The organism is Neobacillus niacini, assembly GCF_046591715.1.
GTDB lineage: Bacteria > Bacillota > Bacilli > Bacillales > Cytobacillaceae > Neobacillus > Neobacillus niacini_L.
Genome location: NZ_JAWVNQ010000001.1, coordinates 922,745 through 1,153,430 on the forward strand (window position 1 = coordinate 922,745; position 230,686 = coordinate 1,153,430).

229 protein-coding genes, 1 pseudogene and 5 riboswitches (2 of these 235 cut by a window edge) are annotated in these 230,686 nt (G+C 38.6%); of the genes and pseudogenes, 180 read left to right on the forward strand and 50 right to left on the reverse strand.

Annotated features, from left to right (window positions below; genetic code table 11):
• The 9 genes from SFC47_RS04480 to SFC47_RS04520 all read left to right on the forward strand — a co-directional run.
• On the forward strand, positions 1-888 hold the 3' portion of the coding sequence (locus SFC47_RS04480) for a thiolase C-terminal domain-containing protein (RefSeq protein ID WP_411253036.1). The gene continues 276 nt to the left of window position 1, outside the view; only the last 888 of its 1,164 coding nucleotides appear in the window; its start codon lies off the left edge, out of view; it ends in the stop codon at positions 886-888.
• A 5-nt stretch (positions 889-893) separates the two neighbouring features.
• A complete protein-coding gene (locus SFC47_RS04485; RefSeq protein ID WP_411253037.1) occupies positions 894-1,316 on the forward strand; it encodes a Zn-ribbon domain-containing OB-fold protein in 423 nt (140 codons plus the stop codon).
• Positions 1,317-1,332: 16 nt separating this feature from the next.
• The gene (locus tag SFC47_RS04490; protein WP_411253038.1) at positions 1,333-2,508 is read left to right on the forward strand and encodes an acyl-CoA dehydrogenase family protein; all 1,176 of its coding nucleotides are present in this window, start codon (positions 1,333-1,335) and stop codon (positions 2,506-2,508) included.
• Positions 2,509-2,640: 132 nt separating this feature from the next.
• Positions 2,641-3,843 (forward strand): CaiB/BaiF CoA transferase family protein, encoded by a 1,203-nt coding sequence (locus tag SFC47_RS04495; protein ID WP_411253039.1) that lies wholly within the window; start codon positions 2,641-2,643, stop codon positions 3,841-3,843.
• Between the two features lie 35 nt (positions 3,844-3,878).
• Positions 3,879-5,114 carry a CaiB/BaiF CoA transferase family protein gene (locus SFC47_RS04500; RefSeq protein ID WP_411253040.1) on the forward strand — a complete coding sequence of 412 codons (1,236 nt, stop codon included), beginning with the start codon at positions 3,879-3,881 and terminating at the stop codon, positions 5,112-5,114.
• 247 nt (positions 5,115-5,361) lie between these two features.
• On the forward strand, positions 5,362-5,505 hold the full coding sequence (locus SFC47_RS04505; RefSeq protein ID WP_411253041.1) for a hypothetical protein: 144 nt from the start codon (positions 5,362-5,364) through the stop codon (positions 5,503-5,505).
• Positions 5,506-5,633: 128 nt separating this feature from the next.
• A complete protein-coding gene (locus tag SFC47_RS04510) occupies positions 5,634-7,475 on the forward strand; it encodes a CoA transferase (protein ID WP_411253042.1) in 1,842 nt (613 codons plus the stop codon).
• An 83-nt stretch (positions 7,476-7,558) separates the two neighbouring features.
• Positions 7,559-8,338, forward strand: a complete 780-nt coding sequence (locus tag SFC47_RS04515; RefSeq protein ID WP_411253043.1) for an enoyl-CoA hydratase/isomerase family protein — start codon at positions 7,559-7,561, stop codon at positions 8,336-8,338.
• Between the two features lie 47 nt (positions 8,339-8,385).
• Positions 8,386-9,126, forward strand: a complete 741-nt coding sequence (locus SFC47_RS04520; protein ID WP_411253044.1) for an enoyl-CoA hydratase/isomerase family protein — start codon at positions 8,386-8,388, stop codon at positions 9,124-9,126.
• Between the two features lie 27 nt (positions 9,127-9,153).
• Here the strand turns inward: SFC47_RS04520 and SFC47_RS04525 are convergent, their stop codons facing one another.
• The gene (locus SFC47_RS04525; protein WP_411253045.1) at positions 9,154-9,945 is read right to left on the reverse strand and encodes an IclR family transcriptional regulator; all 792 of its coding nucleotides are present in this window, start codon (positions 9,943-9,945) and stop codon (positions 9,154-9,156) included.
• Between the two features lie 126 nt (positions 9,946-10,071).
• The gene (locus SFC47_RS04530; protein WP_411253046.1) at positions 10,072-11,628 is read right to left on the reverse strand and encodes an amidohydrolase; all 1,557 of its coding nucleotides are present in this window, start codon (positions 11,626-11,628) and stop codon (positions 10,072-10,074) included.
• 124 nt (positions 11,629-11,752) lie between these two features.
• On the opposite strand from SFC47_RS04530, the gene SFC47_RS04535 reads away from it, so the two are divergent.
• The 11 genes from SFC47_RS04535 (at position 11,753) to SFC47_RS04585 (ending at position 25,358) form a co-directional block, all read left to right on the forward strand.
• Positions 11,753-12,505: an SDR family NAD(P)-dependent oxidoreductase gene (locus SFC47_RS04535; RefSeq protein ID WP_411253047.1), complete on the forward strand. Its 753-nt coding sequence runs from the start codon at positions 11,753-11,755 to the stop codon at positions 12,503-12,505.
• 51 nt (positions 12,506-12,556) lie between these two features.
• A complete protein-coding gene (locus tag SFC47_RS04540; protein ID WP_411253048.1) occupies positions 12,557-13,507 on the forward strand; it encodes an MBL fold metallo-hydrolase in 951 nt (316 codons plus the stop codon).
• A 212-nt stretch (positions 13,508-13,719) separates the two neighbouring features.
• The gene (locus tag SFC47_RS04545) at positions 13,720-15,777 is read left to right on the forward strand and encodes a helix-turn-helix domain-containing protein (protein WP_411253049.1); all 2,058 of its coding nucleotides are present in this window, start codon (positions 13,720-13,722) and stop codon (positions 15,775-15,777) included.
• A 441-nt stretch (positions 15,778-16,218) separates the two neighbouring features.
• Complete coding sequence (locus tag SFC47_RS04550) at positions 16,219-17,694, forward strand: aldehyde dehydrogenase family protein (protein WP_411253050.1); 1,476 nt, start codon at positions 16,219-16,221, stop codon at positions 17,692-17,694.
• A gap of 20 nt (positions 17,695-17,714) precedes the next feature.
• Positions 17,715-19,277, forward strand: a complete 1,563-nt coding sequence (locus tag SFC47_RS04555; protein ID WP_411253051.1) for a class I adenylate-forming enzyme family protein — start codon at positions 17,715-17,717, stop codon at positions 19,275-19,277.
• 191 nt (positions 19,278-19,468) lie between these two features.
• Positions 19,469-20,239 carry an electron transfer flavoprotein subunit beta/FixA family protein gene (locus SFC47_RS04560; protein ID WP_411253052.1) on the forward strand — a complete coding sequence of 257 codons (771 nt, stop codon included), beginning with the start codon at positions 19,469-19,471 and terminating at the stop codon, positions 20,237-20,239.
• A gap of 14 nt (positions 20,240-20,253) precedes the next feature.
• Positions 20,254-21,240, forward strand: coding sequence for an electron transfer flavoprotein subunit alpha/FixB family protein (locus tag SFC47_RS04565; RefSeq protein ID WP_411253053.1), 987 nt, complete (start codon positions 20,254-20,256; stop codon positions 21,238-21,240).
• A 111-nt stretch (positions 21,241-21,351) separates the two neighbouring features.
• A complete protein-coding gene (hmpA, locus tag SFC47_RS04570) occupies positions 21,352-22,593 on the forward strand; it encodes an NO-inducible flavohemoprotein (protein ID WP_411253054.1) in 1,242 nt (413 codons plus the stop codon).
• An 89-nt stretch (positions 22,594-22,682) separates the two neighbouring features.
• Positions 22,683-23,459 (forward strand): SGNH/GDSL hydrolase family protein, encoded by a 777-nt coding sequence (locus SFC47_RS04575; RefSeq protein WP_411253055.1) that lies wholly within the window; start codon positions 22,683-22,685, stop codon positions 23,457-23,459.
• Positions 23,460-23,473: 14 nt separating this feature from the next.
• Positions 23,474-24,385, forward strand: coding sequence for an ABC transporter ATP-binding protein (locus SFC47_RS04580; protein WP_411253056.1), 912 nt, complete (start codon positions 23,474-23,476; stop codon positions 24,383-24,385).
• Positions 24,378-25,358 (forward strand): ABC transporter permease subunit, encoded by a 981-nt coding sequence (locus tag SFC47_RS04585; protein ID WP_411253057.1) that lies wholly within the window; start codon positions 24,378-24,380, stop codon positions 25,356-25,358. Before SFC47_RS04580 ends, SFC47_RS04585 begins: the two co-directional genes overlap by 8 nt.
• Before the next feature lie 166 nt (positions 25,359-25,524).
• Here SFC47_RS04585 and SFC47_RS04590 read toward each other — a convergent pair whose 3' ends face one another.
• Positions 25,525-26,748, reverse strand: a complete 1,224-nt coding sequence (locus SFC47_RS04590; RefSeq protein WP_411253058.1) for an NAD(P)/FAD-dependent oxidoreductase — start codon at positions 26,746-26,748, stop codon at positions 25,525-25,527.
• A gap of 284 nt (positions 26,749-27,032) precedes the next feature.
• Between SFC47_RS04590 and SFC47_RS04595 the strand changes: the two genes are divergently transcribed.
• Positions 27,033-27,617, forward strand: a complete 585-nt coding sequence (locus tag SFC47_RS04595; protein WP_411253059.1) for a hypothetical protein — start codon at positions 27,033-27,035, stop codon at positions 27,615-27,617.
• A 19-nt stretch (positions 27,618-27,636) separates the two neighbouring features.
• Complete coding sequence (locus SFC47_RS04600) at positions 27,637-27,762, forward strand: hypothetical protein (RefSeq protein ID WP_411253060.1); 126 nt, start codon at positions 27,637-27,639, stop codon at positions 27,760-27,762.
• A 33-nt stretch (positions 27,763-27,795) separates the two neighbouring features.
• On the opposite strand, the gene tatA is transcribed toward SFC47_RS04600, so the two are convergent.
• On the reverse strand, positions 27,796-28,011 hold the full coding sequence (gene tatA, locus SFC47_RS04605; RefSeq protein ID WP_411253061.1) for a twin-arginine translocase TatA/TatE family subunit: 216 nt from the start codon (positions 28,009-28,011) through the stop codon (positions 27,796-27,798).
• Positions 28,012-28,027: 16 nt separating this feature from the next.
• Positions 28,028-29,050, reverse strand: a complete 1,023-nt coding sequence (locus tag SFC47_RS04610) for a M42 family metallopeptidase (protein WP_411253624.1) — start codon at positions 29,048-29,050, stop codon at positions 28,028-28,030.
• A 313-nt stretch (positions 29,051-29,363) separates the two neighbouring features.
• On the opposite strand from SFC47_RS04610, the gene SFC47_RS04615 reads away from it, so the two are divergent.
• Entirely contained in the window at positions 29,364-29,597 is a 234-nt protein-coding gene (locus SFC47_RS04615; protein WP_411253062.1) for a hypothetical protein, read from the forward strand.
• A gap of 34 nt (positions 29,598-29,631) precedes the next feature.
• Here the strand turns inward: SFC47_RS04615 and corA are convergent, their stop codons facing one another.
• Positions 29,632-30,582, reverse strand: a complete 951-nt coding sequence (gene corA / locus SFC47_RS04620; RefSeq protein ID WP_411253063.1) for a magnesium/cobalt transporter CorA — start codon at positions 30,580-30,582, stop codon at positions 29,632-29,634.
• A 168-nt stretch (positions 30,583-30,750) separates the two neighbouring features.
• On the opposite strand from corA, the gene SFC47_RS04625 reads away from it, so the two are divergent.
• Genes SFC47_RS04625 through SFC47_RS04635 form a run of 3 tightly spaced genes read left to right on the forward strand, consistent with a single transcriptional unit; the run spans position 30,751 to position 34,278 of the window.
• Positions 30,751-32,082: a spore germination protein gene (locus tag SFC47_RS04625; protein ID WP_411253064.1), complete on the forward strand. Its 1,332-nt coding sequence runs from the start codon at positions 30,751-30,753 to the stop codon at positions 32,080-32,082.
• A 25-nt stretch (positions 32,083-32,107) separates the two neighbouring features.
• Complete coding sequence (locus tag SFC47_RS04630; RefSeq protein ID WP_411253065.1) at positions 32,108-33,181, forward strand: GerAB/ArcD/ProY family transporter; 1,074 nt, start codon at positions 32,108-32,110, stop codon at positions 33,179-33,181.
• Positions 33,178-34,278 carry a Ger(x)C family spore germination protein gene (locus SFC47_RS04635; protein ID WP_411253066.1) on the forward strand — a complete coding sequence of 367 codons (1,101 nt, stop codon included), beginning with the start codon at positions 33,178-33,180 and terminating at the stop codon, positions 34,276-34,278. Before SFC47_RS04630 ends, SFC47_RS04635 begins: the two co-directional genes overlap by 4 nt.
• Positions 34,279-34,311: 33 nt before the next feature.
• Here SFC47_RS04635 and SFC47_RS04640 read toward each other — a convergent pair whose 3' ends face one another.
• Positions 34,312-35,472 carry a TIGR04053 family radical SAM/SPASM domain-containing protein gene (locus SFC47_RS04640; RefSeq protein ID WP_411253067.1) on the reverse strand — a complete coding sequence of 387 codons (1,161 nt, stop codon included), beginning with the start codon at positions 35,470-35,472 and terminating at the stop codon, positions 34,312-34,314.
• Positions 35,473-35,846: 374 nt separating this feature from the next.
• Here SFC47_RS04640 and SFC47_RS04645 point away from each other — a divergent pair, with 374 nt between their 5' ends.
• Positions 35,847-36,626, forward strand: coding sequence for a C40 family peptidase (locus SFC47_RS04645; RefSeq protein WP_411253068.1), 780 nt, complete (start codon positions 35,847-35,849; stop codon positions 36,624-36,626).
• 135 nt (positions 36,627-36,761) lie between these two features.
• Positions 36,762-37,391: a TVP38/TMEM64 family protein gene (locus SFC47_RS04650; protein WP_411253069.1), complete on the forward strand. Its 630-nt coding sequence runs from the start codon at positions 36,762-36,764 to the stop codon at positions 37,389-37,391.
• On the opposite strand, the gene SFC47_RS04655 is transcribed toward SFC47_RS04650, so the two are convergent.
• Positions 37,388-37,735, reverse strand: a complete 348-nt coding sequence (locus SFC47_RS04655; protein WP_411253070.1) for a hypothetical protein — start codon at positions 37,733-37,735, stop codon at positions 37,388-37,390. The genes SFC47_RS04650 and SFC47_RS04655 overlap by 4 nt on opposite strands.
• Before the next feature lie 118 nt (positions 37,736-37,853).
• On the opposite strand from SFC47_RS04655, the gene SFC47_RS04660 reads away from it, so the two are divergent.
• The 3 genes from SFC47_RS04660 (at position 37,854) to trhA (ending at position 39,971) form a co-directional block, all read left to right on the forward strand.
• Entirely contained in the window at positions 37,854-38,300 is a 447-nt protein-coding gene (locus tag SFC47_RS04660) for a GNAT family N-acetyltransferase (RefSeq protein ID WP_411253071.1), read from the forward strand.
• 63 nt (positions 38,301-38,363) lie between these two features.
• Complete coding sequence (locus tag SFC47_RS04665) at positions 38,364-38,969, forward strand: LysE/ArgO family amino acid transporter (RefSeq protein ID WP_411253072.1); 606 nt, start codon at positions 38,364-38,366, stop codon at positions 38,967-38,969.
• Between the two features lie 354 nt (positions 38,970-39,323).
• On the forward strand, positions 39,324-39,971 hold the full coding sequence (gene trhA, locus SFC47_RS04670) for a PAQR family membrane homeostasis protein TrhA (RefSeq protein ID WP_411253073.1): 648 nt from the start codon (positions 39,324-39,326) through the stop codon (positions 39,969-39,971).
• 48 nt (positions 39,972-40,019) lie between these two features.
• On the opposite strand, the gene SFC47_RS04675 is transcribed toward trhA, so the two are convergent.
• On the reverse strand, positions 40,020-42,089 hold the full coding sequence (locus SFC47_RS04675; protein ID WP_411253074.1) for a peptidoglycan D,D-transpeptidase FtsI family protein: 2,070 nt from the start codon (positions 42,087-42,089) through the stop codon (positions 40,020-40,022).
• Positions 42,090-42,338: 249 nt separating this feature from the next.
• On the opposite strand from SFC47_RS04675, the gene SFC47_RS04680 reads away from it, so the two are divergent.
• From SFC47_RS04680 to SFC47_RS04695, 4 genes are all read left to right on the forward strand, one after another.
• Positions 42,339-43,868, forward strand: coding sequence for a carboxypeptidase M32 (locus tag SFC47_RS04680; RefSeq protein WP_411253075.1), 1,530 nt, complete (start codon positions 42,339-42,341; stop codon positions 43,866-43,868).
• 283 nt (positions 43,869-44,151) lie between these two features.
• A complete protein-coding gene (locus tag SFC47_RS04685; protein WP_411253076.1) occupies positions 44,152-44,949 on the forward strand; it encodes a TerC family protein in 798 nt (265 codons plus the stop codon).
• Positions 44,950-45,112: 163 nt separating this feature from the next.
• Complete coding sequence (locus SFC47_RS04690; RefSeq protein WP_411253077.1) at positions 45,113-46,432, forward strand: hemolysin family protein; 1,320 nt, start codon at positions 45,113-45,115, stop codon at positions 46,430-46,432.
• 133 nt (positions 46,433-46,565) lie between these two features.
• On the forward strand, positions 46,566-46,829 hold the full coding sequence (locus SFC47_RS04695) for a hypothetical protein (protein ID WP_411253078.1): 264 nt from the start codon (positions 46,566-46,568) through the stop codon (positions 46,827-46,829).
• A gap of 15 nt (positions 46,830-46,844) precedes the next feature.
• On the opposite strand, the gene qoxD is transcribed toward SFC47_RS04695, so the two are convergent.
• Genes qoxD through qoxA form a run of 4 tightly spaced genes read right to left on the reverse strand, consistent with a single transcriptional unit; the run spans position 46,845 to position 50,635 of the window.
• Positions 46,845-47,126, reverse strand: a complete 282-nt coding sequence (gene qoxD, locus SFC47_RS04700; RefSeq protein WP_411253079.1) for a cytochrome aa3 quinol oxidase subunit IV — start codon at positions 47,124-47,126, stop codon at positions 46,845-46,847.
• Position 47,127: 1 nt separating this feature from the next.
• Positions 47,128-47,724, reverse strand: coding sequence for a cytochrome aa3 quinol oxidase subunit III (gene qoxC / locus SFC47_RS04705; protein ID WP_411253080.1), 597 nt, complete (start codon positions 47,722-47,724; stop codon positions 47,128-47,130).
• Positions 47,725-47,727: 3 nt separating this feature from the next.
• The gene (gene qoxB, locus SFC47_RS04710) at positions 47,728-49,671 is read right to left on the reverse strand and encodes a cytochrome aa3 quinol oxidase subunit I (protein WP_411253081.1); all 1,944 of its coding nucleotides are present in this window, start codon (positions 49,669-49,671) and stop codon (positions 47,728-47,730) included.
• Between the two features lie 37 nt (positions 49,672-49,708).
• On the reverse strand, positions 49,709-50,635 hold the full coding sequence (gene qoxA, locus SFC47_RS04715; protein ID WP_411253082.1) for a cytochrome aa3 quinol oxidase subunit II: 927 nt from the start codon (positions 50,633-50,635) through the stop codon (positions 49,709-49,711).
• Positions 50,636-50,963: 328 nt separating this feature from the next.
• Here qoxA and SFC47_RS04720 point away from each other — a divergent pair, with 328 nt between their 5' ends.
• The 5 genes from SFC47_RS04720 (at position 50,964) to SFC47_RS04740 (ending at position 54,608) form a co-directional block, all read left to right on the forward strand.
• Positions 50,964-51,269, forward strand: a complete 306-nt coding sequence (locus SFC47_RS04720; RefSeq protein ID WP_411253083.1) for an iron-sulfur cluster assembly accessory protein — start codon at positions 50,964-50,966, stop codon at positions 51,267-51,269.
• A gap of 108 nt (positions 51,270-51,377) precedes the next feature.
• Positions 51,378-53,093: an ABC transporter ATP-binding protein gene (locus SFC47_RS04725; protein ID WP_411253084.1), complete on the forward strand. Its 1,716-nt coding sequence runs from the start codon at positions 51,378-51,380 to the stop codon at positions 53,091-53,093.
• Positions 53,094-53,200: 107 nt separating this feature from the next.
• Entirely contained in the window at positions 53,201-53,950 is a 750-nt protein-coding gene (locus SFC47_RS04730) for a Cof-type HAD-IIB family hydrolase (protein ID WP_411253085.1), read from the forward strand.
• 192 nt (positions 53,951-54,142) lie between these two features.
• Positions 54,143-54,343, forward strand: coding sequence for a cold-shock protein (locus SFC47_RS04735; protein ID WP_149869847.1), 201 nt, complete (start codon positions 54,143-54,145; stop codon positions 54,341-54,343).
• 115 nt (positions 54,344-54,458) lie between these two features.
• Positions 54,459-54,608, forward strand: coding sequence for a hypothetical protein (locus tag SFC47_RS04740; RefSeq protein ID WP_411253086.1), 150 nt, complete (start codon positions 54,459-54,461; stop codon positions 54,606-54,608).
• A gap of 442 nt (positions 54,609-55,050) precedes the next feature.
• Here SFC47_RS04740 and SFC47_RS04745 read toward each other — a convergent pair whose 3' ends face one another.
• Entirely contained in the window at positions 55,051-55,257 is a 207-nt protein-coding gene (locus SFC47_RS04745) for a YwbE family protein (protein ID WP_411253087.1), read from the reverse strand.
• The gene (locus SFC47_RS04750) at positions 55,257-55,460 is read right to left on the reverse strand and encodes a hypothetical protein (protein ID WP_411253088.1); all 204 of its coding nucleotides are present in this window, start codon (positions 55,458-55,460) and stop codon (positions 55,257-55,259) included. Before SFC47_RS04750 ends, SFC47_RS04745 begins: the two co-directional genes overlap by 1 nt.
• A gap of 186 nt (positions 55,461-55,646) precedes the next feature.
• Here SFC47_RS04750 and katA point away from each other — a divergent pair, with 186 nt between their 5' ends.
• From katA to SFC47_RS04850, 20 genes are all read left to right on the forward strand, one after another.
• On the forward strand, positions 55,647-57,107 hold the full coding sequence (katA, locus tag SFC47_RS04755) for a catalase KatA (RefSeq protein WP_411253089.1): 1,461 nt from the start codon (positions 55,647-55,649) through the stop codon (positions 57,105-57,107).
• Between the two features lie 131 nt (positions 57,108-57,238).
• Complete coding sequence (locus tag SFC47_RS04760) at positions 57,239-59,287, forward strand: CapA family protein (RefSeq protein ID WP_411253090.1); 2,049 nt, start codon at positions 57,239-57,241, stop codon at positions 59,285-59,287.
• A 13-nt stretch (positions 59,288-59,300) separates the two neighbouring features.
• On the forward strand, positions 59,301-60,149 hold the full coding sequence (locus SFC47_RS04765; protein WP_411253091.1) for an oxidoreductase: 849 nt from the start codon (positions 59,301-59,303) through the stop codon (positions 60,147-60,149).
• Between the two features lie 102 nt (positions 60,150-60,251).
• On the forward strand, positions 60,252-60,722 hold the full coding sequence (locus SFC47_RS04770) for a GyrI-like domain-containing protein (protein WP_411253092.1): 471 nt from the start codon (positions 60,252-60,254) through the stop codon (positions 60,720-60,722).
• Positions 60,723-60,810: 88 nt separating this feature from the next.
• Positions 60,811-60,959, forward strand: a riboswitch (FMN riboswitch).
• A 174-nt stretch (positions 60,960-61,133) separates the two neighbouring features.
• Complete coding sequence (ribE, locus tag SFC47_RS04775) at positions 61,134-61,787, forward strand: riboflavin synthase (protein WP_411253093.1); 654 nt, start codon at positions 61,134-61,136, stop codon at positions 61,785-61,787.
• Positions 61,788-61,823: 36 nt separating this feature from the next.
• Positions 61,824-62,951: a 3,4-dihydroxy-2-butanone-4-phosphate synthase gene (ribB, locus tag SFC47_RS04780; protein WP_411253094.1), complete on the forward strand. Its 1,128-nt coding sequence runs from the start codon at positions 61,824-61,826 to the stop codon at positions 62,949-62,951.
• Between the two features lie 29 nt (positions 62,952-62,980).
• The gene (gene ribH / locus SFC47_RS04785) at positions 62,981-63,448 is read left to right on the forward strand and encodes a 6,7-dimethyl-8-ribityllumazine synthase (RefSeq protein WP_411253095.1); all 468 of its coding nucleotides are present in this window, start codon (positions 62,981-62,983) and stop codon (positions 63,446-63,448) included.
• A gap of 72 nt (positions 63,449-63,520) precedes the next feature.
• Positions 63,521-63,712: riboswitch (cobalamin riboswitch) on the forward strand.
• A 159-nt stretch (positions 63,713-63,871) separates the two neighbouring features.
• Positions 63,872-64,834 carry an ABC transporter substrate-binding protein gene (locus SFC47_RS04790; protein ID WP_411253096.1) on the forward strand — a complete coding sequence of 321 codons (963 nt, stop codon included), beginning with the start codon at positions 63,872-63,874 and terminating at the stop codon, positions 64,832-64,834.
• Complete coding sequence (locus SFC47_RS04795) at positions 64,800-65,861, forward strand: FecCD family ABC transporter permease (protein ID WP_411253097.1); 1,062 nt, start codon at positions 64,800-64,802, stop codon at positions 65,859-65,861. The genes SFC47_RS04790 and SFC47_RS04795 overlap by 35 nt, the downstream gene beginning before the upstream one ends.
• 2 nt (positions 65,862-65,863) lie before the next feature.
• On the forward strand, positions 65,864-67,330 hold the full coding sequence (locus SFC47_RS04800) for an adenosylcobinamide amidohydrolase (RefSeq protein ID WP_411253098.1): 1,467 nt from the start codon (positions 65,864-65,866) through the stop codon (positions 67,328-67,330).
• Positions 67,327-68,310 (forward strand): adenosylcobinamide-phosphate synthase CbiB, encoded by a 984-nt coding sequence (gene cbiB, locus SFC47_RS04805; protein ID WP_411253099.1) that lies wholly within the window; start codon positions 67,327-67,329, stop codon positions 68,308-68,310. Before SFC47_RS04800 ends, cbiB begins: the two co-directional genes overlap by 4 nt.
• On the forward strand, positions 68,267-69,343 hold the full coding sequence (gene cobD, locus SFC47_RS04810; protein ID WP_411253100.1) for a threonine-phosphate decarboxylase CobD: 1,077 nt from the start codon (positions 68,267-68,269) through the stop codon (positions 69,341-69,343). The genes cbiB and cobD overlap by 44 nt, the downstream gene beginning before the upstream one ends.
• Positions 69,325-69,900 (forward strand): bifunctional adenosylcobinamide kinase/adenosylcobinamide-phosphate guanylyltransferase, encoded by a 576-nt coding sequence (locus SFC47_RS04815; protein ID WP_411253101.1) that lies wholly within the window; start codon positions 69,325-69,327, stop codon positions 69,898-69,900. The genes cobD and SFC47_RS04815 overlap by 19 nt, the downstream gene beginning before the upstream one ends.
• The gene (locus SFC47_RS04820; protein ID WP_411253102.1) at positions 69,897-71,402 is read left to right on the forward strand and encodes a cobyric acid synthase; all 1,506 of its coding nucleotides are present in this window, start codon (positions 69,897-69,899) and stop codon (positions 71,400-71,402) included. The genes SFC47_RS04815 and SFC47_RS04820 overlap by 4 nt, the downstream gene beginning before the upstream one ends.
• Positions 71,399-72,190 (forward strand): adenosylcobinamide-GDP ribazoletransferase, encoded by a 792-nt coding sequence (gene cobS / locus SFC47_RS04825; RefSeq protein ID WP_411253103.1) that lies wholly within the window; start codon positions 71,399-71,401, stop codon positions 72,188-72,190. The genes SFC47_RS04820 and cobS overlap by 4 nt, the downstream gene beginning before the upstream one ends.
• Positions 72,160-72,759: a histidine phosphatase family protein gene (locus SFC47_RS04830; RefSeq protein ID WP_411253104.1), complete on the forward strand. Its 600-nt coding sequence runs from the start codon at positions 72,160-72,162 to the stop codon at positions 72,757-72,759. The genes cobS and SFC47_RS04830 overlap by 31 nt, the downstream gene beginning before the upstream one ends.
• Positions 72,711-73,151 (forward strand): bifunctional adenosylcobinamide kinase/adenosylcobinamide-phosphate guanylyltransferase, encoded by a 441-nt coding sequence (locus tag SFC47_RS04835; RefSeq protein ID WP_411253105.1) that lies wholly within the window; start codon positions 72,711-72,713, stop codon positions 73,149-73,151. The genes SFC47_RS04830 and SFC47_RS04835 overlap by 49 nt, the downstream gene beginning before the upstream one ends.
• Entirely contained in the window at positions 73,151-73,735 is a 585-nt protein-coding gene (locus SFC47_RS04840; protein WP_411253625.1) for a cob(I)yrinic acid a,c-diamide adenosyltransferase, read from the forward strand. Before SFC47_RS04835 ends, SFC47_RS04840 begins: the two co-directional genes overlap by 1 nt.
• Positions 73,725-74,219 (forward strand): ECF transporter S component, encoded by a 495-nt coding sequence (locus SFC47_RS04845; protein ID WP_411253106.1) that lies wholly within the window; start codon positions 73,725-73,727, stop codon positions 74,217-74,219. The genes SFC47_RS04840 and SFC47_RS04845 overlap by 11 nt, the downstream gene beginning before the upstream one ends.
• Complete coding sequence (locus SFC47_RS04850) at positions 74,216-74,929, forward strand: ATP-binding protein (RefSeq protein WP_411253107.1); 714 nt, start codon at positions 74,216-74,218, stop codon at positions 74,927-74,929. The genes SFC47_RS04845 and SFC47_RS04850 overlap by 4 nt, the downstream gene beginning before the upstream one ends.
• A gap of 22 nt (positions 74,930-74,951) precedes the next feature.
• Here SFC47_RS04850 and SFC47_RS04855 read toward each other — a convergent pair whose 3' ends face one another.
• A complete protein-coding gene (locus SFC47_RS04855) occupies positions 74,952-77,054 on the reverse strand; it encodes a PBP1A family penicillin-binding protein (protein ID WP_411253108.1) in 2,103 nt (700 codons plus the stop codon).
• Between the two features lie 173 nt (positions 77,055-77,227).
• Here SFC47_RS04855 and SFC47_RS04860 point away from each other — a divergent pair, with 173 nt between their 5' ends.
• Together SFC47_RS04860 and SFC47_RS04865 are read left to right on the forward strand one after the other, a co-directional pair.
• Positions 77,228-77,494, forward strand: a complete 267-nt coding sequence (locus tag SFC47_RS04860) for a phage holin (protein WP_411253109.1) — start codon at positions 77,228-77,230, stop codon at positions 77,492-77,494.
• A 174-nt stretch (positions 77,495-77,668) separates the two neighbouring features.
• A complete protein-coding gene (locus SFC47_RS04865) occupies positions 77,669-77,884 on the forward strand; it encodes a hypothetical protein (RefSeq protein WP_411253110.1) in 216 nt (71 codons plus the stop codon).
• Between the two features lie 55 nt (positions 77,885-77,939).
• Here the strand turns inward: SFC47_RS04865 and SFC47_RS04870 are convergent, their stop codons facing one another.
• Positions 77,940-79,232 (reverse strand): ATP-binding protein, encoded by a 1,293-nt coding sequence (locus SFC47_RS04870; RefSeq protein ID WP_411253111.1) that lies wholly within the window; start codon positions 79,230-79,232, stop codon positions 77,940-77,942.
• A gap of 280 nt (positions 79,233-79,512) precedes the next feature.
• On the opposite strand from SFC47_RS04870, the gene sigX reads away from it, so the two are divergent.
• The 21 genes from sigX to SFC47_RS04975 all read left to right on the forward strand — a co-directional run bounded on the left by sigX (position 79,513) and on the right by SFC47_RS04975 (position 104,774).
• Entirely contained in the window at positions 79,513-80,040 is a 528-nt protein-coding gene (gene sigX / locus SFC47_RS04875) for an RNA polymerase sigma factor SigX (RefSeq protein ID WP_411253112.1), read from the forward strand.
• 112 nt (positions 80,041-80,152) lie between these two features.
• A complete protein-coding gene (locus SFC47_RS04880; protein ID WP_411253113.1) occupies positions 80,153-80,854 on the forward strand; it encodes a response regulator transcription factor in 702 nt (233 codons plus the stop codon).
• Between the two features lie 2 nt (positions 80,855-80,856).
• The gene (locus SFC47_RS04885) at positions 80,857-82,233 is read left to right on the forward strand and encodes a sensor histidine kinase (RefSeq protein ID WP_411253114.1); all 1,377 of its coding nucleotides are present in this window, start codon (positions 80,857-80,859) and stop codon (positions 82,231-82,233) included.
• Positions 82,227-83,630: a DL-endopeptidase inhibitor IseA family protein gene (locus tag SFC47_RS04890; RefSeq protein ID WP_411253115.1), complete on the forward strand. Its 1,404-nt coding sequence runs from the start codon at positions 82,227-82,229 to the stop codon at positions 83,628-83,630. The genes SFC47_RS04885 and SFC47_RS04890 overlap by 7 nt, the downstream gene beginning before the upstream one ends.
• A gap of 217 nt (positions 83,631-83,847) precedes the next feature.
• The gene (locus SFC47_RS04895) at positions 83,848-85,026 is read left to right on the forward strand and encodes an acyl-CoA dehydrogenase family protein (RefSeq protein WP_411253116.1); all 1,179 of its coding nucleotides are present in this window, start codon (positions 83,848-83,850) and stop codon (positions 85,024-85,026) included.
• Positions 85,027-85,103: 77 nt separating this feature from the next.
• Positions 85,104-85,868, forward strand: coding sequence for a 3-oxoacyl-ACP reductase FabG (gene fabG / locus SFC47_RS04900; protein ID WP_411253117.1), 765 nt, complete (start codon positions 85,104-85,106; stop codon positions 85,866-85,868).
• Between the two features lie 2 nt (positions 85,869-85,870).
• Positions 85,871-86,341: a MaoC family dehydratase N-terminal domain-containing protein gene (locus SFC47_RS04905; protein ID WP_411253118.1), complete on the forward strand. Its 471-nt coding sequence runs from the start codon at positions 85,871-85,873 to the stop codon at positions 86,339-86,341.
• Complete coding sequence (locus tag SFC47_RS04910; protein ID WP_411253119.1) at positions 86,338-86,739, forward strand: MaoC/PaaZ C-terminal domain-containing protein; 402 nt, start codon at positions 86,338-86,340, stop codon at positions 86,737-86,739. Before SFC47_RS04905 ends, SFC47_RS04910 begins: the two co-directional genes overlap by 4 nt.
• 85 nt (positions 86,740-86,824) lie before the next feature.
• Entirely contained in the window at positions 86,825-87,982 is a 1,158-nt protein-coding gene (locus tag SFC47_RS04915) for an acyl-CoA dehydrogenase family protein (RefSeq protein WP_411253120.1), read from the forward strand.
• A 178-nt stretch (positions 87,983-88,160) separates the two neighbouring features.
• A complete protein-coding gene (locus tag SFC47_RS04920) occupies positions 88,161-88,934 on the forward strand; it encodes an SDR family oxidoreductase (protein ID WP_411253121.1) in 774 nt (257 codons plus the stop codon).
• 96 nt (positions 88,935-89,030) lie between these two features.
• Positions 89,031-89,096 (forward strand): AMP-binding protein, encoded by a 66-nt coding sequence (locus SFC47_RS04925; RefSeq protein WP_411253626.1) that lies wholly within the window; start codon positions 89,031-89,033, stop codon positions 89,094-89,096.
• Between the two features lie 22 nt (positions 89,097-89,118).
• Positions 89,119-90,165 (forward strand): R2-like ligand-binding oxidase, encoded by a 1,047-nt coding sequence (locus tag SFC47_RS04930; protein WP_411253122.1) that lies wholly within the window; start codon positions 89,119-89,121, stop codon positions 90,163-90,165.
• Between the two features lie 16 nt (positions 90,166-90,181).
• A complete protein-coding gene (locus tag SFC47_RS04935) occupies positions 90,182-91,705 on the forward strand; it encodes an aldehyde dehydrogenase family protein (RefSeq protein ID WP_411253123.1) in 1,524 nt (507 codons plus the stop codon).
• An 18-nt stretch (positions 91,706-91,723) separates the two neighbouring features.
• Entirely contained in the window at positions 91,724-92,932 is a 1,209-nt protein-coding gene (locus SFC47_RS04940; protein ID WP_411253124.1) for an iron-containing alcohol dehydrogenase, read from the forward strand.
• Between the two features lie 176 nt (positions 92,933-93,108).
• Complete coding sequence (locus tag SFC47_RS04945) at positions 93,109-94,044, forward strand: manganese-dependent inorganic pyrophosphatase (protein WP_411253125.1); 936 nt, start codon at positions 93,109-93,111, stop codon at positions 94,042-94,044.
• Positions 94,045-94,165: 121 nt separating this feature from the next.
• Positions 94,166-94,579, forward strand: coding sequence for a MerR family transcriptional regulator (locus SFC47_RS04950; protein WP_411253126.1), 414 nt, complete (start codon positions 94,166-94,168; stop codon positions 94,577-94,579).
• A 61-nt stretch (positions 94,580-94,640) separates the two neighbouring features.
• Positions 94,641-95,951 carry a hemolysin family protein gene (locus SFC47_RS04955; RefSeq protein WP_411253127.1) on the forward strand — a complete coding sequence of 437 codons (1,311 nt, stop codon included), beginning with the start codon at positions 94,641-94,643 and terminating at the stop codon, positions 95,949-95,951.
• A gap of 333 nt (positions 95,952-96,284) precedes the next feature.
• Entirely contained in the window at positions 96,285-97,370 is a 1,086-nt protein-coding gene (locus SFC47_RS04960; protein ID WP_411253128.1) for a copper resistance D family protein, read from the forward strand.
• Positions 97,371-97,529: 159 nt separating this feature from the next.
• Positions 97,530-101,786 (forward strand): multicopper oxidase domain-containing protein, encoded by a 4,257-nt coding sequence (locus tag SFC47_RS04965; protein ID WP_411253129.1) that lies wholly within the window; start codon positions 97,530-97,532, stop codon positions 101,784-101,786.
• Positions 101,787-102,011: 225 nt separating this feature from the next.
• Complete coding sequence (locus SFC47_RS04970; RefSeq protein ID WP_411253130.1) at positions 102,012-103,928, forward strand: PKD domain-containing protein; 1,917 nt, start codon at positions 102,012-102,014, stop codon at positions 103,926-103,928.
• 108 nt (positions 103,929-104,036) lie between these two features.
• Positions 104,037-104,774: a protein-glutamine gamma-glutamyltransferase gene (locus tag SFC47_RS04975; protein WP_411253131.1), complete on the forward strand. Its 738-nt coding sequence runs from the start codon at positions 104,037-104,039 to the stop codon at positions 104,772-104,774.
• Between the two features lie 39 nt (positions 104,775-104,813).
• Here SFC47_RS04975 and SFC47_RS04980 read toward each other — a convergent pair whose 3' ends face one another.
• Together SFC47_RS04980 and SFC47_RS04985 are read right to left on the reverse strand one after the other, a co-directional pair.
• Positions 104,814-104,990, reverse strand: a complete 177-nt coding sequence (locus SFC47_RS04980) for a YuzK family famiily protein (RefSeq protein ID WP_411253132.1) — start codon at positions 104,988-104,990, stop codon at positions 104,814-104,816.
• Positions 104,991-105,272: 282 nt separating this feature from the next.
• On the reverse strand, positions 105,273-105,434 hold the full coding sequence (locus tag SFC47_RS04985) for a hypothetical protein (RefSeq protein ID WP_165979054.1): 162 nt from the start codon (positions 105,432-105,434) through the stop codon (positions 105,273-105,275).
• Positions 105,435-105,695: 261 nt separating this feature from the next.
• Here SFC47_RS04985 and SFC47_RS04990 point away from each other — a divergent pair, with 261 nt between their 5' ends.
• From SFC47_RS04990 to SFC47_RS05010, 5 genes are all read left to right on the forward strand, one after another.
• Positions 105,696-106,355, forward strand: coding sequence for a TetR/AcrR family transcriptional regulator (locus SFC47_RS04990; protein ID WP_411253133.1), 660 nt, complete (start codon positions 105,696-105,698; stop codon positions 106,353-106,355).
• 28 nt (positions 106,356-106,383) lie between these two features.
• The gene (locus SFC47_RS04995; protein WP_411253134.1) at positions 106,384-107,121 is read left to right on the forward strand and encodes a GTP pyrophosphokinase; all 738 of its coding nucleotides are present in this window, start codon (positions 106,384-106,386) and stop codon (positions 107,119-107,121) included.
• Between the two features lie 148 nt (positions 107,122-107,269).
• Entirely contained in the window at positions 107,270-108,733 is a 1,464-nt protein-coding gene (locus tag SFC47_RS05000) for an alanine/glycine:cation symporter family protein (protein WP_411253135.1), read from the forward strand.
• 123 nt (positions 108,734-108,856) lie between these two features.
• On the forward strand, positions 108,857-109,204 hold the full coding sequence (locus SFC47_RS05005; RefSeq protein WP_411253136.1) for a metal-sensitive transcriptional regulator: 348 nt from the start codon (positions 108,857-108,859) through the stop codon (positions 109,202-109,204).
• A gap of 150 nt (positions 109,205-109,354) precedes the next feature.
• Complete coding sequence (locus SFC47_RS05010) at positions 109,355-109,996, forward strand: YfjL-like protein (protein ID WP_486348375.1); 642 nt, start codon at positions 109,355-109,357, stop codon at positions 109,994-109,996.
• Between the two features lie 34 nt (positions 109,997-110,030).
• On the opposite strand, the gene SFC47_RS05015 is transcribed toward SFC47_RS05010, so the two are convergent.
• Positions 110,031-112,121, reverse strand: coding sequence for a metallophosphoesterase family protein (locus SFC47_RS05015; protein ID WP_411253138.1), 2,091 nt, complete (start codon positions 112,119-112,121; stop codon positions 110,031-110,033).
• 223 nt (positions 112,122-112,344) lie between these two features.
• Here SFC47_RS05015 and SFC47_RS05020 point away from each other — a divergent pair, with 223 nt between their 5' ends.
• Entirely contained in the window at positions 112,345-112,839 is a 495-nt protein-coding gene (locus tag SFC47_RS05020; protein ID WP_411253139.1) for a flavodoxin domain-containing protein, read from the forward strand.
• 39 nt (positions 112,840-112,878) lie between these two features.
• Here the strand turns inward: SFC47_RS05020 and SFC47_RS05025 are convergent, their stop codons facing one another.
• Positions 112,879-113,556: an SOS response-associated peptidase gene (locus SFC47_RS05025; protein ID WP_411253140.1), complete on the reverse strand. Its 678-nt coding sequence runs from the start codon at positions 113,554-113,556 to the stop codon at positions 112,879-112,881.
• 153 nt (positions 113,557-113,709) lie between these two features.
• Between SFC47_RS05025 and SFC47_RS05030 the strand changes: the two genes are divergently transcribed.
• Positions 113,710-114,750 carry an ATP-grasp domain-containing protein gene (locus SFC47_RS05030; protein ID WP_411253141.1) on the forward strand — a complete coding sequence of 347 codons (1,041 nt, stop codon included), beginning with the start codon at positions 113,710-113,712 and terminating at the stop codon, positions 114,748-114,750.
• Positions 114,751-114,807: 57 nt separating this feature from the next.
• Here the strand turns inward: SFC47_RS05030 and SFC47_RS05035 are convergent, their stop codons facing one another.
• The 4 genes from SFC47_RS05035 to SFC47_RS05050 form a co-directional block, all read right to left on the reverse strand.
• A complete protein-coding gene (locus tag SFC47_RS05035) occupies positions 114,808-116,076 on the reverse strand; it encodes an MFS transporter (RefSeq protein WP_411253142.1) in 1,269 nt (422 codons plus the stop codon).
• Positions 116,077-116,104: 28 nt separating this feature from the next.
• Entirely contained in the window at positions 116,105-117,415 is a 1,311-nt protein-coding gene (locus SFC47_RS05040) for an alkaline phosphatase family protein (protein ID WP_411253143.1), read from the reverse strand.
• A gap of 172 nt (positions 117,416-117,587) precedes the next feature.
• Entirely contained in the window at positions 117,588-119,960 is a 2,373-nt protein-coding gene (locus tag SFC47_RS05045; RefSeq protein WP_411253144.1) for a DMSO/selenate family reductase complex A subunit, read from the reverse strand.
• Positions 119,957-120,628, reverse strand: coding sequence for a TorD/DmsD family molecular chaperone (locus SFC47_RS05050; RefSeq protein ID WP_411253145.1), 672 nt, complete (start codon positions 120,626-120,628; stop codon positions 119,957-119,959). The genes SFC47_RS05045 and SFC47_RS05050 overlap by 4 nt, the downstream gene beginning before the upstream one ends.
• A gap of 337 nt (positions 120,629-120,965) precedes the next feature.
• On the opposite strand from SFC47_RS05050, the gene SFC47_RS05055 reads away from it, so the two are divergent.
• The 14 genes and pseudogenes from SFC47_RS05055 to SFC47_RS05120 all read left to right on the forward strand — a co-directional run.
• Positions 120,966-122,045: a hypothetical protein gene (locus SFC47_RS05055; RefSeq protein ID WP_411253146.1), complete on the forward strand. Its 1,080-nt coding sequence runs from the start codon at positions 120,966-120,968 to the stop codon at positions 122,043-122,045.
• Positions 122,046-122,115: 70 nt separating this feature from the next.
• Positions 122,116-123,231 carry a glycosyltransferase family 4 protein gene (locus tag SFC47_RS05060; protein ID WP_411253147.1) on the forward strand — a complete coding sequence of 372 codons (1,116 nt, stop codon included), beginning with the start codon at positions 122,116-122,118 and terminating at the stop codon, positions 123,229-123,231.
• On the forward strand, positions 123,228-124,004 hold the full coding sequence (locus tag SFC47_RS05065; protein WP_411253148.1) for a HipA family kinase: 777 nt from the start codon (positions 123,228-123,230) through the stop codon (positions 124,002-124,004). Before SFC47_RS05060 ends, SFC47_RS05065 begins: the two co-directional genes overlap by 4 nt.
• Positions 124,005-124,141: 137 nt before the next feature.
• Positions 124,142-125,047: a UTP--glucose-1-phosphate uridylyltransferase GalU gene (gene galU, locus SFC47_RS05070; protein WP_411253149.1), complete on the forward strand. Its 906-nt coding sequence runs from the start codon at positions 124,142-124,144 to the stop codon at positions 125,045-125,047.
• Position 125,048: 1 nt separating this feature from the next.
• Positions 125,049-126,353: a UDP-glucose dehydrogenase family protein gene (locus SFC47_RS05075; protein ID WP_411253150.1), complete on the forward strand. Its 1,305-nt coding sequence runs from the start codon at positions 125,049-125,051 to the stop codon at positions 126,351-126,353.
• Positions 126,354-126,616: 263 nt separating this feature from the next.
• Positions 126,617-127,423, forward strand: coding sequence for a hypothetical protein (locus tag SFC47_RS05080; RefSeq protein ID WP_411253151.1), 807 nt, complete (start codon positions 126,617-126,619; stop codon positions 127,421-127,423).
• A 269-nt stretch (positions 127,424-127,692) separates the two neighbouring features.
• Positions 127,693-127,929, forward strand: coding sequence for a gas vesicle protein GvpJ (gvpJ, locus tag SFC47_RS05085; protein WP_411253152.1), 237 nt, complete (start codon positions 127,693-127,695; stop codon positions 127,927-127,929).
• A 91-nt stretch (positions 127,930-128,020) separates the two neighbouring features.
• Positions 128,021-128,923: a gas vesicle protein GvpN gene (gene gvpN, locus SFC47_RS05090; RefSeq protein ID WP_411253153.1), complete on the forward strand. Its 903-nt coding sequence runs from the start codon at positions 128,021-128,023 to the stop codon at positions 128,921-128,923.
• Positions 128,920-129,672, forward strand: coding sequence for a GvpL/GvpF family gas vesicle protein (locus SFC47_RS05095; protein WP_411253154.1), 753 nt, complete (start codon positions 128,920-128,922; stop codon positions 129,670-129,672). The genes gvpN and SFC47_RS05095 overlap by 4 nt, the downstream gene beginning before the upstream one ends.
• A gap of 2 nt (positions 129,673-129,674) precedes the next feature.
• Complete coding sequence (locus SFC47_RS05100) at positions 129,675-129,908, forward strand: gas vesicle protein GvpG (protein WP_411253155.1); 234 nt, start codon at positions 129,675-129,677, stop codon at positions 129,906-129,908.
• A 26-nt stretch (positions 129,909-129,934) separates the two neighbouring features.
• Positions 129,935-130,753 (forward strand): GvpL/GvpF family gas vesicle protein, encoded by an 819-nt coding sequence (locus SFC47_RS05105; protein WP_411253156.1) that lies wholly within the window; start codon positions 129,935-129,937, stop codon positions 130,751-130,753.
• A gap of 1 nt (position 130,754) precedes the next feature.
• Positions 130,755-130,985 (forward strand): gas vesicle protein, encoded by a 231-nt coding sequence (locus SFC47_RS05110; RefSeq protein WP_411253157.1) that lies wholly within the window; start codon positions 130,755-130,757, stop codon positions 130,983-130,985.
• The gene (locus SFC47_RS05115) at positions 130,966-131,229 is read left to right on the forward strand and encodes a gas vesicle protein K (protein ID WP_411253158.1); all 264 of its coding nucleotides are present in this window, start codon (positions 130,966-130,968) and stop codon (positions 131,227-131,229) included. Before SFC47_RS05110 ends, SFC47_RS05115 begins: the two co-directional genes overlap by 20 nt.
• 22 nt (positions 131,230-131,251) lie before the next feature.
• Positions 131,252-131,533, forward strand: a pseudogene (locus SFC47_RS05120) (gas vesicle protein); the annotation flags it as partial.
• Positions 131,534-131,703: 170 nt separating this feature from the next.
• Here the strand turns inward: SFC47_RS05120 and SFC47_RS05125 are convergent.
• Positions 131,704-132,114: a VWA-like domain-containing protein gene (locus SFC47_RS05125; protein ID WP_411253159.1), complete on the reverse strand. Its 411-nt coding sequence runs from the start codon at positions 132,112-132,114 to the stop codon at positions 131,704-131,706.
• Positions 132,115-132,300: 186 nt separating this feature from the next.
• Here SFC47_RS05125 and SFC47_RS05130 point away from each other — a divergent pair, with 186 nt between their 5' ends.
• The 8 genes from SFC47_RS05130 (at position 132,301) to SFC47_RS05165 (ending at position 141,170) form a co-directional block, all read left to right on the forward strand.
• Positions 132,301-133,785, forward strand: a complete 1,485-nt coding sequence (locus SFC47_RS05130) for a helix-turn-helix domain-containing protein (protein ID WP_411253160.1) — start codon at positions 132,301-132,303, stop codon at positions 133,783-133,785.
• A 190-nt stretch (positions 133,786-133,975) separates the two neighbouring features.
• Entirely contained in the window at positions 133,976-135,649 is a 1,674-nt protein-coding gene (hutU, locus tag SFC47_RS05135; RefSeq protein ID WP_411253161.1) for a urocanate hydratase, read from the forward strand.
• Between the two features lie 11 nt (positions 135,650-135,660).
• Positions 135,661-136,959 (forward strand): imidazolonepropionase, encoded by a 1,299-nt coding sequence (gene hutI / locus SFC47_RS05140; protein ID WP_411253162.1) that lies wholly within the window; start codon positions 135,661-135,663, stop codon positions 136,957-136,959.
• On the forward strand, positions 136,931-137,938 hold the full coding sequence (locus tag SFC47_RS05145) for an agmatinase family protein (protein WP_411253163.1): 1,008 nt from the start codon (positions 136,931-136,933) through the stop codon (positions 137,936-137,938). The genes hutI and SFC47_RS05145 overlap by 29 nt, the downstream gene beginning before the upstream one ends.
• A 128-nt stretch (positions 137,939-138,066) precedes the next feature.
• Positions 138,067-139,404 carry a YjiH family protein gene (locus SFC47_RS05150; RefSeq protein ID WP_411253164.1) on the forward strand — a complete coding sequence of 446 codons (1,338 nt, stop codon included), beginning with the start codon at positions 138,067-138,069 and terminating at the stop codon, positions 139,402-139,404.
• Positions 139,405-139,523: 119 nt separating this feature from the next.
• Entirely contained in the window at positions 139,524-140,300 is a 777-nt protein-coding gene (locus tag SFC47_RS05155) for an alpha/beta fold hydrolase (protein WP_411253165.1), read from the forward strand.
• Positions 140,301-140,407: 107 nt separating this feature from the next.
• The gene (locus SFC47_RS05160) at positions 140,408-140,902 is read left to right on the forward strand and encodes a metallophosphoesterase family protein (RefSeq protein ID WP_411253166.1); all 495 of its coding nucleotides are present in this window, start codon (positions 140,408-140,410) and stop codon (positions 140,900-140,902) included.
• 25 nt (positions 140,903-140,927) lie between these two features.
• Complete coding sequence (locus SFC47_RS05165; RefSeq protein ID WP_411253167.1) at positions 140,928-141,170, forward strand: glutaredoxin family protein; 243 nt, start codon at positions 140,928-140,930, stop codon at positions 141,168-141,170.
• Positions 141,171-141,196: 26 nt separating this feature from the next.
• On the opposite strand, the gene SFC47_RS05170 is transcribed toward SFC47_RS05165, so the two are convergent.
• A complete protein-coding gene (locus SFC47_RS05170) occupies positions 141,197-142,516 on the reverse strand; it encodes a YheC/YheD family protein (protein WP_411253168.1) in 1,320 nt (439 codons plus the stop codon).
• Positions 142,517-142,748: 232 nt separating this feature from the next.
• A riboswitch (cyclic di-AMP (ydaO/yuaA leader) is annotated at positions 142,749-142,891 on the forward strand.
• A 120-nt stretch (positions 142,892-143,011) separates the two neighbouring features.
• Here SFC47_RS05170 and SFC47_RS05175 point away from each other — a divergent pair.
• Positions 143,012-144,838, forward strand: a complete 1,827-nt coding sequence (locus SFC47_RS05175; RefSeq protein WP_411253169.1) for an APC family permease — start codon at positions 143,012-143,014, stop codon at positions 144,836-144,838.
• 30 nt (positions 144,839-144,868) lie between these two features.
• Here SFC47_RS05175 and SFC47_RS05180 read toward each other — a convergent pair whose 3' ends face one another.
• Positions 144,869-145,306, reverse strand: coding sequence for a hypothetical protein (locus SFC47_RS05180; RefSeq protein WP_411253170.1), 438 nt, complete (start codon positions 145,304-145,306; stop codon positions 144,869-144,871).
• A 262-nt stretch (positions 145,307-145,568) separates the two neighbouring features.
• Here SFC47_RS05180 and SFC47_RS05185 point away from each other — a divergent pair, with 262 nt between their 5' ends.
• Positions 145,569-146,390, forward strand: a complete 822-nt coding sequence (locus SFC47_RS05185; RefSeq protein ID WP_411253171.1) for a histidinol-phosphatase — start codon at positions 145,569-145,571, stop codon at positions 146,388-146,390.
• A 52-nt stretch (positions 146,391-146,442) separates the two neighbouring features.
• On the opposite strand, the gene SFC47_RS05190 is transcribed toward SFC47_RS05185, so the two are convergent.
• Positions 146,443-146,646, reverse strand: a complete 204-nt coding sequence (locus SFC47_RS05190) for a hypothetical protein (protein WP_411253172.1) — start codon at positions 146,644-146,646, stop codon at positions 146,443-146,445.
• Positions 146,647-146,717: 71 nt separating this feature from the next.
• Positions 146,718-147,932, reverse strand: a complete 1,215-nt coding sequence (locus SFC47_RS05195) for an MFS transporter (protein ID WP_411253173.1) — start codon at positions 147,930-147,932, stop codon at positions 146,718-146,720.
• A 202-nt stretch (positions 147,933-148,134) separates the two neighbouring features.
• On the opposite strand from SFC47_RS05195, the gene SFC47_RS05200 reads away from it, so the two are divergent.
• Both SFC47_RS05200 and SFC47_RS05205 read left to right on the forward strand, forming a co-directional pair.
• A complete protein-coding gene (locus tag SFC47_RS05200; protein ID WP_411253174.1) occupies positions 148,135-149,505 on the forward strand; it encodes an MATE family efflux transporter in 1,371 nt (456 codons plus the stop codon).
• 308 nt (positions 149,506-149,813) lie between these two features.
• Positions 149,814-150,671, forward strand: a complete 858-nt coding sequence (locus SFC47_RS05205; protein WP_411253175.1) for a gamma-glutamylcyclotransferase family protein — start codon at positions 149,814-149,816, stop codon at positions 150,669-150,671.
• A gap of 122 nt (positions 150,672-150,793) precedes the next feature.
• On the opposite strand, the gene SFC47_RS05210 is transcribed toward SFC47_RS05205, so the two are convergent.
• Positions 150,794-150,997, reverse strand: coding sequence for a DUF5957 family protein (locus tag SFC47_RS05210; RefSeq protein WP_411253176.1), 204 nt, complete (start codon positions 150,995-150,997; stop codon positions 150,794-150,796).
• The gene (locus SFC47_RS05215) at positions 150,994-151,419 is read right to left on the reverse strand and encodes a DUF6220 domain-containing protein (RefSeq protein WP_411253177.1); all 426 of its coding nucleotides are present in this window, start codon (positions 151,417-151,419) and stop codon (positions 150,994-150,996) included. Before SFC47_RS05215 ends, SFC47_RS05210 begins: the two co-directional genes overlap by 4 nt.
• Positions 151,420-151,628: 209 nt before the next feature.
• Here SFC47_RS05215 and SFC47_RS05220 point away from each other — a divergent pair, with 209 nt between their 5' ends.
• The 17 genes from SFC47_RS05220 to cysI all read left to right on the forward strand — a co-directional run bounded on the left by SFC47_RS05220 (position 151,629) and on the right by cysI (position 170,757).
• Positions 151,629-153,296 carry a spore germination protein gene (locus SFC47_RS05220; protein WP_411253178.1) on the forward strand — a complete coding sequence of 556 codons (1,668 nt, stop codon included), beginning with the start codon at positions 151,629-151,631 and terminating at the stop codon, positions 153,294-153,296.
• Entirely contained in the window at positions 153,244-154,356 is a 1,113-nt protein-coding gene (locus SFC47_RS05225; RefSeq protein WP_411253179.1) for a GerAB/ArcD/ProY family transporter, read from the forward strand. Before SFC47_RS05220 ends, SFC47_RS05225 begins: the two co-directional genes overlap by 53 nt.
• Positions 154,337-155,554 carry a Ger(x)C family spore germination protein gene (locus tag SFC47_RS05230; protein WP_411253180.1) on the forward strand — a complete coding sequence of 406 codons (1,218 nt, stop codon included), beginning with the start codon at positions 154,337-154,339 and terminating at the stop codon, positions 155,552-155,554. The genes SFC47_RS05225 and SFC47_RS05230 overlap by 20 nt, the downstream gene beginning before the upstream one ends.
• 20 nt (positions 155,555-155,574) lie before the next feature.
• On the forward strand, positions 155,575-155,775 hold the full coding sequence (locus SFC47_RS05235) for a CLC_0170 family protein (protein ID WP_411253181.1): 201 nt from the start codon (positions 155,575-155,577) through the stop codon (positions 155,773-155,775).
• 203 nt (positions 155,776-155,978) lie between these two features.
• On the forward strand, positions 155,979-158,372 hold the full coding sequence (gene nirB / locus SFC47_RS05240; protein WP_411253182.1) for a nitrite reductase large subunit NirB: 2,394 nt from the start codon (positions 155,979-155,981) through the stop codon (positions 158,370-158,372).
• A gap of 19 nt (positions 158,373-158,391) precedes the next feature.
• A complete protein-coding gene (nirD, locus tag SFC47_RS05245) occupies positions 158,392-158,745 on the forward strand; it encodes a nitrite reductase small subunit NirD (RefSeq protein ID WP_411253627.1) in 354 nt (117 codons plus the stop codon).
• A 115-nt stretch (positions 158,746-158,860) separates the two neighbouring features.
• Positions 158,861-159,706, forward strand: coding sequence for a formate/nitrite transporter family protein (locus SFC47_RS05250; RefSeq protein ID WP_411253183.1), 846 nt, complete (start codon positions 158,861-158,863; stop codon positions 159,704-159,706).
• Positions 159,707-159,718: 12 nt separating this feature from the next.
• Positions 159,719-160,492, forward strand: coding sequence for a uroporphyrinogen-III C-methyltransferase (gene cobA / locus SFC47_RS05255; RefSeq protein ID WP_411253184.1), 774 nt, complete (start codon positions 159,719-159,721; stop codon positions 160,490-160,492).
• A complete protein-coding gene (locus SFC47_RS05260) occupies positions 160,476-161,525 on the forward strand; it encodes an anthranilate phosphoribosyltransferase (RefSeq protein ID WP_411253185.1) in 1,050 nt (349 codons plus the stop codon). The genes cobA (SFC47_RS05255) and SFC47_RS05260 overlap by 17 nt, the downstream gene beginning before the upstream one ends.
• 147 nt (positions 161,526-161,672) lie before the next feature.
• A riboswitch (SAM riboswitch) is annotated at positions 161,673-161,774 on the forward strand.
• A 67-nt stretch (positions 161,775-161,841) separates the two neighbouring features.
• Positions 161,842-162,558 (forward strand): phosphoadenylyl-sulfate reductase, encoded by a 717-nt coding sequence (locus SFC47_RS05265; RefSeq protein WP_411253186.1) that lies wholly within the window; start codon positions 161,842-161,844, stop codon positions 162,556-162,558.
• 15 nt (positions 162,559-162,573) lie between these two features.
• The gene (cysP, locus tag SFC47_RS05270) at positions 162,574-163,632 is read left to right on the forward strand and encodes a sulfate permease (protein ID WP_411253187.1); all 1,059 of its coding nucleotides are present in this window, start codon (positions 162,574-162,576) and stop codon (positions 163,630-163,632) included.
• Between the two features lie 107 nt (positions 163,633-163,739).
• Entirely contained in the window at positions 163,740-164,909 is a 1,170-nt protein-coding gene (gene sat, locus SFC47_RS05275) for a sulfate adenylyltransferase (RefSeq protein ID WP_411253188.1), read from the forward strand.
• A 13-nt stretch (positions 164,910-164,922) separates the two neighbouring features.
• Positions 164,923-165,522: an adenylyl-sulfate kinase gene (cysC, locus tag SFC47_RS05280; protein WP_411253189.1), complete on the forward strand. Its 600-nt coding sequence runs from the start codon at positions 164,923-164,925 to the stop codon at positions 165,520-165,522.
• A 30-nt stretch (positions 165,523-165,552) separates the two neighbouring features.
• Positions 165,553-166,329 (forward strand): uroporphyrinogen-III C-methyltransferase, encoded by a 777-nt coding sequence (gene cobA, locus SFC47_RS05285; RefSeq protein ID WP_411253190.1) that lies wholly within the window; start codon positions 165,553-165,555, stop codon positions 166,327-166,329.
• A gap of 21 nt (positions 166,330-166,350) precedes the next feature.
• On the forward strand, positions 166,351-167,085 hold the full coding sequence (locus tag SFC47_RS05290; RefSeq protein ID WP_411253191.1) for a sirohydrochlorin chelatase: 735 nt from the start codon (positions 166,351-166,353) through the stop codon (positions 167,083-167,085).
• 118 nt (positions 167,086-167,203) lie between these two features.
• On the forward strand, positions 167,204-169,009 hold the full coding sequence (locus SFC47_RS05295) for an assimilatory sulfite reductase (NADPH) flavoprotein subunit (protein ID WP_411253192.1): 1,806 nt from the start codon (positions 167,204-167,206) through the stop codon (positions 169,007-169,009).
• Between the two features lie 29 nt (positions 169,010-169,038).
• Positions 169,039-170,757, forward strand: coding sequence for an assimilatory sulfite reductase (NADPH) hemoprotein subunit (gene cysI, locus SFC47_RS05300; protein ID WP_411253193.1), 1,719 nt, complete (start codon positions 169,039-169,041; stop codon positions 170,755-170,757).
• A gap of 89 nt (positions 170,758-170,846) precedes the next feature.
• Here the strand turns inward: cysI and SFC47_RS05305 are convergent, their stop codons facing one another.
• Positions 170,847-171,137, reverse strand: coding sequence for a hypothetical protein (locus SFC47_RS05305; RefSeq protein ID WP_411253194.1), 291 nt, complete (start codon positions 171,135-171,137; stop codon positions 170,847-170,849).
• A 289-nt stretch (positions 171,138-171,426) separates the two neighbouring features.
• On the opposite strand from SFC47_RS05305, the gene SFC47_RS05310 reads away from it, so the two are divergent.
• Entirely contained in the window at positions 171,427-171,699 is a 273-nt protein-coding gene (locus SFC47_RS05310; protein WP_411253195.1) for an aspartyl-phosphate phosphatase Spo0E family protein, read from the forward strand.
• 76 nt (positions 171,700-171,775) lie between these two features.
• Here SFC47_RS05310 and SFC47_RS05315 read toward each other — a convergent pair whose 3' ends face one another.
• Entirely contained in the window at positions 171,776-171,961 is a 186-nt protein-coding gene (locus SFC47_RS05315; protein ID WP_411253196.1) for a hypothetical protein, read from the reverse strand.
• Between the two features lie 331 nt (positions 171,962-172,292).
• On the opposite strand from SFC47_RS05315, the gene SFC47_RS05320 reads away from it, so the two are divergent.
• The 4 genes from SFC47_RS05320 (at position 172,293) to SFC47_RS05335 (ending at position 175,561) form a co-directional block, all read left to right on the forward strand.
• Positions 172,293-173,135 (forward strand): ABC transporter ATP-binding protein, encoded by an 843-nt coding sequence (locus SFC47_RS05320; protein ID WP_411253197.1) that lies wholly within the window; start codon positions 172,293-172,295, stop codon positions 173,133-173,135.
• Positions 173,068-173,829 carry an ABC transporter permease gene (locus SFC47_RS05325; RefSeq protein WP_411253198.1) on the forward strand — a complete coding sequence of 254 codons (762 nt, stop codon included), beginning with the start codon at positions 173,068-173,070 and terminating at the stop codon, positions 173,827-173,829. The genes SFC47_RS05320 and SFC47_RS05325 overlap by 68 nt, the downstream gene beginning before the upstream one ends.
• A gap of 32 nt (positions 173,830-173,861) precedes the next feature.
• The gene (locus tag SFC47_RS05330; RefSeq protein WP_411253199.1) at positions 173,862-174,854 is read left to right on the forward strand and encodes an aliphatic sulfonate ABC transporter substrate-binding protein; all 993 of its coding nucleotides are present in this window, start codon (positions 173,862-173,864) and stop codon (positions 174,852-174,854) included.
• A gap of 281 nt (positions 174,855-175,135) precedes the next feature.
• On the forward strand, positions 175,136-175,561 hold the full coding sequence (locus SFC47_RS05335) for an OsmC family protein (RefSeq protein ID WP_411253628.1): 426 nt from the start codon (positions 175,136-175,138) through the stop codon (positions 175,559-175,561).
• A gap of 14 nt (positions 175,562-175,575) precedes the next feature.
• On the opposite strand, the gene SFC47_RS05340 is transcribed toward SFC47_RS05335, so the two are convergent.
• Together SFC47_RS05340 and queF are read right to left on the reverse strand one after the other, a co-directional pair.
• Positions 175,576-176,106 carry a J domain-containing protein gene (locus SFC47_RS05340; RefSeq protein ID WP_411253200.1) on the reverse strand — a complete coding sequence of 177 codons (531 nt, stop codon included), beginning with the start codon at positions 176,104-176,106 and terminating at the stop codon, positions 175,576-175,578.
• A 109-nt stretch (positions 176,107-176,215) separates the two neighbouring features.
• Positions 176,216-176,716 (reverse strand): preQ(1) synthase, encoded by a 501-nt coding sequence (gene queF / locus SFC47_RS05345; protein WP_411253201.1) that lies wholly within the window; start codon positions 176,714-176,716, stop codon positions 176,216-176,218.
• A 126-nt stretch (positions 176,717-176,842) separates the two neighbouring features.
• Positions 176,843-176,889: riboswitch (PreQ1 riboswitch) on the reverse strand.
• A gap of 213 nt (positions 176,890-177,102) precedes the next feature.
• On the opposite strand from queF, the gene queC reads away from it, so the two are divergent.
• Genes queC through queE form a run of 3 tightly spaced genes read left to right on the forward strand, consistent with a single transcriptional unit; the run spans position 177,103 to position 178,959 of the window.
• Positions 177,103-177,774: a 7-cyano-7-deazaguanine synthase QueC gene (queC, locus tag SFC47_RS05350; RefSeq protein ID WP_411253202.1), complete on the forward strand. Its 672-nt coding sequence runs from the start codon at positions 177,103-177,105 to the stop codon at positions 177,772-177,774.
• The gene (gene queD, locus SFC47_RS05355; RefSeq protein WP_411253203.1) at positions 177,761-178,240 is read left to right on the forward strand and encodes a 6-carboxytetrahydropterin synthase QueD; all 480 of its coding nucleotides are present in this window, start codon (positions 177,761-177,763) and stop codon (positions 178,238-178,240) included. Before queC ends, queD begins: the two co-directional genes overlap by 14 nt.
• A complete protein-coding gene (queE, locus tag SFC47_RS05360; RefSeq protein WP_411253204.1) occupies positions 178,237-178,959 on the forward strand; it encodes a 7-carboxy-7-deazaguanine synthase QueE in 723 nt (240 codons plus the stop codon). The genes queD and queE overlap by 4 nt, the downstream gene beginning before the upstream one ends.
• Positions 178,960-178,979: 20 nt before the next feature.
• Here the strand turns inward: queE and SFC47_RS05365 are convergent, their stop codons facing one another.
• Positions 178,980-180,080: an AbrB family transcriptional regulator gene (locus tag SFC47_RS05365; RefSeq protein ID WP_411253205.1), complete on the reverse strand. Its 1,101-nt coding sequence runs from the start codon at positions 180,078-180,080 to the stop codon at positions 178,980-178,982.
• A gap of 234 nt (positions 180,081-180,314) precedes the next feature.
• Here SFC47_RS05365 and SFC47_RS05370 point away from each other — a divergent pair, with 234 nt between their 5' ends.
• Entirely contained in the window at positions 180,315-180,512 is a 198-nt protein-coding gene (locus SFC47_RS05370; RefSeq protein ID WP_411253206.1) for a Fur-regulated basic protein FbpA, read from the forward strand.
• 64 nt (positions 180,513-180,576) lie between these two features.
• Here SFC47_RS05370 and SFC47_RS05375 read toward each other — a convergent pair whose 3' ends face one another.
• On the reverse strand, positions 180,577-181,587 hold the full coding sequence (locus tag SFC47_RS05375; RefSeq protein WP_411253208.1) for a DUF3231 family protein: 1,011 nt from the start codon (positions 181,585-181,587) through the stop codon (positions 180,577-180,579).
• Positions 181,588-181,805: 218 nt separating this feature from the next.
• On the opposite strand from SFC47_RS05375, the gene SFC47_RS05380 reads away from it, so the two are divergent.
• From SFC47_RS05380 to SFC47_RS05400, 5 genes are all read left to right on the forward strand, one after another.
• A complete protein-coding gene (locus tag SFC47_RS05380; RefSeq protein ID WP_411253209.1) occupies positions 181,806-183,956 on the forward strand; it encodes a transglycosylase domain-containing protein in 2,151 nt (716 codons plus the stop codon).
• 149 nt (positions 183,957-184,105) lie between these two features.
• Positions 184,106-185,692, forward strand: coding sequence for a catalase (locus SFC47_RS05385; RefSeq protein WP_411253210.1), 1,587 nt, complete (start codon positions 184,106-184,108; stop codon positions 185,690-185,692).
• 139 nt (positions 185,693-185,831) lie between these two features.
• On the forward strand, positions 185,832-186,197 hold the full coding sequence (locus SFC47_RS05390) for a VOC family protein (protein ID WP_411253211.1): 366 nt from the start codon (positions 185,832-185,834) through the stop codon (positions 186,195-186,197).
• Between the two features lie 27 nt (positions 186,198-186,224).
• Complete coding sequence (locus SFC47_RS05395; protein WP_411253212.1) at positions 186,225-187,253, forward strand: tetratricopeptide repeat protein; 1,029 nt, start codon at positions 186,225-186,227, stop codon at positions 187,251-187,253.
• A 91-nt stretch (positions 187,254-187,344) separates the two neighbouring features.
• Positions 187,345-187,821 carry an SRPBCC domain-containing protein gene (locus SFC47_RS05400; protein WP_411253213.1) on the forward strand — a complete coding sequence of 159 codons (477 nt, stop codon included), beginning with the start codon at positions 187,345-187,347 and terminating at the stop codon, positions 187,819-187,821.
• Positions 187,822-187,853: 32 nt separating this feature from the next.
• Here the strand turns inward: SFC47_RS05400 and SFC47_RS05405 are convergent, their stop codons facing one another.
• On the reverse strand, positions 187,854-188,237 hold the full coding sequence (locus SFC47_RS05405) for a hypothetical protein (RefSeq protein WP_411253214.1): 384 nt from the start codon (positions 188,235-188,237) through the stop codon (positions 187,854-187,856).
• Positions 188,238-188,363: 126 nt separating this feature from the next.
• Between SFC47_RS05405 and SFC47_RS05410 the strand changes: the two genes are divergently transcribed.
• The 4 genes from SFC47_RS05410 (at position 188,364) to SFC47_RS05425 (ending at position 191,812) form a co-directional block, all read left to right on the forward strand.
• A complete protein-coding gene (locus tag SFC47_RS05410; RefSeq protein WP_411253215.1) occupies positions 188,364-188,777 on the forward strand; it encodes a VOC family protein in 414 nt (137 codons plus the stop codon).
• A 342-nt stretch (positions 188,778-189,119) separates the two neighbouring features.
• The gene (locus tag SFC47_RS05415) at positions 189,120-189,623 is read left to right on the forward strand and encodes a CBO0543 family protein (protein ID WP_411253216.1); all 504 of its coding nucleotides are present in this window, start codon (positions 189,120-189,122) and stop codon (positions 189,621-189,623) included.
• Positions 189,624-189,691: 68 nt separating this feature from the next.
• Positions 189,692-190,729 carry a DUF3231 family protein gene (locus tag SFC47_RS05420; RefSeq protein WP_411253217.1) on the forward strand — a complete coding sequence of 346 codons (1,038 nt, stop codon included), beginning with the start codon at positions 189,692-189,694 and terminating at the stop codon, positions 190,727-190,729.
• 45 nt (positions 190,730-190,774) lie between these two features.
• On the forward strand, positions 190,775-191,812 hold the full coding sequence (locus SFC47_RS05425) for a DUF3231 family protein (RefSeq protein WP_411253218.1): 1,038 nt from the start codon (positions 190,775-190,777) through the stop codon (positions 191,810-191,812).
• Between the two features lie 101 nt (positions 191,813-191,913).
• On the opposite strand, the gene SFC47_RS05430 is transcribed toward SFC47_RS05425, so the two are convergent.
• On the reverse strand, positions 191,914-192,474 hold the full coding sequence (locus SFC47_RS05430; RefSeq protein WP_411253219.1) for a CBO0543 family protein: 561 nt from the start codon (positions 192,472-192,474) through the stop codon (positions 191,914-191,916).
• Between the two features lie 161 nt (positions 192,475-192,635).
• On the opposite strand from SFC47_RS05430, the gene SFC47_RS05435 reads away from it, so the two are divergent.
• Together SFC47_RS05435 and SFC47_RS05440 are read left to right on the forward strand one after the other, a co-directional pair.
• Positions 192,636-193,469 (forward strand): GNAT family N-acetyltransferase, encoded by an 834-nt coding sequence (locus tag SFC47_RS05435; protein ID WP_411253220.1) that lies wholly within the window; start codon positions 192,636-192,638, stop codon positions 193,467-193,469.
• A gap of 124 nt (positions 193,470-193,593) precedes the next feature.
• The gene (locus SFC47_RS05440; RefSeq protein ID WP_411253221.1) at positions 193,594-193,725 is read left to right on the forward strand and encodes a hypothetical protein; all 132 of its coding nucleotides are present in this window, start codon (positions 193,594-193,596) and stop codon (positions 193,723-193,725) included.
• Positions 193,726-193,897: 172 nt separating this feature from the next.
• Here the strand turns inward: SFC47_RS05440 and SFC47_RS05445 are convergent, their stop codons facing one another.
• Positions 193,898-194,326: a ferritin-like domain-containing protein gene (locus tag SFC47_RS05445; protein ID WP_411253222.1), complete on the reverse strand. Its 429-nt coding sequence runs from the start codon at positions 194,324-194,326 to the stop codon at positions 193,898-193,900.
• Positions 194,327-194,483: 157 nt separating this feature from the next.
• On the opposite strand from SFC47_RS05445, the gene SFC47_RS05450 reads away from it, so the two are divergent.
• Both SFC47_RS05450 and SFC47_RS05455 read left to right on the forward strand, forming a co-directional pair.
• Positions 194,484-195,056 carry a sigma-70 family RNA polymerase sigma factor gene (locus SFC47_RS05450; RefSeq protein WP_411253223.1) on the forward strand — a complete coding sequence of 191 codons (573 nt, stop codon included), beginning with the start codon at positions 194,484-194,486 and terminating at the stop codon, positions 195,054-195,056.
• Positions 195,041-196,093: a DUF4030 domain-containing protein gene (locus SFC47_RS05455; protein WP_411253224.1), complete on the forward strand. Its 1,053-nt coding sequence runs from the start codon at positions 195,041-195,043 to the stop codon at positions 196,091-196,093. The genes SFC47_RS05450 and SFC47_RS05455 overlap by 16 nt, the downstream gene beginning before the upstream one ends.
• A gap of 33 nt (positions 196,094-196,126) precedes the next feature.
• On the opposite strand, the gene SFC47_RS05460 is transcribed toward SFC47_RS05455, so the two are convergent.
• Positions 196,127-196,714 (reverse strand): cell wall hydrolase, encoded by a 588-nt coding sequence (locus tag SFC47_RS05460; RefSeq protein ID WP_411253225.1) that lies wholly within the window; start codon positions 196,712-196,714, stop codon positions 196,127-196,129.
• 398 nt (positions 196,715-197,112) lie between these two features.
• Between SFC47_RS05460 and SFC47_RS05465 the strand changes: the two genes are divergently transcribed.
• The 10 genes from SFC47_RS05465 (at position 197,113) to SFC47_RS05510 (ending at position 209,649) form a co-directional block, all read left to right on the forward strand.
• Positions 197,113-198,114, forward strand: coding sequence for an LLM class flavin-dependent oxidoreductase (locus SFC47_RS05465; protein ID WP_411253226.1), 1,002 nt, complete (start codon positions 197,113-197,115; stop codon positions 198,112-198,114).
• A gap of 332 nt (positions 198,115-198,446) precedes the next feature.
• On the forward strand, positions 198,447-198,950 hold the full coding sequence (locus SFC47_RS05470) for a hypothetical protein (RefSeq protein WP_411253227.1): 504 nt from the start codon (positions 198,447-198,449) through the stop codon (positions 198,948-198,950).
• Positions 198,951-199,103: 153 nt separating this feature from the next.
• Positions 199,104-199,772 carry an LbetaH domain-containing protein gene (locus SFC47_RS05475; protein ID WP_411253228.1) on the forward strand — a complete coding sequence of 223 codons (669 nt, stop codon included), beginning with the start codon at positions 199,104-199,106 and terminating at the stop codon, positions 199,770-199,772.
• 779 nt (positions 199,773-200,551) lie between these two features.
• Positions 200,552-201,577: a threonine aldolase family protein gene (locus SFC47_RS05480; protein ID WP_411253229.1), complete on the forward strand. Its 1,026-nt coding sequence runs from the start codon at positions 200,552-200,554 to the stop codon at positions 201,575-201,577.
• A gap of 188 nt (positions 201,578-201,765) precedes the next feature.
• On the forward strand, positions 201,766-203,742 hold the full coding sequence (locus SFC47_RS05485) for an oxidoreductase (RefSeq protein ID WP_411253230.1): 1,977 nt from the start codon (positions 201,766-201,768) through the stop codon (positions 203,740-203,742).
• Positions 203,743-203,890: 148 nt separating this feature from the next.
• A complete protein-coding gene (locus SFC47_RS05490) occupies positions 203,891-204,421 on the forward strand; it encodes a cupin domain-containing protein (RefSeq protein ID WP_411253231.1) in 531 nt (176 codons plus the stop codon).
• Between the two features lie 130 nt (positions 204,422-204,551).
• Positions 204,552-206,006 (forward strand): amino acid permease, encoded by a 1,455-nt coding sequence (locus SFC47_RS05495; RefSeq protein WP_411253232.1) that lies wholly within the window; start codon positions 204,552-204,554, stop codon positions 206,004-206,006.
• A 54-nt stretch (positions 206,007-206,060) separates the two neighbouring features.
• Positions 206,061-207,803, forward strand: a complete 1,743-nt coding sequence (gene pabB / locus SFC47_RS05500; protein ID WP_411253233.1) for an aminodeoxychorismate synthase component I — start codon at positions 206,061-206,063, stop codon at positions 207,801-207,803.
• A 288-nt stretch (positions 207,804-208,091) separates the two neighbouring features.
• Positions 208,092-208,658: a hypothetical protein gene (locus SFC47_RS05505; protein ID WP_411253234.1), complete on the forward strand. Its 567-nt coding sequence runs from the start codon at positions 208,092-208,094 to the stop codon at positions 208,656-208,658.
• A gap of 124 nt (positions 208,659-208,782) precedes the next feature.
• Entirely contained in the window at positions 208,783-209,649 is an 867-nt protein-coding gene (locus SFC47_RS05510; protein ID WP_411253235.1) for a manganese catalase, read from the forward strand.
• A 63-nt stretch (positions 209,650-209,712) separates the two neighbouring features.
• On the opposite strand, the gene SFC47_RS05515 is transcribed toward SFC47_RS05510, so the two are convergent.
• Both SFC47_RS05515 and SFC47_RS05520 read right to left on the reverse strand, forming a co-directional pair.
• Complete coding sequence (locus SFC47_RS05515; protein ID WP_411253236.1) at positions 209,713-210,033, reverse strand: hypothetical protein; 321 nt, start codon at positions 210,031-210,033, stop codon at positions 209,713-209,715.
• Positions 210,034-210,200: 167 nt separating this feature from the next.
• Positions 210,201-211,208: a DUF3231 family protein gene (locus SFC47_RS05520; protein ID WP_411253237.1), complete on the reverse strand. Its 1,008-nt coding sequence runs from the start codon at positions 211,206-211,208 to the stop codon at positions 210,201-210,203.
• A 163-nt stretch (positions 211,209-211,371) separates the two neighbouring features.
• Here SFC47_RS05520 and SFC47_RS05525 point away from each other — a divergent pair, with 163 nt between their 5' ends.
• The 4 genes from SFC47_RS05525 (at position 211,372) to SFC47_RS05540 (ending at position 214,136) form a co-directional block, all read left to right on the forward strand.
• Positions 211,372-212,058, forward strand: a complete 687-nt coding sequence (locus tag SFC47_RS05525; protein WP_411253238.1) for an N-acetylmuramoyl-L-alanine amidase — start codon at positions 211,372-211,374, stop codon at positions 212,056-212,058.
• Positions 212,059-212,195: 137 nt separating this feature from the next.
• Complete coding sequence (locus SFC47_RS05530) at positions 212,196-213,152, forward strand: alpha/beta hydrolase (protein ID WP_411253239.1); 957 nt, start codon at positions 212,196-212,198, stop codon at positions 213,150-213,152.
• A 116-nt stretch (positions 213,153-213,268) separates the two neighbouring features.
• Positions 213,269-213,817: a GNAT family N-acetyltransferase gene (locus tag SFC47_RS05535; RefSeq protein WP_411253240.1), complete on the forward strand. Its 549-nt coding sequence runs from the start codon at positions 213,269-213,271 to the stop codon at positions 213,815-213,817.
• Between the two features lie 127 nt (positions 213,818-213,944).
• Positions 213,945-214,136 (forward strand): hypothetical protein, encoded by a 192-nt coding sequence (locus tag SFC47_RS05540; protein ID WP_411253241.1) that lies wholly within the window; start codon positions 213,945-213,947, stop codon positions 214,134-214,136.
• Positions 214,137-214,171: 35 nt separating this feature from the next.
• Here the strand turns inward: SFC47_RS05540 and pdxR are convergent, their stop codons facing one another.
• Together pdxR and SFC47_RS05550 are read right to left on the reverse strand one after the other, a co-directional pair.
• Entirely contained in the window at positions 214,172-215,611 is a 1,440-nt protein-coding gene (gene pdxR / locus SFC47_RS05545) for a MocR-like pyridoxine biosynthesis transcription factor PdxR (RefSeq protein ID WP_411253242.1), read from the reverse strand.
• 16 nt (positions 215,612-215,627) lie between these two features.
• Positions 215,628-215,969 (reverse strand): hypothetical protein, encoded by a 342-nt coding sequence (locus tag SFC47_RS05550; protein ID WP_411253243.1) that lies wholly within the window; start codon positions 215,967-215,969, stop codon positions 215,628-215,630.
• 227 nt (positions 215,970-216,196) lie between these two features.
• On the opposite strand from SFC47_RS05550, the gene SFC47_RS05555 reads away from it, so the two are divergent.
• The 3 genes from SFC47_RS05555 to SFC47_RS05565 all read left to right on the forward strand — a co-directional run bounded on the left by SFC47_RS05555 (position 216,197) and on the right by SFC47_RS05565 (position 219,337).
• Positions 216,197-217,264 (forward strand): GGDEF domain-containing protein, encoded by a 1,068-nt coding sequence (locus tag SFC47_RS05555; protein ID WP_411253244.1) that lies wholly within the window; start codon positions 216,197-216,199, stop codon positions 217,262-217,264.
• Between the two features lie 95 nt (positions 217,265-217,359).
• Positions 217,360-217,896: a GNAT family N-acetyltransferase gene (locus SFC47_RS05560; RefSeq protein WP_411253245.1), complete on the forward strand. Its 537-nt coding sequence runs from the start codon at positions 217,360-217,362 to the stop codon at positions 217,894-217,896.
• Between the two features lie 280 nt (positions 217,897-218,176).
• Positions 218,177-219,337: a DUF4317 domain-containing protein gene (locus tag SFC47_RS05565; RefSeq protein ID WP_411253246.1), complete on the forward strand. Its 1,161-nt coding sequence runs from the start codon at positions 218,177-218,179 to the stop codon at positions 219,335-219,337.
• Positions 219,338-219,386: 49 nt separating this feature from the next.
• Here the strand turns inward: SFC47_RS05565 and SFC47_RS05570 are convergent, their stop codons facing one another.
• Entirely contained in the window at positions 219,387-220,295 is a 909-nt protein-coding gene (locus tag SFC47_RS05570; protein ID WP_411253247.1) for an AraC family transcriptional regulator, read from the reverse strand.
• Between the two features lie 192 nt (positions 220,296-220,487).
• Here SFC47_RS05570 and SFC47_RS05575 point away from each other — a divergent pair, with 192 nt between their 5' ends.
• Positions 220,488-222,611 carry a glycoside hydrolase family 3 protein gene (locus SFC47_RS05575; protein ID WP_411253248.1) on the forward strand — a complete coding sequence of 708 codons (2,124 nt, stop codon included), beginning with the start codon at positions 220,488-220,490 and terminating at the stop codon, positions 222,609-222,611.
• Positions 222,612-222,774: 163 nt separating this feature from the next.
• Complete coding sequence (locus tag SFC47_RS05580) at positions 222,775-223,566, forward strand: DUF2935 domain-containing protein (RefSeq protein WP_411253249.1); 792 nt, start codon at positions 222,775-222,777, stop codon at positions 223,564-223,566.
• A 78-nt stretch (positions 223,567-223,644) separates the two neighbouring features.
• Here the strand turns inward: SFC47_RS05580 and SFC47_RS05585 are convergent, their stop codons facing one another.
• Positions 223,645-224,112, reverse strand: coding sequence for a GreA/GreB family elongation factor (locus SFC47_RS05585; RefSeq protein WP_411253250.1), 468 nt, complete (start codon positions 224,110-224,112; stop codon positions 223,645-223,647).
• Between the two features lie 271 nt (positions 224,113-224,383).
• Positions 224,384-224,620, reverse strand: coding sequence for an ABC transporter (locus SFC47_RS05590; RefSeq protein WP_411253251.1), 237 nt, complete (start codon positions 224,618-224,620; stop codon positions 224,384-224,386).
• Between the two features lie 120 nt (positions 224,621-224,740).
• Between SFC47_RS05590 and SFC47_RS05595 the strand changes: the two genes are divergently transcribed.
• The 5 genes from SFC47_RS05595 (at position 224,741) to SFC47_RS05615 (ending at position 228,269) form a co-directional block, all read left to right on the forward strand.
• On the forward strand, positions 224,741-225,862 hold the full coding sequence (locus SFC47_RS05595) for a DUF3231 family protein (protein WP_411253252.1): 1,122 nt from the start codon (positions 224,741-224,743) through the stop codon (positions 225,860-225,862).
• A gap of 22 nt (positions 225,863-225,884) precedes the next feature.
• The gene (locus SFC47_RS05600; RefSeq protein ID WP_411253253.1) at positions 225,885-226,469 is read left to right on the forward strand and encodes a cysteine hydrolase family protein; all 585 of its coding nucleotides are present in this window, start codon (positions 225,885-225,887) and stop codon (positions 226,467-226,469) included.
• Between the two features lie 115 nt (positions 226,470-226,584).
• A complete protein-coding gene (locus tag SFC47_RS05605; RefSeq protein WP_411253254.1) occupies positions 226,585-226,764 on the forward strand; it encodes a hypothetical protein in 180 nt (59 codons plus the stop codon).
• A gap of 125 nt (positions 226,765-226,889) precedes the next feature.
• Positions 226,890-227,480, forward strand: coding sequence for a spore protease YyaC (gene yyaC, locus SFC47_RS05610; RefSeq protein ID WP_411253255.1), 591 nt, complete (start codon positions 226,890-226,892; stop codon positions 227,478-227,480).
• Between the two features lie 123 nt (positions 227,481-227,603).
• Positions 227,604-228,269, forward strand: coding sequence for a GntR family transcriptional regulator (locus tag SFC47_RS05615; RefSeq protein ID WP_411253256.1), 666 nt, complete (start codon positions 227,604-227,606; stop codon positions 228,267-228,269).
• A gap of 45 nt (positions 228,270-228,314) precedes the next feature.
• Here SFC47_RS05615 and nadX read toward each other — a convergent pair whose 3' ends face one another.
• A complete protein-coding gene (gene nadX / locus SFC47_RS05620; RefSeq protein WP_411253257.1) occupies positions 228,315-229,121 on the reverse strand; it encodes an aspartate dehydrogenase in 807 nt (268 codons plus the stop codon).
• Between the two features lie 670 nt (positions 229,122-229,791).
• Here nadX and SFC47_RS05625 point away from each other — a divergent pair.
• Positions 229,792-230,686: the 5' portion of a hypothetical protein gene (locus tag SFC47_RS05625; protein WP_411253258.1), read on the forward strand. 554 nt of this gene lie beyond the right edge of the window; 895 of the gene's 1,449 nt are visible here — the first part of the coding sequence; it begins with the start codon at positions 229,792-229,794; its stop codon lies beyond the right edge, outside the window.

Genomic DNA, 230,686 nt, shown 5'->3' on the forward strand with positions numbered 1-230,686 from the left:
GCTGTAGCCGCTGTATCATCAGGTATGGCAAATTATGTTGTTTGTGTACGTTCAATCAGAGATGCATCCGGTCCCGTAACTTATGGTGATTTTGAAGAAACAAGAGTCCGTGATACCTATTATGGCATGTATTTCCCTTATGGTTTACTTACCCCGGTATCTTGGGTGGCTATGTTCGCCCAGCGCTATATTCATAAATATGGTGTTAAGGATGGTCAATTAGGCTGGGTACCGCTAGTAAATCGTGAGAATGCGAATCGAAATCCTAATGCAATGTTTTATGATAGACCGTTGTCAATGGAAGAATATCTAGATTCTCCATTAAATGTTGCTCCATTACGAAGACATGACTGTTGCCTAAGTACAGATGGTGCAGTTGCTATGATTGTTACAACGGCTGAACGTGCTAAGCATTTAAAACAGCGTCCTGCGTATATTTCTGGTGCAATTCAGGGAATGTCTACAAACGGCGAACAGATGACTAGTTATTATCGTGAAGATATCGCACGTCTGCCTGAGGTAGAGGAATATGGCAAAAAACTGTTTAAGATGGCCGGTGTAACTCCGAAAGACATTGACGTAGCACAGTTTTACGATGCCTTTAGTCCGCTGGTTCCAATGCAATTAGAAGCACTCGGTTTTGTTGAAAAAGGTGAGGGAGTACCTTATTGTGAGGGCGGCAATCGAATCCGTCCAGGGGGTGAGCTGCCAATCAATACCTCTGGCGGTTTAATGTCTGAAGGTTATCTTCATGGAATGAACCTTATTACGGAAGGGGTTCGCCAAGTTCGTGGAACTTCCACGACACAAATAGAAGATGTTGAACATGTATTAGTAACGGGTGGTTTAGGTGTTCCAACAAGTGGACTTATTTTAAGAAGGAGGTAAATAATATGGTACGTTATAATCCTGATTTTCCAGTTTCCAAACCTCTGCAGAATGAAGATACGAGGGAGTTTTGGTCACATCTTCAAGAAACAAAGAAGCTTCATTTCCAAAGGTGCAAGCATTGCCAATCCTATATGCATCCACCCCGCCCCGTTTGTTACAAATGTCATAAATTTGATATGGAGTGGGTTCCGTCCTCTGGAAAAGGAACCATTTATAGTTATGTTGTCTATCATCGTTCCACCTTTCCAAGGTTTGAAGTACCATATGAAGTTATTCTCGTAGAGTTAGAGGAAGGTGTTCGTATTGTTTCAAATATGATAGATTGTGATCCAGATGAAATTTATATTGGAATGCCCGTTGAAGTGGTGGTAGACCAGGTGTCGGAAGAGGTAGCGCTGCCGAAATTCAAGCGGCGAGACACATGAAAAGGAGTGTGAAAACATGGAATTCGCTTTAACCCAAATACAAGAAGAGTTCAAAAGTATGGCCCATAAATTTTTCAAAGAAAAGTGTTCCGTTCAGGAATTGAGAAAATTTGAAACGAGCGAAGATAGCTACTCACCTGCCTTTTATAAGGAAATTGCTGATTTGGGGTTTCTGGGGTTAATTATTCCTGAAGAATATGGCGGTACTGGCGGCAGTTTAATGGATTTGGCCTTAGTGGCAGAGGAAGCTGGGTGGGCGTCACTCCCTGCTCCCTTTCTATCAACGATCGCCTATGGTGTTATCCCGCTGCTAGAGAGTGGATCAAAGGCACAAAAGGAAGAGTTGTTACCGCAGATCGCCGAGGGGGAACTTATTTTTTCTGGAGCCTTTTCAGAGCCACAGTCACATTATGATTTAAGGTACGTAACTGCCACTGCACCAAAGAAGGATGACGAATATTCCCTTTCTGGGAAAAAGCTGTTTGTCCCTTTTGCAAAGTCAGCTGATTACCTGCTAACGTTAGCCAGAACTTCTAGTAATCGAGAAGGTACTAGTGAGGGATTAACTCTTTTTCTAGTTAAAAGCGGTCAACCGGGAACTCGTTCCATTCCGTTGCCTTCCATAGGGCCGGACCGGCTATATGAAGTGGAGTTTCAAAATGTATCGCTTTCAGATGAGAGTGTACTAGGTGATGTAAACAACGGATGGTCTTTAACACAAAAGACAATCCAGATGGCTGCTGCCATCCAATGTGTAGAAATGGCTGGGGTGCTAAGAAGAGCATTAGAGGTAACGAATGAGTATGTAAAAGAACGTAAACAGTTCAATCGTGCAATTGGCTCTTACCAGTCTGTTCAACACCGGTTATCAGATATGTTCACAATTGTTGAAGGAGGACGATTGGCTGCATACCAAGCTATTTGGCGGTTAGAGAAAGGATTGCCGGCAGAAAAAGAATTGGCGATTGCTAAGGCATGGCTCTGCAAGGAAGGGCAAAACGTATTAATTGGGGCACACCAATTGCATGGGGGAATGGGGATTGATCTAGATTATCCATTACAATTCTGCTTCCGCCGATTCAAGAGTATGCAGTTGAATCTCGGAACAGCACCTGTGCATTTAAAGAAAATCAGTCAATCAATTGGAAGACAAAAGATTACCGTGAGCGATTCATTAGCTGTTCGTGCTTAATCCTAGAGTAAAAAATACTTAAGGGAAATTTCATAAAACCTTTCGGGGGCCATCTGCACTCACCTAATACGGAATGTCCCCTTTTTTATATGATTGCTTTCTAATTTTAACAAATGAATGAGGGGTGAAAAAATGAAAGGGCAAGCTTTAAATGGACTTAAGGTAATTGATCTATCGTGGCATATTGCAGGACCGTATTGTACGAAGCTAATGGCTGACTTAGGTGCACAGGTAATAAAAATTGAACGTCCCGAACTAGGTGACCCTTCAAGACAGGAAGGACCATTTCCTAATGACAAACCTAATTTAAATGCAAGTGCTCTTTACGGTTACTTGAACAACAATAAACAAGGAATTACTCTTAATCTAAAAACAGAACGTGGACTGGAAATCATAAAGAAACTCATTTGCGATGCGGATATATTAGTTGAAAACTTTAGTCCAAAGGTTATGACTGGACTAGGCTTAGGTTATGAGGAACTAAAGAAAATCAATCCACGCTTGGTTATGACCTCCATTTCTAATTTTGGTCAAACGGGTAAATACCGGGATTACGAGGCAACAGAACTGATTACTCAAGCCATGAGCGGATTTATAAGTTCTATTGGTGAGCCGGAAAGAGAGCCTCTAAGAGCTGGCGGTGCATTGAGGATGATGGAATACATCACCGGCGCATTTGCTGCTATGTCTACAATGGCTGCTGTAGCTGATAGAAGGAGGTCGGGTGAGGGAAAACATGTGGATGTATCGATAACCGAATGCGGATTATTGCAAAGATCCTATCCAACTGTCCAGAATTCTTTTCCGACCAGCCCCTCTAAGCATACGCAGCGATATGTAATGATGCCGAGTATAGAGAAATGCAAGGACGGTTATATCGGCATTAATCTTCTAACGGGGAAGCATTGGCAGGACTTTTGTTTGATGACGGAGATGTATGATTGGATTGATGACCCAAGATTCACAACCTTATTTTATCGATTACAGCATAAGGAAATTTTTCGGGAGAGATTCGATAAGTGGCTGATGCAGCATACAAGGGAAGAAATTATCCAACTTGGCGCAGAATGGCGAGTCCCAGTTAACCCTGTTCCAACCTTTGAAGAAATGATTAGCTTTCCACAGTATAAAGAACGAGAATTTTTCGTTGAGGTTGACCATCCAGTGATGGGAAAAGTATTACAGCCTGGCGCTCCGTTTCATATGTCAGAAACACCATGGAAGATTAATAGTCCAGCTCCTTTGTTAGGAGAACACAATTCACGGGTCTTGGGTGATGAACTGGGAATTTCGGAAACAGAGCTTCAGATACTGCAGGCTGAAAGAGTTATTTAGGTTTATACATTCGATAAAAAAGGGGGTAATGAACGATGTCATCCTTTCCTATAGAAGGAATTCGCATTCTTGACCTTAGCATGTGGTGGTCCGGCCCAATGTGCACTTCTTATCTAGGCGCACTTGGAGCTGAAGTGATTAAGGTGGAATCAATCCAGTTTCCTGATGGGTTCAGGTATACGATGGCGCCTCCAGGAGAAAAGGATTGGTGGGAACTGGGTCCGCAATTTAACGCCGCAAACATGAATAAGTTAGGGTTAACACTTAATTTAAATGATCCAGAAGGTATAAAGTTGTTCATAGATTTGGTGAAAAAAAGTGATGTGGTAATTGAAAACTTTTCTCCAAGGGTTATGGAAAACTTTGGCCTATCCTATGATGAACTTTGCAAGGTTAAACCTGAACTTATTATGGTGTCGATGCCTGCTTATGGTAAAAGTGGCCCTTATCGTGACAAGCCAGGCTTCGCTTACACGTTTGAGATTTTATCTGGCATCGCACAAACAAATGGGTACGAAAATGAGAATCCAATGATTATTTCAGGAGTAGGGGATGTAATTGCAAGTTTTCATACCGCTTATGCTCTTTTAGTAGCATTGGAATATAGATCACAAACAGGAAAGGGGCAGCACATAGAAGTAGCACAATCAGAGGCATGCGCTAACCTTATTGGACAGCCAATTGCGGATGTTTCCATGAACGGCCGCAGTTGGGGAAGAATGGGTAATCGTCAGCCTAATATGGCTCCACATGGAGTATACCGCAGCAAGGGAGAGGATTCGTGGATAGCGATCGCGATTACTAACGATGTGGAGTGGAAGCGATTTTGTGAGGTTATCGGGAATCCGTTATTGGCAGATGATGAACGATTTAAAACAGCGGCCGCCCGTTGTGAATATCAGGATGAATTAGACGAACTAGTGGAAAACTGGACGGTCAAATTGTGTCACCGCGAGGCATCCGATATTCTTCAAAAAAATGGTTTAAGTGCTGGTCCAGTGCTTGAGGTAGATGAAATGGTTGAAGACCCATTTTTACAAGGAATGTTCCAAGAGATGACTCGAGATCTCACAGGTACTCATTTATTCCCATCTTGGCCGGTAAAATTTTCTGGGGATCGCCTTGAACATCTTAGTCCTGCACCAAAACTTGGCCAGCATAATGAATATGTATTAAAAAATATTTTAGAATTGACGGATGAACAAATTGGAGTATTAAAGCAGAGAGACATTATTGGGATAGAACCATTAGGAGTTAAGGTGGGTAAGTAAATGAAAACGCTGTCATGCGTTATGATCTAGGAGGTGGAAAGAATGTCCATAAAAATTGGATCTAAATATGTATGTAAAGGCTGTCAAAGTGAATTTATAGTTACCAAAATCGGAGCTGTAGACTTGAAATGCTGCGGAAATACTTTGGAAAGGAAATAAACAAAATGGAATGAAAGTGAATCACAATGTACAAATGGAGATGGACTTTTAATTCTCCTATATTTTGAATATGAAAGAGGAGAGGATTATGGCTAATCAATTGGGAAAACGTCTGGAATGTAAGGAATGCGGAGGAGAAGTTCTCTGTACGAAAGCAGGAGAAGGTACCATTCAATGCTGTGGTGTAGATATGCAGCTTAAAAAACCGGTTGCTCTGCCAACGGCTGATTAACTTTAGAAGAAACTAGTAAAAACACATCAATAGATTATTAAAATTTTGTACTATTTACTAAGGTAAAAGAAAGAGGGAAATCTTTATTCATTCGATATCAGCAGATGCTGGGAGGTACGTAAACGCCCATGGTGAGAGGTCGTGAAACTGAACTATTAACTGGTATTCAGGTGTTAGAAGTATCAGAGGGCTCTTCCGGAAGCTATGCGGGAAGGCTTCTGGCTGAGAGCGGGGCATTTGTTACTAAAGTATTGTTTGGTAATGCATCTACCTCCGACTTCAGAGATGTGAAGAAAAGAATCGTAATGACTGCCAGCGGAAAAAAGTCAAATGCAGCTGTTCGAAGCCTCCTTAGTGAACCTTGGGACATTATCCTTTGGGATAGTCATTCTGCCGATGAATTAGATCAGCTCCTGTCAAGTCATTTGAAATCAACAGCCACCTGCATCGGCATCCGAATTCAGTTCCCTCAAGGCGTGGATGTCGACGAAGAATATACCCTTCAGGGGCTGGCGGGGTGGATGGCATTAACAGGTGAACCCGAAAAACCACCTTTAGCAGTTGGGGGATATTCTTCTGCTTATCTGGTTGGTGCACATGCTGGAACCGCAGGGCTACTTGCTCTCATTGAAAAGTCTTGGACTGGGATAGGACGATTGGTTCAAATCAATGCACTTACGATTGCAGCTAGTGCACTTGAGGGGGCTATTTCCACTTGCCTTGCATCTGGAATTTCTCGAAGTAGATTGGGGAATCGCCACAATAAGCTAGCTCCGATGGCAATCTTACCAGCTGCCGATGGATGGGCATTTATTGGAGCTCCTGTAGATGAAAAGTGGGAATTATTAGAACGGTGGGCTGGGATTGTCCATCGGCCAAAATGGTCGAGTAATGACAGCCGTATGGAGGATTGCACTGTTTTGGAGGAAACTCTAGGAAGCTGGACCCAAGAGATGACTCGGGAAGAGTTGTTCCTGACTGGTCAAGCTTTTCGACTGCCATTCGCAAAGGTTCAGACTCCTGTAGAACTACGATCCTGTCCACAGCTGTCTGCTCGAAACTTTTGGAATACCACCCTGTCTGGAGTTCGGGGAGTGCGGCTGCCTTGGAAAATAAATGCCAGTTCTGCTCCTATTAAAAGGGGAGATATTCCCATTAAAAAGGCTGCCTGGAAGGGACTTAGAATCCTGGATTTGACCAGTATGTGGTCAGGCCCATATTGTACACGGCTGTTTGCTGATTTAGGGGTGGAGATAATAAAGGTGGAAGCACCCCATCGGCCAGACGGTATACGTTCAAACAAGGGATCAAAAGCCCCGTTTTTCAGAGAATTAAATCGGAATAAACGGGGAATCCAATTAGATTTGCGCCTAGAATCCGACCGTAAAAGATTTCTAGAGTTAGTGAAAAATAGTGATGTACTTGTTGAAAATTTCAGCCCCAGAGTCATGCCCAATTTCGGTTTAACCAATGAAGAACTATGGATTCACCGACCTGACCTTTTGATTGTCTCTCTATCTGCCTTTGGGCAAACAGGACCTTACCGTGATTTTGTGGGCTATGGTCCTACGCTGGAAAGCATGTCCGGCTTGGCAGCTCTGACTAACGATCCGAATGGAAATCCTTGGCTCCCAGGTTTTTCGATTAGCGACATTGGTGCTGGAATTCATGGTGCATTTGCCTTGGCTGCTTCACTACTCCTCCGTAATCGTGAGGGAATTGGATTAAGTGTTGATCTTTCCCAATATGAGACGGCATGTCAATTTACAGCCGATTATTTGATCAATGGGGTGGAACCTTCTAAGCCGGAAATAGAAGTCACAGTGAGAGAAGTTGCAGATCTTGTCAATGACAGTCAGATAACAAAAATGTCTATACCAGGAGGCAATTCTGTACTGGGTATGCCCTGGGAAAGTATCGGCTGGAAGGCCCCAAGGAATACCCCGCCAGAACTTGATTATCATACATAGGTATGTTCAGGACTCCTTAAAACGATAGGAATAGATAAATATTGGAATAGTGTTCTAATGTTTTCAAATGGAAGGGGCTTATTATGAAATATCAATGTCTAGACGTATGGATTGATGAATCAATTGCTCATGTGTTACTGAACACCCCTGCAAATCAGAATAAATTTACCGCAGAATTGTCTCAAGAACTCTTGAGTTTTGCACGAGATATTCAAGAAAGGGATGATATTAAGGTCATTCTTTTGGGGGCTCGGGGACCAAACTTTTCTCTCGGGTTAAATTTCCAAGATGAAGCAAATGAACTGGATAATGATTCATATTCAGCTGTGGCACTCGCATCTAGTGCTATTGAGGAGTGGGCTCGTTTACCTTATCCAATTATTGCTGCCATTAATGGGCATTGCACTTCTCTAGGGTTAAGCTTGGCTTGTATTGCGGATATAAGATTTGCATCAGAAAATGCTCGGTTTTCAATTCCTGAGCCAGCTTGGGGACTTGTTCCCGCTGGGGGTATAACACAGCGGCTGCCGCGCCTGATCGGTAAGGGACCAGCTATGTCTGTACTGCTAGGAGGGGATCTAGTAGAAGCTTCCCAGGCTTTAAATCTTGGATTAATCAATAAACTATTTGATGAAGAGTTGATATGGCCCGAGGCATGTAATGAGGCTAAACGGCTTGCTAGTATGTCCACCCTTTCCATGCAATACACGAAGGAATGTCTGCTAAGGGGCAGTGAATTACCGTTAGAACAAGCTTTACGCCTGGAACTTGATATCTATATGTTACTTCAAACGAGTCGGGATCGTATGGAGGGGGTCCATGCCTTTTTGGAAAAACGAACACCAAATTTCCAGGGAGAATAATAAGCTTTACTTATGACAGTAAGAAAATAAAAAAGGAGGGGAAACCCTTGAACAACTTCGGCCCAGCAGTTTGTCTAGAAAAGGATGGACCAATTGCCTTAATTACACTGAACAGGCCAGAGAAATTAAATGTTTTTAATGTAGAATTGCGCGATCAATTATACGAAACAATACTGGCCATTCGTGATGACCCTACAGTAGATGCTGTCGTACTTTCAGGAGCAGGACGCGGTTTTTGTGCAGGGGCGGACTTAACGGAATTTGGAACAGTGCCTGCGGTGATTAAAAAACGCCGTATCAGGCTCCAACGAGATTTGTGGGATGAAATACGCCGTTTGCCTAAGCCCATTGCAGCTGCTTTGCACGGCTTTGCAGTGGGATCTGGACTTGAGATGTCTATGCTTTGTGATTTTCGTTTTGCAGCCCCAGGAACGAAATTAGCCCTTCCCGAGGCAAAATTGGGGATGATTCCCGCAGCAGGAGGCACTCAGAGCTTGCCTAGACTGGTTCACCAGGGAGCATCCTTAGAATTTGCATTTGGTGGTCACCAAATTACTGCCGAAGAAGGGTATAAGCTAAAACTGATTAGCCGGATCGTACCAACGGAGGAATTGGTGAAGACCACTGTAGATTATATGAAAGTGCTCGTTGGACGTAATCCTAAATCTTCAAGTTGGATAAAAACCTTAGTTGCACACGGTATGGATATGCCGTTAGCACAAGGTCTTGCCCGGGAACGTATCCTTGTGGCACGATCCTGGGCAAAAAAAGCAGTAGAAGCTTTTTGATTTAACCTAAAACCTAATAACTGCAGTTTAATTTGACATGTTTATTGTTTCTTGCTTCCTTCTGAATTCAGCAGAAATCTTGTCTGCGTAATCCATCACTTGCTTTACAAAATCGCTCTGTTTCTCAGGTGTAAGCCTTGCCATAGGTATGAGGAGGCAAAGCGATGCTGCGGGTTCCTCTCCCAACCCCCAGATAGGAGCAGCAAAACCCGCAGAATCGGCATACGCTGCTCCAGGACTAATAGAATAACCATCTTCCCTTATTTGAGTTAATTGTGCCTGTAGCTCGTTTAAACCTGCTAGTTTGTTAGAAGCAGTATATTCTGATTCAGTCCGTTTGAAATAGGTATCAATGTCAGCTGAAGACATGAAAGCCATATGCAGTTTGCCTGCAGCACCTAAATAAAGATCAATTTCGTCACCGAAGGTAACGGTCACCTTTAAAGGAAAAGTACTATCAATACCCGTTAAAAAAATATATTTATTCCCGGAACGAATTGAGAGATATACAGATTCATTTGTTAGCTCAGCCAATTCCTGAATAAACGGATTCGAAACCGTAATAATATCGTTTACTTGGAATTTTCTAACCAGCTGAAAGAGAATCGGTCCTGGGTAATATTGCTTTGTTTTTGCATCCTTGACCAAAAAGCCACGATCAGCCATGGTTACAGCGAGGCGGAAGGCTGCTGTCTTACTGATACCCATTTCTCGTTCCACGTCCATGAGCCCGATTGACTCATACTTTAGAAATAGGGATAAAAGTGACATTGCATTATCTACTGTACTTAATCGATGAATTGTTTTTTTAGAATCCATGATGTCCCCCAATTGAAAAAGCAACAGACTAACCAAGTTGCTGCTATTTTACAAGTTGAATAATAAGTCAATTATAATGGAATCAACAAAATTTGACAAACTATGAAAATAGTAGATGCTGGGTTGTTAGTTTTCATATACAAGCTTTCCAGATATCCATGTTGAATTGATTTGGATGTCACTTAAAGATTCAACAGGGCAGGTCAAGGGGTTTTGATCTATTACTACAAGGTCGGCATGATGTCCGGGGCGAATCATGCCGCGTATGTTTTGCCATCCTGCTGCACGGGCTGCTCCAGTCGTGTACATTTCCAAGGACTGCCAACGGCTTAGTTTTTCGTCTGGAACAAAAATCTTACCAGAAGAAGTTGTCCTGGTACAGGATGTTTGAATCCCAACCCAAGGATTGAATGCTGCAACGGGTGCATCCGAACCAGCTGCTAGGGCAATTCCTTCAGATAATAAGCTTTTCATACGATAAAGCCAGTTATGTTCGGATATTTCCACATCGGCAAGATAACGGTCACCATGATCATAGATAAGGCTTGGATTCGTTACTACCATAAGTCCTAACTTGGCGATATCAGGCAAAAAGGCTTCTGGACACAAACTAAGATGTTCTAACCGGTGTTGGATTTTCCTTCCTGGATTGATTTCACTCACGTTCCGAAACGCATCTATCGCAGCCCAAACCATTTCAGGGTCAACAACGTGAACCGCGAGTGGGAACCCCCGGCGCGTGGCCTCAACAGCTATTCGTAAAAGTACTTCAGGCCGCGGGAAAAGCTCTGGGAGAGCTTCCAACACTACCTTGACGGGACCCATTTCTAATCGATTGGAAATATTTTTTGGTATCTCGTTTCCTAGAAAATTGGTCATGTGCGCATGATTCATTTCCTCAGACATTAATTGAATGGCAATGGGCCAATTGTTATCAATCCGGCTGGCCCAGAAATTCAAGTCATCAAGAGTGTTTGTGGGGGTAGCATCCTGTACAGCTGTAATCCCGGTGCTCAAAAGCATGGTTTGTAAACGGTCTGCCCCACGATGAAGCTCATTAGGTGTTATCGGCATAATAACGTGGCGGGAGAGCCAAGTATCTCCGCCATATACTACACCAGTAGGGATTCTAGTTTTAGGTTCACGTTCTACGGTAATCCCAGGCGGGTCGGTACTGTTGCGATCTATTCCTGCTTTGTCCAGCGCGGCACTATTTAAAACAGAAGCATGTCTAGAGACATGGCGCAGGCGAATAGGGTGGTTTGTGGTTGCTTTGTCCAACTCCCACCGAGTGGGATGTCGTTTCTCTTTTAGATAAAAAGGATCATAGCCAGCAGCCCGAATCCAGGTTCCAGCTGCCTGCTGGCCAGCCCGTTCACGAATGGCAATAATGATGTCTTCGATATTGCTTATGTGTTTACGTCCGCAGGGAACAGCCAGATCTCTGCTAATTTGTGCCCGAAGATGACAATGCGCATCGATAAGTCCAGGTATCACCGTCATCCCATTATAGTTAACACGCTCACCGCCAGGAGCTAGTGGCCATATTTCATTTGAATTATGTATAAGCCCAACGATTTTTCCCTTTGTAACGGCAACACCTTTGGCAAATGGGCAAAGCGGGTTCATAGTAACGACTGTAACATTTTCGATGACTAAATCGGCAGGAATTTGACGTGCCATATCGTAAGACCTCCTAAATAATACAGTTGATGGAATATTTTGATTATACCATGGCATACTTAAATTCCTTCCAATTTTCATTAATAGACTTTCAAAATAATTAGTTATAAGGAGGAGATTGAAAATGAGATTAAAAGATAAAGTGGCGTTTGTAACAGGGGGTTCATCGGGGATAGGAAGAGGGATTTGTCATGCTTTTGCGAAAGAGGGGGCATCGGTTGTATTTGTTGGCAGGAGTGAGGAAACGGGGAAAAGGACAGAGCAAGAATTGTTAGATTTGGGCTGTGATGCCTTATATTTGCAGGCAGATATATCGGATCGCAATATTTTACCAAGCCTAATTGAAAAAGTAATCGAAAGATTTGGAAAACTGGATATTTTAGTGAACAATGCTCAGAATTCCAAAAATGTTATTTTTGAGGAAACGACGGAAGAAGTAATGGATATAGCTTTAAATTCTGGCTTTTGGTCCACTTTTACTTTAATGAGGAGTGCCTTACCCTACTTAAAAGTAACAAAAGGGAAAGTTATTAATTTTGCATCTGCTGCTGGGATGATTGGACTTGGTAAACAAACCGCTTATGCAGCAGCAAAGGAAGCGATTCGCGGGATCTCTCGTGTTGCTGCTACTGAATGGGGAAGGTATGGAGTTACTGTAAACCTTATTTCCCCAATTGCAAGTTCACCTGGTGTTGAGCGGTTGCAGGTAGAGCATCCAAATGCCTACAATAAAATGGTTTCCCTTATTCCTCTTGGCAGGCTTGGTGATTGTGAGGATGACATCGGTCGAACTGCTGTATTTCTAGCAAGCAGTGATGCTGACTACATCACGGGACAGACGATTATGGTAGATGGCGGAAACACAATGGTTCGCTAATTGAATTGAATAGCTTTTAAAAATAGAAAAAAGTTACAAGGGGGTTGTAAAGTGATAACGAAAATAACAGACCAGGTTTATCAGTTAAAAGTACCAATCCCTTATGATTTTGGACATGTTAATTGCTATCTAATTAAAGGTGAAAAGGGCTATACGGTTGTAGACACAGGTGATTATACGGAAGAAGCGGTAGCAGTATGGACGAAAACACTCGAAAATGGAATACCCGTTGAAAAGGTAGTCTTAACACATGCACATACGGATCATATTGGCCTTGCAGGATGGTTCCAAAAGAAGTTTAACGCCCCAGTATGGATGTCGGTTAAAGGCTCTCTGGAATTAAAAAATATCCGTTCATTATTTATTGATGAAATTTATTCAAGTCCCCTAACCTCTTATTTATTAAAGCATGGTGAGCCGCAAAAACCAAACCTAGACGATCGATTTCATAGATTTAAATCCTATCAATTTGACCCTGATGAATTATTTGATGAGGACGATGATATTAGCATAGGGGACAATGTGTATAAAGCAATTTGGACTCCCGGGCATTCACTTGACCACTTCAGTTTTTATAATCAGAAAAAGCAGATTCTTTTTGTTGGTGATCATATATTGAATTCCGTTAACCCAATTGTTATGCCTCAAAAGGAGGGCGATAATCCATTGAAGGACTACTTTCATGCTCTCGATAAGATTTTACAATTACAAGCTAAGTATGTTCTTCCAGGTCATGGTGGACATATATTGGATTTACATTCAAGAGTAGAAGTTTTGAAGGCACATTATCATAAAAGATGGCAGCAAACCTACAGTGCTATTGAAGAAGCCGGAAGTACCGCTTATCAGGTTTCCCAAAGTGTATATGGTAGCAATCTGCCTCCTGATCGTGCCGGTTCTGCCTTTATCCAAACGATAACAAACCTAATATATTTAGAATCCCTCGGGGAAGTTAGAAAGGAAGAACACAATAGAATATACTATTTTTATCAAGGAAAATAGAGGGAGATATCACCTAAAAGTAGTCCCTGATCCTTTAAGACGGCTAAGAAGGAATCATCCTGCTCAGCTGTCTTTTAGCATTGTTACATAAAAAAATATCCTCATTTAGTGCAATAATAAAAATTAATCATACCATTAAATTAATGAATATATAGAATATTACAATAACTAATGATAAGATTATTACTATATGTATTAAGGAGGTCTTCTTGTTGAAAAACGAATACATTCATGTTGTTCATTCAAGTAATGCAGATCTCACGGAGCAGAATAATTATGTTAAGCAATGGACGAATAAGATTAAAAACTTTACGATACTTTGCATTTATAACAATAAAGTAATAGATATCGAAGAAAGTAAGGGGCTTTTGGAAAAGTATGGGATTTCAATTACGAAACTACCTATTTTTGATGAATCTAGCGATTCAAGTAGTACTTTTATCGTTTGGGACCATGCATATTTTGAAAATGAAGCCCTCTTTATTAAACTGAGGCAAGGTGCAAGAAATGAAGTGATCGGAAGGATTGCTAAAAACATTGTAATGAGTTTGTTGGCAAAGTATATTGCCGATAATAATCATTCCCTGCTAAAAGACGTAAAGTTTATTGAACAATCGATTAAACACTTTGCTGAAATTTTACGGAATAACACTTTCTTTGCTAATAATGCTGTTTGGGAAAATTTCTCCAGGTGGAATAAAACCCATTTAACTAAATGGGTCTTAGAAGAAATGGAAAAATCAATCGGCTCAAATTTCATGACCAGAATGGATGATAAAGAGTTTAATAATACTTTTTACAAATACTTGGTAAACAACTTATCAGAGAATATTGAGTTTTTGTCAAGGTTTACTAAAATTGTAAACGTTTATATCCAGGATTGGGTAAAAAAAATTATTGCTGCTTATGATATTGAAAATTGCTCAAAGGAAAATATTGAAAAACTACTAAACATAAAAAAGCTGCCAGATGAATTAAAATCCTTACCAGTTAGGAAAGATATTACATACACATTAATTGAAGAAGAGAACATACTTGTGATGAATAATGCTCCATATCAATCTGTTAGGGAGTCTATTTATAAAAAGAGCTTTCAAAGCTATGATTTTACTCCGTGGCCAACAGCCCCTGCTATAAAGGGAAATATAGATGGAATGGTTCAAATAAAACCCTATTTAGCACAGAATCTATCATCTGAAAATGATATCGTTCAAGAGGCATGGGACCAAGCAAAGAACTTATCAGATTTAGACGTGGATTTGCTTGATGCGCTATGTTGCATTTTTTTATCAAAGGCCCAGCATTATCAAGATATTGTAGAAATCCAAGTGGAGGATTTGTTACTGATTCGCGGTATAAAGCCTAAGCTTGGGGGAGATGGGCGCCGAGGCGGCTTTGAACCGAAGCAGCGAGAAGTATTGTTGCAATCGCTTACAAGGCTGCAAAGTCTATGGATTGATTTAGATAAGGCTGTAATTTACGAAAAAGGAAAGCAGGTTCAGTTGCAACTCCAAGGTCGTGCATTAATATTTAATGATCAGAATATGAAAGAATATTGTATATCTGAACAGCCATTAGGTAAAAGAATAATGTTTACTGTGGGAGAAGTCTTTCGCAAATATCTTCACGGATCAGGAAGACAAGTGGCGTTGCTTCCTGTCAAAGCACTGCAATATAATCCCTATCGCCAAACATGGGAAAAAAGAATAACTAGGTATTTAAGCTGGAGATGGAGGATTCAGGCAAGAAAGGGAGCCTATTCGCAGCCTATTAAGGTAAGTACTCTTATGTCTGCAATTGGTGAACAGGTAAATGTACGAACTCCATCGCGAACGAGAGATCGCCTCGAAAAAGCTTTAGATATGCTCTTTGAAGATGGGGTTATCGAAGCATGGAACTATGAGAAGTGGGATGAATCAATTGTTTTAAATAAGGGATGGGCAAGGATATGGACAAATTTATCCATTCAAATTACCCCACCTGAGTTTATTAAAGAAAAATACAGTTCCATTGAGGGGAATCAAAGGGTTCAGAGAAAATTACATACCAATCCCCAAGGACATTCAAACAAAGCTGGTGAGATGGAAGATATAAGCAAACTTGTAAGAGAAACCCGAAAAAAGCTGGGTCTTTCTTTGTTTCAATTAGCGGAAGAAATAGAAATTTCTTCATCTTATATAAGCAGTATTGAGAGAGGATTAAAATTACCATCTATTAAAATACAAAAAAAGATCATGGTATGGCTTCAACAATATCAAGACATTCAATGAAATTAGAAAGAACCTAACTTCAATAATGAATTAGGTTCTTTTTGTGCTTATAAATGTACTATTGACAACCTCGACTATCCTTTTCAGATGTCGGGTTTAAAATGTATATATGTCGTGGTTATGTTGTACGTAAAAAATTTTATTTTTTTTATAAATACTTTTATATAAGGAGATTTTTCGATTTATTATTTATTTCACTATCTAATAATTTAATGATACTAGTAATTTGAATTTTTTGAATTGTAAAAGCGTTCCTTTACTATAAGTACTAAGGACATTCTAGGATAGCTGTCTATTAAATGGATATTAAAATGGAGGTGATGAAGCAAATAAATGAAAGCGGTTTCTACCTCTGCTGATACATAATATGCAAAATATAAAACCAACCGCTCTTATCCTAGGATGACAGAGATTCTTGTGAAAATGAAAGGAGAAGATGAAATGAAAATTGCAAATGAAATATTAGGGCTCCAAAATCTTATTAATGGAAATTTAGTACCTTCTTGTTCTGAAAAAACAATGGATAGCTATGATCCGGCAACGGGTGAAGTGTGGGCTAAAATCCCTCTTAGTACGACAGAGGACTTTGAAACAGTAGTTACTGCGGCTCGCAGTGCATTTCCAGGCTGGGCGTCACTTTCGGCTCTAGAGCGTGCGGATTATTTAAGGCGTATCGGTGATCTCGTTTCTCAGCACGGTCAAGAACTAGCTCGTTTAGAGACAAAGGATTGCGGATGGGTCGTTAGGGAAACGAGTTATGGGCTAATCCCAGTTTTGACTCAAATTTGGTATGATGCGGCTGGAGCAGCTTCTGTGGCAAGCCGAGGAGAAACTATTCCACTTGGACCTACTAGCTTTGGTTATACAATCCGCGAGCCGTTAGGGGTTGTATTAGGTATCATTCCATGGAACTCTCCACTTTTTACCTTCACAATAAAAGCTGCCTATGCCCTAGCTGCTGGGAATACCGTAATAATTAAGCCTTCAGAGTTAGCAGCAGTTTCATCTTTAAGATACGGAGAATTACTATCAAAAATTTTACCGCCTGGTGTACTTAATGTCATTTCTGGTCTAGGCACTGAGATCGGAGATGCATTAGTTGGTCATAAAGGTGTGAATAGAGTTAGTTTAACCGGTTCCGGAAGGACGGCAAGGGCAATTGTCCAAGCGACTGCAAGAGATCCAAAACCATTAACCTTTGAACTAGGCGGGAAATCTCCTAATATCGTTTTTGCGGATGCTGACTTGGATAAAGCTGCAGAAGGAATTACGACAAATGGGATTTTTACCGGTAACGCGGGACAAATTTGCGTCGGTGGATCTAGAATATTAATCCAAAGATCTGTTTTTGATGAATTGTTAACGAAAATGAAAGAAAAGACTTTTGAATCTATTAAACTAGGTGACACTATGGATCCGATGAGTACAATGGGTCCTATTGCAAATCAAGCACAATATGAAAAGGTTTGCTCGTATATAGATTTGGGCGTGAAAGAGGGTGGAAAAATTATCTTTGGCGGCAGACATGGAGGAGAAGCGTTATTACCAGGACAACCAAAGTATGCCAAAGGCTATTGGGTTGAACCTACATTAATTCAAGTTGACAAAAACTCTTATCGAATCTGTCAGGAGGAAATTTTCGGTCCAGTAGCCGTCGTTATTCCTTTTGATACCGAGGAAGAGGCTTTAGAAATTGCGAATGATACAGTCTACGGTCTTGGTGCGGGTGTATGGACACAGAATCTTGCCCGTGCACAGCGAATGATTCAAGGCCTGGAATCAGGAAATGTTTGGGTAAATACCTATCGCCGAGTAGGAGTTGAGTTGCCGTTTGGTGGTTATAAAGAAAGCGGCTTTGGAAAGGATTCAATATTAGAGAACACCCGAGAAAAATCCTGCGTGATTGAAATCGGGTAATTGAGAGAAGGAGGAACCTTATGTTATTAACAAATATGATTGATCATACAAAGGAACATTATGGTGAATACCCTTTTCTATACCATGATGACAAAGTGTTCACCAATCATGATGTTGAGAAATTTGCCAAAAAAATATCGATTCTTTTAAGGAATCAAGGTATTGCCGATGGAGATAAAGTGATTGTCAGTATGCCAAATAATCCTGAGGTTATTTTTTCTTTTCAAGGCATTCTCCGTTCTCGTAACATCGTCATACCTGTTATGTATCTTTTGCACCCCAATGAAATTTTTTATATCCTCCATGACTCGAACGCAAAAGCTATCTTTACAACCGCTGAATTTTTACCGAAAATGATTGAGGCAGCCAAAAATCTAACAATTCCAATGAAATTTATCGTTACTGACTCAATTGAAGACCGTAGTGCCTGCGAAGGATATGACATAATTGAGTTGTACCCAGAAATTGAAAAGATAGATGTGTCGGAAGAAGTTTTGAAAGCTGCCAATGATAATGATCTTGCAGTTATTCTCTATACATCGGGAACAACAGGCAGGCCTAAAGGGGTTATGCTTACCCATAAAAATCTTTCGGTCGAACCTATGCAATCTTTTCAAACTAGTTTAAAAGAGGGAAGAAATGAACGCAATACAACAATAGTAGTTTTACCTTTGGCACATATATACGGCTTCGGTGTTATGTGTACAAGCTTCATGTTAGGTAACTCAATCGTAGTTTACTCTAAATTTGATTTAGAAAAAGTTTGTCAAGCCATAGAGAACTTTAAAGTCAAATGGTTTGCAGTCGTTCCTGCGATGGTTCACTCAATGGCGTTTAGCCCAATCCCGGATAAATATGATCTATCAAGTTTAGAATCTGTCAATTGCGGTTCTGCTAACTTACCGCTAATGGTCATTGAAACATTCGAAAAAAGGTTTAATGCAGATATACGTGAAGCATATGGCCTTTCGGAGGCTGCAACAGGCGGTGTTGCTGGTCATTGGGATGGTGTTCCGATCAAACGCGGTTCTGCTGGGATTCCATTTCCTTACGTTGAAGTAAGAATTGTTGACCAAGATGGAACCGAACTGCCAAGAGGAGAAGTAGGTGAAATAATCGTTAAAGGCGATACGATTTCACCTGGTTATTATGGGCTGCCTGAGGAAACAGCAAAGGCAATTAAAAATGGCTGGCTATACACTGGTGATTTAGCCATGATGGATGATGAAGATTATATTTTTATCGTTGATCGTAAGAAAGATTTAATTATTCGCGGCGGTTTTAATATATATCCTCGGGATCTAGAAGAAATCATCATCAAACATGAAGCCGTTTCCGACGTTGCAGTTATTGGAGTAGCCGACGAAAGAATGGGGGAAGAAGTCGTTGCCTGTGTGGTTAAAAAGCCTGGTTCAGAGGTAAGTGAACAAGACATTATTAGCTATACCCAAAAAAACATTGCAAAATATAAATCTCCTAGACGTGTTATTTTTGTTGAGTCATTACCTAGAAACGGCGTAGGAAAAATTTTAAAAAGAAAATTAAGAGATGATTTTGAAAAAATAGATGTAAGTGTCTCGTAAAAATATCTATTTAGTCAAGATGAGAGGCTTTCCCATAGGGAAAGTCTTTTTTACATAGAGTTATTCCTACAAAATTTCTAGTTTCTGTGTAAAAGCCTACATTGTATATTTTTCTGAATATACTTAAAATTAAACGTATAAATACTATTATTACAAAGCGCCTTAACTATTATTGATTGGGAGGAACTAGCATGAACATTTTCGTCATAATGAAAAGAACATTTGATACTGAAGAAAAAATTTCTATCGCAAATGGAAATATTGATAGCAGCGGTGCCACATTTATCATCAACCCTTACGATGAATATGCCATAGAGGAGGCCATCATACTTCGCGACCTTCACGGTGGTGAGGTTACCGTTGTAACGGCAGGGGATGAGGATGCAGAAAAAGAACTTCGCACAGCTCTTGCGATGGGTGCTGACCAAGCGGTGTTAATTAATAGTGAAGATATTGATGAGATGGATCAGTACACAACTGCTGTCTTGTTAGGTACATATTTAAAAACACAGCCATACGACATTATTTTAGGGGGGAATGTTGCATCTGACGGCGGTACGGGTCAAGTAGGACCTAGAGTAGCGGAAATGTTGGGAATCCCCCAAGTAACAACGATTACAAAACTTGATGTGGCAGATGGGAAGGCAACCATCGTCCGTGATGTAGAAGGAGATGAAGAAACAATTGAAGTATCACTACCAGTTCTTGTAACTGCACAACAAGGTCTAAATGAACCACGCTATCCTTCACTGCCTGGAATTATGAAAGCAAAGAAAAAGCCTCTTAGAATGATTGATTTGGATGACCTTGATCTTGATGAGGACGATGCTCGGGCGAAGACTCATACACTTCAAGTGTCTCTGCCGCCAGCCAAAAATGCTGGGAAAGTGTTGGCGGGAGAAGCTTCAACTCAAGTTAAAGAGTTAGTTACACTTTTAATGTCAGAAGCAAAAGTCATTTAATGGGGGTGTTGTAATTGAGTAGAAAAGTATTAGTAATTGGCGAAATTCGAGATGGTGAATTACGAAACGTATCATTTGAAGGGATTGCAGCAGGGAAAGTGATTGCAAATGGCGGTGAAGTGGTTGGTGTACTGCTTGGAGAGAATGTCAATCAAGCCGTTAATCCTTTTTTTGACTATGGAGCAGACCGTGTTGTTGTGGTTAATCACGCTGAACTTAAGAATTATACAACTGATGCCTATCAAGAAGCCCTTCTTCAAGTAATTAAAGCGGAAAATCCCGGAGGAATGATCTTAGGTCATTCAGCATTAGGAAAAGATCTATCTCCACGCATTGCGATGAAACTAAACACAGGGCTAATTTCCGATGTCATTAGCGTGGAAAAAGAAGAAGATGACGTAGTTTTCACTAGACCCATCTATACAGGCAAAGCATTTGAGAAAAAGAAAGTAAATGATGGAATCATTTTTGCTACCATTCGCCCGAATAATATTGCGCCATTGGAAAAGGATCGCTCAAATAGAGGCGAAGTCACACATCTCAAAGTGGAAATAAATAATCTTCGAACGGTAATCAAGAATGTTGTTCGAAAAGCAACAAAAGGAGTGGATTTATCTGAAGCAAAGATTATTGTTTCTGGCGGCCGCGGGGTAAAAAGTAAAGAAGGATTTAAACCGTTAATGGAATTAGCGGATGTTTTAGGTGGTGCGGTAGGAGCATCACGCGGCGCTTGTGATGCGGAATATTGTGACTACTCCTTACAAATTGGTCAAACAGGTAAAGTGGTAACACCTGATTTATATTTTGCGATAGGTATTTCAGGAGCCATACAGCACTTGGCTGGAATGTCTAATTCAAAGGTCGTTGTGGCAATCAATAAAGATCCAGAGGCAAATATTTTCAAAGTAGCAGATTACGGTATCGTTGGTGATTTATTTGAAATTGTTCCTCTTTTAACGGAAGAATTAAAAAATGTCTTACATGTAAAACAAACAGTTTAATAGGTTTCTAGAAAAACTTATAACAGAATGTGATTTACATCACTTACTCCAAGTGCGTTATCTCATATAATCACTTTATAAATAGTAATAACTACATAAGGAGTGTTAGTGATGTTAAGTCAAAAAACAATTGAAATCATTAAATCAACTGTACCTGTTTTAGAACAACACGGAGAAACGATTACAACACGCTTCTATCAGTTGATGTTTGGGAATCATCCAGAACTATTAAATATCTTTAACCATGCGAATCAAAAACAAGGAAGACAACAAAGAGCGCTTGCGGGGACAGTTTATGCGGCAGCGCAATATATTGATAACCTTGAAGCAATCCTTCCAGTGGTTAAGCAAATCGCTCATAAACATAGAAGTTTAGGGATTAAACCAGAGCATTATCCAATTGTCGGCAAACATCTGTTATTAGCAATCAAAGATGTCCTTGGGGATGCTGCTACAGATGAAATTATCAACGCATGGGGAGAAGCTTATGGAGTTATAGCAGATGTCTTTATCAGTGTTGAGGCAGAAATGTATGAACAGGCTGAAAAACAACAAGGTGGCTGGGATGGATTCCGCAGTTTTATTGTTGACCGTAAAGTAATCGAAAGTGATGTCATTACATCATTCTATTTAAAACCTGTTGACAATAAGGAACTTGCACATTTCCTTCCTGGTCAGTATATAAGCATTAAACTTGAAATCGATGGAGAGGAATTTACCCATATTCGTCAATATAGTTTATCTGATGCTCCAGGGAAAGATTATTATCGTATTAGCGTGAAACGAGAAGCTGGAACAGCGAACCCTGATGGAATGGTTTCGAATTACCTGCATGATGGTGTTACAGAAGAAGAAATCCTAATGGTAAGTGCTCCTGCCGGGGATTTTGTACTTGATACAGAAAAAAATACACCTGTAGTGTTATTAAGCGGCGGCGTAGGATTAACGCCAATGTTGAGTATGTTAAAAACAGTTGTTGAGGTGCAGCCTCAACGGAAGGTAACGTTCGTTCATGCGGCAGCAAATGGAAATGTCCACGCACTTAGGGAAGAAGTTGAAACACTAGCTTCTAAAGACAATGTAAACACATTCTTCTTTTATGATTCACCAACTGAAGAAGATCGCAATAACCAAACCTTTGATGTTGAAGGCTATGTGACACAAGAATGGCTGGAAAAGAACTTATCAAATAGAGATGCTGACTTTTATTTCTGTGGCCCGCTGCCATTTATGAAATCTATTAATACTTCATTAAAGAACATAGGAGTAAAGGAAGAAAATATTCACTTTGAATTTTTCGGACCAAAAGACAGCTTAGAAGAAAGTGCAAAGAAAGAACCGGTTTCCGTTTAGGAACCGGTTTTTTTGTGGGTTGAAAGTTTGATTCAGCTATTAATTGTGATTAAATAAAAGGTAGAAATAGCCAGAAAGGATGAAGCTTTTTGAATAAGAATGTCATAAGGACTATAACCATGGTATCAGTGTTTTTTTGCCTCCTCTGGCTCTTTGGACTTGGCTTTGCTGTAGCGGAATATTATACAGGCAAGCCCGATAAGATTCCAGAGAAAAGTGTTGTTGAAAAAAAAGCCGATAAAAAGGATGCCCTCCATATTGTTGCCTTAGGTGATTCATTAACAAGGGGAACAGGTGATGAAACTGGAAAAGGCTATGTTGGTATCCTCATGGACGAAATGAAGAAAAAAACAAAGCAGGAAGTAATGCTGACGAATTTAGGAATTAGCGGACAGCGTTCCGATCAGCTAAAGCAGCAAATACAACAAACGGAAGTGATGCGCCAAATTCAGACAGCTGATATGGTTTTAATTACGATGGGCGGAAATGATTTGTTTAGAGGTGGACAAGGGTTATTAGAATTTAATCCTGATGACATACCTGGAATTGAGCAGAAATTCCTTGATAACATGAATTTTATTTTCAAGCAGATTCGGACAAGTAATCCAGAAGCAAATGTTTTTTTCATAGGCTTATATAACCCATTTATAGATTTAGAAGAGGGAAAAGAGATGTCAAAAATAGTTCGTCATTGGAATTATCAGAGTGCCGAGTTAAGCGCCTCTTTCCCAAAGATTGTCTTTGTCCCTACCTTTGATCTCTTTGAGTTAGAGGTTAATGATTATCTTTATAGTGACAAGTTTCATCCTAATACAAAGGGCTACCGATTAATAGCGGAACGAGTAGCTTCATTGCTTACCTGGTAAGGAGACCCTCAAATATGGAGAATATAACGTTATCTGTACATAATTTAAGAAAATTTATCGGGAAGAAGGAAATTATTAAAGGAATTAGTTTTGAATTAAAAGAAGGCGAGGTATTTGGATTCTTAGGTCCAAATGGTGCCGGTAAAACGACGACGATCAGGATGTTAGTAGGATTAATAAAACCAAGTTCAGGCAGCATTCAGATTGGCGGCTATAATATCGAGGATAACTTCGAGGAAGCAATGAAACATCTCGGCTGTATTGTGGAAAATCCTGAATTATACCCTTATTTGTCTGGTTATGATAATCTGCTGCATTTTGCGAATATGCTTAACGGAATTGGTGAAGAGCGGATTAATGAAGTGACGGAGCTTGTGGGTTTAAAAGACCGAATTTATGATAGAGTGAAGACCTATTCTCTTGGAATGAGACAAAGACTGGGGATTGCCCAAGCTTTATTAGGCAGACCAAAGGTACTAATTCTTGATGAACCCACGAATGGACTGGATCCTGCTGGAATCAGAGAAATGAGGGAGTTTATTCGGTTCCTTGCAGAAGAAGAGGGATTGAGTGTTCTTGTATCCAGCCATCTATTAAGTGAAATCCAGCAGCTATGCGACCGAGTAGCGATTATTTCTAGAGGTACCGTGATAAAAACGGACTCTGTCCATACTTTGTTATCAAACCGAGAACGAGTACTATGGCGTTTCCACCCCCAAGAGAAGGGGAATCAGGTGCTGAGTTCCCTCACCACCATTGAGGAAAAAGAAGACGGGTCCATTTCGACGGAATTTGATGAGATTAAAACAGCAGAATGGAATAAAAAGCTTGTGGAAGCAGGTGTATCGGTGACAGAAATGAATCGGAAAATGCCTGTATTGGAAGATTTGTTCCTCGAGTTAACCGGGGGTGATTCCATTGAGTAAACTAATTCAAAATGAAATGATGAAGCTCATTGCCAAAAAGCGTCTCGTTGTGATTGCGATTATTATTGGTATTCTTGTTGCCATGTTTACGTATGCCCAATATAAAGAGGTTGAAAGACAACGAGAAAAGCTGGGAACCGACGATTGGCGGACGATGATTCAACAGACCATAATTGACCAGCAAAACCGAATCAGCAGCTCTCGTATTTCGGATGAATGGAAAAAACAACTCCAAGTGGCCCTGCAGCAAAATCAATATTATTTAGATCATGACATTAACCCCTCTGAGCCTGGCGCACCGACATTTATGAGGATTTTTTTAGAGAATTCAATTGAGCTGTTTATCCCATTGATGGTAATGGTTATTGCCAGCGATCTTGTATCCTCTGAGCATAGCCAAGGCTCAATTAAGTTACTATTAACGCGGCCAGTTAAAAGGTGGAAGGTCCTGTTGAGTAAATATATAACACTGACATTTGCCATCTCGTTAATTGTAGCAATAGCAGGAATCCTCTCTTATGGGATATCAGGATTGGTATTTGGCTATAAAGGCTTTGGTGCACCAGTATTGACTGGTTTTAGTGTAAGTGATACAGGTTTAAATACCGCAGGTGTGAAGTTAATCGACCAGTGGCAATTTCTATTAATGGATTTTGGTCTGGTATGGTTTGTAGCGATTGTTGTTGGAACCCTTTCTTTCATGCTATCGGTCTTAATCCGCAGTACGGCTGCTGGAATGGGTGTTATGCTGGCTGCTCTCATTTCAGGTGCGATTCTTAGCAACATGGTTTCCTCATGGGAGTCAGCTAAGTATTTCTTTATGGTGAATCTAAAGTTAACAAACTATATGAATGGGAACCCGCCGCCTATTGAAGGCATGACATTGTCATTTTCGATGCTGGTACTCCTTGTTTGGTGGGCAATTGGATTATTTGTTTCATTCTTTGTTTTTATCAAAAAGGATGTGTATTAAGTTCGAATAATTAAGCTTTTCCTCAAATTAGAAAATGAAAAAACCACCTAACTGAAGGTGGTTTTGCTGCCTTAACATTGGGGGAATTAAGGCAAAAATTAAACAAAGGGATATTCTAATCAATGGTATGGAAGGGGAGGGATTCCTTTTCCATTGCAATTACCGGTTATTGGTTTGCTGTAATTTTTACAGGTTCTTTACTTACTCCAAAGTGCTGTTTAATAATAAGGGAAGGACCGCCAAGGTTAAATAAATAGCGAGCTTCAATTACCTGTTTCATAAAGGCACCAAATAATCCAGATAGTCTAAAGTTACCAACTTTTCCTACAGCAGCAAAGGTCCCAATTGATGCGACAGACCCTTTATGGTGATACTCAAAAGCTTTCAAGCTTCCTCCTCGAATGGAAGCGACAATATTTTTAGCACAAACATCAGCTTCTTGCAGGGCAACCTGTGCTGTTGGGGGGAGTGCATTTTTTTCATCCTTCATGAATAAGGAACAGTCACCGATACTAAAGATGTTTTTCTTATCCTTAACTCGGAGGAATGAATCTACTGGCAGTTTGCCTTTTACTATTGGCAGCCCGCAGTTCTGTACAATTTCATTTCCTTTCACACCGCATGACCATATTAATGTTCGAGTAGGTATTTCAACATTATTTTCAAGGACCACCTTTTCAGGTGTACATTCTAAAATCTTGGTTGACATATACATTTGGATATTAAACTTTTTAAGAACTTCGGTTGTATACTGGATGGATTCCTTAGGGAAAAATGGGATAACCGAAGGTGCAGCCTCAACCGCAACAATTTTTACATCTTCATAAGGAACATCATATTTTTTACACAGTTTAGGAAGTCCTTCTGCTAATTCTCCTAACATTTCTATTCCTGTAAATCCGCCGCCTGCTACAACAAAAGTTAGGCGTGATGGATCTTTGTCTTCTTTATAGAGAGATAATTGTCTGATGATTTGATTAAAAATGGCTTTTGTACTTCTAAAGCTTCGAATTGCAAAAGCATGTTCCTTGATCCCAGGGATTCCGAATGTTTCAATATCAAAACCTAAAGCGATTAAGAGATAATCAAACTCGACTGTTTCTCCACCCTCAAGGTGTACCATTTGTTTGGAAACATCAACACCTGTAACATTGCCTTTTTTAAAGTTTGTCTTTTGAGAGTTAATCAGCTCAGGAATCTCCATCGCAATTTGACGGTCGCTAGCCGTACCCGCACCGGTTTTATGGAGTTGGGTTGTAATATAGTGGTATTCATGTTTATTGATTAATGTAACGTCTGCTTCCCCAGACTTTAGTAACTTTTCTAGTTTCTTACTTGTAATGATTCCTCCGTAACCTGCTCCTAAGATTACAATTTTTGGTTTATTCATTTTAACCCTCTCCTATCACAATACTCACGTTTAATTTTGTGAAACATTTCACATTTAATTTTAAAAAATATAGAGCTAAAAGCTCAGTTAATTTGTGAAACATTTCACATATCCTCTATATTCATAGAATACGATATCACATCTTAAGAAACAAGTGGTATTTGCTATGAAAATTTGTCAAATTGGTAAATTTTTTTTCAGTTTACAGGGAATGATAAATTCGTGCCAATTTAAAACTGGTAAATATTTTTAACGAATATAGTAAGAAAGAAGGAGAATTGAAAATGAAAAGAAGAATGTTGATAATTGTGTTAGGACTAATTTTGGCCATGCCAGGCTTTGTATCAGCGAATGTACAAACGCCAGGTCAAAATGAAAAACCAGCACTTCCAGACTCCGGTGATAAAAATGGAGGGCAGGAAACAGAAGAATGTGATTGTGAAAACGAGGAGCATAATCACAAAAACTGGCAGGAAAAAATGGCTGAACGTGAACAAAAACTAATAGGATGGGTGGATCAATATACTCCTGATAAAAAGGAAGAATGGACAAAAGTATTAGCTGAGAAAAAAGAATTAAGAAACAAGTGGCTAAGTCCTGAAAATGCCGAGAAACGTGAAAAGTGGAAGCAAGAAAAAATGTCAAAGATCCAAGAGTTAAAGAAACAGTTAGATGAAGGAAAAATAACAAAAGAGGAATTTGTACAAAAAGCACATGGCGGCAAAGCGATGGGCCATTGGAAAACCTTCCATAATCTAAAAACTGCTGTTGAGGCGAAAAACGATAAAACTGCAGCTGAATTATTAAATCAACTTCTTGAACAGTCTAAACAGCATAATGAAAAAATCAAGAAAATGTTAGAAGAATAGAAATGTGGAGTTGAATCCTTTGGCAAGAAATCGATTATTATTGACAACAGCTGCGCTAGGGGCAGCCTATTTACTAAGAAATGATAAAGCACGGAAGAAAATAATCAACCAACTTCAGAACTTTGCGGATAAATCACGAAGATAGAAAATGCAAGCTGCGATTTGCAGCTTGCATTTATTATTTCTTTAATTCAATTTTATCCTTCTGTGCTTCTTTTAAATCATCCTTAAACTCTTCCTTAATGTCATTGGTAATTCCATCTGTAGCACGTTTGAACTCACGAAGTGATTTACCAAATGCACGGCCAATTTCAGGCAGTTTATTCGGTCCAAAGACAATTAAGGCGAGGACAAGAATTAAGATTAATCCGGGTACACCAATATTTGAAAACATAGCGAACCTCCTTATTTTAAATCACTAAATTAGATTGTACGTAGTGTAATAAAAGTTTTGCGGTATTTTCAATTGATGATTCGTGTGTCCGTTCAAAAGCATGGGAGGAATCAATTCCAGGCCCGATTAACCCGTGTACAATGTCGTGTCCAGCACGAATAGCTGCTGAGGCATCGGAGCCATAGAAGGGATAAATATCAAGTTTGTACTCAATATTGTTTTCTTCAGCAAGCCTGACTAAATTTTTACGAAGTCCGTAATGATAAGGTCCGCTGGCATCCTTTACACAAATCGAAACGGTATATTCATCAGTTGATTGTCCGTCACCCATTGCCCCCATATCCACGGCTAAATACTCGACTGTTTCAGGTGTAATATTGGAATTACCTCCATACCCGATTTCTTCATTGTTCGAGATTAAGAAATGGGTAGTATACGGCAGCACTATGTTTTCACTTTTCAGTTGCTTAATAAGTTGAAGTAAAATGGCTACACTTGCTTTGTCATCCAAATGACGTGATTTAATGAATCCGCTTGGTGTTACCTCTACCCGCGGATCAAAGGATACGAAATCACCCACTTCAATCCCAAGTGCACGAATATCATCTGCATTATGTACTCTTTCATCTAATCTGATTTCCATATTATCCTGGTTGCGCTCAAGCTTTCCAGCGTCTTTATATACATGGACAGAGGTTTGGTGCATCAAGATGGTACCCGTTATTTTTTTGCCGCTGCTCGTTTCGATTTGACAATATTCACCCTCAATCGAGTTAAATTTAAATCCTCCGATCAAGTCGATTTTAAGTCGGCCGTTTGATTTAATTTCCTTAACCATTGCCCCGAGTGTATCCACGTGTGCAGTAAGCATACGATGGCGACTGGCATCCTTACCTTCTATAGTGGCGATAAGGCCGCCTTTACGATTCCTTCTTGTTTCTACTTTCAAATCTGCCAGATATTTTTCAACATAGGAAATTACTTCATTTGTATTACCTGATGGACTTGGAATCGATACTAAATCCACCAATAATTTCATTGTTTCCTCTGTATTTTTGTTTGCCAAAGATAAATCCCCCTTCGAAATAAACACTCTCTTCTATTATAACATTTTATAGAAAAATCATCTGAAATCAAATTCCGGCAACTTTTTTAGTATTCATGCATATGGTAGAGGTGTGGCTTTTTCCATTTGATGGTTAAGGATCAATATAATTGGAAATAAAAGGAATAATTAAAATTATCGAACAATTATAGAGCTTATGGAGGAGAAAATGACCAGATTGGAACTTTATCACAAAAAAACAAAGCAATTTTCATGGAAGGGGACATTTTTTTTCATACTAAGTGTATTGATATTGACAACAGGCTTCTTCTTTTTTGGATATTATTATCAAAGTACAATAAAAATTGAATCACCTGAAGAGAACCTTGGCTCCCAAGTTGTCATCCGCCTTCCAGATGGAAAAGAGGTCTTTACCTATGAAAATTATATTATTGAAAAGGATGGAAAGACTTACTATAAAGGTGAACGAAATACCATCGATCTTACAGGTGGAACTGTAACGTATGAAGATTGGGAGTAACAAAAAAAGACTAAGCTGCTTAGTCTTTTTTTGATTATTTGAACCATCCTTTCTTTTTAAACCACAGAGTCATAACTAAAACTACTAAAAACATTATAAATAAAGTAGTGAAGTAACCATATTTCCAAGTTAATTCAGGCATGTAGTGAAAGTTCATCCCATATATCCCTGCTATAAAGGTAAGCGGCATGAAAAGGGTAGTAATCACGGTGAGGACTTTCATCACATGGTTTGTTTGATGTGAATTTAATGAAATATAACTATCTCGGATGTCAGATGCTAATTCTCTATTAGCTTCAACCATCTCAGTTAGTTTTAATAGATGATCATGAATGTCAGAGAAATATTCAATCTTTAACTGCATTTTTGTCATCCGTTGCGAATTAATGATTCGATATACCAAATCTCTCATTGGAGTTACGGTATGTCTTAAGGCAAGAAGTTGGTGTCTAGTATCGTAAAGGTCCTCTAGTAATGCCTCCATAGTTCTCCCCTTAGAATTCTCATCTAATTCATTTAAGGTATCTTCCACTTGGTAGACAAGGGGAAAATAATTATCTACCATTTTGTCAAGAACATGGTATAACACTTGGGAAGGATTCCATTTCTTAACTTTTGAAGAAAGTGAAAATCTGCTCCAAACCTCATCAATTTCAGGAGATGGCTGGTGGTGAAAGGTAACAATAAACTTCTCAGCAAGGAAAAAATCAATCTCTTCTTTTGTAATAGTCAGTGGATTTAAGGCTTGTGTAACAAAAAATGTATAATCCTCATAGTAGTCGAGTTTTGGGCGCTGCAATGTGAAGATACAATCCTCAATCGCCAGCGGGTGAAAATCCAGAGGTGTATTTAAAACATCAATTTCCTCTTGAGATGGCTGGTGAAAATCAATCCAGTACCATAAATAATTTCCATTGACTAACTCCGAAGGTTCCAAATCATGGATCAAATGATAATTTTGGTTTACAGCAATCGTTTTAATCATATTAACACCTTATTCGTTCTAAAGAATTTGAAAGATGATCTACATACTATAATGATAACGATAAAATGGATATTTTCAAAATAGCAATAAGGGGATTTCACTTAACGGAATAAAATACCATAAATCAAGGAAAGGTAAAGGGAAAGACATTGATTAAAGGGGAAGGATATGTCATTTAATCAGGTTCGAACCATTCAGGATTCCATAAAATCAAAGATCCAAAAGTCTGAAGATATTGTTCTGAAGGAACTCAAAACAAAGGAAAAGTATCTCGAGACTTTTTATTTCAAAACACTTAGCGACGAGACACAATTACAAAATTTCTTAATCAAGCCATTCTTTGAAATCAGTACATCAGATCTTTTCTTATCTTATTTACAATCACACCCAAAAATACAACCCTTTGAGAGCGAACAGCAAACCCTGGACGAATTAGTCGGGGGAGCGGTGATTCTCTTTTATTTTGATACTATTTTTATTTTGGATATTAGAATAGACCGCAATAATTCGGTTTTGGATACCACAGTAGAAACCACCATTCAGGGGCCGCAATCTGGGTTTAGTGAAAGTCTTGGTACCAATCTTGGACTGATCCGCCACCGTTATCCTGAGCCTGCCCTTCAGGTGGAGTCCACAAAAATCGGCAGTGTATCCAAAACACAGGTAATGATTATTTATGATAAAAAAAAGATAGATCCAGCAGTACTTGTTAATGTGAAAAAGTTCCTATCAACAATAGATATTGAAATATTTCAATCAGGAGAGCAATTGTTAGATTTCACAAAAAAATCGAAGCGAACGCTGTTTCCGACCATAATGGTTACGGAAAGGCCAGACCGTGTAGCTGTTAACCTCACCACTGGAAAAATAGTATTACTCGTAGCAGGTTCACCATTCGCTGTTATTATGCCTACAGTCATGAAAGATTTAATGTCTTCGATGGCAGACATCTATCAAACTTATTGGATAGGAAAATTTTTACTTACACTTCGGTATATTGGGTTATTTACGAGTATAATGCTTCCAGCTGTATACGTGGCATTAACAAGCTATAATCCGGAAGTCTTTAGAGTTCAATTGGCTCTATCTGTTGCAGGGAGCCGTCATGCGGTTCCATATCCCTCGTTTATTGAAGTATTCCTAATGTTGATTATGATGGAGCTTTTGATGGAAGCAAGTATCCGCCTGCCGAAAGCCATTGGTCCTACAGCGACAACAGTAGGGGGTTTAATTTTGGGACAGGCAGCAACGGATGCGGGATTAGTAAGTAATATTATGATTATTATTGTTTCATTGGGGGCAATATCTAATTTCGTGATTCCAATCAGTATTTTTAGTTTTGCAGTTAGAATTTCAAAGTATTTACTATTAATATTATCGATATTCTATGGGCTTGTAGGCGTAATATTAGGTTTTTTCCTTTTGATCGCCTATATGGTAAGTCTTGATAGTTTTGGTAAACCTTTTTTTTCCTTAATAGAAAACAAATCAGCCAATTAGGTCCTTTTTGTTTAGGGTGGTCGGTATGAATCGCTATTTCTTATATTTAGTATTTTTGAATATGCTGTCAAATGTTATCATCTTCGTTCCCAAATTTCTTATTCAATACCGATACGATGGGGCACTATTGAGTATAGTTATTGCCATAATTAGCGGGATGATTTTGATGTACTTGGATAGTATTGTTTTTGCAAGATTCCCTGGTGAAGGTCTCCCTGAAATAATCGAGAATAGAATGAGAATGCCATTTAAGTTTATTTTACTGGGTGGTTTTTCAATATTTTGGTTTACTGCAGGACTAATCACCCTGCTGGGATATATAGACATTCTTCATCGTTTTATTAACCCTGATCTGCCGAAGATTTTCTTAATGGTCGTTTTTCTTGCGGCTATTTGTTTTGTGATTCAGCTGCCAACCCAAAAAGTTGTGTACCTCCTTGAGATTGTCCTAATTTTAAATGGTCCATTGATCATTTTTATCTTTTTCAAAGCGATTACGAGTGATTATTTAAACTGGGATTCTATTTTTGAAGTAGGTACTCATCTTTTTACTCTGCCGAAACTAACACCTATCGTTGTTGCTAGTTATGTTTTTTCTGGCTATACCAATATCATTATTTTTAATCGGTTGTTTAAAAAGAAAATAAAAAGTATCAATTTTGCCGTAATCTTGGTTGTTTCTATTTTGAATTTGGTTACATCGTTCTTAATTCCAATTGGTTTTCATGGTGCAGACGGGGCACAGGAATACATGTACCCGTGGATTATGACGGCAGATTCAATCCGCCTCGTTTATAGTCCAATTGAACGGGCACTATTTATTTTTCTCATGTTATATATCAGCATTACCTTATTGAGTGTTACTGTCCATTGGCACGTGGCTTTTGAGTTGATAAAAGGCTGCTATATAAAAAATACCAGTAAACAGAAAAATTGGCTGGTATTAGCTTATTTTATTGGCTTTTCAATCTTGGCTGTTCTTCGCTTTGATTTAATGAACCCAGAACTTATTATTAAGTTTTGGTTAACTGCCAGGTACTTTTTTGAAATTATCGTTGTTTTCAGTTTTTTCTTTTTCCTTAGGAGGCGGAACCCTTGAAGCTCTTTGGAAAACGTTATTGTGTCGTTGTGCTAATCATCATCTTGTCTTCATTGGCAGCGGGCTGCGGCTTTAAGGATATTGATAAACGGCTCTTCGTTGTTAGTATAGGCATTGATCCAGCAAATGATAGTTCAAAAAAATATCTTGTCAGCCTAAAGTTTGCTATTCCAATTATAGAGGAAAAATCCAATGAATCTATGATTGTCTCAGAGGAAGCTGACACGATTTCCGAAGCAGTAAGAATGATTAAAACGAGAGTAGATAAAGAGATTGATTTCAGTCATGCAAAAGTAATTGTTTATAATCAAAAGGTTTTACAACAGGAGATTGAACCGAATCTTTATTATTGGTTCATTCGAAGGCGGGACATTCAGGAGGTTTCGTGGGTAGCCATAGGGGAGCCGTCCGCTTTAGATGTTCTGAAATTAAAGCCTAAATCTGAACGGCTTCCATCGAATTCACTATTCCTTGCCCTTGGAAGAGATGGCCCAGAAACAGCATATATTATCCCGGAATTTCTTTTCGATTTTAAAAGGAGATTTAATGAAAAGGGAATCGATCCATTCTTACCTATTATTGAAGTAAAGGAAAATTCATTTACGATAAATACGGTCGGACTGTTAACTAAGAAACAACTGAAGCTTCAATTAAAACCAAAGGAAACCATGATATTAAATTTTTTACTTAATAATGAATCTAAAAGTGCATTGGTAATCGATAAAAAAGATAAAAGGTTTGTCATTGATACGAAGAGGGTAAAATCTAAATATAAAATTTTTGCAGATAACCAAAAGCAACCGTATATTAAATTTGATATAACAATCAATGGAAGGATAGAAGAAGCGGATTTTCCAGTAAATAATATGGATATCCCCGAGTATGAAAAATCAGCTAAAAAACTAACAGAGGAAAACATCTATCAATTCTTAGTTAAAATGCAAAAAGGGAATGTTGACCCGGTTGGGTTTGGGCTGCATTATCGCGCCAGACATTTTGAAAAAAATGATTGGGAAACTTGGCAAAAGTTATATCCTGCTATTAAGTTTAAGGTAAATGTGGATATACAAATTGAAGATACAGGATTAGTAGAATAAAAAAGGCATTCCGGTTGGAATGCCTGCAGGTTCTTATACAGTCTGTTCAGATTTTTTCCTCATGGCTTGTGGGATATATACGCAGAAAGGTTCGCTTTCCATATAGTCGCCTGTTACAGCATAGGTTCTGGAACGAGATCCGCCGCAAATTTTGTTATATTCACATATTCCGCATTTGCCCTTATAGTTGTCAGGCTGTCTTAAGTCTTTAAATACTTTTGCTTCTCGGTATATTTCAGCTAATGGTGTTTCCCGGATATTTCCGCCAACGATTGGCAGCAAGCCGCTTGGCATTACATCACCAATATGGTTAACAAAGACAAAGCCATTTCCATCATTTACACCCTTCGGTGCACGGTTTAACCCATCATGCATCGAAGCAAAATCAGTTGTTATCGAATCTTCATAGCGGATTTCGCCTTTTTCTATGACATGGTCCCGTGCTTTCTCCTGTAATACGACGCGCCGGTAATGTTGTGCAGCAGTTGTTTTAATATCGTAGGGAGCTGTTTTACTTAGCTGATACAACCAGCGGAAAACCTTTTCATGCTCTGCTGGAGTAATACATGCATCCATTTGCCCACGTCCCGTTGGAACCAGCAGGAAGATGTACCACATGACAGCGCCAAGCTCTTCTACAAGCTTAGACATTTCTTCAAGATGGTCATAATTATAACGAGAAATAACGGTATTAATTTGCAGAGGCATTTTTAGTTCATTTAAGTATTTTATTTTTTCAAGTGTAAGGTCGTAGGAACCAGGTACTCCTCGGAATTTATCATGAATTTCTGCCGTTGGTGCATCAAGGCTGAAGCCCCAGCGGGAAAGGCCGACCTCCTTTGCACGTTCCATTCTTTCCTTCGTTACATTTGGGGTAGCGCTGGGTGTCATGGATACACGCATGCCTTTCTTAACTGCATAATCTGCAAGTTCAAAAAGGTCTTCTCTCATCATACAATCTCCGCCTGAGAATACGAGCATTGGATTGTCCATTTCATAAATTTGATCAATTAAATTAATTCCTTCTTCATGGGTTAATTCACGTGGATCGGGAGTCAACTGGGCATCAGCTCGACAGTGGACACACTTTAACTCGCAGGCACGTGTTACTTCCCAGATTACAATAAAAGGGTTTACATCATAATTAATGCTTTTCTTAACTCCGTGTGGATGTCCTTTACCTATTGCTTGCATTGTCATCACCAAGATTCATAAAATTTTTAGGAACAATTATAATCATTAAAAATGTTTCTATAGGTTTATTATAGTTTTCCCTGTTCGTCGTGCATGAACGGATTGTTACAATATTTCATAAGGTTTGTTACAATATTTCTACATTCCTATTACAAGAAAATACCAAACTAGTAATATCTGATTCTGATTTTGAAAGGAAATAGAAAAGAAATCCTTATTATATTAGGGTTAGAAGCATTTCAGGGGTTTGTTACCAGCGGGCTTTCATTGCCGGAATAGGGGAATATTTCCTGCATACCCATATGTTTGGGATATATATAAGTAGTCTCCCTCCTTTATGATGTATGTACTACGACGAAAGAAGGAGAGCTACTATGAAAAAACATTTACTGTCAGTCGCGGCAGCTGCCGGAATATTGTTTACCTCATTTGGAGGATCTGTAAGTGCACATGAAAATGTCTATACTGTAAAATCAGGGGATACACTTTGGAGAATCTCACAAAACAATAATATATCAGTTGCAAATATAAAAGCTTGGAATAATCTTTCTAGTGACAGCATCTATGTGAATCAAAAACTATCATTATTAGCGCCTCACTCACATGAAACTCAGGAAGGCACTACTTACACCGTTCAAAAAGGGGATACTCTATGGGGGATATCATCCCGTTATAAGCTAACGGTAGCACAGCTTAAATCACTTAATAACATGACCAATGATACTATTTATGCAGGACAAGTACTTAAAGTTTCAAGTGGTGCTGCAGCAACACCAGCACCAATTTCTACTGTTTCAAAAGCGCAAATGGTGATAACAGAAGCAAAGAAATATATCGGCACTCCTTATCAATGGGGAGGAAATTCTCCAGCTGGTTTTGATTGCAGCGGCTTCTCAAAGTACGTTTTTGAAAAAGTAGGAATCTCTCTTCCTAGAACAGCAGCAACTCAGTTTTCCAGTCTTAAAGCAGTTACTAATCCAAGTCCGGGAGACCTAGTTTTCTTTACGACTTATGCACCTGGCCCGTCCCACTTAGGAATATATATCGGGGATAATAAATTTATCCATGCTGGGACATCAACAGGTGTTACCATTACCGATATGAGTAATCCGTATTGGAAACCAAGATATCTTGGTGCTAGAACAGCATTTTAATAGAACAAACAAAGACCTTTATCCATGCCGATAAAGGTCTTTGTTTGTTCAAAAAATCTGAATATTTATGGTTTATGTAAGGAGCATTTACCTTTATACTTATATTAGATGAGTAAAATAGATTAGGAGATACAGATGTTTAAAAGAATCCTAAGCATGACGCTTTTATTGATTGTCATTTCAATTGGCTTTTTACAAAAAGATGAGTTACTAACTTTAATCAAGGAAGGCGGAATCCTTTCTATTTTCATCAGCATGCTGTTTGTCGCTATATGTGTCTTTTTTCCTGTTATTCCTTTTCCTGTCCTAGCGGGTGTTATCGGAGGTGTATTTGGCACGACTCAAGGAGTAATCATCTCCTTAAGTGGAGCGATGGCTGGAACAATGGGTTTCTTCATCTTAAGCAGATACGGTTTCCGGGATTATGCACAATCTAAGTTAATGAGTTATCCGAAAGTCCAGGAATACGAACAATTTCTTAATCAAAATTCGTTTGCTGCCATTTTAACCTGTCGTTTGATTCCTATTATTCCAGCGCCTGTTGTCAACATCATTTGTGGTTTAAGCAAGGTGAATTGGTTAACGTTTTTTACTTCCTCCACGATTGGAAAAATCCCGAACATCTTAATTCTATCCTATGCTGGTGCTTCTTTTAGTAGTAATAAGTTATTTTCTATTGGTTTATATGGCGCCTATATTCTTATTTTAGTTCTCATTAATTTTGTGATCATGTATCGTAAAATGGCAAAAGAATCTGTGGACTAGACAATGTATTTTACTGGAAGGTCTTTTTCTTCGATCGAAATAACTTCATTAAAGAAGCTTTTTAAAATGAACCATCGTGCGGGATACGTATTAATAAAATCTTCCATAATGAACGGAGAGTATTGGATCAAACAATCAAGATAATTTCTATTCTTTTTTAAATCATGTAATAGTGCATGTGGAATGGTGTAGTAGTCATAAATTTGGTAAGGATTTAACTTTACCACTTCGATTTTATGCTGCTTAATGTAAGTTAAGATGGATTGCTCTTGAAGTTTAAAGCTTTCTTCCTGGGTGAGCCCGTTTAAACTAATCCTATCATTAATAAAATAAATTCCCTTCATACCATTGACACCTCTCTTGTACTATTGTTTGGTATTGTTATTGACAGGGAAGGAAGGAAGTATACTTCAGTAAAAGCAAGATAGTAGTTTATTCCTAATTTTTGGAAGGTGATGGAACATGGCTAGTTGGGAAAAGGATGGTTTTACGATTAGTACAGAAAGGCAATATCTTGATATCAAAGTCATACACCATTTTTTGAGTGCTGATTCTTACTGGGCTAGAGGGATTACGATGGAAAAGGTAATGAAATCCATTGAGAAATCCTCGATTTGTTTTGGAATGTACGAGGGCGATCCGTCAAAAGAGGATAGAAAGCAAATTGGTTTTGTCCGCGCTGTTACAGACTTCGTAAGATTTGCTTGGATTATGGATGTATTTGTTCTGCCTGAATATAGAGGCAGGGGCTTATCGAAATGGATGATGGAAACAATGGTTACCCAATCAGAATTAAGAGATGTTCGGAAAATGATGTTATGTACCTATGACGCACACGGACTTTATGAACAATATGGTTTCCAGACACTCGAAGACCCAGAGATTTTTATGCAGAGAAAAATAGAATAATTAGTAAACAGGCTGTCTGCTTAAATGTAGACAGCCCGTATTATCATGTGTAGGAGAGTATAAATGATAAGTGCTGCAATTCATGGATTACTATTAGCCTTTGGGCTGATTTTACCTTTAGGGGTGCAAAATGTATTTGTATTTAATCAGGGGGCCTTACAGCCAAAATGGAAATCCGCATTACCAGTAGTGTTAACCGCTGCACTTTGTGATACCCTTTTAATTTCATTGGCTGTTTTAGGAATTTCTGCTGTTGTGTTAGAAATCAGTTTTTTAAAACTAGCATTGAGTGTGATTGGGATTGCTTTTTTATTATATATGGGTTTAGTTACTTGGAAAAGTAAATCTAGTAATGAGGGAAATAGTGATTCAGTTTTTTCAAGCTGGAAACAAATTACCTTTGCCGCGTCTGTTTCATTATTAAACCCACATGCCATCATGGATACGATCGGTGTAATCGGAACAAGTTCATTAACGTACACAGGAATGGAAAAGACAGTCTTTACTCTTGTATGTATTTTTGTGTCTTGGATATGGTTTTTTGGATTATCCATCGTTGGCAGAATGGCAGGAAAACTTGATCAAAGCGGCAAGTTCATTCTCACATTAAACAAAATATCAGCTGTCATTATGTGGGGAACGGCGGTGTACCTTGTGTTTTCAATATAAAAAATTTACCCGGCATACAGCCGGGTATGGGAAAAAATCTATAAAATAAAAGGGGGGAGGAAATGGTTCTGTACTGAACCTGTAATAATCTTATCGGAAAAATATGAACAAACTATGAATGAATAATTAATAGATTGGTAAATCTGTGGAGGAGAGTAAAATGAAAGATTTCCATTTTTGTGCTAGCTGCAGACACTTTAAAGCTGAAAGAAAAACGGATAAAATGGTATACTATTGCAGTCGATTAGGATATGAGACTAAAACTCATTATAAATTTAATTGTTGGAATCCAAAAGACAGCATTATTCCTCTTATGGATAAATGGACGAAGAGATAAAAAGGAGCTTTTTAGAAATGGCAGACACACATGTTTTTTCAAGGAATGAAGAGGCAGCCAATGCGATTACCCACGGAATTGGTGCGATTCTTAGTATAGCCGCTTTGGTCATTTTGATTGTATTTTCCACCTTGTACGGAAATGCATGGCATATTGTCAGCTTTACGATTTACGGTGCCTCCATGTTCATATTGTACATGTCATCCACATTGGTACATAGTTTTCCAGAAGGTAAAACAAAAGACCTCTTTGAAATCTTTGATCATTCCTCTATTTACTTTTTTATTGCAGGAACCTATACACCATTTCTTCTCGTTGTCATTAGAGGAACACTTGGCTGGTCATTATTCGGAGTTGTCTGGGGACTGGCGATTGCAGGAACGATTTTTAAATGTTTCTTTACAAAAAAATATTTATTTACTTCGACCATTCTTTATGTGGTGATGGGGTGGCTGATGGTTTTTGCATGGAAGCCATTAACAGCTGCGCTTCCTGCTGAAGGGCTTGCCTATTTAATGATTGGGGGCCTCCTCTACACATTCGGGGCAATTTTTTATGTATGGCGGGGATTCCGCTACCACCACGCAATTTGGCATCTATTTGTTATTGCAGGGACACTGCTTCACTTTTTCTGCGTATTGTTCTATGTGTTACCAATAAAATAATAAAATTAAAAAGGCATCTGGGTGAAATATCCCAGACGCCTATTTTAATTAATTTTTCCTCATGGCAAAATAGGTATCCATGACTCTTCGCCCGATAAGGAAGTTTGCTCCATTATCGGTGGTTCCCTGGTAAGCCCAAGGAACAATCACAGCCATTGCCACTTCGGGGCTTGTGCTTGGTGCATAAGTAACCAAGCTTAAATTCATAACTGGAGGCGGCTCCTTACCGAATCTAGCTCTTTCCGGACCATCATAAAAGGCCTCAGCTGTTCCAGTTTTCCCTGCTGGGGAGTAGGATACGCCGGTAAAACGTTTAAACGCTGTTCCCCCTGGCTCCTGGAATACTTTCTTGAAACCTAAATGGACCCGTTCCATCCATCCAGGTTCAGCATCAATCGTATTTAGTACAGTCGGTTTAACTTCTTGAAATACAGGACCAATTTCCTCTGTACCATTATCGACAGGCTCACGTATTTCTTTTACAATATGCGGTTTCATTCTTTTTCCGCCATTGGCGATCGTTGAAATATATTGTGCTAACTGCATAGGGGAATACGTATCGTATTGTCCTATTACTAAGTCCATTATATGACCCGGGAGGCGGCTTGGCCCCTTTAGTCCACTAGATTCATTTGGCAGATCAATACCTGTTCTAGAACCAAGCCCAAAGCTTGCAAAAGAATTCCGGATGATCTCAACCGTATTAGGGGCAAGACTTAATGGCTGCTCATATTGATAATTTCCTTTACCGATTCTAATAGCGGTATGGAACATGTAAACATTTGAAGATAATTTTAAAGCATCGACATCATTCAGCGTTCCCAGATAGGAATACGACTTTTTTAATGGAGTGTCCTTGATTTTAATTCCTGCATCATTAATCCGAGTACCGGGTTTAATAACACCTGTTTTAAAACCTGTTAATACCGTGGCACCCTTCACAGCAGAACCTACATTGTAGGTCGTGGTGATAGTACCTAATGCATCGTCCTGCATTTCTAATTGACCGGTCTCTGGATTTTTAACAATTCTTTTTCCTGCCATGGTTAACACAGCACCATTATTAGGGTTCATTAACACAACATATGCGCGATCCAAAAGGGAAGTATTCGGTGTTTTTTTCAATCCCCAAAGCTCTTCTTCAATGATTTTCTCTACCGCTTTCTGTAAGTCCATATCAACGGTAAGGACGAGGTCTTTGCCTCTTTTTCCATCTGAAACGACTTCGGTTTCAATGACATTACCTTGTTTATCTGTTATCGTTTTAACCTTTGATTTATGTCCATGGAGTACATCTTCGTATTGAAGCTCGAGCTGGCTTTTTCCTACTCTATCATTTCGGTTATAGCCTAAAGATAAAAAATGATCCAGCCGTTCTGCAGGCAGACCTTCCTCTGTTTTCGTTACATTCCCTAGAATTGATTTTAAAGTTTGATCAAAGGCATAAGACCTATCCCAGTCTGTTGCGGTGTCGACTCCTGGGAGTGATTGTAGATTCTCACTGACAATCGCAAATTCCTCAGGCGTGACATCTTCATTTTTCACTATTTGCGGAGTGAATTTATAACCGCTCGAAAATTCAAGATATATCGACCACACTTCTAGTTCTTCTGGCGTTAGTTGACTTATTTCTTCCTCGGTAATTCGTTCAATCTTTAATTTATATAAATCATTATCTTTTAATTTTTTTGCTTTAAATAATTCTAATTCTTTCTTGGTGATTTTTGCATCTGATTTCTCAGGGTTTTTGAGGATCCAAAGGTCCTTTTTTTCCCGCTCTGTCATCTTATCGTAATTTTTAACGATTAATTTAGCCAACTTTTCTGCCGTGTCCAGCATTTCTTTTTGGCTGGCTCCCATATTGGTGTATGTAATCGCGCGTTTTGGAACGTTGTCAACAATGACTCGGTAATTACTATCAAACATCTTCCCGCGGGGTACAGGGTTATTGATTGTAATATCTTCTTTTCTTTCCAACTCACGTTTGAAGTTTTCCCCGTACACGATTTGAACAAATCCTAAGCGCAAAATTAGGATGGAAAATAACAAAAATACACTGAAAAATAGCAGATTAAGGCGGATCGGAAAATGAGATTTCTTCTTTTTCTTTTTCTCCAAACTTTTTCACATCCTTGTTACTTTTTCGTTAGTATGTCCTCTTGGAAGAATTGGTAATTATTTATTATTTTACGTTTAGATTTGCAGAATTGTAAAGGATTTCCTCTTAGATTGTAACCTTTGCGTAAATTTTTCGTTCTTTATAGATGATAAGATTACTTTGAGGATTTCAAATTTTAGCTATATTCAAATTCATCAATTATAATGATATGGCAATCCTCAAAATATAGAATTTAAGGAGGTCTACATATGGAAAAAGTGGTGGATCAAACCCTGCATGCTGCTTTGGAGAAATTTAATGTTTTAGATGAGAAAATCACACATTTTTCAAGTATTATTGGTCTTACTGATTGGGATTCAAAAGTAATGGCACCAAAGAAGGGGAGAAATGTGTTTGCCAAAGCAACAGGAACATTAAGGACGGAAGTTTTTAAGCTCCAGGTTTCAAAGGAAATGGGAGACCTGCTGGCTATTTTAACTTCGTCTGCAAACTCTGAAGTTCTCGATTCAGTTACAAAAGCAAGGGTAAGAGAGTACAATGATTTTTATCAAAAATCAAAGAGTATCCCTGCTGACCTTTATCAGGAATATTCAATTTTAACAGCTCAGGCAAATGATGCTTGGGAAGAGGCTAGAGCGAAAAATGAGTTTGCTATTTTCCTTCCTTACTTAGAAAAAATCGTAGATTACAAGAGAAAGTTTGCTGAGATTTACGGTTATGAAAATCACCCATATGATGCTTTATTAGATGAATTTGAACCTGGTTTAACAGTAGATAAATTAGATCCTTTATTTGCAAAACTAAGAGAATCAAGTGTAAATTTATTAGAGCGAATCAAAAATTCAGGCAGCACGACACCAGACCAAGTATTCGAACAGTCATTTGATATCGAAAAACAAAAAGAATTTAATCGGTTTATTTTGCCTGTTATTGGTTTTGATCTGGAAGCAGGCCGTCTTGATGAAACCGTTCATCCATTTGCACAAACTGTCACCATTGGTGATGTTCGTTTAACCACTCGCTATTTAGAGAAAAACGTTCGTTCTGCACTTTTTGGTACGATTCATGAAGCTGGACACGGTATTTATGAGCAGCATGTGAATCCAGCGTATGAAGAAACTGTTTTGCAAAGTGGTGCCTCATTTGGAATCCATGAATCACAATCAAGATTTTTAGAAAATATGGTGGGGCGCAGTAAAGAATTTTGGAACTACTTTTACCCTTATTTGGTCAAATATTTTCCAACACAGCTGCAAAGTGTTTCACTAAATGATTTCTACAGAGCAGTTAATAGTGTTAAACCATCATTCATACGTGTAGAAGCTGACGAATTGACCTACAATCTTCATATTATGCTACGTTATGAAATTGAAAAAGCGTTAATTGGCGGAGAAATTGAAGCAAAGGATCTGCCTGCAGTGTGGAACAAAAAAATGGAAGACTACCTTGGAATTACTCCATCAACTGACAGTGAGGGAGTACTTCAAGATGTGCACTGGTCATTTGGCGGATTTGGTTATTTCCCATCCTATTCATTAGGAAATCTTTATGCAGCTCAAATTCTACGAACGATTCAGAAGGAAATTCCAGATTTCTATTCCCACATTGAAAACGGCCGTTTCGACGTTATTCAAGAGTGGCTTCGTGATAGAATCCATCAATATGGAAAACTTTATACGCCGAATGATTTAATACTTAAAGTGACTGGTGAACAGTTAAACGCTAATTACCTTGTGGAGTACCTTGAGAAGAAGTACTCTGAGGTTTATGGTTTATAGGAAAAATTCGGTATTGACGATTTAGTCGATATATCATATAGTATTAGTAATAAAATATTTCCTTCTTAAAGGGGAGTAGCTAAGACAATAAAGTCGTCATTCCGAGAAGAAACCTTTCTCCGGCTTTATTGGCAACGTGACGTTGTTAGCAAGACCTTTACTGCATGGTGTGGTAAAGGTCTTTTTGTTTGTTTTTTTGGCCTTTACCATACAATGGTAAAGGCCTTTTTTATGCAGCAAAGGGATATTTTAGAAAATACACACTTATTAGGAGGACTTAATTATGGACTTTTCTCTTTTGCTGGAATATGGATGGGTATTGTTGGTGTTAGTGGCACTAGAAGGACTCTTAGCAGCAGACAATGCTTTAGTGCTTGCCATCATGGTAAAGCACTTGCCGGAAGAAGATCGTAAGAAAGCTTTATTTTATGGCTTAGCAGGAGCGTTTGTCTTTCGATTTGCTTCATTGTTTATTATTTCTTTCCTTGTTGATGTATGGCAGGTTCAAGCCATTGGAGCGCTTTATCTATTGTTTATGGCAGTTAATCATATTGTCCGAAAACTGGCTGTCAAAGGGAAAACAGAAAGTAACCAAAATGAGAAGACAGTTAAAAAAAGTGGTTTTTGGTCAACGGTTTTTAAAGTGGAGTTAGCTGATATTGCTTTTGCTGTGGATTCTATCTTAGCTGCTGTGGCACTTGCAGTTGTCCTTCCAGACACACCGCTTCCTAATATCGGCGGTTTGGATGGAGGTAAATTCTTAGTTATTTTTGCTGGTGGAATTATCGGTCTTGTAATTATGCGTTTTGCCGCAAATCAATTTGTTAAGCTATTAGAGAGAAGACCAGGTCTTGAAATAGCTGCATTTGGTATCGTTGGCTGGGTTGGAGTTAAGCTTGCCGTTTACACACTTTCACATCCGTCTCTTGCTGTTTTGAGTGAAGAATTTGCCCACTCTACAGAATGGAAATTAACATTCTATGCCGTGTTAGTAGGAATTGCAGCAGCTGGATGGTTCTTCTCTAAGGACGAAGCTGCCGAAAAAACGGAAAAAGCAAAAATTGAAACAAATGCCTCATAATTTACTTATAAAAAAGGAAAACTGAAAAAGAATAAGATTGGAAAAAAGCTGCATTCAAATCGATTGCAGCCTTTTTTTCAGTAAAAAAGGCTGAATATGGGTATGAATAATGTATACATATATTTTATGGAGGTGTAAGCCTTACACAATGTAAGGTGAGCCATTGACAATAATAAATCTTCTTTTAATCGCCCTGCTAATTGCATTAACTGGATATTTCGTTGCAACAGAATTTGCAATCGTAAAGGTGCGGGGATCGCGAATTGAACAATTAATTGCAGAAGGCCGAAAAGGGGCTGAAGCAGCTAAACATGTTACAACTCACCTCGATGAATATTTATCTGCCTGTCAGCTTGGAATAACGGTTACAGCTTTAGGTCTTGGATGGCTGGGGGAACCTACGGTTGAAAGCCTATTGTTTCCACTATTTAAACGAATGGAGTTAAACGAGGCAATTTCCCATTTTTTATCGTTTGGTTTGGCATTTGCTTCAGTTACGTTCTTACATGTTGTTATTGGGGAGCTGGCTCCAAAAACTGTTGCAATTCAAAAAGCAGAGGAAATCACACTTGCTACCTCCAAACCTTTGATTTGGTTTTATAAAATTATGTACCCGTTTATTTGGATACTAAATCATTCTGCACGGGTGATAGTAGGATGGTTTGGATTTAAGGCTGTTTCAGAGAATGAATTAGGATTATCAGAGGAAGAACTGCGAATTTTACTGTCAGAAAGCTATGAAAGCGGCGAAATCAACAAAAGTGAACTGGAATATGTAAACAATATTTTTGAATTTGATGAAAGAATTGCTAAAGAAATCATGGTACCCAGGACTGAAATGGTTACCTTGAATATGAATGACAGTATTGAAACGGTCAGGGATGTTATTAAGAAAGAAAAATATACACGATACCCTGTTGTAGTTGACGGCGATAAGGATAATATCTTAGGACTAATAAACATTAAAGAAATTTTAACGGAAGAAATTAAAAGGGAAGAAATCCTGAAAGATACGACATTGCAATCAATGTTAAAACCAGTGATACGTGTAATTGAATCGATTCCCATTCATGATTTGCTGGTGAAAATGCAAAAGGAGCGTTCCCACATGGCAATTCTCCTAGATGAATATGGCGGGACATCTGGATTGGTAACCGTTGAGGATATCTTAGAGGAAATTGTTGGTGAAATCCGTGATGAATACGATACCGATGAAGTGGCAGAAATTCGAAAAATCAACCCAGATCACTATTTATTTAATGCTAAAGTATTAGTAAGTGAAGTAAATGATATATTAGGCACCACTTTATCAGATGAGGAAGTAGATACGATTGGCGGCTGGTTCTTGACTCGTAACTTTGACGCTAAAAAGGGTGACCAAATCGAGGATGAAGGAATCATATTTACAGTAAAAGAAATTCAAGGACATCATATTCTATTAATTGAAGCGAAAAAAGTTTTTACCGCAGAGGAAAAAACATAAACAAGCAATTCTGCCACTTTGGGGAATTGCTTGTTTTAATTAAGTCAAGAAAAGTGAATTAAAATATGAAAAAAAGTTTGACAATTTTGTGAACACGGTGAATAATTAATATAAAGAAAGGGGATACGTTGTTATGAGAAGTAGAGAGAAATTCCTTAATGCTGTGGCGTACGTCGGCCTAACGGTTCTATCAATTGGGATATTGGCTTTTACTGCCGGGATATTTGTAAACGGTTACAATGTTTTGGTTCCAATTGGAATAGGGACATCAGTCGGTGCCGTATTTATTTTTCTAATCGGTGTGTTTTTGGTCGTAACAGATGAGATGTTAGAGAAATCATATATAGGAACAAAAGTAGTTCCAATTAAATCAAAAAAAGGAGCACCTATTCAATAGGTACTCCTTTTTCTATTACATATCCCAAATCATTGCCAGTAATGTCCCAAAAACAGTTACAAGTGCAATGATCAAACCGTAAAATACATTTGTGTAAATGGCACCTTTATCCTTGGTTTCTCCGGAATGCATAAAGACCACTAACTGGAGCCCCGCTTGGATGAAAGCTGTGACAAGAAGGATAGTCATGCCTGCTGCAAACGACATATCAAGGTAGTATACCGCTAATGCCACTGTTGTCAGGAGTAAAGAGAATACAAAACCAAGTACTTGTTTCATCGGAAATAATTGGCTCATATTACATCATTCCTTTCAGATAGATGAAGCTGAAGATGAAAATCCAAACGACATCTAGGAAGTGCCAATAAAGCGAGAAGATAAATGCTTTATTTGTAGTTTGTGGAGTAAATCCACGTTTTTTTACTTGAAGGATAATGAATAATCCCCAAAATAAGCCTAGTGTAACGTGTGCACCGTGTGTACCTAATGTTGTTAAAAGTGCTGCAGTAAAGGCACTCGTTTGAATTCCTGCTCCTTCGTGAACATACGTAACAAACTCAAAAATCTCTACACCTAAAAAGGCAAGCCCAAGAAGCAGGGTGATTGAGAAGAATGAAATCATTGCCTTTTGCTTTCCAATTCTCATTGCGTGAATCCCAAGACCAACTGTAAAACTACTTGTTAATAATAAGAAGGTCTCAAGGAGCACCGGTGTAATTACGAAAATCTCTGCTCCTGTTGGTCCGCTGCCAGTTCGGTTTTCTAATGTGAAATAGGTTGCGAACAGGGTAGCGAAAAGCATAATCTCCGCACCAAGGAAAATCCAAAATCCTAAGATTTTTAAACTGTTTTCTTCGGTACTGTATTCTAATGGAAGCGAGTTATCTATTTTCATTGTTTAAGCACCTCGCAAATTTGTTTCTATTTCTTCGATTTCTTTAACAGAGATATAACGGCCATGGTCTTGTTCAAACGACCTTAGAGCCATACATCCGAAAATTCCTAGAGTAGTAACGATGACAGGAATCCACAAGCTGAAAATAAAGGAGAATCCCCAAACAAAGAAGATACAGCTCATGATGAAAGGGATACCGCTATTATTTGGCATGTGAATTTTCTCGTATTCGCCCTTAAATAGAACATGGCCATTTTTCTTTGCATCCCATAACGCCTCGTTGGAGCGTACTTCTGGTAAAATCGCAAAATTGTATTCTGGAACTGGTGTATGTGTAGCCCATTCCAATGTACGGGCATCCCAAGGATCATTACTGATATCTCTTGATTCATATCTAGTACTATAGTAGATATTATAGACGATTAACACAAAACCGATCGCCATGATTGCAGCTCCCACGAACGAAATCATATTCATTAAGGTAAATCCAGATGCTTCAGAGTATGTGTACATCCGGCGTGCCTGGCCATCTAAACCTGATACATACATCGGCATGAAAGCTAAGATGAAACCAATCGAAAGCAGCCAAGCTGTCCATTTTCCAAGTTTCTCATTTAACATGAAACCAAACATTTTTGGCCAATAGTAATGCAGCCCAGCGAGCATCGCATAGACAACACCAGGAATAATAACGTTGTGAAAGTGAGCAACTAGGAACATCGTATTATGATATTGATAGTCTGCTGCAGACATCGCAAGCATTACCCCGGTAACTCCGCCAAGTGTAAACAGTGGAATGAATAGCATACTGTAAAGCATTGGCGTAGTAAAAACAATTTTTCCTTTTCTAAGCGTAAGAAGCCAGTTAAAGATCTTAACCCCAGTCGGAACGGCAATTGCCATTGTTGTAATCGAGAAGATACTATTTGTTAAAGCACCTTGACCCATTGTAAAGAAATGGTGCGCCCAAACTAAGAAAGATAGAAGCGAGATAATAACCATTGAACCTACCATAGATTTATAGCCATATAGGTTACGACGTGCAAATGTCGAGATGATCTCACTATAAATACCAAACGCTGGCAGAATTAAGATATACACTTCAGGATGTCCCCAAACCCAGAAAATATTGGCCCAAAGCATATCCATACCGCCATTATCCATCGTAAAGAAATGTGTTCCAAATTGACGGTCTAATGTTCCCATAGCAAGTAACACGGCTAAAACAGGGAATGCGAAAACGATAATGACGTTCGCAATTAAAGCAGACCAAGTAAACATTGGCATTTTCATTAATGTCATACCAGGAGCTCTCATTTTGAGAATAGTAGTAATAAAGTTAATTCCTGTCATTAATGTACCGATACCAGCGATTTGGATTGCGATCATATAGTAATTGGTACCGACAGATTCACTAAACTCGTTGCCTGCAAGCGGGAAATATGATGTCCAGCCTGCGTCAGGAGAACCTCCGACAACGAATGAGATATTGAATAACATCGCGCCCATAAAGAATAACCAGAAGCTTAATGCATTCAAACGCGGGAATGCTACGTCTCGTGCTCCAATTTGTAGTGGAACAACAAAGTTCATAAAGAACATGATGAATGGCATTGCCATAAAGAGAATCATGACGATTCCATGTGTGGTGAAAATCTCGTTATAATGCTGCGCATCAAGAAGGGTGTTTTCTGGTACTGCGAGCTGTGCACGCATCATAATCGCATCAACCCCGCCTCTAAAAAGCATAAGGAGAGCAGATAGCAGATACATGATACCAATTCGTTTGTGGTCAACAGTTGTCAGCCATTCACGCCATAGGTAGCCCCATTTTTTAAAATAAGTTAATCCCGCAATAACTGCTATGACTGTAAGCCCAATGGCAGCCATCGAGGCATAAATCGCAATACTAGGATGTGGAACCGCAAATCGTTCAAAGAAATCCATTGATACTATCTCCTTTCAAGGGAAGATTACTTTTATATTAATGATTCATACCTTCGTGTCCGGTATGTGATTCTGTATGAGTTTCTGTTTCAGATGTTTCAGATGTTTCAGATGAATCTTCTCCATGTTCATGACCTGCAGGCGGGGGAGAAAATTCTAGGTGAGTTCCCGTGTATGTCTGCTGTCCAAGATGACCTGGTTCTAATAATTCTTCAAACTTTTTCTCTGTTATCGGCTTAGCTGTTTCTTTTACCTCTTTTACCCAGTCGTCAAAATCCTTTTGAGACATGGCTGTAACATTGAAGGTATTCTCAGCAAATCCTTTACCTGAGAAGTTTGCATTTCGGCCCATGAATTCACCAGGGACATCTGCAGCCAAATGCAGGGTGGTAACCATGTCAGCCATGGCATACTTTTGTCCGCCTAACTGCGGAATCCAGAAACTTGTAATAGGTCCGTGAGAATATAGTCTAAATTCTAGTGCACGGTCTGTAGGGATATATAAGTAGTTAACTGTTTCGATTCCTTCTTCAGGATAACTAAAGTGCCATTTCCAGTTAGAGGAAGATGCATAAACAACTAATGGCTTTGTATCTTCATATCCCTTTGGTTTTGCTTCAACAATATAGTTACTTTGAACAGATACATACGAGAGAAATGCAACGATTAATACTGGAATCCCTACCATAATAACTTCAACCCAAAGGTTGCCTTCAATATGAGGCGGTTCATAATCCGCTCTTTGTTTAGAAGCTCGATACTTTACCAACATGTAGACTAACATTGAGAAAACGGCAATAACAATTAAGGACATAATTCCTATCGATAAAAGGATGTCACTTGCCTGCCTTTCTGCTTGAGGACCTTTAGGATCCAAGACAAGTAGTGGTTCACATCCAGCTAATAGTGTGATAATCGTAAGAATCACTGAATATATAGCCCTTTTAGTACCCTTTTTGTGCATGTGTCTTACTCCTCTCATTTATATAAAATGGTGTTTATTCGTGAATTTGTTCACAATCTTAATTAGGATTTTACCTTTTTGATGAGATTAATTACTAAATAATAATAATTTCATAATTAGTGTTATTATTCGCTAACACAATATTAACAACAATGGTGTGATGTTTATATACGTTTTTCGAATTATTTGTGACAAATTTGTTAAGGTTTTAATTTCCTTTAAAAGTTACTCAGTGGGAATCCCTTCAATACAAGTGTAAAAAATTTGTCTATTTTTGTATATTAATGGGATAATGTAATATGAATACATAGGAATAGGAGCGACATTTATGAAAGTTAAAATAAACCGCCATGCAGCAAAAGCATTAAAAAAAATGTTGGAAGGGCCAGAAGCAGAAGGGAAATTGTTCCGTGTGTATGTAACTAATATGCATGGTGACCATGCGCATTATGATTTGATGCTGGATACGCCTGCTGAGCATGATGAAGTGGTTAAGACAGATAAGGATATAGATATTATTCTTGATACGAGAGATGAATTTTTAGATGGTGTATGGATTCAATTGTTCCATGTTCCAAAAGAAGAATGGCTGATTACTAATCCATCTAAAGGCGGACATCATCACCATCATTAATATAGATAGAAAAGGAATCCACCTGATTAAATCCCAGGTGGATTTTTGATTGTAATTTTCGAAATATTTTCATATAATCCAATTACTTAACTAAAAAGGAGACCTGCGATGATTCGACGTTTTTTTTCATATTACAAACCGCATAAAAAGCTTTTTGTTCTGGATTTTACGAGCGCAGTGGTTGTTGCGGTTTTAGAGTTGGCCTTTCCGCTGGCAGTATCATGGTTTATTGATGATCTCTTGCCAGGGGGAGATTGGCCAGCCATTGTGACAGTTAGTTTGGCTCTTTTGACTGTTTATTTGCTGAGTACCTTCTTACAGTTTGTCGTGAATTATTGGGGCCATAAGCTCGGAATTAATATTGAGACCGATATGAGACAAGAACTTTTTGAACATGTTCAAAAACAGTCTTTTCGTTTTTTTGACAATACCAAGACTGGGCATATTATGAGTAGAATAACCAATGATTTATTTGATCTCGGAGAACTTGCACACCATGGACCGGAAGATGTCTTCATTGCAGTGATGACCTTTATCGGCGCATTCTGGATTATGCTGACAATAAATGTGAAATTAGCACTTGTAGCTGTTTTAATATTACCGTTGTTAGCGATATTAGTTGTAGTTTGTAATCTAAAAATGAATAAGGCATGGAGCCATATGTACACGAGCATTGCCGATGTAAATGCGCGAGTGGAGGATAGTGTATCAGGCAGCCGTGTGGTTCAATCCTTTACAAATGAAGATTTTGAGATTGCAAGATTTAAAAAAAATAATCAAAAATACCGAAATGCAAAACTATTGGGGTATCGTGTCATGTCTTTTAGTTTATCCGGTATTTATATGATGACCAGGTTAATTACCATTATTGTTCTAGTTTATGGAGCCTGGTTAAGTTTTTCTGGACAGCTGACGTATGGAGAGCTGGTCGGTTTTGTCCTTTATGTAAATGTCCTATTTAAACCAATTGATAAAATTAGTGCAATTATGGAATTGTATCCAAAAGGAATGGCTGGATTTAAACGTTTCATGGAAATAATCGACTCCGAGCCAGAGGTAAAGGATACCGAGGATGCTATTGAAGTTGCTTCACTAAACGGAGATATTGTTTTTAAAGACGTGACCTTTAGCTATGACCAGAAGAAATCTGTCCTTGATGGAATTAATTTAAACATCCATCAAGGTGAGACTATTGCGTTTGTTGGGCCATCAGGGGCAGGTAAAACTACAATTTGTTCCTTGATCCCCAGGTTTTATGATGTTACGAGCGGCAGCATATCCATTGATGGATTCGATATTCGTAATATGACAAAAAAATCACTTCGCTCTCAAATTGGAATTGTTCAGCAAGATGTCTTTTTATTTACAGGAACAATAAGAGAGAATATCGCCTATGGAAAGCGGAATGCAACTGATGAGGAAATATTAGAAGCTGCTAGACGTGCGCATCTAGAGAAATTTATTCATTCTCTTCCTGATGGATATGAAACGGAAATTGGTGAAAGAGGGTTAAAGCTTTCTGGAGGTCAAAAGCAAAGATTAGCAATTGCCAGGATGTTTTTGAAGAATCCGCCTATATTAATTTTAGATGAAGCAACATCGGCACTCGACACCGAAACGGAAATGGTTATCCAAGATGCTCTAAACGAGCTGGCAAAAAACAGAACAACCTTAATTATTGCTCATAGACTAGCAACTATTCGAAATGCTGACCGTATTATTGTCGTGACGGAAGAAGGAATAGCAGAGGAAGGCGGTCATGATGAGCTTATTGAACAAGGCGGTATTTTTGCTAATCTTCATCGTGTTCAATACCAGCAATAAAATTTTGGAGAGATCTCTGCGAAGTTCGCAGGGATTTTCTAATTCTGAAAATAAAAGAACTTGGTTACGCTAATGAGGTATCGGTAAAAAGGAGTGAATGTTTATAAATGCAGAATTTCAAAAGTGATAACAAGATTAAACTAATTGCGCTTGATATGGACGGTACACTGCTAAATGATCAACATGAAATTTCAGAGGAAAATCGTAAGGCAATTAAGGAGGCACAGGATAAAGGAATCCATATCGTACTCAGCACGGGACGGTCACTAAAAAAATGCGAAAAACATGCTGATTCACTTGCCTTATCCTCTTACTTGGTAACAGTGAACGGCAGTGAAATTTGGGATGATAAAAGAGGCTTAGTTGAGAGAAATCTGTTGAGTTCAGAGTCAATTCAATGGATGGTAGAGCTTACACAAAAGCATAAGATAAGGTTTTGGGCCATTAACACAAATCGAAATTGGTTTGATGAAATGCCAGAAGATATCCATTCGGAGGAATGGTTGAAATTTGGATTTAACATTAAGGATGAACCAACTAGAGATAAGATATTACTAGAACTGCAAGGAAGAGGGGAGTTTGAGCTGAGTAACTCAACCCCAACCAATATAGAAGTAAACCCGGCCGGAATTAATAAGGCAAAAGGGCTAAAATTGGTGTGTGAGCGTCTCGGAATTGAAATGAAGAATGTAATGGCTGTTGGGGACAGTCTTAATGACCTAGCCATGATAGAAGAAGCAGGACTTGGAATTGCTATGGGCAATGCACAGGAAATAGTTAAACTGTCAGCTGCTTGGGTTACCTCTTCCAATAATGAAAATGGTGTCGCAGAAGCTATCCGTAAATGGGTGCTTTAGGATTATCTTTTACGGACAGTACTTCATTATACTAATAATTTTTTTATTTACTTGAAATAAAATAGCTTAAAATGTGAAATACTTAATATACAAGTGGAAATTGTTTAAAAGTAATTTCCCTTGGGCATAATAATCGAGCAAGACTATATTGCAATTTCATGTAATTGTTACATGCTAGGAGGAGCTACAAAAATGGAACATGGTAAAGTAAAATGGTTTAACGGTGAAAAAGGCTTTGGATTTATTGAGCGTGAAGGTGGAGACGATGTTTTCGTTCATTTCTCAGCTATTCAAGGCGAAGGTTATAAAACCTTAGATGAAGGTCAAGAAGTGACGTTTGAAATCGAAAATGGCCAGCGCGGTCCACAAGCGGTTAACGTACGTAAATCATAATTAACCTTCTAATTCAAAACAGACTCCAACGTGAGTCTGTTTTTTATTGTTCTGTGAAAAGCGATGAGAGCCCGAAAACGGCAAAAAGAAGAGAGAGTGGTCACTCATGAAAGCGATGAGAGCCCGAAAACGGCAAAAAGATGCCAGAGTAGTCACTCATAAAAGTGATGAAAGCCCGAAAACGGCAAAAGAAGCGAGAGTGGTCACTCATGAAAGCGATGAGAGCCCGAAAACTGCATTAAGATGGCAGAGTGGTCACTCATGAAAGCGATGAGGGCACGAAAACGGCAAAAAGAAGAGAGAGTGGTCACTCATGAAAGTGATGAGAGCCCGAAAACTGCATTAAGATGGCAGAGTGGTCACTCATGAAAGTGATGAAAGCCCGGAAACGGCAAAAAGAAGAGAGCGTGGTCACTCATGAAAGCGATGAGAGCCCGAAAACGGCAAAAAGATGCCAGAGTAGTCATTCATAAAAGCGATGAGAGCCCGAATACGGCAAAAAGAAGAGAGAGTGGTCACTCATGAAAGCGCTGAGAGCCCGAAAACGGCAAAAAGAAGAGAGAGTGGTCACTCATAAAGAAATGCTGCCCAAGTATACAAAAAACCTCCACAATAAGTGGAGGTTCATTATGTGATAAGTAAAATGGTTATTTATAGTATGTGGATAAATTAGAACATTCATACCTAAAAATAATACATTTCACTCATTAGGTGGACTTTGAATTCAATATTTCCTTCACTCTGCCAACCTGTCCATCCGTCAACCTCACTTTAATACCATGAGGATGAGAACTAGAATTTGTTAAGATATCCTTTACAATCCCTCGTGTGAGCTTCCCTGTTCTTTGATCAGCCTTTAAGACAATCGAAACCTCAGCTCCGGCAGTAATGTCCTTTCTAGTCTGTCCGTTCATTAGACACCCATTTTTCTACGTGTATTACTCACTTTTTTAGTCATTTGACTTTTCATTTTTTGACCATTTTGAAGACCGCTTTGGGTGCTATTGGCTGCAGCGGCTTTATTCTTTTTATTTGCTAGCTGCTGCTTCATAGCTTCCTGTAAACTCATTTTCTTTTTTGGCTCTTCATTTGGGTTTGTTTGATTGTTCTCTGACATTAGGAAATCCTCCTGAAAATATGTACTTAGATACATACAGTATAATCTATTTTTTATTAAATTAACAAATTAATTGGAGATAAAAATTAATACTATTTTATAATTATTATAATTTAGTATTGATTTTAATGAAATTTTAATTATAATTAAGGTAGTTCGAAATTAAATAGTTTATGAGGTGATTAAATGAGTAATGAGAAAAACCATTTAACAACAAGCTGCGGAGCACCCGTTTTTGATAATCAAAACTCGATGACTGCTGGTTCCAGAGGACCAACATTAATTCAGGATGTACACTTACTTGAGAAACTTGCGCATTTTAACCGAGAGCGTGTACCTGAAAGGGTTGTTCATGCAAAAGGGGCAGGTGCACATGGATATTTTGAAGTGACTAATGATATGTCCCCATATACAAAAGCAAAACTATTTAATGGTGTTGGTAAGGTGACACCAATGTTCATACGATTCTCAACTGTAGCAGGAGAGTTAGGGTCAGCTGATACCGTACGTGATCCACGAGGCTTTGCAGTAAAATTTTATACGGAGGAAGGAAATTACGATTTAGTAGGAAACAACACACCTATTTTCTTTATCAGAGATGCTATTAAATTTCCTGATTTCATCCATACACAAAAAAGAGATCCCCGTACACATCTGAAAAATCCAAACGCCGTTTGGGATTTCTGGTCATTATCACCTGAATCTTTGCACCAGGTAACTTACTTAATGGGAGACCGTGGTATACCAGCAACACTTCGTCATATGAACGGGTATGGAAGCCACACCTTTAAATGGGTCAATGCAGACGGTGAAGCTGTTTGGATAAAATATCACTTTAAAACAGAGCAAGGCGTAAAAAATATGTCTAAAGATGTAGCTAGCAAACTTGCTGGTGAAAATCCTGACTATCATACAGAAGATTTATTTAATGCAATTGAAAAAGGCGATTTCCCTAAATGGAAACTATATGTACAAATCATGCCTTTAGAAGATTCTGATACTTATCGCTTTGATCCATTTGATGTAACCAAAATTTGGTCCCATAAGGATTACCCGTTAATTGAAGTGGGTCAAATGGTATTAAACCGTAATCCAGAAAACTATTTTGCTGAAGTTGAGCAGGCCACGTTCTCACCTGGAACATTAGTTCCTGGTATAGAGCCTTCTCCGGATAAAATGCTTCAGGGGCGTTTATTTGCCTATTCGGATGCACACCGCTATCGTGTAGGAGCCAATCACAATCTACTTCCTATCAATACTCCAAAGGCAGCAGTGAGCAACTATCAGCGCGATGGTCAAATGCGATCTGATCAAAATGGAGGGCGTTCAGTATACTATGAACCTAACAGCTTTGGAGGCCCAACAGAAGCACAAGCTTCAAAAATTACAGCATTCCCAGTAACTGGCCTTGCAGAAAGTGTGGCTTACGATCATAATGATCACTACACACAAGCTGGCGACCTTTACAGGTTAATGACTGAGGACGAGCGTACTCGTTTAATTGAAACAGTGGTAGAAGCAATGCAGCCAGTTGAAAGAGATGACATAAAACTTCGTCAGATTCAACATTTCTATAAAGCAGATACTGAGTACGGCGAGCGAGTAGCCAAAGGTCTTGGCCTGGCCATTCCACAGGAAGTAAAATAGAAAATCGAACAAAAAGACTGTCCAAATGGGCAGTCTTTTTGTTATTTTCTGATTATTTATTGTAAATTTCGACACCTTTTGCAACTCTCATATATTAAAATAATTCTAATTACTAGGGGGGGAGAGGGGCATTGAAGAATACTTTTTTATTTCTGATTATTTGCTTTACCATCATGTCACAAAGTATGAATGGCCACGCAATAGAACCTAATAATCATCTAAGAGATTTGCAATTGGAGTTAAAAGAATACATAAAACCCTGGCAAGGTCAGATAACCCTTCACTACCAAAATCTAATATCACATGAATCCTATGCATTAGATAACGAAAAGAAGATGCCTGCAGCAAGTACGATTAAGCTTCCATTGGCACTATATGTAATGAAACTCGCAGAACAAGGGGAAATCGACCTCACGGAAAAGCTAACCTATAAGAGTCATCATTATTATGAAGGAAGCGGCGTCATTCAAAACGATAAGATAGGGAACAGCTATACCATATCTGACCTTATCGAAAAAGCGATGGTCTTTAGTGACAATATTGCTTTTATTATGTTAAAGGAACGAGTTGGGCAGAACAATTTTATTCAATTTATGAAAAGCCTGGGAGCGAAGTATACTTACCCCGGAGGACAAAATGTTACTTCTGCAGAGGACTTGTTTCTATATGCAAAGGAAGCATACAGTTTTTCTAAAGAAAGTACATATGGAGAAAAACTAGTAAAGTATCTAGAAAATACAATCTATAATACTACCATCCCCAAAGGTATACCAAATAAGAATATTGCTCACAAAGTTGGGATGGTCCCCAAGGATTTAATTTATAATGATATTGCGATCGTTTTTGATAAGCTGCCCTTTATATTAGCTGTGACCACAATGGGGATTGGATATGAAGAATCACAGAAAGTCATTGCAGATATCGCTAAAATTGTTAATAAGCATCATGAATTAAACGTTAAGGGGTACCTTACAGTAGAAGTACCCGAGAGTAAACTTGAAAGTATCTATCTATATGAGGATGCTAAAGAGGGAAGCGGCAGTGGGTTTCTAACGGAGGAGTTCTTTAAGAAATATGTTAAAACATGGAGCTCTACTCATTATGAAGAAAAAATAACTTATTATCACCGGCTGGTAACTATAAATCAAATTCAATCAGCTAATCCAAAAAAGGTAAAAGAGTCTTGGGAAGCAGCTGCAAAAAAAGCTGAAAGAGAACAATTAAAGAAATCAATTAGGGTTACCTTTGCAGGTGATGCGATGATGGATTGGTCAGTAAAAGAAACGGTAAAACAAAAAGGTGCAGACTATCCATTCATCCATATTAAGCAGGAACTTACCTCGAGTGACTTGAGTGTCGTCAATTTAGAAACAGCCATAACTACAGAAGGTGTGAAGGTACCGAAGGAATACAATTTCCGTTCTGATCCGGTTTCTTTAACTGGATTAAAAAATGCAGGTTTTCAGTTAGTAAGTTTGGCGAATAACCATTCTTTTGATTATGGTCCTTCCGGTTTTACAGACACACTTAGTAATCTAGAAAAATACGAACTTGACTATATGGGTGGAGGCCGAAACAAGGAAGAAGCTTACGGTGCTAAAACGTATATGATAAAAGGAAGAAGTATTAAGGTTCTGGCATTCTCAAGGGTTCTTCCTGACTTTAGCTGGCTGGCAACTGATACAAAGCCAGGCTTAGCAAATGGGTATGACTTATCATTAATCCAAAATACCATTGAAAAAGAAAAAAATGGTGCAGATTACCTTTTTGTCTATATCCACTGGGGTGTTGAAACAAAGCGTACTCCTGAACCTTTTCAACGTGATTGGGCAAAAGCGATGATCGATTCTGGGGCGGATGGGGTAATCGGCAGTCACCCCCATGTGCTGCAAGGCTTTGAATATTATGAAGGTAAACCGATCGCCTATTCATTAGGGAATTTCCTTTTTCCAAATTACATAAAAGGCGATAAAGCACAAACTGGAATTCTGCATCTAGATATCCACCAGGACAAAATTGAAATGTCATTTGTACCGTTTAGAATTAACCAGGATCAAATAATTGTACAGAATGAGCGAGAAAAACAAGAAGTATGGAATGAGCTCCAAAGCCTATCGTACGGGGAAGTACAAATTAATAATGGAATCATTTCTGACAACACAATCTTTGCAAAGGAATAAGGGAGATAAATAAATGAAAAATCAAACAGCTATCGTAACCGGTACATCAAGCGGATTCGGCTTAATTACTTCTGTAGCATTAGCTGGAAAAGGATTTACTGTTATAGCTGCCATGAGAAACTGTGAGAAAAAAGGTAAGCTTTTGCAGGAGGCACAAAAGCATGGAGTTGAATCTAATATCATTGTTCATGAATTAGATGTTACAAATGTTGGTTCAATCAAAGCCTTCCAAACATGGATTAATGATGAGTTTGGCAGAGTAGATGTATTGGTTAATAATGCTGGATACGCAGGGGCAGGGTTTGTGGAAGAAGTATCAATGGATGAATACCGCAAACAATTTGATACAAATGTATTTGGCGTCATCGCCGTCACGAAGGCGTTCTTGCCATTAATGAGGAGGCAGAAACGGGGCTGTATCATCAATATTAGCAGTATTAGCGGAAGAGTAGCTTTTCCTGGTCTTTCACCTTATGTTGCCTCAAAGTATGCTATCGAAGGCTGGAGTGAAAGTCTCCGCTTAGAAATGAAGCACTTTGGTGTGAAGGTAGTATTAATTGAACCAGGTTCCTACAAAACCAATATTTGGTCAACTGGGAAACAGGTTGCAGTAGAATCTTTACATTCACACTCACCCTATCATGCTTATATGCAAAAGATTGAAGGATATATTGCAAAAGGGGAAAACAGCTTTGGTAATCCCGAGGATGTGGCGAAAGAAATCGCTGAAATTGCAACATTACCAAATCCAGGTATTAGGTACCCAATTGGCACTGGAGTAAAAGCCACAATCTTTTTGAAAAATCTTTTACCGTGGAGAATATGGGAAAAAATAGTCCTAAGTAAATTGTTTGGAAAATAGAGGGTCAAGTTATGGATTCAAGATGTTGTATTTCTAAGGAAGGAATTTTAGGGGTAAAGTGAGAATAATAGATATATAGCAACATTTAGAGGAGTGATAGATATGGAGATTCAAGTACTTGAAAAAGAAGAGATCAATGTAATTGGAATTTCTGGTAGTGGCACTTATTCGCAAATGCACAATATACCAGATTTGTTTGATGAAATGAAAGTAAGACTAGAAGAGGTACCCAATCAAACACAGGATGCAGTCTTGATAACACCTTTTCATAGCAGAGAAACTGAATTTACCTTTTATGTCACGACACCAGTCGAAAAGGTAGAAAATGTTCCTGATGGTATGGTTGGATTTACCATTCCCCGTAAGAATTATGTTTACTCTTCCTACAAAGGAAGTCTAGAAGAATTGGAAAATACATACCGGAAAATGTTAGTGTGGATGGAAGAGTATGGGTATGATTTAGATGATCATGCTCTCTCCTTAAAAGTATTTAAAGAAAATAATTCTGGCGGCGAAGGCGGTGCAGATTTCGAACTTTATCTGCCTGTAAAAAGCTATAAGAATAACTACTAAAGCTCATTTTGGGGAGAAGATTTTATCTTCTCCTCCTTTATTTAGCATTTCTGAGTATTTTTATGTATACTAGAAGTAATCATATAGAATATTCCTTCGGGGTCAGGTGAAATTCCTAACCGGCGGTGATGAAGCAGAAAGCTTCTTAGTCCGTGACCCGGGTAACGTAAAAGTTATACGGTGGATCTGGTGAAACTCCAGAGCCGACAGTTAAAGTCTGGATGGGAGAAGGAAAAAAATTCTGGTTTATACAAGGGAGCAGTCTACCCTTTTTTAAGCCCTTATTTCTTATTGCCTTTTCCAAGGACCCTGAAGAGTATCATTTCTTCAGGGTCTTTTTTATTCTTGTATGAGTATAGTAAGAAAAATTTTTGCGTTTATTTGCAAAAAAAAGGGAAGGAGAAGAAAACTATGTTTACCGGAATTATTGAAGAACTAGGAGTAGTAGAAAGTATTCAGCGGAGTGGTGATTCATTTGTACTTTCGGTAGCAGCAAGTAAAATCTTAAAGGATGTCCACCTTGGAGACAGCATTGCGGTTAACGGCGTTTGTTTAACGGTAACAAGTTTCTCCAATAAACAGTTTACGGCAGATGTTATGCCTGAAACCGTTAAAGCCTCCAGCCTGCGATCTCTCAAAAACGGGTCAAAGGTGAATCTTGAAAGAGCCATGGCTGCAGGAGGCAGGTTTGGAGGACATTTTGTTTCAGGTCATATTGATGGAATCGGCGTCATTAAAAGTAAAAAAAGGGTTGAAAATGCAATTTATTATGAAATTGAGGCATCAAATGAAATATTAAAGTATGTAATCGAAAGAGGATCCATAGCCGTAGACGGTACAAGCTTAACTGTATTTGGAGTCAGTGATGAATCATTTACTTTATCCCTTATACCTCATACATTATCTGAAAGTATTATAGGTCTAAAGGATTCAGGTGATATTGTCAATTTAGAATGCGATATGATAGGAAAATATGTTGGTCACTTTTTAAGCAGCAGTCAACATAAACAAAAAAGCACCTCGGGTATCAGCGCCAGTTTTTTAGAAGAGAATGGTTTTGCCTGATACTTATTATCCGTTTATAGAAAGGGGAGAATAGTCATGTTTGATAAAATAGAAGAAGCTTTGTTGGATCTGCAAAATGGCAAAGTCATCATTGTATGTGATGACGAGGATCGAGAAAATGAAGGGGATTTTATCTCCTTAGCTGAAAAAGCCACACCAGAGGTTATCAACCTAATGGCCACACATGGAAGAGGCTTAATTTGTGTCCCGATAGACGAGGAATTAGCACAGAAATTAGAATTGTTTCCAATGGTTGCAGTAAATACAGACGTACATGGGACAGCGTTTACAGTCAGTATAGACCACAAATATTCTACCACAGGGATATCAGCCTTCGAGCGTTCGGCAACTGTACTTAGTATGCTGGACCCAGAATCAAAGCCCTCTGATTTTAAGCGGCCAGGTCATATATTCCCTTTAGTAGCCAAAAAAGGCGGCGTATTGAGGAGAACAGGGCATACGGAAGCTGCAGTAGACTTAGCGAGATTATGTGGTGCAAAGCCTGCTGGAGTCATTTGTGAAATCATGAATGAGGATGGAACAATGGCTCGTGTGCCGCAATTACGGAAAATTGCCGATGAATTGAATGTAAAGATGATTACCATAAAAGATTTGATTGAATACCGCAATAACAAAGATAAGTTAGTCAAACGAGAAGTGGAAATAAATCTGCCAACAGAATTTGGTGAATTCAAGGCTGCGGGGTATTCCAATGTAATTGATGGTAAAGAGCATTTAGCATTAATAAAAGGAGAAATCAATCCGGACGAGCCCATTCTAGTTCGTGTACATTCTGAATGCGTAACAGGTGATGTTTTTGGATCGTACCAATGTCAATGCAGACCACAGTTACATGCCGCATTAACACAAATTGAAAATGAAGGAACAGGTGTCCTCCTATACATTCGTCAGGGCGGGAGTGGTCTCTTAAATAAATTGCGTGAGGGCAGCCATAACACCTTTGACGGAAATGAAAAGAGTGGTTTAGGAGAAGAACTAAGGGAATTTGGTATCGGTGCCCAAGTTTTAAAAGATTTAGGGATTAGAAAAATGAAGCTTTTAACGAATAACCCGCGAAAAATCAAAGGCATTAAGGGTTATGATCTTGAAATTGTTCAAACCGTGCCATTGCAAATGGAACTACTTGATGAAAAGGTAAAATAATAAATTTAAACTTATATGGAGGTATTAGAATGGGTAATTTTTATGAAGGTAATTTAGTAGGCTCAGGTTTAAAGATTGGAATGGTTGTCGGTCGTTTTAATGAGTTTATTACAAGCAAATTGCTAAGTGGTGCACAGGATGCTTTAAAACGACATGGGGTTAGTGATGAAGATGTGGACATCGCATGGGTCCCAGGAGCATTTGAAATACCACTTATTGCACAAAAAATGGCGAATAGTAAAAAGTACGACGCTGTGATTACATTAGGCACCGTCATTCGCGGTTCTACGCCACATTTTGACTATGTGTGTAATGAAGTTGCCAAGGGTGTTTCAAAAATCAATTTGGATAGCGGCATCCCTGTTATTTTTGGTGTGTTAACAACAGATTCAATTGAACAAGCCATTGAGCGAGCAGGAACAAAGGCTGGAAATAAGGGCTGGGATGTAGCAACAGGGGCTATAGAAATGGCTAATTTAATCCGAAATATGGAATAAAAAAATATTTTTTGAAGAAATTTGTGGAAAATACTACTTTTTAAATTCTGATTCGATATAATAGTTCTATCATAAAAATATTGGAGAATAGGTGCTAAAATCTTCTTAAAGATTTTTAGCTTAAAAGGGAAGTTTGGTTAAAAGCCAACGCGGTCCCGCCACTGTAAATGGGAGCAACCTGCAATATGTCACTGTCAAATTGATGGGAAGACGCAGGAAGCCATGACCATGAGCCAGGAAACCTGCCTAATTCTTGTGCCCCAAATAACCTACGAGGATAGGGAGGTGTGGACGACTAGAGTCATTTTTTATAATGGAATCTAATCAAACCAACATCTCTACGTTACCGTAGAGATGTTTTTTTTATGGCGGCAATTTATTTTATGATGTAATTCGACTTAAACGTCATTAGGGGGAAAAAAAATGAAAAAATTATCATCATTATTACTAATTCTTTTGTTGACCATTGGTGCTTTAGCGGGATGCGGTGAACAGAAAGAACCTGTAAAGGATGAAGGAAACAGGAGCAGTGAGCAAAAAGGAGAGGAAACTGCGTTTCCAGTAACTATTAAAGATGCATTAGATAATGAGGTTACCATTGAGGCAAAACCAGAAAAAATCGTGTCATTGATTCCTAGTAATACAGAGATTGCTTTTGCACTCGGGATGGGAGAACAAATAGTTGGTGTGTCCGATTTTGACAATTATCCTGAAGAAGCCGCCACAAAAGAGAAAATAGGCGGGATGGAAATTAACATTGAAAAAATAATTTCATTGCAGCCAAATCTAGTGCTGGCACATGCTTCCGCAATGAATGGTACAGAAGGCCTGCAACAGTTAAGAGATGCCGGACTGACAGTGCTAGTTATTAATGATGCCCAAAATTTTGAGCAAGTATATGATTCGATTGCTATGATTGGCAAGGCTGCAGGCGAAAATAAGAAAGCAGAAGAACTAATTAAAAGTATGCAAGATAAATTAGCAGAAATTAAAGTTAAGGCTGGAGAAATCAAAGAGAAGAAAAAAGTATTTGTAGAGGTATCTCCTGCTCCAGAAGTGTTTACAACAGGAAAAAACACATTTATGGATGAAATGATTACGTTGATTAATGCAGAAAATACTGCAAATGACCAAGAAGGCTGGATTAAAATCGATCAAGAAGTGATGATTGAGCGAAATCCAGATGTCATCATAACCACTTATGGGAATTATACGGAAAATGCTGTAGAGCAAGTGATTGAAAGACAAGGCTGGGAAAATGTCAATGCTATTAAAAATAAGCAAGTCATTGATGTAGACTCAGATAGTGTGACCCGCTCTGGCCCAAGGATTGTAGAAGGAGTAGAGGAACTTGCAAAGGCTGTCTATCCTGAAGTTTTTAAATAATAAAATATTAGCCTACATCATTGCAGGAAGTTTCCTCATCTTTTCAGTATTATTAGGGATTTCGATAGGAACCGTTTCGGTTCCTATCATGACCATTATTCAAATCATAACGTCAAAGCTCTTTGGAAGTATTGCATTTGATCAAATCGACCCGATGTACTCAAGTATCGTTTTAAATATAAGACTGCCGAGAGTGATTTTGGCTGGTTTAGTAGGTGCATCACTCGCCATTAGTGGGGCAGCCTTTCAAGGACTATTACGAAATCCCTTAGCGGATCCATATACATTAGGAGTATCATCTGGTGCGTCTGTCGGGGCAGTACTCACTTTATTTTTTCAAATAACAATCCCTATCATCGGAGGATTTACACTTCCCTTACTCAGTATATTGTTTTCATGGGTAACTATTTTCATTGTGCTGGCCTTCGCCAGGAAAATTGAACGCTCGATGAGAGTAGAAACGATTATTTTAACTGGAATCATTTTTAGTTCCTTTCTCGGAGCCTTCATTTCACTAATGATTGCCTTAACTGGCGATGAACTAAGGCAAATTATTGGCTGGTTATTGGGAAGTGTATCGATGAGAGGCTGGGAATACATAAAAATTATTATCCCTTTCTTTGTGCTCGGTTCCATCATTCTGATCTTTAATGCGAAAGAATTAAATGCCATGTCGTTCGGTGAAGAACGTGCCCAGCATTTAGGTGTAAATGTTCAAAAGAGGAAACTGATCATCTTGACAGCCGGATCGGTTTTGACCGGAGCTGCAGTTGCGGTTTCAGGGACGATTGGTTTTGTCGGGCTTGTTATTCCGCATCTGACAAGATTATTATGGGGTCCCGATCATCAGCACCTGCTGCCGTTATCGATTATTACAGGAAGTGGATTTTTAATTCTAGCAGATTTAATTTCACGAACGATTATAGCTCCAACAGAGCTGCCGATTGGAGTTATAACAGCATTAATTGGTGCCCCTGTATTTGCAATAATCCTGCTGCAGAGAAAAAGGATGGAAAGAAGTGGTTAAGAATGCTTAGTGTTCAGAATGTCTCGGGCGGGTACTCACAAGAGGCGGTTTTAAAGGATATTTCCTTTGAAGTTCAATCAGGTGAGCTGTTCGGTATTTTGGGACCGAATGGAAGCGGCAAAACAACTCTGTTAAAAATGATTAGTGGAATCGTCCCGATAGGAAAGGGTGATATTTTCATTAAGGGAAAAAGACTGCAGGAGTTTAATTCAAAACAACTTGCTCAAATCATAGCAGTTTTATCACAACATTCTTCGCAGTCATTTTCTTATACCGTTAAAGAAACGGTTTCTCTTGGCCGCTATGCTCATCAAACAGGCTGGTTTCAGACTTGGGGAGAAAAGGATGAAAGGATCTTACAACGTGTTATGGAGCAGACAGGGATAACTTCTTTGCAAGCTAAAAGTATTCAAGAGTTATCCGGAGGAGAAAAACAAAGAGTTTTTCTTGCTCAGGCACTTGCCCAAGAACCTGAAATCCTGCTTTTAGATGAACCAACGAATCACTTAGATTTATCGTATCAAAAAGAATTACTGGATTTATTAAAATACTGGGCGAAAGAAACCGGTCTTACAGTTCTATCGATCTTTCATGATTTAAACCTTGCAGGCTTATACTGCGATCGATTACTGCTGCTTGAGAACGGCCGTATTAATATTAACCATATTCCGAATGAAGTGCTAAGAGAAGAGAAAATAAGAGAGGTCTACCATACTGAAGTTTTGAAGCATCCCCATCCAAAAATAGCAGCACCACAAATGGTGTTATTACCAGAAGAGAAGCTGGATAGGAAAAAAGTACATATCGATGAATCTTTACTAGTAATAACAAAAGAGTTTATCGAGTTAAAAGCCCCGTCTCCGCTAAGGACAATGTCCTCTGGAGTAATTGGGTCGGGAACAGGCTGGCATCAAGCCTTTGTTAACAGACATGTTGATAAGGACTATAATTGCAGCGATCATCGCAGGGAAATGGCAGATTTTTTAAAGGTAAATGGGTTTGAACCTTCTGAAACAGTAGGGATGATGACAGCAGTCGTCCTTCTTGATGCAGCTTATAAACACATCGAACATGCTGGTTTTTCGCTATTTGTTGTTGTAACTGCAGGAGTGGGTAACGCTGTAGATGCATCGAAAAGTTTCCAGCATTCATTCGAACAAGTGCCAGGCACCGTAAATACTTGGATTTTTGTTAATGGAGAATTAACCGAGGAGGCATTTATTCAAAGCATTATGACAGCGACAGAGGCAAAAGCAAAAGCGCTTCATGATTTAAGAATTATGGATTGCGTGACAGGCACCATTGCAACGGGTACTTCCACTGATAGTATCTTAATTGCTGCTACCCAGACGGGTGAGAGGCTGGAGTTTGCGGGGAGTATTACAGATTTAGGCAAACTGATTGGAAAAGCAGTATATGAATGCACTTTAGAGGGTATTCAAAAATCCATAAAAAGGAAAGGATTATGATTATCTATCATTTAACTGCGATAACCTTAGCGTATTTCATTGATAAGGTGATAGGGGATCCACCTCATTTACCACATCCTGTAAGATGGATAGGAACGTTGATTTCTTACTTTGAAAATCGTTTAAATCATGGCAAAAGAAAAAGAATTAAAGGGGTCGTAATGCTCCTTTTTGTTTTATTGATGGTATTATTTTTCGTTACTTTAATGGTCACAATAAGTTATCGAATTCATCCTATTTTTGGTATCGCAATTGAAGGGATCATCATTGCATCTGCTATTTCGCAAAAAAGCCTAAAGGAAGCTGCTCTCGATGTACACGCTCCGTTAGCGGAGGGGGACTTGGCAGCAGCTCGAATAAAACTATCTTACATTGTTGGCAGAGATACTGACGCACTAAATGAAAATGAAATTGCACGCGGAGCAATCGAGACGGTTGCAGAGAATACCAGTGATGGGGTAACGGCACCGCTGTTTTGGGCGCTTTTAGGTGGTGCACCGCTTGCAATGGTCTACCGCGCTGCGAATACCTGTGATTCAATGGTTGGTTATATGAATGATAGATATAAAGATTTTGGCTGGGCGTCTGCAAAATGGGATGATGTGATGAACTGGATTCCCAGCAGGATAACTGGAATTCTAATGTTAATAGGAACAAAGCCTTTAAGAATAGAGCCCCAAAAGGCTTGGAAAATATTATTCCGTGATGCCAAGAAGCATCCGAGCCCGAACAGCGGCTGGGGAGAAGCGGCGGTGGCAGCTATTTTGGGGATTCAGCTTGGCGGTCTTAATTATTACAAAGGTGTTGTTTCGAACCGTGCAAAAATGGGGGATCCATTAGTTCCTATACAAGCTGATCATATTTTAATAACCAATAAAATTTTAGATAAGACGGTCTTTTTATTTTTACTAATGTTATGGATAGGTGGGATGATTTTTGAAATTGCCTTCACATGGCTCAAATCCGCAGCACCTTTTTAAATCGCTGGGACTTTCACTCCCGGAGAAGTATGTTGATTTTAGTGCAAATATTAATCCGCTCGGTCCTCCTCCTGAACTAAGAGAAAAATGGTCTGATTTTTATTCGGAAATTACCGTTTATCCTGATCCTTTTGCTGAAAAGCTTAGGTACAGAATTGCTGATAGAGAACAAATTTCGGTTGATTCAATTCTTATTGGAAATGGAGGAGCCGAACTAATCACCCTAATTGCTAGGTTTCTTTCCGGAAAAAAGGTCGTTGTGTCAGAGCCAGCATTTTCTGAATACGAAAAGGCATGTCGTGCGAACGATTGTGAAATTAAGTACCATCAATTAATGGAACCTAATTTTGAATTATGTGTGGATCAGCTGCTTCCAAGCTTATCGGGTGCAGATGCTTTGTTTTTATGTAATCCGAACAATCCTACTGGTATTCAATATCCAGTGTCAACGGTAATTTCAATCATACAGGAATGTGAAAAACAAAATTGCTTTGTGATATTGGATGAAGCTTTTTATGATTTCTTAGAAAACTACCAATCTTTCATCCCCTATATAAATAAGTTTTCTAATTTAATTATTATTCGGTCCATGACCAAGATGTTTGCCATTCCAGGGATTCGTTTAGGGTATATGGTTGCAGCCCCGGATTTAATTGCAAATATCAGCAAATTACAGCCGCATTGGAGCATTAATAGTATTGCATTAATGGCAGGGGATCTCTGTTTACAAAATGAAGAATTTATTAAAGAGTCTCAAGTGTATATCTCTGAAGAAAGGGAGAGACTATTTACGTTTTTCAGGGAAAATGGTTTTGTAGTCACAGCATCACAAGTTAATTTTTATCTGTTACGAGACCCTAAACTAAAGGAACAGAAAGCTCTTTTTAAATTCTTATTACAAAAAGGAATTATTCCCCGACATACCTTTAACTTTCCTGGTTTGGAAGGGAATTGGCTTCGTTTTGCGATTAAGAGCAGTGCAGAAAATAGTAAATTAATGGAGGTCTTGTTAGAATGGCAGCAGCTTCATTAATCTTTATTACGGGCGGGGTAAGGAGCGGAAAAAGCAGCTTTGCAGAAAGAATGGCAGTAGAACTAGCAGTGAAAAATGATGGGAGTCAATTAACCTACTTAGCAACCGGTGTGGCTTCCGACCAAGAAATGCGAGAACGAATCGCAAAGCATCAAAGTGATCGCATGCATGGAAAGTTTCGTTGGAGAACGGTTGAACAATCACAAAATATTGGAGAGATTGCGGGTCTATTTAATAAAGAGGATATTATTCTAATCGATTGTGTAACAACCCTTTTAAATAATGAGCTGTTTTCATCTAATCAGAATTGGGATGATTCTTTATTATCTCATGTAACGGAAACAATCATGAGCGGTATCAATGCAATACGAGAAAGAGCAAAAGTGTTAATCGTTGTTAGTAACGAAGTCTTCTATGAGTCCATCGCGGAAAATGAACTTGTTTTCTCCTATGCACAAATTCTCGGAAGGATCCATCAACAAATCGTGAAGAAGTGTGATCATGCCTTTTTGGTTGAAGCAGGAATACCGATCAACATGAAGGGGGTAAGGGAATGAAAGGTGTTATGATACAAGGAACATCATCTGATGTCGGGAAAAGCCTTATTGTAACTGCCCTTTGCCGAATGTTTGCCAATGAAGGCAGAAAAGTTGTACCCTTCAAATCTCAAAATATGTCTAATAATTCTTATGTAACCAAAGACGGAAAGGAAATTGGAAGAGCACAGGGAATCCAGGCAGAGGCTGCAAAAATTGAGGCAGCAGTATGGATAAATCCTATTCTTTTAAAGCCCCGCTCGCATCAGGATTCAGAGATTGTTTATTTAGGTAAACCGTTGAAAACTCTTTCTGGAAGAGGGTATCGAGATACTTTCTACGAAAAAGGACTTGATGTTATAAAAAAGTCTTTAGACCAGCTATCGACCGAATATGAATTAGTGGTCATAGAAGGGGCAGGAAGTCCGGTTGAAATCAATTTGAAGGACCGGGAACTTGTAAATATGAAAGTTGCAGAGCTCGCAGATGTTCCTGTGATCCTTGTAGGTGATATCGACCGAGGCGGAGTTTTTGCAAGCATTGTTGGAACTCTCGAGCTTTTGGAGCCAGAAGAAAGGAAAAGGGTGGCAGGGCTAATTATTAATAAATTCCGCGGAGATATCAGTTTGTTCGAAGACGGAATTCACTGGCTGGAAAAGAAGACGGGGCTCCCCGTTTTAGGTGTTTTGCCCTATATTGAAAATCATATGATTGATGGAGAGGATTCTTTGTCACTAAGCGAACAATTTGCAGCCACGAAAAAGGGCAGTCTGGATATTGCTGTAATCCAGTTGCCGTTTATCTCAAATTATAGTGATTTGGAACCGTTTTTATATGAAAAAGATGTGTCGGTACGCTGGGTGAAACAGGCTTCTGAATTTGGTACTCCTGATGCCATTATAATACCTGGAACAAAGAGTACAATTAATGATTTAGAGAGTTTAAGAGAATCAGGGTTAGACTTATTAATTCAAGATCAAATTGATAAAGGGTGTTATGTTGTAGGTGTTTGCGGCGGATATCAAATACTTGGTGAAGAAATCATTGATGAAGCTGGTTCAGATACAGGGTTGGTGAACAAACGAGTAGAAGGTTTGGGGTTTGTACCGGGAACAACAATATTTTATGAAGAGAAAAAAACGGTAAGAGCAGCTGGAGTATACCATGAGAATACTGGATTGCCGGCTGATGGAAGGCTGGAAGGGTTCGAAATTCATTTGGGTAAAACGGTTTTACGTGAGAATGGATGCTCATTTTTATTGCTTGAGAATGGCAGGGAAGAAGGGTATTTCAGCAGGAATGGTCAAATCATTGGGACGTATCTTCATCATCTTTTTCATAATGACGAATGGAGAAATACTTGGTTAAATCTTATTCGGAAAAGTAAAGGATTACAGAGTAAAGAAACCACATTTATAAGAGAATCCCAAGATAAGAGATACGATGAAATCGCGGACACAATGAAAGAACATTTAAACTACGAGATGTTAAATGACATCATCAACAACTGGTGCATGGAATGAGAAAGTTTTTAAAGGGTTTCTTAATCAATTTGCAATTTTTCACTGTAATACCCGTCCACCTTGAGTTACCAATGGACAAACCACATTTAAAAAGCGCTGTTCAAGCTTTCCCGCTGCTTGGCCTTTTTCAAGGGGGAATCATTTCTGGGTTATTTTTCCTATTGCTAGAATATACTCCTTTTTCCAATCTTGCATCAGCATTTCTCCTTTGGTTAATGAGTATTTTCTTAACAGGCGGAATCCACTTGGATGGCTGGATGGATGCAAGTGACGGGTATTTTTCTTACAAAGATCAAAAAAAGAGATTACAAATAATGAATGATCCTAGAACGGGTGCCTTTGGTGTTATCTCAGTCATTGTGCTGTTAAGCAGCCGTTTCCTTTTTATCTATGAGATAACTATTAATGTACATGCTGTTTCCTATCTGATGATTACTGCAATTCCATTGTTAAGTAAAAGCGTTATGGGTCTAATGTTGTTAACAGTAAAGTCTGCAAAAAAAGAAGGACTTGGAGCACTTTTTCAAAATGCTGCAACACCAAAGGATTTATGGAGCTATCTTGTTTATTTGATTGGATTCTTTGCTATCCTGCTAATATTTGCCGGCGGATTTTATAATTTCTTAATATTGCTGGCAGCAGCATTATTGAGTTTTCTATTTTGCAGCCGAAAAGCTGTAAAGTGGTTTGGCGGCATTACGGGCGATATTTTAGGAGCAACAGTAGAAGGGACTGAGTTATTTCTATGGATGACACTGTGGTTGTTGCATTATTTCGTCATGGTCTAACAAAGGAGAATAAGCGGAAAGCTTATTTAGGGTGGAATGATTCCCCTCTATGCTCTGAGTCAACGAAAATCAGCACAAAAAACAGATACGAGCTCTATTTTTCTAGTGATTTACCAAGGTGCATAAGCACAGCAAATATACTTTTCCCAAAGAATGAGCTGCACCTTCTAACTCATTTACGAGAAATGAATTTTGGTGAATGGGAAGGAAAAACCTTTGAAGATTTAAAAGAAGTCCCTCTTTACCAACGTTGGCTCTCAGATCCTAAATCTTTAAGACCTCCAGAAGGAGAATCATTTTTGGAGTTCACTAAAAGGGTTTCAATTGGCTGGGATAATATTACGAAAGAGGTTTTTTCTCAAAATATTCAACGTTGCGCAATTATGACACATGGCGGGGTTATTCGGTATTTATTATCTGAATTTGCACCTCAGTATCGAGATTTTTGGTCGTGGCAAGTCCCGCATCATCAAGGATATGAACTTGTTTTTGAAAAAGAAGCACTAAGGAGGCGTGACCGTTGCACTTTATTACGGGAGGTGCCTTTAACGGCAAAAAAGCTTGGGTAAAAGAGAATTATGGGGATAGAGGCACTTGGCTTTCTGCCTATCAGAACCAACCTTTTAATGTACACCATATAGGTAGTAATTTGCTCATCTTAGAAGGAGTTGAAGTTTGGTTGAAAAAGTTAACGAAAACCTATGATTCCAACGGGTGTCGTGAAATCTGGAAAACCACCATCCACCAATGGATTCTGTGGGAAAACGCTGAAACTCACCGAGATCTTATTGTGATAGGGAATGATATTACAAAGGGAATAGTTCCTATGGAGAAAGAGAATCGATTATGGCGGGACGTAACTGGATGGGCTTATCAAGATCTTGCAGCTAAAGCAGATAAAGTAGATATTATTTGGTATGGTTTAAATCAAACAATCAAAAAAACGGGGGATGAGAAGTGATGAGACTTTATACTAGAACAGGTGACAAAGGAAAGACAAGTATTATTGGAGGAAGAGTTGACAAGGATGATATTCGAGTAGAGGCTTATGGAACAGTTGATGAAGTGAACTGCTTTGTGGGACAGGTAATGACTGAGCTTGATGCAGAAATATTTGGGGATGTCCTAGCTGATCTTGAGAAAATTCAGCATGAATTATTTGATTGTGGCGGAGATCTAGCCAACATATCTGATAAAGTAGAATATAAGCTTGAGAAAGAGTCCATTGATTACTTAGAAAAGAAAATTGATGAATACATTCAAGAAGCTCCAGAGCTAGAGAGATTTATATTGCCTGGAGGAACTAAGCCTTCTGCCTCGATTCATATTGCGAGAACGGTAACAAGAAGAGCAGAGAGGTTAGTCGTTACATTAATGAAGAACGACGAAAAGACGCCGGAATTAGCCTTGAAATATTTAAATCGTCTTTCTGATTATTTCTTTGCCTTAGCCAGGGTAGTGAATTTCCGGCTCAATGTAAAAGACGTAGAATATGTTCGAAGTGCAAAAGTGTTTAGGGATGGGAAACGTAAAGATGAAAAGTAGAATGCTAAGTTTATTGGCATTGTTTTCAGCATTATCAGCAGTTGGGGCTATGATCAAAATTCCTGCAATCGTAGGCAGTGTAGCGTTTGATGTTTTTCCAGCTTTACTGGCTGCTGCCTTGTTAGGAACTGGTGGAGGAGCAATTGTTGGTGCGTTTGGGCATTTATTATCTGCTCTCATATCAGGGTTTCCATTAGGACCGATGCATGTATTAATTGCACTCGAAATGGCTTTTCTAGTCTTTCTTTTTGGTGTTCTTTATAAGAAGAATAAAAAAAATACTGCTGGTATTCTCTTTATTCTTATGAATTCATTCGCTGCACCCTTGCCGTTTATTATTTTAATGAGTAAGGAATTTTATGTTGCTTTAGTTCCATCATTGCTAATTGGTTCAATGATTAATTGCGTATTGGCCATTGTGGCAATTCCGCGGTTAAGAGCATTATTTAAACAAAATTTGATCAACGAAGATGTGAAATTATGAGAGATATTATTTCCATCCCGCTAAATAACGAAGAGTCGCTTATAATTGCAAGTGATAATAGCGGCGGCATTGGGATGAAAAAAGAAGATTATGTTCATGTTTCATACGAAACTGCCGCCTATTTCTCATTTAGAGTGGCAGCAATGGAATGCATTTCAGCAGGAGGAGAGCCGGTTTCAGTTGTACTTCATAACTTTTGTGGCGATGATTCTTGGAGTGAGCTTGTCAATGGAGTTCAAAAAGGGTTAGAAGAATTAAGCCTGGAGAATGTACCGATAACAGGGAGTACAGAGAGTAATTTCGACTTACACCAGTCCGCAATTGGATTAGTTGTTCTCGGTAAAAGGCATATATCCAAGAGATTTGATAAGAATTTCTCAAATGAACTTTCGTTCGCCATTATTGGCAGACCATTGGTTGGCGATGAAGTGATTAAGCACACCGGCCAAGTGGTTCCTTTATCAATTTTTCAAAAAATCGCTCAGCTTGAAGAAATAATGGTTTGGCCAGTCGGGTCAAAAGGAATTTTATATGAGTTGAATCAGATGTTTACAAATAAAGAATTTACAAAAGAAATGCTACTTACAAATCTTGATGTCTTAAAATCATCAGGACCTGCAACCTGCTTCATTATTGCCTTTAATCAAAATCAAGAACAGCCTATAAAAAAAATAGCAGCAGCATTTTACCATTCCATTATTGTCAAATAAAATAGCACGCCGTTACGGCGTGCTATTCTTTTAATCCTTGTAATTTTTGGATAATCGTATCGATACCTTTTCCAATTGTGATCATCGCATCCTCAAAACCCTTTTTCCATACTGGTGCTTGTTCTTGAATCTTTTCACCGAGCTTTTGGGCATTTTGATTTAATTCTTTTGTGATTTTCTCTGCCTGCTTTTTTATCTCTTCTCTTGTTTGTGTTTTACCAGCTAATTGGTCATTAATAGAAATGACATCAAAAGTTTCACGTTGCCTATGAGCGATGGATGATTTCATGATTTCTTTGAAAATCGGGACCACATTCCCAGAGCCGCTGCTTGGTAGATAATGCTGCCGGTCAGTTTGATCATAACCTATCCATATCGCTGCGACTAAATTAGGTGTGTAACCAACCATCCATTGATCCTTCGTACCGTTTATATCATTAAATGGAAGCTGGGTAGAGCCTGTTTTTCCAGCTATCTGAACATCAGGAATTCGAGCGTTTTTGCCAGTACCAGATTCTACAACATTAAGAAGCATAGCAGTCATCTTATCGGCATTTTCCTTAGAAGTTACCTTTGTGGTTTCCGGTTTTCGCTCCGCAATGATATTTCCAGTGGGGCCGACAATTTTTGTAATAAGATGGCTGTCTTGCCGCTTGCCGCCATTTGGAAAAGCGGAGAATGCATTGGCTAATTGAAGCGGAGATATTCCTTTCGTCATTCCGCCTAAAGCAATCGCAAGATGTTTATCTTCTTTTTCAACAGGCAATCCAAAGGTTTTGAGCTTGTCTAATCCTTTCTCAAGACCAATCTCATTTAAGAGCCATACGGCTGGGATATTTAACGAATCCTCCAAGGCTTTATACATTGGAACTTTACCCTGATAAGTTTTTGAGAAATTTTCTGGTTTGTATTCTCCAAAAGAGGTTGGCTCATCAACGAGCTCGGAGTTAAATGTATAACCATCTTCTAGAGCCGGTATATATACCGCGAGCGGTTTAAATGTTGAACCTGGCTGTGCCTTTAACTGGGTGGCGCGGTTAAAGCCCCTAAACACATGTTCTCCACGGCCGCCAACCAGAGCGAGTACTCCTCCTGAAGCAGGGTCCATTAGAACAGAACCGGTTTCAACTATAGTATCACCAGTACTTTTCGGAAAAAGGGATTTATTATTATTCACCTTTTCGAGTCCTGTTTGAAGGTTTTGGTCTAATTCAGTATAGATCCGGTAACCTCTGGTTAAAATCTCCTCCTGAGTTAATCCATATTTATTGATTGCTTCGTTTAAGACCGCATCCACATAATAAGGATATTTACGTTCAACAAAACTTCCGCTGCCGGTATTAATTTTAATCTTTTCTTCCTTTGCCGCAGTGTATTGATCCTTTGTAATGATCTTAAGCTCATTCATTTTACTAAGAACGACATTTTTTCGTTTTATTGCTTCGTCATAATTTTTTGTTGGGTCAAGGTAGTTTGGTGACTGCAATAATCCTGCAAGCAAAGCTGCCTCGCTGATGGTAACCTCTTTAATATCTTTATTAAAATATCTTTTTGAGGCATTACTAATCCCCCAAGCACCGCTGCCAAAGTAAACCTGATTTAAGTACATTTGCAGAATTTCATCTTTCTTATAAACCTTTTCAATCTTCACTGCTAAAAATAACTCTTCTGCTTTTCGTTTATAGGTTTGTTCTGGGGAAAGCAAAGCATTTTTGGCTAATTGCTGAGTCAGCGTAGAGCCTCCGCCAGTAATCTCTCCAGCAAATAAATTGTTGAAGAGTGCCCTCATAATACCCTTAAGATCAAATCCTTTATGTTCATAAAAGCGTTCATCTTCAATGGCGACAACAGCCCCTGGAACATAATTCGGGAGCTCTTTAATCTCAATCCCGCCAGTCCGATTGGTCGCAACATTTGTAGCGACTCTTTCTTTATGATCATAAATGACAGTCGGTTGACTGAGACCTTCCTTTAATGTCTGGACATTTGCCCTTGATGCAAGCCATCCAAAATAAACAATCGTTACGAGAATGATAATCAGAATGGCTAATAATAATAGCTGTGTAATATGCTTCTTTTTCCAGAAGCGGACAATTATTTCCCAATAGGGGCGTAATTTCTCCATGCGGTCTCCTTTCTACAAAAGGATTTTTGCTGTTTTTATTATAAATTTAATATCAGAAAAACTCCAATCATTGCCCTTTCTAAGAATTCTGTGATATTAGCGGACAACCATTTCTGGTCCAATCATATGTTAATAGAAAGTATGTTTAAACGTTTAAGAAAGGGGATGGAAAAATGATTAACTGGAGGGTCCGTTTTAAAAACAGAAGCTGGGTTGTGGCCTTTCTGGCCCAACTAATGATTGTGGCTCAGATGATGTTAGGTGGGTTAAATGCATTAGGGATTACAGATTTTCAATTAACAGATGCCATTCAACAATCCATATTAACGTTCGTTAATGCATTATTTATTTTACTTTCGATGATCGGGCTGGTTCAAGACCCAACGACGAAAGGTATGAGTGACAGCGAACGAGCAAAAAGCTACAAAGAACCAAACTAATATAGAAACAAGAGTCAGCTTAGTATTCCACAATAATGGGAGCTAAGCTGATTTTTGTTGAATTATGTAAATAAAAGGGGATTGAAATTTCTGAATTGTATATTCAACAGAAGGTATAATAAAGATGGGTTATTAAAATTAAGAGAGTATTAACCTGAAGCGGAGGTTCTTGATATGTGGTATTGGATTGGTATGGCAGCAATTATATACATCCTATTTATTATTCTTGAGGAATCCATTTATTTACTTTGGAATCGGTATGTTTATGGTCCAAAAGTAAGAAAAGCAAGAATTTGGAATAATAGAATCATATTAGGAACGGCCTTTTTAATTCGTTTACATTTAAAGGAGATACGACAAAAATCTGTAAATAAAGCTAATTCCCATTAGTTGAAAATGAAGATAATAAAAAAATTGCCTTTTCCAAGTGGAAAGGCAATTTTTTTTATGCAATAACAGCGGAATGACTTTTGGAAAGAGAAGGATCTTGTACCACTGGCAAGGTAATGTTCACTGTAGTACCGCATCCCAGCTCACTATCAAAATTAATATGACCGTTATGGGACTGGACAATTTTATAACTGACTGTTAAGCCTAAGCCTGTCCCTTTTTCCTTGGAGGAATAGAAGGGCTCTCCGATCTTTTCTAAACGTTCCTTTGAAATACCGCATCCATTATCTTTCACAGTGATCGCTATTTTATCAAGTTCTATTTGCTCAAGACTTATCGATATTTTACTGTCATGATTGGAGGCTTCGATTGAGTTCTTGATTAAATTAATAAATAACTGTTTTAACTGATTGGGCTCACATTCTAGAATAATATCTTCTTTTGGAAAATTAGATTCAATTTGTACATTGTAAAGGGACGCTTCAACTGCTAATAACGAAATAACATCATTTAAGATCCTTTGTATGGCTAATTTCGAATATTTTAAATGCTGTGGTTTAGCTAATAACAAAAGTTCGCCAACAATGTGATTAATTCGATTTAATTCATCTAACATGATCTGGTAATAATCTTGGTGCTTATCATCTTCCATTTGCAATAACTGTACAAATCCTTTTAATGAAGTAAGTGGATTTCTAATCTCGTGGGCTACACTCGCAGATAATTCACCGACTACAGATAACTTTTCTGTTCTATTCAATCGTTCCTCTGTTTGCCTTAGTGTCGTAATATCACGTCCGATAATGACTAAACCTTCTCTTGTTCCATCTTCATGAAACAGCGGAACTTTTATCGTATCAAAAATTTTCGATGTTCCATCAGGACGCGGCACAATTTCTTCACAGCGTGTAATATCACCCTTAACCCATGTTTCCTCATCTGATACCTCGCAGTACCTGAGTGCATCGGCGTAGAACTCCGTGTATTCTGCTAATTCCGAGTCTTTTTTACCAAAATAATCGACATTTTCAAGTTGGAATAATTTCAGACCAAAGTCATTGGCTTGAATCCATCTGCCTTCTCCATCTTTGAAATTTACAAAATCCACCATTGAATTAATCAGGGTATATAAACGTTTTTCTTGCTCTTTGGTTGTATCAAGTTCTTCTTTTTTTAGGATGAAAAAATAAAAAATTCCACCCGTTACGAGAATATAAAATATTTCTTTCCCTCGTTCAAAATAATTATCAAAACGTGATGGGATATAATGAGTCAATACATAATTGCTAGCGTAAATCCAAATCAAACTGGTAATTAGGTATAGGAATACTAATTTGGTTTTATTCATTTCTTTCTCCTATCCTCTCTAGGAAGGAAAGTTTTCCTAGAATTTTACAAATAAAAAGAGTCACATATACTATATTACTAAAGTTTGACGCGTTTTGGAATATCTGAAAACTGGAAATCACCATAACTATAATAAAAAGGTTACAAATTGGTAACAACTTATCAAAAAAGTGGTTACCGCTGTGTAACCCTTTTTTTATGTAAAAAAAGTATGATGTAAACGAAGATGAACATAGTACGCAGCTGAACCTTAAAATTTTAAGGGATGGGAGAGATGAACGTTGGAAGCAATTTTTAATGATTTGTATAAGAAATATCATTATGAACTTTTTAATTTTCTTTTTTATATGGTTCAAAGCAAAGAGCATGCAGAGGACCTTGTCCAAGAAGTGTATATTCGTGTTTTAAAATCATACCAGCATTTTAAAGGGGAAAGCAGTGAGAAAACTTGGCTGATCGCAATCGCAAGAAATGTTGCGATTGATTTCTTTCGAAAGCAGAAAGGATTAAACCAGCGCATGATAAACAAGGTTGAGTTCATAGATCTTCCGATAAAAGATGAATCACCGTTACCAGAAGAAATCATTTTTCAATCAGAAGATAAGAAACTTATGTATCACTGCCTAGAGAAATGCACACTTGATCAAAAGAGTGTAATTATCCTGCGTTATATACAGGAATTGTCTATACTTGAGACCGCAGAAGTACTAGGCTGGAAGGAAAGCAAAGTGAAGACAACACAGCACCGAGCCATTAAGCAATTAAAGATCTATATGAATGAGAAAATACGGCAGGAAAAAGCGAGTTAATGTGTTTATACCAAACAATTTTCTAAATATACTAAAAAAAACTTTTCTAAGTTTTTACGGAGCTGTAAAATAATAGTAGCTATGTATTTTAGTAAATTGTGAGGAATGCAGGATGACTGAAGCTAAGATTTTAGTAGTTGAGGATGAAATACCTATTCGTAAGTTAATCGTATTTAACCTTCAAAGGTCTAATTACGAGGTACTCGAAGCGGGGGACGGGAAAGAAGCAATTGAGCTTGTTCATGACCAGTCCCCCTCTTTGGTGTTGTTAGACTTAATGCTTCCGGATATGGATGGATTTGAGATTTGTACAAAACTTAGAGAAAGTCATCCAGAATTGCCCATTGTTATTGTATCAGCACGAGGACAGGATATGGAAAAGATTATGGGATTAGAGCTGGGGGCGGATGATTATATTGTAAAACCGTTTAACCCTTTAGAATTAGTTGCCAGAATCCGTTCTGTACTTAGGAGAACTAGTCAAACAATCTCAAAACCAGCAGCAACTGAGATACGTACAGGTCCATTTGTATTAGACATGAAAACACAGCGTCTATATAAATCAGGTCAGTTAATTAAGTTGACTGCTAGAGAGTATCAATTAGTAAAGTTGTTTTTTGACCGATTTAATGAGCCTGTCACAAGAGATGAACTTTTAGATGAAATTTGGGGAATTAACTATTTTGGTGACCCCAAAACCGTTGATGTCCACATTAGAAGGTTACGGGAGAAAATTGAAGTTGATCCGTCAAATCCAATACATCTAAAAACAATCTGGGGCTTCGGTTATTGCTTTCAAGAGAGCGAGACATAGGAATGAAAAAAGGAATTAAAAGAAGAGTAGTGTGGAGTTATTTGCTGTTAATCATTTTCAGTGTAGCTTTGTTTGAAGCCGTGATTCTTTTTGCACTCAGGCTTTATTATATGGATGGCATGAAACAAGCGTTACGTGATCAAGGAACGATGTTTTCTTCTTTCTATGAACAGGAAATAATTGACGATCGTTTAAAGATTGATGCGGGAATTATGCTCCATCAATATAATTTCTTAATTGATGCTCAAGTGCAATTAGTAGATGAAAAGGGTCTTATTTTAGCTGATACTCATGAAAGCACAGATCGGAATGTAGGTAAATTTGAAGATGTAGAAAATGCTTTAATGGGTTCGACTGGATATTTAGACACTGTCCTTGAAGGGGAAAGAGTATTAATTGTAACACAGCCTTTAAAAAGAGGGAGTACTGTGATTGGTGTAATACGATTTACCTCTTCGCTCGAGAAGGTAAATGATATCTACTTTCAAAATACACTCATATTATTACTTTTTGGCGGGGTTGTTATTTTGGCTGCAGCCATTATGAGTCTATTCTTAGCCAATACCATTACCAAGCCAGTAAGTGTCATAACGGCTGCGGCTGAACAATTGGCATCTGGTAAACTCTCGACACGAATTCCAAAGGAAAAAGATGATGAAATTGGTAAATTAGCAGATACGTTAAATTATATGGCTAAGGAAATTGAAAAAAATGAACATCTTAAGAATGAATTTATTGCTTCCGTTTCTCATGAGCTTCGAACACCATTAACTTCTATTAAAGGATGGGCTGTTACTTTACAATCGATGTCCGAAGATGACTTCTTTCGAGATGGTTTAGAGATTATTTCAACGGAAAGTGACCGGCTTAATGGATTGCTAAATGAGTTATTGGATTTTTCTAGTCTATCATCAGGAAGAATGCCATTAGTCTTTGACAAAGTCTCATTACCATCTTTAATTCAACAGGCTGTTCAGCAATTAGAGCCTCGAGGTGCAAGGCAGGGCTTGAAAATACTGACCAAAATTGATAAAAGTGTTGAGGAAATTAATGCTGACTATAATCGTTTAAAGCAAGTGTTGATTAACCTGCTTGATAATGCGTTAAAGTTTACTCCAAGCGGAGGTTTCATTACTATTACACTGTTTTTTGATAAGAAAGAAGCAGTAATCAGCATTCATGATAATGGTGTGGGTATTTCAGAATCTGACCTTAAGTATGTAAAGGATAAATTTTATAAAGGGAAATCTCAGGCAAGCGGAAGTGGATTGGGACTTGCAATTGTGGATGAAATCATACAGGCGCATCATGGCCGTTTTTCTTTGAATAGTAAAGAGGGCAGTGGAACGACAGCGGAAATACGCCTGCCCCTGTGTTGAAATTGTTAGTGTGGAGTGATGGCATGAGAGGGAAGCACAATAAAGCCGCTTTGATTATTATAATCAGTATGTTCGTACTTAGCGGCTGCAATTTATTTCCTGCTCCGGAAAGTTTAATTAAAGCACCAAAACAGGTGAAAGCTGCGAATCCGGCACAAGACTTAGTATCTATTGCTAAAAGAAATTTACCAAAGGGTTCAAAGCTTTCAGTTCCCGCTGGTCCTGTAGGTGTTGATTCTGTTATTAATATTGATCTTAATGGAGATGAAAACGAAGAAGCGCTCGTATTGTACAGGTCGATAGGAAGTGAAAATCAGGTAGGAGCATTCGCTTTGGAAAAAGGGGAAGATGGCTGGAGTAAAATATTTATTACCAAAGGTGCTGGTACAGAAATTGATTGGGCGTACGCTTGTGATATTATGGGTGATCGACGTAAGGAAATATTACTTGGCTGGCAGACGGAAGGGTCTAGTGAAAATGTCCTTGAAATTTACTATTGGATGAACGATAAACTGACAAAATTAAAGGAAATAACCTATAACGAAATTGAAGCAATTGAAATTGAAGAGGAGGAAAAGGTGAGGCTGGCCATTTGGAAGCGTGATATGGCTGACGCATATAAAGTTGATTTGTTAACGTGGAAAGGTGATTCTGTTGTTGCAGATGTGAACTACTATCCTACCTATTTCCAAGAAGTTATTGCCTACTATCAACGAAGAATTTCAGAGGTGCCGGATGCAGCTTATTACTGGTATTATTTAGCGGATGCACAGGTAAAAGCCAAACTTCCTGAACAGGCCATTCATGCAATTGACAAGGGCTTGAATTTGAAGTCCGTTGTACCGACAAAAGGCTACTTCCAACAATTAAGAATGCAAGCTGAGAAGATGCTTCCAAAGGAAAGTTTTCCAACTGTGATCTCCAAAAATGATATTAGCAGATATAGGAGTATAGAGGAAGAACTGGCTATTCAAAAGGTAAGAGAAGCAGCAAGGCAATATTGGTATGTAATAGGCGGTGGAGAATATCCAAATGGAAAAATAGAAACCGTAAGTGTTAATAATAATGAATATCGGTATCTTGGAAGAGATTTGGATACACAATCGAAATTGGTGAACTATTTATCAAGTTCCTTCACAGCTAGTGCTATCAATTCATTTATGGAAAAGAAAACAATCTTCGAGTTCTTTGGGAAACTGATCCAGCCTAACGTAGACGGTGGATCACTCTTAAACTATGATCGAGCTGAAGTTGTTCAAAAGAAGGATAAGGGAAATGAGATGGAAATTGATTTAAAAGTCCCTGTTGGCGATACAAATTCCTTTGAATTTGTGCATATTAGCTTCCAAAAGACAGAAAATGGCTGGCGGATATTTTCGGAACCTGGGACATTTTAGAAGTGAGCAGCAAGGTTGCAATCCAACTTGCTGCTTATTTTGTTCAAATTTGAAGAGGAGAAAATTGTAATAGGAAGAAAAAGCTTGTTTTATCTGAAAGTTCAGAATAAAATTAGATTAACATACCAACCGGTAAGTATGTTTCCGGTTTTGCCTGCATAATATCTTTAAGAGGCTAGTATGACTAAATTCTACTAATAAGGATGGTGTGAAAGGTATGTATCTGCGTCTGACAGATGAACAAAAAATGGTTCAATCGACAATTAGAAGATTTGTTGAAAAAGAATTAATTCCACTAGAAAATGATGTTTTAAGAAATGAAAGAGAAGGGAAACCGAGCCTGCCCCTAGAAGTACTAAAGGAGCTTCAATTAAAAGCAAAAGAAGCAGGTTTCTGGGGTATCAATACACCTGAAGAGTATGGCGGAGCTGATTTAGGGCAAATGATGATGGCTATTGTACTTATGGAGGTTTCAAAAACGTTTGTACCATTTAGTTTTGGAGGTTCTGCAGATAACATCCTGTATTACGGGAACGAAGAACAAAAGAAAAAATACCTGCTCCCTACCATTAATGGTGAGAAGAAATCATGCTTTGCCATGACAGAGCCTGGTGCTGGTTCTGATACTAGAAACATCAAGATGAAAGCCGTAAAAGAAGGAAATCACTGGGTGTTAAATGGCGAGAAGACCTTTATTACCGGCGGGAATGAAGCGGACTTTGTTATGGCTATTGCAATTACAGATAAAGAATTGCACCAATCCAGCCAAGGACGGGAAGGTGTTACCTGCTTTATTGTTGACCGGGATATGGGCTGGAAGTCAGAATATATACATACGATGGGAGAATGGGGTCCAGCTGGTCTAGTCTTTGAAAATGTTCGAGTACCAAAAGAGAATATACTTGGTGAATTACACAAAGGTTATAATCTTGGATTAGAATGGATCGGATTTGCTAGATGGGTGGTCGGTGCCAGGGCGGTTGGAGCAGCAGAGCGGCTATTGCAGATGGCGATTGACTATTCAAAAGAAAGGATTACCTTTGGAAAACCTATCGCAGAAAGACAAGCAATTCAATGGCAGATTGCTGATTCAGCAGTAGAAATTGAAGCAGCAAAATGGCTGGTATTAAATGCGGCTTTCACTCTTGATAACGGTGAGGATAACCGTCACTTAGCTTCAATCGCGAAGCTTTATGGTGCAAATATGGGGAATAATGTGGTAGACCGTGTCCTTCAAATTCATGGCGGCATGGGCTATACAAGAGAACTGCCTATCGAACGATGGTACCGAGAAGCAAGACTTTGGAGAATTTACGATGGTACGGACGAAATTCAGCGAATGATTATTGCACGAAATTTAATTAAGGGACATGTAAAGGTTGGTCAATACGTATAATACTATTTGTAAGCGCTATCCTAGTGGATTGCTAGAATTCAAGATTATGAAATTGATAAGTTTGGGAGGATAAAGAAATGGCAGGCAGATTTACAGGGAGAGTGGCATTTGTAACAGGTGGCAGCCGGGGGATTGGAAAAGGAATTGTTGAACGTTTTGCCGAAGAAGGAGCCAAGGTAGCCTTTATTGATTTAAATGAAGAAGCTTTAGTAGAAACAACAAAGGAACTAAGAGAAAAGGGATATGAAGTTTTTTCAAAGGTCGCAAACGTGGTAAATGCCGTTGAAGTGGAGGGCGCCTTTAAAGAGGCATATGAAGCACTTGGCGGGTTAGATATCCTGGTTAATAATGCAGGAGTTATCCGTGATAATCTTTTATTTAAAATGACTGATTCTGACTGGCAAATGGTCATGGATGTTCATTTAAAAGGATCCTTTAATGCTGCAAGAGCAGCGCAAAAATACATGGTTGAAAATAAATATGGAAGAATCATTAATATTTCCTCAACTTCAGCATTAGGAAATCGCGGCCAGGCAAATTACGCTGCCGCAAAAGCGGGATTACAAGGATTCACTAAGACACTAGCGATTGAGCTTGGAAGATATGGTATAACTGCAAACTCTGTTGCACCAGGATTTATTGAAACAGAAATGACTAGGGAAACGGCTGCTAGAATCGGAGTTTCATTTGAGCAATTAATCCAGGCGAGTGTTGCCAATATTCCTGTTGGCAGAAGTGGTAAGCCTGAAGATATTGCTAATGCTGTAGCGTTTTTTGCTGATGAAAAATCTTCCTTTGTTAATGGCCAGGTTATTTATGTTGCAGGCGGACCAAAGAATTAATCATGAAGAGAGGCGAAGATCAATTGTTCAGTAAACAAGTTGGGAAACGTTCCACAAAAGTAAAAAACGTTGTGGAAAGAGGAGCTGTGAAGAAATTTGCAGAGGCAATCGGAGACCTTCACCCTATATATTTTGATGAAGAAACAGGTAGAAACTCAAGATTCCGAAACAATATTGCTCCGCCGACATTTCCGAGGACTTTTGACTATGGAGTGATCGAAGGATTAAGACTTCCTGAAAAAGGCTTAATACATGGGGAACAGACTTTTCATTACCAACGGCCGTTATTGGCAGGAGAAGAGATTTTATGTTACTCCGAAGTGAAAAAGTACTTTGAGAAAAAAGGGAAATTTGGCGAAATGGGTTTTCTTGTTTTAGAAAGCTTTGGCGAAGATTTAGCAGGTAATACCATTTTTAGTTCCACCTCGACCGTGGTTATTTCTGAAGCTGTGAGGAAGGTGCTGACAAAATGAGTACACTTACACAATTACAAGTTGGTGAATCGGTTAAAGAGATTCAGTTAGAGCCTGTTTCCAGAATCGATTTAATTAAATATGCCGGTGCCTCAGGAGATTTCAATCCGATTCATACCATTGATGAAGAAGCAAAAAGTGCTGGCCTGCCTGGAATCATCGCACATGGTATGTGGACAATGGGAAATCTTGCTAAGCTGTTTACGCCGTATTTTGAAGAAGGTTTTGTTAAGGATTATTCCATCCGCTTTAAAGGAATGGTTTTTTTAAATGATGTCATTACCTTAAAAGCTGCTTTGAAGGAGAGAGAGGAACAAAATCTCCGTTTCCAGGTTCTGGCCGTAAACCAGAATGGGAATGAAGTATTAAAAGGTGAGGTTTTGTTTACCCAATATTAAATTCTAATTGACCCAGCCATAGAGATTTCTTTTTCTTAAGGCTGGGTTTTGTTGCTATCTTACTTAATAAAGTGTGGTGTTACGAATGAACTTTGAATTAGAAGAAGATATTTTATTATTAAAACAAAATGTTCGTGATTTCATTCAAACTGAAGTAGAAGCCGTTGCGATGCAAATAGAGGAAGAAAATCAAATTCCAGATAAAATCATTCAACTATCTAGGGAAATGGGTCTATTTGGATTAAGTATCCCTGAAGAGTATGGCGGATTGGGTATTGGTATGGTCGGGAAATGCGCGTTATATGAAGAAATCGGGCAAACACATAATGGATACACAACGTTAATTGGTGCTCATACAGGAATTGGTACGGTAGGAATTGTGGAGATGGGAACTGAACTGCAGAAGCGCAAGTATCTGCCTTCAATGGCTAGTGGTGAAAAACTTGGAGCATTTGCGCTAACTGAGCCTGAAGCCGGTTCCAATGCAGCCAATTTAAAGACAGTTGCTGTCCGAAAAGGAAATAAATATATTATTAATGGTTTAAAACATTATATTACAAATGCAACAGAAGCAAGTGTATTTACGGTCATGGCAGTGACTGATCCAAGTAAAGGGGCAAAAGGGATTACTTCATTCATTGTTGATAAGGATTTTCCTGGTTTTACCATTGGAGCGGTGGAGCGGAAAATGGGGCTTCGAGGTTCTCATACAGGAGAGTTAGTCTTTCTAGATTGTGAGGTTCCAGTTGAAAATGTACTTGGTGCAGAAGGTCAGGGTTATGTGAATGCATTAAAAATACTAGCTAATGGCAGGGCAGGTCTAGCATCTAGAAACCTAGGATCCTGTCAAAAACTGCTAGACATGTCTGTGTTGTATGCGAAAGAACGAGTTCAATTTGGGACCCCAATTATTAAGCACCAGGCTGTAAGCCATATGTTAGCTGAAATGGCAGTTGAGATAGAGGCTCTTCGTTCTTTTACGTACCGTGTTGCGTGGATGGTGGACCAGGGAAAAAAGGTCATTAAAGAAGCGGCGATGTTAAAGCTTTATGGCTCAGAAGTGTATAACAGGGTTGCTGATAAAGCGGTTCAAATTCATGGCGGACTAGGGTATATTGCTGATTATCCAGTTGAGCGCTATTACCGGGATGCGAGAATTACGAGAATCTATGAAGGAACCTCTGAGATTCAGAAAAACATAATTGCCTCACAATTAGATATTGAGTATAGTTCTTCGGAGTGACAGTTGAGAATTCATAATATAGGTGATGAATCGACAAGCTTCCGATTGGCTGCCATTTTTTTTGGTGAATGATAGATATTGAATATTATAAAAATTTTGGATATTATGTCTTTAGTTACATACTAACTAGTTAGTATGTAACTTCTAATAGATTAGTTGCACATAGGAGGAAAAGTATATGCATGTGAAGGAGTTATTCAATCTAAGAGGTAAAGTAGCCATTGTAACTGGCGGTGGAAGGGGACTGGGTCAGCAAATTGCTGAGGGTTTTGCCGAAGCAGGTGCCAGCGTGGTAGTTTGTTCAAGAAGTTTTGAGGCATGTCAGGAAGTAAGTGAAGAGTTAAAGAAAAAGGGTGTAGACAGCCTTGCATTAAAATGTGATGTTACCAATCCTGAAGATGTAAAGAAGGTAGTAGAAACCACTATGGACAGATTTGGGAGGATTGATATCCTCGTAAATAATAGTGGTGCTTCCTGGGGAGCACTAGCAGAAGACATGCCGCTTGAGGCTTGGAAAAAAGTGATGGATGTCAATGTTACAGGAACCTTCATTATGTCACAGGCTGTTGGTCGAGTAATGCTAGAGCAGAAATCTGGAAAAATTATCAATATAGCCTCTGTTGCAGGCTTAACAGGCAGTAACCCTAAATATATGAATGCGATTGGGTACAACACATCTAAAGGAGCAGTAATCACCTTTACGAAGGATTTAGCGGTTAAATGGGGTCCCTCAGGAATCAATGTAAATGCGATAGCCCCTGGATTTTTCCCTACGAAAATGACAAAAGGTCTGCTAGAGAAAGTTGGTGAAGGGATCTTAGAAGGTACACCATTGCGAAGGTTTGGTTCGGATCATGATTTAAAAGGAGTTGCTGTATTCCTAGCAGCACCGGCTTCTGATTTTATAACCGGGGACATTGTCGTTGTTGACGGCGGCGCCAACGCGATGTAGGGTGATTCATAAAACTTCATGTTTTTTTAAAATGACAGCGTTTACAGTCTAATTGCTTTACGATTAAAGATTCCTTAGTTAGGAGATACAGCTGTTATTCTCTACACATCCGGTACTACTGGTAATCCAAAAGGAGTTCTTTTTACCCAGGTGCAATTGTAAGGGAAGAGGAATTAATCGGTTATTGTCAGGAGCATTTAGCAAAAAACAAAACTCCTCGGAGAATTGTTTTTCTAAAGTCTCTTCCGCGGAACGGTGTCGGAAAGATTTTAAAAACACATTTGCGCAACACTGTGGCCGAACAAGAGATAAAGTAAAGTTTACTAGGAGGTCAAACATGATAGAGAGAAAAATATTAACTACAAGTAAAAGAGGTTTATTAGAAGATTCATTCCCGTATCGTTTATATCAAAAGGCGAAAAAATTAGGAACCTGGAACCCTGCAGACATTGATTTTAGTCAGGACGCTAGAGATTGGAAAAGCCTCAATTATGAACAAAAAGAAGATATACTTCGTTTGATTTCCCAATTCCAAGCAGGAGAAGAAGCTGTGACGCTGGATTTACTTCCGCTAATCATGACAATCGCAAAAGAAGGACGTCTTGAAGAGGAAATGTTCTTAACTACATTCTTATATGAAGAAGCTAAGCATACAGAGTTTTTCCGGCTTGTATTAAATGCCATCGGCGAAAGAGGGGACTTATCCCATTTCCATACAGATACGTATAAAAAAATCTTCTATGAAATCCTCCCAACTACGATGGAACGTCTTGTGACCGACCAATCTCCAGAAGCCATTGCAGAAGCCTCCGTAGTTTATAACATGTTTGTTGAAGGCGTGTTAGCAGAAACAGGTTATTATTCCTTTTACCAAGCGTTAGAGACGGCTAATATCATGCCTGGGCTTTTAGAAGGCATTGGAAATTTGAAAAAGGATGAGTCTCGTCATATTGGCTATGGCACATTCCTGCTCCAACGATTAATTTGTGAACACCCTCATCTCTTTGATTTTGTTGCAGCGAAAATGACTGAACTTACTCCTTTATCTCTTAGATTAAATGAGGAAGGAATAGCTGGAAGGGAGGTAAGTGCATTCGGCGGTGATCCAGCATTGGTTATGGATTTCACCCTAAAACAGCTTTCAGTTCGAATGGAAATTCTAGCTCGAGCAAAAGGCAAAAAAATCGAAGAGATTTATAGATTTTCAGAAAGTGAATTAGGTGTTTTATAAAAAGGAGGAGCGAAAAATGACAGTAAAAACGGATGTTCAAATTTTTCCACTTTTTATTAATGGAAAGTGGGAACAGGCTGGCAATCAAGAAACCTTTGATGTATTTAATCCTGCAACAGGCGAACTTGTTGCAAAGGTTGCAAAAGGGACAGCGGCAGATGTCGATCGTGCAGTAACTGCTGCAAGAGAGGCATTTGATAATACTGAGTGGAAAAGCATGAATCCGAAGGACCGTGCCAAAGTACTATATGCGATATCCTATCAAATTGCTGAGCACGCAGAGGAATTAGCGTATTTAGAAGCCATTAGTTCAGGTGGAACCGTACGCCGGATAGGCAATAGTGATATTTTGCAAATGGTTGATTTATTTCAAACACTTGCCAATTTCACGTTAGAATATCCATTTTCAGAAACCTTGCCAGTACCGCCATTTCCTGGACCAGCACATAATTTTGTCTGGCGTGAGCCAATCGGGGTTTGTGCAGCGATTACACCATGGAATCTGCCGATGGTTATTGCGACTTGGAAAATCGCTCCGGCGTTGGCCATGGGAAATACTGTGGTTATCAAGCCAGCAAGCTATACTCCACTTTCAACGCTAAAGCTGGCTGAGATTATCTCAAAGGAAGTTCCACCTGGGGTCATTAACGTTGTAACAGGACCTGGTGCAGAAATTGGAGAAGCATTGGTTCAACATCATAAGGTTGATAAGGTTGCCTTTACGGGATCAACAGAAGTGGGCAGGAGAATCATGAACTTGGCTTCAGAAACGATAAAAAATACAACCTTAGAGCTTGGGGGAAAATCACCAAACATTCTTTTGGAAGATGCAGACCTCAGTATTGCCCTTCCAGGCAGTCTGTTTGGGGTGTTCTTACATTCAGGTCAGCTTTGTGAAAGCGGAACTAGACTATTTGTTCCTGATTCCTTATATGATCAAGTGGTTGCAGGACTTGTCGCATTAACTAGTAAGTTAATGCTCGGAAACCCGCTGGATCCTTCAACGGATGTAGGTCCTGTTATTTCAAAAAAACAAAAAGAAACCATACTTTCTTATATTGAGGCTGGTAAACAAGAAGGTGCCACGTTAGTATGTGGTGGAAAAGAAGCAAAGGTCGCGGGCTGTGAAGATGGCTATTTTGTTGAACCAACCATTTTCACCAATGTGACAAACGATATGAGAATTGCACAGGAAGAAATCTTTGGACCTGTGTTATGTGTAATTCGTTATTCTGAATTAGATGAAGCGATTAAGATGGCAAATGATACGATATATGGTTTGGCAGCAGGTGTGTGGACTCGAGATGTTAATAAAGCATATAAAGTTGCAAGAAAGCTTCAGGCCGGTGTGGTCTGGATTAACGATTGGCATATGCTTAGAAGCGATGCCCCATTTGGCGGTTACAAGCAAAGCGGTATTGGCAGAGAAATGGGTCAGCAATCTCTTGACGCCTATACACAAACAAAGCATGTACACACATCGATGTCACCAGAGCTTGAAAGACGGAACTGGTATGGAATTCTGTTTGGCCAAAACTAATGAAGAGGTGAAGAAAATATGAAAACTTCCTTATCACAGTTTATGCTTCGTACAGGAATTTACAGCGGATCGAATTCAAGAGCGATGGTACCAAGCTTGTTTAGCGGCCTCGGTGCAAAGCGCGTTGTTCTTTTAAGCGACAGAGGATTAGAAAAGGCAGGTGTCGTAAAGCAGGCAGCAGAAATATTTAATTTAACAGGTCATGGCAGTGGACCACAGCTGGTTGGTCAATACCTGGATATTACACAGGATGCAGAAAGCCGCTGTATTAATGATGCTGTTTCTTATGTAAAAGAAGTAGGTGGAGATGCCCTGCTGGCAGTTGGGGGCGGAAGTGTTTTAGATACTGTTAAAGGGGTTAAATATGCACTCCATAAGGGGTTAGCGGATATAAAGGACGCGATCCCAGGCGGCCTTTTATACGAACAATTTCCAAAAGCAAACTTTATCCCGATTCCACATATTGCGATTCCGACCACAGCAGGAACAGGATCTGAGGTTTCCCCAATTGCTGTTATTTTTAATGAAGATATTCAAATGAAAACAAATATAATAAACCCGTTCATTAATGCGGATATCGCTATTCTTGATCCTGATTTAACGGTTGGACTGCCTCCTTTTATCACGGCATTTACCGGGTTTGATGCATTAACTCATGCCATTGAAGCATTTGCCTCGCCTGCGGCGACCGCGCTGACTGATGCTTATGCACTGCATGCGATTCGTTTAATAGAAAAAAATCTTCCGCTGGCAGTGTCTGATGGAACGAATATAGGTGCCAGGATGGATTTACTCCAAGCGAGCCTAATGGGTATTACAGCCTTTAGTTTTGCTTTGAATGCTATTCCAGTGCATAATTTGGCACATGCCTATGGTGCATTGTTCCGGATTCCACATGGATTGGCAAATGCCGTATTCCTGCCGGTGGTCATGGAAATGGTTCCTTCATTATATCTGCCGAAAGCGAAAGAACTTGCCTCTGCATTGAATGTTGATGTAAAGGGAGTTAGTGCTGAAGGTGCATTAACAAAGGTCGTAGAAAAGATTCGTTTACTGCAGCATAAGGTCGGCCTTCCTGCTGACTTTAAGCAGTTTAACATTACAGAAGAAAATCTGGTGCAGACTATTCCTGCGGTAATGAAGGATCCAGCAGCACTAAGCTTCCCAATGCCTAAGGAATTGATTGCAGCCATTGGGCAAAGAGTTGTACCAATTGGGGTAAAATAAAAATCATTGTCTGACATGTTCAGGGCACCCTATAAATAGGATGCCCTGTTCTTATTTTATATCTGCATTTTATTTTTTTTTTGAATACTCGTAAAGATTCATATATAATTTTCGTTAGGGTCATTCTCAGTAATGGAGTTTGTCTACATATTTTAATATGATTAGGAGTTTTAACAATGGAAAAAGTACTTATTTTTGGTCACAAAAACCCTGACACAGATACGATTTGTTCTGCAATTGCTTACGCAGATTTGAAGGTACAACTTGGAATGGATGTTGAACCAGTCCGTTTAGGCAGTGTAAATGGTGAAACTCAATATGCATTGGATACTTTTAATGTGGGTGTTCCACGCCTAGTTGAAAATGTCGCTGCTGAAGTAAATTCTGTTATTTTAGTCGATCACAATGAGCGTCAGCAGAGTGCTAATGATATAAATGATGTTCGTGTTTTAGAAGTAATTGATCACCACCGTATTGCGAATTTTGAAACAAGCGATCCATTGTATTACCGTTGTGAGCCTGTAGGATGTACGGCAACTATTCTAAATAAAATGTATAAAGAAAATGGAAAAGAAATTAAAAAGGAAATCGCCGGTCTAATGCTATCCGCTATTATTTCTGACTCCTTACTTTTTAAATCACCGACTTGCACAGAACAAGATGTAGCAGCTGCAAAAGAATTAGCTGAAATTGCAGGCGTGGATGCAGAGGAGTATGGTTTAGAAATGCTAAAAGCTGGAGCTGATTTAAGTGAAAAGACCATCGAACAACTAATTTCACTTGATGCAAAAGAATTTGAAATGGGCTCTAGTAAAGTCGAAATCGCTCAAGTAAACGCAGTCGATACGGCTGAGGTACTAGCACGCCAAGAGGAATTAGAAGCTGCTATTTCAAAGATTATCAATGAAAAGAACTTGGATTTATTCTTATTTGTAGTAACGGATATCTTAACCAATGACTCTGTAGGTTTAGCATTGGGAGGTAAAACTAGTGCAGTTGAAAAAGCGTATAATGTTACCCTGGAAAATAACACGGCCGTTTTAAAGGGTGTTGTATCTCGTAAGAAACAGATTGTTCCTGTGTTAACGGATATTTTTAACCAAGGTATTTAATAAAATAAACCGTCCTCTTTTTTATGGACGGTTTGTTTTTTATCAAAACTATTACGTTGACTGTACACTTTCTCCGTGATATATTAATAGTATTATAGAAAGGGGTGGGTAAGTTGGGAAGTTGTATCGGATCGGCGAGTTAGCCAAGTTAATGAATCTCTCCAAAAGAACAATCGATTATTACACCCAAATAGGCTTACTAAACCCTATTCGGACGGATTCAAATTATCGATTGTATGGAGAAGACAGTATTCAAATAATGCATTTAATTGAACATTATAAGAATCTTAATATGCCGCTTGAGGAAATCAAGTCATCCATTGAGTTAGTTAAGAACAAGGATTGTTTTGATAAACAAAAAGTAGAAAAGCATTTTGAACAAATTGGGATCTTAATGCGTCATCTTAAAGAAGAAATTGAAGCAATAGAACCGATACTTGAAAAACTAAACAGCAATCAAAAAGAAATGGTCGTGAATAAACTTTCTTCACAAGGTGTTCCATTAGCCCAAACATTATTATTATTACTAAGTTAAACAAACATTTACAAAAACCAGGAGGTGTATTCCTTACTTTGTCATTAAAGTAAGGAGACCATTGACCATTATAAACTTGATTGTAATTGCAATTTTAATTGCTTTTACGGCATTCTTCGTGTCTTTCGAATTTGCCATCGTAAAAATCCGCAGTACACGAATAGATCAGCTTGTATCAGAAGGCAATAAAAAGGCAATTGCAGCTAAGAAAATTGTATCAAATTTAGATGAATATTTATCAGCATGTCAATTAGGTATTACTGTAACGGCTTTAGGATTAGGCTGGCTGGGTGAACCGACGGTTGAACACTTGCTTCATCCATTGTTTACTCATTTAAGCATACCTGAATCTGCAGCAGGAGTCTTATCCTTTGTCATTGCTTTTGCATCAGTAACCTTTTTGCACGTTGTAGTGGGTGAACTTGCACCAAAAACGATTGCGATTAATAAAGCAGAGGCCGTTACATTACTCTTTGCAAAGCCAATGATTATTTTTTATAAAATCATGTATCCATTTATTAAAACATTAAATGGTTCAGCACGTATAATTGTTGGGATTTTTGGTTTGAAGCCAGCTTCGGAACATGAAGATGCTCACTCTGAGGAAGAGCTTCAATTAATTATCTCTGAAAGCTATAAAAGCGGTGAAATTAACCAATCAGAATACAAATACGTAAACAATATCTTTGAATTCGATGATCGAATTGCTAAGGAAATTATGGTTCCTCGTACTGAAATTGTTGCATTTGACAAATCCCAAACTCTTGAAGAATGTTTGGAAATTGTTAAGAAAGAAAATTATACAAGATACCCAGTCATTGATGGCGAAAAGGATAATATCGTCGGAATGTTAAACATGAAAGAGGTATTAACAGATTATATTAGCGGCAAAAACCTAGATACATCTATTGAGGAATATACACGTCCTGTCATTCAAGTTATCGAGTCCATTGCGATTCATGACCTTTTAGTAAAAATGCAAAAAGAACGTGTTCATATGGCCATCCTAATGGATGAATATGGCGGTACAGCAGGTTTAGTAACCGTTGAGGACATCCTAGAAGAAATTGTTGGAGAGATCCGCGATGAATTTGACGAGGATGAAGTACCCGAAATCAACAGAATCAGCGAGAATAAAACCGTAGTAGATGGAAAAGTATTAATAGATGAAGTGAATGATCTATTCGGCTTAGACATTCAGGAAGAAGAAATGGATACTATTGGCGGATGGATTCTTTCTGAGAAAATGGATGTTGTCGAAGGAGACAAAATTAAATATGGTGATTATGAATTTAAGGTTCTGGAAATTGACGGTTACCATATTAAATTACTAGAAATTGTGAAATTGATGAAACATGAATCTATTGCCTAACTACACGTAAAGACCCAGGTGCTCCTGTGGTCTTTTTTTTATACAGACAATAAAGGAGATTTATTAGGATTTTACATATTATCTTCTATATAATAATTGAATTGGTAATTGTTGAACAGCTAATAAAGGCTTTTGCTGGTTATCACTTAAAATATAGTTTTATAGTTTTACAACTAAAGTACTATTTTCGAGCAATAGTTGTGCTAATAATATTTTCTATTGAATAGTAATTAAATAAAAACAAAAGGAGGCTCATCTTGAGAAAAATCAGCCTGCTCATGATCTTTGTGTTCGTTTTGCTATTAAAATCAATGGAAAATGGCTGGTGAAAATATGAATTTAGTAGCACCTATTGCAGACTTATGTAATTATCTATTGTTTTCGATTTTGGCTGGTCATGTTGTCCTGCAATTTGTACCGGATTCGAAAAAACCTAGTATTATCCTTCCAAAGCCAATTTTGCTTCTTTGCACTCTTGGGATCATATTTTTTACTTTTGTACCCGTGTTCTCTTTAATTATGTTTTTTCGTGAATCCGTCGGGTTTACCGCAGCCGCTGCGTCAGTTTTATTGCGGTTCCAAATTGGGCAGGGGTGGGTTTTTAACACATTATTTGCTATTTTCCTTTGGTTAACCTTATATCTTAATCGCTCTAAATATTTACAGGCATTCTGGATTTTATTGATGATTATGACCGTTGGTTATAGCAGTCATGTTTCAACTCAATCGTTTGTAATTGGTATATTTTCTCATACCACACACTTTCTAATGGTAACCATTTGGGTGGGGGTGGTCCTTCAGGTATCCTGGTTTTCCAAGGATAAAGAACATTGGTCTAAGTTCCTGCAATGGTTTTCGCCTTTGGCAGTTGTATGTATGATAAATATTTTTGCAACCGGATTCGTCATTATGTTTACCATTGAGAAGCCAGCAGAGTATGTAAATGGATGGGCTACACCATACGGCCGTATGTTATTGTTCAAGCACATAAGTATTGTGCCTATTATTATGTTCGCATTCATTAATGGGATATTAGCTAGAAAGGCTGCAACCGTCTCATATGATCCTCGAAAATGGTTAAAAGCGGAAAGCGTCATTCTATTACTGGTATTTTTCTTTACAGCTGTTATGGGCACATTGTCTCCACCTTATGAAATGGTCAATGCTGCAAAAGCCGCCACAACACCAACGTGGATTGATTGGCTGTTAGCAAAAAATCTCATTGTACCGATAGAAATTGTATTCGCTCCAACCTTTTTATCTATCATTTTAGTATCAGCCGCATTGCTATTTTTGTTGTTAATATTTGTGAGTTATAAAAGTATGAGCCCGGTTTTTGCCACAGTATTTGGCGGTTGTTTTATTCTCACCTTCTATTTAGGCTTAATGTTTTCATGTGTTTTATATCCAATTATATGAGCAGGGGCCGGGTGCTGCTCTGTTTTTTTACTTTCAATATAGGATAAAAGTATGTGAGTTTCGAATGAAGTAATATTACATTTGTCATAGACATAACATTCTATGTCAGCGTGTGCCTATTACTTACATACCAGAAGGAAGAAGAAAGGGGTACCAAGGTTGAAGCAAAAGAAGTTTATTTTACTATTGTTCTGTTTCTTATTCCTATTATCGATTGTATCTCTTTCAGTTGTTTTTATTGTTCATTCATCGGAATTAAATCGGGCCTTAACATTAGATAAAGTGAAATCTGTCACAGTTTCTAAGACTAGCGTCAAGCAAAATACCAGTAATCAACGTATTCTAAAAACAGCAAATAAGTCTCCATCACAAGAACCCTCCACTACAAACAACCAGTCAAACGAAGCAATTATTCAAACAAAAGCTATTCAACCAAGCACGGCACCGATTTCATTGGCTAGTTTAGATATGCCCAATGAAAAATGTCTTAAAGATGCACCTGTTCGGCATTTTAATATTGCAGCGATACCAGTTGATATGGTTTACAACAAATTTGGCGACCATGACCCAAATGCCAAAATATATGCCTTACTGGAAGATGTTAATAAGATTCGGCTGGCTATTGCAGACAATCCCGGAAAACCGGTCAAGGAAATCCAGCCGCTGGCACTCCGTGCAAATCAAGGCGATTGTATTCAAGTGACCTTTCATAATCAATTAAATGAAAAAGCATCGATTCATATTGAAGGAGTTGGCTATGAGGTAAGAGGTTCTGATGGAACATCAGCAGGATATAATCCTGATTCTACGGCTGCGCCAAATACAGAAATTAAATACACCTGGAATGCAGTGAATGAAGGGACTTTCTTTTTCTACAATGGTGCCGACCTCACTTATTTTACCGATCCTACTGGCATCAAGGGGACAATGGGTGATGGTTTATTCGGAGCATTAATCGTTGAACCAAAAGGAGCATTTTGGACTGACCCTGTAACAGGTGAGGAGATAAAGAGCGGTTTATATGCAGATATCCACTTACCTGACCAGCCTGATTTCCGAGAGTTTACTTTGTTTTTCCATGATGGGATTAGTGCACAATTTGGCATCCCACAGCCTCCGGGACTGCCTGAAGAGGAAGAGCATGAAGAAGAAGGTGAGGAGCCTCATGAAGAGGAACCCCATATAGAGGATCCTAATGAAAAAGAACTTTATGCTGTTAACTATCGTGCAGAACCAATGGATGAACGGTTAAAAAACACTATGGGCGACGATGGTAAAGATCCAACCATGTTTTATTCCTCCTGGGTTTTTGGTGACCCGGCGACACCTATTACAAAAGCTTATGTTGGTGATCCAGTCCGGTATCGGGTTATTGGTGCAAACAGTGATGAGAACCATGTTTTTCACCTTCATGGACACAGGTGGAAAAGTGATACGAAAAAAACAAACACAGTTGATTCTGATACGTTGAATATCGGAGATACGCAAACAGCTGAACTTGCTTTTGGAGCTGGGTATGATAAGGAAAATACCGGTGCAGCAGGGGATTACTTATGGCATTGTCATTTGTTCCCGCATTATCTAGAAGGTATGTGGGGATTAATGAGGGTCTATGATAAGGCACAAGCAGACTTGCTGCAATTATCAGACAGAGAAGCACCACCCAGTCCAACAAAGGAAAACCCGGGTTATCCAAATTATATTCCAGGTGAATTAGGCAAACGTGCACCAAAACCGCCAGACCCCGAATTTCGTCCAGCGACAGAATCAGAAAAGGCAGCTCTCGGTGCCCTCGTACCAGGAGCACCTAATTTTGACCGTTGTCCAAAGGACGCTCCAGTTCGAAAATATAACATTGTTGGAATCCAAACAGAAATTGTCTACAACAATGCAGGTGATCGTGATAAGGAAGGGCGAATGTTTGTACTTGCAGAAGACGAGCAAAAGGTTCTCAGCGGACAGATAAGACCTCGTCCTCTTGCAATTCGTGCGAATCAAGGAGATTGTGTGGAAGTAACATTAGAAAACCACCTATTCAATGCGAAAGAGCCGAATGCATTGTCGATACACATCCATTTTGTGGCATACGATCCTTTAGGTTCTGATGGAACATCTGTAGGCTGGAATTACAACCAAGGTACGGAGCCGGGGGAAAAAATCAGATATCGTTGGTTTGCAGATGAAGAAGGTTCCATCCTTTTCCATGATCATATGTCGGCAGGTGAAAAAGGGTTCCATGGGACATTTGGTGCTTTAATTGTTGAACCTAAAGGCTCGAAATGGCTGGATCCAAGGACGGGAAAGGAAATCAAATCTGGTACAGAAGCAATGATTGTTCACCCGGAAAAAGAAGATTTTCGTGAACAGGTCCTAATTTACCATGATTTCGCAAGACTTTGGGATAAAAATGGAAACATGCTCCCATTAGAGACAGATTCAGCTAATTTCAAACACGCGCATGGGTATGCTGGGGTGAATTATTCGAATGCGCCTTTTTTCAGAAGAAACAATGCAGACCCGGCTTATGTGTTTAGTTCATGGGTTCATGGTGATCCCGAGACACCGATTATAGAAAGCTATACAGGAGATCCGATTAAAATACGTTTAATTCAAGGTGCGCATGAAACACAGCATAATTTTAATTTGCACGGGTTAGCTTGGAAGCGTGAGTCTGGAGTGGAGGATTCAGAATTAACATCGACCCAGACAATCGGTACATCTGAGCAGTTCACAATGGATATTCAGCCAAACCCTGTTGGCGTACAACAACGGGATTACCTATGGTCATCTCAGCCTATCGAAGACCTATGGAGTGGATTATGGGGCTTTGTCAGGGTTTGGGGAGAAAGGACTCCAACTCTTCAAAAACTTCCCGATCGCAAGCCCTTAAAATCGTCGGCTGTTCCTTGGAGGGTAAGTCAGATGAAGAAAAATGGATCAAAACCACCGAAAGCGCGAGCACCTGGGAATCCATGTCCACCTGGTGCATTCGTAAGAAAATTTGATATTACAGCTTTTATGAAAGACATTGTTTATAACAAATATGGTGATCATGACCCATTTGGAATGATGTTTTCTCTTACGAAAGATTATTTAGATATTAAAAATGGCAAGAAAGTGGCAGAACCGCTAGTTATTCGGGCAAATGAAGGGGAATGTATACAGGTGAATTTATCCAATCAACTCCCGTTGGACCCGCCTGAAAATCTTGCTGATCCAGCTTTATTAATGGCAAATCAGGTAAATTGGAAGAATTCAAACAGAGTTTCCTTACATCCGCAAATGGTGCAATATGATATGCAGGGATCTGATGGGGCAGCGATTGGCTATAATTACGATCAAACCATTGGGCCCGGTGAGAAAATTACGTACCAATGGTATGCAGATAAAGAATATGGAGGCACCATTCTATATGACTATGGAGATATCCGCAGTCATCGGCTTCATGGTGCATATGGCTCACTTATCATTGAACCAAAGGGCTCGAAATATCAGGACCCTAAAACTGGTAAAGAAATAATGTCGGGGGCACGAGCTGATATTATCGTTCCGAATAAACCTGATTTCAGAGAACAGGTATTAATGTTCTCTGATGGAATTTATACCATTGGCAGTGATGGAAGTATACCAACGCCTGGGACCGCTGATCTTGATATGGAAGATCGAGGAGAAAAAGGAATCAATTACAGTTCAGAACCATTTAAACACCGATTGGCAGCTAATCCGGATAAATCACTCATTTTTAGCTCTATTATTCATGGTGACCCATCAACTCCAGTGCCAGAAGCCTATGTAGGTGATCCAATCCGGTTAAGAGTAATGCATACAGCAGATCGATCTAGGGGGAGTGTATTTACACTTCATAGTCATCGCTGGCGATATCAATGGACCGATCCCGCCTCTAAGCTTGTGTCAAGTCAAGGTTCAATTACACCGGGAGAGACATTAGATATCATCCCTGTACAAAATGATGGGTTAATGAATCAAGTAGGTGATTATGTTTATCGGGAAATGAAGCTGAGAAGGTATCTGGAAGGCGGCTTATGGGGAATGCTGCGGATCCATAATCAGCCAAAATATCAGCTTCAGACTCTCCCTGACCGGAGGCCGGAAATACCGTTTGATGTTAGTGGTATCCTTTCATCTAATAGAGAATTTATTAATTTTAAATGGAAAACCACAATTAACCAAAATATTGCCGGCTTTAATCTATATAGAACAACATCAACTCTGAAGGGATATCAGCGGGTGAACAGCAGTTTAATTCGTTCTTTATCTTATACGCTGCCAGTAAGTCAAACCAACCCAGCCTTCTATTACACTGTTACTACAGTGGATGTTTTCGGGAATGAATCGTTATATGCAAACCCTGTTTTAGTAGATACGAATTTAAAAAGACCGGTATTGAGACGATAGCAGGTTAATAGCTATTAATTTAAAGCAGGAGGGGTGAAAACGTGTTACCCCTCCACTTTATGGTTGTTTTTTCATAGTAAAATAACACTATACACCGACTAATAAATAGGTCTATCTATTTATTTTGTGGAATAAAATTGAAAAAAAGGAAAGGGGAAATAGGATGAAATAACTATTATTACTAGAATTTTTAAACGTTGAAAAATCAAAAAAGGTGGGTTGCGAATGTTACCAAGCGGCAGCAAGAGGAAGAGAAAGAAAGTATCAACGTTAAAAAGTGTTTTTCTCCTAGCAATAACAGCAGTTTTAATCATTAGCAGCGGAATTTGGGGAGATGGGGCTAAAGCAGAGTATCTTGTGCCAATGGAAGATATCCCAAAACTTCAAAAAGTGGGTCCTATCGGGGATTATGGTTATCCGGTATGGTACAAGGATTCGAATGGAAAACGGTTAGAGTTATGTTTAGAAGGAAGTAATCCTAATTGTGGTTTTGCTGTGGGGGAATTTCCAGCTGGTGACCTTTCAGTGAAGAACGGAAACTTTCCAGAAGAAGCATTTTATCAGCTGGCAAGTGCCTCTATTGAATTGCCATCTGGCGGGGACGCAGATGCTGTATTCGCTCTTGAAGCAGCATGGGCTAATGAATTAGTCCAAGACGGAGATCAAATTGTTTTTGGAAGGGTTCGTTTTCGTATTGACGACCTAACTGTCGGGGAAAAGTACACTATCACACATCCTTATGGTATAGATGAAATTGAAGCGACTCCAGAGGATGACGATGTACCTAATGGGCCAGGTGAGATAAGATTCGTTGAAGATATCGGGATAAATGGAGGGTTTGAAGGGGCAAGGACAAGTCGAATTGGGACATTTTTAGAATGGGATACAACAGCTGATAGACCTCCAGGTTTTGTAGGAAATCCGGACGTTGATCATAAAATCATAAATGGTTATTTTAATGGTACAGAGGAACAAAACTATTTTAGGATTCAAGGACCTGGAATAAATAGTACTTGTGTTACGAGTACTGGTACAATCCGGAATTGTATCCAAACTGATTTATTTAGTCTAATGGGGAAAGAAGCAACAACTGCTGGTGTTGATGCCATAAGAGCTACATACAGCCAGGATTCTGAGGGCAGTGGAACCATTGATGTATTTGCATCTACCGAAGAGGATAAACAGTATTCAATTGATATTGATATTAATGATGATGGAACGAAAGAAACAACGATGGAAGGTGTAAATGGACAATATTTTGGACGTGTAAAGTATTCTGGAGCAGTACCAGAGAATGTAACCGTAATAAATACAACGGATAATCCAGATAGTACAAAAGTAATTCCAGTAGTGGATTACATTTCTGCAACTGCAAAATACGATACAAATTCTAAAACCCTGTATGTAACTGCTTCCTCTAGTGATAAAGTAAATAATCCAACATTAACCGTACAAGGGTTGGATAAAATTGTTCCTGATTCAGATAATTTAGATAAGTCAATTCCTGCTTCTGGAACGTTGGCAATTACGAGCCCGCAATTTGTGCCGCCAACGATTACCATAAAATCTGCTGAAAATGGCACCACAACAGTGCCAGTAGAGGTTACATCTGATCCGGCAATTGCAAATCCGGGCAAAGCTCAAACCGTTAAACAGGGCACATTGGTGACCTTGGACGGAAGTGCTTCCATGAATGCTGCAACTTACAAATGGGAGCAGGTAAGCGGTCCTGAAGTTCAACTGAATCTAGAAAATCCTGCAAAACCAACATTCACATTCCCTAAAAAGTTTATTCCAGTCAGCTTTAAATTAACGGTTACCGGCAATGATGGTAAAGCTTCGACCAATGAATCTATTGTTACAATTACACCAGCGCCAGATATCCTAAAGACTACGGAAGTTTCATTTGCAACAAGTACTAGTACGCTAAAGGTTTCCGGAACAAGTGATGTATTTGGACCTGGGGTGAATATAACGATATTGGCAGGAGGTAAATCATTTATCGCAGTGGTCTTATCTGATGGAAAATGGAGCATTACAAGCAGGGGAGTAACTTCATATAAACCAGGTGATACCATCAACATCATTTCAACTTCTGGTGGAAAACTGACGAATGTAACTGTAAAAATCACTACAAGATAACAGGTAATTTGAGAGCCAGGTTCTTTAACAAAGGAATCTGGCTCTTTTCTTTTTCCCTTTTGCATGTAACGAGGAATAGGGTCATATGGTGTAGAAAGGAGGTATCAAATGATTAATATTAATGGTGTAGTTGTCAAGGCCGAAGATCTTCATAAAACCATTACGGATAATGAACAGAGGACAATTATGAAGCAAATGGCCAGTTATCCTGTAATTTATTATTACTCGTCTCTGCAAGAATTGAAATTTGAATTATTATTCCGCGTGAATACAATTAAAGCTGCAACAGCTTTAGATAAAAGCGGTGCAAAGTTTACTACTTTCACTTATTCTTTTCCCAACAGGAAGTACTGGTACCGGCTGCCAAACGGAGGGTTTCTATTAAGGGAGGGCATCAATCCATCAGAAGGGATAGAAGATATCATCAAAAATGGAACACTCTATGCGTTTGAATGTGCTACCGCCATTGCGATAGTTTTGTATATTGCTACGCTGTATACGATTGGACCGAGGTCGTTTAATACTTATTTTAGCCGACTATATTTAATGGATTGGCAGTTTGATGAAGATCTTCCTGTGTACCAAAAAGATGGGGAGGATTTCCTCATTGGAGATGTTTTGCACTTCAAAAATCCCGACTTCGATCCAAAACAGCCTTGGTGGAGGGCTGAAAATGCAGTCTATTTTGGTGATGATAAATTTTTTGGACATGGAATTGGGATTAGAGATTCTAAGACCATTATTAATTTTTTAAATGGAAAGAGGAAAGAAAATCCAACACAATCTGCTTATCTTATGCGCATGATTACAAGACCGAATTATCGAACGATCAACCTATTACGGTAAATGATAAGGAGCTTCCATTATGGAGGCTCCTCTGATATATCAACCGTGTATTCTTCCGTCGAAATCGGCCGCAATCCGTTTACTGATTAAGTAATCCTGTTCACGCCGTTTTTCAACTTCCATTCTCACATTTAATTTTCGTTTATATTCTTCATAACAAACACCGTGTGCACTCAGCATCGCCTTTTCCATTTCATTTGTATACTTTAGTTTCAAATAATGGATAATGAATCCCTCCGGTTTTTACCGTTTTATCGGCTTTTTGGTTAACACAATACAATGATAGCACTGCAAATATTTCCAAACAAAGTCGAAAAAACGGCGTATCTGGCTGTCAGCTTTACTGACATGGATACTCAGGAGATTACCTCTTACGTTCTCAAAATAGAAGCCATATCCTTCTAATAAGAGCTTGTAATGTCTATTTTTGTATAAAAGAAAACCCATTGCATGTACAGCAATGGGCTTCCTTGTTATGTGATGCAAATAGAAAATCTTTTAATTCATAGATTTATCTAACATGAAATCAGCTTTTGGCAGAGTAATAATCTTGCCGCCAATTTGCACGTGTACGGTATCGTTGAAAATGGCTTTTACAATTCCCTTTAGTGAAACACTTGAGTTGATTGAGATATCTTTTTTATCAGATTGATTTGCCATATTAATCAACACCTTCCAAAGTTAATTATAAAATATTATATATGAATAAAACCAAAAAAAGCGAGTAAAAAGTCTCATAAAATCAAAAAATATAAAATTTGTTCATGTTATTTACAATCAAATGCCAAGGGGTATGAACATCGATTGAAATAACATGAACTATAGTTCAAGTATTACATGTTAAAGTACATCTGTCAATGGAAACATGAACTATGGTTCAATATTTATTATTTGTGGTATACTTAGCTTGAGGTGAGTAAAATGTCAGACCGAGAAGACCAGCTGGTTGGTGAGTTTCCCTTAATTCCAAAACAGGAACGTGCACAAATAAAACGGGACTTGCTATTAAAAAGCGGTCATGAATTATTTGTTTCAAAAGGATATGAGCATACAACGGCAAAGGAAATAGCGGCACATGCAGGGGTGGCAACCGGGACTTTTTATCGGTACTTTTCGGATAAACGACAGCTGTTAATGTCTCTTTTAGAGGATCAAATTGAGATGTTAATGCCGCCTGAACCAAAATGGGGTGTTTCCAATCCAGAAAGTATGTTAGCTTCGCTATTAGAACATTATGATAAGCGACTTAAAAAAATGGGGATGCAGAGAGTGCTTCCTGAATTACTAGCGAAAGATAAAGAGTTTGCTGAGGTATTAGCTGCCGCAAAACGTAAGATTTTTACTAGGATTCTTTCTGGATTAAAGAGGGCATACGATAATGATTTAACATGGAACGACTTAGATTTAAATACGGTAACCTGGTCGGTGATGACTCTGGCCGAGCATGCCCCTGACAAAATGAAGCAATGCGGGAATCAGACCGATTTCCTAGAGGTTGCAAAAGTGATCTGCCGTTTAATTTTTCCGCCAGAAGTCATTAAACAATTAGGTACTAAAGAAAATGTAAATGATGGAGAGTAAAGATTTCTGAAAGGATGTAGCACAAGGAATGGAAAAGACCCTTGATATGAAGGACTTAAAAGCAATCAAAATTGAATTAACTCGATTTATGATGGCATACAAATTTGCTTTAGATGAAATGACAACAAAAATTAATATACTTAAAGACGAATTTAATTATATTCATGACTACAATCCAATAGAACATGTGAATTCACGCTTAAAAACGCCCGAAAGTATATTTCGTAAAGTACAGCGAAAAGGCTTAGATTACAATTTAACAAGTATTAAGGAAAATATAAAAGACATTGCGGGAATGAGAATCACCTGTTCATTTATTTCTGATATTTATGAAATAAGCAGAATGATAGCGAATCAAAAAGACATTCGAATTCTCGAGTATAAGGATTATATAAAAAATCCAAAGCCTAATGGTTACCAAAGCCTGCATATGATTGTGGAGATACCCATTTTCATGTCTGACCGTGAAGAATTAACCTGTGTGGAGATACAAATCCGGACCATTGCCATGGATTTTTGGGCAAGCTTGGAACATAAGATTTATTATAAGTACAACAAGGCTGTTCCGCAAAAAATGCTTGATGAATTAAAAGATACAGCTGAGATGGCCACCCTATTGGATCGGAAAATGGAAAAGCTCCATAAAGAAATGGAGAAAATGAAAAGAGCGGATAAAGCCGATGAAATGCTTTTGTCTATGGGGATAGAAAACAATAAAAAAAAATTATTAGAGGCCTTTATGGAAGAAAAACTGGGGGTCAAATAATCAAAAGCCTATTACATTTTCTGTAATAGGCTTTTTGTATGTTCAAAAAACAAATTAATCCAAATATTTTTAAAAGACAAAAAATTCTTTCATTTTATAGATAAGCTGTTATATAATAGAAAACATCAATGAGAAAAGGGGGATTTACTTGGAACAGATTGTTAATTGGTTGAATGGAATCATTTGGAGTCAGGCCCTTATCTATTTATGTTTAGCAGTAGGATTGTTTTATACGTTATCAACACGGTTTCTTCAAATCAGGCATATGAAGGATATTTTTAGGCTAACGTTTAAAGGTCAAAAATCTGAAGCTGGAATTTCATCCTTTCAGGCATTAAACCTTGCCTTGTCCGGAAGAGTTGGAACTGGTAACATCGCTGGGGTTGCAACTGCAATTGCATTTGGGGGTCCGGGTGCGGTTTTCTGGATGTGGCTAATTGCTTTTCTAGGAGCAGGTTCGGCCTTTATTGAATCCACTCTAGGTCAGGTTTATAAGTCGAAACAAGGCGGCCAGTTTCGCGGCGGACCAGCATACTACATAGAAAAAGGCCTAAAGCTGAAATGGTACGCTGTATTATTCGCCATCGTAACAGTGATTTCTACTGGTGCACTTTTACCGGGGGTACAGGCAAATAGTATTGCAGTCAGTATCGATAATGCTTTTGGAATCAATACAAGTATTACAGGTATTGTGTTAATTTTAGTGTTAGCGGCAATTATTTTTGGCGGGGTAAAACGTATTGCACGTACTGCTGAATTTGTTGTGCCGTTTATGGCTGTTGGTTATATTATCGTTTCTTTTATTATTACTTTTGCCAATCTCTCACAAATTCCTGAGGTACTTTCTTTAATATTCTCAAGTGCATTTGGCGGAAATGCCGCTTACGGAGGGATTTTAGGTGCTGCTATCTCTTGGGGAGTAAAACGAGGCATCTACTCAAATGAGGCAGGTCAGGGAACTGGACCGCATGCAGCCGCTGCTGCAGAGGTATCACATCCTGCTAAGCAAGGAATTGTGCAGGCGTTCTCTGTTTATATTGATACTTGGTTTGTTTGTACGGCAACAGCCTTTATGATCTTGATGACAGGAATGTATAATGTAACACCTGAAGGGAAAGAACCAATTGTTACAAACCTTACCGAGGTTGAAGCAGGTCCAGGCTATACACAAGCGGCTGTTGAATCTGTTTTACCAGGATTCGGTGCACCGTTTGTAGCGATTGCACTTTTGTTCTTCGCCTTTACTACTATCATGGCTTACTATTATATGGCCGAAACAAATCTTGCTTATATTAGGAAAAATAAAAATCAGTGGACGGAATATGTTCTTAAATTTGTAATCTTAGGTATGGTTTACTATGGCTGTGTAAAAGAAGCAGGACTTGCATGGGCTCTTGGGGATGTCGGGGTTGGTGCAATGGCTTGGCTAAACCTAATCGCCATTCTCCTATTAACGAAACCTGCCCTTAAAGTTCTTAAAGACTATGAAGCTCAGTTAAAGGATGGAAAAGATCCTGTGTTTGATCCTGTAAAACTAGGAATAAAAGATGCAGATTTCTGGGAACATGAGTATAAGTATCCTGAATCTGAAACAGTTGAAAAAACAGGCTGATGCTAGATGACTAATAGAAAAAACTGACATTGTTTTGTCAGTTTTTTTCTTTTTAGTCATAAAGCTCTGGTATCGCTTTACGATAGGGGGGTATGATATAATGGCAGAAAATGAGGTGATGGAATGAATTTTGAAAAAGAAAATGATGTAGAAATGGATAATGAATCCTGTTGTGAGACTTCAAGCAGCCACCGTAAAAGCCATCATTCTGATAAGGTGAAGAGTAATCTTGTAACGAGACTTAATCGAATTGAAGGGCAAATCCGTGGAATTAAAGGTTTAATTGAAAAAGATACCTATTGTGATGATGTGATTACACAAATTTCAGCAACTCAATCAGCATTGAACAGCGTTGCTAAAATCCTGTTAGAAGGTCATCTCAAATCATGTGTACTCGAAAGAATTCAAGAAGGTGACCAAGAAGTTTTAGATGAGGTTCTGGTAACCATTCACAAATTAATGAAAAAATGATACTCCCCTTTAAGTCGTACTTTTTGTACGTCTTTTTTTTATTCCATTTATTGTTTTTGCCAGAAGGAATAAGAAAATCCAATGAAGAATATTTATAGTTATAATATTCTGATAATTAAGGGGTGAGGGAATATAAAGGCGACGAAAATTATCCTAATGTTATTTGCAGGCCTCATTCTGACTTTTAGTTTCTATGCTTATACTGTATTTTACGGGACACCTTGGGGTAAAGGTAAGCATGAAAAAAAGATGCACGAATATATAACAGAAAAATATCAGTCACAATTTGTCGTTACGAAAATTAGTTATAATTTTTTAAGTGAAAGCTATCAAGCATTTGCCTATCCAATAAGTCACTCGAACCTCTTATTTATCATTGAGCAAGACGAAGCTTCCCTGCGGGGTTACTCCGATAATTATCCGAAAGTTATGTGGGATAGTGAATTAGGAAACCATTTAAAAGCACAAATGAAGGAATTATTTCCTGATTTGGATGAAGGAATGTTTAAGGCCCTGCAAATTAAGGATAAGGGAGAAATCTTTGGTCACAATATTCCTTCCTATGAAGAGATAAACGTATCGACTCTCTCGACCTCAATTCCTATTGATATCAAAACAAATTGGTCAAAAGTAGACCAAAGGACAGAAATACAAAAAATGAAAAAACTTCGTCAATATTTGCAAGAAGCACAGTTCCCTGTACTTATTGAGGTAAGATATTACGAAAATGAAATGGATGAAAATGCTAAAGTCTTTTTTATTACAGAAGAAGGGGATATTATTGAAAAATAGTGCGACCTTTATCGGTGCACTATTTCCTATTATACTATTGTATTAATTTGTGAGAGTGATTTAGTAAAATGTTTTTTAAGTGCCGCCTTCTAATCAAAAGAAAGCCGAGATTATTGTTGGTTTCGATGATCGTATTATTTTCTAATAATTGATAACTGACCTCATCCCTCCAAATATAAAGCTTGGAACGAATTTCTTTGTCAACTTCTTTAATGTAATAAGAAGGAGTGCAAATCCGATTAATACTATTATTTTTTCTTTTTAAAGAATTTAATGCGATTATTTGTTTCATCAACAATCCCCATAATCCGCCAAAGCTCATATTTTTCATTGGAGAGCTGGTAAATTGATTAATGGCAAGTTTCCGGCCATCGTTAAAGGAAACCGAGGCATTGACAGCGGAGGCATAATGAACATCCCCTGATAAAATAATACACCGATTAGGGTTGCATGAGGCTGCCTGATTGAGGAATTCTGTAAATCCTTTTCCATTATACTTCCATGCTTCAAAATCAAGTTTGGTTTGAACATTCACTCCAAGTACCTTCAACGGATAAACATAATCATGTAAAAAGCTTTCGATAAGACCTAATCCATATAGGGGCGTAGGTGAAACAATAATTAACGATTTGCCGCTTTTCCACCCGCTGTTAAACAGGCTCTGTTTGACATTTTGCCAGCCTTGTTTGCTGAGCAATTGTGGTGCCCATACAGTTTCTTCTATTAGATGTCCGAACTTTTCAGGTCTAGGTTCAATATCATATTCTCTCTCGGTACGAGTGTCCAAAAACAGTGCTTTTGGGTTGGTAGGTGCAACAAAGTACCATGAGTCATAGTTCCATAGAGTTTTTTTCCATTCCTCATAATTTGTATTTATTTTCCCCTCAGATAGACTGCTAAAATACGTTTTCATCACCGATAGAAAACGGTCATTGAACGAATCAGGTGAGTTTCCCCAACCTTGAAAGGCCCAATACGCCCCCAAACCATTGGCGATAACATGACTGCCTAATGAGGAGTGCCTGACATTTTCTTTCCACTTAGAGGATATATTCCAATCATCCGTAATGTCATGGTCATCAAATATCATATAAGTTGGAATATTTGCCAAGAGACGTCTAATCTGATACAGAGCTTGCTGAAAGGAAATCATTGCCTCCTGCTGCTCGGCATAACGATTTTCAAGCCGAATTTGTTCAAGGTTAAAATCCTTTGGATATCTTTCTCCATCAGAGAAAACGAAATATATTTGTTTTTTCTTTTGAAGTTCACGGAAGGGCTCAAACAGGTTATGCTCATGTGCCGATTCCCAAAGCTGCGGGCTAAAGGAGAGCAGATACATGGCAGCATACTCTCCAAATTTCATTAAATGATTGTGGGCATGTGAAGAGGTAAAATGGCAGAATTTCTCCATCACGTATTTCCTGCCGTTCACTTGTTTTATTGCAGTTTGAAAGGGTTCATTGGTCAGCCTGTTATCGATTAACTCCAGCTTTTCTGTTGAACCTATTAATTCTTTTTCGAAAGTTGAAATAACCGGAAACAAGGGATCACCTACGTCGTCTGCATATATTTGATCTCCCATTAGAATTAGTGTTGTTGGACGTAATTTAAGATTATTAAATTCCTTTTTCAGTAAGCTATCAGCTGCTGTTAGTGTATCCTCACCATCCCCGTGAGGCTTTCGACAGGAACCATAGAGGACATTGCAACGATGGTCCGAACTATTGAGATAAATGGCCGGATATAGAAGGTTACCATAGGCAATAGAGTGTGGGTTGTCTTTTGAAAGTAATCCAAGTGTGTGTAAATCATGATGTTCAGTGCCTTGTTTTAAGAAAATATTGTATCCAAGTAATGTATCCGTCGGAAACGTGCTGTGTAAGGGCGTTAGTTTCAGTAAATGGACAAATAGTTGTTTTCCTAGTTGGATGGTAGTGGTGTTAGATTCTATATCAAACTGTTGGTAATCAAATATTTCGGGATCCTTATTTGAAGTGATCCGAACCATTCTAGCCTGAATTGTGTACCTTTTACTTGTCGCAATCCATAGCGTAATTTGTGAAGGTTCTGCTCTGCGAACAATAGGACCTGACAAGATGATGGGTAAGGTTAAGGAATTCATTGTATCACCCCAGATCTATTTTGTTACAACATTATATTCATTAACTTAGTGAGAAGTGTGGACATAGATATTGGGGTGTTTTGGGTTAAATTGTAGAAATATTGCCAATATTACTTCGGAATATTAATTAGTGGTGCATTATAATTAAGATATGGCATCCATAGAGTGACAGATTTTTGTTCAATTTAAGGTGAAAATTTTCCCATGGAGGGTAGGATGATTTATGAAGACATTAATTGCTTATTGCTCATCTCATGGTACAACAGAAAAAGCTGTCCAATTACTGAGTGAGTGGATGGAGGGAGAAGTCTTAGCAGTCGACTTAAAAAGAGATCGAATTACTTTCGATGTAAGTGATTATGACTTTGTAATCATCGGCGGTTCCATCCATGCTGGCAGTATTCAAGGGAAAATCAAGCATTTTATCACTAAACATCATGATGAGTTGTTAACCAAAAAACTGGGATTGTTTCTCTGCTGCTGGCATGATGGCGAAACCGCTATTGAGCAATTTGATTTGGCTTTCCCAGAGGATTTAAGGAAGGTCTCTATTGCAAATGGAATTTTCGGAGGAGAGTTCCTCGTAAGTAAAATGAATTTTATTGAAAGACAGATAGTTAAAAAAGTGAATGGTATTACTGTGGATACTTCAAATTTAGATACTACGGCAATCATGACCTTTGTAATGAAAATTAATGCAACCATCGCTCTAGTATAAAAAAGCCTGACCCTCCAAGGGGTCAGGTATTTTTCTGGGTTAACAAATTTTTTGAATCAGCTCGATGGAATTGTTTTTTGGTGAATTAACAAGAGTACTCACTTCATACGCCTCCATTAAATGATGATCAAGTGGTTTAAGTAAGTGTTGAAGCCTATTGGTCTCTTGTATAGAAGGATCAAGCCAATACTTTTCATCTTCATGTTTTAAGATTACAGGCATCCGGTCATGGATGTCTTGAACAAGTTCATTAGGATTTGTGGTAATCACGGAACAAGAATAAATGGATTTCCCTTCAGGAGAAGTCCACTTTTCCCAAAGGCCGGCCATTGCAAATAATTCATCTGACTTCAGCTTTATCCTCATTGGAATTTTGGTTTTGCTATCTAATCTTTTCCATTCATAAAAACTATCAGCTACAATTAAACAGCGTTTTTTCTTGTAGGCATTTCGAAAGCTTGGTTTCTCAGATAAAGACTCTGCACGTGCATTAATCATCTTATAACCAATTGACTTATCCTTCGCAAAGGGCGGAATTAACCCCCAACGTAAAAACCCCATCTTATTATGAGCTCCATCATTAATCACTGCTAACACCGATTGCGAAGGAGCCACATTAAAACTAGGCAAATACTCCTCCTCCTGCAGAAAAAACTCAACATCAAACCGATCCATCAACTGATCAACCGGAGCCGTCAACGTAAACCGTCCGCACATTTTACATAACCTCCTTTGGTGCCTGTCACCATTTATACATTGTAACACCAATTATACATGGAATTATAGGGTGGGATGTATAAAATGGAAATTATAGGCGAATAATGTTTAAGGTTTTTAGTTTGAAGTTTTCAGCTGAGAAAGAGGTTACGTATGAGAATTTGGTTTAATAGGTGGTTTACGACGGTTACGCATTTTATGGAGCTGATACGCAGAAATGAGGATGGGCGCAGGGTCGAGATTTTTGGGACTCATTCGAATAAGGACGCTCTCTATTTGCAGTATTGTGATTATGCCTTTACAGAACCCGCCGTGTCTGGCGAGGAATATATTGAGTTTTGCCTGGAATTTTGTCAGAAGCATAAGATTGATATTTTTATTCCTAGAAAAGAAAATACTGCAATCGCAAAAAGGCTGGCTGATTTTGAAGGTATTGGTGTGAAGGTATTGGTTTGCCCAGACTCAGAATTAATGGAGACACTGGATAATAAAGCAGCTGCCTACCATTCCATCATGCAAAAGGAAGAGGATGGAGCGGAACTTGTTTCAATCCCTGATTTTTATGTTGTTAATAATATAAAAGATTTCAAAACCGCTTATCAATGTTTGAAGGATAAAGGTCACAAGGTGTGTTTCAAGCCTGTAGTGGGCGAGGGAGCCACTGGTTTTCGTATTATTGAAGACAGTATTGAGAGTATTGATCAGCTGTTTAAAAGGGCAAGCAGCCGGCGGCTTCCATACCATTATGCTTGTGAAATCCTAGGCCAAGAAGAGGTTTTCCCGGATTTAATGGTGATGGAATACCTAGAGGGTCCAGAATTCAGCATAGATTGTGTTGCATCGGATGAACAACTGTACGCTGCTATCCCCCGAATGAAGGGAAACGGAAGGGTTAGGGAAATCTTAGATCACCACGAGCTTATTCAACTTGCTCATCGGTTTCATCATCACTTTCCTATTCCCTATATATTTAATATACAAGTTAAATATAATCAAGGAATCCCAAAGCTGCTTGAAATCAATCCTCGAATGAGCGGAGGCATGCATTTTAGCTGCTTAACAGGTCTTAACCTTCCATACCTAGCTATAAAACTCTTGCTGGGTGAAGAAATAGGCCAATTAAAGCCTGTATTTGGAATTCGAGCGAGTCATCTGGAGAAGGAAATGATACTAAATAAGGATCTTCTTGCTTAACAGCCTAACAAACAACGCCCGAGGGATATCCTGAGGCGTTGTTTACATTGGAAAGCACTATGAATGATTAACTTGAATTTTTTCATTTGTTTCTGGAACACGAAGTAAAACAGCGCCGCCGAGGATGAATAAAATAACTAAACTAAATACTCCCGCGTTGGTATTTCCAGTTATTTGGGCCGTTACACCAACTAATGCAGGTCCAAGTATGGAGGCGAATTTATAAAAAATGTTATAGAAGCCAAAAAACTCATTAGCATTTTCCTTCGGCACCAGCTTGGCAAAATAAGACCGGCTGAGTGCCTGAATGCCGCCTTGGGAGGAACCGACAAGCATGGCTAAAATCCAGAAATCTAAAGTTGTTTTCATGAAATAAGCATAGATACAGATGATAATATAAATGAAAATACCAACTAATAACATTTTCTTTCCTGTAAATTTATCTGCCAGCCTGCCATAAACAAGCGCGAAAGGCGCGGCAATCACTTGTGTTGCAAAGAGAATAATTAACAGATTTGTAGATGATATACCAAGATCCGTTCCATAGGCGGTGGACATAGTAATAATCGTGTGAACTCCATCAATATAAAAGAAATATGCAATAAGAAATAGAAATAAAGGGCGGTAAGCTTTTATCCTTTTTAATGTTTGAAATACCTTTTTAAAGCTGGTTGAAATCGGGTTTGCCACCCGTTCGACATAATATACCTGTTCAACATTTTTCAACATTGGAATCGTAAAGGTTCCCCACCAGATCGCAGTAATGGCAAAGGCAATTTGTGTGGAAACAGTAACAGATAATGGCAGAACTCCTTGTTGTGATAATAGAATAAGCGCAATACCGATAATAAAAGGAATGGTACTGCCAATATAGCCCATCGCAAACCCGCGTGCGGATATCTTATTCATACGTTCTTCACTCGTCACATCAACAAGGAATGCATCATAAAAGATATTGGCTCCCCCAAAGCCAATGACAGTAACAATATAACAGATTAAGAGGATAAGCCACTGGTTACTCGGGACAACGGCCATCAGTGCCGTAAAGGCAATACCTAGAATGACAAAAAAGGTAAATAACCGCTTCTTTAACCCTCTAAAATCACCAATGGTCCCTAATATCGGTGCACAAATAGAAACGAGGAGAGTGCCAAAGGAATTCGCGTATCCCAAATATGCAGTTGAAGTAGAACCTGCAAGACCTGCACCATCAGCCGCTGCTTTAAAATATAATGGAAAGATGGCGGTTGTTATTAATATCGAATAAGCAGAATTCGCCCAATCATAAAACACCCAGCTCTTTTCTTGCTTTGTCAATCGACTCATAGAGTGTACCTCCTTCTAAATAGTCAAACTACAACATTAACAGTTGAGCGATTAGGTCCCCATCTGTATCACCCAGGTTCAGACCTAAAAGTCTAGCCAATGTTGGACCTTCATCAATCAGCCGTGCATGAGGAACGATTGTCTTTGGACGAATTCCTTTACCCGCCGCCATAAAAATGGTAGAATACTCAGGCTTTTCAGGAGAATAGCCATGGCAGGCAAGCGTGTATTTTTTATCTTTTTTGACATCCTCCTGGGTAATCTTTTTCACATAATTCCCGTAATAATCTTCTAAAAAATAAAATCCTTTCTTTGCTTCTATCATAAATGAACAGTTGGGGTCTGCCCCCATCAGCGCTGCTTCTTCACCACTAATGATTTTTTCAATACCAAAGGCGAAGTCATTGAGCAGCGACTCTAATATAGTTTTTACTTTTTTACTAGTATCTAAATCATTTCTGTCTTTTACATAAATATATGCGGACCCATCACAACTTTTACAATAGGCCTTCCAATTATTTATCTTTCCTTTAGAATTGATGCTTATGAGCTGGTGTTGATGGAAAAGTACATTTACGTTTAGAGCTTTGTTCTCATCTAAAGCACTGTGGTCACCTAAGGCAACTATGGTTGAATTCTCATAGATTCCAGACTGCTTTAATGCCTTAACAATTCTCCCAAGCCTGTCATTGTGCCGATAAATTGCTGCAATGGCTTCTTTCGAAGCGAAGCCATAATCATGCCGCTGTGTATCTAGGTCGGTAAAATGTATCATCAGTAAATTTGGTTGTTTGGATTGAATCGTATGTACGGCTGCTTCTAATACAAAATCATCTAATTCGGGTTGATTTAACCCTTGCCGAATATGACCAAATCGTTTGTTCAAATCCCATTGGAAACGGGGGCTCCCACTCCTTAAGGAAACAAGGATTTGGTTTTGCCATGGGCGATTAGGGAATATTTCTGGCAAATTATAATCAATATTTGCTTTACCTGTTACTGGCCATAGCAGGGAAGCAGTTGTTAGACCTGCTTTTTTCGCTTCATCATACAGTGTCGTCCCGTTTATTAAACTCCTGAACCAGTTCCAATCTGGTGAAGTCCTTCCTGGCTGAAGCAGGGTGTTATTAACGATTCCATGACGATTAGGATAGTTCCCTGTCACAATCGTAGTATGACACGGATAGGTCAGCGATGGATAAATGGTGTCAACCTTTTCCACATATGCACCATTTTCAAGGATTGTCTTAAAGTGAGGCAGTGTTTGCAGCAATGGAGTATCTAATGCTGATAGACAATCAAATGAAAGGACAATTAGATGATTCGTAAGCCTGTCCATGAAAACCTCCTAATAAGAGTGTAGCTTATATAACAATTGTACAATAATTCAGATCGATAATTGTTAATTTTTCAATAATTTTAATTTCTTTGATAAATAATGATTTGGTTCTTGATTTGGTCACCTATAAATAGAAAACTCGCCAAACTGGCGAGTTTCTTCATTATCTCTGTTATGCTTTTTGTACTTGGACGAGCATGGTTTGGTGTGCGTTTCCTTTTGCAAGCGGAGTGATGCGCTGGCTGGTGAGGACGTTTGCACATCCGCCTGTATCGACCCCGTTTTTATCTGGGTTGTACCAAGCTCCTGCCTGCATGGCTACCACTCCAGGCATGATACGGGTTGTGACTTCTGCAGGTATCATTACAATGCCGCGATCGTTATAAATTTTGACTTTATCGCCCTTTTTAATGCCTCTCTGCTGGGCATCAGCAGGGCTAATCCAAAGTACCTGCTCCGCCACTTCTTTTAACCATGGGTGGTTAGCAAATGTAGAATTGGCCCGGTTTCTTCCTTTCCATGTAATACATTGAAGAGGGTAGGTGGCCTTTAATGGGTCCTCAGCGCCTTCCCATTCTGGTATATATTTTGGAATACCTGGAATTTCACCATGATTCATATCGTATAAGCGTTTTGAGAAAATCTCAATTTTTCCAGATGGTGTTTCAAAGGGATGATTCATAGGGTCCTCAATTTGATCTTTGAATGCTATTCTTGGTCCATCATAGCGCCAATAATGAATCCGTTTCTTTTTAAATTCCTCGAAGGTTGGAGTACTTGGCTCCACTTTTCTCGTTTCATCCAGGATATATTTGATCCAGCCGATTTCATCACGGCCCTCTGTAAATTTCTGACCGACCCCAAGACCTTCGGCTACCTCACTTAACCAGTCATAATCGGAGCGGGATTCATAATAATTCTCCACAACTTTTTCTGAAAGAATGATATAATCTCCAGATGCCCATGACTCACCGATATTCCAGCGTTCAAAGAAGGTCGTCTCTGGTAAAAGAATATCTGCATATTTCGCACTAGGTGTCAGGAAATGGTCGCTGGCAACAATAAATTCTACTAAGCTCTCATCCTCTAGAATTTTTTTCGTTTTATTGATATCAGGCTGTTGGTTAATTAAGTAATTGCCAGCTAAATTATAGATTAACTTAATGGTAGAAGTAAGCTTGTCGCCATCCTTAAGTCCATTTTCAGGAGTGACATTGCTTGGGTCTGTGATGGCATCTGTCCAGTTCATAATGGAAATACTCTCTTTTACTGGATTTTCAGGAACAGGGATCCCCATAGGGAATTTTCTCGGAATTCCGCCGTAACCTGATGCCCAGCCGCCGGATACACCCACATTTCCAGTTATGGAAGCTAACATCGTTCCGCCTCGGGCAATCCTCTCGCCGCTCGCATGACGCTGAGGGCCCCAGCCTTGTATCAAAGCTGCAGGTTTCGCTGTTGCATACTCACGGGCAAGTTCTGCAATTTTCGCTCGAGGGACTTTACAAATTTGCTCTGCCCATTCAGGTGTTTTTTCGATTCCATCTTTTTTACCAAATAAATATGACACCAAAGATTCATGAGCAGGCACCCCCTCTGGCATGTGTTCTTCATCAAAACCAAGTACATATTTATCGATAAATTCCTTTTCATGCAGATTTTCTTTTACGATCACGTAAGCCATGGCATCCATTAGTGCATTATCGGTCCCTGGTAATATGGGAATCCATTCGTCACTAAAAGCAACAGCCGTATTAGAGTACCGTGGGTCAATCGAAATAATTTTGATGCCGGCTTCTTTTAATTTTTTATAATAATGGAGGGTGTTACCGAATATCGTTTCAGATGGATTGTGCCCCCATAGAAGAATCAGCTTTGAATCCTTGAGTGAATCAAGGCTGTTTCCTGTTTGATGTGTTCCATACGTATATGGTGTGGCAGCTGCTGTATTTCCCATACTAACCGAATGGTAATAGTTTAGAAATCCGCCGCTTAGAGCCATTAATCTTCTCGCAAGCTGAGCTCCGCCAACCGTACCGCCAGTAACTGCTGTTCCCTGATGAACGTAACGGGAGGCTGGGCCATATTGTTCGGTAATCCGTTTGGTTTCTTTTATAATCGTTGAAACTGCTTCTTCCCACGAGATTCTCTCAAATTTCCCTTCACCGCGTTTGCCGACTCGTTTCATAGGATATTTTAAACGGTCTGGATGGTATTGATTTTTTCGGTAAGAGCGTCCTCTGACACATGCTTTCATATATGGATTTGCTTCATCTAACTCTGAATCACTGCGGGCACTTATCCTAGTAATGACTCCGTCCTTAACATGTGCTTTAATCATACATTTACCGCCGCAGTCTAATGTGCTGCAGGTAGGAACAATCACTTCACTTGCTTCTGCAATGTTTTTGTTTTCAGATAAATATTTCGTCGACCAGACGCCGCCAGCAATTACCGGGACAGAGGCTATACCTGTCCATTTCAATAATGATCTTCGTGAAAGTTTACTTTCGCCAATTTTAGTAAATAGATTTTTTTCACTCATCTTTCATATGCCTCCTTCATAGCAGAAATTATTTCATTTTCTAGATTGATATACTCTTCTAAAAGCAGGGCAGCACCCTGGTACAATGAAAAAGAGGTTGATTTGCTCAATAGTTCACAAAAGGTCAGACACCATTTCAAAAGGTGATTGTTTAAAAAGGAATAATGATCGTCTAATAATAGTTTCCTTGTTTCAACATCTTCACAGTCTAGTATTTTTTGAATAAGATAGCTTAGAAATTCTAATTCAATCACAATATGGTCATCAGGCTCGTTACTTTCACGAATAAATGATAAACCATACTGACGATAGCAGTTCCTAACCTCCAAAGTGACTTCCTCAAATAATAAATATTCACGACTTAAATAGACAGATTCCCAAAGAGGTGCTGGCAGGGGATTCGGACCAATAAACAGCCGATTATATTCCTCCTTTAGCAGTTTGATTTTCTCACACTCATCTTCACGTAGTTCCTGAATCGAATCATCTATGAGGCGAAAGCCTTCACTGATTTCACATAGAGACTTCCATTGTGGATGATTGGTGTATGTAAATAACTGCTTCTTTTCTGGTGGTTCATCAAGAATAAAACGAATGAATTGATTAATATAGAGCACATTTTGTAAAAGGGAAGCTTCATTCCAACTTGCGCATTCGATTGTAGTCATACTATCTCCTTTCAAGCTTACTGATATTTTAATAGTAACCTAAGTTAATATTGGAAGTTTTCTTTCTGGAAATTGTTAAGAAAAATTTAATACCTTCTTTAACAATATATGGACATTGAGAACTATTTTCATCTAGGGGATATGAACATGCCAAAGTAGTGATGGCATACATTTTTCTTTTCATAGTCAAGTGCCTTAACACTTTATTCAACAATTGAATTTAATATAATAGGCAGTAAATTTCTAGGGTAAAAAAAATAGACAAGCCAGCAATGAAAGGATACTGCCACTTATTATAAGAATCAAGCTGCCAACTTGAAAAGGAAGGAGGGAATATATGAATATTCAGAATTTAGAAATATGGATGAAGAACATTAAGGTTACCAACCAAGTAAATGCTGATGTGGAAGTAGTCAATAACTCACCGTTAGTCATGATGGGAAAAGGACGCCAAGGAGCGGTTTTCGCCATAAATAATGATCTTTGTGTAAAGGTCTTTGGGAATACCGAGGATTGTGACCGCGAATATTATGCTTTATCCCTTGGGCAGCAGACCTCTTTATTTCCAAAGGTTTATGGAAAAGGACCTCTTTATATTGTGATGGAAATCATCAGAGGTGTTGATTTACGAGAGTATTTACAATCCCAGCCATTAACAAAGGCACTTTCTGCAAAATTAATTGAAATGTTAATCACGTTTAAGAAAATTGGTTATGAGAGAATTGACCATCATAAGCGTCAAATTTACCTTCAGCCTGACGGCAGTTTAAAAGTAATTGATGTCGCAAGAACGATTTGGCGTGACCGGGTCTACCCATACCCAAGAAAATTATTAACATCTTTAGGGGAAGAAAACAAAGCCATTTTTATGGCGCATGTCCAAGAAATGGCCCCGGAATTATATGCGGAATGGCTCCATTACATCCGGATGGAGGAAATCTCACGAAAAATCACCGCACTGCTTCTTCCGCAGGAGCCGGATAAAAATAAAATAAAAATTCTAAGTAATAGTTTATTGACTACAGCAGATGAAAAAAATTATGTAAACCTGCTCCATGGTCTCGTTCATAAGGTTTTCAAGGAAGAATGGATTAAAACGATGCTTGCACGAGGTGCTGATCCAGAAGCAGTAATGGCAAAAATCGACGAACATTGGGACATACTCGAACAAGGTTTTGCCGCTAGACACCCAGAAGGTGAAAGTAATGAGGGCTTTTCAGGATTTAGCGGCGAGCGGTCCTCTAGAGGGGATCGAGATCATCGAGGTGGAAAACGCTTCGAAGGTGATAGTGACAGACGCAGCAAAGGTGCTAAGGGTAAAGGTGGAAAACAGTACGCTGGTGAAAGATACAATGATCGCAATCGACGTGACGATAAGAAAAGCAAAAAGAAGAATAAAGATAAAAAACGTCATTAAGCGGCAATAGGGGTTGAATAAGAGACCTGACATGATGGGGAGGGCCAATAGAAGTAAGAGGAGAACCATTATGAAAGTATTAGTAATCTGGCGTCTGCTGACAGTTGGCGGGGTGAATGCCGGCTGGCGCAATCGTTCGATTTATTTTAAAGAACATGGAATTGATACAGAGTTTTTATACACGACCGACCATGGCGGACTTCACATCATGGAGGATGTCGCTCCCGTTTATTTGACAAAGGATGAACAGGAGATTATCGAGATTATTAAGAACAATCATTATGACGCCATTATTGTTGTTGACACGGGTGCTGCTTTTAAATGGATTCGGAAAGCAAATTATAAAGGTCCAGTATTGGTCGAGGCACGCACCCCGGAACTGATTAAGCTCAAGCCGCATTTAAAATCATTCAGAGGAATAAATCCAGAAGCCATTATCGTTCCTTCACAGTATCAAAAACGCCTTGTATCCATTCTAACAGACGATATTCCGATTCATGTTATCTACAATGGTATTGATACGTCATTTTATCGTGCTTTACCAGCGAATGAAATAAATGCAGAAAGTGAACCAAAACTACCAAATGGTAAAAAAATCATCGGTTGGATCGGCCGTCTGGATAAACGTAAAAACTGGCAAATGCTTATAGAAGTGGCAAAGCTAATAAAAGCTCAGCGTGATGATATTGAGTTTTGGGTTATTGGGGGGGCTCAAAGTGTGCAGCGTGAGGAATTTGCAGCCAAATGGCAAGAGGAAAATCTCACGGATATAATCAAATGGTTTCCAGTGATTCCCTACCATCAAATGCCGCAGGTGTATGCAAAAATCTGTCAATCAGGGGGCTGTACACTCGCAACAACGAAGACAGAATCATTTGGAAATACCTTTATTGAATCGATGGTTTCAGGTGTTCCGGTGGTAGCCTCAAAAATGATGCCAGTTACAGAATTAGTAGGACATGGCGAACATGGGCTGCTTTTTCGCGGCCAAAATGTAGAGGATGCAGTTAGACAGCTCACGGGTATTTTAGATCACCCCAGCCTTCATGAACAAATGTCTAAGGCAGCGATTGCCCGGGTCCATGAAAAATTTGCAATTGAAATTGTAGCAGAACAATATGTCCAATTATTAAGAAAAATAGCTGGAATAAACATCGTTGACCCGAATAGGGAGGAACTGACATGATTAAACCAGTTGCCTACAAGAAAACACTAGAAGGAAAATCTAATGCTCACTTGTTAACATTCGATGACGGCAGGGATTATGTTGTCAAGTATTTTCAGCCTGGATTTGAAAAAACATTGGCGAATGAATGGGTTGCCTATTGCTTAGCACGATACCTTGGATTGCCAATTCCATTTGCACAATTAGTGGAAATCCCTCAGGAATTTTCCTCACAATACCCTGAACTCTCTCAAATGACTCAAACACAATTCCAGTTTGCTAGTCTTTATGTACCAGATTGCTTTGATGGACATCAAGTGACAGAGGTACCTGCTATCTCTAACAAAGAAAACCTAGCAGGTGTTATTTTGTTTGATTACTGGATGTGTAATCGTGATCGGACTAGGAAAAACATCATACTGTGTGATGACACTCCAAACTCATATCGTTTATGGATTATCGACCATGCGGAAATATTTGCTTCCTATAACTGGACACAAGAAGATTTGGAATCGCTGCCGATTACGATTTTAAAAAGTGCTACACACCAAATAATGGCATGTTTTATTGATTCTGAGCAGGACTTTAGTGAGCAGCTAGAAATCATTCAAACTTTGCCCATTCATTTAATTGAAGAAATTGTCGCTCTCATTCCGGAAGATTGGCAGGTTACGAGTGAAGAAAGAAAAGCGATTGTCAGTTCGTTAGTCATACGGCGTAAAAAAATTCTAAAAAAACTGATGGAAAGGTTTATTAAAAGAGTTTACCGGCCAATCCATGAACAAGAAAAATGACTCCCTTGGCTATCTTTGTGAAGGGAGTTTTATTTTATAGAAAAGGTCCATTAAAAACGATTTTACTAGGTTTCTAACGTGACCGGAGGTTGTCCGCCTGCATATAAAGGATTAGGAGAAGAGAAAGGAGGCAGCATATGAAAATCCGTAAGGCCATTATTCCAGCTGCTGGCCTCGGAACTAGATTTTTGCCAGCTACAAAAGCACAGCCAAAAGAAATGCTGCCGATAGTTGATAAACCAACCATTCAATATATTGTTGAAGAAGCAGTCGCTTCTGGAATTGAAGAGATTATTATCATTATCGGCAGAGGAAAAAGGTCCATTGAGGATCACTTTGATAAATCATATGAGCTTGAAGACACACTATTTAAGAAAAACAAAATTGATATGTTAACCGATGTTCAAAAAATATCAAACTTGGTGAATATCGTTTATGTTCGCCAGAAAGAGCCGAAAGGGCTGGGGCATGCGATACTTTGTGCGAAAAGTGTTATTGGCGATGAACCATTTGCGGTTTTACTAGGTGATGATATTGTGATGTCGGAAATTCCATGCTTAAAGCAGGTGATTGATGTATTCGAATACTATAATAGTTCGGTTGTTGCTGTCCAAAGTGTTCCAGAAAAGGATGTAAGTAAATATGGAATCATAAAGCCGAAGGGGACAATGATTGAATCGGACTTATTTCATATTGATTCTTTAATAGAAAAGCCAAGTATTGAAGAGGCACCTTCAAGATACGCCATTATGGGCCGTTATGTATTGAGCCCAAAAATCTTTGAGATATTGGAGAAAATCCCAGTAGGTAGAGGCAATGAATTACAGCTGACTGATGCAATCAATGAACTTAATAAACATCAGGCAGTATTTGCTTATAACTTTCAGGGTAAGCGGTATGATATCGGTGACAAAATTGGATTTATAAAAGCCACTATTGATTTCGCATTAAGCCGGGATGACATCAATGAATCTGTTCTTGCTTATTTACAAGAAGTCATTACCATACAAAACCTTCAAAATAGTAAAAGTGAGTTGGATTGAGATGAAAATTACTGTTTTAGGGACAGGTTATGTAGGGCTGTCAACGGGAGTTTGTTTATCGCAAATCGGTCACCATGTTACATGTATGGATATTATGGAACAAAAGATCAACCAGCTGAAGCAGGGGATTTCCCCCATTTATGAGCCAGGACTAGAGGATTTACTAACCTCTAATATGGCCGATGGCAGACTGAATTTTACCACTTCTCTTTCTGAGTCGTTAGCGGATGCAGAAATCATCATTATTGCCGTGGGGACACCGCAAGGAGATGATGGCTCAGCAGACCTCTCTTATTTAGTACAAGCTGCAAAAGATATATCTTCCTATCTAACTTCGCAATCCATCATAGTCATTAAGAGTACGGTGCCAGTAGGAACGAATGATTATATTGGAAAATTAATTGAAGACACTTGTGGTTTTAAGGTTAAAATGGTTTCAAATCCTGAATTTCTCCGTCAAGGGTCTGCCATTGAAGATACGTTGAAAGCTGACCGAATCATTATTGGTTCGGAGGATGTAGACGCAGCAAGGAAAATTCATGAGATGTACCGGCCGTTAAATGTTCCTGTACTTCTAACCAGCACGCGAAGTGCAGAAATGATTAAATACGCTTCAAATGCGTTTTTGGCAACCAAGATTAGTTATATCAATGAAATTGCTAATCTGTGTGAAGCCGTTGGTGCCGATGTCACAGATGTTGCAAAAGGAATGGGTAAGGATAAAAGGATTGGTGAACCGTTCTTAAGTGCCGGTATCGGCTATGGAGGATCTTGTTTTCCAAAGGATGTCAAAGCCTTACTGCATACTGCTGGAGTGAATGGAGTGAAATTCCCTCTGCTGAAAGAAACCATAGCGATTAATGAGTATCAGCGAGAACTACTGGTGACGAAGGCATTGAAGCGGTTTGGGGGATTAAAAGGCAAGAAAATCGCAATGCTCGGGCTTGCCTTTAAGCCAGAAACAGATGATATGAGAGAGGCACCGTCCATCCCGATCGCTAACCTCTTAACAAAATACGGAGCGGAAGTCATTGCCTATGACCCTATTGCGAAGGAAAACGCAAGAAGAATTATAGGAGATTCTATTAAATATGCGGGTTCCGTTGAGGAAGCCGTTTATGAAGCGGATGCTGTCCTGATTGTGACAGAGTGGAAAGAAATTAAGGAAATAGACGTAAGTGAAATGATACGGAAAATGAAAGAACCGATCATCTTTGATGGCAGAAACTGCCTGGCAGAGGAGAAAATCCGAAACTGTACTTCAGTAGAATACTATCCGATAGGCAAGCCGCCAATTATCATCTAACAAATGGGCATGATCGTTGTAGATACAAAATACTACAAAAATCATGCCTAAGCTTTTTTAAATAACTCTAAACTTTGATACAATATTAACGGCAGTAAATGAAAATACATAACAATTGATCTCTGATGACCAAGTTGTCCACTGGAGACGGACATTTGTACATGAGTGGTGCCTGTCACCAGGGGGACAGAGCCTGTCACCAGGGGGACAGTGGCTGTCATCAGGGTGTCGCAATAAGTAATATAATAGGAGGGTGTGAAAAGATGGCTATTGAGCATGAGCAGATGGAGCGGAGTGGTTTGACACGGTATGTTCCGCCTAAGGGGGATTTTGAGGGTTTTCGGAATGATGACCATTATCGTGAGAAGTTGAAGGAGTGGGGGCTTTCGTCTGCGAAGGAGGCAAAGCGTGAGTTTTTGTTTAAGGAACGGAATTATCAGCGTGTAGTGACGATTAAAGGGTATGAAACGTACGGGAAGACTGAGGAGTATAACACGCTGGTGATTGAATTCCAGGATGGTAATTTAAGCTGTATTCACCCGGCCTTTTTAAAGGAAATGCAAGCTTCCAGTTTTGGTAAGGAAAGTATGCTTCAGGTAGAGGAAAAGGAATTTAAAGCATCAAAACAAGTTTCCGAAAACAAGGATAAGGAAGATGTACCTGAACCAAAACCGGCAGTAAAATCAGAAACCAAAAAACCAAAAGCAACAAAACCGAAGAAAGAGAAAGAACCGAAAATTGAGCTGCCAATAGATAAGGTTCACTTTACAGCGAGTGTGAAACAGTTTGCTTTAACCTACAACCCATTCAATGAAGAAAACGATGAAGTGGTCGTTTTAGAAAATGTCAAAGTGATACAAGAGCACCCTCTTGAAATTGGGCTCGCCTGGTGCAGCCACAGTAAAACACTAAAAAAGTTTGAATTGGCACCTGGAGATCAACTAGAATTTGACGGAAAAATAGCCAAAAAGAAATTGGCAAAAGGCAAAGACGCAGAAGAGGAATTCATCGTCGATACCCCTGTCTTATACAAAGTCAACAATCCATCCAAAATCGTAAAAAACGGATAAATCACAATAGAAACCTATAAAAATGAAATGAGTCTCCGATAATGGAAGACTCATTTTTATTTGGCTTTGAATCTTTATTTTTAAAAAAACCTCAGTTATAAAATCACTTGTCCACTCAAAATAATGAGAAATTCATATAGTATAGTAATCGTTTTTTATAACGAAGGTGACTGATGGTAATAGAGATGAGGGCGTGTCACATAGAAAAGAAATGAGAATATATTATAACACTCCCTCTTTAGCTGCAGTCAATGGAAGGAGGGGATTAGATGGCTGCCATTCAAAAAAGTGTTGACTCTTCCAGCTTAGCAGAAGTAATTGACCGTATTTTAGATAAGGGTGTTGTTATTGATCTATGGGCTCGTGTTTCATTAGTGGGAATTGAGCTTTTGACAATTGATGCCCGTATTGTTATTGCCAGTGTTGATACATGGTTAAGATATGCAAAAGCGGTTGGTCTTATTAAGGATGATGAGCATCATCATCATTTTGTGGAAGAGTCATAGTCGTGTTTTGAATTAAAATCGAAGGAGCCAAGGCTTGACTGTGCCTTGGCTCCTTTTTTTAACGAAACATAAAACCAAAGGAGGAAAAATCTTGAATCCGTCAAATGAAATAAGCGGAACTCGTGAGTTTGTAATCACACCTTTTTTTGAAGACATCATTACAAGAACTCTTCGCTATTTGCAAGCTGGATTCCCTATCCATTTTGTTGGACCAACGGGTGTAGGAAAAACAAGTTTGGCTTTGTATATTGCCAAACAACTTAAGAGAAAGGTTACAATAATTCGTGGTCATCATGAATTATCAAACAAAGATCTATTAGGGCATTATGCAGGAGTAAGGAAAAAAGAAATAATTGATAACTACATCCACACTGTAATTAAGAAAGAACAAGAAATTACACCGGTTTGGGTACAAGGTCAACTCATTGAAGCTGTAAAAAATGGACATGTCGTAATTTATGATGAGTTCTCACGTTCCCGCCCGGAAACGAATAATATATTTTTATCCCTATTAGAGGAAAAAGTTCTGCCTCTTTATGGCCATGGTAAGGGGTCTTTTATTAAATGTCATCCTGAGTTTTCCATCATCTTTACCAGTAACCCGGAAGAATATGCAGGAACCTTCCATACTCAGGATGCACTTTTAGACCGTCTAATTACCATCCAATTAGATTCATGCGACAAGGAAACAGAGATAGAAATTCTAAAACATAAAGCAGGACTCAATTCCTGTGATGCCGAAGAAATAGTCAGGCTGGTTACCAGCCTAAGGTCATATGGCAATGGATTTTGTCCGAGTTTGCGGGCTTCACTAATGATTGCTGCTGTTGCAAAAAAATCAAAAATTGAGATTGATCGAGAAAATATCCTCTATCAGGCACTTTGTATGGATGTATTAAATCGCCCCATGTCTCAACTTCTTCCGAAACAGCATCCGATAAAAATAAGGGAACTAATCCTTAAGGAAATTCTCAGAAGGGAAGAAATAAAATGAGTACACAAGATGGTGTGTACATTTTTTGTGCAATACGTGAAAAGGAACCTATGAAATTTGGAACCGTAACTTTAAATGATAGAAAAAACGGTGTATATACCATCCACTATCATCATGTGGCAGTTGTAGTCTCCAAAGTTAAGGGTGAGGTTTTGCCCACTCGGAACAACCTTATGGCCCATCAGCAAAAAATCTCGGAAGTCATGAAACAATACAGTGTCATTCCCTTTAGCTTTGGAAATGTTTTTAACTCGAAAAATGATGTTCTTTTAATAATGGAACATTTATTTGAGGAATTTGAAAAATTGTTCTCACAATTGGAAAACAAAATGGAAGTAGGGTTAAAGGTGATTCCGAAGAAGGTATGGCTTGAACAAGAGATGAACAACAATGCAGTCTTAAGTGAGTGGAAAACCAAACAGAAAGACCATACTCATCCAGCTTCCTTTTATGATCAAATTCAACTAGGTGAAGAAGCCCAGCATTTCATTCTTCAGCTCGAGGAGAAAGCGGCAGCGGAAATTTTCGAATCCTTGCTAGAACTTGCAGAAGCGGGAAAGCAGAATAAAACCATTCCAGGTAAGACACTGTTAAATGCAGCTTTTCTAGTTGATACCACTAAGGAAGAAGCTTTTGATAAAAAGGTAAATGATCTTTATGAAATTTGGAAGGACAAAGCGGAGTTCAAGTATACTGGACCATGGCCCGCTTACAACTTTGTAAATATCGTGTTAAGGATTGATGGGTAAAAATGATATTCAAATTATTTTCTTTGCCCATTCGTTCACTTATAAAACTCGGTGAAAAAATCCAGGAAGAGGCAGATCAAGAACTTTACGATCTCAACTTAATTCAACAACAGCTGATTGAACTCCATATGTTGTATGATATGGAGGAATTGGAAGAAGCGGCTTATATCGAAAGAGAACAAGAGTTACTTAATCGGTACAAAATAGCTAAGGAGAGAGAAAAAAATCAATTATAATCTTTTGATTACAGGAGGAGGTTTTTATGGCACATACCTCGGTTGAAACATATTTTCTCTATTTGTATGGCGTCATCCCCAGAGAGGAACTAGAAAATAAAGAAATTCCTTCTTTTTGTGGAATTGACCAAAAAGATACTAAGGTCATAAGTGTTAATGAACTAGCAGCACTCATAACTCTAGTTAATCCCCAGAATTTTTCCCAAGAGAACATTGATCAACAACTAAAAGACCCTGAATGGCTTAAGGAAAAAGCATATCATCATCATGAGTGCATATCCGTGATGCATAAGTATTTTACTATCCTCCCGATGTCATTTTGTACCATTTTTCAAAAAGAAGAGAAATTAAGAAGTTTACTTAACGAGCAATACGAAAGTATTCTTGAAAAGTTAAATAAGCTGAAAAATAAACAGGAAATGAATCTGAAAATTTATTGCGACGATGATCAAGCCTATTCCTACGTTGTCAATCATAATCCAGCAGTACAGGAGTTTAGAGAAACAATAGCATCGATGCCAAAGGGTAAACAATTTATTATGAAAAAGAAGCTGAAGCAGGTGATTACATCTCAAGTAGAACAAGAACAATCTGGCTGGTGGTATCAGATAGAGCGAGTGTTACAGTTATTAATCGTCGAGTCAAGACTTCGAAAAAATTGGGGAAGGGAAATCACAGAGCGAAGTGACGATATGATAGTAAATTGTGATTTCCTAATCGATAAACGGAATATAGAGCCATTCTTAAATAAAATTCTCGAATTGGAACAAGATTTTGCAAAATTAGGATGTTCCTTTGAAGTAAGCGGACCATGGCCGCCTTACCACTTTTCGAAGGAGAACTAATATGGAACAGGTTCATCTTTTTCAAAATAAAGAAATGACTCTGTTAGACCTTCTTGATGGAATTATTGATACAGGAGTTGTGGTGAGCGGAGAAATAGTCATATCCGTTGCCAATATCGATTTAATTGTCGTGGATCTAAAATTGCTTATTTCGTCGATAGAAAGCGCGTTTGGACCTAATGAACGAAAAATTGCTGCGGAGGTACTAGAGGATGGAAAGATTACCACTTGATTCTAATCAGGTCGAGCAAGGACTGGCGAAACTAGTCCTTACGATTATTGAACTTCTCCGTCAGCTGATGGAAAGGCAGGCCATGCGGAGAGTGGAAAGTGATTCATTAACCGATGAGCAAATAGAAGAATTAGGTTTAACCTTAATGAGACTTGAAGAAAAAATGGAAGAATTAAAGCTTGTTTTTGGGTTGGAAAATGAGGAGCTCAATATTGAATTGGGCCCATTAGGTAAACTGCTTTAATTTTCTGATTAGGAGTGATACTATGCCCGTACATCACCCGCCGCAATCATCGAATTTACTCGATGTTCTTGAAAAAATTCTCGATAAAGGAGTCGTCATCGCTGGGGATATTAAGATATCTTTAGCTGATGTTGATTTGTTAACAATAAAAATTAGACTGCTGGTTGCTTCGGTAGACAAAGCGAGAGAAATAGGAATGGACTGGTGGGAAAAGGATCCATACTATTCTTCAAAAGGGATAATGGCAGAAAAGGAGCGCAGTCAATTAAACGAAAGAATAAATCGTTTAGAACAGCTTGTCGAGAAAAATACATTAGCACTTCCACAGAGGGAGCAGCCCATTACCATTCCGGATGAAGAGAGCTCGTCTTTTTCTTTTCAAAATTCAGCAGCCATTCCTTTGGATGAAAGCTCATCATAATAAATGACAATTTTAAAGAGGAGTTGTACTCCTCTTTTTGCCGGTCATTTTTCCTAAACGATTTTCATTACCTTTCCAAATGGTGCTTTAGGAACAAATTCGGTTGGAACCAGCCAATACACCTCATAAGGAACCTGCATGTCTTCCGGCAGGAAACCAGTTAAATCGGTGATATAAAAGACAGTTTCAATATTTTCTTCTTGTGCCCATTCTAATGCCAAGGTATATGAAGCTTTACCGTGTGTGTGGTACTTTATTTCTGAGCCTTCTGTAATGGGCTCTGTTGTCCGTATTTTAAAATCAGCTTGGACGAGTGTGGTCTCTGGAGTCAGCTCTTTAAAAAAGGTTACAATATTTGCGATTAGATCAATTTTTGTTTCATTTGTAGAGGTATCCACAACTAATGCCAGCCTTTTGCCTTGACGGTCCTGGACAATTTTTAGTAAATTTTTGTGCCATTTCATCCCTGATTTTTCCCCTCTCTTGAATAGTCACAAAAATTATTATGCTCATTAAGAACCTATGAATTCGACTAAAATTAATTCATTTTATGTATAAGATATTTAAACAAAAAAATAGTTGTAGATTATCTTCCAGGATGTATACTTTTATTATATTAGTAGCACTATTTTTAGTTAGGAGCGATTTTTTTGGAAGGGAAATGGCTGATTGCAGATCGCGATTTAAATGAACGAGAGGGATTAAAGTGGATGTTAAAATCATCCTCCATACCTGTGTCCACCATCCTATTAGCTTCAAATTTTCAAGACTTTATTGTTACTTTTGAGAAAGAGCTGCCTGATATCATTTTAATAGAAATGGATATGATAAGCAGTGATAACTGGTCTAGTTTTAGAGAATACATACAGATCTATCAGCCTATTTTGCTGTTAACTAGTGCAGAGGCTACCTTTGAAACGGCCCGATTAGCGATTGATCTTCAAGCCCTAGAGCTAATGATTAAACCATTTTCTGCCGCCAAGGTAAAGTCACTTTATCAAAAAGCTACAAAAGTACTTAATAAAAAACAAAATTCAAAGGCTTCTCCACACATACAGTACAATAAAGACTTGTCATATGAAGCTCTGTTTATTTCTGAATACTCCGTTTCAGAGGACTATAATATGGCTGCTTTAAAAATAGAAAATACAAAAAATCTTGGTATTCTTTATTCATTTTTATCAGAATTTACATTTAAAGAACTTCATGGGATATTCCTTTTACACGATAAGGTCATTCTTATATTTAAAGAAAATTGCCAGAATGTGAAGGAACAGTGTCAAAAGGCAATGAGAAAGTGGGAAGAGGAATTTTCTGATAAGCTTGCTATTGTAGTCCGGAACAATATGTTGCCTCACCTGAGTCTGAATGAAAAATTTCTTGAGACGGAGAAAATGCTGGAGTTTACCTACTATCGCGGCTATCGTCAGATGGTTGAATTTACGTATACTCCCGAATGGATCCATATTGATCCTTTTTTGGCTCCTCCAGAACAGAGGATTTGGGTGGACATGCTTTCCAATCATGATATGGAAGGTATTAAAAAATGGCTATACGATGAATTTCTCCAACTAGACGACCCTTATCCAGATCCCGGTTTGGTTAGAATTAGGCTGACGAGCATACTAGCGCAAATAAGACGATTTATGAAGACCTGCGAGCTTGATGAACAGCAAAACTATGAAAGTGAATACCGCTATATCTTCCATTCCATCTTGTATGATAGTGTACTCTATCGGTCTGTTCAAAATTTAATTTTATTTGTTCAAAAATTATTTTTAGCGGCTTTCGCAAATCCCCAAATGTACAAACAAGACCTAATTGAAAGAGGTATCGCCTTTATTGAATCTAATTTCGGTAATAGCGATTTAAAGCTAGAGGATGTAGCAAAGTATGTTGACCGAAATCCATCTTATTTTAGTCATCTGCTCATTTCAAAAACAGGCAGAGGCTTTATAGACATTCTGTCAGGAGTAAGAATCAAAGAAGCCAAAAGGTACTTGCTGAATTCCAATAAACCAGTGAAAGAAATAGCTCTGTTAGTGGGCTTTCATAATCCCAATTACTTTAGCAGAATCTTTAAAGATGTTGTTGGAATTTCGCCGCGAGAATATCGAATGAATAAAAAGGGATAAGACTCAGGATACTGAGTCTATTTTTTTATATAAAAAATACATTTTTCTAAAAATAATATAGTTATAGGCTAAAAATAAACGAGTTGTATAGAAAAATTGTGCTATTTTTCTAACGAATGATTTGTATTTTTCAGAAGATTTTATTTTTATAATTAAGGAGAGATAAAAGGACAAAGAGGAGTGAATAGATATGGAAACTAGTACATCGAAATCAAGGGTTATCAAGAATTACAAAGGGACAGAATTACATGCGAAAGGCTGGATTCAAGAGGCTGCACTGAGGATGTTAATGAACAATCTTGACCAAGAAGTAGCAGAGCGGCCAGAGGATTTAGTCGTATACGGCGGAATTGGGAAGGCGGCACGAAATTGGGAATCTTACGAGAAAATAGTAAAATCGCTGCTTGAATTAGAGAATGATGAGACATTGTTAATTCAATCTGGGAAACCTGTAGCCGTTTTTAAATCACATAAGGACGCCCCTCGTGTGCTGCTCGCAAACTCAAATTTAGTCCCAGCTTGGGCGAATTGGGAGCATTTCCACGAACTTGATAAAAAGGGATTAATGATGTACGGACAGATGACAGCGGGCAGCTGGATTTATATTGGAACACAGGGCATTGTCCAAGGAACCTATGAAACTTTCGCTGAGCTTGCACGTCAAGAATTCAACGGTTCACTGATAAATACGATTACATTAACAGCAGGTCTAGGAGGCATGGGCGGGGCGCAGCCATTAGCGGTTACCATGAATGAGGGTGTATGCCTTGCGATTGATGTTGATGAAACACGAGTGGATCGGAGAATTGAAACCGCTTACCTTGACGTGAAAACAAACAATTTAGAAGAAGCTATTAATCTTGCATTAGAGGCAAAGAAAGCTGGAAAGGCTTTATCAATCGGTTTGATTGGAAACGCTGCTGAGCTCTTGCCGATTATGATTGAAAAAGGGTTTAACCCGGATGTATTAACTGATCAAACTTCTGCACATGACCCATTAAATGGTTATGTTCCAGCGGGTTATAGCTTAGAAGAAGCAGCTAAGCTCAGAAAGGAAGACCCAGCTGCCTATGTAAAACTATCAAAACAAAGCATGGCCATCCATGTAAAGGCAATGCTTAAGATGCAGGAAAAAGGCGCGATTACCTTTGACTATGGTAATAACATTCGTCAAGTTGCAAAGGACGAAGGCTTAGAAAATGCGTTTGATTTTCCGGGATTCGTGCCAGCTTATATCCGTCCGTTATTCTGTGAAGGAAAAGGTCCTTTCCGCTGGGCGGCATTGTCAGGAGACCCTCAGGATATTCGGAAAATTGATGAAGTCCTGCTTCGTGAATTTAAAGATGATGAGCACCTATGTAAATGGGTAAAAATGGCACAAGAAAAAATCAGCTTCCAAGGGCTTCCGGCTCGAATTTGCTGGCTTGGTTATGGAGACCGTGCCCGCTTAGGCAAGATTATTAATGACCTCGTTGCCTCTGGGGAAGTTTCGGCGCCGATTGTTATTGGGCGTGACCATTTAGACGCAGGCTCTGTTGCATCTCCTAACCGGGAAACAGAAGGCATGAAGGATGGAAGTGACGCAGTTAGTGACTGGCCAATTCTTAATGCAATGATCAATGCTGTCGGCGGTGCGAGCTGGGTTTCTCTTCACCATGGCGGCGGTGTAGGAATGGGTTACTCTCAGCATTCTGGAATGGTAATTGTGGCAGATGGTACAAAGGATGCAGAAGTTCGTTTGCAGAGGGTGTTAACAACGGACCCTGGGATGGGTGTTGTTCGTCACGCGGATGCAGGGTATGAACTAGCGATTAAGACAGCAAAGGAAAAAGGCATCAAAATGCCAATGCTGAATCAAGATTAAGAGGTGATTGGATGAATAAGCCAATTTTTATAAGAAATGCATCGCAACTCGTCACTCTACAGGGGAGTTCACAGGCTCCCCTTGTAAAGGAAGCGATGTCCGAGCTAGGTATTATTGAAAATGGAAGTGTTTGGATTGAGAACGGAGTCATTTGTGCTGTAGGAAAAGATGAGATTCTTTTTGAAAAATATGAAGATAGGCTTGGGGATGCGGAGATTGTGGATGCAGGTGGAAAGCTAGTGACACCTGGACTTGTTGACCCGCATACCCATCTTGTCTTCGCTGGAAGCAGAGAAAATGAGTTTAATATGAGGCTGCAAGGTGCCACCTACATGGAAATTATGAATAGCGGCGGCGGTATTCATGCTACAACGAGGAGGACAAAGTCAGCCTCTCATCAAGAGCTTTTTGAAGAAAGCTTTGAACGTTTGAATCAATTCCTGCGTCACGGCGTGACAACGGTAGAAGCGAAAAGCGGCTATGGGATGGAATGGGAAACGGAGCTTAAACAGCTGGAAGTCGCGAAATTGCTCAATGAAAAGCATGTTATCGATGTTGTTCCTACCTTTATGGGCGCACACGCTGTTCCTAAAGAGTATAAAGAGAACCCGGATCAATTTGTGGAGCTACTTATAAATGAAATGATACCAAAGGTAGCGGAGCTTGAATTAGCAGAATTCAATGATGTTTTTTGTGAGCATGGTGTATTTACCCCTCAGCAATCAAAAGTGATTCTTGAGGCAGGGAAGCGGCATGGATTGATTCCTAAAATTCATGCGGATGAAATCGAACCATATGAGGGGGCAGAATTAGCTGCCGATGTAGGAGCGATTTCCGCAGACCATTTATTAAGAGCGTCTGAAAATGGGATGAAAGCAATGGCTGAAAAAGGCGTGGTCGCTGTACTGCTGCCTGGGACAGCATACTTTTTAATGGCAGAATCTGCAAATGGACGAAAAATGATTGATTTAGGTGTGCCGGTTGCATTGTCGACCGACTGTAACCCTGGATCTTCTCCAACAGTGTCTTTGCCATTTATTATGAATCTTGGCTGTCTAAAAATGGGGATGACGCCAAGTGAGGTAATTACTGCTGCTACAATCAATGCTGCACATGCGATAAATAGAGGGCAAGAAATTGGCAGCTTAGAAGTTGGAAAAAAGGCAGATATTACGATTTTTAATGTTGATAATTATATGAAGCTTCAATACTCATACGGAGTGAACCATACACATACAGTCGTGAAGGCTGGAAAGGTAGTTGTCAGAGGAGGTCATTTACTTGAAGAGCTTTCTCTATCCAATAATTAATCCTTCAAGTTTTACATGGGTAAGACCTGGGAACGGTGAAGCAGCTAAGGTCCATGAGTGGATTCAACCGATTACAGCATCAACTGACTTTGAACAAAAAAAGGACGCCGAGGTTGTCATCCTCGGTGTTCCCTTGTCCCGTTCTTCAATAAGTGCTTCGGGTGCTTCAGAATTTCCGGAAGCCTTTAGACGGTCTTGGCGGGGCTTTTCTACTTACAATTTAGATGATGATGTTGATTTGTCGGAGATGACTGCATTAGATGCAGGTGATGTTCCTATGCATGTGACAGATATTGCTCAGTGCCATGAGAATATTACTGCTGCCTCGGCACTCATTCATCAACATTTCCAGAATTCGCTCGTGTGTGCTATTGGCGGAGACCACTCCATTACAGCAATGTTGGTGAAGGGAATGAATCAGGCAAAGCCGCAAGAAAAAATAGGAATACTTCAATTCGACACTCATTTTGATTTGCGGGATATGTCGGATAATGGACCTTCTAACGGAACCCCTATGCGGAATTTAATTGAGAGCGGTGTGGTCGAAGGAAGTAATATGTACAATATTGGTTTGCATGGGTTCTTTAATACAAAGGATTTAAAACAGTATGCAGACGAAAAAGGGGTCAATTATATTACTCTGCGTAAAGCTAGAAGAAGGGGAGTAGAAGAAACTGTTCTCCAATGTTTAAATGATTTATCTTCGAAGGTTGATACGATATATGTAACAGTCGACATGGATGTGTTAGATATTACCTATGCTCCAGGGGTACCGGCCTCAACGCCGGGGGGCATGACAACAGAAGAACTGCTAGAAGGGGTACTGGCAGCAGGCCGCCATCCAAAAGTAAAAGCAATGGACATCGTCTGTCTAGATCCACAAAAAGACACACAAGTCCAGCATACAGTCAAACTTGGAACACACGTATTCCTAACATTCCTTACAGGAGTCATGCTTCGACAAAGTGCTAGCAGATAGATAGTAGTTGATATCTAATTGATAGCTAGGGTGACAGGCACCACTAAAATACAATTGTCCGCCCTGGGTGGACAGTTGGCTGGTGGTGATACTGTATGCAGGAATTAATTGAACAAGGAGGATTGGGTATGGAAAATCGACCGTTGCAGCAAGTTAAGCAGCCTGAATTGCAGAATAGTAATTTATTGAATGTAATGAAGTTTTTTATTTTTAGTGCTATTGGTATTTTTTTCTTTTTTATTCCGGTTACTTTGAATGGAAAGTCCTCCATTATGCTGGATCATTTTGTTTCTTATATTCAGCTTGCAGTCCCAAGTGTCTTACCTTATTATGCTTTACTGGTTATATTATTGGGGGCATTATATCCTTTTGTGACAAAATCCTGGAATAAGGATGCTGTAACCACTGTCTTTTCGATTCTGAAAATATTTGGACTTGCTGCGGCTGCAATGCTTGTGTTTAATATTGGTCCGAAATGGTTTTTTGATCCTGATATGGCACCATTCCTTTTTAACAAACTCGTGATTTCTGTTGGTTTATTAGTTCCAATAGGTTCCGTTTTTCTTGCTCTTTTAGTAGGCTATGGTTTGCTTGAATTTATCGGAATATTCATGCAGCCGGTCATGAGGCCGATTTGGAAAACACCGGGAAGGTCAGCAATCGATGCGGTGGCATCCTTTGTAGGGAGCTATTCCATTGGACTCTTAATAACTAACCGTGTGTTTAAAGAAGGGAAATATTCAATAAAAGAAGCAGCGATTATTGCAACAGGTTTTTCAACTGTTTCGGCAACCTTTATGATCGTTGTTGCCAAGACACTGAATCTTATGGAGGTATGGAACGCCTATTTTTGGGTTACCTTTGTAGTAACATTCATCGTAACGGCCATTACGGTCAGAATCTGGCCGCTTAATAAAATGAGTGACTCCTATTATCAGGATATGGAGGGTGATGAAGAGGTAATTATCAAGAAAGACCGTGTTAGAACAGCATGGAAAGAAGCGATGAGTACCGCCAACCAATCACCAAGCTTGGGTGCAAATATATGGGCAAACCTTAAAGATGGCTTTATTATGACAATGGGAATCTTGCCATCAATTATGTCAGTTGGGTTATTAGGACTTATATTGGCTGAGTATACCCCTGTATTTGATTGGCTGGGATATCTTTTCTATCCTTTTACAGCACTTGTTCAATTACCAGAACCGATGCTGGCCGCAAAAGCAAGCGCTGTATCAATTGCAGAAATGTTCTTGCCTGCTCTATTAGTTACCAAAGCAGCCATAGTTACTAAATTCGTTATTGCAGTTGTTTCGGTTTCATCCATCATTTTTTTCTCTGCAGTAGTGCCATGTATTTTATCAACAGAAATTCCGCTTACGATTGGAAAACTAGTCATCATTTGGTTCGAAAGAGTAGTGCTCACCATTCTCATTACTGCACCAATAGCTTTCTTAATTCTCTAATATAAATTGGACTGTTCCTTTGGAGGAACAGTTTTTTTATTATGATTAGATGCATAATAAAAAAAGGAAATATTTTTATGGTAGTGAATTTATAATTATTGTTGAGGTGTCCAAATAAAGTGCCATATCTCGATGAAAAAGGTGTCAGTCTATATTATCAAGTAAAGGGAAATGGAATGCCCATCGTTTTTATCCATCCCCCTTTACTTACTAGTGAAAATTTTACTTATCAAATGGAAGGACTTTCTCAGAATTTTAAAGTGATTACTTTTGATATAAGAGGACATGGCAGAAGTCAGTACTCAAATCAACCGATTACTTATGAATTTATTGTTGAAGACATTAAACGTTTACTGGATCATTTAAGTATTGAAAAAGCATTCCTGTGCGGGTATTCGACAGGAGCTTCAATTGCCTTAGAATTTATGCTGACTAATTCCGAACTAGCCTTAGGAAGTATAATAGTAAGCGGGATGTCAGAAGCGAGTGATTTTTATCTGAGGAACAGGATTTCTTTAGCCGTTAAACTTGCAATCCCCCGGACGTTTTCATTTCTAGCATATGCCATTACATGGGGTAATTCCGATTCAAAAGATACTTTTTATAAATTATACAATGAATCAGTAAAAGGTGATGTAAGAAATATTCAGCAATATTACCAATATAGTTTGAATTATAATTGTACCAGTCAGCTTCAAAATATTGAACTTCCTATATTATTGGTTTATGGGAAGAAAGACAAATCATTTTACCGCTATGCCAATCTGCTAAGTACCCAATTACCACGTAATGAAGTAAAATTTCTTTCAAAAGAAAAGCATCAGATCCCGACAAAGGCAGCGGGAAAATTAAACAAATTGATTCAAGATTTCGTTCAATCGTGTAATGAGAAATAGGAAATGTAAGCGATTTCATAAAATGCGGGAAATTTTTCTGTATTTCTTGGGAAAGCGCAGAAACAGACATTTTCTGAGTGATTTTTTGAAAAGAGAGAGGAATTTGTGTGAATATTGTCGTAATCTCAGATACCCATTTACCAAAGAAGAAAAAAGGGCTGCCAGCTAGATTATTAGAAGAACTGAAGGATACAGATTTAATTGTCCATGCAGGTGACTGGCAAACGATAGATGTCTACAGAGAACTTCAGTCGCATGCAAAAGTCGAAGGTGTCTATGGGAATGTGGATAGCCAAGATATAATAGAATTATTGCCTTTTAAAAAAATCGTAGAAGTAAATGGCTATAAAATTGGAATTACACATGGACATGGGAATGGGAAAACAACCGAAAAAAGGGCGATAGAAGTCTTTAAAGATGAAAAGGTTGATTGTATCATATTTGGGCATTCTCATATCCCAGTGAACAGACTGGAAGGGGAAATATTAATCTTTAATCCAGGTTCTCCAACTGACAAAAGAAGACAGAAGATGTTTTCTTTTGGTGTGCTTAATATAAGTGATAAAATAGCTGCAGAGCTGATTTATTTTGATGAAGATTAACAGAGTTGAAGGGAGAGGGAAAAGTATGGCCGAAGGAGTTATCGTTTATACCACAAATGACTGTATTGAGTGTACAATGGTCAAAAAAGTTCTTGCTGAAGAAGGTATACCCTTTGAGATCAGGGATATTTCAATGAATCCTGATTATCAAACTGAAGTTGAGAAGTACGGCTTTTTAGGTGTTCCTGTTACGGTGTTAGGAAATAAAGCAGTAAAGGGCTTTACAAATGAACTAAAGGAAATAATGGAAACAGCAAAAAAGAGCTAATTTTTTCGTTAGCTCTTTTGCTTTGTTTAAAAACCTGCTAGCTTTTTCGCGTAAAGCATATTAGTTTTCAATATTTCATAGTATAGGTTCGGGTAGCCAGCGACTAGGGCAATTTCGTGTGAGGGATTGAAATAATCGATTTCAGAAATCCAAATATCCCCTAATTCTCCAACGATGATATCAACGGCAGCATTTGCAAAATGGACTCCCATACTCTCAATTTCTTTTACTGTATCAATTGCAATATGAGTTAACTCCTGATAGGTTAAGGACGCATACATATCACTTTGCTGTAAGAAATCTGCAATCATTGCTTTTTGGAATTTTACCAAAGGCATTAATGTACCTTTATTCACTCCAGATTGATCTCCGCGGGTAAACAATCCCATCGCCTTCCACTGTCCTGATTGATCTTTAACGGTTATGATGCGGATCGTTATCGTTCGATAGCCCGTTACATCAATCGATTCTTGAATCAAGTATTCTCCATCTTTAAAATATTGTTTAAAAATAGAGAAAGCTTGGTCCCGATTATTAAACTTAAAACTCTTAGTTTCCATGGTCCTAAGATTAGAAATAACAAGGGTGTTCGAGTCCTTTAAGTACACCCTTATTGCCGACCGATTTGCGTTGTTTAGCGGTTTAACTGTTACATTAGGAAACTTCTTTAAAAAGTAGTACAAATCTTGGGGAGAACCATATAGGTTGGTATCCGGCAGGTAACATTTTACACCGACAGAACTTGCTAATTTCTTGTGAATGCTCAATCTAGTGAGAAAAAAGTCATTAAAAACGGCATTGCCAATGATCGATTTGAAATGTTGAAGCCATGCAGAACTCACAGATGAGGTCATCACAAAGATTGAGGCAGGGTACGGGTAGGTTCCCTCATCCCATTGTTTTGTCTTAGGATTATAAAGATATCCTTTCACTGTATGATTGATTTTATCAACATGGTCAAGAGAAAAGACAAGGATGGCACCTTTGATCTCATGATAAAGGAAGACATAATCTCGAAGGTGTTCAAGATACTTCTTAATTGAGCTTTGATAATAGCCAGCAAGCAAACCAATAAATGGTCCAATTTGTATTTCGTTGCCATTCTGCTTGATTTCAAGACTGCAATGCTCGGGTATGTTCAGGTTGTCCAAAATATCTGCAGACAGGCTTGCCCCATTCAATGGCAGCTTATCAGAAATGTCTACAATAGATTGATAGGTTTTTGCTCCAAATCTGATTTTCCTAGCTGTAATTTGCGTAATTCCCATTGATTCTGCTAATTGGGGATGAAGAGTCAATATTCCTCTGTTAGAGGTATTTCTTGATAGCAGAATAATATTATCCATTTTTATTCCTCCCAACCATCAATAGCGGATACGTTATTATATGTACGTTTCATCAAGTTTGTCTTAAAAATGGGAGTGATTCTAACAATTTGGACAAGTGTACCAATATTATTCTGACATACGAATAGGGAGTGATTACTGGAATGGTTAAATATTTTTGAAAATTTTATCTTTTTGTGAAAATAGTAATTTACTTTTGATAAACACAGGAGTATGATAATCACAGTTTCATATTTCTAAATCGCTGAGACCAAATGGTGCGGGGGACCCATTCTAAGTGGATGTATATCCAAGGGGTGAATCCTTTTAAAAAGGTAGGGCTACTCAATGGCCCGAATCCGACAGCTAACCTCGTAAGCGTTAATGAGAAGGAAGGTGGAGCTTGTGAGACAAGTATAGAATGTCTACAGGTCTATTTAACTTTGACTTGTAGGCATTTTTTTGTTTTTTTACCGTAATAGCTATCAAACTTATAAATACTTGGTGGTGGGAATCATGGTTTCTTCAGTCAAGAGATTCTTAATTGGCAGACCTTTAAAGTCAACAGAGTTAGGGGAACAAAAGCTTAATAAAACAAAAGCGTTAGCGGTGCTATCGTCTGATGCGTTATCATCAGTCGCATATGGTCCGGAACAAATCCTGATAGTGCTCATAACAGTCGGTGTTGCTGCCTTTTGGTATTCCATACCGATAGCACTCGGTGTTTTAATTCTATTGGCAGCCTTAATTTTATCTTATCGACAAATTATTTACGCTTACCCGCATGGTGGAGGAGCATATGTCGTTTCAAAGGAGAATTTGGGTGAGAAATATGGGCTGATATCAGGCGGTGCACTCTTGGTGGACTATATCTTAACCGTTGCTGTAAGTGTATCTGCCGGAACAGATGCAATAACCTCAGCTTTTCCAGCATTGCATGACCATAATGTAGGGATTGCGATTATATTTGTATTATTGATTACAACGTTAAACCTAAGAGGTGTGACGGAGGCTGCATCTATTTTAGCGTATCCTGTCTATTTATTCGTCCTTGCTCTTTTTATTTTAATCTGTACTGGAATCTACAATGTTCTGACACATCAGGTGCCGGCAGAATGGCATACTCCAGTGGGGACACCTATTGCTGGGATATCCTTATTTCTTTTATTAAAGGCGTTTGCATCAGGAAGTTCAGCCTTGACAGGGGTAGAAGCCATATCGAATGCAATTCCCAATTTTAAAGATCCGGCCCCCAATAATGCTGCGAAAACGTTAGCAGCTATGGGAGGTTTATTAGCACTATTATTTTCTGGAATTGTACTGTTAGCCTATTACTATGGAATAACCCCGAATGATAAAGTAACAGTAGTTTCGCAAATAGCGGAGCAAACTTTCGGACGAAACTTTATGTATTTCTTTATTCAAGGCACAACGGCTTTAATTTTAATTCTTGCAGCTAACACGGGGTATACTGCCTTTCCGTTGCTTGCAGTAAATCTGGCAAATGACAAGTTTATCCCCAGAATGTTCAAGATCAGAGGGGACCGGTTAGGGTATTCCAATGGGATTATCACATTAGGTTTAGCTTCTATTCTATTAATAATATTTTTTAAAGGGAAAACGGAGCACTTAATACCACTTTATGCCGTTGGAGTCTTTATTCCGTTTACGTTATCCCAAACGGGGATGATGTTAAAATGGCTTCGTGAACAGCCAAAGGGATGGAGGAAGAAGCTTTTCATTAATACATTGGGCTCAGTCATTTGCTTTGTTGTAACCATTATGTTCTTTTTAACTAAGTTCGCACAGGTTTGGCCGGTATTACTGTTTCTACCTGCCATTGTTTTCGTCTTTACCACAATTAAAAAGCATTACACGGCGGTGGGTGAACAACTTAGAATCGCTGTTGATAAGCCGGCAGTACCTATCGAAGGGAACGTAATCATTGTTCCGGTCGCTGGAATTACGAAGGTAGTGGAAAACTCGCTTAATTATGCAAAATCCCTGGGAGCAGAACAAGTTCTGGCTGTCTATGTATCCTTTGATCGTGAGGATGAAAGGGAATTTGAAGAAAAATGGAAAAAGTGGCAGCCTAATGTAAGATTAGTTACCCTGTACTCACAATATAGGAGTATCATACAGCCATTGACAAAGTTTGTGGATACCGCTCAGCATAAAGCGGGTGAATCGAACTACCGTGTCACCGTTGTCATTCCACAATTCATAACCAAAAAAGGCTGGCATAACATCCTGCACAACCAATCAAGCTTATTAATAAAAGCATACCTATTATATAAGAGGAACGTTATCATCACAACAGTACCTTATCATTTAAAAAAATAACTGCAAGAGCAGCTTCGATTCGGAAGCTGCTCAATTTATATTGTTTTCAGAAATACAGAAGATACATCCAGGAACCTCGAAGGTGCGCCCATTTGCGGTTAATGAAATAGCACAAATAGCATTTCCAATCATTGTTTCATGGAGAAAATGTATGTTCGATAGAGTAGCGTTGTCAGTAAAGTTGACTCCAGAGACTTCACCTTCTGCGGAAACAATCATTCCGATGCCGCCCCCTGAAACCGGTTCCCATGTTGGGAGTCCGGAAACCACAGATTTAAAAACGAAGCTGTTGTTTTGATTCTGATGGTCGCCATAAAGGATGGAAATATAACTGTTTTTGGCAGAACAATTAACATCACAAATTCGTGCAGATACCGTAATAGTGCCGCTAGATGGAAAACGATTAATTATGGTTTCTACTGGTACGGCAGTTGCCGATATGGCTGCACGACAATCACAACTTTCCATAAAACACCTCACATTAATAATGAATAATTATATATATGAAAAAGCTTGTCTTTTGGATTGGACAAGGGATGGATAAAAAGGAAATTTAGTACCTATGGTGGAATTTTATGAAAGATTCAATCATTATAGTAGGTATAAAACTTAATCCAGCCATAGATGAACATAACAATCCAATTTTCATATTAGAAAAGGACCTTATCGGAGAAGGGAAAGAATGAAAGTTCCTTAATGTGGGAAAATAACAGGTGGAGGTGATGGGGGAATGAGTAATACGAGGGTAAAGTTTGATTTACATACACATCATGACAGGTGCGGGCATGCCAGGGGAGGTATTCGGGATTATGTGGAAGCCGGTATAGAAAGAGGTTTGAATATCATCGGGATATCTGACCATACACCATACTTCTCGAGTAAAGAAGATCATCCTTACCCGCATATAACAATGGCAGTTAGCCAATTTCCTGAATATGTAGAAGAAGTCTTAAAGTTACAACAAGAGTATGCTGATAGAATTGATGTTTTGCTGGGGATTGAGGCGGACTTTTTTCCTGATCAGGTTGAGAATTATCGACCGTATTTTGAACAATATCCATTTGATTATATAATAGGATCTGTACATCATGTGGATGGGGTAAGCATTTTTAATAAGAACCGCTGGGATGGGCTAAGTAGAAAAGAACAAATACGAACAAAAGAATCGTACTATTCTTTAATTGAACAATCTGCAAAGAGCGGAATGTATCAGATACTTGGGCATATTGACGCAATGAAGGGCTACTATCCTGACTTTTCAAACATTCAAACGGCAGCAGTTGAACACACCTTAAAGGTCATTGCAGAGTGTGATATTGCCATCGAGATCAACACCTCAGGTAAAACCAAATACGTGGGAGGGTGGTATCCAGCAGATGATATGCTCGAGATGGCACTCCATCACGGAGTAAAAGTCACCTTCGGCTCCGACGCCCACGACCCGCACCGAGTCGGTGACGAATTCGAACAAGTTCAAGCACGACTCAAAGAAATAGGCTTCAAAGAATGGGTCTACTTTAAAGCGAAAAAGAGATATGCAGTCAATATATGAATAAGTGCATAAATGGTGACAGGCACCAAAAAATGTAATGGCGAAGTCTCCATTACATTTTTTGGTGTTTGTGTTTTTGTTTGTTGTTTTTGGAAATTGTTCTGATTAGGTAGATCCCGCCGATGAGTGCTAGTAAATTCAATGAATCTCCTAAGTTAATACTTAGGTTGAAATAGTTGTTGACTCGTACGGTGTTTTTGTTGTTGTTGGTGGTACTGTGCGGCCACTTTGATTCCGCCAGGTTTTCATTGAACAATTGAATCACCTCCATATGACTAGTATATCAAGGGAGTTATACAGAAAATGCTAATTTACTAGAAAAAATACCTAGTTAGTTACAATTAATGCTGTCTTATATTTTCTAGTGCGATAATACATAAGTAGAAATACAAAGGCGCTGCCTATCCTCATAATCGAATTTAACTCCATTGATGTTTGTATGCCTAGCCCTTCTAATAGAAAAATACCAACCTGAGGGGCTATGAATGCAATGAATGATAGGAGTACATTATAAGTTGTGATACAATACGTTCGAGTTTCTGCTGGGGATTGCTCTAACAATAGATTGAACAATAACAGCACAACTCCGGAAACAAAAAAGCCAGATAAGGCATTCACACAGGTTAAATAATATAGATTTGTAGAAAGAATGGTTAAAAAAGGAACAAGCCCCATCCCAAGGGCGGCCCAGACAAGCATGAGCGTATTTGATTTTTGTTCTGCCCATTTTTTCCATAATGGGAAGGTGAAAATTTGGACCAATTGATTTCCGACTGAAAAGATACTGATCCAAAGGATGGTAGCTTCCGCAATCCTAACACTATAGATATTGAATATGCCCCAAGACATTTGCCAGGTGAAATTAAAGCAGAGAGCCGCAATGAGGAACCATCTGTAACCATGATCTTTAAAAATGGACCAATTCATTGACGATTTTTTCGTAGTAATAACAGATTGAAGTGTCTCTTTATGTTTCATTAAGAAGTACACTTCTAAGAGCCCAAATAGTAAGGCTGCAAAGAATAACCACTGATAGGCAGCTGCGTTACTTGTATGATTTTTCATGATGATCCCAATGATGAGTGTGGAGATCATTCCGGCAATCGTTAACAGCCGGTTACGATCACTAAAAAATGCACCTCTTCTTTCTTCCTTAATCATACCGCTAATGAATGTCTGCCAGCCTATGTTTGATATAGTAGCGGGAACATTCATGAGTGCGATAATGATTAAGAATATCCATGCTTGGTAAGGAGAGGAGACATAAACAACTCCAATGAGCAGTAAAAATAATAGGCGGGCCCATAAAACTGCCATTGCTACTGTTTTTTTCTGTGCCTCTAAACGATTTAACAGAATGGCAGCAGGAATAGTCATCAGGAGTGCAATTAAAGGGGGAAGTGAGCTAATCAATCCAACTTGGTAATTGGTAGCTCCGAGAATAGAGATTGCAAAGATAGGATAGAAGTTCCCTGCTAGGTTAATAGCAATGGTGGATACCATTCCGTGATAAATACTAATCTTTTCATTATATGTGCGCAAATTTCTTCACCAGTTTCTCTAGTATTCATTATCGATAATATTATACAGCTCCATTTAGAAAATCTATATATAACTTTTTAATAATTTCAGTGATTTTTTTTCAGTTTTGTGAACAAAAATTAATATTTTTTATGAAATTTAAGTCTAAATCGAGTATAATAAATCCTTGGTTTTACATTAAGTTTTTCTAGGAGTTTTCCATATGAATCAGACATTTACATTGAAGGAAAAGACAAAACAGATATTTGTCATGTTAATACCAATCTTAATTACACAACTCGGAATGTTTTCGATGGTGTTTTTTAATACAATTATGTCAGGAAAGTATAGCTCATCAGACCTTGCGGCTGTTGCCATAGGTTCATCTATCTGGAATCCGGTATTTACAGGAATTAGCGGGATTTTGCTTGCTGTTTCTCCGATAGCAGCCCAGCGCTTTGGGGAAAAGAGGAGTGGAGAGGTAGCTAGTGTTGTTCGCCATGGACTGTATCTTTCTTTTATGATTGTGGTGATAGTGATTGGACTTGGAGTCTTCTTTTTAGATCCTCTTTTGGATAAAATGAATCTTCCTATAGAGGTCCATGAGACAGCTTTTGACTATCTAGTTGGCCTTTCATACGGAATTCTTCCTTTATTTATATTTAATGTGTTAAGGTCTTTTATTTATGCATTGGGAAAAACACGAATTGTGATGCATATTCTTCTTTTGTCCTTACCAATTAATTTCTTTTTAAACTATGTATTAATTTTTGGATATTGGGGATTCCCGGAACTGGGCGGAGCTGGTGCTGGTTACGCTACCTCGATTACCTACTGGGTGATAACGGGAATGACGGTGTTCATAGTAAAAAAGAAGGACCCTTTTATCCATTTTGGCATTTTCGACAATCTGAAAGAATTCTCGTTTGCAGAGTGTAAGGAAATATTAAAAATCGGTGTTCCAATGGGACTCTCAACGTTTTTTGAAACCAGTATGTTTGCAGTGGTAACAATTCTATTAAGTAAATTTAATGTTACAACTATAGCAGCCTATCAATCTGCATTAAATATAGTTTCTTTCCTCTATATGATTCCCATCAGTATTTCAATGGCCCAGACGGTTTTAGTGGGATATGAAGTTGGAGCAGGCAGATATAAAGATGCTAAAAGCTATAGCTGGCTGGGCATTTATTTAGCTATTATAATTGCCCTTTTCACAGGAATATTCGTTGTACTTTTCCGCTATCAAGTGGCAGAGTTTTATTCAAATGAAGCAGAAGTCATTAATTTAACAGCCCACTTTTTGATCTTTGCGCTGTTTTTCCAAATCAGCGATGCTATTCAAGTTACAGCACAGGCAGCGTTACGAGGCTATAAAGATGTGAACTTAGCCTTTATCATGACATTAATTGCTTACTGGCTGATTTGTCTCCCAGTGGGATATGGATTGGCGAACTTTACAAATCTAAGAGCAACAGGATATTGGCTTGGACTTACTGCAGGTCTATTGGCTGCAGGAATCGCCTTATCATGGAGACTTCTCTACATTCAAAAACGAATATTCGTAGACAGCAAAAAATTAGAAGCCGTATAATCAGTCAGCACAAATAAAACCACAAGAACTACCAAAAAAGTACTCACGCCCTGGAGCTTGAGTACTTTTTTGGTCCTGCTGTCCGCCTGAGGTGGACAGTGTCCACGAGTGGTGACAGGCACCGTGAAAATGGCACCCCAAAAAATAACACCCCAAAAAATAACACCCCAAAAGATAACACCCCAAAAATAACACCCCAAAAATAACACCGCAAAAATAGTGCCCCGGTAAAAAAATGACATGGTTGTCATTGTCGATATGGGATAATGACTATATTAGCAAAACCTAAAGAGGAGGCAGGGTGTAATATGGAGCAGCATTTTGTTTTTGTTTATGGTACGTTGAGGAAGCATGAACGGAATCATTTTTTGTTGGAGGGAGCTGAGCTTGTTGCTGAGCAGGCTTGGACCAATGGGAAGTTATTTGATACAAGTTATGGATATCCGGCTTTACAAGAATCTAGTAATGATGTGGTTTACGGTGAATTGTACCTTGTTACGGAGGAACAGCTGCGGAGATTGGATGAGTTGGAAGGTTACAGTGTAGATGGCAGCGATAATCTATATAATCGTAAGAAACAGGTAATTTATTATAACAGAGGGAAATCGCAAGCATATGTTTACATTATTGCAGACCACAATCTGCAAATGTTAAAAACTCTGATACACTCTGGCGATTGGAAGGAGCATATCCTCCACAAACAAGAAAGAATTCTTTATTTTGCTTATGGCAGCTGCATGGATGATGCACGCTTTAAAAAGGCAAAGGTTGATCACTATTTTCAAAAGGTGACAGGCACCGGGATTCTACATGGCTATTCAATGCGCTATTCAGTCAAAATGCAAGATGGCGGTCGTGCTGACATTGTAGAGGAAGGTGGAACTGTTGAAGGAAAAGTGTATGAGATTCCTGCAGAGTGTGTTTCCTACCTTTATAGGAGAGAAGGGGTAGGGTCGCGTTTGTACCGGCCTGCTTTTGTGGACCTCATAATAAATGGTACTTTATTTATAAATGTTTTGACGTTTGTTGTGGTTAATAAGGAAGCAGAAACAGCGCCGCCGGCCCATTATTCTGAGGAAATTATTCGCGGCGGTACCGGATATTTAAGTGAAGACTATCTAGGAAAATTAAAGGAACATATAAAAATATTATGTAAACAAAAGTAACAAATAAATATTATCCTATCAATATGGTAAGATTTATTTTTCAAAATAACAGGAAATAAGTATTAGACAAAAAGAAAATAGTTTCTGTCTTAGAAAAATATAATCCAAAGAGAGCAGCCTCCTTATCGGAAGCTGCTTTTAAAATTGGGATGTTTTGATTTACGCCGAAGGAGAAGATCCATACCTGTTAAAAAGGCTCCCATGATAATCGGGAAAAACGTTAAGCTGATGGTCTGGTCATACAACAAGAATCCATAAATATTTATCAGTTCAGTTAGGATGAATCCAAGTACAAAACCAGTAATAAAAATTAGAGATGTTCTCATTCTTTGACACTCCCTTCACCTTGCTTATTTGTAAAAGCCATTTTCCATATGCGAGGAAGATTCTTAACAGTCAACCAAAATAGAAGGAATGCTATAACGGGGTGAAGAGCAGCACCCCAAGCGACAACAGGTGCTATATTTGCTGTAAAATACATTACGAAGATGATAGCAAATAATGATGCACTATACCCAATTGTCCAGCGTGGTAACTTTCCAATAAATGCGATAATAAACATGATGACAGGAATAAATTCAAATAAATGAATAAAAACGGTATGTTTTGTCCAGTTTAAAGGGTTAACAAAGATTGCCAAACCTGCAAAAAATACTTGGACAAGGATACAGAGTAAAAATGAAATGGACAAGAAGGCAAAACTGATAATGCCCATACGTTTTCCAGCTGGAACCTCATCTTTCTTCATATCACTTTCCCCTTTCGAATGATTTCTATAACAAGTTTAGCAATGATACCAAAGCATCATAATGAGCCAGGGACTTAACTTTTACTAAGCCTCTAGTCTTAAAGCAGAATTCCTGAAGTAGGATTTCTGTTTTTTTATTACTAATTCGAAAGGAACCAAAGGAATAAAATTGGAAAGTTGGTAAAAATTATAAAATAGGAGGGGGGAGTGTGTCCTTGTTTCGGAAGAATAAACGCAATATTAAAAAACCGCAATTGTTGACACCGAGTAAGCTTGTAAAGGAAAAAGAAGACACCCCAACTTCCAGTTCATTAATGGTCAGACTAGAGGAAGTAATAGGACTATTTGGAAATAATGACGACTTACAAATAAAACATTTTAAAATTTTTGGTAAATTTTCGAGTGCAAGTATATACCTCTCAAGCTTAGTTAATCAGGATGCAATTAACCAGGATATTTTAAAGCCATTAATGTATGAACCTGAGCATTTAATGGGCAGGGAGAAGCCCCTAAACCATTTAATTAACCTCATTTTAACGGAGACAATTTACCATAGTCAGGCGAAGATAGGTGAAAATATAGGTGAGTTGATTGAGGTAATACTGCGCGGGGAAACCGTCATATTCATAGATGGTATCAATGAAGCTATTCACATTGACACAAAGAAAGTAGAAAAGAGATCAATAGCCCAGCCGGAAACTGAGCAGGCAATTTTAGGACCACGTGAAGGGTTTATTGAAAGTATTACAACGAACATATCCTTGCTAAGATATCGCCTGCCAACACCAGATTTTCAAGTGAAAACAATGAAAATCGGCACCTTAACCAAATCAACTGTGGCAATTTGTTATTTGAAAGGGATTGCCAATGAGAAGGTAGTCAAGGAAGTGGAAAAAAGGCTTTCAGAAATTAATATAGATGCGATTCTTGATGTCGGATATCTAGAACAATTTATTGAGGATAATCCTTTTTCACCATTTCCTCAGACTCAATCGACAGAAAGGCCGGATAAAACGGTGGCTAACCTAATTGAGGGAAGAGTGGGAATCCTTGTTGATGGATCGCCTTTTGCCTTATTAGTTCCGGTTGTTTTTAATCAATTCTACCAAACGATTGAAGATTACTCATCAAGGTTCTTAATGGGAACGTTTGTTAGACTTGCCCGAATATTAGCCTTAGTGTTTTCACTTGTTTTTCCATCATTATATGTGTCCCTAATATCCTTTAATCCCGAACTATTGCCGACTGAATTTGCCGTAGCTGTTGCGGGCGGACGGGCAGGCGTACCTTATCCCGCTGTAATCGAGGTTTTGATTATTGAAGTGGCGATGGAAATATTGCGGGAAGCAACGGTTAGGCTTCCAAAACAAGTAGGCGGGGCATTATCGATTGTCGGAGTGCTGGTTATCGGACAGGCAGCTGTTGAAGCTGGTTTATCAAGTCCCATTACGGTGGTTGTAATTGCTCTAACAACAATTGGCTCATTTGCGACACCTACTTACACAGCTGCATTTGCCCTCCGAATGCTGAGATTTCCGATAATGATTTTAGCTGGTATTTTTGGACTATATGGAGTAATGGTTGGAATCATTTTTATTTTCAATCACATGCTGTCGTTAAAATCGTTTGGTGTTCCGTATATGGCTCCAGTTTCTCCAGAAAATTATCAAGGGATGAAGGATGTTGTAATCCGCAGTCCTTTATGGTGGATGCCAAAAAGACCTGGTTTTCTACAGCCTTCCAATCAAAACAGACTGGGTCAAGATGATAATAAAGTTTTAGAACACAACAAAGTTGGAAATGATCAGCGGGAGGATGCAGCAAATGGGGGATCCAAGGGAGATCACGACACTTCAGGCAACAACAATCTTAATTAGCACGATTATTGGGGTAGGCGTTCTTCCTTTACCATTGTTTGCTGTTAGAGCAGGTGAAACAAGTGCTCCTCTTGTAACCGTAACTGGTATTACCTTAGCTGCAATGGGTCTGTTTATTCTCACCTATCTAGGGATGCGCCACCCGCAAAAAACGATAATAACCTATAGCCAGGATATTATTGGTAAATGGCTGGGAAGAATCTTTAGCGTTATTGTTATCAGCTTCTTTGTTGTCTTAACAAGCCTGACAGCTCGGGAATTTGGTGCAGTTGTTGTAACGGCTGTATTAAGAGAAACACCCCTTGAGGTGACTGTTATCGTCATGCTGTTACTTGCTTCCTTAAGCTGCAGGAATAATATCAATGTCTTTTCTTACATTCATAATTTTTATGTACCGATGATCTTGGCACCTGTATTGATTGTAGTGGCGTTTTCATTGAAAAATGCGAATCTCTTATATTTACGTCCAATATTCTTAGGTAATGACCTGCGTGGTATGGCTGCAGGAATGCTTACGATTTCAGCGTTATTTCAAGGGTCGTTTATTGTCACCATGATTATCCCCTCTATGAAGTCTCCAAAAAAAGCACTGAAAGCAAGTATTTGGGGTATTTTGATTTCAGGAGGGTTATACCTGTTAATTGTAATCGCGACAGTGGCTATTTTCGGTCCTGAAGAAATTAAACAAATCTTTTGGCCGACATTAGAGCTGGCAAGAACCACTGCTGTGCCTGGGAACATTTTGCAAAGGCTGGATATCATCTTTTTAGCCGTTTGGGTATTGGCGGTTTTTACTACCTTATTCTCCAGCTACTACTTTACCATCCATTCAATCAAAGAACTTTTCCAACTGAAGGACCATAAAATGCTTTCGTATTTTATTCTGCCTTTTGTGTTTTTTTTAGCGATGCTGCCTCAAAACATATTACATATGTATGAGATTATTCAATACATTGGACGCGCAGGTCTCTTGATTACGATTCTGTATCCAGCATCACTACTTACCATAGATTTCCTCAGAAGTTGGAGGAGAAAGAAAAATGAGGCTAAACCAACATAAAAGCAAAATAATTATCCTTTTTATAATTTTTTTACCATTACTTTCAGGCTGCTGGGACAGCCGGGAAATTGAACAGAGAGCGAATGTCCTAGCGATTGGAGTTGATAAGGCTAGCGAAGAAGAGAAAGAGAACGAAGATGAAATCTCTCATTTAGGGAAAAAATTTCCTGCCCCTGATGAAGATATGATCAAGGTAACGGCACAAATTGCTATTCCTGGAAGAATCCCTTTGGGTCCCCAGATGCCTGGAGGTTCAGAAAAGCCGGTTTTAGTTATAGAGGTTGTTGGCCATACTTTTCAGGATGCGATGTTAAATTTGCAGCAGGAGGTTTCGGATGAAATATTCCTTGGCCATTTAAGAATCATTGTAGTAAGTGAAGAAATAGCTCGACAAGGCACTGCCCGGTTCAATGACTTTCTCAGACGCAACCCTGAGATTAGAAGAACGGCATCATTAGTGGTATCTAAAGAATCAGCTGCTAAATATATGAATATAACGCCAGAGCTCGAACGTATTCCCTCCCTTTATTTAGCAAACATGGTTGACAATTTGTCAGCAATCGGAAAATTCCCTCCCTCCTTTATTGGGTTATTTTGGACTATATACTCTAGTAAAGGCCAGGAACCATATCTGCCCTATTTAGCACTAAAAGAAAAATCTACTATTCAACTTAATGGTCTTGCTTATTTTCACGGAGACAAGATGGTTGGAAAAACAAATCCGTTGGAAATAGGTACCTTTATGTCCGTAATAGGGATAGGCAGAGGTGGGTATGGGGCATTTGCTGTTGTTCCCGGCGAAGATGAATCGGTTCTAGTGAGGGCTGTCAGCAGGAAAACTAGAACCAAGGTTTCCATTAAGAATGGCAGACCGCATGTTTCCATCAAGATCCAATATGAAAGTGAGATAGATGAAAAGGAGAGTGCGAAAATCCAGCTATCCGATTCTTCTGTATTGAAAAAAATTGAAAAAGAAGCATCAAAAGACACGAAAAAATCGATTGAGAAATTAATTAAAAGGACACAAAAATCCAATTCTGATATATTTGGTTTTGGTGAGCACTTTCGAGCAAAAGTACCAAAGTATTGGAACAAAAATGTAAAAACAAAAGAAAAATGGAGTGAAATTTATAAAAATATTACTTTTGACATAAATGTAGATACCCATATACACCGAGTTGGAATGAAATCTAAATAAGGATAGAAGGAGAATGCTGTTTGTATATCGGCTATTTAAATTTCGTAATCGGCATATGCTGGGTGACAGGGCTATTAATTCTGCTGACGGATGTTAAGGCTTATCAACATGCTTCTCTGAAAAAAGAGCAGAAGGTATCACGATACCTGGGCTGGATCAATATTTCAATTGGTTTCGGAATAATGGCAGCAGATTTCATATACACGCGAATCATGTGGTGATGGACTTGGACTTCAATTTTGAGGTCCAATTTTTTTTGCATTTGTATCCGTTAACACTCTGATGGAATAAGGGATTTTAGGGTACTTTAATGGGTTAAAGTGATGAAATAATGTGTGAGATAACCTTCCAAGTTCATGTTAATAAAATTGTCATAGTGTTATAAATAATTCAGAACATTCATTAAAACAAGGAAGGTGTTCAAATGAAAAAACAAAAGCTAGTTCTCATCGGAAATGGGATGGCAGGTGTTAGAACAATTGAAGAAGTGTTGAAAATCAACCCAGATGGTTTTGAAATTTCAATCTTTGGCACAGAACCCTATCCGAATTATAATCGAATTCAGTTATCTAAGGTGCTGCAAGGTGGTACTTCGGTGAGTGATATCACGTTAAATGAATGGGAATGGTACAAAGATAACAATATTTCTTTTTATCCTGGAGAGAGCGTTACCGCCATTAACACTAAAACAAAGTCTTTGAGTTCCGATAGAGGAAGAAAAGAATCCTATGATCAATTAATCATTGCGACAGGTTCCAATCCATTCATGCTTCCATTACCAGGAGGGGATAAGGAAGGAGTAAAGGCGTTTCGAAATATAAAAGACTGCGAAGAAATGATTGAATATTCAAAAAAGTATAAGAAAGCTGCGGTCATTGGCGGTGGATTACTCGGTTTAGAAGCAGCAAGAGGACTTCTAAACCTAGGAATGGAAGTAGATGTCATTCATATTCACGATTACTTAATGGAACGTCAATTAGATCGAAGTGCAGGAAAGTTATTGCAAGTTGAACTAGAAAAACAGGGCATGAACTTTATTTTACAAAAAAATACTGTTGAAATTACCGGCAAAAAACATGTAACAGGATTAAAGTTTTCCGATGGGAGCAAAATCAAAGCTGATTTAGTCGTGATGGCTGTCGGGATTAAGCCCAATGTTGCTTTGGCAAAGAAAGCTGGAATACCTGTTAACCGAGGAATCATTGTCAATGATTATTTAGAAACAGAAATTCCCAATGTCTTTGCAGTTGGAGAATGTGCAGAGCACCGCGGTATTGCCTACGGCTTAGTTGCACCGCTATATCAACAAGGGAAAGTATTAGCAAAAAGAATCTGCGGGATACAGGATGAAGGCTACCAGGGATCAGTCCTCTCTACTCAATTAAAGGTTTCCGGTGTAGATGTATTTTCAGCAGGGAAAATCAATGAGGACGAAAAAACAAAAGTCTATAAAACATTTGACGATTATCATGGTGTATATAAGAAAGTCTTATTAGAGGATGGAAAGATTGTCGGTGCTGTCTTGTTTGGGGATACGAAGGATGGAAATAGGTTATTCAATTTTATTAAAAATGGGGCGGAGATTGAGGAATATTTAATGTCATCAAATAGTGTCAATTCTGAGGTGAATACAACTGTCACCATGCCAGATGAAGAGCTCATTTGCGGCTGTAATGGTGTCACAAAAGGAAGGATTGTAGAAGCAATTAAAGCCAATGGCTTAACAACTGTAGACCAGGTGAAAGGCTGTACCAATGCATCTCGTTCGTGTGGAGGCTGTAAGTCTCTTGTTTCTGATTTACTTGCATGTACACTCGGAGATGAATATCAAAGAGACCAAAAGGAAGCAATCTGCAGCTGCACGACCTTATCAAGAGATGAGGTCTTGGCAGAAATTCGTGAAAAAGGACTGACACATATTCGCGAAGTTATGAATGTGTTGGACTGGAAAACTGACGGTTGTTCGAAATGTAAACCAGCCCTAAATTACTATTTAGGAATGATTGACCCATTGAGATACCAGGATGAGCGTGAAGCTAGGTATGTCAATGAAAGAATGCATGCCAATATTCAAAAAGACGGGACTTACTCGGTTGTTCCAAGAATGTATGGCGGCGTTACCACTTCAGAAGACTTGCGAAAAATTGCGGATGTTGCGGATAAATATAAGGTGGGCATGATTAAGGTTACCGGCGGTCAGCGAATCGATTTGCTTGGTGTGTATAAAGAAGACCTGCCTAAGATTTGGGCAGATCTGGATATGCCTTCTGGATCAGCATATGCTAAAGGACTTCGCACCGTAAAAACCTGTGTAGGAGAAAATTATTGCCGATTTGGCACACAGGATTCAATTGGAATGGGAATCACATTAGAAAAGAAATTTGAAGGTTTAAATACTCCTCATAAAGTGAAAATGGCTGTGTCCGCCTGTCCTCGCAACTGTGCAGAGAGCGGAATAAAAGATATTGGAGTTGTTGGTGTGGAAGGTGCATGGGAGATGTATGTCGGAGGCAATGGAGGGACTCATTTGCGTGAAGCAGATTTGTTGTTTAAGTTCAAAACAGGAGATGAGCTGGTAGAAATGATAGGGGCATTTCTCCAATATTATCGTGAAAGTGCTAACTATTTAGAAAGAACCTCCGCTTGGGTGGACCGCTTAGGGTTAGACCGTATTAGAGAAGTCCTGTCCAATGAGTTAATGGTGAAGGAATACAATAATCGCATCGAAGAGGCACTGTCTGTTGTTAAAGATCCATGGAAAGAAGCAGTTCACAATAAAAATATCGTAAGAGACTTATATCAAACTATAAAAATATGACGGTTAGGAGGAATCTAAGATAATGGAAAAAACAATACGCAAACTATTCATCGGGGAAGTTTGTGACCTGCCGCAAAAGTTAGGAAAAACAGTAACCATTGGAACTATGGAAGTTGCAGTTTTTAAATTGGAAAATGGGGAAATTCGGGCAATAGAGAACCGTTGTCCCCATAAAGGCGGAGTCCTCGCAGAAGGAATGCTTAGCGGGGAATATGTATTTTGCCCGATGCACGATTGGAAAATCAGTGTAAAGGACGGCAAGGTTCAGTCTCCGGATGTAGGATGTGTGAAGTCCTACTCTGTTGAAGTGAAAGGAGAACGCGTTTATATCATAGTAGAAAATGAGATTGGTCAGAAATTGAAAGAGAGCTAACAATGGCAAAAGCAGTTTAGGTGGTTTATAAACCGACCGTAAAAACAGAAAGAAAAGATGGGGTAACGTTGTGATTTAAAGCCTGGTTATACATTTATTAAAAGGAGGGATTTCGGTGGCAATTGTAAATCCAAGTCAAGTGGTGGAAACTATGATTCTAGCCGGTGAAGTGAAGGCGAAATTATCAGTGAAGGATATGCTGATTCGCGGAAGTTTAAGTGGAGCGCTGCTCGGATTTGGGACGACATTAGCGTTCACAGCTGAAGTTCAGACTGGACTAGGAATTGTGGGTGCTCTCTTTTTTCCAGCGGCGTTTGTGATCATCATTCTCCTTGGATTGGAATTGGTTACAGGAAGTTTCGCCCTCATTCCTGTGGCAGTGATGGCAAAAAAGGCTTCTACTGCCCAAATGTTAAAAAATTGGATTTGGGTCATCATTGGACATGTACTAGGCGCTTTCCTTTATGCCATTCTCTATATCATAGCAGTCACGCAGCTTGGACACACAGCCAATCATTCTGTTGCCGCAAAAATCCTCGCAGTGGCTGAAGCAAAGACTTTAGGGTATAAAAGTCTTGGTTCAGACGGCTTTCTTGTTGTGTTTGTAAAAGCTGTACTCTGTAATTGGATGGTTACATTAGGGGCAGTTATGGCTATGACTACGAAATCTGTTATTGGGAAAATTGCAGCCATGTGGCTTCCAATCTTAATCTTTTTTGCTCAAGGCTTTGAGCACGCAGTGGTGAACATGTTTGTTATTCCTGCTGGCATGATCCTTGGCGGCGATATCACGATCACGGATTGGTGGATTTGGAACCAAATCCCCGTATTAATTGGAAATTTAGTCAGTGGTGTCCTTTTTACAGGCATGACGCTCTATTACACTCATAAACAAACAGAATCTAAAAATATATTAGAACTTCACGAAACAACGACCGCGAGACACAGTATACAGCAATAAGAAGGAGTGATGATGATGAAGGCGTATATTGTGGGAGCAGGTCCCGGTGATTCTGAATTAATAACGGTTAAAGCGTTAAGATGTATTCAGAAAGCAGACGTAATCCTTTATGACCGTCTGGTTAATCCAGAGCTTTTAAAGGAAGCAAAAAAGGATTGCCTCCTCATTTATTGTGGAAAACAACCAAATTACCATACACTACAGCAAGAAACCATTAATTATCTTTTAGTCAAGTATACAAAGCAGGGGAAAATAACTGTTAGATTAAAAGGAGGAGACCCGTTCGTATTTGGACGCGGTGCAGAGGAAGTAGAAGCTTTATTAGACCACGGTCTGCCAGTAGAGGTTGTTCCTGGAATCACAGCGGGAGTAGCAGCTCCTTGTTATGCTGGAATTCCAATTACCCATCGTGAACTAGGAAGCTCTTTTGCTGTAGTAACCGGACACAGGACAAAGGAGAAATCAACTGATATTAATTGGAAGAGTTTGGTCACAGCGGTTGACACGCTGGCTATTTATATGGGTATCACAAATCTTTCCTATATTTGCGAAGAGTTAATGAAACATGGGAAAAAGGCTGATACTCCTGTTGCGATTATTCAGCAAGGGACAACAAGTGCACAGCGTACGGTAACAGGAACGTTAAATTCAATTGTAAGCATCGTAAAAAAAGAAGAGATTCAAAATCCTGCCATGATCATTGTTGGAGAAGTTGTCACCTTCCGTGATAGACTAAGATTACTAGAAGAAGGAGAGAAGGCGGGAAAGTATGCAACAATGGCTTAAAGAGGTAGCAAGAGGAAAAAGAGGGTCAAAAGATCTAGATTATCAACAAACAAAGGAAGTCGCCCAATCAATAATCCATGGGGAGGCAACAGATGCCCAAATAGCAGCCTATTTAATTGCACTGCGTTTGAAAACGGAGTCGCCTGAAGAACTGCTTGCGTTTGTCCATGTCTTTAGTGAACACAGTGAAAAGGTGGAAATGTCCCAGCAGCCAATTATTGATTTAGCCAGTCCCTATAACGGCAGAAATACTTTTATGGGGAGCATTCCTGCTGCTATATTAATGGCGGAACAAGGTTTGCCAGTATTTTTACATGGGAGTGATGCGCTGCCGCCAAAATATGGTATTGCAATGAAGGATATCCTATCACTGTTAGGAGTTGATATCTCTCAAAACGCAGTCTCTTTGACGAAAACAATAACAAAAGCAGGAATCGCTTTTGCTTCAACCGAAGAATACTGTGACAGCTTAAGAAAACTGCGAAAAATCCGCAAAGAGCTGGGGGTCAGAACGCTCCTTAATACAGTTGAGAAACTATTGAACTTAGCAAATGCAGAATCTTTATTGATGGGTGCGTTTCATCGGACTGCGATTAATAAAATTGCACCTATTTTTAAAGGATTGTCCTATAAGAATGTGTACGTGGTACAAGGAATGGAAGGTTCTGAAGATTTACCTGTTCACCGTAATAGCTTTATATATAAAATTACAGACAACGAAATAGATTCCTTCATTGTGAAACCAGAGGAATTTGGTTTGTCGGCACCTGAAATGGAAAAGGATGTCAAGCTTACAGCAAAAGAACAATCAGAGATTACGATGGCGATATTAAGTGGAGAGAAATCAAAAATACTTCAATACTATACTAATCAGGTAGTATTTAATACCGGTTTACGGTTTTACCTTTTCGGTGCCGCTCAAAGTATTGGAGAAGGAATAGAAATCGTTAAGGAGCAGCTAAAAGAACAAAAAGGGCTGCGCCAATTGGAAAAATGGAAAACCATTCAGATTAAAAATATTCATACCCAATAACCAGTTAATAAGCATCATAGAGGGGATTACCTTCTATGATGCTTTTTTGTTAATTAAAGGTTACAAATTAATTTTTCTAAATTTTATATTTTTTTATTTACATAAATCCTATGGGTATGGTAGGATTAATCACAACAATTACCATATATCTTATCGAGAGAGGCTGAGGGACTGGTCCTGTGAAGCCCGGCAACCTGCTGTGCAAGGTGCTAATTCCAGCAAAATGATCTTCATTTTGGGAGATAAGGCGTTAAACAATCGTGAGATGCCTTTCCTTTTTAGGAGGGCTTTTTTAATGAACAAGGGAGGATTATATATGACTATACCGGTAACGTATGAAAATTGGAGTCAAATATCCGATAGTTTCTCTATTGAGGATAAAACAAAAGGCGCAAAAGCGGTATTGGAATGGGCTTACAGCTCATATCCAGAAGAACAAATTGTCTATGCATCCAGTTTTGGTGCAGAGGCGATTGTATTAATCGACCTCATCCAGCAGGTGAAGCCGAATGCCCATATCGTTTTCTTAGATACCGGCTTACACTTTCCGGAAACATATGAGGTTATTAGCAAAATTGAAAATCGGTTTCCCACTCTAAAAATTGAGCGGAAACTGCCAAAACTAACCTTAGATGAACAGCGCGAACAATATGGATCAGCGCTATGGAAGAGAGAGCCTAACCAGTGCTGTAATATCCGCAAAGTGATTCCACTCCGGGAAACATTGACAGCCAAACAAGCTTGGATCTCAGGTCTGCGCAGAGAGCAATCACCGACTAGAGCAAACACTGAATTTCTTAATAAAGATAATAAATTTGAAAACATTAAGATCTGTCCGCTGATTCACTGGACATGGGACGAAGTTTGGGCCTATATCAAGGAAAAAGACCTCCCTTACAATACCTTGCATGATCAAAATTACCCTAGTATCGGCTGTTTTCCTTGTACACAGCCAACTGAGACGGATGGAGATTCACGTGCGGGACGCTGGGCAGGAAGCGGCAAGACGGAGTGTGGCTTACACACATCCTAAAAGGGGGCTTTTAGTTTGCTCACAGTTATAGCAGTTACAATAGGATTATTTTTTGCCATTAATATCGGTGCTAGTGGTGCAGCTGCTTCAATGGGGATTTCTTATGGAGCAGGAGTGGTTAAGAAAAAACTGGCACTGTTACTTTGCGGTATTACTGTATTCTTTGGTGCATGGCTGGGCGGAGGCGAAGTGGTAAAAACCATAGGCAGCGGAATTGTGCCAAACAGTACCTTTACCATTCCCATCGCACTTATCGTGTTAGCTTCAGCTGCATTGTCTTTGTTCTTAGCCAATATTTTTGGGATACCACTTTCAACTAGTGAAGTGGCAGTTGGATCCGTGGTAGGGGCTGGAATCGTTTATCAATCCGTCTTTATTAGTAAACTGGCATGGATTATGGTCTTTTGGCTTCTTACTCCCTTTGCTGCATTCACAATTGCCATCCTAGCTGCTAATCTATTAAAAATTAAGACTCTGAAACGCTGGATGGAAGCGCCGAAAGCTATTCCAATCCTATCCGTTCTCGTTGTATGTATGGGATTATTTGAAGCTTTCTCAGCCGGAATGAACAATGTGGCCAATGCGGTGGGACCGCTTGTCGGGGCTGACATTATGTCGACTAATAACGGGATTTTCTGGGGAGGACTTTTTGTTGCAGCGGGTGCTATTTTTTTAGGGCATCGTGTCCTTGAAACAAATGGTAAGAAAATTACCACGCTCCGTTTGGAAGAAGGTTGTGTTATTTCAGGAACAGGAGCAGCCATTGTCACTGTAGCTTCTGTTTTCGGGATTCCGGTGCCGCTGACTCAAATCACAACATCTTCGATTATCGGTATTGGGTTTGCCAAACATGGCAAGTCTGTCCTAAAAAAGGGTATAGTGGTACAGCTTCTTACGGTTTGGATTGTGTCACCAGTTTTGTCCATGGTGCTTTCCTACACACTTATCCAGTTGCTAATAGAGCATAACTTCTATCCAATTGTTGCGATGGCTGGTGTATTAATCTCCGTGTTCGGAGTCTCATCATTGATGAAAAGGTCCAACCAGCCGGTTACAGAAGCAGCAGAAAAATAGATTGTAAGTTTCGTAGATATACCATTTGCTATTCACCGATAAATACAATACTTTATCGATGATATAAATCTCTATATAGAGGAATTTTTAAACAAAACACAAATTTCATGAAGAAAGGTTTGATTCTGTTGTCATTTTTACCAGCACCTCATGGAGGTAAACTAATCCAAGCATATGATCCAAACTATGATCTAACACCCATTGAAAAAGAACTTGAAATCGACGCCATTGCCCTAAGTGATCTTGAGTTAATCGGTGTTGGATTATTTAGTCCGTTAACTGGTTTCCTTGGAAAAGCAGATTATGAAAATGTCGTAGAGAACATGCGCCTAAGTGACAATACGATTTGGTCTATTCCTGTTACACTGCCTGTTTCCTATGAAACAGCAGCAACACTCGAAGTTGGGGAGAAAATCAAGCTTGTTTTCAATAAAGAGGTATATGGAGTTATTACCGTTTCAGAATGGTATGAGCCGAATTTAGATAAGGAAGCTGTTGAGGTTTATAAAACACTTGAAACTGCTCATCCAGGAGTAAAGCGTCTATATGAGAGAGGACCTGTCTATGTGGCTGGTGAAGTAGTTTTAGTTAAAAAGCCTGAAAAAGGAGTATTCGGTGATGTGTGGTTCGAGCCGAAAGAAACACGTGCATTGTTTGAAGAAAAAGGCTGGAAAACAGTTGTTGGTTTCCAAACAAGAAATCCTATTCACCGTGCACATGAGTACATTCAAAAAGCAGCACTTGAAACAGTTGATGGACTATTCGTGAACCCGCTTGTAGGGGAAACCAAGTCTGACGATATCCCAGCTGATGTTCGATTAAAAAGCTATCGTGTTCTTCTTGAAAATTACTATCCACGAGAACGTGTACAGCTTGGTGTTTACCCAGCGGCAATGAGGTATGCAGGACCAAGAGAAGCAATTTTCCATGCAATTGCTCGTAAAAACTTTGGCTGCACGCATTTTATTGTCGGCCGTGACCACGCAGGTGTAGGTAATTATTATGGTACGTACGATGCGCAGTTAATTTTCAGTGAATTCCCTGAAGGAGAACTTGGTATCAAACCATTATTCTTTGAACATAGCTTCTATTGCACGAAATGTGAAGGTATGGCATCTGATAAAACTTGCCCGCACACTAGCGAAGACAGAGTGATCCTATCTGGAACAAAGGTAAGAGAATTGCTTCGTGCAGGACAGCTTCCTCCATCCACGTTCAGCCGTAAAGAGGTTGTTGAAGTTTTGATTGAAGGAATGAAAGAAGAAACGACCGTTTAAGGAGGAAAAACAAATGACGAAAGCAACGAATATCACTTGGCATGCTAGTACCGTTTCAAAATCCGACCGTCATGCTCAAAATGGTCATGGCAGCTGTGTATTATGGTTTACAGGACTTTCTGGTTCTGGTAAATCCACGATTGCAAACGCCGTATCAAGTGCATTGTACCGTCAGGGTATAAATGAATATGTTTTAGATGGTGATAATATCCGCCATGGATTAAATAAAGATCTTGGTTTTTCAGACCATGACCGCACCGAGAATATTAGAAGAATTGGTGAAGTGGCAAAATTGTTTGTAGACAGCGGTGCCGTTGTAACGACAGCCTTTATCTCGCCTTTTAGGTCTGATCGTGACCAGGTTCGTGCGATTTTTGAAGAAGGCGAGTTTATTGAAGTTTATGTGGATTGTCCGTTGGAAGAATGTGAAAAGCGTGACCCGAAACAGCTATATCAAAAGGCACGCCGTGGTGAAATAAAGGATTTCACAGGAATTGATTCACCTTATGAAGCACCGAAAAATCCTGAAATTACGGTCCGATCCGATTTATTAAGCGTGGATGAGGCAGTGAATCAAATACTAGGTTACCTTCAAGAAAAGAACATTCTCTAATTATTGCTTGTAAGAAAGGATGGTTGATCAATGGTTGGCAAGGTTTATTTAGTAGGTGCGGGTCCTGGAGATCCAGAGTTAATTACAGTTAAAGGGTTACGCTGCCTCAAGCAAGCTGATGTCATCCTCTATGATCGTCTGGTAAATCCTGAACTTTTGGAGAATGCGAAAGAAGGGGCACAACTTGTCTATTGCGGCAAGCTTCCACATTATCATACAATGAAGCAGGAGACAATTAATCATTTCCTAGTGAAATATGCCAAAAAAGGATATAACGTGGTAAGGCTTAAGGGCGGCGATCCTTTTGTTTTCGGCCGCGGCGGTGAGGAAGCTGAGGAATGCCGAAAGCATAATGTACCGTTTGAAATTGTTCCAGGCATTACATCTGGAATCGCTGCTAGTGCATATGCAGGAATACCTGTTACCCATCGTACCTTGAGTAAAAGCTTTGCATTTATCACCGGACATCAGGCTGGTGATGTGGAGGCGGAACACCAGTGGGCGCATTTGGCGAAGGGTGTTGATACGATTTGTGTCTACATGGGCGTATCGAATCTTCCGACGATAACCAAACATTTAATCATAAACGGTAAATCACCTCAGACTCCGATTGCTCTGATTCATTGGGGGACATTAAATGATCAGAGGGTCGTTGTCGGGACCTTAGAGAATATTGTAGAAGTAGTGGAAAGGGAGCAGATTACCAATCCAAGTATGATTGTGATTGGCGAGGTTGTAACTTTGCACAAAAAACTAAATTGGTTCCAAGATGAGATTTTACCTAATATACCAGTAGCCAACCGGTAACAGCAGAAGGGAGCACATTGTATGAAAGCAATTCTTTATATTGGTCACGGTACTCGTTCAAAAAAAGGTGCGGTCGAGATTAGATCTTTTATCGAAAAGGTAAAGGCGCGGATTGATGCACCAATTCAGGAACTCAGTTTTCTTGAGTTAACAGAGCCGCTGATTGAAGAAGGCTTTGAAAAATGTGTGCTTCAAGGTGCAACGGAAATTGATGTGGTTCCGCTGTTTCTGTTAGCAGCTGGTCACATTAAACATGATATACCTCTTGCCTTGTCACCCTTACTTGATAGATATCCTACTATTCCGGTAGAAATAAAGAATCCGTTTGGTGTACAAGAAGTTATTTTGGACGCCGTCGCTGAGTTAATAAAGGATTCAGCGGGAGAAGTAGCTCCCATTGACAGGTTATTGATTGTCGGTGTGGGGAGCAGTGACCCGGATGTTCATGTGAACTTTGGGAAGATTGCGTACGGCATAAAGGAGCGGCTTAGGCCAGAAAAGGTATCCGTTTGCTATCTAGCGGCAACCGAGCCGAAGCTGAATGAAGGGTTAGAGTCGATCTCTGATGGCGCTAACGGCAGAGTAATCGTCGTTCCTTATATGTTATTTACTGGTTTGCTGCTGGCAGAGTTAAACAAAACCGTAAGATTACGGCAAAAAGAAGGTCAAAAAATACTTTGTACCCAAGTGTTAAGCAGCCATACTGTAATCGAAGATATCGTAATAGAACGGGCAGTGGGTAAGCAAAGTCTGTAAAAGTACCGCTAATAATTCAAAATAGAGAACTAGGTCAACAAATAGACCAATTTAAATCTTACAGCCTCTATAAAATACTGTATGATAAAGTTTATATTCCATAGTGAGGTGGATAACGTTGCAACTTCAGGTAATGAACAGTCCGTTTAATCAGGAGCAGGCGGAACTCCTAAATCGTCTTTTACCTACTTTTACTGAATCTCAAAAAGTTTGGTTAAGTGGGTATCTTGCAGGTGCAGCTTCTGCACCATTGGCCTCTGTCCTAGGAGTGCCAAGCGGGCAAGTGACCAGTGAGGGGACACCTTCAAAAGAAATAACTATTCTTTACGGTTCACAAACAGGGAATGCACGCGGCTTAGCAAAAAAGGCTAGCTCAACACTTGAAGGGAAAGGGTTTCAAGTAACAGTTTCAGCCATGAACGATTTCAAGCCTAACAATATTAAGAAAGTAAAAAATCTACTTATTATAGTAAGTACGCACGGAGAAGGCGATCCACCAGATAATGCTCTAACATTTCATGAGTTTTTACATGGGAAGCGGGCTCCAAAGCTTGAGGACTTACACTTTTCAGTCTTATCACTTGGTGATAGTTCATACGAATTCTTCTGCCAAACAGGGAAACAATTTGATGCTCGTTTGGAGGAACTCGGTGGTACCCGGCTTTATCCTCGTTTCGACTGTGACCTGGATTATGATGAACCGGCAGCAGAGTGGCTTGCGGGAATTATCAGCAGCCTAGGTGAAGCAAAGGGTGGTATTCCATCGCTAACTCAGGCTGTAACCACGCCAACAGTAGAATCAACCTACTCTAGAACCAATCCGTTTAGGGCAGAAGTTCTTGAAAATCTAAACTTAAACGGTCGAGGCTCCAATAAAGAAACAAGACATCTAGAGTTATCACTTGAAGGGTCAGGACTTAGCTTCCAGCCTGGAGACAGTCTTGGGATTTATCCAGAAAATGATCCAGAACTGGTCAGCCTGCTTCTAGAAGAATTGAAATGGAATCCAGAAGAAAGTGTGACCATTAATAAACAAGGTGAAGTTCTTTCATTAAAGGACGCATTTACAACATATTACGAAATTACTACATTAACAAAACCGCTCCTTGAAAAAGCAGCAAAACTTACTGGAAACGTCGAATTACAAGAGCTTGTCAATGACAGTGAAAAAGTAAAATCCTATCTAGAAGGACACGATTTACTTGATGTGGTTCGTGAATTTGGACCAGTGACTAGTACTCCCCAGGAGTTTATTTCAATCCTAAGAAAAATGCCTGCACGATTATACTCGATTGCAAGCAGCTTTAACGCGAATCCTGACGAAGTTCATTTAACAATTGGTGCTGTCAGGTACAACGCTAATGGCCGTGACCGTAAAGGAGTCTGCTCCATTTTTACTGCAGAACGCCTGCAGCCGGGAGACAGTGTACCAATCTATATTCAACAAAATGAAAACTTTAAGCTTCCACAAGACCCTGAAACGCCAATCATTATGGTTGGACCAGGAACTGGGGTGGCGCCATTCCGCTCATTTATGCAAGAGCGCGAGGAAACTGGAGCGGAAGGTAAGTCTTGGATGTTCTTTGGGGACCAGCATTTTGTAACAGATTTCCTTTATCAAACAGAATGGCAAAAATGGTTGAAAGACGGTGTATTAACGAGGATGGATGTTGCATTCTCACGTGATACAGCTGAAAAGGTTTACGTTCAGCACCGCATGCTCGAACAAAGCAAGGAATTATTCCAGTGGCTGGAAAGTGGTGCGTATGTTTACATTTGCGGTGATGAGAAAAATATGGCACATGACGTCCATCAAACATTTATTGAAATTATCGAAAAAGAAGGAAGCTTGAGCCGAGAAGAGGCAGAAGCCTACTTAGCAAATATGCAGCAGCAAAAACGGTACCAGCGCGATGTATATTGATACAGTAGTGGAAGGAGATTTTTCATAAAATGGTGAAGCAAAAGTTAAAGGCACCTGAAGGCGCGCCAAGCGATGTAGAGCGTATTAAAAGAGAAAGTAACTATTTACGCGGAACACTAAAAGAAGTAATGCTCGACCGAATCAGTGCAGGAATTCCAGATGACGATAACCGTCTTATGAAACACCATGGCAGCTACTTGCAGGATGACCGAGATCTCCGCAATGAGCGTCAGAAGCAAAAATTGGAGCCTGCCTATCAGTTCATGCTTCGTGTACGGCTTCCCGGCGGAGTCGCGACATCGTCTCAATGGCTGGTTATGGATGAGCTGGCTGATAAAAACGGTAACGGAACATTAAAACTTACCACACGTCAAACATTTCAAATGCACGGAATTCTAAAATGGAATATGAAAAATACCATTCAGGAAATCCATTCTACATTACTCGATACGATTGCTGCCTGCGGAGATGTGAATCGTAACGTATTATGTACTTCAAATCCATATCAATCTGAGATTCATATGGAAGTATACGAATGGGCAAAACAATTGAGTAATTATTTATTGCCGCGAACAAGGGCCTACCATGAAGTTTGGCTCGATGAAGAAAAAGTAGCAGGGTCTCCCGAGGTGGAAGATGTAGAACCGATGTATGGACCGCTATATTTACCGCGAAAATTCAAAATTGGTATAGCGGTTCCGCCGTCCAATGATATTGATGTCTTTTCACAAGACCTTGGATTAATTGCAATTGTAGAGGACGGAAAGCTTAGTGGTTTTAACGTGGCAATCGGCGGTGGGATGGGAAGCTCACATGGTGACAAGGAGACCTACCCGCAGTTAGCCAAGGTAATCGGATTCTGTACACCAGATCAAGTCCAAGATGTGGCAGAGAAAGTGATTACCATACAGCGTGATTACGGTAATCGTTCTGAGCGAAAAAATGCCCGCTTCAAGTATACTGTTGACCGACTTGGATTAGAAACTGTTAAGGAAGAATTAGAAAATCGTCTTGGCTTTAGTCTCGGCGAAGCAAAACCTTATCATTTTGATGATAACGGTGACCGTTACGGCTGGGTAAAAGGCGTTCAAGGAAAATGGCATTATACCCTTTATATCCAAAATGGCCGTGTTGCTGATTTTGACGGTTATAAGTTAAAAACAGCTCTTAGGGAAATTGCAAAAGTCCATAAAGGCGAATTCCGTTTAACTGCTAATCAGAACGTAATTATCGCGAATGTTTCAACCCAAAAGAAGAAGAAAATCAGTGAATTAATTGAAGAGTATGGCTTGACCGATGGCAGCCATTATTCTGCACTGCGCCGCAGTTCAATGGCTTGCGTTGCCCTTCCAACCTGTGGTTTAGCGATGGCAGAGGCAGAGCGTTACTTACCAAAACTAATTGATAAAATCGATGAGATTATTGATGAAAATGGTCTCAAGAATAAGGAAATAACAATCCGTATGACAGGCTGTCCAAACGGCTGTGCGCGCCCAGGGCTTGGAGAAATAGCATTTATGGGGAAAGCGGTAGGAAAGTATAATATGTACCTAGGTGCAGCTTTTGACGGCAGCCGCCTCAACAAAATGTACCGAGAAAATATTGGTGAAGAAGAAATCCTGAGCGAATTAAGTGTCATTCTTTCCCGTTACGCTAAAGAACGTGAGGCAGAAGAGCATTTTGGAGACTTCGTCATTCGTGCAGGCATCGTCCAAGCTACAACCGACGGCACAAATTTCCATGCCTAAACTTTTACTATAAAAAGCACATATAATGACAAAAGCAATACTAATTCTCCAATGAATTGGTATTGCTTTTTGTATTGCTTTCAGTATTTTCACAGACTGTCTTTGAGGTCATAATACAATGCCACAACTACATCAATATTATTATCAATAAAACTTAGGCGTTCTCTTGAAACCTTCGTCCATTCACTCGAAAAATCCATAGCAGACAAAATGTGTCTGAGACTAAAAGAATACCGATCATTTAATTGTGAAATAACATAACTGACTCCTATATGTTTCCCTTCATCTTTTTTTAAAATGTCCCGGATGTCGCTGATTATCCACTCAGGTGCAACCGAAACCGTCTTTCTTAGCAATGATTCATATTCTTCATAAAGCATTCTTTATACCTCCTGATTTACAAAAAGATAGAATAAATGGACCTTAACCCAATAATAACCATATGGTAAGTATTTGCCTGATTTGCTTTCAACATACAAAATCCGCCTATATTTGAAGTATAGAAAGGAGATAGAATAGTCTGAAATTTTAAAAATCGTCTAGTTTTGTCATATTTTAACTTGTTTTATCGAAACGATTTAATAGATTTAAATACATGCTATAATTCTTTTCATGACTACTAAATTAAAGCATCAGGGTAATTAATAGAGTTAGAGGTGTATTTTTGTTATGAGGATAGTAGATTTAGAAGAGGCAATAAATGAAAAAAGAGACGAAATGATAAAAATAGGCATGACAAAAGGACTGTCAAATAAAGAAACGATTATTTGCAGCCAAGAATTAGACAATCTTCTTAATGAATATAGAAGATTAACGGTAAACCAGGGAAGACCCAAAACCGGTGTGTTACTAGATGAGTTTGTAGAGATTATACAACATTTTTACAAATTAGTAGCAAGACCTTACAGACTCTTATCTCCTTACAAAAGCAATAGATTCTAATAGTGATTAAAAACTCGCCATATGAAAGTTTAGACCCATCCCTTTCCCTAGGGCTGGGTCTTTTTTTCTTTGATCTTTACGTTCGCTGAATCGTAGAGGTAGAGAAATTTTTTACCATCTTTTGCAGGTTTCTATGTGCTTCTCTTAATTTTATCGTTTCTTCGATGATTTTTTGGAATCCTTCAATGTCTCTATCAGATGCGTTTAATAGTGTCTTTGGTACACCTTCGGCAATTTGTTGTAGGGTAATATCTTGGCTCATGGCAATGACCACCTTTCAACTTATTCATTAGACTTCATTCTGTCTACTCTACTAATTTTAGAAACATAGGAGTTTCTCCTGCATGAACTGTAAAAAACTTATCTACAGGAATCACCAGATTCTATTAGGAATAGTAATGTTCTTGCAAATAACGACGGGAATCCGTTAACATTGCCGGGTGTTTGTAGAAAAATATTTTAATATTCAGTAAAAAATAGTGTAATAACCTTAAAACTTTACGGAATAATAGAATAAATGTTGACTTACCTATTGTTTGTAATATAATAAAACCAATAGACTTACTTGGGATTAAAAAAGAGGTGAAACAGGGATGTATTTAACAATAGACTCTATCGAAAAAAGCTTCAAAAATGATCGAAAAGAAAACGTAAAAGTATTAGATGGGATAAGTCTAAACGTGAAAAAAGGCAGCTTCGTTTCCATTGTCGGACCGTCAGGCTGTGGGAAGTCTACGTTGCTTTACCTAATAGCGGGACTCGACAAAGCTGATAGCGGCGAAATTCGCGTGGATGGCAATCTGGTGACAAAGCCAGGTCCAGAAAGAGTAGTAGTTTTTCAAGAAGCAGGTTTGTTCCCATGGTTGACGGTATTAGAAAATGTAACCTATGGTTTAAATCTAAAAAATATGCCAAAAGAAGAGGCGAAACAAAAGGCACTTGATGTCCTAAAAATGGTTCACCTCAGCCGTTATGTAAATTCCTATCCACATGAATTGTCTGGTGGAATGAAGCAGCGGGTTTCAATTGCAAGAGCGTTAGTAATGGAACCTGACATCTTGTTAATGGATGAGCCTTTCTCAGCTTTGGATGAACAAACTCGAATGGTGCTGCATAAAGAGTTGCTGGAAATTTGGAGAAAAACAAAAGTGACTATCTTTTTTATCACACACAATATCAGAGAAGCGGTACTTCTCTCAGAAGAAGTGGTCGTATTTGCCACTCGTCCAGGCCGAATTAAAGAAATTATCCCCGTGCCTACTATGAAGGATGGTGTAACACCAGACAGTGTTACCTTAAATACGGAGCAGCGAATTTTATCCATATTACAAGATGAAATTGAAAAAGTATTGAAGGAGGAAATGGGTGATGACTACAGCTTTAAGACGGATCATCTTCATCGCGGTGATAGCGGTGATATGGGAAGTCACATCTAGATTTTCCAGCCTTCCTGATTTTATGTTTCCCAGCTTAACTCAAGTACTTGAGACGCTTTTTAATGGCTTACTAAGCGGACAGATTACCCTTGCCATTGGTAAAAGTATTGGACGTATTTTACTAGGGTTCACGATTGCGATTATTGTCGGATTGATACTTGGTTACTTTATCTGGCGGTATAAACTGGTTGAAGATACGCTCGGTTTTGTGGTAACGGCACTTCAATCGATTCCTAGTATTGTTTGGTTTCCATTAGCAATTATCTGGTTTGGTTTAAATGACTTTTCTATCTTGTTTATAGTCACAATTGGGGCGACCTGGACGATGACTGTAAATGCTACAAGCGGATTTAAAAATGTCCCACAGCTTTATCAGCGGGTTGCAAAAGTCTATGGATCGAGCGGTTTCCACTTCGTCCGTACTGTAATCCTTCCAGCTTCTGTACCACAAATAATTTCAGGGCTGCGGATTGCATGGGCATTTTCCTGGCGTGCACTAATGGCAGGTGAATTACTTGGCGGCGGCGGAGGACTTGGTCAGCTGCTTGAGATGGGACGCTCTTTAGGGCAAATGGATTTAGTTATTTCAGTTATGATTATCATAGCTATTATTGGGACTATCGTGGACAATGTTGTTTTTTCAAGGCTCGAACGCAGTGTAGAGGTAAAATGGGGTATTCGAGGAAGAGCTTAATAAAAAATATATAGAGCCAGGAGAGAAAAATTATGTTAAAAAAATCTACGCTTTACCTATTAATAACAATTTTGTTTGTTGGTTTACTTAGTGCATGTGCTCAATCTTCGAATGAAGGTACAGAAGAAGCTAAAACAGTAAAAATCGGGTATTTTCCAAACCTTACTCATATCGCAACCATTGTTGCACTTGAAAAGGGCTATTTTAAAGAATCTTTTGGAGAAGATGTGAAGATTGAAACGAAAACTGTCTCAAACGGCGGACTATTTATGGAAGCAATGGCGACTAAAGCTATTGATGTTGGTACAGTCGGACCAGGGCCATTACTTAACTTTTATGTAAAAAACAAAGAATATCACCTGATCTCCGGTGCTGTAAATGGTGGAGCGGTGCTGGTAGCTGCAGAAGGAAGCGGCGTCGAAAAATTGGAAGATTTAGATGGGAAAAAAGTGGCGATCCCTGTTATCGGAAGCACACAGGACGTCATGCTCCGTAAAGCCCTTAAAGAGGCAGATTTAAAAGCAAAAACAAGTGGCGGAACTGTAGACCTATTTGCTGCAGCACCAGCTGACACGGCTTCACTTTTCATTCAAAAGCAAGTGGATGCAGCAGCTACTCAAGAGCCTTGGGGATATGTGCTGGAGAACCAAGCAAAAGGAAAATTACTTCTCGACTGGGATGAGTTTGCTTGGGGGAAAGAATCAACCAATACCGTAGTTGCAGCAAGAGCAGACTTCTTAAAGAACAAGGACTTGACTAAGAAATACTTGGAGGCACATAAAAAATCAGTAAAGTTCATTCAGGACTTTCCAGATGAAAGTAAAGAAATTGTCATCAAGCATCTAACAAATCTTACAGGTAAAGAGTTAAACAAAGACGAAGTAGACGCAGCGTTCTCACGTTTAGCTGTAACAACCGATGTCAATGAACAAGTGATTCAAGAAATGGCAGATATCAGTAAAGAAGCTGGATATATTCCAAGCAATGATATCAAAGGACTAATCGACTTGTCATTTCTTAAATAATAGGCTGTGTTAAAGGATACTGTTGATTTTAGAACCTGTTGATTGGAGTGGAAGGCGCTTGACTCCTGCGGGATGAACGAGCACCGTGAGACCCCGCAGGTCGGTACGACCGAGGAGGCTCACGGGCGAGCCCGCGGAAAGCATAGCGCCTGGAGCGCAAATCAACAGCCTAGTTTAACACAGCCAAATAATAAAAGAAGGTTTTGGACTCATTAAAGAGTTCAAAACCTTTTTTTAAGGTAAAATAAGGTTGGAAATACATAGAGGAAGGGACGATGAAAATGAAATCAACTATTCACTGGACAGGAGATATGGCTTTTACTGGTACAACACCTTCTGGACATGAATTAAGGATGGATGCTGCACCAGAAATCGGAGGGCAAAATAGCGGACCTAGACCAACAGAACTTCTGCTATACTCGCTTGCAGGCTGTACAGGAATCGATATTGTGATGATCTTGAAAAAAATGCGATTAGAATTGACTGGATTTAGGATGGAAGTAGAAGGGACAAGAGCAGACAGCGAACCAAAGAAATTTACTGACTTTCATATCCATTACTTCTTAGAAGGGGAATTGCCGGAGGATAAGGTAGTCCGTGCGATTCAGTTATCAAAAGATAAATATTGCTCCGTATCTCACTCATTAAGTGCTAACATCGCAGCCAGCTATTCAATTAATGGAACAAAAGGGAATCAAGTATTGTAAAAATAGTAAAGGATTCAGCGCGCAGCTGGATCCTTTACTTTTTCATAATGGTCATAAAAAACTTTAAATAGTCGTTCATCGCCGCCTCGATCAGGATGGAGGGCCTTTAATATTTTCTTGTATTCCTTCCTGATTACATCCATATCTGCTCCAGGGTCTAGACCCAATAAGGAGATAAGGGTTAAAGGAGGGGTGTCAGTTAAAGCATACTCAGCTTTTAGCATTCTTTTTAAAGACCTATTTTTTGCTTGTTCAATCCGAATGGAGGTATTTAGCTGTTCAATTTCTTCCTTTAATTTTTGATTTTCGCGAAAGGTTTTTTCCCACTCATGATAATCGATTCCATATTTCTTCGTTTTGAACTCAATTTTCTTTTCTAGAATAAAAGAAGCTAGATCAACCGGATTAACCGAGTATTCTAAATTAAGGTGCTTGGTTCTTCTAGCCTTTATTTTCCCATCAAGAATCCAGCGGATGACCATCTGTTCACTATCTGTAATTCCCTCAAGCCTAAGCTGTTCGGTAACCTCTTTAACATTTAACATATCATCAACTCATTCTCATATCTCTAGTATCTACTAAAATGAAGTGTATCATATGGAAAGAGTTACAGGTTTACAAGACTATTTAATTTTTATTAAAAATAGTTTTCAATTACCGATTATCTACTTTCTCTGGATTTAGGTCATGATTCATTAACCGGTATGCTGCCATTTCTTCGAACTTTGTCCCTGGTTTACCATAGTTACACCATGGGTCAATTGAAATCCCGCCGCGGGGAGTAAATTTACCCCAAACCTCAATATAGCGGGGATCTAATAGCTTAATTAAATCGTTCATAATAATATTGACGCAATCCTCGTGGAAATCACCATGATTTCTGAAGCTGAACAAGTAGAGTTTTAAAGATTTACTTTCAACAATTTTTTTATTCGGGATGTACGAAATATACATCGTAGCAAAATCGGGCTGAGAGGTAAGCGGGCATAGACTAGTAAATTCAGGGCAATTGAATTTTACGAAATAGTCACGCTCTGGATGGAGATTATCAACTGACTCCAAAACCTCTGGGGCATATTCAAACGAGTACTGTGTATTTTGATTACCTAATAGCGTTAAATCCTTTAATCCTTCTTGATGTTTGCGGCCAGACATATAAAAACCTCCATTAATATGTATCGTAAATTTTTTAGAAAAAGAAGTCCGAGCATCAACCAGCCGTAAACCACAAGGATAAAAAAACAAAAAGCCACGTCCAGTATGGACATGGCATATAGTCATGTATCCATAGTTTTTTATAGAGGGTATCAGCTATGAACCTCTCCCGTGTATGTACGGGTATTACCTTTTCCATATGATATAGGACATCTGCAGAAACGTCAAATAAAAAATTAAAGTTCCTATTTTCATTTTTTTTATGGTATTATACTAACAGCATAATCCAATAGAGGTTCTAGCACCCCTCGTTAAAAAAACTAAGATAAAGCCGTACTCTATCTTGGGGTTCGGCTTTTTCTATTTTGGAAGGAGTTTCCTAATACATGTTAAAAGATGAAAAAGCCATTGTCGTATTTAGCGGCGGCCAAGACAGCACTACTTGTTTATTTTGGGCATTACAACAATTTAAAGAGGTGGAGGCAGTCACTTTCGATTACAATCAGAGGCATAGCTTAGAAATTGAATGTGCCAAAAATATTGCTAATGAACTAGGTGTAAGACACCATATTTTAGATATGTCGTTATTGAATCAGCTTGCACCAAATGCGTTAACACGCTCTGATATTGAAGTAAAAGAAGGAGAAGAAGGGGAACTTCCTTCAACATTTGTTCCAGGAAGAAACCTGTTGTTCCTTACATTTGCCGGAGTATTAGCACGTCAGGTGGGTGCCAGGCACCTAGTGACAGGCGTTTGCGAAACAGATTTCAGCGGCTACCCAGATTGCCGTGATATTTTTATCAAATCTCTTAATGTTACCTTAAATCTCTCCATGGATGATAACTTTGTTATTCATACGCCGTTAATGTGGCTGAATAAAGCGGAAACGTGGGAATTAGCGGATGAATTAGATGCGTTTGAATTTGTACGTGAAAAAACATTAACCTGCTACAACGGCGTTATATCTGACGGCTGCGGGGAATGTCCTGCTTGTGTGTTAAGAAAACGCGGCCTTGATGATTTTCTAAGTGGGAGGTCTAAAAATGTACGGATTTAGAATCGTCGATAAACTGCAAAGAATAGAGGAAGACATTCAACTGAGTGAGTTAAAGTATCATACGAAGCGTGTGTTGGTAAGTAAGGAATTTACCTTCGATGCTGCCCATCATTTACACTGCTACGAAGGAAAATGTAAAAACCTCCATGGCCACACCTATAAAGTAGTCTTCGGGATCAGCGGTTATGTGGATGACAGAGGGTTAATGATGGATTTTGGTGATATCAAGGAAATTTGGAAAAATGAAATTGAGATTTACCTGGATCATCGATATCTAAATGAAACACTGCCGCCGATGAATACAACCGCTGAAAATATCGTGGTTTGGATTTATGAAAAGATGCAAGAAGCATTGGCTAGTGATGTGAACAAAGGTCGGTTGCTCGGAGCCAGAGTTGAATTTGTCCGTCTTTTTGAAACACCTACAAGTTATGCTGAGGCAAGAAGGGAATGGATGGAGGAATGAGCAAAATTCCCGTACTAGAGATTTTTGGACCCACGATCCAAGGCGAGGGGATGGTCATTGGGCAAAAAACGATGTTTGTAAGGACTGCCGGCTGTGATTATTCCTGCAGCTGGTGTGATTCGGCCTTCACTTGGGACGGCAGTGCCAAAGATGATATCAGGCAGATGACTGCAGAAGAAATTTGGACAGAATTAAAAGCCCTTGGTGGTGACAATTTCTCCTTTGTTACAATCTCAGGGGGGAATCCTGCACTGTTAAAAAATCTAGATTCGCTGATTGATTTGTTAAAAGAAAAGCAGATTACGATTGGTATAGAAACGCAGGGTAGCAGATGGCAGGATTGGTTCTTAAAAATCGATGAACTAACAATCTCACCAAAACCGCCTAGTTCAACGATGGAAACGAATTTTGAAATATTAGACTCTATTTTTAGAAATCTAGCTGATTTTAAAAATAATGTTAGTTTAAAAGTTGTTATTTTCGATAATAGAGATTTGGAATATGCGAAAATGATTTATAAGCGATACCCAGACATTCCGTTTTACCTTTCAGTGGGGAATGATGATATTACGAATAGTGATAATCGAGAACTGATTCAAAAGCTTCTTCATAAATATGAGTGGCTGGTTACTTCTGTAGTCGAAGATAAACAATTAAATAATGTAAGAGTGCTTCCTCAATTACATACTTTGATTTGGGGTAATAAGCGCGGTGTTTAAATGTATGGCCCACCAAAGATTTAGGTGGGCTTTTCCGTATTTCTTAACAGTTTCTTTTTAAAAATCCATTTTAAAAATGGCGGAACGGCGAAGAATATAAAAAGGAGTCTGAATAATTGGAATCCGGTTACGATTGATAAGTCAGCATGGACTTCATGGGCAAGAATTGCCATTTGATCGGCACCCCCAGGAGTTAAGCTTAATAAACTCGTTGCAGGAGTAATGTCGTTATAATGGACGAGCAGCATGCTTAGGCCAAAGGATCCCAAAATCATGACCAAACCACTTACAATTGCAAAGATGATTATTTTTCCTTTATGCTGTAATTTTTCCGGCTTTAGCAATAAGCCAATATAGCCGCCGATCATAATTTGTGAAAAATCCATTACCGAATTTGGCAACTCAGGTCCCTGGAGACCAGTTATAGTCAAAATAGCTGTAGCTGTGATAGGTCCTAACAAAAAGGGAGTGGGAAATTTAAGCCTTTTTCCTAAAAATGCACAAATCACACAGATAGCAGCATAGAAAATAATTGATGGAAATAGAGTATCTGAGGTTTGATTGGAGTTGTTTTCTAAGTTTTCGATAAGTGCAGATGAAGAATTTGTAACTAATGGACTATAAATAAGAAAAGGAACCGAAAAAATAATCATGATGACTCTTGTTACCTGCAGAAACGAAACGGTGGTAAGGTCAATTCCTTTAACTTCTTCAGCAAAGGTTATCATTTGCGAAAGCCCGCCTGGTATACTCCCTGTCAAAATGGTTGGATAATCAACTCCAGAAAGCTTGGATACAAAAAAGGCGATACCTGCACAGAAAATAACAAGGATAACCGTCAACAGAAGCATGAGCGGCAGTTTTCCTAAAATCTGAATAGCTGCCTCTTTGGTAAAGGATAAACCAATCGAATACCCCAGTATTATCAATCCTATGTCCCGAATCTGGATTGGCCAATGAACCTGAATCTTCTTAAATCTTGAACCAATTAATACAGCAGTCATTGGACCAAGCAGCCACGGAATCGGAACAGTAATAAGAAAAAACACAATCCCGCCTATAAATGCAATCAATAGTGTATAGAAAAAACGAAATATTGTATGATTCGTATAGTTTATCACTGGAAAGCTCCCTCTAAATCCTTTTCTATTATTATACCAAATTATTCCGTTGGAAATCATTTTAAGATTGCATAGTCCTTTAAAATAAATACAATTTGTTTTCTTTTATTAAGTAAAGGTGAAATTTGAATTAAGTGTAGGTAAAATCGTTGCCATTCGACACACATGGAATAAACAAGAGTTTAATATCAAATGTGGAGTAAGGGATATAAAAATTTTTGGAGGTGCTTGTGTATGAAAAACATACTTAGAACCGCTGTCCAACAAAGAAGGCAATTTCTTATAGATAAACTGCTTAAAATTGGTGTGTTTAAAAAAGAAGATCGACATCTATATGAATGGACTTTAAATGACCTTGAAAGGGAATATGAGTATTTGGAAACAAATCAAGATAAGGGTAAGATAAAACAAGAAAACCAACAGCTGCAATAATCAGCTTTTATACTTAGTCACAGGAAAAAGCCGGCTGCAAAAATCCGGCTTTTTCACTTATGATTTATGTATTTGAAGATCCTAATTCTCCACGATCAGTTGCCATAGGAGGCTGCTCTAACCATTTTTGATTAATCATGATATTGGAACCATCTTCTGAATACAATTGAACTTCCAGCGATAATCTGTTATACATGACGCCCAAATCCATTCGAGGACTCTGCGCCACACCTGTACCGTAATATCCAATACTTAAAGAGATTAACCCAGTCGTAAAGAACATCATCAATTTATCGGAAAATGTGTAAGCAGTACTGTTTGTTACTTCCGCAGTTAGAGAGGCAGGAACAGGGAGGTTACATTCCTCTAATTTCTTGCCAAAAACCTTGACATGTTTCTTGCCAATATCGATTCCTCTAAGAAAAAATTGGGTAACTTCCTTATCTTTTGCAACTTGGCTAAAGCCAATCAAGGTAGCCACACCTAGGATATTTCGCTGGATATTAGCGAATAAATTCCCTGCTTCAGCGACGATTAACGGTCTCTTTTCACCAATTACATCAAAAAGAAAAGCTTGTTTATTAACAAATTCAACCTTTTCATTAGGTATTACTGGTGACCGTACATAAAGACCTTTTGCTAATAATAAATCTTTTGATACTTTGTATAGTTGCATTGTCTCAGAAACACATTCCATATAATAATCAGTGATGTCTCCCCTTACAGATGAGGCGACACTAGCGGAATAATTGGTTAGCCCAATCTTAGCCATTTGATGGATAAAATGAAGTACGTAGCTGTCTGTATATAATTTAGGAGCGGATAGATCCACATCTTCTTCCACTTTAAAGCCATAAGGAATCGCATAATCCTCTTTTTCAAAAAATAGAGTTAACTTTTCTACATGTGTCTGTGATAACCGTAAAGCGAATTCAATAACATATGATATTTCTTGGTCTTCAACCTTTTCTAAAAAAAATTTCAAAACACAAATACTCCCACTATCATTCATATATTGCGACCAAAGCTGAGCTAATTCAGCGGATGTAATCTTCACCTTCTTATCATTTTCCATACAATACCTCCATAAATTGAATCCCTAATACAATCATTTCCATTGTTAATGAATATATGTATCTACACTTGTATCTTCTTGAAATATTTAAGAGTTTGGAACTAGAAAATGTAAGACTTATTTCTCATTAACTTTCAAGAGATTCGTTTTAAAATGAAGCGATATGTAAAAAGATAATGGAGATAGTATGAATAAGGTGGTAAAAAGACGTGGGACGAATGGAACAGAGACAGCAAAGAAAAGCGTCTAAATGGGACTGGAGACAGTACCTAACAAAAGGGATTGTGAAGAAATTAGCAGTGGCAGGAATTATTACTGCCTTATGCACGCTGATCGTTGTAAATATCTTTATTTGGATTAGCGATGTCAGTAAATTAAATAAGCCGGCGCCACAGCCGACGATTATTTATGATCAAAATGGGGAGATTGCGAGTAAGATATCCAATTCAAGCATTGAAGGAGTAAGTATTAAGCAAATTCCTAAGGAAGTCATTCACGCAGTGATTGCAACGGAGGACCAACGATTTTATAAGCATAGTGGTATCAATTACTTTGCGATTATGAAGGCTTTCTTCAAAAATATGTTGAGCGGAGACATTGTTGCAGGTGGGAGTACGGTTACACAGCAGCTCGCAAAAAACGCATTTCTCACACATGAACGAACCTATACACGTAAGGTCAAAGAGTTAATCATTACAAAAAAGATTGAACGTACGTATTCAAAAGATGAAATCATGGAGAGATATTTGAACCAGATTTATTTTGGAGAAGGTGCATGGGGAATTCAGCGTGCTGCTAAGACTTACTTTGGAAAAGAAGCAAGTGAACTAACTTTAAGTGAGTCTGCGATGCTTGCCGGGTTAATCAAGGCACCTTCGATTCTCTCGCCATTTAAGAATATGGAAAAATCAATTGAGCGGCGTAATCTTGTTTTATCGCTAATGGAACAAGAAGGATACATTAGTGCAAGCGATGTTGAAAAAGCAAAGCAGCAGCCAGTGGTCCTAAATGAGGAAAAAGTCGAAGACGAGTATGATGGCAAATATCCTTATTACGTGGACCATATTATCCAGGAAGCCATGTCGAAATATAAACTTACTAAAAATGAAATTCTATCAGGCGGACTTGCTATTTTTACAGAATTAAATCCTGTGATTCAAAAAGGAACAGAAGAAGTTTATCTTAATGATCACTTTTTTCCGGATAGTCAAAGTGATCAATTGCTCCAAAGCGGAGCTATTTTCATTGATCCGAAAAGCGGCGGAATAGAAGCGCTCGTCGGCGGCCGAGGTGAGCATACGTTTTTAGGATTTAATCGGGCAGCCCAATTAGTGAGACAACCAGGTTCAACGATGAAACCCTTGGCGGTTTATACGCCTGCATTAGAGGCTGGTTATGAGGTTTTTGATGAATTACAAGATAGTCCGCTAGATTTTGGAGGATACCAGCCAAAGAATTTTGACCGGCGATACCGTGGTGAGGTAACGATGTATGAGGCAGTCATACATTCGTACAATGTTCCCCCTGTTTGGCTGTTAAATCAAATTGGTTTACAAGAGGGAACAAAGAAGGTGGAGGAATTTGGAATTCCTTTACATGAAAAAGACCATGCCCTGGGGATTGCGCTTGGAGGTATGAACGAAGGGACTTCACCGCTGGCAATGGCACAAGCTTATTCCACTTTTGCAAATGATGGAAGAATGCAAGAGGCTCATTCTATTCAAAAAATAGAAGACATTGATGGAAAGGTCATAGCAAAATGGAAAAACAAATCAACACAAGTGACCAAACCAGAAGTGGCACAAAAAATCACCTATATGCTTAGAGGTGTAGTAAAGGAAGGCACTGGGAAAAAGGCATTCCTAGACGGACTTGATATCGCGGGGAAAACGGGTTCAACCCAGCTGCCATTTGCTAATGACGGCGGAACAAAGGATCACTGGTTTGTCGGCTATACACCTGATATTGTTGGAGCGATATGGTTAGGATACGATCAAACGGACGAAAACCATTATTTAGCCACTTCTAGCAGTGGAACCACTCCCGTTATTTTCAAAGAAATCCTAGCGAGATCAAAATCAGAGCTTTCCGATAATAAATTTGCCTTAACAGCACTTGAGAAAAAATATAAAAAGGAAATAAAAGAAATAAAAGAAATAAAAGAAAAAGAAGAAAAAGCTAGGAAGGAAAAAGGAAAGGAAGAAAAAGAGAAAAATAGGGGCAAGGGAAAAGATAAAGGTAAAGGTAAAGGTCAGGAAAAAAATCAGAAGGAAAAGGAAAAAGGTAAAAAAAGGGATGAAGAAGAGGAAGATGAAAACGAAGAAGATGAAAACGAAGAAGATGAAAACGAAGAAGACGAGGATGAATAACATAATACTCGAGTAAGCAAAGGGCTGGTCTTATAAAAGAGACCAGCCCTTTTTGTTAAATCTATGGTTGAGTTAAGTGGAAAAAGCACATAAAAATAGTGAAGCTGGAAATAAATAAGTAGTATTATTTTTAGCAATGGAGGGATAAAATGGAAGACCAAAATACGATGGGAACAGGTGAAAGTGCGGATTCATTAACGAACCGGCAAGGTCATCCTGTGACAGATAATCAAAATATTAGAACGGTGGGAAACCGAGGACCATCCACACTTGAGAATTATGATTTTATCGAAAAAATTTCACATTTTGATCGGGAGAGAGTGCCAGAACGGGTAGTTCATGCACGGGGCGCTGGGGCACATGGATATTTTGAGGCTTATGGAACTGCTGGTGATGAACCTGTTTCAAAATATACAAGAGCAAAGCTGTTCCAGGAAGCAGGAAAACGCACACCGGTTTTTGTTAGATTTTCTACGGTTGCTGGTGCAATGGAATCACCTGAGACCGAACGTGATCCGAGGGGCTTCGCGGTGAAATTTTACACGGAGGATGGGAACTGGGATCTTGTCGGAAATAATTTAAAAATATTCTTCATTCGTGATGCGATTAAGTTTCCAGACATGATTCATGCTTTTAAGCCCGACCCGGTTTCAAATTTAAGTAACCCTGAACGAATGTTTGATTTTCTTTCCACTACACCAGAAACTACCCATATGGTTACCTTTCTATTCTCTCCATGGGGAATACCAGCGAATTACCGCCAAATGCAGGGATCAGGAGTAAATACATATAAATGGGTAAATAAAGATGGTGAAGCGGTCTTAGTCAAGTACCACTGGGAACCCTTGAAACAAGGGATAAAGAATTTGACGAAAAAAGAAGCAGCGCAGATTCAAGCTAAAAGTGTCAGTCATGCAACTCAGGATTTATATGAAGCGATTGAGCGCGGTGATTACCCAGAATGGGAGCTTTGTGTCCAAATCATGAGTGACGATTACCATCCCGAGTTAGATTTTGATCCGTTAGATGATACGGTATTATGGCCAACTGACAAGTATCCGTTTTTAAAGGTAGGAAAAATGGTTTTAAACAAAAATCCTGAAAATTATTTTAATGAAGTAGAGCAGGCCGCGTTTGGTACTGGAGTATTGGTGGATGGCTTGGATTTTTCTGATGATAAAATGCTCCAAGGCAGAACGTTTTCCTACTCCGACACGCAGCGCTACCGTGTGGGTACAAACTATTTACAACTCCCGATCAATGCTCCTAAGAAGCGGGTTGCAACCAATCAGAGGGGCGGACAAATGTCTTATCACGTGGATGCAGGTCAAAATCCGCATGTAAACTATGAGCCTTCTGTAATCGGTGGATTGAAGGAAGCCGAACAAGTAGGGAAAGTCCATGAACCGCATTATAATGATAAATTGGTTCGTGAAAAAATTGACCGTACAAATGATTTTGGCCAGGCAGGTGAAACGTACAGGAACTTTGAGGACTGGGAAAGGGAAGAACTCATTAGCAATCTTGTCGATGCCCTGAAAGTATGCAGACCAGAAATTCAAAATAAAATGATTGAGTATTTTACAAATGCTGATGAGGACTATGGCAAGCGGGTAAGAGATGGTGTAGAGCAGGCAATGAAAATGAGGCAGGAAACAACTCATACAAGCACATCTGACGCTGATGAAGCAACCGAAAAGGCACAACAAATGGGACATGAAGCAGACCCGTATTAACCCTAGAAAGGCCGAACATAAAATAAGTTCGGCCTTTTTCGTGTTTATAGGGGAAGGGCATTCATGAAAACAGCAGGAATTTATCAAGTGGTGGCGAAATTTGTATATAATAAATTATTTTAAGGGATGGTGTTTTTTTATGTATCGTTTCAAAGCCATAGATCACATACAACTAGCAGCGCCAAAGGGCTGTGAGGATGGAGCAAGGAAGTTTTTTATTGATATCTTAGGGTTCGAAGAAATGGAAAAACCACAAGAATTGAAAAAACGCGGCGGTGTTTGGTTTCGATATGGGAGCATACAGATACATATTGGTGTAGAGGAGCCATTTGTACCTGCAAAAAAGGCCCATCCTGCTTTTGAAATAGAAAATATTGAAGTATTGAAAATGCATTTACGCGAAAAAGGAGTACCAGTGGTCGAAGATCACAACTTACCGGGTGCAAATCGTTTCTATACCTCAGATCCGTTTGGTAATCGCATTGAATTTTTAGAGTGGAAGTAATATTTTTATAAAAAGGCAGGGAGGAAAATGAGTTTAAGGGATAAAACAATTGAAGAATTAGAGGAAATTGAAGAAGAAATAAATGAGCAGGAGAGGGAGCATGGATACCTAAATTATTCCATAAAAATTGACTTATACCGGGAAATGTATCGGAAACTCTCTCAGTTTGTCCGCCAAAATGGTGAGGATTACCAAAGTTCGCTTGATTATGTAAAAAGGAAATTGGTTTACAATCTCATCTATTATGGAACCTATTTGAAAACTGAATATCAAAAAGATGATTATTTGGCTAGAAGCTGCCTCGAGGAAGCCTTACAGTATGATCAGAAAAATCCTTTGGCGGCATACAGACTCGGTTTCTTGTCTTATAAGTTCAACGATTATATTAAAGCTATCCATTATTTTCAAACTGCATTAGACCATGATCAATACCATAAACAACATCTCTATCATCTTAATGAACAACAGCAGTTTAATGCCCATTTGTATTTAACCAATTGTTCATTGCATCTGGCAAAGGATACTTATGAAAAAATGAATCAATTGCCTTTTGCCAAAATACAAGATATACCGAACGAGGAGTTATCACCACTATTTAACAGACTATTGGAAAATGAGAAATATATGCTTCAGAATGCGTTTTATAAGATTAGTAAAGATGTAACAGACACATGCTCCAAAGCGGAGTGCGAACAGTTAATTTCATCTCCACCTCCTAATACATTGTTACTATATTTTAGTGACCGTAACATTACGGCATTGTTCAATGGACAGGAAGTGTCCCTTACCCAAGATCAAGGATATATGCTCAGTTATTTCCTTATTAAAAGTTCAGAACAATATCCTGCAACTAGGCATCACTTCTCTGTTGTCGATACAATCCGGCCAAACACCTATATCCAGTCGGTAAATAGATTGAGAAACCGATTAAGTAATCAAGGATTTCCTGCGTTTATACAACGAACAAGGTTTCAGGAGGAAGCAGCATATTATTATGATGAAAATTATCCGTTTATGGTCATGTATCGAGTGGACGAAGAAATTGAATATCGTTAATACCAGCCAGTATTTTAGAATATTTATAGGTTAAATGAATAATAGTTAAAATGAGTATGTTTTCTTTGTGACCTTCGGGCATAGGGGGTGGATGCTTCTGAAAATTGAATCCCAGCATATTTTTGGTTTACCTAGGAAAATTGTCTGGAAGTACATCAAGGATGAAAAGGTACTTGGCAATGCTATTCACAGTTTGCGGAGCTTTGTAAAAAGCTCAAATTCAGTATATAAGGCAGAAATGGAGATAATCTTAGGGCCGCTAAAGGATGTATTTTCTATCGAGGTAAAGCTCGTAAAAGAAAAACTGCCTTCTTATTATCATGTCACTGTAAAAGGAAAAGGAAATCTAGGGGAGGTTAACGGCAAAGCCGATTTGTTCTTAAGTGACCACCAAGGAGGTACACAGCTTCAAATTCAGGGTGAAGCAAATGTCACGGGCACTCTTTCAGGGCCAGCAGAACGTGTCCTAAATGGCGGAGCCAACAAGGGGATCGAGAAATTTTTTCAAAACTTAGAAAAAGAAATGAGAAAAAACCTTTATCTTTTAAGAAAAGGTCGAAAAGTTTAATACGAAAGAGCAACGTCAACAGCGTTGCTCTATTAATCGTGCTCCGGATAGTTGGCTAATTCTTTAATTCCTACAATCCAATCCTTGAAACTAGCATATTTATTGGCGTCAAAGCCGAATTGTTCTCTAATGAAGGAGATGGACTTATGTTCATTATCATGAACAATCCCATCTGAATAGACGAGTCGCAGGATTTCAGCTAACACTATTTGCTTGGTGCGTTCATCTTTAAATACTTTAAGGATATCTTCTAACGCTGCTCCCTTGAATGTGTAATCCTCTAGATTCATTTCTTTTTGATATTTAACAATTACGGGATTTTCAAATACGGAATAATTCCCATCAACTTTTGCCATTAGGTAGGCCAACTCAAGAAACGCTTCTTTCTCCTCTTGTTGAAGCTCTGTCAAAAACATTATTTGCAGCTCCTTTTTAGATATTTGATTATGTACTAGACATCTTACCAAGTTTAAATACCTTTTGTCTATTGTTCATTGGATGAAAAAGGAAAGACTGTTATAATCGTAATAGGGGGGATAAGGATGAATGAAAAATTAATTAGGATTGGTACAACATATTTACCTGTTAGTGATGTAGATTTCGCTGCTGAATGGTATGTAAACAAATTAGGAGCAATTTTAAGTTACCAGGATGAAGACAAGGCCATACTTAATTTTGCTAATCAAAGTGTCTTTCTTGTAAAGGCTAAGAAAAATCAGAGTGCTAACTTTATTAATACATATGGTGAAGAATGTTTTTCGATTACATTTGAAGTGGATGGAATAAATGTTTTAGAAAACATTCATCAGGACTTTAAAAATAAAGGTATAAGGGTGGGCGAAATCGAAAACAGAGGACATAGCGGGCGAAACTTTGTGTTCTATGATCCAGATGGAAATAAATTTGATGTGTGGAGTGAACTTAGTCCCATTTTTAAAGAAAAGTTTCTATCTTAGTAGGCTGTGTAAAAGTTAAATGTTGATATTGCACCCTGTTGATTTTCGCGGAAGGCACGGAGACTCCTGCAGGAGTACGGGGCTGGGGAGACCCCACAGGCGCAAAGCGCCGAGGAGGCTTCCCGGCACGCCTGCGGAAAGCGAAGTGCCTGGAGCGCAAATCAACAGGCCCATCTAACACAGCCAAAGGTAAAAGTGTTTCTGTATCGGCAGAGATGCTTTTTTTATTTGCTTGTGATCAATTCCATATGTTGGAATACCCGTGTTACTTCCAGTTAATAATAAGATATATTGAAATAATATTTTGTTAGTTAAAACGGGGTTGATAAGGTGCATTTATTGTTGAATGGCCTGTTTTTCATTGCTGGTGTCAAATGGGGCGGCTGGAGGAATTGGAGTAAATATCATTCCACCATTTTATTCTTCTGGTTTGGTGATTTACTTTACAATGTTTTATGTAAAAATCATCTGATGTGGGAGTATAAGGAGACGATATTTGGTCAAACTTTCCTTCCTAATCATCTTACTGTTTCGTTATTAATTATGTTTGTTGCATATCCAGCTACTGTCTTAATCTACCTGGGTAATATTCCGAGAAGTACATTTAAAGTTGTTTTATGGCTATGCTTATGGGTTACGATATATTCGTTAATAGAATACATAAATTTACGATACCTTAACTTAGTATCCCATCATCACGGCTGGTCGATGGGATGGTCCGTTTTGTTTAACTTGATTATTTTTTCCATGCTGTTGCTGCATTATAAACACCAAGTTGCAGCCTTACTCATTTCCATTCCAATCATCGTTTTCTTTATTATCTTCTTTAAGGTTCCCATTTATTGAAGAGTACTCGAATAGATTTCCAAGGAATGTAAAAACTAAAGGAAAAATGAGGTTAAGGGGTATTACAAATGGATTTATTGAAACCGATCAACATAAGCTCAGATAAACTAAGCCCTGATCAGCCATTTACTGCCGTAGAATTAGGTAAGCTATGGGCTACATATGTAGGAAATAGTATGTCCAACAGAATATTGAGCTATTTTCTTAAAAATGTAGAGGATGAACATGTCAGGATACTGCTGGAAAATGGTTACAACCTTACAGTGGATTTTATGAAGACAATTGAAAAGTTCTTCTCTAATGAAAAGGTTGCCATTCCGATAGGATTCACAGAAGATGACGTTAATCTCGGAGCACCTAGATTATTTGAGGACCAATTTTACGTTCATTATTTAAAATATGCCGCGAAAGCTGGACTTAGTTTATATGCCATTGCCGTCCCATTAGTGATGAGAGAGGATATACGTGAATTTTTCATTCATTGTAATACCACCACTACGATTCTTATAGGGCAAATTAACAATGTCTTAATGGAAAAAGGTTATATCATTAAGCCGCCTTCCATTCCAATGCCGCCGAAGGTTGACTTTATTCAAAAAGAGAACTATTTGAATGGTTTTTTTGGAGATATACGGCCATTACATGGATTAGAAATTATCCACTTGTACGATAATATTGAAAATAACATTACCAGCAAAGCACTATTGATTGGTTTCAGTCAGGTAGCTAAAAAGGAAAAAGTTAGAGATTACTTTGTTAAAGGAAAGGATATTACCGACAAAGAAATTCAGCGATTTCAAGATAAATTACATAAAGAAAATTTACCATTTCCGTCCCAGATTGATCATTTAGTTACAACTTCTACTTTTTCACCTTTTTCAGATCGAATCATGGTATTCCATAAAGTAGACATGTTTTCAATTAAGATTCGTTCATTTGCAAACTCGATGGCGGTCAATGGCAGACGGGATATTGGTATGATGTATATGAAATCACTTGCTGAAGTGTCGTTATTTGTGGAAGACGGCGCTAATATCATGATTGATCACGGTTGGATGGAACAGCCTCCAAAAGCAATTGACCGGGAAAACTTATCCTCAAAATAAACATTTTTTGTTTTGGAAGATCAATAATCGTAAAGGAAGTGTGATATGGAACCAACTAAAATTTCTCTAACTGCACCAGAAGTGTCCAGTCTATGGACACAATATATGTTTGACTCCATGTCCATTTGTTTTATTAAGTATGCGCTTGAACACGTAAAAGATGAGGATATTGTTGATGTTTATAAATTATCCCTGGAACTTTCAACTAGACATGTACAAAAGGTAAAGGATTTTTTTGCAGGTGAAGGTATCCCTATCCCAAAAGGCTTTACAGATGAGGATGTAAACATTCATGCACCTCGCTTGTTCCAGGATCCATTTTATCTTTACTACATGTACATTATGTCATTGCAAGGGCTGACCGGTTACTCCTTATCACTAAGTACATCAATTCGTGAGGATCTTCGAAAATACTACATAACCTGTAATACTGAAACTATGCAGCTGTTTGATAAAACGATTGATGCTCTACTGACTAAAGGGTTATTTTCAAGGCCAGCTGTCCTGACCCCTGCTGAGGATATCGACTTTATTAAACACCAAAGCTTCTTAACAGGCTGGTTTGGTGAGAAACGTCCCTTAACAGGTATTGAAATTGGGGATATTACCTTTAATATGAATAAAATGCATATGCATGTCGCCTTAAAGGTCGGGTTTAGCCAAGTGGCCGCCTCTAATAAAGTCCGGCAATATATTAACAGGGGTAAAGATATATCAAATAAACACATCGCAGCATTTGGAAAAATCTTTCGCGAAGAAATGTTAAATTCACCGGTATCTTGGCAATCGCATGTAACTAGTTCCACCACATCACCATTTTCAGATAAATGGATGATGTATCAGGTACAGCTCTCTTCCCAAATTGCTATTGCTTTTTATGGAACGGCATTAAGCGTCACATCTAGAGCCGATATTGCGGAGAAATATATCGTGATGGTAAGCGAGCTTGTTAGATATGCTGAAGATGGTGCTAATCTAATGATTGAAAATGGATGGATGGAAGAACCGCCAAAGGCTAGTGACCGGAGAGCGCTAGCAAAAGGAAACAAAGAAGGCATCGAAAATAACCAACATGATAAATAATATCTTAGGGGATAGATATGTAATCTATCCTTTTATTATTTTTGGCAGGGGTATCGTGAGCACAACAAAAAAGCTGGGTTAATGTCCCAGCTTTATTATGTCTACTTACAACATGCATCTGAATAAGCGTCTCTTTTTGTAAGCCAATCCGCAAATAAGAAAATTAGAGCATAAATTGGAACCGAGTAGGCGTAATGCCAACCCGTTAATACATAGTAACCTGCCCAGGAAAAAATAGGTTCGCCAACGAATGCGGTTAAAGCTCCAAAGAACAGCCCTTTCTTCCAAGCAGCTATATGAGGTTTGGTCTGGATGAGAAACATGATGGAAACAGGCAGCATACAAAAATTAAAAGGCAGCCAAGCAGGAAAAGAAGGAGTCAGTTTACCGGTATAATACCAAAGTCCTAACGCCACACCGATATAATCAAGAAATACAGATATTAATATAACAAAAACGCCGGCATATAAAAGTCTATGGGTGCTTTCTTTCTTTCGGTAGAATATCCAGAATCCCCATGCTCCTAGTGATAAGGCAGTAGAAATCCACCAATCCCAATGCAGAAAGGTATCATCTGCCCAAAGTTGAGCATATTCCACGTGTAGTTCGTGAAACTGATGAAATAATCTCCCCACATCCTCCATTTTTTCCGATTTTTCCAATAACCTCACTCCTTAGGGCTTTTTTGTTATTATTCTTTGAACGTAATCAGTTTATTCGATACACATTTGGATGAAAATATTTTTTAAAAAAGGTGAATCAGACGTGAAGGTAGAATAAATAAATGGTGAAAAATCACAATCCAATCACGAAGGAGTTATGTATGTTAACCAAGGAAAAAATAAATGAAATCAAAATGCTTCAGGAAATTTGTGAGAAAGAAGGCAGATTTCAGTTGAAGCTCAATTATGATATGCTGGAAAATAGATCCAAAAACCGTAAGGAAGACTTTTTCTATTATGCAGAAGGCAAACTTATTGGTTTTCTGGGCAGCTATTATTTTGGTAATAAAGTAGAAGTTTGCGGGATGGTGCACCCGAATCACCGGAGAAGAGGGATATTTTCAAAGCTATTAGAAGAATCACTTGAAGAGGCCAAGAAACGAGAAGTGAGAACCATTTTGTTAAATGCTCCAACACAGTCTACATCTGCTAAGGAGTTCTTAAAGAAAATCCCTTGTACCTTGTCGATGGTTGAGTATCAAATGAAATGGGTGAAAAGTGCTGCATTGTTAGTTGATGATGACTCTGTTTCGGTGAGACCCTCTTTTTCTCCAGAAGATTGGGAGGCTGAAATCCAACTTGATGTACAATGTTTTGGGTTAAATGAGAAAGAAGCACGACAATACAAGGCAGAAACTAAAGACTTAAACAGTGATACAAGGTTAATTATTGATGTTGACGGGAAAATTGCTGGAAAAATCCGCCTTTCCGAAATGAATGGAGAGTCGTGGATATATGGATTTTCCGTTTTTCCAGAGCTTCAAGGAAAAGGAATTGGCAGAAAAGCCCTTTCCAAAGTAGTGAAAATGGAGGATGAAAAAGGTCTATCCATTTTCCTAGAGGTTGAGGCAAAAAATGACCATGCGTTAAAACTCTATGAATCATGTGGATTTAGAAGCTATCATTCACAGGATTACTATAGAGTAAATCTATAAACTTAAGGGGGGATATTCCCCCTTTGTTAATTTCCTCTCTCATCTAATTTTTTTGAAAAAAGTAGAGACAAATGAAAACGTTTACATTATAATAATAGTAAGAACTAAGAGAGGGGAATCAAACATGGAACTTTTATTAAAACAATGTGAACATAATCAGACTGAAGAACCTTGTGAAGAGTGTGCCCCAGATAAAGATCGTGATGATAATATTGACCTTTATGAGTATGATTATAATAAAAGGATTTGGTTTTAGGATATCCTCTAAACCTGGCCTGCTAGGATTGAAATGAACAGAGCTGTCGTTAAGACAGCTTTTCTTTTTGGGAAAATAGTGTATTGTTGGAAAGCCTGAATTTGTATTTTTGCCTTACACCCAAATTAGGAACATTAAGTAGAGAAAAGAGGTTTGTAAAACCTCTTTTTCTTTATTGCAGATAATGCCGTAATTCATCAATCTGTCTTCGACTGGTATCAATGACTTCTTCTGCAAGCTGCCTGCTTTTTGGATCTAGGTCACCGCGAACAAGTTCCTCAGAATATTGAACTCCATAATGATCTAAGCCTTTCAAAGCATCCTCAATAATTTCAGATGTATCATCAGGAAGCATGGCATTGTGCATAAAGCTATGCATCGAGCCTGAGAACCCTTCGCTGTCCGCTGGAACGCCGCCTAAATTTTGGATTCGCTCTGCTAGTTTCTGTGCATTCTGCTTTACATCCTGCTGCATGGATTGAAAGATTGTTTTGAGTTGTGTATCTTCAACCCTTTGGATATAGTGTTCAAAGGAACGTATCCCCATATATGTACCTCTTAATAAAGTATTTAATTCCTCAATAATGACTTCATTTGACATTTCCACACATCCTTTCATTCTATTTTGTCACGTTGATTAGTTCTTTTATTCGAGATTTGACAGTATCTCATTCATAATAAAAGAAAAAAGGAAGTTTTACGGAACCCATAATGGGGTTGATTCGTCTAAGGTTTGGAAAGAAAGAGGGGGGTTATGAATGCTTGTGAAAAAGAAAGAAGCAGCGTCATCACCTATTCAGTTCAATCAGTTAACGAATGAAGACAAACTATGCTGGCTGATGGATGAGTACGGAGATATGGTGGTAAGACTTGCGTTCACGTATGTTAAACAAAAACAATTGGCGGAGGATATTTCACAGGAGGTTTTTATCAGCTGTTTCAAAAGTCTGGATACCTTCCAAAATAAAGCATCCTATAAAACATGGCTGTATCGGATTACCGTAAATAAATGTAAGGATTACTTTAGAAGCTGGTCCTATCGAAACATTAGTTATCAAGATCTCTTCCGTTCCATTTTTCCGAGTGGAGAGAAGTCGGCAGAGAACAATATGGTAGAGAAAGAGGAAAGGGAAATAATTTTTGAGAGAGTGTTAAAGCTCCCGATTAAATTGAGAGAAGTCATTATCCTTCAATACTATGAAGAATTAACGGTGAATGAAATATCAGAATTACTCGGTCTTAAGGCCAATACGGTAAAGACCAGGCTTCATCGGGCCAAGAAATTATTACAAAGTTCTTTGAAGGAGGCATCGTTATGGAAGATAAATTAAAATATCCGAAAAATTCTCATATGCGTTTTGACGAAATTCATAAGACGAAAGTATTGGAGGCCATAAAAAATCTTCCTGAAGAGGAACGGAGTGCGGGAAGTAAGATTGTCATGAAAAGATGGGGATATTCTACTATAGCAGCTGCAGTTTTATTTCTACTGTTGATAGGATCGACACATGTTTCTTTAGGAATGGCAAAAGTGGCAGCAAAGATTCCCTATTTTAACTTATTTATTAAACAAACAGAATACAAATATGCTTTGTATGATGTAATAGGGGATGTAATGAATGAAAATAAGTATGATTTTAACAGGTTAGATGTATCCATTCCAGACAGAGAAATTCGTATTGAGATACTCGGTACGAAGGAAGAAGTCAAGGCAATAAAAGATGAAGTGGCCAAAAGCCTTAATAAAGAGTTAGTAGCACAAAATTTTGGAAAGTATGATATTGCAGTTCAAAGAGGCGAATTGCATGAGCCGATCGAGCCCACTCCTGAAGAAATGGAATATGAAAGAAAAAGCATGGAGTTACAACAGAAGGTAGCTGACCTGCTGGCGAAAAATAATTATCAGCCAGCATTTCCTATTGAAGTCCGAATTAATAGCATGGAAAACTATATGTATATTGCTTTGCCTAGTACCGAAAAAAGAGTAGACGAATTAAAAGAACAATTAATTCTGCTCACGAAGGAATACGGTGAATTTAAATATAGAATTACCAGTATCGATATGGCCGCACGAGAACAAGAATTAAGATGGGAGAAAAGTGGTGTTCTTAGCATCCTATTTGGCGGATTGGATGAAAATAAAGCTTTTAAAGTTACAGGATTATCATATTCTTTCCATCCACATCCATTGCAAATGAAAGTAAAGATAGCACTAAAGTCTACTGATTCCGAGGCAAAACAACTAGCAAATGAAATTGAAAATGAAATTACGGATTTTTTACAAACACATGAAATGGCTGCTGAAGTACGAAATGACCCATACGAGTTGATTATCCTTGGGAAGGATAAAAAGCAAATTAATAAATAATGTTTTAGGAAAGGACCGCATCTGGTCCTTTTTCTATTTTTTAAAGACGTGTTGTCCAATTACAAGTGTGGTTGCTCTTGTATCAAGCCAGCGGCTGGCGGCGATAGCAGGATTGTAGAAAAATAATGCACCAGGAGCTAATTGGCGTTGATCCGTAAGAGCTGCCTTTACAGCTTTAATCGATTCCTCATCAGCAGGCTTATTAATTTGACCATTCTTGACAGGTTGAAATTGACCAGGAGCATAAATGACTTCTTTTATGGAATCGGGAAATTGTGGACTTTCAACTCTGTTCAGTACTACACAAGCTACTGCAATTTTCCCCTCTAAAGGTTCTGTTTGTGCCTCAGCTCTTACCAATCTTGCTAGCAAATCAATTTCTGAATCGGAGAGACTACTACGCATAGGCTTTTCTTTAATAGGTTCAATGGGTCTAGAAGAGTTAGCAGGAGTATTAATTTTCTGACCTATGTAAATAAGATTTAAGTTTGAAATTTGTGGATTTGCATCTGCTAGTTCTTGTAAGGTTAAATGATGATCTCTGGCTATACTAGACATCGTATCTCCGGGCTTTACATCGTAAGCGAAAGCAGGGGATGCCAAAAGTAGTGAGAGAGTCAAAGTTAGAAATGTAATCAGTTTTTTCATAATTCTAGTCCTCCAAGCTGTTTTTTGTATTTAAATCTATTACTATGAAGTGAAAAAATAGAATAGTATTACAGTTAAATTACATGGAGAAGACAATTAGAAGTCTAGTGGTTTGGAAGTAAATACCATAGTGGTAGAGTTGGCGGTTGGAATTAATAGGGTTTTTTATGACGGAAATCTTTTATGAAGCCCATACTTCAAAGTTAATGGATAAGTGGTTTTCACGATACTCAAATACCCATATGAATCATTTATTTAGAAGTTACTAAGAATAATTTAGGTAAGTGTAGACACTTAGAGCAAATAAGTTTGTTTCCTGTATTTCTATTGTTACTATAGAAATATACCTTTAAGAAGAAAGGATAATAATAATGGGAACTATTCATATACCTGTATCTGTATTAAACCTGGCCCCAATACGTGAGGGTCAAAACTCGCAGCAAGCTATTGAGGAAATGGTGAGTCTTGCTCAAGCAACCGAGGCAATGGGCTATCGGCGCTACTGGATTGCTGAGCACCATAACACTCCTACTCTCGTTAGTTCAGCAACAGCAATTTTAATTAAACATACATTAGAGCATACCCAAACCATTAAGGTGGGCTCAGGCGGAATTATGCTGCCAAACCATTCTCCTCTTGTGGTTGCAGAACAATTTGGGACGATGGCAACGATTTATCCTAATCGGGTAGAGCTTGGACTAGGCCGCGCGCCTGGAACCGATATGATGACAGCCAGCGCACTTAGACGTTCAAAAAATGATTCGGTTTATACCTTCCCTGAGGATGTACAGGCATTACTTACTTATTTCGGGCCGGAGGAGCACCAAGGGTATGTAAGAGCCTATCCGGGAGTTGAAACCAATGTTCCGCTTTATATTTTGGGTTCTTCTACAGATTCTGCTTATTTAGCGGCAAGCTTAGGGCTTCCATATGTATTTGCTTCACATTTTGCACCTAAATTTATGAGCGAAGCAATTTCGATTTATCGGGAAAGATTCCAGCCCTCTGAATATTTAGATAAGCCTTATATGATGGTTTGCCTAAATGTCATTGCAGCAGAGACTGATGATGAAGCGAAATATCAGCAAACCACCATGCAGCAGTTTTTCCTAAATGTTGTCCGCGGGTCCCGTAATCCATTACAGCCCCCAGTTAAAAGCATGGAGGGTATTTGGAATCCGATGGAGGAGGAAATGGCGAAGTCCATGTCCAGCGTGACTTTATTAGGAAGTAAAGATTCCATTCGCGAGCAGCTCACAAGCTTCCAAGAACGCTATGCTGTTGATGAAATTATGGCAGTGTCTTATATTTATGATCCTGAAAAACAAAAACGTTCGTATGAAATATTTAAAGAAGTTGTTGAAGGGAAGTAGGTTCCCTTTCTTACTTGATTGTGCCCGGAAGCTTGGCTTACCCGCTATCTTGGTCACAATCAAGCAAGGATTGTGACTAAAATTCAGGCTTGCCTTCTATTTGGGACACAATTGAACCATAATTGTGCCTGAAATCCCAGCTGGCCTTCACTTTAGGTCACAATCAAGAGAGGATTCTTCCCGAAAATCCAGCTAACCGATTATTTGAGTCACAATCATGGAATAGTGAAAAATGGCGTATGCATATACGTCATTTTTTTGCGGAAAAACCATTCATTCACGTCACCATCCAATTTCTCATAGGATACTTTAACAAATGCGGGGTGATTTGGGTGAATAAATGGGTGAAAGCTGGTATATTACTATATCTTTCACTATTGTTTTTCGGTAGTTTTCTTGCAATTGGGGTAGTTTGGACAGGAACATTAGATGACAAGTTTCCCTTTATTGATGACATCAAAATCTTCTTATATTACTTCTTCGCAGGCTCGATTGGGGGTTCCTTACGCCATTTGTACATGTTCTGTTCCCACTATATGAAAGATGAATTGAACGACTATCGCCTGTGGATTATGTACATTTTCTATCCAATCTTCGCGACCGGAACAGCGATAGTGGCAGTCACGTTAATTCAAAGTGGAATCTTACTAATCGAGTTCGTTGACTTCGAAGATACCCCATATGCACAAATTAGCTTTGCCTTCTTTGTTGGTTTTGGATTCAACCGATTCGTAAACAAACTAAACGCCCTTTCCAAGAATATTTTTAAAACCAATCCGCAGCAAACAGCAAACAACGATGATAGTAATGAAAATAGCCAGAGTCCTAGTAAATAAGGATTCTGGCATTTTTTATTTACATTGTCCGCCTGAGGTGGACAGTGTCCGCGAGCGGTGACAGGCACCCGAGTCTCCCAGCCAGGTATGAATTTTAATATTAAACGTATATGTAGTATGATGATGATTTTTTATTTGAAGGGAGAGGTGACTGTGTGGTATCAATCTGGGTTTCAAGGCGGCGGTCCTTTTAATCTTTATAGTTATTATGTCGGCTATAACCCTCCAACTTCGGTGAATCCTTATCCGAGGTTTCCGAATATTCATAGCCAGGCATTTTTAAGTCCCTTTACGTTTGTAGTAGGGGATGTTACGATTCAGCAAAATACTTATGTCGCACCATTTGTCAGCATCCGGGCTGATGAAGGGACTCCATTTTACATTGGAAGTAATAGTAATCTTCAGGATGGTGTCATTCTTCATGGCTTAAAAAATAAATACTTTGAAAAGAACAATAAAAAGTACTCAATTTATATCGGGAACTCTGTTTCTTGTGCTCATGGTGCCCTGGTACATGGTCCCTGCCAGGTGGATGACAATGTGTTTATAGGGTTTAAATCTATTGTTTATAATGCAATCATTGGGGAAGGAAGTTTTATTTCCTCCGGTGCAGTGGTTACAAACGGAGTTAAATTAAAACCAAATAGCTTTGTCCCGCCTGGTGCAAACATCGATACACAGGATAAAGCAAACAGATTGTCAACAATACCCGGAACAGAAGAGGAGTTTGCGAAAGAGGTACAGCGGGTTAATTCAGAATTCCCTGCAGCCTACTCATTATACTTTGGGAAAAATAAATGCACGTGCGGTTTAGCTTGTTAAGATCAAAATAACCCCGCTAAAGGAATCAGCAAAAGTATGAGCAGCCCACAGTTACTTACTGAGGGCTGCTTTTGTCATCTCATGTTCACAAAACAGACATATATTTTCATAATTTTCGAAATACATTTCGACAATTATTGGAAGTTTTCTAGTAATATTCTATTCTAAGTCGAGGAATAGAAGAGATTTAAAGTGAATTTTGTTGGATTTAGGTAAAATCAGTCGACCTTTTTCATTTTTCAATAAATAATTTGTTTGGTAAAATGAGAAATATAACCACAAAAAATATACAAAATAAGAATTTTATAGTTGAAAATCAGTAGAATTGTGTAGAAGTTTCACTTGCTGGGCTCCAATTGCAGAAATAGATAGGAGGGCTTTTTATGTATTTCAAAGTTAGTTTTTGGAGAAGATTAACCAAAAAACAAAAATTACGATTACTTGAACAAAAAGCTCACGTTAATTTGATCAATAAAGGATTTATTGCTTGAGAAAGATAACGATTTATTTCAAAACACCGTCATACCATGGACGGTATTTTTGTTTTAATAATATAATGAATTTTTAGTACTTTACCCAGCAACACGGATTTGAAAAAAATTAAGGCAATACTTGAAGGTTAATTTTGAAAGTACAAGGCACCTTTCTGCAATGGAAGGTGTTTTTTACCTATTATTAAAATTTTCATAAAGGATTGAACAATGTAAATCCTCTTATTTCTTGGTATGATAGATAAATATGCAAGTACAATTTAATCATAAAGGCGGGGGCACAATACAATGTACAGCTTTAAGAACGATTACAGCGAAGGAGCACATCCTAGAATCTTACAAGCATTACTTGAAACGAATCTAGAGCAGGACGAAGGATATGGGGAAGACCGATTTTCGCGGCAGGCCATAGAATTGATAAAGGATAAATTGGGAACAGATGATGTGGATATTCATTTCATATCTGGCGGAACACAAACCAATCTAATCGCCATTTCAGCATTCCTAAGACCACATGAAGCGGCAATTGCCGTAAGCAGCGGCCATATACTCGGGCATGAAACTGGCGCAATCGAGGCAACAGGTCATAAAATTCTATCGGTTGAGGGCAAAGATGGAAAATTATCACCATTCGATTTGCAGGGTGTTCTTGACGGTCATCCGGATGAACATATGGTGAAGCCAAAGCTGGTGTACATATCAAATTCTACTGAAATTGGATCCATTTATTCAAAAAGTGAACTCCAAGATTTACATGAGTTCTGCCAGCAAAACCAGCTGATTTTGTTTATGGATGGTGCGAGACTGGGTTCTGCGTTGTGTGCGGAGGAAAATGATATCCAGTTAAGCGACCTACCTAAGATAGTGGATGCGTTTTATATTGGTGGAACGAAAAATGGAGCTTTGATTGGTGAAGCATTGGTGATTTGCACTGACTCCTTAAAAGAGGATTTTCGCTATCATATTAAGCAAAAAGGTGCTTTACTGGCAAAAGGGAGATTAATGGGTATACAGTTTCATGAGCTTTTTTCGGATAATTTATTCTTTGAACTGGCAATCCATGCGAATAAAATGGCTGGCTTGATCAGGGAGGAACTCAATAAAGCGAATATCAAGTTTTTGACCCACTCACCATCCAATCAACTCTTTCCGATCCTGCCGATTTCAGTCATCAACGTGCTGCAAAACAACTATGCTTTCCACATATGGGAGAAGGTTGATTCTGAAAACTCTGCTGTTCGTTTCGTGACCTCGTGGGCAACGAAGGAAGAGGAGGTTATGGGTCTAATTAAAGAATTGAAAAGGCTGCTCTAACGATAAACAATAACGTCTCCTTACTTTGGAGGCGTTTTTTGCATCTATTTTGAATGCTCAGAACGATATCAATTGTCACTTCTATTTCACAGCTATCCCCAAAAGGATACTTTATAATAATAAGTAGGAATTTTTTTTACTTAAGTATGTGAAGTATTGCACAAACACAATCAAAAAGGAGGAGTTGGATGAAGTACAATCATTTATTTTCAAAAGGGAAAATTGGGAGTCTTGTTTTAAAAAATCGCGTTGTTATGCCAGCGATGGGGACTAATCTCGGCGGTCCCAATGGCGAGGTCACGGACCATCAAATAGCCTATTATGAAGAAAGAGCGAAAGGCGGAACCGGATTAATTATTGTAGAATACACATCTGTTGATTATGAATATGGGCGATCAACGTTCAATCAGTTGAGAATTGATGATGACCGTTTTATTCCCGGAATTCACCGGTTAGCAACAGCCGTACAAAAATATGGCACAAAACTTTTTGTACAGCTGCAGCATTCTGGCCGGGAAACCACTTCAATGGTAATCGGCGGGGGCAGGCAAATTGTTGCTCCTAGTCCCGTTACATGTGCAGCAATTGGTGAAGAACCTAGGGAATTAACGACTTTGGAAGTGAAAGAAACCATCAATAAATTTGTTATGGCTGCATTGAGATGTAAACGTGCCGGAGCGGATGGAGTTGAGCTGCACGGAGCCCACGGTTATTTAATTAATCAATTCCTAAGTCCAAACACCAATTTACGGCAAGATGAATATGGCGGCAGCTTTGAAAACAGAATCCGGTTTGTCGAGGAAATTATACTAGGGATTAAGGAAAAATGCGGTCCTGATTTTCCGATTAGCATCCGCCTAAGTGTCGATGAATTTGAAGAAGGCGGAACAACAATAGAATTAAGTAAGAAAATCGCCTGCTACTTAGAAAAAATCGGAACAGACGCCATCCACGCCAGCTGTGGAAACTATAATTCGATGGATAAAATGATTGAATCAATGATGTACGAACAAGGCTGGAGAGTGTATTTGGCAGAAGCAATAAAAGAAGTAGTGGATATACCTGTCATTACAGTTGGTGTCATCCGTGAACCGGAATTTGCTGAAAAAATTCTTGCAGACTGCAGAGCGGACTTTATTGCAATGGGACGTTCCCATCTTGCGGATCCAGACTGGGCGAAGAAGGCGATGGAAGGCCTGGAAAAAGAAATTCGTAAATGTATTTGCTGTCTGCATTGTACAAGGGGCGGTTCTCATGTATCGTGTGCATTAAATGTGAGAACCGGAAGAGAGCTCGAATTTAGGAAGCAAAAGCAGATTGAAGAAAAACGCCATATTGCGATTGTTGGCGGCGGTCCAGGAGGCATGGAGGCTGCGAGAGTCTTAACCCAAAAAGGCTATCATGTAACGATTTTTGAAAAAGATGATAAACTTGGCGGGCAGTTAAATCTTGTGACAGCACCAAAAGCACAAGAGAAAATGAACTGGATGATTCAATATCATACAAATGAAATGGAACGTTTAAACGTGGATGTTCGTTTAAATACCAAAGCTTCCATTGAAAGTATTAAAGCTTTAAATCCATATGCTGTCTTCTTAGCCACTGGTGCCAAACCTATCATTCCTAAAGTCGAGGGATGCGAAAATGCCATTGTTTGTGATTATGAAGATGTTTTAAAACAAAGAATAGAATTTTCTAATAAAAAAATTGTTGTCGTCGGAAGTGGAATGGTTTGCTACAGCGTGGTGAGTCAGTTAGCTGTAAGAGGAAGCGATGTAATCTTGGTTGAAGTATCTACAGAGACTGGCAGTAAAGTAACACCACACACCAGACTAATGCTGATCAATCGTTTGAGGAAGGCAAATGTCGAAATCGTTGAAGGTCATAAAGTAATAAGAATTCTTCCAGCTTCCATTGTAATTGAAGACAAAGGAGAACAACATGAGCTTTTTGTGGATCATGTTGTATTCTCGATGGGTACAGAGTCTTACAATCCTTTAGAAGAACTGTATAGCCAGCATTTTGATAATGTATTTGTAATTGGTGATGCCATTAATCCCGGCTCAATTACAAATGCGATAAAGGATGGATTTGAAAAATCTTATGTGCTCGAATCACTTATTATTAACAAAGATAAAGTGAAAGAATTGGTTGAAGCATATTAATCAAAAAACAAAGAACAATGAAGCGGATTTCATATTTTGATATCCGCTTCATTTGTATATAAACAATTGAGAGAATGTCTTCAATTTGAAAAACTATAAATGTTCATTCATACTTGAACAGGTAAACTAAAGATGAAGGGGTCGTTCCATGCATATTGATGATTTACAAAAATGGGTGTCCAAACTTGGACTTATTCCACATCCTGAAGGTGGATATTATAAAGAAACCTTTAAATCAGATGAACAGATTGGTGACAACGAGTTATCAGTCAATTTTGAGGGAAAACGTAAGCTTTATACGAGTATTTATTTTTTGTTAACCTCTGATGATGTGTCTCATTTTCACCGCCTTAAATCAGATGAACTTTGGTATTATCACGGCGGCAGTTCTTTAAGTGTTCATATCATAGATGAGACTGGAAAATATCAGGAAATCAAGCTGGGAATGAATCTTGATGCAGGTGAAGTGCCTCAATACTTAGTGAAGAAAAATTCTATTTTTGGATCATCTGTTGCAGAAAAGAATACATGTTCATTAGTAGGGTGTATGGTTTCACCTGGATTTGAGTTCCAAGACTTTGAACTGTTTACACAAGATGAGCTCCTACAAAAGTACCCTGAGCATAAAGAAATTATCATTAAATTAGCTTATCAACAGCTGCCAAGCTCAAAGCAGTAAACTTTCCTATTGACCAAGTCAATGGGTTTTTTTATGATGACAAATTCTAGCAGGATATCCCATAGAATCCTTTTCTAAATGAAGTTAATAATAACGTTAGATTATTTTAGAAAATGGGTGAATAAGCATAATGGGTGAAAATGCACTGAAGAGTAAACGAAGAGGGTTGTCGGCGTGGCAGCTAACGATGATGGCGCTAGGGAGCGTAATTGGGGGTTCTTTTTTCCTCGGGTCTTCTGTTGCCATTAATGCAGCCGGTCCCTCGATATTATTGTCGTATATTTTAGCCGGCGGGCTTGTGTACTTAATCCTTTTTGCATTGTCTGAGATGACCGTAGGAAATCCTACCGTGGGATCTTTTAGTACATTCGCAGCACGTGAACTTGGACAAGGCACAGGCTTTGTAGTCGGCTGGCTTTATTGGACAGGGACCGTTCTATCCATGTCGAGTGAAGCAACAGCTATTTCACTATTAGTTCGTGAATGGTATCCGAATGTATCTATTGCCTGGTTAGGAGGATCGATTATTGTTGCTGTAACACTGCTGAATTTGTTAGGTGCAGATAAAATAGGGAAGCTGGCAAGCGGGTTATCAGCCATAAAAATCTTCGCAATTATCTTTTTTATTCTCGCTGCTTTGGTATTAATTTTAGGATTTATGCCTGGCACACCGGCGATTGGTGCTGGCGAGTTAGCAAGAGAACCAATCATGCCCGGCGGGATACAGGGGATTGCAGGAAGCATGCTGCTAGTGGTTTTTGCGTACGCCGGCTTTGAAATCATTGGTTTAGCTGCAACGGAAACCGAAAATCCAACTGAAACGATTCCAAAAGCTATTCGTTATACCGTTTTCTCACTAGTGGGATTGTATATATTGTACGCTGTTGTGCTGCTGCCGCTTATTCCAACAGCAGACCTTAGTGAAAATGTAAGTCCAATGGTCGCCTCATTAAATCGCTGGGGAATAGGCTGGGCAGGTACGGCACTTAATCTTGTACTAATATCAGCAATCCTTTCAGCGATGCTGGCATGTATTTTTGGTTTGGGAAGAATGATTCGCTCTCTAACGGATGAAGGGCATGCACCTAATTGGCTGAAGGATAAAAGAGACGTCCCTTACCGTGGGATCTTATTTTCCGGATTATCGATGCTGATCGGATTATTTTTTGGTCTCCTCTTTCCAAGGGCCTATTTAGTATTGATTACCTCAGGCGGCTTTGCGTTAATCTTTACGTATGCCGTCATCATGGCAAGTCATATTCGCTATCGGAAAAGGGAAGGCTGTCCCCCTGGGGGGATTTGTCAAATGCCTGGATTTCCATTGACCTCTTGGATTGCCTTAGTAAGCTTAATAATAGTTTTATTATGTATGCCATTTATTCCGGGCCAGACAGCAGGGCTGGTAACAGGGAGCAGTATGGTCGTTGCGTTTTCCCTCATCTATTATGTGATGTATTATCGGAAACGCTCTAAATCGGAAGAACGATCAAAAAGAGGACTTACACCAAGTGAATTCCAGCCAAACTTTGCTGCAGAATTCTCCGAAGAGCTAACTGAAAAAGTTGACGAAAATAACAGGGATTAATAAACTGAAAGAGGTTTCTTATCAAACAAAAATGTTAGGGTGAAAGTAAAAAGCATGAAACAAAAAGAACCTCTTTTAAACTTTGAATTTGCAGATTCTAATGGAAATATAAAACCTTTACTATTTCAAAATCCGGTTCGTGTGATTACCGCTTCCAAGCTAGAAGACGTTCTGCCTAGTTTTCAGCTTGTTCAAGAAGCTGTTAATAAAGGTTATTACGCTGCTGGATTTCTATCCTATGAAAGTGCTCCCGCCTTTGACCCGGCATTTAAGGTCAGAAGCGGAGGCTCATTTCCTTTGCTTTGGTTTGGTATATTTTCAGAACCTGATAACACGGAGCTGAATAGTAACGGAGAATTTACGGTTTCTGACTGGAATCCGTCTATATCTATGAAACAATACAATCAAGGAATTGCCTCGATAAAGAAATCCATTCAGTCCGGTGATACATACCAGACGAATTATACCATTCGTCTCCATTCACTTTTTTCTGGTGATAGTCTTGCGTATTATAAGAGGTTGAAAAAAGCACAAAACTCTAATTATTGTGCCTATATACATACAGGTGAACAGAGTATATTGTCTGCTTCGCCAGAATTGTTTTTCCACCTCGAAAACGGGAAAATTACAACGCGTCCTATGAAAGGAACCATAAAAAGAGGTAATACATCCGAAGAAGATGCTCATAATGCAAACTGGCTGCTCCATTCTGAGAAAAATCGTGCTGAGAATCTTATGATTGTTGACTTGCTTCGCAATGACCTTGGAATGATTGCACAATCTGGTACAGTTTCGGTTGAAAAAATATTCGAAATCGAAAAATACCCAACCGTACACCAGATGACCTCTACGATATCAGCACAGATTTCTGAAACTACCACCATCGTTGATATTTTTAAGGCTCTTTTCCCTTGCGGGTCGATTACAGGAGCACCTAAAATAAGCACAATGAACATTATCGCGGAGTTAGAAAATGAAAATCGTGAGGTTTACTGTGGCGCAATTGGTTATATTACTCCAAACAAAGAAGCCATCTTTAATGTACCGATTAGAACGGTTCTAATTGACCATCAAACTGGGCGTGGTGTCTATGGTGTGGGTGGAGGAGTGACTTGGGATTCGACGACTGAAGGAGAATACGATGAAATTCTTGCGAAGGCAAAGCTATTAGAGGTAAAACCATCAGACTTTCAGTTGCTAGAAACACTATTACTAGACAATGGAAATTATTTTTTGCATAAAGAGCATGTAATACGTCTAGAGAGGTCAGCACAATATTTTGAATTTCCTCTGGAAAAGAGCAAAATAACCAAGGCGCTGCAAAAATTTAGAGATTCAAATCCGAATGGTTTGATAAAGGTTCGATTGCTCTTGGCGAAGAATGGGGAAATAACTATTGAGGGTCAACCGATTACTCAACAGGATACAATCGTAAAGGTAACAGTAGCGGACAGTCCTGTAGATAAATCTAACGCCTTTCTGTACCATAAAACAACTAATCGTGAGATTTATGCAAAATTTCAACAACAGATTCCATCTCATGCATTTGATATTTTGCTTTGGAACAATGAAGGTGAGTTAACAGAGTTTACGAATGGCAATATAGTATTGGAGATAGAAGATAGATTATGGACTCCGTCAATAGAGAGCGGATTATTGGCTGGTACATTTCGAGATCAGTTAATAAAAACGGGAGAAATCCATGAAAAGATCCTGACACACTCTGATTTAAAAAAGGCCTCGAGAGTTTGGTTTATTAACAGCGTAAGAAAATGGAGAGAGGTCCATTTCATTTAAAATTCATTTCCTTGACAGCATGTATGATTTGTTAATAAATTTGGATTGAAAATCTTATAAAAACCATGCTACTATGTAAAAATCAGTGTATAGCGATAGGTGAAGTTGCCGATTGGTTTCCTTAAAAAATCAATCGGCTTTTTTGTTGATAAATTCATTCTATATCTAATAGTTTCTCTTAAAAGCTTAAGAATATCTTAAGGATTCTATGAAACTTTTCTTAAGTTTTTGTATGTATAGTATATACAAAGGAGTTTTCTTGAAACTTTTAAGGAGGCTGATGATAGTATGGAAAAACAAGTTTATATTCTTTTAACGAACACGAATTCTTTTTTAACAAAATTAATAAAGCTGTATACGAAAAAACCATATAACCATGCTTCGATTGCCTTTGACACTCATTTAGCAGAGGTATACAGCTTTGGGAGAAAGACAGCCCGAAATCCATTTATTGGAGGATTTGTTAAGGAAAATGTTAGGGAGGGGCTATTTAAGCAAGCTGAATGTGCCCTTTATTCGATTACGGTAACCGAGAGGCAATTCCAAAAGATGAAGTACTGTTTACAACAAATTGAAGCACAAAAAAGACAGTACCGTTATAATTTTTTAGGTTTATTTGGAGTTATGTTTGATAAGCCAATAAAGAGAAATGATGCTTTCTTTTGTTCTCAATTTGTAGCCTTTTTACTTAAGGAATCAATGGTCATTCAATTCCAAAAGCCTATTTCCCTTATATCACCACATGATTTACAATGTGTTCCGAATGTCCAATGTGTGTATGAAGGAAAGCTGAAGGATTATCAGAATGAGATACAAACACGAACGCAGCCTGCTCGATTGCAAATAGTCATATAATCATACAATAGGAGACGAGAGGCTTTCAGTAATAGAAAAGGACATACACCTAATCCCCGAAGATAAATAAGATATTCTTAGCCCTGCTGTGTAGGAGAAAGAGAATCTGAGGAGTGGTGTAGTCGTGTTTTACCATATAAAGGAATTGCAATACAATGCCAAGCCTGAAAGACCTGATGTGTTCATGGCAAAATATATTCAAGAATTAATTGGTGGTCAATTCGGAGAAATATCGGTTGCGATGCAATATTTATTCCAAGGCTGGAATGTTAGAGGCAATGGGAAATATAAAGATTTGTTAATGGATACCGGTACAGAAGAATTAGCTCATATTGAAATGCTGGCAACCATGGTAGCTAGATTATTGGATGGAGCACCGGTTGGCGATCAAGCGGTGGCTGCTCAGGATCCAATCATTGGCGCAGTGTTAGGTGGAATGAATGTGCAGCATGCCATTGTTTCTGGCCTCGGTGCAATGCCCGCAGATAGTGTAGGAAATAGATGGAGAGCTGAGTATATAGCAGCCAGTGGTAACTTACTTGCAGATTTTCGCGCAAATCTAAATGCAGAATCACAAGGCAGACTGCAGGCAGTTCGTATTTACGAAATGACCACCGATCCAGGTGTAAAAGATATGCTATCTTGGTTAATAGCGAGAGATACGATGCACCAAAACCAATGGATTGCTGCGATTCAAGAGTTGGAGTGCAAAGAAAATATTGTCGTTCCAAGTACCTTCCCTCGTCATCTCGAAAAAAGGGAGGTTTCACATGTCCTCTTTAATTTCTCAGCTGGCAATGAAAGTGCCACAGGCCGGTGGGCGAATGGACCAAGTATTGATGGTGAAGGAGTATTCCAATTTGTTGAAAATCCAGTACCGCTTGCTCCGAAACCAAAATTAAAACCAGCTCCGCCTTATATCCACGATACTCTGCCTGCAGTTATAAAGGATTTGCCTAATCCTGGGAGTATCCCGCCAAGTATGTGTTGATTGCTATTAAAAAAAGACAAAAAGCCCAATCACTCGAAATTATTCCCGAGCGTTGGGCTTTTGTTAGAATCCCTTTATTGCCTCATGCTTATATCCATTCTGCGTGGCATAGACTTCATACCAATCATATTTCGGGGCTTTAAACCATGCATACCTTGGTAAATACACTAGGTATCGCGTATTGCCTTCAGCATCAAGTACAGATTTAAAGATGGTGACAGTGCCAAATCCAAAGGTTCTATCTAAATAACCTTCCATTCCATCTCGTATGATACTTTTCATTTCTTCCTTTTCCTGCTTATGTAGTTCCAGCACACCATCAACAAACATACTCAATAAGACCAAGGTAATTAGAATTAGAACGAAAATGATTAATTTAATCAAAAGAACATCCTCCCGCCTATTATTATATATTCCTCTATAATTTTACATTCGAAGAGTGACCGAAGGTGTGATAAAAATAACAGGGCAGTCAATTGTAGATAATTTTTTCTATACAAATTCGAAAAAGGCTAACACGCTGGTCGTGCTAACCTTTGTTTTAGATTAGATTATTCCCCTTTAATGATCTTGGAGCGATCTTCCATCTGCGGCGGTTCCTCAAACCAGCCGTTCTTAATCTTCAGCTTAATTCCTTCCTGTGCGTAGAAATAAACATCTTTGGCTAAGAAGGTTGATTTTACGGAAATATCCTTCCTCATACTAAAATAAGAACCGAAACTATTTCCTACCAAACCAAATCCATTTAACAGGTAAATACAATGCATCATCAGCTTATCAGAGAAGGGAGGCATTGTTGATGTTGTTACAGTACATCCGGAAGTAGCGGAAAACTGGACATCACTTTCAAGCAGAATTTTCTCCATTACTTTGATCTGATTCTTAGCTAGCTCTTTTCCTTTCACAAAATATTCCTTTACTTCTTTATTTTTTGCACATTGAGCAAAACCGGTAATGAGCTGCAGTCCAATATTATTTGTCTCTATCCCATGATGAAGAATCCCAAGCTCCATATCATTTAAAGCCCGTTTGTCCCCAAAAGGATTTAAGCCATCCAAGTAGGTTTTACTTTTTATAAATTCATTTGTTTTCGGCATTGTTACTTTTGGCGGCAGAGTTAGTATCCCCCTTTCAAGCAAGTAAAGGGTAGACAACTTATAAATTTTCTGAGTTACGGTTGTAAGTCCCTCATAAATTTGCATAACTTTATCATTATATGACATATTCATATTAATGGTGTACATGCCCATGCTTACCTCTTTTAATATTCGGACAAACATGACATCAAAACCATTGTCAAATAATTTTGGGGCTTCTAGGTAAACATCTTGACTTGTATAACCAATTGGTTTCACCATTCCTTGCTGCTCAAATAGCTGCTCCATTTGCAGTACATAGAAATTTAACTCCTGCCACAACCCGCCAAGTATATTTGAGGCTTGCTGATCATCAGATTTTTCGATAAAGTGTTCCAGCATTCTCATAATAAGAGTCTTTTCTTCATAAGTTAGCCAAAGTGTACCAATCTCTGATGCACTTAAAGGGTTTGTTAAGATCAAAATGGTTCCTCCTGTTATGTGATCATAATACAATTATCCATAATTTACCCAATTCTGTATAAAAACATTAATTTTGTGAAAAATTTAATTTTCATACACCCTGACTTTACTTGCATTTTCTCAATATATATAAGGTGAAATTTGAACAAGGGAGGATCATAAAATGTTAAAAATAACACATGCAGCAGGACATGCAGGTGTCACACCAGGGAAGAGGTCGCCTGATGGATATACAGAATGGCAGGTTACGAGTGAGATTGTGAAGCTTGTGATGCTCGAACTAGAAAATTATGAACAAGTCATTCAAAAACGGATTGATGATTCAACTGGGAAAATCGATATTCCGCTAAAAAACCGTTGTGAACTTGTAAATGACTGGGGAGCAAATGTCCACATTGATTACCATCTGAATGCTTATGGATCTGGCTGGAACAATGCTGGCGGTATTGAGACATACACGTACACTACAAAGCCAAAAGAGGCAGCACAGCTAGCAGAAAAAATACAAAAGAATCTAGTGGTCGAATTAGGATTTCGTAACCGTGGAGTGAAAACAGCAGATTTCCAAATATTAAGAGAAACGAAAATGACAGCTATATTAATTGAATTCGCGTTTATGACTAACCAACATGAAGCGATGAAAATGAGAACAGCCCAGTATCAGAAAAAAGCAGCAAAAGCGGTTGTGGACGCACTTGCTGCACAGTATCGATTGAAAAAGAAACAAGTCGTATCTGCTGGTACGCTTTACCGTGTACAAGTAGGAGCATTTTCTGATATCAATACTGCAAATGACCTTGCCGAAGAGTTAAAAGCAAAAGGATATCCTGCCATTATCGCTGCTTTATAGTAGTAAATGTTGAAATTAATAGGTCTATAAGTCTAGCAAATAGTTATAACTATCTATATATCTGCATATGATGAATGTGCAAGCTATGATAATTCAAAGTATAATAGTTTTATGAATGACTAGAGGAGGTTTTTATAATGGATTTCATGAGTAGAGTAGCACCCGAACTAAAAGAAATACTTACGGCTTTCCCGCCGCTGAATCTTCCTGAAGGATTAGAGGCAGCTAGACAAGCTCCCGCCATTCCAATCGAAAAACTTGAAAGCGTTAACATTTCATCCCGCGTGATACCTGGAGGTGATGGCCAGGATATGAAGGTAAAGATTTATGAACCCGTTTCGAGAGTTGCGGAAAAACTTCCAGCACTGTTGTTTATTCATGGTGGTGGTTATGTTTTAGGAGATGTGGAGGGATCAGATGGCGACTGCCAGCACTTTGCTGAAGAAGCTCACTGTGTAGTCGTATCCGTGGATTACCGTCTTGCTCCTGAGCATCCATTTCCGGCGCCGCTTGAGGACTGTTATGCTGCTTTGGTTTGGATGACCAATGCTGCGGATGAACTGAAGATTGATGTTACTAGAGTTGCTGTCGCGGGACAAAGTGCAGGGGGTGGTTTAACCGCTGCGTTAAGTCTATTAGTGCGAGATCGCAAGGGGCCGGCTATCACTTTTCAAATGCCATTGTATCCGATGATTGATGACCGAAATGTTACACCTTCTAGTTATGAGATTACTGACGAACGTGCCATCTGGAATCGCGGCAATAATTTAGCAGGCTGGAGAATGTATTTGGGTGAACATGCTAACGGAGAAATCTCACCATACGCAGCACCAGCTCGTGCAAAGAATCTTTCTAACCTGCCGCCAACATTCACTTGTGTTGGTCAATTAGATCCTTTCCGTGATGAAACGATTGAATATGTTGCAAAATTGGCACAAGCAGGGGTACCAGTGGAATTTCACCTCTATCCAGGTGCTTACCATGGTTTTGAACTTTTAAATCCAACCTCAGAACTTGGGAAACAAGCTAAAAATGAATATGTTCAAGCATTGAAAAAGGCCCTCGAGCCGCAGCCTGAATCAGTAAGTGTCTAATAGTAAAGCGTAATGGATGATCTACTCCATTGCGCTTTTTATTTTACAGCTAAGACCTTGAATATTAGAATTAATAATAAGCTTACTGAGATTCTTTTACAAAGGGAGGATAAGCTATGATTGTTAGCGCTAAAGAATTTATTATCAATAGTTTACGTTATTCGATAAGATCTGCCGCCGAGAAAGATGCGAAAGGTTTGTCTGACGTAAGAGTACAGATTGATGGCGAAACAGAAAATTTAGATAGAGAACCAGGTGAGGCTTACATAAATGAAACAAGTTTTAAACGGATAATTAAGGAGGATTCAGAACGGGGAAACCATCTATTTTTAGTAGCAGAAGTGAATGATAGAATAGTAGGTTTTTCAAGATGTGAAGGGAATCAACTGAAACGTTCCTGTCATAAAGTAGAGTTTGGTGTTTGTGTATTAAAAGAATATTGGGGATATGGGATTGGAAAAAAGTTTTTAGAAGAATCTATCCGTTGGGCAGACATTGCTGGGATCAAGAAAATAAACCTAAATGTTCTCGAGACAAATGAAAATGCAATAAAGCTATATCGAAATTATGGATTTGAAATAGAAGGAATTCTGAAAAATGACAAACTTTTATCTGATGGAAATTATTATAATACCATTTTAATGGGCAGGTTAATGCAGTCATAATATCGGGTATTAAGTGATTAAATGATAAAGTGGATGGTCTAATTATAGGGGAATTGGATGGTTTAGAAAAGTTCAAGTTGCGCTATTATTATATAGAAAATAGCACGATAAAAATACGAGGTGCAGCATGGAGATATTATCTATTATAGTCGTCTTAATCCTAATTGTTGCTGTGGTTTCAACCCTGGCATTAACAGGGAAGCCAGATGAAAATTATAGCGGTTCTACAAAAAGGAATACAACCAATTTAACATTAATATATGTGGTGATTATTTTTATAGCATTAGTTTCCTTAGGAATTTACATTTGGATGACTTAGAGCGGGTAAAAGGATCAGAAATTATCTGATCCTTTTCATTTCTTTGTAACTTTCTTTATAGCATCCGCAAATCTTCTTATACCTTCATTAATAGTTCCTTCTCTTTCCCTAGAAAAAGTAAAACGGACAAATCCTTTCTCAGAACCCATTGTTGATCCAGGTACATAAATGACACCGCGTTTAATAGATTCCTCTAGCAATTGAATTTCATTAAAGTCTTTATTTATCCGGCACCAGATATGTATTCCGCCTTTAGGAATATAAAAATTCACTTGGTCTTTTAGATAAGTTTGAAGGCTGCTGACAATTTGATTCCTTCTGCTTTCTAACTGAATTACTAAATGCTTAATATGTGATTCGAAATTATTCGAATCGAGAAAGTCATTTGCAATCCATTGGGTGTAACTGGCATGTCCAAAATCGACTTGCTGCTTGGCATCCGATAACCTTTCGATGACCGCTTTAGGTCCTATTATCCAGCCTATCCTCAAACCTGATGCTACGATTTTTGTGAGTGAGCTGATATATAACACATTCCCAGTACGATCTAAAGATTTAAGAGTTTGGATCTTTTCGCCTGTAAAAGACGTTAAACTATAGGGATCATCCTCAACAATCGGAATTCCAAATTCAGATGATATTTCCAAAACCTTATTACGCCGCTCTTCAGACATTACCGTACCTGTGGGATTTTGGAAAATAGGATTTAAAAAAATCATTCGAATTCGGTGTTTTTTATACAATGTTGTTATTTCATTTGGGTTTATTCCATCCCGATCTCCTTTTAAATAAAAGGTTTTGATGCCGGCGGATTGGAACACAGGCAGATTGTAATGATACGAAGGATTTTCAATTGCAACTGCATCACCTGGTTGTAACAAGCATTGAACAACTAGATGCAAAGCTTGCTGTGCACCTGAAGTAACTAAAATAGAAGTTGGGTTTGTTTCAATATTTCGGGAATTTTTTACATGGCGGGTTAGGGTTTCCCGAAGAATCACATTGCCTTGAGGATGGTCATAACCCAATGATCCAATAAAGGATCTGTTAGAAGTAATTTCACGTAATGACTTCATCGGGAAAAGGTCCTGAGACAATTCTCCACTAGCTAAATTAATCAAGTTTTGTTCTGTCATTTCTTTATGGATTCGTTGTGTTACAGGTAAGTTAGGCAGAAACGAACCTGCTTCAATGTACCGGTTCCAACTTGGAATTCGTTTCTTGGAAATGCCCCAGATATCTTTACTTACTGTTGTTCCACTGCCTCTATTTCTTTCGATTAACCCATTTGACTCCAATTCGTCATAAGCAGCTACCACCGTGCTTCTGTTTATCCCGAATTCTTTCGCTAAACCTCTTTCAGAAGGCAAGGGCTTATCGTGTGGAAATGTTCCATCAGCAATTCCAGTCTCAATATATAATGCTAGTTGTTTATAAATAGGTGTTTTTGACTCTCGGTCTGGTTTCCAATCCATTTAATCATCCTTTAATTTAGTTCTCATCCTTTCTATTGTATCCTTTTTTTACGACTTCACCTAGAGAAAGGACTCTATGTTTCAACTCATTGTTGAAATCTAAAAAGCCAATCACCATTTGATTATCTTCCGTGAGGGTCGCATATCTGAAATGCTCATTCCCATTTATGATATAAGCTTTTTCTTGAATTGCCTCCATTTTTGCAAATACATATTCACTGTACTCAAGCGGCAGAAAATCATCGATTCCGTCAATTGGTCTCCCAACCCAGTTATATAGGAAATCTTTGATTGTAAATCGCTCTATCTTTGATAGTTTTTTCTTGAATGCTAGCTTATCTACAGTAACGGTGTTCAACTTAATCACTCCTTAAATAGTAGCTAAAGTTTATACTTTCAATCTACGAACATCAACTCTATTACAGTAACAGAATATTTACAGTTTGATTGCGAGGGAATTCGTTCTATAAAAAGTAAAATTTTTACAAAAACTTTTATTTATTTTGTCTTCTAAAACGAGTATGATAGTAGAATAAGCAAGTTTACTATATCCAAAAAATAAATAATAGAAGGATTCTGGTAATAATGAAAGATAATTTCTTACTGACGGATACTGTGACAGAACAAATTTTTTCTATCGTTAGATGGATTTTTTTAGTTGTAGCCGTGGTTGTTTTTTATTATCCACCCATTGCCTCTATCGTTAACTTCGAATTACATACCTTTAATTATTTACTCATTTTTGGCTTTGCCTATATGACGATTGCCCAGATAGCATTATGGCTTGCACCAGGGAACCATACGATTTTCAATTTGCTGATGAAAACAGGGATTCTTTTTGATTATATCGCACTTATTTGGCTATTGATTTTAACGGGTGGAGTAACGAGCCCGCTATTTCCAATATCCTACCTGTTGGTCATGCATTCTACAATCTATTGGAAAATACCTGGAGCTGTCATATCTTGTACTGTTGTAGTGATTAGCTATTGTATTTTATTTTGGAACAGCCTGCCTTTGCCTAGTCTTTCCATTGTCAACTTCTTATTGAATCTTACCTTTTTGATTGTCATTGGTTTTTTTGGGGCTTTGATTGTGAATAGAGAACGCCATCATCAAAAACTCCAATATGTGTACAAAGACTTAATTGTCCGTGATTATTTAACAGGTTTATACAATCATCGACATTTTCAAGAAACACTCAAAAACGCATTAAAGCGTAATAAAAGAACGGGTATGGCTGTAGTGCTGGCGGATATTGATAACTTTAAACATATTAATGATACGCATGGTCATGTGGTCGGGGATAAGGTTTTAATGAAAATAGGAGAAATTTTGCAGCAAAGTATTCCTTCCTCACTAGGAATTTCATTTCGATATGGAGGCGAGGAATTTGCTATTCTTTTTCAAACTCCCGATAAAGAGAAAATCATCCCCTGCCTAGAGGAAATTTATAAAGCATTGCGCGAAATACAGTTTACTAGTGAAAATGGGACATTTTCCATTACAATGAGTTTCGGTTTATTCACGAATCAACAGGGAATCTCTAATCAGGTGGATATTGTTAGGCGTGCTGATAAGTTATTGTACAAAGCAAAGCACAATGGCAAAAACCAAGCAATCTTTGATTGTGGAACCGTCATTAGGGGTTAAGAAATTTTTTTAATCTAGATAATCTGAATTCCGAAGAAGCAGCGAATCTTAAAGATAAATTTATGTTATAAGTATTATAGGGGGAGGAAGACCGCATGAAAACGAGTTTCATCAAAGTAACAGAACCGGACGATACACTAGTAGAAGTTTTCAATCGCTGGGATAATGACGAGGTTCTAATTCCATTGACACGTCCAAACAAAAATCAAGCTGAATTGGACCTGAGGACTGCAATGACCCAGGATGATCTGAAACAAAGACTCAACCATCACCACATTTATTTGATCTACCTAGATGACCAATTAATTGGCGAAATGAATTATACTGTGGACCCTGCCTATCTTTTCAAAAAAGAAGAAGGTACAGCTTGGATTGGAATTACAATAGGGGAAACAGATGGCAGAGGCAAAGGGATTGGCTTTCATGCCATTCAATTTTTAGAGGAAGAAATAAAGAAACAAGGACTAAATCGGATTGAACTGGGTGTGTTTGAGTTTAATACACAAGCACAGAAGCTCTATCGGAAATTAGGCTACAAGGAAATTGGCAGAATTGAAAATTTCACTTATTGGGCTGATAAAATGTGGTTTGATATTCGAATGGAGAAGTATTTAGGGAATACTAACTTATAAATCCAAATTCAAAAGAAAACACCGCCCATAAACATATGGACGGTGTTTTCCTATGGAATGGTTTGACATATGCATCCGTTCCATCGCAGCATTTTTCTGGCAGGGGGATCTTGAGGGGAAATGATTGATTTTAATGGCAGCCTTCCTGCACCTGATCCTTGGTGGAATACATATTAAATGAGTTATCCTTCGCAGCAGTGTAAGTGATATAATGGAGAAATTGTCAAGTATTACTATTTTTCTTTTTGAACAGTATAATCTTAGGATGGGAGTTGAGAAAATGAATGCTAAAGACATAGCTAATATCAGAAAGCAGTTTAAATTAAACAATGATCTCATGAAAATTCGTGAAATCTTAAATGTTTATGTTCAGAAAGAATCAGGTGAGATTTATCACTCCGTTATTTCACCTTTTGAAATGTTAGATCAGGAGTCACAAGAATTATTTTTTATAAATTTCAAAAAGGTTTTGACAGGAGCTCTTGATGCCAAATTATTTGAGTTGAAATTCCAAAGAGATGTAGAAGATAGCACGCAAATGATTCTCTTTGACGGATTGCAAAGTGATACCACCGATGACTGGATAGACTATATGCACCAAATTGTAGGGAAAATGTTTGCACATACTGTTTATGAATTTGATACAGTGGTGACATTTATCAGAGGAGAATACCGTAAAGCTACCAAAAAAAGAGATCCTGAATCGGAAGAAGGCGGAGATGATGAGGTATATTCCAACGAGTTTATCCTCTGCAGTCTTAATAAAACAGACCAGCCGAAAAAAGCCTTAGTGTTTGATTATGTTGAAAGAGAATTTAGATCTAATAACGCTTTTGACCCGATTATTAATTTAGCACAGCCCTTGTCAGGATTTTTATTCCCTGCATTTAATGACAATGCTGCAGATGTGAACCATATCCTTTATTGTGCAGGAAAAGCGAATCAACCAGATGAGACATTTATCGAGATTGTTCTCAATTGTGAAGAAATCATTACCGCTTTGGAAGAAAAAGATAGCTTTGAACTAATTCTGAATAAAGTAATCGGAGATACAGTAGATGCCCAGGTTATTTCTAACGTCTATGAGGAAATTGATAGAGTGGTCCAAGTGAATAAAGAAAATGAAGAAAGTGAAGCACCTAAGTTGGATTCTCGGGATATCGAACGAATTTTAAGGGTAAGCGGCGTTGAAAATGTAGATACCGCTAAAGTGGAACATGCCTTCAAAGCTATTGTTGATGATGAAAAACATGAGCTAAAAGCGAGTAATTTAGTACCTAAATCAGTAAAAATTGAAACAAAGGTTGCTAATTTATCGCTAAGCCCGATGGATTTGAAACATGTTAAATATATTATGTTCCAAGGAAAACGCTGTTTATTGTTGGAGATCGATGATGATGTTGTTGTCGAAGGATTCAGGCTAGAGTCAGAAATACATTAAGCAGCAGGTCAGCCCCCAGTGAATGAAAATGGGAGGTTGACCTGTTTTTCTAAGAATTATATTCCTTTTGTAAATTTTTAGGAGAAAGATTGTATTCTTTTTTGAAGAGTCTATAGAAGCTAGAATAATCAGGAAAACCGCATTTTAAGGCAATTTTCTCTATTGGAATTTGCTTTTGTTTGATCATCGTTACAGCAAATGATAAACGTTTTAATGATACATACCGGTAAAATGGAAGGTTCATGTGTTTTTTAAAATAATGTGAAAAATAGTATTTATTTAAATGAAAATGATTCGATACCTTGTCTAAACTAAGATCATGTTCTGTTAAATGTGATTCGATATATTCCAGTATCGACACGAGCCTTTGGTCGTGTTCTTCCTTTTTATTTTGGGTTGGCAAACTGCTTGCAGGATTGGTTATGACTTGAAGGACTTGAAATAATAGGTATTGTAAGGTGAAGGAAAAGTTTTCTTCACCATTTTTTATTCTATTTGTAATTTCCTGCAGCAAAGATATGATTTCTTGAAAGCACACTGCATTCAAATGTAACACATAAGACCCTAGCGTCTTTTGATAGACAATATTCTCATTCATAGCCGGGGCAACGGTTACATAATCTGCCATTAACTGATTACTAATGTTGATGATGATGCGTTCATAGTGATCGATATTCTTAACTGTTGCCTGATGAACTGCATTAGGAGGCACCACGACTACATCTCCTCTCCTAAGAGTGTAGGTTTTACCCTCACAAAAAAAATCACAATCTCCGCCTAAAAATACAAGAATTTCAATTACATCGTGAGTGTGTAAGCGAAATAAAGGATCCAGCTGATAAAATCTTTCTGCTGATTCGTTATATTTTTTGAGCTTATCATAGGATTGATTTTTCTGGCTAAAATCATATATTTCAAAAGCCTGGTTAACTACAGGTATATGAATTGACTGCTTCATTTCCAATGCCCCCTTTATACAGCAAGAATTACAATGTTTTTAGCAATAAATGATATTTTTTTATCACTTTTTGTTGTTATTATAACACTGTAAAAGAATTCGAGATAATGATAAATCCGAAATTGAGCACCCTATTAAAAGTGAATTTTTTTGGGGTTTAATAGTCATGGATTAAGTTGAGGAGGCGTAACAATGGAAAGAAACCACAAACAACCTGAATTAGAAGTCAGGGTTAAAAAATTAATTGAAGTAGATGGATTAAAATTTAAAGACTTAAATAACAGTGGAAAGCTTGAGCCTTACAAAGATTGGCGCTTAAGTCCGAAAGAACGAGCTGAGAACTTAGTCTCCTTAATGAATATCGATGAAAAAGTCGGGATGATGCTGATTAATACTCGTAAAATGGGTCTGTCCCAAGAAGATAAGAGTAAGACCAGTCATGATGGAATACTTGATGAAGCGATTGTTGAAAAAGGTGAAAGCATCTTTGCTGTTGAAAAAATATATGGAACGACGCATACAATTGAAAAAATGCATTTGCGTCACTTTATTCATCGAGACAACCATAGCCCGGCGGAAATGGCACAATGGATCAATACAATGAATGAAGTGGCAGAAGGAACTCGTCTAGGTATTCCATGCTTAATCGCCTCAAACTCACGAAATGAAAACGGTGAATCCATTTTTGGTATGAACGATGCGGTTGGGATTTTTTCAACATGGCCAGGAACGTTAGGGCTTGCTGCAGCAGCGATGGGAGATATCAAAAATGGTGGAGATGCATCACTTATCAGCCAATTTGCCCAAATTGCACATGATGAGTGGGATGCAGTTGGAATTAGAAAAGGCTATATGTATATGGCCGATACTGCGACAGATCCAAGATGGCAGCGGACTTATGGTACATTTGGGGAAGATGCTGATTTTATTTCAGATGCCATTGGACGCATTATTGACGAATTCCAAGGTAAAGAGTTAGGAAAACACAGTATTGCCATGACAACGAAGCATTTCCCAGGCGGTGGTGCAAGGGAAAATGGATTTGATCCTCACTATGCGGAAGGAAAATGGAATCTATACCCAACTCCAGGAAGTTTAGAAAAATATCATTTACCGCCATTCAGAACTGCCGTCGACCATGGAACTTCCTCCATTATGCCATATTACTCCATACCAAGCATTGGTAAGAGTGTGGTTCAAGAATTCGAGGGTCAAGACATTCCATTTGAAGAGGTTGGCTTTACGTTTAATCATTACTTCTTACAAAAAATCCTTCGAGAAGGACTAGGGTTTAAGGGATATATCAATAGTGACAGCGGCATCACAAATAAAATGAGCTGGGGCGTCGAAGATAAGAGCGAAGCGGAACGTTTTGCAAAAGCAATCAATGCCGGCACAGACCTTGTTGCGGATACCAATGATATTGGGAACCTGAAAAAAGCTATTGAAAAAGGCTGGATTAGTGAAAAGCGTATTAATGAAGCGAATGTACGCCTTCTTACGGAAATGTTTACATTAGGATTATTTGATGACCGTACTTACGTTTCACCTGAAAATGCGACTGGAGTGGTTGGTACTCCAGCTCACTGGGAAGCAGCATATGAAGCACACAAGAAATCCGTAACACTTCTTAAGAATTCAAATGGTACATTACCTTTACGTGCTGAAAATCTGACGAACCAAAAGGTGTATGTAGAAGTCTTCCATAAAGATCAAAAACTTGCAGAAATGTATACAGAACAAGCAAGGATAGAATGCAAGGAGCTTGGAATCTGCCATTTAACTGAGAATCATAGAGAAGCAGATATAGCGATCCTGTTCTTACAGCCAAAATCCGGATCCTATTTCAATGCAACACCTGGACTTTTGGAACTTGAGCTGTGTGAGAATAAAACATTAAAAGCATTAGATGGGGCGGAATATCAAGAATCGACTCTAACTGGAATTGAACAACTAAAAGATGTAAGCAACAGCATTCGTGATCGTGGCGGAAAAGTTGTAATCAGTGTGAATGTGACATTGCCATGGATTCTTGGAAATGTTGAACCGCTGGCAGATGCAATGATTGCGGGTTATGATACTTTCTTTAAGCCGCAATTTGAGGTGATCGCTGGACAGTTCAAACCGGTCGGCGTACTGCCGCTATCATTGCCTGCAAGTGAAAAGGTCATTGCTGTCGATGAAAATGGCGATTGTGTTTCACCAAATGATGTTCCAGGTTATGACAAGGACAAGTATATGCCAGAAGGATTATCCTATGCCTATGAGGATCGTGATGGAAATGTTTATAAACTTGGTCATGGATTAACCTATTAAGAATAGTAACAGCAATACATTAGCTAAGGTTCATGCCTTAGCTTTTGTCATGTAGAAAAATTCCTTGCTAACAGGAAAAATATACCATATTGATCCCAGGGAATAAGGACTAACATTCCAATCATATATATGGGAAGGAAGTGTATGTAAGAGGAGGGACAAAATGGCAGCAAATCCGATTGTTGCTAGATCATTAGACGAAATTAAATTTTGGTCTAGGATAATGAAAGAACATTCTTTATTTTTAAGTCTTGGATTCACCTATGAACAGAAGCAATTAATTGAAGAAGCGCAGCAGTTTATGGCTTTATTCGAGAGAATCGAGGAAAAACTGTCTAGGTTTACGGTGAATTCAGATTTACGTCAGGTTCAAGCGTTTAATACCGAGGTTTATCAAGCAGCAGCAGCAATTTATGCTTATAAAAGGAAGATATTAGATTTAACACTCCGCTGTCAAATCAGGCATAACAATTACCCTTTATTAATTGACCATATTAGCAGAGAAGCGGCATATTTTGCTAATCGATTAAAAGAATTAAATGAAGGCATATTAGCCCCTGCACCTGATTCAATAATTGAAGAAAATGTATTTTTCTTAAAGATTATGGCCGACCATGCAAAGTTTATCGGGCACCTTTTAGATCCTTCGGAAAGAAAGTTAGTTGAACAAGCAAGAGAGTTTAGTAATGATTTTGATAAATTGTTGTTCCAGGCAGTTGATTTAGAATATATGCGGCCACAATCTGAAACTAAACCATTACTGGGTCAATTTTTAAACCAAAATAAAGTATCCGTTGCTTCATTAAGAGATTTCAAGAAAACGGCAAGAGACTTAATAGAAGAATGTCGGATTAAGAGCAACATTCACCCGCTTTTAGCTGACCATACATTTAGAGAAGCATCGAGATTCCTAGAAATCATAGATATGTTTGAGGCAAGTCTAAGTAGAGCATAAGCTAAAAATACAAACCTTCCACTTAGTACATCAGGTAGAAGGTTTGTTTTTTTATTATGGAAACGCTTTCGTTTTATGTCAAGCTTCTTTGGTTTTTATTTCTTGATCCAAAAGATGGCCGACAAACGATATTTCTTTGATCGTCACCGAAAGTACCCCGGTTGGAATTCTTAATGATATCTTTTCACCGTTATTTTTAAATAGCAGCTGTCTGCCTACGGGAGATAAGAAAGAAATGCAGCCGGTGTCCGGGTCTGATTGCTCCGGATAACAAATGACATAATCCTCTGTTTCGTCATCTTCGTCATATAATACTGTGACCTTTGTTCCGATCAATACCTTCGGAAAAAATGAAATATGATGATTCTTTTGATTAATCTTTAATAAGTCCTCAACTTCTAATACATATAAATTAAAAAAGTGTTTTAATCGGTCCTGTATCGGAGTTGATGAGAGATAAAGCTGTGTTAACTCCTTTATGTTTTCATCAATATAATTTAACTGGTTCAGGAAGTAGTCTTTATTTTGGTAAGCACTATGGTTCATAGTAGATAACCCCCAAGCTAGGATTCAACTTTTGGCAAAACTTCATTACATTTCTCATGAACAATTCCTCCTTAATAAAAAATGAAACCTTCCATACTTAGAAAGCAGCTAAACCAAGTGATAATTGGCTGACTGTTTCTATAAAATAAAAAGGACTAAATCCCCTTTACTGAATGGAAGATATTAGTATTATTCTAACATATATTCATGGAAATATCATGAATACTTAAACATGAAAAAACAGCCCCCAAATAAGAGGCTGTAAAACAAATTACTTTTTAAAATAACAGCGCCAGACTTTCTTGAATATAAGTAGCCCAAAAACAATAAAAACTAAGAAGCCAATTAATGCAATAAGGATGTTTAATATTGTCCCAAGACTGCCTAAACCAAGTAAAGTAAAGAAGCCAGTTACGACATTCAGAATTGAAAGCAGTAACCATATTACACCTGTTAAAAATCCAAGGAAAAGTCCCAAAATACCACAGGAAGAATGACCATTGCCCATCGTAGTTCACCTCCTGACTATGGTTGTTCAAGATTATCATATGCCGAGAAAGGACATGGTGTTTTCCATATCGCTGAAAAGGGGCGCTAAATAGGCGGGGGCAATAAAAAAAACGTAACAATGGATGGTGACAGGCACCGCTCGTGGACACTGTCCACCTCAGGCGGACAGTATTTGATTTGTGCAGGTGAATTATCTTACTTTGATTTGGGAAACTTTATGAATACTGGAGGGATAGTGATGATGAAGCCGAGTAAGGTAGAGATTGTAAAGTTAACTAGCGCAGAGATATCAGCATTATGGGCAACACATATTAATATCAGTGTTGTAATCTGTATAATGACTCACTTTTTAGAAACCTGTACTGATCCTGATGTTCTTAAAGTGATTGAAGAGACTAAAATGATGGCTGAAAAACATGGTGGAGATATAGAAACGTTATTTAGTAAGGAGAAAATAGTTATCCCTGAAGCTTTCAAAGCAGCGAAGCATGTTGTCCCCAACACACCTAAACTTTTTTCCGATATCTTTTACATTCAGAGTACGCTGCAAATATGCAAATTTGGGCTTTCATCTCATACGATGGGTTTAACAATTTCAGCACGAGAGGATATGCGAATATTTTATAAAGCTCTAATGGATGATGTATCACAGTTATATAATCATGTTGTTAACGTCATGCAAGAGAAAGGGATATTTGTTCGCATGCCTTTTATGAATTATCCGAATGAGGTTGATTTCATTAATAAAGAAAACTTTTTGACAGGCTGGTTTGGACGCAGGCGCACCCTACTGGGGATAGAATCCACGCATTTATTGATTAATGCAATCCAAAACCAAATGGGAATACAATTATGCACTGGTTTTTCACAAGTATGCAGAGATAAAGAGCTGCACGAATATTTTCTTCGGGGAAATAACTTATGCAGACATATCTTAAGCTCAATTCATGATGTATTGGCAGAAAGTGGAGTACCAGCTGCCATCACTTGGGACCATGGTGTCACGGATTCGACTGTTGCTCCATTTTCGGATCAATTAATGCTATATATTATAGGAATTCTTTCAAATCTCGGCATGGCAGCCTACGGTGCTGGCATATCCACAACCATGCGTAGAGATATAAGTGCAATGTACGCAAATTTTCTAACTAAAACCGGAGCATTTGGGGAAGATGGAATGAATTTGATGATAGAACGGAAATGGATGGAGCAGCCGCCTCAATTTGCATCAATGAAATGATATCTATCATTAGGAGAAAAAAATGAAGACATTAATTAAATCACCTGCTTTGTTAGTATTAGACGTTCAAAAAGGTTTTGATGATTCTTTTTGGGGAAAGCGTAATAATGCCCAGGCAGAAAAGAATATCGCAAAGCTATTAACAGAGTGGCGAAAACGAGGATGGGAGGTCATTTATTCACAGCACTTATCGCTCTTGCCTAAATCACCTCTCAATTATCAAAATAAAACAGGTGTTGAATTCAAAGATATCGTCCACCCATTACCACAAGAGGTTGTATTTCAAAAGAATGTTAACAGTGCGTTCATTGGGACAGAATTGGAATCATTCCTAAGAGATAAGCAGATTACCTCCGTTGTGATTACAGGATTATCAACGCAGCACTGTGTTTCTACAACCACAAGAATGAGCGGGAATTTAGGGTTTGACACGTTTCTAGTTGAAGATGCAACAGCTGCATTCGAAATTACCGATCATAATGGCATTACCCATACGCCGGAGGATGTACATAAGTATGAGATTGCAGCTTTGCATAAGGAGTTTGCAACAATCTTAAAAACAAATGAGGTTTTGGCGCAGATTAAGCAGTTAAACGTTAACGTGTAAAAAAAGATTATTATTAAAAAGGAGTGAGAGCAGTGTGCAGCTGCTCTTTTTTCTTGTGTGAAAGAAGAACGGACTGTAAAATAACTATCAATCACATAATTTGAGGGACAAGTTAATGAAAAGGTACAAATTAATAAAGAATTACAAAGGTATACATAAGAAAGGAACCATTTTCTATCTTATTGCAGAATCAGAGTTTATTGGAGTTAAGGAATTTGTGTTACAAACCAAGAAAATAAATGGCAAAATCATTCTCTCCGAAAAAGAAATGAGGGATTACTTTAGGCAATTGTAGGTTTAAACCAATAATTATAAGAAAAAATTAACTTTTTATATGAAATTTTCTCATTTTTCAGCTAAAATTACCATAGAATCGATTCATCGACATTCTATCCAATAAAATATAGGAGTTGGATGAAGATGTGGTCACTTATTTTCAGAAGGAAAAATAAAGACAGCATAGAAAGTTCGAATGTAATGTCCTTTCAAAAGGATACTAAGGAAGCCGAAATTGAAAAAATTTCAACGATACTTAAGGAAGTTTTTTCACATACCTCTAAAGAAATAGTCATTCTATGTGTGGGTTCAGATCGATCCACAGGTGATGCCCTCGGTCCAATGGTGGGTACTATGCTGAAGGAGAAGAATATTCCTTTGCCAGTCTATGGAACATTAGAACAACCCGTTCATGCACTAAATTTAAAGAAAGTGATCAAGGATATCCATAACACCTATGAAGAACCTTTTATATTTGGAATTGATGCTTGTTTGGGGGATGCAGGAAAAATAGGGACCGTGTTTATTAAAGAGGGAGCCTTTATTCCAGGAAATGCAGTCAATAACGTATTGCCAAGTGTGGGTCATTACCATTTGAAGGCAATTGTGAATTATCTGGACCCCATCTCTCCTGTCCAGTCTCTCAATAGTACTCGCTTGTATACCGTTAAAATCCTTGCAGAAATCGTAACAGAGATTATCACCAAGGCATTAAATGACCTGCAAAACCTTTAAAATAATCGAGGAACGTAATGTTGCTTTAGAAATCAGTGTAATTAAGAAATCATCCTGCTAGGGGAAAATGCCTAATAAATGTTATAATTGGTATAAAGTATACCGAGAGGATAGGGAGGAAACATGGTTAGTAACTGGACGGAGGATAATTTAATCTCGATTCGTGAAAGGGTTTATCTCCATATTAAAGATCTGATCTTAGAAGGGGAATTCAAAGCTGGCGATCGTCTAGTCGAAAGAGAGCTCGCTGAAAGGTTAAATATTAGTCGAACTCCTATTCGCGAAGCTCTTTTTCGCCTTGAATCACAAGGGTTTGTGAAAACTGTACCTAGAAAGGGTGTCATTGTTGCCGATATCTCAGAGAAAGAAATTATTGAGGTATTTACAATTCTTTCATCCCTTGAAGTATTGGCAGCAAAATTAGCAGTCCAGAAGTTGGACGAAGTAACAAAAAATAAATTCATTGAATGCATTAATAATGTAGAAGCGGCCTTGCAGGATAAGAGAGAATCGGACTACAGTGATATACACTCTGAGATCAATCATCTTTTATACAGTGCTGCTAAAAATGCTAAACTGTATGAAATTTTAAGCGGATTATCGGATTATATCAAAGCATTTGCAAAGCTTGGCCATAAAAAAACTGGAAGAGCAGAACAAGCAATGGAAGAGCATATTAGAATTATGGAAGCCATTGTGAACCAAGAAACAGAAATGGCAGAATTTCTTACAAAAATTCATATTGAAAATGCAAGAAAGGCTTACATTGAGTCTGCTAAAAAAGGGTGAACACACAAAAAAGAAAGAGCGTAATCGGGCTCTTTCTTTTTTGGTTTAAACTCCGATCACGATCGATGAGGTTAGATTTTTTAATACCTTTGCGACGCTCATCGCTACAATGGGGCTGGATTTAGGATTTTGTTGATAAGGTTGATTCTGTACTGATATTTCAATTTCCCCAAAAAAACCTCTAGCCATAATTGTATGTGTATTACGCTGAATGGTGGGATCGACATAAACTTGAACATTCGTTTTCTCGAAACCTATTCCTGCTAGACTTAATGTTGCAGACACGTTGACATTTTCAGGAAATAATTTTGAAGCATTCCGCGCATTCCCTTCAAAGATACAATATGGCTCTGATATCGTTTCTAGATTAACTTTTTCTTCCGCTATCGTTCCGTACCAACTTTTCACAGGTTTCCTCGTTATAAGGGTAATTTCTTCAATTTCACCTAAAACCCCAGCAGCAATTCTATCTAATCCCCCTATGGCAGCAGACGGGATTAATATTTGTTTATTCCTTTCCTGTGCAGCTTTTTGCAAGGTTTCCAAAAACTCTACATCCGCTAGCGCTCCAACAGAAATAACCATTAAATGACTTCCGCTTTCCAATGCCTTTTTACCATATAATTGCAAGGCCTGGTGACCAGCTGCTTCGATGACAATATCTAAACCTTGATTGAAAAATAACTCTACATCATTCGTGAAAAAAGAGGAGGGGCGAGTAAGTCCCTCTGTTTGATTTAAGTTCCTAACAAGAACGCTTTGCAGTTCAATGTCTCCGGCTTGATGAGTTTGTATTAATTCTGCGATACCCTTTCCTATTGTCCCATAACCTATGATTCCAGCTTTTAACATGAAAAACCACCTCAAATGATATGATATTTTGTAAGATTTATAACGTAACTTTAGTAAAATCTCTGTTAGGGTTCCTCACAACTTTCTAGCAACAACCACAAATACATGCTATCGTTGAAGTATCGAGGATTACAAGCAAGAGAAGTATCAATTAAATAGAAAGGAAGAAATGGAAAATATTGTATATATAATTTGGTATACGATGTACCGGATTATCATTTTATTTTATCCAAATCTGTAAAGATTAGCAATAGAGTAATTTTAAAATACAAAAATATCTAAATATTTAAAATTATTTGCACGATTAAGCCAATGATGTTATTATGTTTTATAAGGTGAGTATAGTAGAAACTTAGGAGGTGATTACAGGTCAAATAAAATATGAAAGCGTTATCTTCGCTTTGCTGGAATCGTTCGTAACAATGTGATTAGGTCGGGACTCATTATTATTCTAATAAAGAGGTAAATTTTTATTTTAGTCTGGTATACAATCTACAATGCACAATATACAAATGTTACGAATGGCAATAGTTTTTATCTACTATTATTGAGGAAACACAATCATTGACAGCCTACATAATCAAACCTCATCTACTTTGCAAACTAGACTTACTTGCCATCAACAAAAGGAACCTAGATCAAAAAAATGCGGAGAGTCGGAGGGGAATATATGGAATTAACATTAGCTCATTGGATTTACGCACTTGTAACTATTTCTGTTATTACTACGATGCTATTTAGAAAAGGTGTTGTATTACCTGTTATCATAGGTACTTTTTTAGTAGCAGTAGTATATAAAGGAAGTTTAATTTCAGGATTTCAGGCAGTGTTTAATGCAAACCTTGTTGCAGCAAAAGAGCTATTCAGCATATTCTTAATTATTTCCCTAATGATTGCACTACTAAATTCTTTAAGAGATTTAGGTGCTGATAAAAAACTAATTATTCCCATTCAAAAAATAATGGTAAACGGACATATATCTTATTTGGTACTTATGGTCGTAACCTATGTTATATCATTGTTTTTCTGGCCAACACCAGCTGTCCCTCTTATTTGTGCATTGTTAGTACCGGCAGCAGTTCGTGCAGGACTACCAATCATGACTGCAGCTATGGTAGTAGTTATTGCTGGTCAAGGGATGGCACTCTCATCTGATTATATCATGCAGGTTGCACCGATGCTTAGTGCAAAGGCAGCAGGAATAGATAAGACGTTAGTGACAGATAGAGGCTTAATTCTTTCATTAATAACAGGTATTAGTGCATTAGGTTTTGTTTATTTTGCACATCGGAAATCAATTGTGAAAAGCTCCAGTTTAGATTCAGACTTAAATCTCTCAAACGATAATGCATTCTTCAATGTTGCCGATGAACTTGCTGCTACCGCTGAAGAAAGTGAAGTACTGGAAAATAGAAAGAATAAATGGAGTAAGAGATTTGCTGTATTAGTACCATTATCGATGTTGGCAGTGATGATTTATATGTTTCAATCGAAGTTTTCTGGCGGTGCTGGGTTCGAGGGTACAGATGGAGCCGCATTTGTCGGCGGTGTTGCTGCTGTTCTAT

Bases quoted from the DNA above. Each gene is read 5' to 3' on its own strand.
- SFC47_RS04485 (WP_411253037.1), top strand. From the start codon at position 894: ATGGTACGTTATAATCCTGATTTTCCAGTTTCCAAACCTCTGCAGAAT.
- SFC47_RS04490 (WP_411253038.1), top strand. From the start codon at position 1,333: ATGGAATTCGCTTTAACCCAAATACAAGAAGAGTTCAAAAGTATGGCC.
- SFC47_RS04495 (WP_411253039.1), top strand. From the start codon at position 2,641: ATGAAAGGGCAAGCTTTAAATGGACTTAAGGTAATTGATCTATCGTGG.
- SFC47_RS04500 (WP_411253040.1), top strand. From the start codon at position 3,879: ATGTCATCCTTTCCTATAGAAGGAATTCGCATTCTTGACCTTAGCATG.
- SFC47_RS04505 (WP_411253041.1), top strand. From the start codon at position 5,362: ATGGCTAATCAATTGGGAAAACGTCTGGAATGTAAGGAATGCGGAGGA.
- SFC47_RS04510 (WP_411253042.1), top strand. From the start codon at position 5,634: ATGGTGAGAGGTCGTGAAACTGAACTATTAACTGGTATTCAGGTGTTA.
- SFC47_RS04515 (WP_411253043.1), top strand. From the start codon at position 7,559: ATGAAATATCAATGTCTAGACGTATGGATTGATGAATCAATTGCTCAT.
- SFC47_RS04525 (WP_411253045.1), bottom strand. From the start codon at position 9,945: ATGGATTCTAAAAAAACAATTCATCGATTAAGTACAGTAGATAATGCA.
- SFC47_RS04530 (WP_411253046.1), bottom strand. From the start codon at position 11,628: ATGGCACGTCAAATTCCTGCCGATTTAGTCATCGAAAATGTTACAGTC.
- SFC47_RS04535 (WP_411253047.1), top strand. From the start codon at position 11,753: ATGAGATTAAAAGATAAAGTGGCGTTTGTAACAGGGGGTTCATCGGGG.
- SFC47_RS04550 (WP_411253050.1), top strand. From the start codon at position 16,219: ATGAAAATTGCAAATGAAATATTAGGGCTCCAAAATCTTATTAATGGA.
- SFC47_RS04555 (WP_411253051.1), top strand. From the start codon at position 17,715: ATGTTATTAACAAATATGATTGATCATACAAAGGAACATTATGGTGAA.
- SFC47_RS04560 (WP_411253052.1), top strand. From the start codon at position 19,469: ATGAACATTTTCGTCATAATGAAAAGAACATTTGATACTGAAGAAAAA.
- hmpA (WP_411253054.1), top strand. From the start codon at position 21,352: ATGTTAAGTCAAAAAACAATTGAAATCATTAAATCAACTGTACCTGTT.
- SFC47_RS04580 (WP_411253056.1), top strand. From the start codon at position 23,474: ATGGAGAATATAACGTTATCTGTACATAATTTAAGAAAATTTATCGGG.
- SFC47_RS04590 (WP_411253058.1), bottom strand. From the start codon at position 26,748: ATGAATAAACCAAAAATTGTAATCTTAGGAGCAGGTTACGGAGGAATC.
- SFC47_RS04595 (WP_411253059.1), top strand. From the start codon at position 27,033: ATGAAAAGAAGAATGTTGATAATTGTGTTAGGACTAATTTTGGCCATG.
- tatA (WP_411253061.1), bottom strand. From the start codon at position 28,011: ATGTTTTCAAATATTGGTGTACCCGGATTAATCTTAATTCTTGTCCTC.
- SFC47_RS04610 (WP_411253624.1), bottom strand. From the start codon at position 29,050: ATGAAATTATTGGTGGATTTAGTATCGATTCCAAGTCCATCAGGTAAT.
- corA (WP_411253063.1), bottom strand. From the start codon at position 30,582: ATGATTAAAACGATTGCTGTAAACCAAAATTATCATTTGATCCATGAT.
- SFC47_RS04625 (WP_411253064.1), top strand. From the start codon at position 30,751: ATGTCATTTAATCAGGTTCGAACCATTCAGGATTCCATAAAATCAAAG.
- SFC47_RS04630 (WP_411253065.1), top strand. From the start codon at position 32,108: ATGAATCGCTATTTCTTATATTTAGTATTTTTGAATATGCTGTCAAAT.
- SFC47_RS04640 (WP_411253067.1), bottom strand. From the start codon at position 35,472: ATGCAAGCAATAGGTAAAGGACATCCACACGGAGTTAAGAAAAGCATT.
- SFC47_RS04645 (WP_411253068.1), top strand. From the start codon at position 35,847: ATGAAAAAACATTTACTGTCAGTCGCGGCAGCTGCCGGAATATTGTTT.
- SFC47_RS04650 (WP_411253069.1), top strand. From the start codon at position 36,762: ATGTTTAAAAGAATCCTAAGCATGACGCTTTTATTGATTGTCATTTCA.
- SFC47_RS04655 (WP_411253070.1), bottom strand. From the start codon at position 37,735: ATGAAGGGAATTTATTTTATTAATGATAGGATTAGTTTAAACGGGCTC.
- SFC47_RS04660 (WP_411253071.1), top strand. From the start codon at position 37,854: ATGGCTAGTTGGGAAAAGGATGGTTTTACGATTAGTACAGAAAGGCAA.
- SFC47_RS04665 (WP_411253072.1), top strand. From the start codon at position 38,364: ATGATAAGTGCTGCAATTCATGGATTACTATTAGCCTTTGGGCTGATT.
- trhA (WP_411253073.1), top strand. From the start codon at position 39,324: ATGGCAGACACACATGTTTTTTCAAGGAATGAAGAGGCAGCCAATGCG.
- SFC47_RS04680 (WP_411253075.1), top strand. From the start codon at position 42,339: ATGGAAAAAGTGGTGGATCAAACCCTGCATGCTGCTTTGGAGAAATTT.
- SFC47_RS04685 (WP_411253076.1), top strand. From the start codon at position 44,152: ATGGACTTTTCTCTTTTGCTGGAATATGGATGGGTATTGTTGGTGTTA.
- SFC47_RS04695 (WP_411253078.1), top strand. From the start codon at position 46,566: ATGAGAAGTAGAGAGAAATTCCTTAATGCTGTGGCGTACGTCGGCCTA.
- qoxD (WP_411253079.1), bottom strand. From the start codon at position 47,126: ATGAGCCAATTATTTCCGATGAAACAAGTACTTGGTTTTGTATTCTCT.
- qoxC (WP_411253080.1), bottom strand. From the start codon at position 47,724: ATGAAAATAGATAACTCGCTTCCATTAGAATACAGTACCGAAGAAAAC.
- qoxB (WP_411253081.1), bottom strand. From the start codon at position 49,671: ATGGATTTCTTTGAACGATTTGCGGTTCCACATCCTAGTATTGCGATT.
- qoxA (WP_411253082.1), bottom strand. From the start codon at position 50,635: ATGCACAAAAAGGGTACTAAAAGGGCTATATATTCAGTGATTCTTACG.
- SFC47_RS04720 (WP_411253083.1), top strand. From the start codon at position 50,964: ATGAAAGTTAAAATAAACCGCCATGCAGCAAAAGCATTAAAAAAAATG.
- SFC47_RS04725 (WP_411253084.1), top strand. From the start codon at position 51,378: ATGATTCGACGTTTTTTTTCATATTACAAACCGCATAAAAAGCTTTTT.
- SFC47_RS04730 (WP_411253085.1), top strand. From the start codon at position 53,201: ATGCAGAATTTCAAAAGTGATAACAAGATTAAACTAATTGCGCTTGAT.
- SFC47_RS04735 (WP_149869847.1), top strand. From the start codon at position 54,143: ATGGAACATGGTAAAGTAAAATGGTTTAACGGTGAAAAAGGCTTTGGA.
- SFC47_RS04740 (WP_411253086.1), top strand. From the start codon at position 54,459: ATGAGAGCCCGAAAACGGCAAAAAGATGCCAGAGTAGTCACTCATAAA.
- SFC47_RS04745 (WP_411253087.1), bottom strand. From the start codon at position 55,257: ATGAACGGACAGACTAGAAAGGACATTACTGCCGGAGCTGAGGTTTCG.
- SFC47_RS04750 (WP_411253088.1), bottom strand. From the start codon at position 55,460: ATGTCAGAGAACAATCAAACAAACCCAAATGAAGAGCCAAAAAAGAAA.
- katA (WP_411253089.1), top strand. From the start codon at position 55,647: ATGAGTAATGAGAAAAACCATTTAACAACAAGCTGCGGAGCACCCGTT.
- SFC47_RS04765 (WP_411253091.1), top strand. From the start codon at position 59,301: ATGAAAAATCAAACAGCTATCGTAACCGGTACATCAAGCGGATTCGGC.
- SFC47_RS04770 (WP_411253092.1), top strand. From the start codon at position 60,252: ATGGAGATTCAAGTACTTGAAAAAGAAGAGATCAATGTAATTGGAATT.
- ribE (WP_411253093.1), top strand. From the start codon at position 61,134: ATGTTTACCGGAATTATTGAAGAACTAGGAGTAGTAGAAAGTATTCAG.
- ribB (WP_411253094.1), top strand. From the start codon at position 61,824: ATGTTTGATAAAATAGAAGAAGCTTTGTTGGATCTGCAAAATGGCAAA.
- ribH (WP_411253095.1), top strand. From the start codon at position 62,981: ATGGGTAATTTTTATGAAGGTAATTTAGTAGGCTCAGGTTTAAAGATT.
- SFC47_RS04790 (WP_411253096.1), top strand. From the start codon at position 63,872: ATGAAAAAATTATCATCATTATTACTAATTCTTTTGTTGACCATTGGT.
- SFC47_RS04800 (WP_411253098.1), top strand. From the start codon at position 65,864: ATGCTTAGTGTTCAGAATGTCTCGGGCGGGTACTCACAAGAGGCGGTT.
- cbiB (WP_411253099.1), top strand. From the start codon at position 67,327: ATGATTATCTATCATTTAACTGCGATAACCTTAGCGTATTTCATTGAT.
- SFC47_RS04815 (WP_411253101.1), top strand. From the start codon at position 69,325: ATGGCAGCAGCTTCATTAATCTTTATTACGGGCGGGGTAAGGAGCGGA.
- SFC47_RS04820 (WP_411253102.1), top strand. From the start codon at position 69,897: ATGAAAGGTGTTATGATACAAGGAACATCATCTGATGTCGGGAAAAGC.
- cobS (WP_411253103.1), top strand. From the start codon at position 71,399: ATGAGAAAGTTTTTAAAGGGTTTCTTAATCAATTTGCAATTTTTCACT.
- SFC47_RS04840 (WP_411253625.1), top strand. From the start codon at position 73,151: ATGAGACTTTATACTAGAACAGGTGACAAAGGAAAGACAAGTATTATT.
- SFC47_RS04845 (WP_411253106.1), top strand. From the start codon at position 73,725: ATGAAAAGTAGAATGCTAAGTTTATTGGCATTGTTTTCAGCATTATCA.
- SFC47_RS04850 (WP_411253107.1), top strand. From the start codon at position 74,216: ATGAGAGATATTATTTCCATCCCGCTAAATAACGAAGAGTCGCTTATA.
- SFC47_RS04855 (WP_411253108.1), bottom strand. From the start codon at position 77,054: ATGGAGAAATTACGCCCCTATTGGGAAATAATTGTCCGCTTCTGGAAA.
- SFC47_RS04860 (WP_411253109.1), top strand. From the start codon at position 77,228: ATGATTAACTGGAGGGTCCGTTTTAAAAACAGAAGCTGGGTTGTGGCC.
- SFC47_RS04865 (WP_411253110.1), top strand. From the start codon at position 77,669: ATGTGGTATTGGATTGGTATGGCAGCAATTATATACATCCTATTTATT.
- SFC47_RS04870 (WP_411253111.1), bottom strand. From the start codon at position 79,232: ATGAATAAAACCAAATTAGTATTCCTATACCTAATTACCAGTTTGATT.
- SFC47_RS04880 (WP_411253113.1), top strand. From the start codon at position 80,153: ATGACTGAAGCTAAGATTTTAGTAGTTGAGGATGAAATACCTATTCGT.
- SFC47_RS04885 (WP_411253114.1), top strand. From the start codon at position 80,857: ATGAAAAAAGGAATTAAAAGAAGAGTAGTGTGGAGTTATTTGCTGTTA.
- SFC47_RS04895 (WP_411253116.1), top strand. From the start codon at position 83,848: ATGTATCTGCGTCTGACAGATGAACAAAAAATGGTTCAATCGACAATT.
- fabG (WP_411253117.1), top strand. From the start codon at position 85,104: ATGGCAGGCAGATTTACAGGGAGAGTGGCATTTGTAACAGGTGGCAGC.
- SFC47_RS04905 (WP_411253118.1), top strand. From the start codon at position 85,871: ATGAAGAGAGGCGAAGATCAATTGTTCAGTAAACAAGTTGGGAAACGT.
- SFC47_RS04910 (WP_411253119.1), top strand. From the start codon at position 86,338: ATGAGTACACTTACACAATTACAAGTTGGTGAATCGGTTAAAGAGATT.
- SFC47_RS04915 (WP_411253120.1), top strand. From the start codon at position 86,825: ATGAACTTTGAATTAGAAGAAGATATTTTATTATTAAAACAAAATGTT.
- SFC47_RS04920 (WP_411253121.1), top strand. From the start codon at position 88,161: ATGCATGTGAAGGAGTTATTCAATCTAAGAGGTAAAGTAGCCATTGTA.
- SFC47_RS04935 (WP_411253123.1), top strand. From the start codon at position 90,182: ATGACAGTAAAAACGGATGTTCAAATTTTTCCACTTTTTATTAATGGA.
- SFC47_RS04940 (WP_411253124.1), top strand. From the start codon at position 91,724: ATGAAAACTTCCTTATCACAGTTTATGCTTCGTACAGGAATTTACAGC.
- SFC47_RS04945 (WP_411253125.1), top strand. From the start codon at position 93,109: ATGGAAAAAGTACTTATTTTTGGTCACAAAAACCCTGACACAGATACG.
- SFC47_RS04960 (WP_411253128.1), top strand. From the start codon at position 96,285: ATGAATTTAGTAGCACCTATTGCAGACTTATGTAATTATCTATTGTTT.
- SFC47_RS04970 (WP_411253130.1), top strand. From the start codon at position 102,012: ATGTTACCAAGCGGCAGCAAGAGGAAGAGAAAGAAAGTATCAACGTTA.
- SFC47_RS04975 (WP_411253131.1), top strand. From the start codon at position 104,037: ATGATTAATATTAATGGTGTAGTTGTCAAGGCCGAAGATCTTCATAAA.
- SFC47_RS04985 (WP_165979054.1), bottom strand. From the start codon at position 105,434: ATGGCAAATCAATCTGATAAAAAAGATATCTCAATCAACTCAAGTGTT.
- SFC47_RS04990 (WP_411253133.1), top strand. From the start codon at position 105,696: ATGTCAGACCGAGAAGACCAGCTGGTTGGTGAGTTTCCCTTAATTCCA.
- SFC47_RS04995 (WP_411253134.1), top strand. From the start codon at position 106,384: ATGGAAAAGACCCTTGATATGAAGGACTTAAAAGCAATCAAAATTGAA.
- SFC47_RS05005 (WP_411253136.1), top strand. From the start codon at position 108,857: ATGAATTTTGAAAAAGAAAATGATGTAGAAATGGATAATGAATCCTGT.
- SFC47_RS05015 (WP_411253138.1), bottom strand. From the start codon at position 112,121: ATGAATTCCTTAACCTTACCCATCATCTTGTCAGGTCCTATTGTTCGC.
- SFC47_RS05020 (WP_411253139.1), top strand. From the start codon at position 112,345: ATGAAGACATTAATTGCTTATTGCTCATCTCATGGTACAACAGAAAAA.
- SFC47_RS05025 (WP_411253140.1), bottom strand. From the start codon at position 113,556: ATGTGCGGACGGTTTACGTTGACGGCTCCGGTTGATCAGTTGATGGAT.
- SFC47_RS05030 (WP_411253141.1), top strand. From the start codon at position 113,710: ATGAGAATTTGGTTTAATAGGTGGTTTACGACGGTTACGCATTTTATG.
- SFC47_RS05035 (WP_411253142.1), bottom strand. From the start codon at position 116,076: ATGAGTCGATTGACAAAGCAAGAAAAGAGCTGGGTGTTTTATGATTGG.
- SFC47_RS05040 (WP_411253143.1), bottom strand. From the start codon at position 117,415: ATGGACAGGCTTACGAATCATCTAATTGTCCTTTCATTTGATTGTCTA.
- SFC47_RS05045 (WP_411253144.1), bottom strand. From the start codon at position 119,960: ATGAGTGAAAAAAATCTATTTACTAAAATTGGCGAAAGTAAACTTTCA.
- SFC47_RS05050 (WP_411253145.1), bottom strand. From the start codon at position 120,628: ATGACTACAATCGAATGCGCAAGTTGGAATGAAGCTTCCCTTTTACAA.
- SFC47_RS05055 (WP_411253146.1), top strand. From the start codon at position 120,966: ATGAATATTCAGAATTTAGAAATATGGATGAAGAACATTAAGGTTACC.
- SFC47_RS05060 (WP_411253147.1), top strand. From the start codon at position 122,116: ATGAAAGTATTAGTAATCTGGCGTCTGCTGACAGTTGGCGGGGTGAAT.
- SFC47_RS05065 (WP_411253148.1), top strand. From the start codon at position 123,228: ATGATTAAACCAGTTGCCTACAAGAAAACACTAGAAGGAAAATCTAAT.
- galU (WP_411253149.1), top strand. From the start codon at position 124,142: ATGAAAATCCGTAAGGCCATTATTCCAGCTGCTGGCCTCGGAACTAGA.
- SFC47_RS05075 (WP_411253150.1), top strand. From the start codon at position 125,049: ATGAAAATTACTGTTTTAGGGACAGGTTATGTAGGGCTGTCAACGGGA.
- SFC47_RS05080 (WP_411253151.1), top strand. From the start codon at position 126,617: ATGGCTATTGAGCATGAGCAGATGGAGCGGAGTGGTTTGACACGGTAT.
- gvpJ (WP_411253152.1), top strand. From the start codon at position 127,693: ATGGCTGCCATTCAAAAAAGTGTTGACTCTTCCAGCTTAGCAGAAGTA.
- SFC47_RS05095 (WP_411253154.1), top strand. From the start codon at position 128,920: ATGAGTACACAAGATGGTGTGTACATTTTTTGTGCAATACGTGAAAAG.
- SFC47_RS05100 (WP_411253155.1), top strand. From the start codon at position 129,675: ATGATATTCAAATTATTTTCTTTGCCCATTCGTTCACTTATAAAACTC.
- SFC47_RS05105 (WP_411253156.1), top strand. From the start codon at position 129,935: ATGGCACATACCTCGGTTGAAACATATTTTCTCTATTTGTATGGCGTC.
- SFC47_RS05110 (WP_411253157.1), top strand. From the start codon at position 130,755: ATGGAACAGGTTCATCTTTTTCAAAATAAAGAAATGACTCTGTTAGAC.
- SFC47_RS05115 (WP_411253158.1), top strand. From the start codon at position 130,966: ATGGAAAGATTACCACTTGATTCTAATCAGGTCGAGCAAGGACTGGCG.
- SFC47_RS05125 (WP_411253159.1), bottom strand. From the start codon at position 132,114: ATGAAATGGCACAAAAATTTACTAAAAATTGTCCAGGACCGTCAAGGC.
- hutU (WP_411253161.1), top strand. From the start codon at position 133,976: ATGGAAACTAGTACATCGAAATCAAGGGTTATCAAGAATTACAAAGGG.
- hutI (WP_411253162.1), top strand. From the start codon at position 135,661: ATGAATAAGCCAATTTTTATAAGAAATGCATCGCAACTCGTCACTCTA.
- SFC47_RS05150 (WP_411253164.1), top strand. From the start codon at position 138,067: ATGGAAAATCGACCGTTGCAGCAAGTTAAGCAGCCTGAATTGCAGAAT.
- SFC47_RS05165 (WP_411253167.1), top strand. From the start codon at position 140,928: ATGGCCGAAGGAGTTATCGTTTATACCACAAATGACTGTATTGAGTGT.
- SFC47_RS05170 (WP_411253168.1), bottom strand. From the start codon at position 142,516: ATGGATAATATTATTCTGCTATCAAGAAATACCTCTAACAGAGGAATA.
- SFC47_RS05175 (WP_411253169.1), top strand. From the start codon at position 143,012: ATGGTTTCTTCAGTCAAGAGATTCTTAATTGGCAGACCTTTAAAGTCA.
- SFC47_RS05180 (WP_411253170.1), bottom strand. From the start codon at position 145,306: ATGGAAAGTTGTGATTGTCGTGCAGCCATATCGGCAACTGCCGTACCA.
- SFC47_RS05185 (WP_411253171.1), top strand. From the start codon at position 145,569: ATGAGTAATACGAGGGTAAAGTTTGATTTACATACACATCATGACAGG.
- SFC47_RS05200 (WP_411253174.1), top strand. From the start codon at position 148,135: ATGAATCAGACATTTACATTGAAGGAAAAGACAAAACAGATATTTGTC.
- SFC47_RS05205 (WP_411253175.1), top strand. From the start codon at position 149,814: ATGGAGCAGCATTTTGTTTTTGTTTATGGTACGTTGAGGAAGCATGAA.
- SFC47_RS05210 (WP_411253176.1), bottom strand. From the start codon at position 150,997: ATGAGAACATCTCTAATTTTTATTACTGGTTTTGTACTTGGATTCATC.
- SFC47_RS05215 (WP_411253177.1), bottom strand. From the start codon at position 151,419: ATGAAGAAAGATGAGGTTCCAGCTGGAAAACGTATGGGCATTATCAGT.
- SFC47_RS05225 (WP_411253179.1), top strand. From the start codon at position 153,244: ATGGGGGATCCAAGGGAGATCACGACACTTCAGGCAACAACAATCTTA.
- SFC47_RS05230 (WP_411253180.1), top strand. From the start codon at position 154,337: ATGAGGCTAAACCAACATAAAAGCAAAATAATTATCCTTTTTATAATT.
- nirB (WP_411253182.1), top strand. From the start codon at position 155,979: ATGAAAAAACAAAAGCTAGTTCTCATCGGAAATGGGATGGCAGGTGTT.
- cobA (WP_411253184.1), top strand. From the start codon at position 159,719: ATGATGAAGGCGTATATTGTGGGAGCAGGTCCCGGTGATTCTGAATTA.
- SFC47_RS05260 (WP_411253185.1), top strand. From the start codon at position 160,476: ATGCAACAATGGCTTAAAGAGGTAGCAAGAGGAAAAAGAGGGTCAAAA.
- SFC47_RS05265 (WP_411253186.1), top strand. From the start codon at position 161,842: ATGACTATACCGGTAACGTATGAAAATTGGAGTCAAATATCCGATAGT.
- sat (WP_411253188.1), top strand. From the start codon at position 163,740: ATGAAGAAAGGTTTGATTCTGTTGTCATTTTTACCAGCACCTCATGGA.
- cysC (WP_411253189.1), top strand. From the start codon at position 164,923: ATGACGAAAGCAACGAATATCACTTGGCATGCTAGTACCGTTTCAAAA.
- cobA (WP_411253190.1), top strand. From the start codon at position 165,553: ATGGTTGGCAAGGTTTATTTAGTAGGTGCGGGTCCTGGAGATCCAGAG.
- SFC47_RS05290 (WP_411253191.1), top strand. From the start codon at position 166,351: ATGAAAGCAATTCTTTATATTGGTCACGGTACTCGTTCAAAAAAAGGT.
- cysI (WP_411253193.1), top strand. From the start codon at position 169,039: ATGGTGAAGCAAAAGTTAAAGGCACCTGAAGGCGCGCCAAGCGATGTA.
- SFC47_RS05305 (WP_411253194.1), bottom strand. From the start codon at position 171,137: ATGCTTTATGAAGAATATGAATCATTGCTAAGAAAGACGGTTTCGGTT.
- SFC47_RS05310 (WP_411253195.1), top strand. From the start codon at position 171,427: ATGAGGATAGTAGATTTAGAAGAGGCAATAAATGAAAAAAGAGACGAA.
- SFC47_RS05315 (WP_411253196.1), bottom strand. From the start codon at position 171,961: ATGAGCCAAGATATTACCCTACAACAAATTGCCGAAGGTGTACCAAAG.
- SFC47_RS05320 (WP_411253197.1), top strand. From the start codon at position 172,293: ATGTATTTAACAATAGACTCTATCGAAAAAAGCTTCAAAAATGATCGA.
- SFC47_RS05325 (WP_411253198.1), top strand. From the start codon at position 173,068: ATGACTACAGCTTTAAGACGGATCATCTTCATCGCGGTGATAGCGGTG.
- SFC47_RS05330 (WP_411253199.1), top strand. From the start codon at position 173,862: ATGTTAAAAAAATCTACGCTTTACCTATTAATAACAATTTTGTTTGTT.
- SFC47_RS05335 (WP_411253628.1), top strand. From the start codon at position 175,136: ATGAAATCAACTATTCACTGGACAGGAGATATGGCTTTTACTGGTACA.
- SFC47_RS05340 (WP_411253200.1), bottom strand. From the start codon at position 176,106: ATGTTAAATGTTAAAGAGGTTACCGAACAGCTTAGGCTTGAGGGAATT.
- queF (WP_411253201.1), bottom strand. From the start codon at position 176,716: ATGTCTGGCCGCAAACATCAAGAAGGATTAAAGGATTTAACGCTATTA.
- queC (WP_411253202.1), top strand. From the start codon at position 177,103: ATGTTAAAAGATGAAAAAGCCATTGTCGTATTTAGCGGCGGCCAAGAC.
- queD (WP_411253203.1), top strand. From the start codon at position 177,761: ATGTACGGATTTAGAATCGTCGATAAACTGCAAAGAATAGAGGAAGAC.
- queE (WP_411253204.1), top strand. From the start codon at position 178,237: ATGAGCAAAATTCCCGTACTAGAGATTTTTGGACCCACGATCCAAGGC.
- SFC47_RS05370 (WP_411253206.1), top strand. From the start codon at position 180,315: ATGAAAAACATACTTAGAACCGCTGTCCAACAAAGAAGGCAATTTCTT.
- SFC47_RS05375 (WP_411253208.1), bottom strand. From the start codon at position 181,587: ATGGAAAATGATAAGAAGGTGAAGATTACATCCGCTGAATTAGCTCAG.
- SFC47_RS05380 (WP_411253209.1), top strand. From the start codon at position 181,806: ATGGAACAGAGACAGCAAAGAAAAGCGTCTAAATGGGACTGGAGACAG.
- SFC47_RS05385 (WP_411253210.1), top strand. From the start codon at position 184,106: ATGGAAGACCAAAATACGATGGGAACAGGTGAAAGTGCGGATTCATTA.
- SFC47_RS05390 (WP_411253211.1), top strand. From the start codon at position 185,832: ATGTATCGTTTCAAAGCCATAGATCACATACAACTAGCAGCGCCAAAG.
- SFC47_RS05395 (WP_411253212.1), top strand. From the start codon at position 186,225: ATGAGTTTAAGGGATAAAACAATTGAAGAATTAGAGGAAATTGAAGAA.
- SFC47_RS05400 (WP_411253213.1), top strand. From the start codon at position 187,345: ATGCTTCTGAAAATTGAATCCCAGCATATTTTTGGTTTACCTAGGAAA.
- SFC47_RS05405 (WP_411253214.1), bottom strand. From the start codon at position 188,237: ATGTTTTTGACAGAGCTTCAACAAGAGGAGAAAGAAGCGTTTCTTGAG.
- SFC47_RS05410 (WP_411253215.1), top strand. From the start codon at position 188,364: ATGAATGAAAAATTAATTAGGATTGGTACAACATATTTACCTGTTAGT.
- SFC47_RS05420 (WP_411253217.1), top strand. From the start codon at position 189,692: ATGGATTTATTGAAACCGATCAACATAAGCTCAGATAAACTAAGCCCT.
- SFC47_RS05425 (WP_411253218.1), top strand. From the start codon at position 190,775: ATGGAACCAACTAAAATTTCTCTAACTGCACCAGAAGTGTCCAGTCTA.
- SFC47_RS05435 (WP_411253220.1), top strand. From the start codon at position 192,636: ATGTTAACCAAGGAAAAAATAAATGAAATCAAAATGCTTCAGGAAATT.
- SFC47_RS05440 (WP_411253221.1), top strand. From the start codon at position 193,594: ATGGAACTTTTATTAAAACAATGTGAACATAATCAGACTGAAGAACCT.
- SFC47_RS05445 (WP_411253222.1), bottom strand. From the start codon at position 194,326: ATGTCAAATGAAGTCATTATTGAGGAATTAAATACTTTATTAAGAGGT.
- SFC47_RS05450 (WP_411253223.1), top strand. From the start codon at position 194,484: ATGCTTGTGAAAAAGAAAGAAGCAGCGTCATCACCTATTCAGTTCAAT.
- SFC47_RS05455 (WP_411253224.1), top strand. From the start codon at position 195,041: ATGGAAGATAAATTAAAATATCCGAAAAATTCTCATATGCGTTTTGAC.
- SFC47_RS05465 (WP_411253226.1), top strand. From the start codon at position 197,113: ATGGGAACTATTCATATACCTGTATCTGTATTAAACCTGGCCCCAATA.
- SFC47_RS05480 (WP_411253229.1), top strand. From the start codon at position 200,552: ATGTACAGCTTTAAGAACGATTACAGCGAAGGAGCACATCCTAGAATC.
- SFC47_RS05485 (WP_411253230.1), top strand. From the start codon at position 201,766: ATGAAGTACAATCATTTATTTTCAAAAGGGAAAATTGGGAGTCTTGTT.
- SFC47_RS05490 (WP_411253231.1), top strand. From the start codon at position 203,891: ATGCATATTGATGATTTACAAAAATGGGTGTCCAAACTTGGACTTATT.
- SFC47_RS05495 (WP_411253232.1), top strand. From the start codon at position 204,552: ATGGGTGAAAATGCACTGAAGAGTAAACGAAGAGGGTTGTCGGCGTGG.
- pabB (WP_411253233.1), top strand. From the start codon at position 206,061: ATGAAACAAAAAGAACCTCTTTTAAACTTTGAATTTGCAGATTCTAAT.
- SFC47_RS05505 (WP_411253234.1), top strand. From the start codon at position 208,092: ATGGAAAAACAAGTTTATATTCTTTTAACGAACACGAATTCTTTTTTA.
- SFC47_RS05525 (WP_411253238.1), top strand. From the start codon at position 211,372: ATGTTAAAAATAACACATGCAGCAGGACATGCAGGTGTCACACCAGGG.
- SFC47_RS05530 (WP_411253239.1), top strand. From the start codon at position 212,196: ATGGATTTCATGAGTAGAGTAGCACCCGAACTAAAAGAAATACTTACG.
- SFC47_RS05535 (WP_411253240.1), top strand. From the start codon at position 213,269: ATGATTGTTAGCGCTAAAGAATTTATTATCAATAGTTTACGTTATTCG.
- SFC47_RS05540 (WP_411253241.1), top strand. From the start codon at position 213,945: ATGGAGATATTATCTATTATAGTCGTCTTAATCCTAATTGTTGCTGTG.
- pdxR (WP_411253242.1), bottom strand. From the start codon at position 215,611: ATGGATTGGAAACCAGACCGAGAGTCAAAAACACCTATTTATAAACAA.
- SFC47_RS05555 (WP_411253244.1), top strand. From the start codon at position 216,197: ATGAAAGATAATTTCTTACTGACGGATACTGTGACAGAACAAATTTTT.
- SFC47_RS05560 (WP_411253245.1), top strand. From the start codon at position 217,360: ATGAAAACGAGTTTCATCAAAGTAACAGAACCGGACGATACACTAGTA.
- SFC47_RS05565 (WP_411253246.1), top strand. From the start codon at position 218,177: ATGAATGCTAAAGACATAGCTAATATCAGAAAGCAGTTTAAATTAAAC.
- SFC47_RS05570 (WP_411253247.1), bottom strand. From the start codon at position 220,295: ATGAAGCAGTCAATTCATATACCTGTAGTTAACCAGGCTTTTGAAATA.
- SFC47_RS05575 (WP_411253248.1), top strand. From the start codon at position 220,488: ATGGAAAGAAACCACAAACAACCTGAATTAGAAGTCAGGGTTAAAAAA.
- SFC47_RS05580 (WP_411253249.1), top strand. From the start codon at position 222,775: ATGGCAGCAAATCCGATTGTTGCTAGATCATTAGACGAAATTAAATTT.
- SFC47_RS05585 (WP_411253250.1), bottom strand. From the start codon at position 224,112: ATGAACCATAGTGCTTACCAAAATAAAGACTACTTCCTGAACCAGTTA.
- SFC47_RS05590 (WP_411253251.1), bottom strand. From the start codon at position 224,620: ATGGGCAATGGTCATTCTTCCTGTGGTATTTTGGGACTTTTCCTTGGA.
- SFC47_RS05595 (WP_411253252.1), top strand. From the start codon at position 224,741: ATGGATGGTGACAGGCACCGCTCGTGGACACTGTCCACCTCAGGCGGA.
- SFC47_RS05600 (WP_411253253.1), top strand. From the start codon at position 225,885: ATGAAGACATTAATTAAATCACCTGCTTTGTTAGTATTAGACGTTCAA.
- SFC47_RS05605 (WP_411253254.1), top strand. From the start codon at position 226,585: ATGAAAAGGTACAAATTAATAAAGAATTACAAAGGTATACATAAGAAA.
- yyaC (WP_411253255.1), top strand. From the start codon at position 226,890: ATGTGGTCACTTATTTTCAGAAGGAAAAATAAAGACAGCATAGAAAGT.
- SFC47_RS05615 (WP_411253256.1), top strand. From the start codon at position 227,604: ATGGTTAGTAACTGGACGGAGGATAATTTAATCTCGATTCGTGAAAGG.
- nadX (WP_411253257.1), bottom strand. From the start codon at position 229,121: ATGTTAAAAGCTGGAATCATAGGTTATGGGACAATAGGAAAGGGTATC.